General features: G+C 30.7%; 205 protein-coding genes, 4 tRNA genes, 1 other RNA gene and 9 pseudogenes (2 of these 219 only partly in view). 106 read left to right on the top strand and 113 right to left on the bottom strand.

Annotated features, from left to right (window positions below):
- The 3 genes in view from FBF21_RS07355 to FBF21_RS07345 are tightly spaced (at most 3 nt apart) and all read left to right on the top strand, a layout consistent with a single transcriptional unit that may run on beyond the window.
- Nucleotides 1-530: the 3' portion of a triose-phosphate isomerase gene (locus FBF21_RS07355; protein ID WP_002860389.1), read on the top strand. The gene continues 142 nt to the left of window position 1, outside the view; the window shows 530 of its 672 coding nt (coding positions 143-672); the start codon falls outside the window, past its left edge; the stop codon is at nucleotides 528-530.
- Between the two features lie 3 nt (nucleotides 531-533).
- Nucleotides 534-1,358 carry an enoyl-ACP reductase FabI gene (gene fabI, locus FBF21_RS07350; RefSeq protein ID WP_002869576.1) on the top strand — a complete coding sequence of 275 codons (825 nt, stop codon included), beginning with the start codon at nucleotides 534-536 and terminating at the stop codon, nucleotides 1,356-1,358.
- A 3-nt stretch (nucleotides 1,359-1,361) separates the two neighbouring features.
- Complete coding sequence (locus FBF21_RS07345; protein ID WP_002875989.1) at nucleotides 1,362-2,855, top strand: hydrogenase small subunit; 1,494 nt, start codon at nucleotides 1,362-1,364, stop codon at nucleotides 2,853-2,855.
- On the opposite strand, the gene feoB is transcribed toward FBF21_RS07345, so the two are convergent.
- The 8 genes and pseudogenes from feoB to FBF21_RS07310 all read right to left on the bottom strand — a co-directional run bounded on the left by feoB (nucleotide 2,852) and on the right by FBF21_RS07310 (nucleotide 10,700).
- On the bottom strand, nucleotides 2,852-4,693 hold the full coding sequence (feoB, locus tag FBF21_RS07340; RefSeq protein WP_002860392.1) for a ferrous iron transport protein B: 1,842 nt from the start codon (nucleotides 4,691-4,693) through the stop codon (nucleotides 2,852-2,854). The two genes, FBF21_RS07345 and feoB, sit on opposite strands and share 4 nt — an antisense overlap.
- On the bottom strand, nucleotides 4,690-4,914 hold the full coding sequence (locus FBF21_RS07335; protein ID WP_002859677.1) for a ferrous iron transport protein A: 225 nt from the start codon (nucleotides 4,912-4,914) through the stop codon (nucleotides 4,690-4,692). The genes feoB and FBF21_RS07335 overlap by 4 nt, the downstream gene beginning before the upstream one ends.
- A gap of 81 nt (nucleotides 4,915-4,995) precedes the next feature.
- Nucleotides 4,996-6,331 (bottom strand): annotated as a pseudogene (locus FBF21_RS07330) (MmgE/PrpD family protein).
- 8 nt (nucleotides 6,332-6,339) lie between these two features.
- Nucleotides 6,340-7,707, bottom strand: coding sequence for an adenylosuccinate lyase (purB, locus tag FBF21_RS07325; protein ID WP_002875988.1), 1,368 nt, complete (start codon nucleotides 7,705-7,707; stop codon nucleotides 6,340-6,342).
- Between the two features lie 9 nt (nucleotides 7,708-7,716).
- Nucleotides 7,717-8,880: a PLP-dependent aspartate aminotransferase family protein gene (locus FBF21_RS07320; protein ID WP_070307006.1), complete on the bottom strand. Its 1,164-nt coding sequence runs from the start codon at nucleotides 8,878-8,880 to the stop codon at nucleotides 7,717-7,719.
- Between the two features lie 12 nt (nucleotides 8,881-8,892).
- A pseudogene (gene dcuC, locus FBF21_RS07315) lies at nucleotides 8,893-10,066 on the bottom strand (C4-dicarboxylate transporter DcuC).
- Nucleotides 10,032-10,334: a hypothetical protein gene (locus FBF21_RS09300; protein ID WP_230108786.1), complete on the bottom strand. Its 303-nt coding sequence runs from the start codon at nucleotides 10,332-10,334 to the stop codon at nucleotides 10,032-10,034. Before FBF21_RS09300 ends, dcuC begins: the two are co-directional and overlap by 35 nt.
- 3 nt (nucleotides 10,335-10,337) lie before the next feature.
- Nucleotides 10,338-10,700 carry a RidA family protein gene (locus FBF21_RS07310; RefSeq protein ID WP_002869572.1) on the bottom strand — a complete coding sequence of 121 codons (363 nt, stop codon included), beginning with the start codon at nucleotides 10,698-10,700 and terminating at the stop codon, nucleotides 10,338-10,340.
- 167 nt (nucleotides 10,701-10,867) lie between these two features.
- Here FBF21_RS07310 and FBF21_RS07305 point away from each other — a divergent pair, with 167 nt between their 5' ends.
- Entirely contained in the window at nucleotides 10,868-11,524 is a 657-nt protein-coding gene (locus FBF21_RS07305) for a transcriptional regulator (protein ID WP_002858310.1), read from the top strand.
- Here the strand turns inward: FBF21_RS07305 and FBF21_RS07300 are convergent, their stop codons facing one another.
- Together FBF21_RS07300 and FBF21_RS07295 are read right to left on the bottom strand one after the other, a co-directional pair.
- Nucleotides 11,525-11,995 (bottom strand): Cj1386 family hemin-binding protein, encoded by a 471-nt coding sequence (locus FBF21_RS07300; protein ID WP_002858381.1) that lies wholly within the window; start codon nucleotides 11,993-11,995, stop codon nucleotides 11,525-11,527.
- Nucleotides 11,996-12,051: 56 nt separating this feature from the next.
- A complete protein-coding gene (locus FBF21_RS07295) occupies nucleotides 12,052-13,476 on the bottom strand; it encodes a catalase (RefSeq protein WP_002869571.1) in 1,425 nt (474 codons plus the stop codon).
- A 171-nt stretch (nucleotides 13,477-13,647) separates the two neighbouring features.
- Between FBF21_RS07295 and FBF21_RS07290 the strand changes: the two genes are divergently transcribed.
- The 3 genes from FBF21_RS07290 to fldA are packed head-to-tail and all read left to right on the top strand — an operon-like array spanning nucleotide 13,648 to nucleotide 15,151.
- The gene (locus tag FBF21_RS07290; RefSeq protein WP_002855637.1) at nucleotides 13,648-13,962 is read left to right on the top strand and encodes a DUF2325 domain-containing protein; all 315 of its coding nucleotides are present in this window, start codon (nucleotides 13,648-13,650) and stop codon (nucleotides 13,960-13,962) included.
- A 2-nt stretch (nucleotides 13,963-13,964) separates the two neighbouring features.
- Entirely contained in the window at nucleotides 13,965-14,660 is a 696-nt protein-coding gene (locus FBF21_RS07285; RefSeq protein ID WP_002869570.1) for a hypothetical protein, read from the top strand.
- Nucleotides 14,660-15,151, top strand: coding sequence for a flavodoxin FldA (gene fldA, locus FBF21_RS07280; protein ID WP_002875987.1), 492 nt, complete (start codon nucleotides 14,660-14,662; stop codon nucleotides 15,149-15,151). The genes FBF21_RS07285 and fldA overlap by 1 nt, the downstream gene beginning before the upstream one ends.
- Before the next feature lie 45 nt (nucleotides 15,152-15,196).
- Here fldA and FBF21_RS07275 read toward each other — a convergent pair whose 3' ends face one another.
- From FBF21_RS07275 to selA, 4 genes are read right to left on the bottom strand one after another with little or no spacing between them, the layout of a single operon-like run.
- Nucleotides 15,197-15,727, bottom strand: a complete 531-nt coding sequence (locus FBF21_RS07275) for a hypothetical protein (protein ID WP_002875986.1) — start codon at nucleotides 15,725-15,727, stop codon at nucleotides 15,197-15,199.
- Nucleotides 15,728-15,732: 5 nt separating this feature from the next.
- A complete protein-coding gene (locus FBF21_RS07270) occupies nucleotides 15,733-16,443 on the bottom strand; it encodes a DsbA family protein (protein ID WP_002875985.1) in 711 nt (236 codons plus the stop codon).
- Between the two features lie 48 nt (nucleotides 16,444-16,491).
- A complete protein-coding gene (gene selB / locus FBF21_RS07265) occupies nucleotides 16,492-18,297 on the bottom strand; it encodes a selenocysteine-specific translation elongation factor (RefSeq protein ID WP_002857930.1) in 1,806 nt (601 codons plus the stop codon).
- Entirely contained in the window at nucleotides 18,294-19,616 is a 1,323-nt protein-coding gene (gene selA, locus FBF21_RS07260) for an L-seryl-tRNA(Sec) selenium transferase (protein ID WP_002869568.1), read from the bottom strand. Before selA ends, selB begins: the two co-directional genes overlap by 4 nt.
- Before the next feature lie 77 nt (nucleotides 19,617-19,693).
- Between selA and FBF21_RS07255 the strand changes: the two genes are divergently transcribed.
- Nucleotides 19,694-21,367: a 4Fe-4S dicluster domain-containing protein gene (locus tag FBF21_RS07255; RefSeq protein WP_002859661.1), complete on the top strand. Its 1,674-nt coding sequence runs from the start codon at nucleotides 19,694-19,696 to the stop codon at nucleotides 21,365-21,367.
- On the opposite strand, the gene FBF21_RS07250 is transcribed toward FBF21_RS07255, so the two are convergent.
- The gene (locus tag FBF21_RS07250) at nucleotides 21,364-22,665 is read right to left on the bottom strand and encodes an MFS transporter (RefSeq protein WP_002869567.1); all 1,302 of its coding nucleotides are present in this window, start codon (nucleotides 22,663-22,665) and stop codon (nucleotides 21,364-21,366) included. The two genes, FBF21_RS07255 and FBF21_RS07250, sit on opposite strands and share 4 nt — an antisense overlap.
- 165 nt (nucleotides 22,666-22,830) lie before the next feature.
- Between FBF21_RS07250 and rdgB the strand changes: the two genes are divergently transcribed.
- The gene (gene rdgB / locus FBF21_RS07245) at nucleotides 22,831-23,433 is read left to right on the top strand and encodes an RdgB/HAM1 family non-canonical purine NTP pyrophosphatase (RefSeq protein WP_002859659.1); all 603 of its coding nucleotides are present in this window, start codon (nucleotides 22,831-22,833) and stop codon (nucleotides 23,431-23,433) included.
- Between the two features lie 30 nt (nucleotides 23,434-23,463).
- On the opposite strand, the gene FBF21_RS07240 is transcribed toward rdgB, so the two are convergent.
- From FBF21_RS07240 to mqnE, 6 genes are read right to left on the bottom strand one after another with little or no spacing between them, the layout of a single operon-like run.
- Entirely contained in the window at nucleotides 23,464-25,935 is a 2,472-nt protein-coding gene (locus tag FBF21_RS07240; RefSeq protein ID WP_002869566.1) for an RND family transporter, read from the bottom strand.
- The gene (locus FBF21_RS07235) at nucleotides 25,935-26,504 is read right to left on the bottom strand and encodes a phospholipid-binding protein MlaC (protein ID WP_002856450.1); all 570 of its coding nucleotides are present in this window, start codon (nucleotides 26,502-26,504) and stop codon (nucleotides 25,935-25,937) included. Before FBF21_RS07235 ends, FBF21_RS07240 begins: the two co-directional genes overlap by 1 nt.
- Before the next feature lie 9 nt (nucleotides 26,505-26,513).
- A complete protein-coding gene (locus FBF21_RS07230) occupies nucleotides 26,514-27,212 on the bottom strand; it encodes a VacJ family lipoprotein (protein WP_002859657.1) in 699 nt (232 codons plus the stop codon).
- Between the two features lie 44 nt (nucleotides 27,213-27,256).
- Nucleotides 27,257-27,700: a phosphoribosyltransferase family protein gene (locus tag FBF21_RS07225; RefSeq protein ID WP_002869565.1), complete on the bottom strand. Its 444-nt coding sequence runs from the start codon at nucleotides 27,698-27,700 to the stop codon at nucleotides 27,257-27,259.
- 13 nt (nucleotides 27,701-27,713) lie between these two features.
- Complete coding sequence (locus FBF21_RS07220; protein WP_002856518.1) at nucleotides 27,714-29,033, bottom strand: NCS2 family permease; 1,320 nt, start codon at nucleotides 29,031-29,033, stop codon at nucleotides 27,714-27,716.
- Nucleotides 29,034-29,042: 9 nt separating this feature from the next.
- The gene (gene mqnE / locus FBF21_RS07215; protein WP_002856525.1) at nucleotides 29,043-30,107 is read right to left on the bottom strand and encodes an aminofutalosine synthase MqnE; all 1,065 of its coding nucleotides are present in this window, start codon (nucleotides 30,105-30,107) and stop codon (nucleotides 29,043-29,045) included.
- Nucleotides 30,108-30,250: 143 nt separating this feature from the next.
- Between mqnE and FBF21_RS07210 the strand changes: the two genes are divergently transcribed.
- From FBF21_RS07210 to fumC, 4 genes are read left to right on the top strand one after another with little or no spacing between them, the layout of a single operon-like run.
- Nucleotides 30,251-32,599, top strand: coding sequence for a nucleotidyltransferase (locus FBF21_RS07210; RefSeq protein WP_002918073.1), 2,349 nt, complete (start codon nucleotides 30,251-30,253; stop codon nucleotides 32,597-32,599).
- A gap of 4 nt (nucleotides 32,600-32,603) precedes the next feature.
- The gene (gene glmS / locus FBF21_RS07205; protein ID WP_002869562.1) at nucleotides 32,604-34,400 is read left to right on the top strand and encodes a glutamine--fructose-6-phosphate transaminase (isomerizing); all 1,797 of its coding nucleotides are present in this window, start codon (nucleotides 32,604-32,606) and stop codon (nucleotides 34,398-34,400) included.
- A gap of 2 nt (nucleotides 34,401-34,402) precedes the next feature.
- Nucleotides 34,403-37,528: a S8 family serine peptidase gene (locus tag FBF21_RS07200; protein WP_002855745.1), complete on the top strand. Its 3,126-nt coding sequence runs from the start codon at nucleotides 34,403-34,405 to the stop codon at nucleotides 37,526-37,528.
- A gap of 55 nt (nucleotides 37,529-37,583) precedes the next feature.
- A complete protein-coding gene (fumC, locus tag FBF21_RS07195) occupies nucleotides 37,584-38,975 on the top strand; it encodes a class II fumarate hydratase (protein ID WP_002859652.1) in 1,392 nt (463 codons plus the stop codon).
- Nucleotides 38,976-39,004: 29 nt separating this feature from the next.
- Here the strand turns inward: fumC and FBF21_RS07190 are convergent, their stop codons facing one another.
- Both FBF21_RS07190 and ruvB read right to left on the bottom strand, forming a co-directional pair.
- Entirely contained in the window at nucleotides 39,005-40,048 is a 1,044-nt protein-coding gene (locus FBF21_RS07190) for an AI-2E family transporter (RefSeq protein WP_002869561.1), read from the bottom strand.
- 3 nt (nucleotides 40,049-40,051) lie between these two features.
- Nucleotides 40,052-41,059, bottom strand: coding sequence for a Holliday junction branch migration DNA helicase RuvB (ruvB, locus tag FBF21_RS07185; RefSeq protein WP_002859650.1), 1,008 nt, complete (start codon nucleotides 41,057-41,059; stop codon nucleotides 40,052-40,054).
- Between the two features lie 90 nt (nucleotides 41,060-41,149).
- Here ruvB and FBF21_RS07180 point away from each other — a divergent pair, with 90 nt between their 5' ends.
- The 3 genes and pseudogenes from FBF21_RS07180 to FBF21_RS07170 all read left to right on the top strand — a co-directional run bounded on the left by FBF21_RS07180 (nucleotide 41,150) and on the right by FBF21_RS07170 (nucleotide 44,344).
- Complete coding sequence (locus FBF21_RS07180; RefSeq protein ID WP_002783915.1) at nucleotides 41,150-41,560, top strand: hypothetical protein; 411 nt, start codon at nucleotides 41,150-41,152, stop codon at nucleotides 41,558-41,560.
- Nucleotides 41,561-41,919, top strand: a transfer-messenger RNA (tmRNA) gene (ssrA, locus tag FBF21_RS07175).
- 230 nt (nucleotides 41,920-42,149) lie between these two features.
- Nucleotides 42,150-44,344: pseudogene (locus FBF21_RS07170) on the top strand (autotransporter outer membrane beta-barrel domain-containing protein).
- A 142-nt stretch (nucleotides 44,345-44,486) separates the two neighbouring features.
- On the opposite strand, the gene FBF21_RS07165 reads toward FBF21_RS07170, so the two are convergent.
- Nucleotides 44,487-46,595: an RNA degradosome polyphosphate kinase gene (locus FBF21_RS07165; protein WP_223209795.1), complete on the bottom strand. Its 2,109-nt coding sequence runs from the start codon at nucleotides 46,593-46,595 to the stop codon at nucleotides 44,487-44,489.
- Between the two features lie 163 nt (nucleotides 46,596-46,758).
- Between FBF21_RS07165 and nrfH the strand changes: the two genes are divergently transcribed.
- The 4 genes from nrfH to FBF21_RS07145 all read left to right on the top strand — a co-directional run bounded on the left by nrfH (nucleotide 46,759) and on the right by FBF21_RS07145 (nucleotide 49,963).
- Nucleotides 46,759-47,274 (top strand): cytochrome c nitrite reductase small subunit, encoded by a 516-nt coding sequence (gene nrfH / locus FBF21_RS07160; RefSeq protein WP_010891930.1) that lies wholly within the window; start codon nucleotides 46,759-46,761, stop codon nucleotides 47,272-47,274.
- 14 nt (nucleotides 47,275-47,288) lie between these two features.
- Nucleotides 47,289-49,121 (top strand): ammonia-forming cytochrome c nitrite reductase subunit c552, encoded by a 1,833-nt coding sequence (locus FBF21_RS07155; protein ID WP_002867305.1) that lies wholly within the window; start codon nucleotides 47,289-47,291, stop codon nucleotides 49,119-49,121.
- Between the two features lie 134 nt (nucleotides 49,122-49,255).
- Nucleotides 49,256-49,810 carry a membrane protein gene (locus FBF21_RS07150; RefSeq protein ID WP_002867306.1) on the top strand — a complete coding sequence of 185 codons (555 nt, stop codon included), beginning with the start codon at nucleotides 49,256-49,258 and terminating at the stop codon, nucleotides 49,808-49,810.
- A 63-nt stretch (nucleotides 49,811-49,873) separates the two neighbouring features.
- A tRNA-Ser gene (locus tag FBF21_RS07145) sits at nucleotides 49,874-49,963 on the top strand.
- A gap of 72 nt (nucleotides 49,964-50,035) precedes the next feature.
- Here FBF21_RS07145 and ceuB read toward each other — a convergent pair.
- From ceuB to FBF21_RS07115, 6 genes are all read right to left on the bottom strand, one after another.
- Nucleotides 50,036-51,028, bottom strand: a complete 993-nt coding sequence (gene ceuB, locus FBF21_RS07140) for an enterochelin ABC transporter substrate-binding protein CeuB (protein ID WP_002867307.1) — start codon at nucleotides 51,026-51,028, stop codon at nucleotides 50,036-50,038.
- Between the two features lie 12 nt (nucleotides 51,029-51,040).
- Nucleotides 51,041-51,796: an ABC transporter ATP-binding protein gene (locus tag FBF21_RS07135; protein WP_002867308.1), complete on the bottom strand. Its 756-nt coding sequence runs from the start codon at nucleotides 51,794-51,796 to the stop codon at nucleotides 51,041-51,043.
- The gene (locus FBF21_RS07130; RefSeq protein ID WP_002867309.1) at nucleotides 51,793-52,731 is read right to left on the bottom strand and encodes an iron chelate uptake ABC transporter family permease subunit; all 939 of its coding nucleotides are present in this window, start codon (nucleotides 52,729-52,731) and stop codon (nucleotides 51,793-51,795) included. Before FBF21_RS07130 ends, FBF21_RS07135 begins: the two co-directional genes overlap by 4 nt.
- On the bottom strand, nucleotides 52,724-53,692 hold the full coding sequence (locus FBF21_RS07125) for an ABC transporter permease (protein ID WP_002874446.1): 969 nt from the start codon (nucleotides 53,690-53,692) through the stop codon (nucleotides 52,724-52,726). The genes FBF21_RS07130 and FBF21_RS07125 overlap by 8 nt, the downstream gene beginning before the upstream one ends.
- An 85-nt stretch (nucleotides 53,693-53,777) precedes the next feature.
- A complete protein-coding gene (locus FBF21_RS07120; RefSeq protein ID WP_002860788.1) occupies nucleotides 53,778-54,767 on the bottom strand; it encodes a phospholipase A in 990 nt (329 codons plus the stop codon).
- Complete coding sequence (locus tag FBF21_RS07115) at nucleotides 54,764-55,339, bottom strand: molybdenum cofactor guanylyltransferase (protein ID WP_002867312.1); 576 nt, start codon at nucleotides 55,337-55,339, stop codon at nucleotides 54,764-54,766. Before FBF21_RS07115 ends, FBF21_RS07120 begins: the two co-directional genes overlap by 4 nt.
- A gap of 61 nt (nucleotides 55,340-55,400) precedes the next feature.
- Here FBF21_RS07115 and FBF21_RS07110 point away from each other — a divergent pair, with 61 nt between their 5' ends.
- The 12 genes and pseudogenes from FBF21_RS07110 (at nucleotide 55,401) to FBF21_RS07055 (ending at nucleotide 70,356) form a co-directional block, all read left to right on the top strand.
- Nucleotides 55,401-56,708 (top strand): NFACT family protein, encoded by a 1,308-nt coding sequence (locus FBF21_RS07110; RefSeq protein ID WP_002875975.1) that lies wholly within the window; start codon nucleotides 55,401-55,403, stop codon nucleotides 56,706-56,708.
- Nucleotide 56,709: 1 nt separating this feature from the next.
- Nucleotides 56,710-57,048: a hypothetical protein gene (locus tag FBF21_RS07105; RefSeq protein ID WP_002852397.1), complete on the top strand. Its 339-nt coding sequence runs from the start codon at nucleotides 56,710-56,712 to the stop codon at nucleotides 57,046-57,048.
- 8 nt (nucleotides 57,049-57,056) lie between these two features.
- Nucleotides 57,057-57,782 carry a phosphatidate cytidylyltransferase gene (locus tag FBF21_RS07100; protein ID WP_002875974.1) on the top strand — a complete coding sequence of 242 codons (726 nt, stop codon included), beginning with the start codon at nucleotides 57,057-57,059 and terminating at the stop codon, nucleotides 57,780-57,782.
- Nucleotides 57,779-58,849 (top strand): 1-deoxy-D-xylulose-5-phosphate reductoisomerase, encoded by a 1,071-nt coding sequence (gene dxr, locus FBF21_RS07095; RefSeq protein WP_002860792.1) that lies wholly within the window; start codon nucleotides 57,779-57,781, stop codon nucleotides 58,847-58,849. The genes FBF21_RS07100 and dxr overlap by 4 nt, the downstream gene beginning before the upstream one ends.
- A gap of 1 nt (nucleotide 58,850) precedes the next feature.
- Complete coding sequence (locus tag FBF21_RS07090) at nucleotides 58,851-60,245, top strand: M99 family carboxypeptidase catalytic domain-containing protein (protein WP_002909663.1); 1,395 nt, start codon at nucleotides 58,851-58,853, stop codon at nucleotides 60,243-60,245.
- A complete protein-coding gene (gene tsaD, locus FBF21_RS07085; RefSeq protein WP_002886115.1) occupies nucleotides 60,242-61,249 on the top strand; it encodes a tRNA (adenosine(37)-N6)-threonylcarbamoyltransferase complex transferase subunit TsaD in 1,008 nt (335 codons plus the stop codon). The genes FBF21_RS07090 and tsaD overlap by 4 nt, the downstream gene beginning before the upstream one ends.
- Nucleotides 61,250-61,765 carry a prepilin-type N-terminal cleavage/methylation domain-containing protein gene (locus FBF21_RS07080; protein ID WP_043012922.1) on the top strand — a complete coding sequence of 172 codons (516 nt, stop codon included), beginning with the start codon at nucleotides 61,250-61,252 and terminating at the stop codon, nucleotides 61,763-61,765.
- Nucleotides 61,765-63,010, top strand: a pseudogene (locus tag FBF21_RS07075) (DUF2920 family protein). The gene FBF21_RS07080 and the pseudogene FBF21_RS07075 overlap by 1 nt, the downstream one beginning before the upstream one ends.
- A gap of 9 nt (nucleotides 63,011-63,019) precedes the next feature.
- Nucleotides 63,020-64,843, top strand: coding sequence for a motility associated factor glycosyltransferase family protein (locus tag FBF21_RS07070; protein WP_168985465.1), 1,824 nt, complete (start codon nucleotides 63,020-63,022; stop codon nucleotides 64,841-64,843).
- Complete coding sequence (locus FBF21_RS07065; RefSeq protein WP_168985464.1) at nucleotides 64,840-66,660, top strand: motility associated factor glycosyltransferase family protein; 1,821 nt, start codon at nucleotides 64,840-64,842, stop codon at nucleotides 66,658-66,660. The genes FBF21_RS07070 and FBF21_RS07065 overlap by 4 nt, the downstream gene beginning before the upstream one ends.
- Nucleotides 66,661-66,756: 96 nt before the next feature.
- Nucleotides 66,757-68,484, top strand: coding sequence for a flagellin (locus FBF21_RS07060; protein ID WP_168985463.1), 1,728 nt, complete (start codon nucleotides 66,757-66,759; stop codon nucleotides 68,482-68,484).
- 144 nt (nucleotides 68,485-68,628) lie between these two features.
- Complete coding sequence (locus FBF21_RS07055) at nucleotides 68,629-70,356, top strand: flagellin A (protein ID WP_168985462.1); 1,728 nt, start codon at nucleotides 68,629-68,631, stop codon at nucleotides 70,354-70,356.
- A gap of 30 nt (nucleotides 70,357-70,386) precedes the next feature.
- Here FBF21_RS07055 and FBF21_RS07050 read toward each other — a convergent pair whose 3' ends face one another.
- The 19 genes and pseudogenes from FBF21_RS07050 to pseI form a co-directional block, all read right to left on the bottom strand.
- Entirely contained in the window at nucleotides 70,387-72,273 is a 1,887-nt protein-coding gene (locus tag FBF21_RS07050; protein ID WP_079460883.1) for a motility associated factor glycosyltransferase family protein, read from the bottom strand.
- Entirely contained in the window at nucleotides 72,270-74,216 is a 1,947-nt protein-coding gene (locus FBF21_RS07045) for a motility associated factor glycosyltransferase family protein (protein ID WP_168985461.1), read from the bottom strand. Before FBF21_RS07045 ends, FBF21_RS07050 begins: the two co-directional genes overlap by 4 nt.
- A gap of 12 nt (nucleotides 74,217-74,228) precedes the next feature.
- Complete coding sequence (locus tag FBF21_RS07040) at nucleotides 74,229-76,088, bottom strand: motility associated factor glycosyltransferase family protein (RefSeq protein WP_168985460.1); 1,860 nt, start codon at nucleotides 76,086-76,088, stop codon at nucleotides 74,229-74,231.
- The gene (locus tag FBF21_RS07035; RefSeq protein ID WP_165433193.1) at nucleotides 76,085-78,046 is read right to left on the bottom strand and encodes a motility associated factor glycosyltransferase family protein; all 1,962 of its coding nucleotides are present in this window, start codon (nucleotides 78,044-78,046) and stop codon (nucleotides 76,085-76,087) included. Before FBF21_RS07035 ends, FBF21_RS07040 begins: the two co-directional genes overlap by 4 nt.
- Nucleotides 78,034-78,804, bottom strand: a complete 771-nt coding sequence (gene ptmA, locus FBF21_RS07030; protein WP_002875137.1) for a flagellin modification protein PtmA — start codon at nucleotides 78,802-78,804, stop codon at nucleotides 78,034-78,036. Before ptmA ends, FBF21_RS07035 begins: the two co-directional genes overlap by 13 nt.
- A complete protein-coding gene (gene legF, locus FBF21_RS07025; RefSeq protein ID WP_002864263.1) occupies nucleotides 78,804-79,511 on the bottom strand; it encodes a CMP-N,N'-diacetyllegionaminic acid synthase in 708 nt (235 codons plus the stop codon). Before legF ends, ptmA begins: the two co-directional genes overlap by 1 nt.
- On the bottom strand, nucleotides 79,504-80,409 hold the full coding sequence (ptmF, locus tag FBF21_RS07020) for an L-glutamine-D-fructose-6-phosphate isomerase subunit (RefSeq protein ID WP_002875136.1): 906 nt from the start codon (nucleotides 80,407-80,409) through the stop codon (nucleotides 79,504-79,506). Before ptmF ends, legF begins: the two co-directional genes overlap by 8 nt.
- The gene (locus FBF21_RS07015; protein ID WP_002864264.1) at nucleotides 80,406-81,431 is read right to left on the bottom strand and encodes a nucleotidyltransferase family protein; all 1,026 of its coding nucleotides are present in this window, start codon (nucleotides 81,429-81,431) and stop codon (nucleotides 80,406-80,408) included. The genes ptmF and FBF21_RS07015 overlap by 4 nt, the downstream gene beginning before the upstream one ends.
- An 8-nt stretch (nucleotides 81,432-81,439) precedes the next feature.
- Nucleotides 81,440-82,594 carry a GDP-N,N'-diacetylbacillosamine 2-epimerase (hydrolyzing) gene (gene legG / locus FBF21_RS07010; protein WP_002858369.1) on the bottom strand — a complete coding sequence of 385 codons (1,155 nt, stop codon included), beginning with the start codon at nucleotides 82,592-82,594 and terminating at the stop codon, nucleotides 81,440-81,442.
- Nucleotides 82,587-83,591: a N,N'-diacetyllegionaminate synthase gene (legI, locus tag FBF21_RS07005; RefSeq protein ID WP_002906504.1), complete on the bottom strand. Its 1,005-nt coding sequence runs from the start codon at nucleotides 83,589-83,591 to the stop codon at nucleotides 82,587-82,589. Before legI ends, legG begins: the two co-directional genes overlap by 8 nt.
- Before the next feature lie 39 nt (nucleotides 83,592-83,630).
- Nucleotides 83,631-84,306: pseudogene (locus FBF21_RS07000) on the bottom strand (methyltransferase domain-containing protein).
- A gap of 17 nt (nucleotides 84,307-84,323) precedes the next feature.
- The gene (locus FBF21_RS06995; protein WP_002782235.1) at nucleotides 84,324-85,445 is read right to left on the bottom strand and encodes an N-acetyl sugar amidotransferase; all 1,122 of its coding nucleotides are present in this window, start codon (nucleotides 85,443-85,445) and stop codon (nucleotides 84,324-84,326) included.
- 117 nt (nucleotides 85,446-85,562) lie between these two features.
- Complete coding sequence (locus FBF21_RS06990) at nucleotides 85,563-86,273, bottom strand: 3-hydroxyacyl-CoA dehydrogenase NAD-binding domain-containing protein (RefSeq protein ID WP_002876299.1); 711 nt, start codon at nucleotides 86,271-86,273, stop codon at nucleotides 85,563-85,565.
- Between the two features lie 19 nt (nucleotides 86,274-86,292).
- Nucleotides 86,293-86,889, bottom strand: a pseudogene (locus FBF21_RS09295) (acetyltransferase).
- Nucleotides 86,849-86,995: a hypothetical protein gene (locus FBF21_RS06975; RefSeq protein ID WP_153308384.1), complete on the bottom strand. Its 147-nt coding sequence runs from the start codon at nucleotides 86,993-86,995 to the stop codon at nucleotides 86,849-86,851. Before FBF21_RS06975 ends, FBF21_RS09295 begins: the two are co-directional and overlap by 41 nt.
- Before the next feature lie 4 nt (nucleotides 86,996-86,999).
- Nucleotides 87,000-88,154 (bottom strand): aminotransferase LegC, encoded by a 1,155-nt coding sequence (gene legC, locus FBF21_RS06970; protein WP_002919387.1) that lies wholly within the window; start codon nucleotides 88,152-88,154, stop codon nucleotides 87,000-87,002.
- Nucleotides 88,147-89,118, bottom strand: coding sequence for a 4,6-dehydratase LegB (gene legB, locus FBF21_RS06965; RefSeq protein WP_020247084.1), 972 nt, complete (start codon nucleotides 89,116-89,118; stop codon nucleotides 88,147-88,149). The genes legC and legB overlap by 8 nt, the downstream gene beginning before the upstream one ends.
- Nucleotides 89,115-91,058 carry a motility associated factor glycosyltransferase family protein gene (locus FBF21_RS06960; RefSeq protein ID WP_168985459.1) on the bottom strand — a complete coding sequence of 648 codons (1,944 nt, stop codon included), beginning with the start codon at nucleotides 91,056-91,058 and terminating at the stop codon, nucleotides 89,115-89,117. Before FBF21_RS06960 ends, legB begins: the two co-directional genes overlap by 4 nt.
- Nucleotides 91,055-92,086, bottom strand: coding sequence for a pseudaminic acid synthase (gene pseI, locus FBF21_RS06955; RefSeq protein ID WP_002918716.1), 1,032 nt, complete (start codon nucleotides 92,084-92,086; stop codon nucleotides 91,055-91,057). The genes FBF21_RS06960 and pseI overlap by 4 nt, the downstream gene beginning before the upstream one ends.
- A gap of 255 nt (nucleotides 92,087-92,341) precedes the next feature.
- Here pseI and pseA point away from each other — a divergent pair, with 255 nt between their 5' ends.
- Genes pseA through wbuZ form a run of 3 tightly spaced genes read left to right on the top strand, consistent with a single transcriptional unit; the run spans nucleotide 92,342 to nucleotide 94,827 of the window.
- The gene (gene pseA, locus FBF21_RS06950; protein WP_002784894.1) at nucleotides 92,342-93,478 is read left to right on the top strand and encodes a pseudaminic acid biosynthesis protein PseA; all 1,137 of its coding nucleotides are present in this window, start codon (nucleotides 92,342-92,344) and stop codon (nucleotides 93,476-93,478) included.
- Nucleotides 93,475-94,080: an imidazole glycerol phosphate synthase subunit HisH gene (gene hisH, locus FBF21_RS06945; protein ID WP_002864311.1), complete on the top strand. Its 606-nt coding sequence runs from the start codon at nucleotides 93,475-93,477 to the stop codon at nucleotides 94,078-94,080. The genes pseA and hisH overlap by 4 nt, the downstream gene beginning before the upstream one ends.
- Nucleotides 94,081-94,827, top strand: a complete 747-nt coding sequence (gene wbuZ, locus FBF21_RS06940; protein WP_002872861.1) for a glycosyl amidation-associated protein WbuZ — start codon at nucleotides 94,081-94,083, stop codon at nucleotides 94,825-94,827.
- Here the strand turns inward: wbuZ and pseH are convergent.
- From pseH to pseF, 3 genes are read right to left on the bottom strand one after another with little or no spacing between them, the layout of a single operon-like run.
- Entirely contained in the window at nucleotides 94,792-95,265 is a 474-nt protein-coding gene (pseH, locus tag FBF21_RS06935) for a UDP-4-amino-4,6-dideoxy-N-acetyl-beta-L-altrosamine N-acetyltransferase (RefSeq protein WP_002781802.1), read from the bottom strand. The genes wbuZ and pseH overlap by 36 nt on opposite strands.
- The gene (pseG, locus tag FBF21_RS06930) at nucleotides 95,262-96,086 is read right to left on the bottom strand and encodes a UDP-2,4-diacetamido-2,4,6-trideoxy-beta-L-altropyranose hydrolase (protein ID WP_002830499.1); all 825 of its coding nucleotides are present in this window, start codon (nucleotides 96,084-96,086) and stop codon (nucleotides 95,262-95,264) included. The genes pseH and pseG overlap by 4 nt, the downstream gene beginning before the upstream one ends.
- On the bottom strand, nucleotides 96,070-96,768 hold the full coding sequence (gene pseF, locus FBF21_RS06925; protein ID WP_002872860.1) for a pseudaminic acid cytidylyltransferase: 699 nt from the start codon (nucleotides 96,766-96,768) through the stop codon (nucleotides 96,070-96,072). Before pseF ends, pseG begins: the two co-directional genes overlap by 17 nt.
- 78 nt (nucleotides 96,769-96,846) lie before the next feature.
- Here pseF and FBF21_RS06920 point away from each other — a divergent pair, with 78 nt between their 5' ends.
- Nucleotides 96,847-98,061 (top strand): DUF2920 family protein, encoded by a 1,215-nt coding sequence (locus FBF21_RS06920; protein WP_020836860.1) that lies wholly within the window; start codon nucleotides 96,847-96,849, stop codon nucleotides 98,059-98,061.
- Between the two features lie 21 nt (nucleotides 98,062-98,082).
- A complete protein-coding gene (locus FBF21_RS06915; RefSeq protein ID WP_002826465.1) occupies nucleotides 98,083-99,153 on the top strand; it encodes a hypothetical protein in 1,071 nt (356 codons plus the stop codon).
- Here FBF21_RS06915 and FBF21_RS06910 read toward each other — a convergent pair.
- Complete coding sequence (locus FBF21_RS06910; protein ID WP_168985458.1) at nucleotides 99,150-99,377, bottom strand: acyl carrier protein; 228 nt, start codon at nucleotides 99,375-99,377, stop codon at nucleotides 99,150-99,152. The two genes, FBF21_RS06915 and FBF21_RS06910, sit on opposite strands and share 4 nt — an antisense overlap.
- Nucleotides 99,378-99,416: 39 nt before the next feature.
- Complete coding sequence (locus FBF21_RS06905) at nucleotides 99,417-100,925, bottom strand: AMP-binding protein (RefSeq protein WP_052796728.1); 1,509 nt, start codon at nucleotides 100,923-100,925, stop codon at nucleotides 99,417-99,419.
- Between the two features lie 60 nt (nucleotides 100,926-100,985).
- On the opposite strand from FBF21_RS06905, the pseudogene FBF21_RS09290 reads away from it, so the two are divergent.
- Both FBF21_RS09290 and FBF21_RS06890 read left to right on the top strand, forming a co-directional pair.
- Nucleotides 100,986-102,201: pseudogene (locus FBF21_RS09290) on the top strand (DUF2920 family protein).
- Nucleotides 102,202-102,213: 12 nt separating this feature from the next.
- On the top strand, nucleotides 102,214-103,443 hold the full coding sequence (locus FBF21_RS06890; protein ID WP_168985457.1) for a DUF2920 family protein: 1,230 nt from the start codon (nucleotides 102,214-102,216) through the stop codon (nucleotides 103,441-103,443).
- A 13-nt stretch (nucleotides 103,444-103,456) separates the two neighbouring features.
- Here the strand turns inward: FBF21_RS06890 and FBF21_RS06885 are convergent, their stop codons facing one another.
- The 12 genes and pseudogenes from FBF21_RS06885 to dcd all read right to left on the bottom strand — a co-directional run bounded on the left by FBF21_RS06885 (nucleotide 103,457) and on the right by dcd (nucleotide 113,497).
- On the bottom strand, nucleotides 103,457-103,678 hold the full coding sequence (locus FBF21_RS06885) for an acyl carrier protein (protein ID WP_002786077.1): 222 nt from the start codon (nucleotides 103,676-103,678) through the stop codon (nucleotides 103,457-103,459).
- Nucleotides 103,678-104,739 carry a beta-ketoacyl-ACP synthase III gene (locus tag FBF21_RS06880; protein ID WP_002873090.1) on the bottom strand — a complete coding sequence of 354 codons (1,062 nt, stop codon included), beginning with the start codon at nucleotides 104,737-104,739 and terminating at the stop codon, nucleotides 103,678-103,680. The genes FBF21_RS06885 and FBF21_RS06880 overlap by 1 nt, the downstream gene beginning before the upstream one ends.
- A complete protein-coding gene (locus FBF21_RS06875) occupies nucleotides 104,729-106,291 on the bottom strand; it encodes an HAD family hydrolase (RefSeq protein ID WP_002873091.1) in 1,563 nt (520 codons plus the stop codon). The genes FBF21_RS06880 and FBF21_RS06875 overlap by 11 nt, the downstream gene beginning before the upstream one ends.
- On the bottom strand, nucleotides 106,288-106,704 hold the full coding sequence (locus tag FBF21_RS06870) for a VOC family protein (protein ID WP_002791673.1): 417 nt from the start codon (nucleotides 106,702-106,704) through the stop codon (nucleotides 106,288-106,290). Before FBF21_RS06870 ends, FBF21_RS06875 begins: the two co-directional genes overlap by 4 nt.
- Complete coding sequence (locus tag FBF21_RS06865) at nucleotides 106,697-107,590, bottom strand: class I SAM-dependent methyltransferase (protein ID WP_002826596.1); 894 nt, start codon at nucleotides 107,588-107,590, stop codon at nucleotides 106,697-106,699. The genes FBF21_RS06870 and FBF21_RS06865 overlap by 8 nt, the downstream gene beginning before the upstream one ends.
- Nucleotides 107,587-107,817 (bottom strand): acyl carrier protein, encoded by a 231-nt coding sequence (locus FBF21_RS06860; protein ID WP_002803470.1) that lies wholly within the window; start codon nucleotides 107,815-107,817, stop codon nucleotides 107,587-107,589. The genes FBF21_RS06865 and FBF21_RS06860 overlap by 4 nt, the downstream gene beginning before the upstream one ends.
- Nucleotides 107,818-107,847: 30 nt before the next feature.
- On the bottom strand, nucleotides 107,848-108,639 hold the full coding sequence (gene legH / locus FBF21_RS06855; RefSeq protein WP_002856586.1) for an N-acetyltransferase LegH: 792 nt from the start codon (nucleotides 108,637-108,639) through the stop codon (nucleotides 107,848-107,850).
- A 20-nt stretch (nucleotides 108,640-108,659) separates the two neighbouring features.
- Entirely contained in the window at nucleotides 108,660-109,451 is a 792-nt protein-coding gene (locus FBF21_RS06850) for an AAC(3) family N-acetyltransferase (RefSeq protein WP_002855993.1), read from the bottom strand.
- Nucleotides 109,448-110,759 (bottom strand): annotated as a pseudogene (locus FBF21_RS06845) (DUF4910 domain-containing protein). The gene FBF21_RS06850 and the pseudogene FBF21_RS06845 overlap by 4 nt, the downstream one beginning before the upstream one ends.
- The gene (pseC, locus tag FBF21_RS06840; RefSeq protein WP_002872450.1) at nucleotides 110,752-111,882 is read right to left on the bottom strand and encodes a UDP-4-amino-4,6-dideoxy-N-acetyl-beta-L-altrosamine transaminase; all 1,131 of its coding nucleotides are present in this window, start codon (nucleotides 111,880-111,882) and stop codon (nucleotides 110,752-110,754) included. Before pseC ends, FBF21_RS06845 begins: the two are co-directional and overlap by 8 nt.
- A gap of 1 nt (nucleotide 111,883) precedes the next feature.
- Nucleotides 111,884-112,888, bottom strand: a complete 1,005-nt coding sequence (gene pseB, locus FBF21_RS06835) for a UDP-N-acetylglucosamine 4,6-dehydratase (inverting) (RefSeq protein ID WP_002872451.1) — start codon at nucleotides 112,886-112,888, stop codon at nucleotides 111,884-111,886.
- Between the two features lie 48 nt (nucleotides 112,889-112,936).
- A complete protein-coding gene (gene dcd / locus FBF21_RS06830; protein ID WP_002859334.1) occupies nucleotides 112,937-113,497 on the bottom strand; it encodes a dCTP deaminase in 561 nt (186 codons plus the stop codon).
- Nucleotides 113,498-113,644: 147 nt separating this feature from the next.
- On the opposite strand from dcd, the gene accB reads away from it, so the two are divergent.
- Together accB and FBF21_RS06820 are read left to right on the top strand one after the other, a co-directional pair.
- The gene (gene accB / locus FBF21_RS06825; RefSeq protein WP_002853623.1) at nucleotides 113,645-114,100 is read left to right on the top strand and encodes an acetyl-CoA carboxylase biotin carboxyl carrier protein; all 456 of its coding nucleotides are present in this window, start codon (nucleotides 113,645-113,647) and stop codon (nucleotides 114,098-114,100) included.
- Nucleotide 114,101: 1 nt separating this feature from the next.
- Nucleotides 114,102-115,433, top strand: a complete 1,332-nt coding sequence (locus tag FBF21_RS06820; RefSeq protein WP_002860484.1) for an acetyl-CoA carboxylase biotin carboxylase subunit — start codon at nucleotides 114,102-114,104, stop codon at nucleotides 115,431-115,433.
- 36 nt (nucleotides 115,434-115,469) lie between these two features.
- On the opposite strand, the gene salC is transcribed toward FBF21_RS06820, so the two are convergent.
- Complete coding sequence (gene salC / locus FBF21_RS06815; protein ID WP_002859332.1) at nucleotides 115,470-116,285, bottom strand: peptidylprolyl isomerase SalC; 816 nt, start codon at nucleotides 116,283-116,285, stop codon at nucleotides 115,470-115,472.
- A 64-nt stretch (nucleotides 116,286-116,349) separates the two neighbouring features.
- Here salC and gltX point away from each other — a divergent pair, with 64 nt between their 5' ends.
- The 4 genes from gltX to FBF21_RS06795 are packed head-to-tail and all read left to right on the top strand — an operon-like array spanning nucleotide 116,350 to nucleotide 120,278.
- On the top strand, nucleotides 116,350-117,741 hold the full coding sequence (gltX, locus tag FBF21_RS06810) for a glutamate--tRNA ligase (RefSeq protein ID WP_002859331.1): 1,392 nt from the start codon (nucleotides 116,350-116,352) through the stop codon (nucleotides 117,739-117,741).
- A 1-nt stretch (nucleotide 117,742) separates the two neighbouring features.
- A complete protein-coding gene (locus tag FBF21_RS06805; RefSeq protein WP_002859330.1) occupies nucleotides 117,743-118,978 on the top strand; it encodes a malic enzyme-like NAD(P)-binding protein in 1,236 nt (411 codons plus the stop codon).
- Nucleotides 118,975-119,601, top strand: coding sequence for a uracil phosphoribosyltransferase (gene upp, locus FBF21_RS06800; protein ID WP_002872453.1), 627 nt, complete (start codon nucleotides 118,975-118,977; stop codon nucleotides 119,599-119,601). Before FBF21_RS06805 ends, upp begins: the two co-directional genes overlap by 4 nt.
- 5 nt (nucleotides 119,602-119,606) lie before the next feature.
- Complete coding sequence (locus FBF21_RS06795; protein WP_002869975.1) at nucleotides 119,607-120,278, top strand: menaquinone biosynthetic enzyme MqnA/MqnD family protein; 672 nt, start codon at nucleotides 119,607-119,609, stop codon at nucleotides 120,276-120,278.
- Here FBF21_RS06795 and FBF21_RS06790 read toward each other — a convergent pair.
- Both FBF21_RS06790 and FBF21_RS06785 read right to left on the bottom strand, forming a co-directional pair.
- Nucleotides 120,275-120,925, bottom strand: a complete 651-nt coding sequence (locus tag FBF21_RS06790) for a TrkA family potassium uptake protein (RefSeq protein WP_002853664.1) — start codon at nucleotides 120,923-120,925, stop codon at nucleotides 120,275-120,277. The genes FBF21_RS06795 and FBF21_RS06790 overlap by 4 nt on opposite strands.
- Nucleotides 120,926-120,935: 10 nt before the next feature.
- Nucleotides 120,936-122,279, bottom strand: a complete 1,344-nt coding sequence (locus FBF21_RS06785; protein ID WP_002869974.1) for a TrkH family potassium uptake protein — start codon at nucleotides 122,277-122,279, stop codon at nucleotides 120,936-120,938.
- 139 nt (nucleotides 122,280-122,418) lie between these two features.
- Here FBF21_RS06785 and FBF21_RS06780 point away from each other — a divergent pair.
- Nucleotides 122,419-122,494: transfer RNA gene (locus tag FBF21_RS06780), tRNA-Phe, on the top strand.
- Nucleotides 122,495-122,601: 107 nt separating this feature from the next.
- Here the strand turns inward: FBF21_RS06780 and FBF21_RS06775 are convergent.
- Both FBF21_RS06775 and FBF21_RS06770 read right to left on the bottom strand, forming a co-directional pair.
- Nucleotides 122,602-122,678, bottom strand: a tRNA-Ile gene (locus tag FBF21_RS06775).
- Between the two features lie 53 nt (nucleotides 122,679-122,731).
- Nucleotides 122,732-123,832, bottom strand: coding sequence for an FtsW/RodA/SpoVE family cell cycle protein (locus FBF21_RS06770; protein WP_144690432.1), 1,101 nt, complete (start codon nucleotides 123,830-123,832; stop codon nucleotides 122,732-122,734).
- 77 nt (nucleotides 123,833-123,909) lie between these two features.
- On the opposite strand from FBF21_RS06770, the gene FBF21_RS06765 reads away from it, so the two are divergent.
- The 17 genes and pseudogenes from FBF21_RS06765 to FBF21_RS06685 all read left to right on the top strand — a co-directional run bounded on the left by FBF21_RS06765 (nucleotide 123,910) and on the right by FBF21_RS06685 (nucleotide 143,475).
- A complete protein-coding gene (locus FBF21_RS06765; protein ID WP_002918268.1) occupies nucleotides 123,910-124,878 on the top strand; it encodes an RluA family pseudouridine synthase in 969 nt (322 codons plus the stop codon).
- A complete protein-coding gene (locus tag FBF21_RS06760) occupies nucleotides 124,823-126,058 on the top strand; it encodes a fibronectin type III domain-containing protein (RefSeq protein WP_079264554.1) in 1,236 nt (411 codons plus the stop codon). The genes FBF21_RS06765 and FBF21_RS06760 overlap by 56 nt, the downstream gene beginning before the upstream one ends.
- Nucleotides 126,058-127,236 carry a tRNA (guanosine(46)-N7)-methyltransferase TrmB gene (gene trmB, locus FBF21_RS06755; protein WP_002918273.1) on the top strand — a complete coding sequence of 393 codons (1,179 nt, stop codon included), beginning with the start codon at nucleotides 126,058-126,060 and terminating at the stop codon, nucleotides 127,234-127,236. The genes FBF21_RS06760 and trmB overlap by 1 nt, the downstream gene beginning before the upstream one ends.
- A gap of 69 nt (nucleotides 127,237-127,305) precedes the next feature.
- Nucleotides 127,306-127,971 (top strand): ABC transporter ATP-binding protein, encoded by a 666-nt coding sequence (locus FBF21_RS06750; RefSeq protein ID WP_002856386.1) that lies wholly within the window; start codon nucleotides 127,306-127,308, stop codon nucleotides 127,969-127,971.
- Nucleotides 127,958-128,764, top strand: coding sequence for an FtsX-like permease family protein (locus FBF21_RS06745; protein WP_002860478.1), 807 nt, complete (start codon nucleotides 127,958-127,960; stop codon nucleotides 128,762-128,764). The genes FBF21_RS06750 and FBF21_RS06745 overlap by 14 nt, the downstream gene beginning before the upstream one ends.
- Nucleotides 128,761-129,954 (top strand): M23 family metallopeptidase, encoded by a 1,194-nt coding sequence (locus FBF21_RS06740; RefSeq protein WP_002918282.1) that lies wholly within the window; start codon nucleotides 128,761-128,763, stop codon nucleotides 129,952-129,954. The genes FBF21_RS06745 and FBF21_RS06740 overlap by 4 nt, the downstream gene beginning before the upstream one ends.
- Nucleotides 129,955-130,005: 51 nt before the next feature.
- Nucleotides 130,006-130,725 carry a UMP kinase gene (pyrH, locus tag FBF21_RS06735; protein WP_002858454.1) on the top strand — a complete coding sequence of 240 codons (720 nt, stop codon included), beginning with the start codon at nucleotides 130,006-130,008 and terminating at the stop codon, nucleotides 130,723-130,725.
- A 10-nt stretch (nucleotides 130,726-130,735) separates the two neighbouring features.
- A complete protein-coding gene (locus FBF21_RS06730; RefSeq protein ID WP_002853464.1) occupies nucleotides 130,736-130,960 on the top strand; it encodes a DNA-directed RNA polymerase subunit omega in 225 nt (74 codons plus the stop codon).
- Entirely contained in the window at nucleotides 130,944-133,139 is a 2,196-nt protein-coding gene (locus FBF21_RS06725) for a bifunctional (p)ppGpp synthetase/guanosine-3',5'-bis(diphosphate) 3'-pyrophosphohydrolase (RefSeq protein WP_002856156.1), read from the top strand. The genes FBF21_RS06730 and FBF21_RS06725 overlap by 17 nt, the downstream gene beginning before the upstream one ends.
- Before the next feature lie 11 nt (nucleotides 133,140-133,150).
- Complete coding sequence (gene tyrS / locus FBF21_RS06720) at nucleotides 133,151-134,356, top strand: tyrosine--tRNA ligase (protein ID WP_002853870.1); 1,206 nt, start codon at nucleotides 133,151-133,153, stop codon at nucleotides 134,354-134,356.
- Entirely contained in the window at nucleotides 134,353-135,444 is a 1,092-nt protein-coding gene (locus FBF21_RS06715) for a nitronate monooxygenase family protein (RefSeq protein WP_002857924.1), read from the top strand. Before tyrS ends, FBF21_RS06715 begins: the two co-directional genes overlap by 4 nt.
- A complete protein-coding gene (locus FBF21_RS06710) occupies nucleotides 135,444-137,423 on the top strand; it encodes an N-acetylmuramoyl-L-alanine amidase (RefSeq protein WP_002860473.1) in 1,980 nt (659 codons plus the stop codon). The genes FBF21_RS06715 and FBF21_RS06710 overlap by 1 nt, the downstream gene beginning before the upstream one ends.
- A pseudogene (mnmC, locus tag FBF21_RS06705) lies at nucleotides 137,420-139,262 on the top strand (bifunctional tRNA (5-methylaminomethyl-2-thiouridine)(34)-methyltransferase MnmD/FAD-dependent 5-carboxymethylaminomethyl-2-thiouridine(34) oxidoreductase MnmC). The gene FBF21_RS06710 and the pseudogene mnmC overlap by 4 nt, the downstream one beginning before the upstream one ends.
- Before the next feature lie 119 nt (nucleotides 139,263-139,381).
- Entirely contained in the window at nucleotides 139,382-140,521 is a 1,140-nt protein-coding gene (locus tag FBF21_RS06700) for a hydrogenase small subunit (RefSeq protein ID WP_002854042.1), read from the top strand.
- Between the two features lie 2 nt (nucleotides 140,522-140,523).
- Nucleotides 140,524-142,239: a nickel-dependent hydrogenase large subunit gene (locus FBF21_RS06695; protein ID WP_002875863.1), complete on the top strand. Its 1,716-nt coding sequence runs from the start codon at nucleotides 140,524-140,526 to the stop codon at nucleotides 142,237-142,239.
- 10 nt (nucleotides 142,240-142,249) lie between these two features.
- On the top strand, nucleotides 142,250-142,942 hold the full coding sequence (gene cybH / locus FBF21_RS06690; protein ID WP_002853700.1) for a Ni/Fe-hydrogenase, b-type cytochrome subunit: 693 nt from the start codon (nucleotides 142,250-142,252) through the stop codon (nucleotides 142,940-142,942).
- Entirely contained in the window at nucleotides 142,939-143,475 is a 537-nt protein-coding gene (locus tag FBF21_RS06685) for a HyaD/HybD family hydrogenase maturation endopeptidase (RefSeq protein WP_002859319.1), read from the top strand. The genes cybH and FBF21_RS06685 overlap by 4 nt, the downstream gene beginning before the upstream one ends.
- Here FBF21_RS06685 and recR read toward each other — a convergent pair.
- Genes recR through FBF21_RS06670 form a run of 3 tightly spaced genes read right to left on the bottom strand, consistent with a single transcriptional unit; the run spans nucleotide 143,472 to nucleotide 145,947 of the window.
- Nucleotides 143,472-144,044, bottom strand: coding sequence for a recombination mediator RecR (recR, locus tag FBF21_RS06680; protein WP_002853446.1), 573 nt, complete (start codon nucleotides 144,042-144,044; stop codon nucleotides 143,472-143,474). The genes FBF21_RS06685 and recR overlap by 4 nt on opposite strands.
- Entirely contained in the window at nucleotides 144,044-145,279 is a 1,236-nt protein-coding gene (locus FBF21_RS06675) for an ArsS family sensor histidine kinase (protein ID WP_002857920.1), read from the bottom strand. The genes recR and FBF21_RS06675 overlap by 1 nt, the downstream gene beginning before the upstream one ends.
- The gene (locus FBF21_RS06670) at nucleotides 145,276-145,947 is read right to left on the bottom strand and encodes a response regulator transcription factor (protein ID WP_002874431.1); all 672 of its coding nucleotides are present in this window, start codon (nucleotides 145,945-145,947) and stop codon (nucleotides 145,276-145,278) included. The genes FBF21_RS06675 and FBF21_RS06670 overlap by 4 nt, the downstream gene beginning before the upstream one ends.
- A 156-nt stretch (nucleotides 145,948-146,103) precedes the next feature.
- On the opposite strand from FBF21_RS06670, the gene dnaJ reads away from it, so the two are divergent.
- Nucleotides 146,104-147,225: a molecular chaperone DnaJ gene (gene dnaJ, locus FBF21_RS06665; protein WP_058001549.1), complete on the top strand. Its 1,122-nt coding sequence runs from the start codon at nucleotides 146,104-146,106 to the stop codon at nucleotides 147,223-147,225.
- A gap of 115 nt (nucleotides 147,226-147,340) precedes the next feature.
- On the opposite strand, the gene porA is transcribed toward dnaJ, so the two are convergent.
- Nucleotides 147,341-148,636 carry a group 2 major outer membrane porin protein PorA gene (gene porA / locus FBF21_RS06660; protein WP_052796726.1) on the bottom strand — a complete coding sequence of 432 codons (1,296 nt, stop codon included), beginning with the start codon at nucleotides 148,634-148,636 and terminating at the stop codon, nucleotides 147,341-147,343.
- 250 nt (nucleotides 148,637-148,886) lie between these two features.
- Entirely contained in the window at nucleotides 148,887-149,342 is a 456-nt protein-coding gene (locus tag FBF21_RS06655) for a low molecular weight protein-tyrosine-phosphatase (protein WP_002853170.1), read from the bottom strand.
- Between the two features lie 53 nt (nucleotides 149,343-149,395).
- On the opposite strand from FBF21_RS06655, the gene FBF21_RS06650 reads away from it, so the two are divergent.
- Entirely contained in the window at nucleotides 149,396-150,580 is a 1,185-nt protein-coding gene (locus FBF21_RS06650) for an MFS transporter (protein ID WP_002884368.1), read from the top strand.
- A gap of 17 nt (nucleotides 150,581-150,597) precedes the next feature.
- Nucleotides 150,598-151,260: a DUF4230 domain-containing protein gene (locus tag FBF21_RS06645; protein ID WP_002859315.1), complete on the top strand. Its 663-nt coding sequence runs from the start codon at nucleotides 150,598-150,600 to the stop codon at nucleotides 151,258-151,260.
- 43 nt (nucleotides 151,261-151,303) lie between these two features.
- Here FBF21_RS06645 and FBF21_RS06640 read toward each other — a convergent pair whose 3' ends face one another.
- From FBF21_RS06640 to guaA, 7 genes are all read right to left on the bottom strand, one after another.
- A complete protein-coding gene (locus tag FBF21_RS06640) occupies nucleotides 151,304-151,786 on the bottom strand; it encodes a DNA-deoxyinosine glycosylase (protein WP_057981350.1) in 483 nt (160 codons plus the stop codon).
- Nucleotides 151,783-153,942, bottom strand: coding sequence for a polyribonucleotide nucleotidyltransferase (locus tag FBF21_RS06635; protein ID WP_002869659.1), 2,160 nt, complete (start codon nucleotides 153,940-153,942; stop codon nucleotides 151,783-151,785). The genes FBF21_RS06640 and FBF21_RS06635 overlap by 4 nt, the downstream gene beginning before the upstream one ends.
- 69 nt (nucleotides 153,943-154,011) lie before the next feature.
- Nucleotides 154,012-156,060 carry an LPS-assembly protein LptD gene (locus tag FBF21_RS06630; RefSeq protein ID WP_100608516.1) on the bottom strand — a complete coding sequence of 683 codons (2,049 nt, stop codon included), beginning with the start codon at nucleotides 156,058-156,060 and terminating at the stop codon, nucleotides 154,012-154,014.
- Entirely contained in the window at nucleotides 156,050-156,502 is a 453-nt protein-coding gene (locus FBF21_RS06625) for an RDD family protein (protein WP_002853161.1), read from the bottom strand. Before FBF21_RS06625 ends, FBF21_RS06630 begins: the two co-directional genes overlap by 11 nt.
- A complete protein-coding gene (gene purD, locus FBF21_RS06620; RefSeq protein ID WP_002853212.1) occupies nucleotides 156,499-157,749 on the bottom strand; it encodes a phosphoribosylamine--glycine ligase in 1,251 nt (416 codons plus the stop codon). Before purD ends, FBF21_RS06625 begins: the two co-directional genes overlap by 4 nt.
- Before the next feature lie 239 nt (nucleotides 157,750-157,988).
- Nucleotides 157,989-159,449 (bottom strand): hypothetical protein, encoded by a 1,461-nt coding sequence (locus tag FBF21_RS06615; protein WP_002875858.1) that lies wholly within the window; start codon nucleotides 159,447-159,449, stop codon nucleotides 157,989-157,991.
- 86 nt (nucleotides 159,450-159,535) lie between these two features.
- Nucleotides 159,536-161,071, bottom strand: coding sequence for a glutamine-hydrolyzing GMP synthase (guaA, locus tag FBF21_RS06610; protein WP_002873151.1), 1,536 nt, complete (start codon nucleotides 161,069-161,071; stop codon nucleotides 159,536-159,538).
- 138 nt (nucleotides 161,072-161,209) lie between these two features.
- On the opposite strand from guaA, the gene FBF21_RS06605 reads away from it, so the two are divergent.
- The 3 genes from FBF21_RS06605 to FBF21_RS06595 are packed head-to-tail and all read left to right on the top strand — an operon-like array spanning nucleotide 161,210 to nucleotide 164,697.
- Nucleotides 161,210-161,704 (top strand): hypothetical protein, encoded by a 495-nt coding sequence (locus tag FBF21_RS06605; protein WP_002867358.1) that lies wholly within the window; start codon nucleotides 161,210-161,212, stop codon nucleotides 161,702-161,704.
- Nucleotides 161,697-163,499 carry an excinuclease ABC subunit UvrC gene (gene uvrC / locus FBF21_RS06600; protein ID WP_002875857.1) on the top strand — a complete coding sequence of 601 codons (1,803 nt, stop codon included), beginning with the start codon at nucleotides 161,697-161,699 and terminating at the stop codon, nucleotides 163,497-163,499. The genes FBF21_RS06605 and uvrC overlap by 8 nt, the downstream gene beginning before the upstream one ends.
- 1 nt (nucleotide 163,500) lies before the next feature.
- Nucleotides 163,501-164,697: a hypothetical protein gene (locus FBF21_RS06595; protein WP_002854153.1), complete on the top strand. Its 1,197-nt coding sequence runs from the start codon at nucleotides 163,501-163,503 to the stop codon at nucleotides 164,695-164,697.
- Here FBF21_RS06595 and FBF21_RS06590 read toward each other — a convergent pair.
- The 4 genes from FBF21_RS06590 to FBF21_RS06575 all read right to left on the bottom strand — a co-directional run bounded on the left by FBF21_RS06590 (nucleotide 164,694) and on the right by FBF21_RS06575 (nucleotide 168,374).
- A complete protein-coding gene (locus tag FBF21_RS06590; protein ID WP_002853556.1) occupies nucleotides 164,694-165,596 on the bottom strand; it encodes a radical SAM protein in 903 nt (300 codons plus the stop codon). The genes FBF21_RS06595 and FBF21_RS06590 overlap by 4 nt on opposite strands.
- Complete coding sequence (gene hemE, locus FBF21_RS06585) at nucleotides 165,593-166,615, bottom strand: uroporphyrinogen decarboxylase (RefSeq protein ID WP_002859305.1); 1,023 nt, start codon at nucleotides 166,613-166,615, stop codon at nucleotides 165,593-165,595. The genes FBF21_RS06590 and hemE overlap by 4 nt, the downstream gene beginning before the upstream one ends.
- A gap of 183 nt (nucleotides 166,616-166,798) precedes the next feature.
- Nucleotides 166,799-167,119 carry an invasion antigen CiaC gene (gene ciaC / locus FBF21_RS06580; protein WP_002853224.1) on the bottom strand — a complete coding sequence of 107 codons (321 nt, stop codon included), beginning with the start codon at nucleotides 167,117-167,119 and terminating at the stop codon, nucleotides 166,799-166,801.
- A gap of 55 nt (nucleotides 167,120-167,174) precedes the next feature.
- Nucleotides 167,175-168,374 (bottom strand): MFS transporter, encoded by a 1,200-nt coding sequence (locus FBF21_RS06575; protein ID WP_002853994.1) that lies wholly within the window; start codon nucleotides 168,372-168,374, stop codon nucleotides 167,175-167,177.
- A gap of 118 nt (nucleotides 168,375-168,492) precedes the next feature.
- Between FBF21_RS06575 and FBF21_RS06570 the strand changes: the two genes are divergently transcribed.
- A complete protein-coding gene (locus FBF21_RS06570) occupies nucleotides 168,493-169,095 on the top strand; it encodes a hypothetical protein (protein WP_002853942.1) in 603 nt (200 codons plus the stop codon).
- Here FBF21_RS06570 and pdxA read toward each other — a convergent pair.
- Both pdxA and FBF21_RS06560 read right to left on the bottom strand, forming a co-directional pair.
- Nucleotides 169,085-170,179: a 4-hydroxythreonine-4-phosphate dehydrogenase gene (gene pdxA / locus FBF21_RS06565; protein ID WP_002875856.1), complete on the bottom strand. Its 1,095-nt coding sequence runs from the start codon at nucleotides 170,177-170,179 to the stop codon at nucleotides 169,085-169,087. The two genes, FBF21_RS06570 and pdxA, sit on opposite strands and share 11 nt — an antisense overlap.
- A complete protein-coding gene (locus tag FBF21_RS06560; protein ID WP_002869648.1) occupies nucleotides 170,176-170,949 on the bottom strand; it encodes a pyridoxine 5'-phosphate synthase in 774 nt (257 codons plus the stop codon). Before FBF21_RS06560 ends, pdxA begins: the two co-directional genes overlap by 4 nt.
- Before the next feature lie 55 nt (nucleotides 170,950-171,004).
- On the opposite strand from FBF21_RS06560, the gene FBF21_RS06555 reads away from it, so the two are divergent.
- The gene (locus FBF21_RS06555; RefSeq protein ID WP_002860453.1) at nucleotides 171,005-171,979 is read left to right on the top strand and encodes an exopolyphosphatase; all 975 of its coding nucleotides are present in this window, start codon (nucleotides 171,005-171,007) and stop codon (nucleotides 171,977-171,979) included.
- Here the strand turns inward: FBF21_RS06555 and FBF21_RS06550 are convergent.
- Genes FBF21_RS06550 through FBF21_RS06515 form a run of 8 tightly spaced genes read right to left on the bottom strand, consistent with a single transcriptional unit; the run spans nucleotide 171,976 to nucleotide 179,665 of the window.
- Nucleotides 171,976-172,926, bottom strand: coding sequence for an SAM-dependent methyltransferase (locus FBF21_RS06550; RefSeq protein ID WP_002869647.1), 951 nt, complete (start codon nucleotides 172,924-172,926; stop codon nucleotides 171,976-171,978). The genes FBF21_RS06555 and FBF21_RS06550 overlap by 4 nt on opposite strands.
- The gene (locus tag FBF21_RS06545) at nucleotides 172,923-173,744 is read right to left on the bottom strand and encodes a M23 family metallopeptidase (RefSeq protein WP_002869646.1); all 822 of its coding nucleotides are present in this window, start codon (nucleotides 173,742-173,744) and stop codon (nucleotides 172,923-172,925) included. The genes FBF21_RS06550 and FBF21_RS06545 overlap by 4 nt, the downstream gene beginning before the upstream one ends.
- Complete coding sequence (glyS, locus tag FBF21_RS06540) at nucleotides 173,741-175,735, bottom strand: glycine--tRNA ligase subunit beta (RefSeq protein ID WP_002869645.1); 1,995 nt, start codon at nucleotides 175,733-175,735, stop codon at nucleotides 173,741-173,743. The genes FBF21_RS06545 and glyS overlap by 4 nt, the downstream gene beginning before the upstream one ends.
- A gap of 55 nt (nucleotides 175,736-175,790) precedes the next feature.
- Nucleotides 175,791-176,411 (bottom strand): HAD family hydrolase, encoded by a 621-nt coding sequence (locus FBF21_RS06535; protein WP_002859299.1) that lies wholly within the window; start codon nucleotides 176,409-176,411, stop codon nucleotides 175,791-175,793.
- Complete coding sequence (locus FBF21_RS06530; protein ID WP_002859298.1) at nucleotides 176,408-176,740, bottom strand: hypothetical protein; 333 nt, start codon at nucleotides 176,738-176,740, stop codon at nucleotides 176,408-176,410. The genes FBF21_RS06535 and FBF21_RS06530 overlap by 4 nt, the downstream gene beginning before the upstream one ends.
- 9 nt (nucleotides 176,741-176,749) lie before the next feature.
- Complete coding sequence (locus FBF21_RS06525) at nucleotides 176,750-178,375, bottom strand: cation:proton antiporter (RefSeq protein ID WP_002859297.1); 1,626 nt, start codon at nucleotides 178,373-178,375, stop codon at nucleotides 176,750-176,752.
- A 6-nt stretch (nucleotides 178,376-178,381) separates the two neighbouring features.
- Nucleotides 178,382-178,756 (bottom strand): heat shock transcriptional regulator HspR, encoded by a 375-nt coding sequence (hspR, locus tag FBF21_RS06520; protein ID WP_002869644.1) that lies wholly within the window; start codon nucleotides 178,754-178,756, stop codon nucleotides 178,382-178,384.
- A 15-nt stretch (nucleotides 178,757-178,771) separates the two neighbouring features.
- On the bottom strand, nucleotides 178,772-179,665 hold the full coding sequence (locus FBF21_RS06515; protein ID WP_002860449.1) for a DnaJ family protein: 894 nt from the start codon (nucleotides 179,663-179,665) through the stop codon (nucleotides 178,772-178,774).
- 200 nt (nucleotides 179,666-179,865) lie between these two features.
- On the opposite strand from FBF21_RS06515, the gene htrA reads away from it, so the two are divergent.
- From htrA to FBF21_RS06495, 4 genes are all read left to right on the top strand, one after another.
- A complete protein-coding gene (gene htrA / locus FBF21_RS06510; RefSeq protein WP_002869642.1) occupies nucleotides 179,866-181,284 on the top strand; it encodes a serine protease HtrA in 1,419 nt (472 codons plus the stop codon).
- A gap of 75 nt (nucleotides 181,285-181,359) precedes the next feature.
- Nucleotides 181,360-182,034: a response regulator transcription factor gene (locus tag FBF21_RS06505; protein ID WP_002853196.1), complete on the top strand. Its 675-nt coding sequence runs from the start codon at nucleotides 181,360-181,362 to the stop codon at nucleotides 182,032-182,034.
- Nucleotides 182,031-183,278: an ArsS family sensor histidine kinase gene (locus FBF21_RS06500; RefSeq protein ID WP_002853241.1), complete on the top strand. Its 1,248-nt coding sequence runs from the start codon at nucleotides 182,031-182,033 to the stop codon at nucleotides 183,276-183,278. The genes FBF21_RS06505 and FBF21_RS06500 overlap by 4 nt, the downstream gene beginning before the upstream one ends.
- Nucleotides 183,279-183,370: 92 nt before the next feature.
- Nucleotides 183,371-183,445 (top strand) — tRNA-Asn (locus FBF21_RS06495).
- Nucleotides 183,446-183,536: 91 nt separating this feature from the next.
- On the opposite strand, the gene FBF21_RS06490 is transcribed toward FBF21_RS06495, so the two are convergent.
- Both FBF21_RS06490 and FBF21_RS06485 read right to left on the bottom strand, forming a co-directional pair.
- Nucleotides 183,537-183,785 carry a ribbon-helix-helix domain-containing protein gene (locus FBF21_RS06490; protein ID WP_002853192.1) on the bottom strand — a complete coding sequence of 83 codons (249 nt, stop codon included), beginning with the start codon at nucleotides 183,783-183,785 and terminating at the stop codon, nucleotides 183,537-183,539.
- A gap of 10 nt (nucleotides 183,786-183,795) precedes the next feature.
- Nucleotides 183,796-184,395, bottom strand: a complete 600-nt coding sequence (locus FBF21_RS06485) for a bacteriohemerythrin (protein ID WP_002859294.1) — start codon at nucleotides 184,393-184,395, stop codon at nucleotides 183,796-183,798.
- Nucleotides 184,396-184,542: 147 nt separating this feature from the next.
- On the opposite strand from FBF21_RS06485, the gene dccR reads away from it, so the two are divergent.
- Both dccR and dccS read left to right on the top strand, forming a co-directional pair.
- Nucleotides 184,543-185,208 (top strand): two-component system response regulator DccR, encoded by a 666-nt coding sequence (gene dccR, locus FBF21_RS06480; protein ID WP_002853205.1) that lies wholly within the window; start codon nucleotides 184,543-184,545, stop codon nucleotides 185,206-185,208.
- The gene (gene dccS / locus FBF21_RS06475) at nucleotides 185,201-186,391 is read left to right on the top strand and encodes a two-component system sensor histidine kinase DccS (RefSeq protein WP_002918043.1); all 1,191 of its coding nucleotides are present in this window, start codon (nucleotides 185,201-185,203) and stop codon (nucleotides 186,389-186,391) included. The genes dccR and dccS overlap by 8 nt, the downstream gene beginning before the upstream one ends.
- 42 nt (nucleotides 186,392-186,433) lie before the next feature.
- Here the strand turns inward: dccS and groL are convergent, their stop codons facing one another.
- Entirely contained in the window at nucleotides 186,434-188,071 is a 1,638-nt protein-coding gene (gene groL, locus FBF21_RS06470; RefSeq protein ID WP_002858047.1) for a chaperonin GroEL, read from the bottom strand.
- A 21-nt stretch (nucleotides 188,072-188,092) separates the two neighbouring features.
- Nucleotides 188,093-188,353, bottom strand: coding sequence for a co-chaperone GroES (gene groES, locus FBF21_RS06465; protein ID WP_002825273.1), 261 nt, complete (start codon nucleotides 188,351-188,353; stop codon nucleotides 188,093-188,095).
- Between the two features lie 161 nt (nucleotides 188,354-188,514).
- Here groES and FBF21_RS06460 point away from each other — a divergent pair, with 161 nt between their 5' ends.
- The 4 genes from FBF21_RS06460 to FBF21_RS06445 are packed head-to-tail and all read left to right on the top strand — an operon-like array spanning nucleotide 188,515 to nucleotide 192,524.
- Nucleotides 188,515-191,055 carry a hypothetical protein gene (locus FBF21_RS06460; RefSeq protein ID WP_002886010.1) on the top strand — a complete coding sequence of 847 codons (2,541 nt, stop codon included), beginning with the start codon at nucleotides 188,515-188,517 and terminating at the stop codon, nucleotides 191,053-191,055.
- 8 nt (nucleotides 191,056-191,063) lie between these two features.
- Nucleotides 191,064-191,675, top strand: coding sequence for a riboflavin synthase (locus tag FBF21_RS06455; RefSeq protein WP_002859289.1), 612 nt, complete (start codon nucleotides 191,064-191,066; stop codon nucleotides 191,673-191,675).
- A complete protein-coding gene (locus FBF21_RS06450) occupies nucleotides 191,639-192,319 on the top strand; it encodes a polyphenol oxidase family protein (RefSeq protein ID WP_002859288.1) in 681 nt (226 codons plus the stop codon). Before FBF21_RS06455 ends, FBF21_RS06450 begins: the two co-directional genes overlap by 37 nt.
- 1 nt (nucleotide 192,320) lies before the next feature.
- A complete protein-coding gene (locus FBF21_RS06445) occupies nucleotides 192,321-192,524 on the top strand; it encodes a hypothetical protein (RefSeq protein ID WP_002859287.1) in 204 nt (67 codons plus the stop codon).
- Here the strand turns inward: FBF21_RS06445 and FBF21_RS06440 are convergent.
- Nucleotides 192,521-193,681: a M23 family metallopeptidase gene (locus FBF21_RS06440; protein WP_002852845.1), complete on the bottom strand. Its 1,161-nt coding sequence runs from the start codon at nucleotides 193,679-193,681 to the stop codon at nucleotides 192,521-192,523. The two genes, FBF21_RS06445 and FBF21_RS06440, sit on opposite strands and share 4 nt — an antisense overlap.
- 121 nt (nucleotides 193,682-193,802) lie before the next feature.
- On the opposite strand from FBF21_RS06440, the gene FBF21_RS06435 reads away from it, so the two are divergent.
- The 3 genes from FBF21_RS06435 to FBF21_RS06425 are packed head-to-tail and all read left to right on the top strand — an operon-like array spanning nucleotide 193,803 to nucleotide 196,723.
- Nucleotides 193,803-194,528 carry a plasminogen-binding N-terminal domain-containing protein gene (locus tag FBF21_RS06435; protein ID WP_002860442.1) on the top strand — a complete coding sequence of 242 codons (726 nt, stop codon included), beginning with the start codon at nucleotides 193,803-193,805 and terminating at the stop codon, nucleotides 194,526-194,528.
- 2 nt (nucleotides 194,529-194,530) lie between these two features.
- The gene (locus FBF21_RS06430; protein ID WP_002855885.1) at nucleotides 194,531-195,913 is read left to right on the top strand and encodes an FAD-linked oxidase C-terminal domain-containing protein; all 1,383 of its coding nucleotides are present in this window, start codon (nucleotides 194,531-194,533) and stop codon (nucleotides 195,911-195,913) included.
- A gap of 3 nt (nucleotides 195,914-195,916) precedes the next feature.
- Nucleotides 195,917-196,723 (top strand): YihY/virulence factor BrkB family protein, encoded by an 807-nt coding sequence (locus FBF21_RS06425; protein WP_002852725.1) that lies wholly within the window; start codon nucleotides 195,917-195,919, stop codon nucleotides 196,721-196,723.
- Here the strand turns inward: FBF21_RS06425 and FBF21_RS06420 are convergent.
- From FBF21_RS06420 to FBF21_RS06405, 4 genes are read right to left on the bottom strand one after another with little or no spacing between them, the layout of a single operon-like run.
- The gene (locus FBF21_RS06420) at nucleotides 196,667-197,926 is read right to left on the bottom strand and encodes a ComEC/Rec2 family competence protein (protein ID WP_002867371.1); all 1,260 of its coding nucleotides are present in this window, start codon (nucleotides 197,924-197,926) and stop codon (nucleotides 196,667-196,669) included. The two genes, FBF21_RS06425 and FBF21_RS06420, sit on opposite strands and share 57 nt — an antisense overlap.
- A complete protein-coding gene (locus FBF21_RS06415) occupies nucleotides 197,926-198,483 on the bottom strand; it encodes a DedA family protein (protein WP_002852823.1) in 558 nt (185 codons plus the stop codon). Before FBF21_RS06415 ends, FBF21_RS06420 begins: the two co-directional genes overlap by 1 nt.
- A gap of 8 nt (nucleotides 198,484-198,491) precedes the next feature.
- The gene (gene rny, locus FBF21_RS06410; protein WP_002869639.1) at nucleotides 198,492-200,045 is read right to left on the bottom strand and encodes a ribonuclease Y; all 1,554 of its coding nucleotides are present in this window, start codon (nucleotides 200,043-200,045) and stop codon (nucleotides 198,492-198,494) included.
- Entirely contained in the window at nucleotides 199,966-200,592 is a 627-nt protein-coding gene (locus FBF21_RS06405) for a 5-formyltetrahydrofolate cyclo-ligase (RefSeq protein ID WP_002860439.1), read from the bottom strand. Before FBF21_RS06405 ends, rny begins: the two co-directional genes overlap by 80 nt.
- An 82-nt stretch (nucleotides 200,593-200,674) precedes the next feature.
- Here FBF21_RS06405 and FBF21_RS06400 point away from each other — a divergent pair, with 82 nt between their 5' ends.
- The 5 genes from FBF21_RS06400 (at nucleotide 200,675) to FBF21_RS06380 (ending at nucleotide 204,375) form a co-directional block, all read left to right on the top strand.
- Complete coding sequence (locus FBF21_RS06400; RefSeq protein WP_002869638.1) at nucleotides 200,675-201,232, top strand: TlpA disulfide reductase family protein; 558 nt, start codon at nucleotides 200,675-200,677, stop codon at nucleotides 201,230-201,232.
- Complete coding sequence (gene ftsY, locus FBF21_RS06395) at nucleotides 201,232-202,098, top strand: signal recognition particle-docking protein FtsY (protein ID WP_002852840.1); 867 nt, start codon at nucleotides 201,232-201,234, stop codon at nucleotides 202,096-202,098. The genes FBF21_RS06400 and ftsY overlap by 1 nt, the downstream gene beginning before the upstream one ends.
- Entirely contained in the window at nucleotides 202,098-203,438 is a 1,341-nt protein-coding gene (gene radA, locus FBF21_RS06390; RefSeq protein WP_002859284.1) for a DNA repair protein RadA, read from the top strand. The genes ftsY and radA overlap by 1 nt, the downstream gene beginning before the upstream one ends.
- Before the next feature lie 68 nt (nucleotides 203,439-203,506).
- Entirely contained in the window at nucleotides 203,507-204,187 is a 681-nt protein-coding gene (locus tag FBF21_RS06385; RefSeq protein WP_002852750.1) for a F0F1 ATP synthase subunit A, read from the top strand.
- On the top strand, nucleotides 204,184-204,375 hold the full coding sequence (locus tag FBF21_RS06380) for a membrane protein (protein ID WP_002852856.1): 192 nt from the start codon (nucleotides 204,184-204,186) through the stop codon (nucleotides 204,373-204,375). The genes FBF21_RS06385 and FBF21_RS06380 overlap by 4 nt, the downstream gene beginning before the upstream one ends.
- Nucleotides 204,376-204,396: 21 nt before the next feature.
- Here FBF21_RS06380 and metF read toward each other — a convergent pair whose 3' ends face one another.
- From metF to luxS, 5 genes are all read right to left on the bottom strand, one after another.
- Nucleotides 204,397-205,245 carry a methylenetetrahydrofolate reductase [NAD(P)H] gene (gene metF, locus FBF21_RS06375; protein WP_002860436.1) on the bottom strand — a complete coding sequence of 283 codons (849 nt, stop codon included), beginning with the start codon at nucleotides 205,243-205,245 and terminating at the stop codon, nucleotides 204,397-204,399.
- Between the two features lie 9 nt (nucleotides 205,246-205,254).
- A complete protein-coding gene (metE, locus tag FBF21_RS06370) occupies nucleotides 205,255-207,519 on the bottom strand; it encodes a 5-methyltetrahydropteroyltriglutamate--homocysteine S-methyltransferase (protein ID WP_002852733.1) in 2,265 nt (754 codons plus the stop codon).
- An 11-nt stretch (nucleotides 207,520-207,530) separates the two neighbouring features.
- Entirely contained in the window at nucleotides 207,531-208,301 is a 771-nt protein-coding gene (locus FBF21_RS06365; RefSeq protein ID WP_002898512.1) for a MetQ/NlpA family ABC transporter substrate-binding protein, read from the bottom strand.
- Between the two features lie 10 nt (nucleotides 208,302-208,311).
- Entirely contained in the window at nucleotides 208,312-209,304 is a 993-nt protein-coding gene (locus FBF21_RS06360; RefSeq protein ID WP_002869635.1) for an isopenicillin N synthase family oxygenase, read from the bottom strand.
- Between the two features lie 312 nt (nucleotides 209,305-209,616).
- Nucleotides 209,617-210,111: an S-ribosylhomocysteine lyase gene (gene luxS / locus FBF21_RS06355; protein ID WP_002859279.1), complete on the bottom strand. Its 495-nt coding sequence runs from the start codon at nucleotides 210,109-210,111 to the stop codon at nucleotides 209,617-209,619.
- A 114-nt stretch (nucleotides 210,112-210,225) separates the two neighbouring features.
- Between luxS and gatB the strand changes: the two genes are divergently transcribed.
- From gatB to FBF21_RS06340, 3 genes are read left to right on the top strand one after another with little or no spacing between them, the layout of a single operon-like run.
- On the top strand, nucleotides 210,226-211,644 hold the full coding sequence (gatB, locus tag FBF21_RS06350) for an Asp-tRNA(Asn)/Glu-tRNA(Gln) amidotransferase subunit GatB (protein WP_052778493.1): 1,419 nt from the start codon (nucleotides 210,226-210,228) through the stop codon (nucleotides 211,642-211,644).
- Complete coding sequence (locus FBF21_RS06345; RefSeq protein ID WP_002859277.1) at nucleotides 211,641-212,537, top strand: NAD(P)H-dependent glycerol-3-phosphate dehydrogenase; 897 nt, start codon at nucleotides 211,641-211,643, stop codon at nucleotides 212,535-212,537. Before gatB ends, FBF21_RS06345 begins: the two co-directional genes overlap by 4 nt.
- A 9-nt stretch (nucleotides 212,538-212,546) precedes the next feature.
- Nucleotides 212,547-213,725: a metal-dependent hydrolase gene (locus FBF21_RS06340; protein WP_002856548.1), complete on the top strand. Its 1,179-nt coding sequence runs from the start codon at nucleotides 212,547-212,549 to the stop codon at nucleotides 213,723-213,725.
- 7 nt (nucleotides 213,726-213,732) lie between these two features.
- Here the strand turns inward: FBF21_RS06340 and FBF21_RS06335 are convergent, their stop codons facing one another.
- On the bottom strand, nucleotides 213,733-215,259 hold the full coding sequence (locus FBF21_RS06335) for an inorganic phosphate transporter (RefSeq protein WP_002867379.1): 1,527 nt from the start codon (nucleotides 215,257-215,259) through the stop codon (nucleotides 213,733-213,735).
- 141 nt (nucleotides 215,260-215,400) lie between these two features.
- Here FBF21_RS06335 and FBF21_RS06330 point away from each other — a divergent pair, with 141 nt between their 5' ends.
- A complete protein-coding gene (locus FBF21_RS06330; RefSeq protein WP_002914257.1) occupies nucleotides 215,401-216,207 on the top strand; it encodes an inverse autotransporter beta-barrel domain-containing protein in 807 nt (268 codons plus the stop codon).
- On the opposite strand, the gene FBF21_RS06325 is transcribed toward FBF21_RS06330, so the two are convergent.
- Nucleotides 216,204-217,580 (bottom strand): cation:dicarboxylase symporter family transporter, encoded by a 1,377-nt coding sequence (locus tag FBF21_RS06325; protein WP_002852850.1) that lies wholly within the window; start codon nucleotides 217,578-217,580, stop codon nucleotides 216,204-216,206. The two genes, FBF21_RS06330 and FBF21_RS06325, sit on opposite strands and share 4 nt — an antisense overlap.
- 268 nt (nucleotides 217,581-217,848) lie before the next feature.
- On the opposite strand from FBF21_RS06325, the gene cetC reads away from it, so the two are divergent.
- From cetC to fliR, 13 genes are all read left to right on the top strand, one after another.
- Entirely contained in the window at nucleotides 217,849-218,343 is a 495-nt protein-coding gene (gene cetC / locus FBF21_RS06320) for an energy taxis response protein CetC (RefSeq protein ID WP_002852821.1), read from the top strand.
- A 119-nt stretch (nucleotides 218,344-218,462) separates the two neighbouring features.
- Nucleotides 218,463-219,842: a bipartate energy taxis response protein CetA gene (cetA, locus tag FBF21_RS06315; RefSeq protein WP_168985456.1), complete on the top strand. Its 1,380-nt coding sequence runs from the start codon at nucleotides 218,463-218,465 to the stop codon at nucleotides 219,840-219,842.
- A gap of 17 nt (nucleotides 219,843-219,859) precedes the next feature.
- Nucleotides 219,860-220,357, top strand: a complete 498-nt coding sequence (gene cetB / locus FBF21_RS06310) for a bipartate energy taxis response protein CetB (protein ID WP_002777340.1) — start codon at nucleotides 219,860-219,862, stop codon at nucleotides 220,355-220,357.
- Between the two features lie 87 nt (nucleotides 220,358-220,444).
- The gene (gene mnmG, locus FBF21_RS06305; protein ID WP_002799340.1) at nucleotides 220,445-222,304 is read left to right on the top strand and encodes a tRNA uridine-5-carboxymethylaminomethyl(34) synthesis enzyme MnmG; all 1,860 of its coding nucleotides are present in this window, start codon (nucleotides 220,445-220,447) and stop codon (nucleotides 222,302-222,304) included.
- Nucleotides 222,305-223,591 carry an arsenic transporter gene (locus FBF21_RS06300; protein ID WP_002876285.1) on the top strand — a complete coding sequence of 429 codons (1,287 nt, stop codon included), beginning with the start codon at nucleotides 222,305-222,307 and terminating at the stop codon, nucleotides 223,589-223,591.
- A gap of 90 nt (nucleotides 223,592-223,681) precedes the next feature.
- Complete coding sequence (gene petA / locus FBF21_RS06295; protein ID WP_002852880.1) at nucleotides 223,682-224,185, top strand: ubiquinol-cytochrome c reductase iron-sulfur subunit; 504 nt, start codon at nucleotides 223,682-223,684, stop codon at nucleotides 224,183-224,185.
- 1 nt (nucleotide 224,186) lies between these two features.
- A complete protein-coding gene (locus FBF21_RS06290) occupies nucleotides 224,187-225,437 on the top strand; it encodes a cytochrome bc complex cytochrome b subunit (RefSeq protein WP_002852758.1) in 1,251 nt (416 codons plus the stop codon).
- Nucleotides 225,434-226,558 carry a cytochrome c1 gene (locus FBF21_RS06285; protein WP_002876283.1) on the top strand — a complete coding sequence of 375 codons (1,125 nt, stop codon included), beginning with the start codon at nucleotides 225,434-225,436 and terminating at the stop codon, nucleotides 226,556-226,558. Before FBF21_RS06290 ends, FBF21_RS06285 begins: the two co-directional genes overlap by 4 nt.
- Nucleotides 226,559-226,685: 127 nt before the next feature.
- Nucleotides 226,686-227,849 (top strand): cyclopropane-fatty-acyl-phospholipid synthase family protein, encoded by a 1,164-nt coding sequence (locus FBF21_RS06280; protein WP_002852655.1) that lies wholly within the window; start codon nucleotides 226,686-226,688, stop codon nucleotides 227,847-227,849.
- Between the two features lie 115 nt (nucleotides 227,850-227,964).
- A complete protein-coding gene (gene rpsB, locus FBF21_RS06275; RefSeq protein WP_002853455.1) occupies nucleotides 227,965-228,756 on the top strand; it encodes a 30S ribosomal protein S2 in 792 nt (263 codons plus the stop codon).
- A complete protein-coding gene (gene tsf, locus FBF21_RS06270; RefSeq protein WP_002852901.1) occupies nucleotides 228,756-229,829 on the top strand; it encodes a translation elongation factor Ts in 1,074 nt (357 codons plus the stop codon). Before rpsB ends, tsf begins: the two co-directional genes overlap by 1 nt.
- Before the next feature lie 12 nt (nucleotides 229,830-229,841).
- The gene (locus FBF21_RS06265) at nucleotides 229,842-230,477 is read left to right on the top strand and encodes an ABC transporter ATP-binding protein (RefSeq protein WP_002852807.1); all 636 of its coding nucleotides are present in this window, start codon (nucleotides 229,842-229,844) and stop codon (nucleotides 230,475-230,477) included.
- A protein-coding gene (gene fliR / locus FBF21_RS06260; protein WP_002860425.1) for a flagellar biosynthetic protein FliR crosses the window boundary here: on the top strand, nucleotides 230,464-230,686 show its beginning. It continues 545 nt past the right edge of the window; 223 of the gene's 768 nt are visible here — the first part of the coding sequence; its start codon is at nucleotides 230,464-230,466; the stop codon falls past the right edge of the window. The genes FBF21_RS06265 and fliR overlap by 14 nt, the downstream gene beginning before the upstream one ends.

The raw sequence follows: 230,686 nt of genomic DNA, 5'->3' as shown, positions 1-230,686 counted from the left end.
ATAACTTCATACAAGGAGCCCAAAATTTTTATCCTTGTGTTAATGGTGCTTTTACAGGCGAGCTTGGAAAAGAGCATTTGGACGAATTTGGGATCAAATGTGTTTTAATCGGGCATTCTGAAAGAAGAGCTTTAGGAGATGAAGAGCTTATTGGAGCTAAATTTGATTTTGCTAAAGAGCATGGTTATAAAATTGTTTTTTGTATAGGTGAAAATTTAGATACAAAAAATTCAGGCAAGACTTTAGAGTTTTTAAAAAAACAACTTGAAATTATTGATTTAAATTATGAAAGACTCATTATCGCTTATGAGCCTATTTATTCTATAGGAACGGGAGTGAGTGCACAAAGTACAGATATCGCTAAAGTGCTTGAATTTTTAGTGAGTTTAACCAAGGCGCCTTTGCTTTATGGTGGAAGCGTGAATGAAAATAATATTAAAGAAATTCTAAGTGTAAAATATTGTGGTGGAGTTTTGATAGGCTCTGCAGCTTTAAAAGTAGAAAATTTTATAAAATTAATCAAAGGATAAAAGATGATTATGAAGGGTAAAAAAGGCCTTATTGTAGGGGTTGCGAATAATAAATCTATCGCTTATGGCATAGCAAAAGCATGTTTTGATCAAGGAGCCGAGCTTGCTTTTACTTTTTTAAATGATGCTTTAAAAAAACGCGTAGAACCTATAGCACAAGAGTTTAATTCTAATTTTGTTTATGAGCTTGATGTAAATAATAACGAGCATTTAGATTCTATCGCTGAAAAAATCAAAAAAGATTTAGGTGAGATTGATTTTGTAGTACATGCGGTTGCTTTTGCTCCAAAAGAAGCTTTAGAAAATTCTTTTTTAGAAACTTCAAAAGAAGCTTTTGATATAGCTATGCAAACTTCTGTGTATTCTTTACTTTCTTTAACACGTGCGGTTTTACCTATTTTAAAAGATAAGGGTTCGATTTTGACTTTAAGTTATCTTGGTGGGGTTAAATATGTGCCTCATTATAATGTTATGGGTTTAGCAAAAGCTGCACTTGAAAGTTCTGTGCGTTATTTGGCAAGAGATTTAGGGGTAAAAGGAATCCGTGTTAATGCTATTTCAGCAGGTCCTATTAAAACTTTAGCAGCAAGTGGAATAGGGGATTTTAGAATGATTTTAAAATACAATGAAATCAATTCTCCTTTAAAACGCAATGTTAGTATAGAAGATGTAGGAAATTCGGCTATGTATTTACTTAGCGATTTAGCAAATGGTGTTACAGGTGAAATACATTATGTTGATGCAGGATATAACATCATGGGTATGGGTGATGTTGAAAAAAATGAAGAAGGGCAAACTGTTCTTTGTTGGGATAATCAAAAAGGATAAAAAATGGGAAAGCTTAGCAATGAAGAATTAAAAAATATACTTGAAGATCGCATTAAAAAACTTGAGAATTCTACTTTAAAAGAGGACAAGGTTATCAATGAAGAAAGTGTAAAAATTCTTGCTAGACATTTATCTTTAGGCAATGAAATTCCAGCTCTTGCTCAAAGATTTTTTCAAATCGCACCTAAAACAAAATTAGTATGGCTTCATCTTTGTGAATGTACAGGGTGTAGCGAGAGTTTGTTGCGTTCTGAGTTGCCAAGTTTTGATGAGCTTATTTTTGATTTTTTTTCTTTAGAATATCATGAAACTTTAATGGCGGCAAATGGCACTAAGGCTGAAGAGCTTTTAGAGTATGTTTTAGAAGAAGATTTTATTTTAGCGGTTGAAGGTGGTGTTGCAGCCATTGATACCTTTTTTCTTACTATAGGAGCGCAAGGAGAGAGTGGCTATGAAATTTTAGAAAAACTAGCCGCTAAAGCCAAGGCTATCTTTGCAGTGGGTACTTGTTCAAGTTATGGTGGTATTCAGGCTGCTTATCCAAATCCTAGTAAAACTTGTGGTATTAGCGAAGTCTTAAGTCAAAAAGTAGTAAATATCCCAGGTTGTCCTCCAAGTGATATAAATATCATTGCGACTTTAAGTTTTTTTGCTTTATTTGGAGTTTTGCCTGAACTTGATGAGCAAAATCGTCCTGTGTGGGCTTATGGTAAATGTTTGCATGATATGTGTGAAAGAAAGGCGAAATTTGAAAGTGGGATTTTTGCTGAACATTTTGACGATGAAGCTGTAAAGAATGGAGCTTGTTTATTTAAGATAGGTTGTAAAGGACCTTATACTTACAACAACTGTCCTAAAGTGAAATTTAATGCTAAAACTTCTTGGCCAGTGGCTGCAGGACATGGTTGTATAGCCTGTAGTGAGAAAAATTTTTGGGATGAGTTTGGGAATTATGAAAAACCTATGGCAAATATTTTTTCTTACGCTAAACTTTGCAATGAAGAGTTAAAACAAGAATTTTTTCTAGAAGAGCAAATTAAAATTTTAGAACAAATAGATTTTGAATTTGAAAGCAATATAAAACTTATTTTACAAAATATAGCTAAAAATAAATTAGGTGCTTCGCTTGTAGAAAATTATAAAAAATCCTTTGAGAAAAACTATGCTTTTATAGAACAAAATTTTGATGAAAATCCTATGCCTTCAAAAGATTTTTGGAAATATCTTGAGATGAGTTTTATTTTGGTTAAAGGCGCATTTTTAAAAGATAAGAATGATTTTTTAATTGCGGCAAAAAATTATGCTTTTAAACATGCAAGTCCTTATGATTTTAAGTTAAATATGAATGCTGAAAAACCAAAGCTTGATGTGAGTAAATCTTTTCGTATGACTTTAATCTATCTTTGCGGTGGGCTTGATTTTGAAGGTATTGCTTATAGTATTTTAAAAGCTTTTGAAGATAATATTACTAAAATTTCATCATTAAAAGCAAGTTAATTTAATAAAATTTTAGCAATATGAAACCCTATAAAAGCTACTATATAAGCACTTGTGCAGGTAAAAAGAAAGAGAAAGAGAGTATATTTTAGCTTTCCACTTTCTTTTGAAAAAACTATAGTTGCTGCAAAGCAGGGATTATAAATCATTACAAATAAAATAAAAGCCACTGCACTTGGTATAGGTATATTTTTGGCAATAATTCCTTTTAAATCATTATTTGTTTCATCTACATCTTTTCCTAGTGAATAAAGTACTCCCATAGTTGAAATCATCACTTCTTTAGCGGCCAAACCACTGATTAAAGATACGCTTAATTTCCAATCTAACTCAAGGGGTTTAAAAATAGGTTCTATGCCTTTGCCAAATTGTCCTAGATAACTTTGTTCTATAGCTCTTTCTTGAGCGTTAAAATCATTTAAATTTTCTTCATTTTTTGGAAAATTGCTAGCAAACCATATGAGCAAAGAGGCTAAAAGTATGAAAGTTCCTGCTTTTTTAAGATACATTTTGGCTTTATTATAAACCATAAACCAAACTAAATGCCAATTTGGCATACGATATTTTGGCATTTCCATAACAAAAGGTTCATCAAGTCCACGAAATGCTGTCATTCTTAAAAATTTTGCAGCACAAAGTCCCAAAATCGCACCTAAAATATAAATTCCAAAAAGATAATTTCCTGCTTTTTCACTTGGAAAAAAAGCACCGATAAAAAGCACATATACAGGAAGTCTTGCCCCGCAACTCATAAAATTGATCACAAAAAGAGTTAAAAGTCTATCTCTTTTGTTCTTAAGAGTGCGTGTAGCCATAAAAGCAGGTACCGAACAACCAAAACCAGTGATTAGCGGAATAAAACTTTTACCATGCAAACCAAATTTATGTAAAATCCCATCAAGTAAAAAAGCTACTCTTGACATATAGCCTGTGGTTTCTAAAAGAGCTATGCCTAAAAATAAAATTATTATATTAGGTAAAAAAAGTATCACAGCACCAACACCTGCGATAATCCCATCAGCTAAAGCTGAAGCGATGAAGGTATTAGAAATATTGTTTTTAACAAGTTCACCTAAGGCATTAAAGCCTGATTCTATATAATCCATAGGAATTTGCCCTAAGCTAAAGGTGAGTTGAAATAAAAGCCACATTAAAAATAAAAATATAGGTAAGCCAAAGAATTTATGGATAAGTAAGGCATCGATTTTTTTGGTTAAATTTCTTTCTTCTTTTTTGTGTGTGATAATTTTTTTTGAAAGTTCATTAATAAAATATAATAAATCTTCTTTTTCCGGACTTTTTTCGCAAAGCGGAGTATAAAATTGAGATCTTGGAATAAATTTACTTTCAAATAAAATAATAATTTTTTGCAGCAAAAGTTCTAAATTTTCTTTTGTTTTTGCTGAAATTTCAACAACTTGACTTTGAAATTCTTGGCTTAAAATAGAAGTGTCAAGCTCTATACCTTCTTTTTTGGCTTCATCGCACATATTTAAAGCTAAAAGCATTTTTTTATTAAGGCTTAAAAGTTCTGCACTAAGGATAAGATTACGTTCTAAATTGGTAGCATCTAAAACATTAACAATAACATCATAGTCATTTTGATTTAAAAAATGGCGTGTGATTTTTTCTTCTTCACTATATCCATCTAAAGAATAAGTTCCTGGTAAATCAATGACTTCAAATTCATAGTTTTTGTAAAAAGTTTTTGCACTTGCTTTTTCTATAGTAACTCCGCTAAAATTTCCTACTTTCATATTAGCTTTGCAAAGCGCATTAATAAGAAGACTTTTGCCTACATTAGGCTGACCTACAAGGGCTATTTTGATTTTTTTCATATAAGATTCACTTCTATGGTTTTAGCTTCATCAGATCTTAGGATAACACAACTTGCATCAAGCTCTACCATTATGGTGGCATTTTTTAAAGAGGAGTGAATTTTTTTCAAGTTTTTATTTTTGATAAATCCAAAGCTTAAAAGTCTATTTTTGAGTTCTTTTTGAGCGCTTAAATTGACAATAATAGCCTTTTGTCCATCTTTTAAATTATCTAAAGTCATTGTAATTCCTAAATTAATAATAAATATTATAATAAAAAAGTGTAATGAAATTATCCTTCTTATAAAAAGAAGGATTAATATTTAAAAAGAAAAGTGGTTTAAATTTTCTAGATTGATGATTTGATCTAGAATTTTGTTAGCTTTAGCATTATCAAGGTAAATTTGTGCATTGGCTAAAAATTTAGCTTTTAATTCTTCAAAACTTAATGGATTATCAAAATTACCTTTATTTATAAAAACATCTTTTTGGATTGTGCGTCCATCTTGCAAACTGGCTTCTAAATGCCCTGGAAAATATTTTGGAAAGCCTTGAGATTTTCTTTTTTCGTAACTGATTTTTTTAGCAAATTCTAGTACTTCTTCACGCTTTAAATTTTCATAAGATTCAAGAGTGATTTTACCATCAAAGAATCCTAGAGTCATTAAAAAAGCATGGAAAATTTAGCTTCATAAGCACTATTTGGAGTGTATTTTGCTTCCAAAGGATCGCAGATAAAAGAAACAGGAACTTCATCTACAAAACAATGAATACTTTTAATTTCATCAGCTTTTAAACCATCATTTTTTAAAGCAATAGCACAATCAATAAGCCCATGAGCAAAATGACAACTTGGATAAGGCTTGATTCTTGCATAGTTTGCCAAATTTCTCCTAAGGCTTTGTTAAGTTCTGTTTTATCGCATTCTTCTTCTATGCCAAAACATTTAAAGATATTATCCCTACCTTCAAAAATACTCAAAGGTCCACTCATATGGTTTTTAGCAAAATGAGCTACTATAATACCGTTTTTAATAGCATTGGCAATATGCAAAACTTTTGAATTAGATCCATTGGATAAAAACTCATTAATCCCACTTGCAAAACTTCCTGCAAGTCCTAAAGCATTGATGATTTGTTCTTTGTTAAGATCTAGCAAGATTGCACTTGCACTTACGCTTCCAAAAATTCCTGCAATAGCAGTGGTATGAAAACCACGCTTATGAAAAGTACCTTTGCTTGCAATGCCTACTCTAGCTGCAATTTCCCAGCCTACTATAAAAGCTTTGATGATTTTTTTCGCATCTTTGTTAACATGAAAACCATAACTTAAACAAAGTGGAGTTAAAATTGCACTTGCATGCAAAATCGCTTCTGTATGTGTATCGTCAAAATCTAACGCATGAGAAGCAATGCCATCTAGCATGGCTGCGTATATAGGATCTAATTTTTGATCATTTACCCAAATAAGAGTATTTTTTTCTGTGCTTAAATTTTCAAAAGCTTTAAAAGCATTTAAAACACATTCTTCTTTGCTTGCTGCTATAGCTGTTCCAAGGCTATCAAGCATAAGTTCTTTAGCTCTTTGAACAACTGTATTAGGGATATTTTCATATTTAAGATTGAAAATAAAATCCGCTAAAATTTCACTATAGAACATGATTTTTCCTATTTTAAAATAGCACTATTTTTGATTTTTTCCAAAAATTCATCTACAAGTTTTGGTGCATATCCTACATAGGTTGTTGCATCAAGCAAAGCATCGATTTCTTTTTCTTTCAATACCTTAGATACTCTTTTATCTGCAAGTAAAACTTCTTTAAAGGTTTTTTGTTTTTCGATACCTAGCATAGCATTTTCATAAACAATCTCATGGGCGTGTTGTTTTCCATAATGATCGCTTAATGCAAACATAACACGCTCTGCTAAAACAAAACCATTAAGAGTATTTAAATTTTTAAGCATTTTGTCTTTTTTTACTTCTAAATCACTAAGAGCGAATTTCATATTTGCTAAAACCACAGAAAGCATTAAAAACATTTCAGGTAAAAGCTTCCATTCCATTTTCCAAACTTGACCATCTCTTTCATGTTCATGTCTTTCAATATCGCTTAAAATGGCTAAATTTGCCTTAAAGGCATTGCTTACTGTAACTGCATTTTCGCTTACTGCAGGATTTCTTTTGTGTGGCATAGTGCTTGATCCTACTTGTCCTTTGCCAAAAGGTTCAGCAACTTCATCAATTTCATTATGTGAAAGGATTAAAATTTCATGAGCGATTTTGTTAAAGGTTGCGTTGATATTGCCTAGTACAAAACCAAGTTCTATAAAGCGATCACGTGCAGGTTGCCAAGAAATATTAGGCACATCAAGTCCTAAATTTTCTAAAGTGAGTTTTTCTACTTCATTGCACTCATCACTTAAACTTGCTTTAGTTCCTACAGCGCCTACTATACTGCCTACATAAAGTCTTTTTTCAAGTTCAAGTATTCTTTCAAAATGACGCTCAAGTTCGCTTAACCAAATAGCCACTTTATGTCCAAAAGTAATAGGCAAAGCCTGAAGTGCTAAAGTTCTTCCCATCATAGCAGTGTTTTTATGGGTTTTAGCTAGTTTCGCTAAGGCTTTTGCGATAGCTTTTAATTCGCTTTTTACAAGAGTCATTGCTTCTTTAAATTGTAAAACCAGTCCCGTATCGATGATATCTTGAGTGGTTACTCCAAAATGTACATATTCACCTAAATTATTATCGCAAGCTTTTTCTAATCCTCTTACAGTAGGAACTAAAGGGTGTTTGGTTTTTTTAAATTCAGCAAAGATAAAGTCCATATCCATAAATTTATAATGAGCTTTTTTTGCAATCTCATCAGCTGCTTTTTTAGGGATAATTTTAAGTTTTGCTTGTGCTTTTGCTAAAGCTGCTTCAACATCGAGCCATTTTTGTATGCGGTTTTGTTCGCAAAAAATAGCACGCATTTCCTGCGTGCTCCATGAGTCTGCTAATAATTTATGATCAAATACACTAATTCCTGTCATCTTATCTCCTTATTTTTTAATACTATCAAAAGCTTGTGTTAAATCAGCAATTAAATCTTTAGTATCTTCAAGACCTATATGAAATCTTACAAATGGTCCTCTTGCACTTAGGTCTGTTGCAGTTCTAGGCGGAGTAGTTACGGTGGCTAAGCTTTCATATCCACCCCAGCTAGCACCAATTGAAAAGTATTCTAGTTTATCTACAAATTTAATAGCATCCTCTTTGTTATAACCTTCTGCAAATTCTATGGTAATCATACCATTTGCACCTTTATGATCACGCATGAAAATTTCATGATTTGAGTGGGATTTGAGTTTTGGATAGAAAATTGTTTTAATTTCTTTTCTGCTTTGTAAAAACTCTACAATTTCATCAGCACTTTTTTCATGAGCTTTCATTCTTACATCTAGTGTTCTCATACCACGAAGTACTAAGTAAGCATCATCAGGGCTTGTTGTAAAGCCTAAAGCTTCTGGAAGTTTGTCAAAATTTTTCCATTCTTTTTCGTTGATTACTACTATACCCATGGTTACATCAGAGTGTCCACTAAGATATTTTGTAGCGGCGATAACTGAAATATCCACTCCAAGTTCTAAAGGATTTAGAAAATATCCACTAGAATAAGTATTGTCAATAGCTACAGGGATATTATGCGCATGGGCAATTTTGCAAAGTTTTGGTAAATCTATGATTTCATAAAGTATAGAACCTGGACTTTCACATAGGATAAGCTTGGTATTAGGTTTGATTTTTTCTTCTACATCACTTGCATCAGCTTTTAAAAAATCAATTTCAATGCCCATTTTTTCTAAAAATAATTCGCAAATCGTTCTTACAGGCCCATAAATTGCATCAGTGATTAAAAAATGTGTATCTTTGCTTGCATAGTTTAAAAGCACCATAGCTAATGCTGCAAGTCCTGTTGGGAAAAGTTGTGCTCTATAACCACCCTCTAGAGTGCAAATAAGTTTTTCAAGTTCAAAATTGGTTGTTGTTCCTCTAGATCCATAACTTAAAACACGATCTGTTTTTCTTAATTCTCTGTATTTTTGCCAAGTTGCGTGATCTTTAAAAAGTATGGTTGATGCACGCATAAGTGTAGGATTGACTGATCTTACTTCAGCGCCTTGATCGCCTCTGCCACAATGAATAAGTTTAGTTTTTGAGTTCATTTTTTCTCCTTTTTAAAGATAGATATAAGTCATAATAACATTTACAATAGCCGCTACAAGCATAGGAATAGCTGTTCTTTTAACCACGGCAAAAGGACTTACTCTTGCAATAGCTGAGATAGCTAAGATCGCTAGTGCAATAGGACTAACACATCTTCCAAAGCCCGTCATGATTTGAATCGGTGCTATCATAGTGATAGTTTCAACTCCAAAGTGTTTTGCTATATTTGGGATAAGTGGGGCAAAGCTAAAAAATGCCGCATTTCCTGAACCCATTAAGAAAGCACAAACCGCAAGTAAGATTGAAACAGCGATAATAATAGCCAAAACTCCAAATCCTGCATTTTTGCAAAATTCTATTAAAGTATCTACAAAACCTACAGATAAAAGACCACTTGCAAATACTTGACCACAAACGATGAGTGAAACTGTGATAACAAATAAATGTCCCATTCCTTTAAAGAAAATCATCATAGAATTAAGAGTTTCTACTATACTTTTATAGCGTATCATTTCAAAAATAATAGCCACAAAAGTTGAAATCACCATTGCTACTGGAACATTCATTTTAATTGCAGTGCTAGCAGCTGCTTTAACTTCTTCAGCGCTACTTATTCCCATTAAAACCAAGATGCTATCAAGCACGGAACTAAATCCTAGGATTAAAACCAAAGGAATTATAGGTAAAATCGCATAAATTCTAGGAGGCTTTTTAAGTTCTTTTTCTTTACCTTCATTTTCATTTAGTTCTTTTTTCAATTTCTTGCGCATTGAAGACAAAATTATCTTTTTTGTCAAAAAATTTATTGCAAAGATATATTGCAATACTTACAGCTATAATGATAGGCAAGGTTGTAGGGAGTTGATAATGAACAAAATAAATTGCAGGATCAACTTCAGCTTTTTCTGAGGCCATGATCACATTTCCACTTCCAGGTCCATGATCGATATATTGACAAATAGCAATCACACTTAAGGCAGAAAGTTTTGAAATACCAGAGCGTACAAGTATAGGATACATAGTAACCATAAGTAAAAGTGCCAAGTCTGCGTGAGAAGGGATGAAAAGAACTAAAAATTGCACGATAAAATAAGCAACTATGAGTAAAACATAAGGAGATTTTACGGCTTTTAAAGGTTTTTCAAAAACTTTAAAAAGTGCATAAGAAGCCCCTACATGATCCATATAAGCAGAAAAACCTGCTATAGTCATAAGTGTAAGTCCAAGCTCTACTAATGTACTTGGACATGGTTTGATTAAAAACTTGAAAAATATCAAAAAAACCTAGATTTAAAGAATCTTTGGTAACAATGTGTGGAGAAAGTCCAAAAATAGCAGCTAAGGAAAGTAAAAGCAAGCCACTTAAAAGCAGTGCCATGTGAGCATTGATTTTTTTATAAAGCATAAAAACAAGTAAAAAAACACTAAATAAAGAAAAAACAATACCTAGCATATTTTATCCTTTTTGAGCGATGACCTCTATCTCTACTTTAGCTTTTTTTGGTAGATCTTTTACTGCAAAAGCACTTCTTGCTGGATAAGGAGCTTTAAAAAATTCAGCATAAATTTCATTAAATGCTACAAAATCATTAATATCAGCTAAAAAGCAAGTGGTTTTAACCACTTTATCATAACTGATACCATTTTCTTCTAAGATAGCACCGATATTTTTCAAAGATTGTTTGGTTTGTTCTTTGATATCATGGCTTTCTATTTCGCCTGAATCAGGGTTGATAGGAAGTTGTCCTGATATAAATAAAAGTCCATTTACTTCTCTGTAAGCTGAGTATGGACCAATGGCCTTTGGATAGTTTGACATGAATTCTCCTTTGTTAAATATAGATTAAGCAGAATGCATTTTATCACTACAATAATAATTTGTCAATAGTTTATTATCATAATAATAAAATTTTATTTTTAAGAAATGTTTTAAAGTATAAAGAGTAGAATTTAATATTATATTAATTTTTTATTGAAGGCAGTTTTATGGATGAGGGACAAAAACAACAATTTATAAAGTTGACATATTTTTTAGGAGAAGTTTTAGGTGAGCAATATGAGATAGTTTTTCATGTAATTACTGAAGATGGGGCCTATATTGCAGCAATTGCTAACAGTCACATTAGTGGAAGAAGTTTAGATTCTCCCTTGACTGCTTTTGCAAGTGAGCTTATGCAAAATAAAAAATATTTAGAAAAAGATTTTTTATGTGATTATAAGGCTCTTGTTGGAAAATCAAAATTAATTAGAGGATCTACTTTTTTTATTAAAAATCATGACAAATTAGTAGGTATTTTGTGTATCAATCATGATACTAGCATTATGAGAGATTTAATATGCAAGATGATTGATTTAGAAAAAATTGGAGATATGGGTGATATTTTAGGAAATATTAGTTTTTCTCAAAATGATTCAAGTATAGAAACATTAAGTCACTCGATAGAGGATATTTTAGTTCAAAGCGTAGATTCTAGTTATTTAAATTCTGATTATCAATTAAGCATTACTCAAAAAGAAGAAATTGCTGAAAAGCTATATGAAAAAGGTATTTTTAATATAAAAGGGGCGGTTCCTATCGTAGCAAAATTTTTAAAAATTTCAGAACCTAGTGTCTATAGGTATCTGAAGAAATTTAAAAAATAACTAAAATTTTTTGATAAATTTTAGTATTTTTAGGCTTATTTTCTTTAAAAAATTATTTTTAGATTTTTTGAGTAAAAATTCTGCCACATCTTTGCGTCCAAACATAATAGCAAAAGTATAAGGTGTCATTCCTAAACCATTGTTTTCATCAATATTTGCTCCATATTTAACTAAAAGTTCACACATAGGTAAGTATCCTTTAAAACAAACTCCCGCTAATGGGGTTTGTCCACGATCGTTTTTTTCATCTACTTTTGCACCTTTTTCTAAAAGCATTTTAGCGCTTTCATAAGAATTATTATAAGCTGCAAGCATAAGCAAGCTATCGCCTTTATGAGTTTTTAAATTTACATTTAAACCTGCTTCTATCATGATTTTAAGATTTTCACATTCATTATTTCTTGCAAAATTAAAAGCCATTTTGCAAAGCTCTTCAAATCTTTTTTCTTCTTCTAAACTAAGAGTTGTCATTGTTTTTCCTTAATTATTATAATCTTTAGTTTGCCACCAAAAGTGGCAAGTAAAAATTATTTTTCTAAAGCTTTTTTAATTCCTTTTGCATAATCAGGTGAAATTTTTTCAAAATGTTCTAAAGCTCTAGTGATAATTTTTTCATCAACTCCCTCCATAGAAGCGGCGATATTATGAAAAAGTTGAGTTTTTTGATCATCATTCATAAGATTAAATAAAGCTCTTGGTTGAGTATAAAAGTCATTATCTAGTGGAGCATATCTTTGTGCTACGCCTTCTAAGACTAAATCAGGTTCAAGATAGCTTTTGTCTTCTTTTGGGCTATTATCATAGCTGTTTGGTTCATAATAAGCTGCATCATTTTTATAACTATCAAAATTCATAGCACCAGCGACATTGTAAGTATTCACTTCGCTTTTTGCACGATTTACGGGCAAAAGATGATAATTAGTTCCTATTCTATATCTTTGTGCATCAGGATATGAAAAAATTCTAGCTTGCAACATTTTATCAGGGCTAAAGCCAATTCCAGGAACGATATTGCTTGGACTAAAGGCAGCTTGTTCAACTTCATTAAAATAATTTTGAGGATTTTTGTTTAGAATCATTTCGCCTATATCCATCAAAGGCACAAGACTATGAGGCCAAATTTTTGTTAAATCAAAAGGATTAAATCCAAGTTTTTCTATATCTTTTTCAGCAAGAATTTGAACTTGAACTTTCCATTTTGGAAAATCTTTATTTTCTATAGCATTATAGAGATCTCTTTGATGACTTTCTCTATCTTTTGCTATAAGCTCGGCAGCTTCTTGGTTGGTAAGATTTTTAATCCCTTGTTGGGTTTTAAAATGGAATTTCACCCAAAATCTTTCATTTTTATCATTAATAAAACTATAAGTATGGCTTCCAAATCCATGCATATGACGATAACTTGCAGGAATTCCTCTATCGCTCATAAGAATGGTTACTTGATGTAAACTTTCAGGACATAAACTCCAAAAATCCCAAGCAGCATTATTACTTCTTAGATGAGTTCTTGGATCTCTTTTTTGAGTATGAATGAAATCAGGAAATTTATACGCATCACGGATAAAAAAAGTTGGAGTATTATTTCCTACTAAATCCCAGTTTCCTTCTTTGGTGTAAAATTTAATGGCAAATCCACGTACATCACGCTCAGCATCTGCTGCACCTGCTTCACCTGCAACAGTAGAAAAGCGTAGGAAAAGAGGAGTTATTTCTCCTTTTTGAAATATTTTTGCCTTAGTATAAGCAGATAAATCAGCGGTGATTTTTATTTCTCCATAAGCCCCACTTCCCTTGGCATGAACGGTTCTTTCTGGAATTCTTTCTCTATTTTGATGAGCAAGTTTTTCAAGCAAAAGATAATCTTGCATAAGCAAAGGTCCTTTTGCACCCGCGCTTAATGAATTTTGGTTATCGGCTATAATGTTTCCAAAATCGTTAGTCAATTTTTTCATTGTTTTCTCCTAAAATAATAAATTTTATCAATTAGTAAATTATATCTATTAAAAATTAAAATTAACTGAATAATTGCATTTTATTGATAATAAATTTCAAAATAAATTTAGTTTTTTTATATTATAATAATAATTATCAAAATATATTTTAAAAATCACAAAGGAGAATTTATGTCAGTTTTGGTTATTGGTGCAGATGAAATCACTCCTATTAGAGCTGTTTTACATGATTTAGGTGCTAAAAAAATAGAACACTGGGATGCGCGTAATGAAAATAGAGTTAATCGCAAGCCGATTCCTTGTGATACAGAATGTATAGTAATGTTAACAAGCTTTTTAAATCATAATACTATGAAAAAAATCAAAAATGAAGCTAAAAAGCGTAAAATTCCATTAGTTTGTGCAAAAAGAAGTGTAAGTTGTGTGTATTGTGAATATTGTAAAATTTTTAATCTTAATAAAGAATTTTCTTGCTATAAAGGTTAAAGATGTTATTTGGATTTGATGATAAGCAAGAATTTATACCGCAAATTTATCGCTATTTAAACAATCAAGAGCTTATGTTGACTTTTTTAACTCAATATAATGCGAGCGTTGATAGCGCTCTAAAAATTCCTCTTTCATATGCAAAAAATACCAAGAGTTTAAAAATGATATTTGGAAATTTTTTACATGATATAATGCATGTTTCATTTGGTAAGATTCAAAATATAAATATCAAGCTTAATGCATACGCTTTTTACTTTCAAAAAAGAAAAAGCTTAATTTTTAATACTAAAATATCTAAGAATGTCGATCTTTTAAGACTTTTAAGAATTTATCTTTATGGCATTTGTTTTGATGCGCAAATTTTATTTAGCTCTTATGTTTATGATAAGGTTTCTTTTCAAAATAATGGAAAAAATATAGATCAAGATGGTGATCTTATTATAATAGATAAGAAATTTGCAATTTTACCACTTTGCAAAGAGATTAATACACATAATTTAAAAATTGAAAATGAAATTCATGGATTATTGAATTTGATAAAAGAAAACAATTTTGAAAAATTTTATATTGTTTGTCCGCGTAACAAAAATTTCACACATTTTATTGAAATAAAACATTTTTTGTGTGATTTAAACAAAACTATGTTAAAATTAGTTCCGTATAAAATATCAAATCAAATTATAAGGAGAAAATAATGTCAGTAGCAGTAATCTATGGTAGTGCTATGGGGAATACAGAAGGAGCGGCTAATACAATTGCTTTAAAACTTGGAATTAGCGATGTTTTTAATATCTCAGATATTGATGCAGCTAAAATAAATTCTTACGATAAATTAATTTGTGGAACTTCAACTTGGGGAAGTGGTGATTTACAAGATGATTGGGATGGTTTTGATTTTTCAGGGCTTAGTCTTGGTGGAAAAACCGTAGCTGTATTTGGTATGGGTGATAGTGAAAGTTATTCTGATACTTTTTGTGGTGGCATGGGTAAATTAGCTCAAAATTTAAAAGATGCAGGCGCAAATTTGGTAGGAGAAGTTTCAACTGATGGTTATACATTTGAAGCAAGTGATGCGGTTGTAGATGGTAAATTTGTTGGACTTGCTCTTGACAATGATAATCAAGAAGATCAAACTGAATCAAGAATTGATGCTTGGATAGAACAAATCAAACCTTATTTTGCTTAATAATTCTTAAAATCAAGAGTTTTTATACTCTTGATTGTCTTTTTCTTAAAAATAAAAAAAACTCACTATTTGATTTATAATTTTATTTTCTAAAGATAATTGACAGCGTTCTTTATTTCCAAGATAAGCTGTTCTTGCAAGAAGACTTGTTTTTTGAGAATTGTGATTTTTAGAGTTGATTTGTAAATTAACTTGCATAGTATAGTAGTTTTCTACCATCCATTCTCCATCGCTTTCCAAAGGATCAAAATCATAAAAAAATCTTGCTGAAGTTGTGATTTTTTGAGCATAAGAATGCTTTTTCATATCTACAAGATTGATTAAAATTTCATAATCTGCATTCTCTTTTACTTCTTTTAAGCCTAAATTTTTAAGTTTTAAAGTCAAATCTCTATCTAGAGTAGTTTGAAGTTGACTAGGATTTTGAAAGGAAATTTTAAAACTTTGTTGTTTTTGTGATCTGATAAAAATGCCTTCATTGCTTGTTTGAATAAAGCTTTGTGTGAAAGTTGCATTGGTGCAAGCACTCATAAAGAGTGTTATAAAAAAGCTTAAAATTAAAGTAATTTTAGACATTAGGTTTATTTAATAATAGTTGGAGTAGCGCTAAGACCTAATGAGCGATATTTTTCATATAAGGAAAAAACTTCTTTTAATTCTGCATCGCTTACTTTTGGATAATTTTTGATATTTGCATCATAGTATTTGTTTAAAATTGCGATTTTTTCTTTATCATTTTTTGCTTTTTTTGCTTCTTTGTAGATTAGAGCGGATTTTTCAAAAGCAGATTTTCCATGTACTGGAGTTAAAATATAATTAACTTGATAGTTTTTAAGTTCATTATCAATTTGAGCTAAATGTTCTCTACAATAAGGGCATTCAGGATCCGAAAAAACATAAATTGCAGGTTTATTTTTATCTCCCAAAGCTATTACCATGGTTTCTTTTTGTGCTACAGCTTTAGCATTTTTTGTAAAATTTTCTCTTGCTTCTTGAAATTTTTTCATTTCATATTCTTGAGCATAAGAAATTCCCGTTTTCAAGTCGATAAGATCAGGGGTAATAAGACTATCTTTTGTAAAAAGAATGTTTTCTTGTTTTTGTCCATTTAATTCAACGCTTACAATAACACTTTCAAAACCCGTATTACCAACCTTTTGACGATTTGATACACTAACGGTAGTATTTGGAAATTGTGCTTTAATGCTTTTTGAATAAAAATCACTAATTTCTGAATTACTTGCAGCAAACAAAGATGCTGAACAGGCAAGAATTAAACTTAATTTTTTCATAGTTTACAAATCCTTTAAATAAATTATGTTTAATTCTATAATGATTTTCTAAATGTTTGTTAAAAATCTTTTTTCAGCTTCTTTGCTTACTTGAGGAAATTTGTCTAAGTATTCTAAATAAGCAATAGCATATTTTCTTGAAAGATTGAAATATTCTTTCATACTTTGCACATCAAGACTTTGATTTTTTAATAAATTTAAACATTCTTGCATAAGTTTTTCAAGAGCTTGTTTTTCTATAAAAAGATTGTGTGAAAGTCTTACAACTAAGCCTTTTTGGGTAAGTTTTTTGAGTATATTATCTCCGCTTTTTCTATCAAGTTCTAAAAAATCATAAAGATTATAAGGAGCTTCGGGTTTAATACCTTGTTTTTTTAAAATTTCATACATTTGGTTATTGTTTTTTTCTTGAAGTTTTTCAAAATCTATGCCTTTTTTAAAATAAATTCCATTTTGAAAATCCAATAAATTTGACATCTCTTTAAGCCCGAGTTCGCAAAAATTTTCACTTGCCCAAGTAATCCTTAAAGCTAAAGAATGTGCTGAAAGCATGGCATAAGGATTTTTTTCAAGTATGAATTTGATGAAATTTTTAATTTCTTCTAGACTTTGTAAATGATATACATTAAGATTTTTTTCATCAACAAATACTTGATTTAATTCTTTTGCTAATTTCAATGCTTTTTGATGAGAAAGTTTAAATCTCTGATAACTTGAAAGCAAGCCAAAGCCGTATTTGTGTGCGTCTTTTAAGAAAGAAAAAGCCGCTTTAAAATCTTTATTTTTCAAAAACATTAAAAATTTATTTTTTTGTTCTTTTTTTAAAGGTTCGCTTAAAGGATTTAAAACCTTACCACCGCCTATAACACGATTGTTTTGTAATAAAATAAAAGCCTCATCAAAACTTAAAAATACATTTTTATCAAAACTAAAATGCACAAAAAATTCATCATTTTCTAGTTTTTTTAATATATTTATTTTGCATTCTATTTGTCTTGAACCCACGCAAAAAATCATTTTGCTATTTTGTAAATTTTTTGCTTTAACTAAAGCATCGCATTCTTTAAAGGCTTTAAAATAACCTTTTTTACTTAGTAAATAACCTTTTTTCAACTCTTTATAATCACAATTTAAACTTAAAGCCACACGGTTGCAAGCTTTGATTTGCTCTAGATTGGTATCGTGATTTTGTATATTTTTAACAATGAGTTCTTTTTGAGTGTCTAAACAGATGATTTTTTCATTTAAAGTGATACTTCCTTCATTCAAGCTGCCTGTAACGACAGTTCCTATACCTTTTAGAGAAAAAACTCTATCGATATAATAATGAAAAATCAGTTCTTCATCATTTTCTTTGTTTTCTATGGTATAAAGATAATTTTTTAATTCTTCTATGCCTTGATTATTTTTTATACTGGTATGAAATACTTTTAAAATGGGATAATCTAAATTTTTTAACTCTTCTAAAATTTCTACACTTTTTTGCTCTATGTTTTCACAAAGATCGCATTTGCTAAGTACTAAAATGATATTTTTAATATCAAGAATTTTTAAAATTTCTAAATGTTCTAAACTTTGTTCTTTTAAACCCTCGTTAATATCTACGACAAATAAACAAACACTAAAGCCAAAAGCTCCACTTACCATAGTTTTAACCAAATCTTTATGTCCTGGAACATCGATAAAAGAAATGTTTTTATCTTTTAATTTAAGATTTGAAAAACTTAAATTAATGGTGATTTGTCTTTCTTGTTCTTCTTTTAAACTATCGCCTTCAAAACCATTTAAAGCTTTAATGAGTGAAGTTTTTCCATGATCAATATGTCCTGCGGTTCCTATAATAACAGATTTCATAAGTTTTCCATTTGATTAATTGTAAGAATAAGTTTTTGAAGTTCATTTTCTCGTATAGTTCTAAAATCAAGAACAAATTCATCATTTTCAATGCGTCCTATGATATTTTCTTTTCTAAATCGAGTTTGTAGTTTTAAAGCATCTCCTTGAAAAGTTAGTATATAAGTATCTAAACTTTTATCAGGCATAGAACCTCCTCCTACTAAACTTTTGCTTTTTTTGAGTTGGGTTTGAAATTTTAATTCTTTTTGCACTCTTAAAGCTTTTTCTTCTATAAAGGATAAGTCATCATTTAAAAGTTTTAAGGTAATAATTTTTTCATAATCTTTTTGTAAATAAGCTTTTAAGCTTTCATTTAAAAAAGATAGGGTTAATTTATCCACTCTTAGCATTCTTAAAAGTTGATTTTGTTTAAGTTTTTCTATGAGTTCTTTTTTTCCAAGTATAATGCCTGCTTGCACACTACCAAAAAGTTTATCTCCACTAAAACTTAAAATATCACATTCTTGTACGAGTTTTTTGATTTTAGGTTCATTTTTAATCAGCTTTTCATTTAAATTTTCACACCAGCCAGAACCTAGATCATAATAACTCAAAAGCCCTTTTTCTTTTGCTAGTTCATGTAGATCTTTTATATTTACTTCACTATGAAAACCCATAAGAGCGAAATTAGACTTGTGGGTTTTTAAAATTAGAGCGGTATTTTCACTGATAGCTTGTTCATAGTCTTTTAAGTGTGTTTTGTTACTAGTTCCAACTTCGCAAAGCTTTACACCTGCAGCTTTTATCACTTCAGGCACACGAAAACTTCCGCCAATTTCTACAAGTTCTCCTCTTGAGCTTATGACTTCTTTATCATAACAAAGAGAATTAAGCACTAAAAAAACTGCCGCAGCATTGTTATTGACCACTAAAGCATCTTCGCATTCAAAAAGCATTTTAAGTTTTTCTAGCACCAAAGCATAGCGAGAGCCTCTTTTTCCATTTTCTAAATCAAACTCTACATTAGAATAATTACAAATGATATTTTTACACGCTTCATAAAGTTCTTCATGGATTACACTTCTGCCAAGGTTTGTGTGTATAACCACTCCGCTTGCATTAATCACACTTTGTAAATCTTTGCGATAAAAAGTTTTGATTTCTTTTTTGATTTCTAAAAGTAGTTTATCTTTAGAAATTTCATCTTGGGAAAAATTTTCTTTTAGTTTTGTGACAACTTTTTTACAAAAAAATGCTTTGATATAAAAAGGATAGGATTTTAAACTCTCATCTTCAATAAGAGTGTTAATTTGTGGAAAAGTTCTAAATTTGTTCATCTTAAGCCTTAAGAAAATATTTGGTTATTTTAACATAGAATTTATAAAATGATGTTTTAAAGAGATTAAGGAAGACAATGCAAGATTTTGTTTATATAAAAAATGATGTTTTAATCCCTTTGCCAGATGCTATTGAAATTTTAGATCAGGCAAATGATAAAGAAGCATTAATTTGTAATGATAAAAATCAAAAAGCGCAAATTTATGCCCCTGAGATTAATTTTTATCTTAAAAATTCTCAAGATGAAATTTTAGAGCAAAGTAAAAATGTTTTAACGCTTTATAAAGCAAGAGCTAGCGTTTATGATTTGGGGCTTGATTTAGAACAAAGCAAAGAAGTGCAAAATCGTTTGATTTTAGTAGATAGCGATACTCAAACCGTAGAGTTTTTAAAAGAACATGGATTTAAGGTTATTGCTTTAAGCAGTGCAGAAATTTTAGCTGTTTTTGGAAGTGTAGGGGAACTTTGTGCTGTGGTTAAAAATCAAGGCGAAGAAGTGGAAATAGATTTTGATTTTTTGCTTTTTAAGGCTAAGGATTTAAGCGTTGTGCGTAAAGATTTTACAAGACAAAGTGGATGTTATAATCTTTTAAATTTTGAAAATCTTGAAGTATTGTTAGAGTTTTTGCAAAGCAAAAGTCCAAAATATCATTATAAAACTTATATTAGCTATAATGCTAGCGTGTGTCAATACCACGAAAGACGCAGTGAGCATTGTGCAAAATGTGCTGAAATTTGTCCTACTGTGGCGATTTTAAAAGATGATGAAAAAAAGCATTTGGAATTTTCTCAAGTGGATTGTTTGGGTTGTGGAGGATGTATTAGCGTGTGTCCTAGCGGATCGCTTGATTATGCTCCTATGCCAAGAGAAAGTTTTTTTACCCTTTGTGAGTTTTATAAAGATAAAAAAATTTTAATTATTCCCAAAAAAATGTCTTTAGAAAATTTAAATCTTGCTTTACCAAAAGATGTTTTACCCTTTATGATAGAGGGTGAAAAATGGCTTTCTTCTATGCATTTTTTAACGCTTTTGCAAAATAGTGGAGCAAATTTGGTTTTTTATACGGATTTTGTATCTCGTGGTAGCAATGAGGCTATTGTACTTTTAAATACTTTTTTTGAGAGAAAATTTCAAAAAAAAGCTATTTTTGTTGCTAAAGATGAAAAAGAATTGCAAAATGTTTTAAAAGAGCAAGAATTCATACAAGATTTAAAATATGATTTTCATAATAACACCTTAACTACAAGAGAAAATTTTGCCAAAAGAATGCAGGAAATGATAAAAAATGAAGATTTTGGCAGTATAGAAAGTGGTGAATGGTTGCGTTATGGTAAGGTAGAAATTAATCCTAACACCTGTACGCTTTGTCTTTCTTGTGTGGGTGCCTGTAATGTAGGAGCTTTAATCGCTGATAAACAAGAAAATGCTTTGAAATTTAATGCCTCTCTTTGCACGACTTGTGGGTATTGTGAGTTAAGTTGTGCCGAAAAAGATACTTTAAAATTAGTTCGTAGTGGAATGGAGTTTAGAGCTTCTTATTTTGAATATCAAACCATGGCAAAAGATGAGCTTTTTGCCTGTATAGAATGTGGTAAAGAATTTGCCACCAAAAAAGCTGTAGAAAAAATAGCCAATTTAATGAAACCTAAATTTGGTAATGATGAAAATAAAATCAAAACACTTTATTGCTGTGCAGATTGCAAGGCAAAAGTGATGATAAAAGCAATGGGTTTTGCGGGGCAAAATTAGATCTTAATTTTGCCTTCTAATTCTTCTTTATTTGTAAGTTTGCTATCAAATTTAACAACAAGATTTTTAGAGTTTTTATAAATATCTACAACCCCTAAATTTTCACTAAAAGTACTGAAATTTAAAGGTGTTTCTAAAGGTAGATAAAGGTTTTTAAAATCAGCTGGATTTTTTAAGAAAAATAATGCTACAAGCCAAATTAGAGCTAAAATTACTAAAATAATAGCTAAAAGATTTAAGGCATCTAGATGTAAAAATATCCCTCCGATAATACCACCTATAAAACTTCCACCATATCCAAAAGCATTAAACAACCCTAATGCCGCACCTTTTTCATGAACTTTACAAAATTTTGATGCACAACTTTGCATAATAGGCTCATGTAAATTAAAACCTATAAAAAAAATCACAACTGCTATGATAAAAAAATCTATAGAATTACTAAAAGCAAAGAAAAGATAAGAAAGTATGAAAAAAACAATTCCTAAGAGTAAAATTTGTTTAGCTAAACCTCTTTTTTCGCCTAAACTTCCAGCAAAGCCCATAGCGATAAAACCTGCTACCATAGAAGCGCTATAAACAATCCAAAGTTTATCAGAAGCAAAGCCTAAATGTTTTACTAGAATAATAGGAATACTTAAAAATGCTATACTCATAAGCATTTTTTGCATGAAATTAGTAAGATTCATAAGGGCTAAATTTTTTTGTTTAATAAGATGAAAAAAAGGAGTTTTTTCATTTTCATGAGTGATTTTATTTTCTTTAGGTACAACAGTATAAAGTAAAATTATACATAAAAGAGACAAAGCTACACTAAGATCAAAAAGGCTAGATAAACCCCATTTTACACTCATTAAAGGAGAGATTACCATAGAAGCTGCAAAACTAAGTCCTATAAAAGAACCCATTACCGCCATGGCTTTACCACGATTTTCTTCTGTGATAAAATCACTTATCATTGCCGTAGCTACTGCTCCAATGGCCCCTGCACCTTGGAGCATTCTTCCTAAAAGCATGGTGTAGATATTTTCCGCAAAAGAGCAGATTAAAGAGCCTATTATAAAAATAATCAGTCCAATGAGCATGGTTTTTTTACGACCAATTTTATCACTTAAAATCCCAAAAGGCATTTGTAAAATCATTTGGGTTAAGGCATAAACACCAACTAAAAGTCCCACTAAAAATTCATTAGCACCTTCAAGTTTTAAAGCATAAAGACTTAAAACTGGCAAAACTATAAAAAGCCCAAAAAACCTTGTTCCAACTATGAAAGATAAGGGTAAGACATTATTTAGCATTATCAATTTCCTATTAAATTTGAAATTTAAATTAGGATAATTTTACTATGAAATGGATTAAGCATTGATTAACATCGCTTTATCATTTGATATTTAAAAGCTACGCACAAGGATAAATTTTATAAAATCATATTTTTGTTTTGATATTATTTTGGAGCTTTTGTTATGAAGATTATCCTAGCTACGAGTAATAAGCATAAGGTTTTAGAACTTAAAGAAATTTTAAAAGATTTTGAAATTTATGCTTTTGATGAAGTTTTAACGCCTTTTGAGATTGAAGAAAATGGAAAAACTTTTAAAGAAAATGCTTTGATTAAAGCAAGAGCGGTTTTTAATGCTTTGGATGAAAAGCAAAAAAAAGATTTTATCGTTTTAAGTGATGATAGTGGTATTTGTGTAGATGTTTTAGAAGGAAATCCAGGAATTTATTCTGCTCGATTTAGCAGTAAGGGCGATGATAAAAGTAATCGTGATAAGCTTGTAAATGAAATGATAAAAAAAGGTTTTAAACAAAGTAAGGCGCATTATGTTGCTGCTATTGCTATGGTAGGTTTGATAGGGGAATTTAGTACGCATGGAACCATGCATGGAAAAGTAATAGATACAGAAAAAGGTGAAAATGGTTTTGGCTATGATAGCCTTTTTATTCCAAAGGGTTTTGATAAAACCTTAGCCCAGCTTAGCGTGGATGAGAAGAATAACATCTCTCATCGTTTTAAAGCTTTAGAGCTTGCAAAAATCATTTTAAAGATTTTAACAAAAGGATAAAAATGAAAAATTTTTTAAAATATATAGCTATTATTGTTTTAATATATGCTCTTTATGTTGGTTTGGAAACTTGGCTTTCTTAGAATAAATAGTGATTAAAAAGCTTGGTAATAAGAACAAACTTCCACTTAAAAGCAAAATCATTACAAAAACGGTTAAAATTCCAAAATAAATCGTTGGAATGAAATTACTACTCATCATAACACTAAAACCTAAAACTATGCTAATGGTAGTATAATAAAGTGCCGAACCTATACTAAGGTGAGAAATCATAATGGCTTCTTCTAGGCTTTTGTTTTTAATTTCTTCTCTAAAACGATAAATATAATGTATAGCATCATCAACGCCTATACCTATAGCAATAGCAGCTATAGTAATACTCATCATATCCAAAGGAATGCCTAAAAGTCCCATAAGAGCAAAAACCACACTTAAAGGAATAACATTTACCAATATAGCCGCAACTGAAAATTTTAAATCCCTAAAAACAATGATAAAAAGTATGAAAATAGCTAAAATTACAAATATAAGAGTATCAAATTGCGATGAAAAAAGACTTTGGAGCATATTATTATAAAGCACCATTATGCCTGTGATTTGCACTTCTACTCCATCGTTTTTTACAAGCTCGTTGAGCTGTTTTTTAAGATCTATTAAAAACTTATTACGTCTTAAATTCGGATCAGAATCAACAATACGCATACTAAATCTTAACTCGTTATTCTCTATACTTACAAAAGGTGAAAGCAAGTCTTGTTTAAATTTAGCAGGTAAATTCTCATTTAAAAACGCAAGAGCAAAATCATCTAACTCTTTTCCATCGTTGATATTTTTCCCTAGGGTTAAAAGACTATTAAGACTTAAAACCGAGCCTACAAATTCTTTATTTTCTAAAAATTCATGAACTTTTTTTGCAATGCGTGTTTTTTTAGAGTCAAACCAATAAGTTTCTTGTGTGGCTAAATTTTCAAATTCGCTTTCAAAACTATCAAGAGTATTGCTTGTATTTTGATCGTTTTTATTATTTGGAAAACGAATGATGACTTCTAAAGGCAAGGTTCCACCTAGGTTTTTATCAATAACCAAAAGTCCTTTTTTGATTTCACTGCGATCTTTGAAATAATTGACAAAAGAATTTTCAACTCTGAGTTTTGAAATGCCTATTAAAGCTAAGATTATAGCAAGAACTGAAATTCCATAAATCATGTGACGCTTTTTAGAATCAAGAGCGGTTTTAGCACAAAAGGCTAAAAGATTAAATTTAAACTCTTTTTTATGATAGTTTTTTGGTTTTAAAAGAACTAAGATACTTGCTAAAAATAAATAACTAAAGATAAGAGCTAAACTTATACCTATACTCATCATAATACCAAGTTTTATGATAGGTTCGATATTTGAAAGCATTAAAGAAAAAAATCCTATCATCGTTGTAACAATGGCATAAAGGCTAGGATTTGCTTTGGCTAGTAAGGTTTCAAGTACTATGCGCTCAACTTTAGCTTTGGGATGATTTTGGGTACTTTCGATAAAATGCGTGATCAAATGAACAACTACACTTAAGGTGATAATTAAAACCAAAGCAATGTAATTTGATGAAATAACTGTGATTTGAAATTTTAAAAGTGCAAAAACTCCACTAGCTGCACTTAAGCTTATAAAACAAATAAAAAGAGGTAAAAAAACAAAGCGCCATGAACGGAAAAAATAATAAAGTGCAAGTCCTAGTAAAAATACAAGAGAAACACCATAGAGCACAAGATCAGATTTTATATAAGCTATCATATCATCAGCGATCATGCTTACGCCACCAAGGTAGAGCGTATCTTTATTTTTTTCATAATTTCGAACTATGCTTTTAATAGTATCTAGACTTTGTTTCGTGATAACTTTTTGCTTGTCTTGATGTTTTTTTATAGCAAGACGAATTTGATCTTTTTCTTTTTCATCGGTAGCAAGATCGCGTTTTTCTACAAGATCATTATAAACTGTATCAGGCTTTAAGTAAATAATAAGCCCTGTTACTTTTCCATCTTTTGAGATGATATTATTTTTATAAAAGGGGCTATTTAAAATTTCATTTCGGGCTTTTGTGCGGTTTATATCTTGGCTTTCTATGTTTGGGATATTTTTTAACAGTTCTTTTAAATCCGTATTTTGTGAACTTTGAAGCAAAGGGGCATTGATGATGCTAAAAACGCGCTCTACTAAAGGGGCCTTTTCTAATTCTTCATGAAGTTTTTTTAATTTGGCTAAATTTTCATTTGAAAAAGGTTTTTCATCATAGGGTTTGAAGGCTAAAAGTAAAAAATTATCACTTTTATAATGTTTTGAAATTTCTCTAAAAGTTTTTAAATCTGCATCATCTTCTAAAAGTAAACTTTCAGCACTTGCATCTACGCTAAGCTTAAAAGCAAAAAGGCTTAAAAACAGGCATATAAACAAGGTTCCAAAAAAAGTACTTTTTGGACGAGAAATAAAAAACTTTAAAAGCTTTGCAAACATTATTCTATGACAATACTCTCAAGTTTTTGAAGTAGGGCATCAAAGCCTTGGTTGGCTAAAATATCTCCAAATTGTGATCTATAAGTTTGTACTATACTCACACCTAAAACATCTACATCATAAACAAGCCAGTTGTTATTATCATTGTAAAATTTGAAAATGATATTTTTTTCTTCCCCATCTACTACCATAGAAGTGGTTAAAAAATAGCGTTTTTCATTTTTTAACTCACCATTTTTGACCTTTAAAACCTGATCTTTATAAAGACTGAGTTTATCGGTAAAACTTTTTTTAAGACTTGCTTCAAAGGCTGTGGTAAATTTTTCTTGTTCTTTTGGATTTAATTTAGAATAATTTTTCGAAAGACTGAGTTTTGCCATGAGTTTATAATCTATTATGCTATCAAAAAGTTTAAAAATTCCATCAGCAGCTTGTTTTTTGTCTTCTTTGCTATCTTGTAAAAGTTTTAAGCTTGCATCAATGTTTTTTTGCATAGTACTAGAAATTTCATCTAGCTGTAAGGCAAAAGCATTAAAAAATAAAGCCAAGATTAAAAATATTTTTTTCATTATTTTCCTTTATTTGCTAAGTTCATTGCGTCTTTGCTCGTAAGCATCACGCAAGAATGGATATAAATTAGGCGTGTTGTGATAAATTTCATCAATTTCATCAAGTCTAAAACTAAGTTCATTACCAAATCCATAAGCACTTATAGCTATACTTGCCCAAGTAGGATCAATGTAAGCAGTAAAACTTGCATACCAAGTTGCAGGTAAAGCAAGAGTATCTCTAAGATTACTAGGGCCGAGTATAGGTAAGACAATATGAAAACCGCTTCCTACACCCCAGTGAGCCAAAACGGTTCCTAAGTCCGCGGGATGTTTTTTAAGACCCATTTTTGATGCCACATCCATAAGTCCACCAAAGCCCATAATGGTATTGGCGGTAAATCTTTTAAATTCTTCTCCCGCTTCTTCAAATTTAAACTGCAAAATATTGCCTACAAAACGCAAAGGAGCAAGTAAATTATCAAAGAAATTTCTTACCCCTAATCTTATAAATTCAGGAGTAATAGTGTTATAGCCTTTAAGAACGGGACGCAAACCATAATCATACAAAGCCACATTAAAACTTGTCATAGCTTTGTTATATCCTGAAAGTGGATCGTTTACTTGATAGTTTTGGTATTCTTGTTCGAAATCATCTAAATTTTGTTCTTTAGCAAAAGCAAAAATAGCAAAAAAAATTAAAATAAAAGATATAAATTTTATTCTCAAGCAAAAACTCCTAAAAATTTTAAAAGTAAAATTATAGCAAATTTTTAATCAAGGTTTATATCCCAGTAAAAATCCACCCATTCAGTAGCTTCTTTTACTTTAAAATCAGGCTCTAAAAGAGCGGTTTTTTTGTAAAAAATGGTTGTAATTTTAAGTTCTATATGAGGAAATTTTTCAAGCAAAACTTTTTTTATTTCTGCTAAACTTTCTCCACTATCTACTATATCATCAATGAGTAGAATTTTTTTGTGCTTGCTTAAATCAGGAATGTTAAAAATTTCAATAGTATCAAGTTTTTTCGTATTATCGTAATGAATTGAGTTTAAAGCAAAAAGTTGACGCGTTTTTAAAGCCACTGCTAAAGAGTGTCCTAAACTCATCCCCCCTCTTGCTATAGCTAAAAGTGCATCAGGGTTAAAATCTTTTTTAATTTCTTTAGCAAGAATTTTTACATCTTCTTTAAATTCTTCATAGGAGTAAAATATCATTATATATCCTTATTTATTGTAGTGCCATAAGTAAAAAATTACCCAAAGATAATAAACTTAAAACTATAATGCCAAGATTGATTTTATCCCATTCGCGTTTAAAAATTCGTACAAGTAAATAAGAAAGAAAACCAAAAGCAAAACCTGTGGTGATGGAGTAAGTAAAAGGCATCATGATAATAGTAAAAAAGCTTGCTACAGCTATAGCACTATCTTTAAAATCTATATTTTTAACTTCCATAAACATTAAAATTCCAACCATTACAAGTACGGGGTATATTGCGTTTGCAGGAATGGCTTTAAAAAGTGGCAGTAAAAAAAGTGTAAAAGCAAAACAAATAGCTACAACTAAAGCTGTAAGCCCAGTTCTTCCTCCGCTTTCAACCCCTGTAGTGCTTTCAACAAAGGCTGTAACTGTAGAAGTGCCTGTCATAGCTCCTAAGGCTGATCCTGTTGCATCTGCCATTAAGGTTTTGCTTAGTTTTTTTTCTCCATTTTTGGGATCATCAAAAATCTTTCCTCTTTCACCCACACCTGTGATAGTTCCTATGCTATCAAAAAGTTGAGTGATAAAAAAAGTAAGAATTATAGGTATCATAGTAATATTTAAGGCACTTTTGATATCAAGTTGTAAAAAGATGGCTCCTAAACCATTTTCCATGCTAAAATTTGGCCAAGAAAAGATTTGCACAGGAAAACTTGCATTGTCTAAATGGAAAATCCAAGCAATAATGGAGCTTGCTAATACCCCCAAAATAAAAGCTCCGCGAAGTTTTATAGCCCAAAAAAAGATGATTAAAGCTAGAGTGAAAATTCCAAAAAGCACATGAGGGCTTTTGAAATTTCCTATGCTGACTAAGGTATCTTTATTATGCATTATCACACCCATTTGACTTAAGCCTAAAAATGCAATAAAACAACCTATGCCCGCACAAATTGCAAGGCGTAAATCTTTTGGGATATTGCGGATTACCCAAAGGCGAAAATGCGTAAAAGAAAGTATGAGAAAAATAATACTTGAAATAAAAACAGCTCCTAAGGCACTTTGCCAAGCTATGTTTTGACCTAAACAAACCGCAAAGGTAAAATAAGCATTTAAACCCATTCCTACACTCATAGCTACAGGAGTATTGGCAAAAAAAGCATTAAAAGCACTTGCAACTATGGTAATTAAAGCTGTTGCGGTGATTAAAGCTTCTATAGGCATTCCTGTATTTCCTACTATGCTAGAATTTACGGGGATAATGTAAACCATAGCTAAAAAAGTAGTAAGTCCTGCTATAACTTCGGTTTTAAAACTCGTATTGTTTTCTTTGAGTTTAAAAAAGCTCATTTTTTCTCCTTAGTAGGTTTTTAGCTCATTGTATAAACTATCGCGTTCTACAGGAATAAGATTTGAAGTTTTTATCATATCGATAAAAGTTTTTAAACTTGTGCCTTTGGCGGACTTTGCACCACCTGCACTTTGTATACTTTCTTTTTCTATAGTGCCGTCTAAATCATTAGCTCCAAATTCTTGTGCTACCATGGCTAAATTTAAAGTCATTGTTGCCCAGTAAGCTTTGATATTTTTGATATTATCAAGCACTAAACGAGAAATGGCAATGGTTTTTAAAATTTCTTCACTATCCATGATTTTATCAGTTTGTATAAAGCTATTATCCCTTTGCCAAACTAGAGGGATAAAAGCATTAAATCCACCGGTTTGATCTTGAAGATCACGCAGTCTTAACATATGATCGATCCTGTGATGTCTTTCTTCTATATGTCCAAAAAGCATGGTAGCATTACTTTGCTTGCTTTTTTCATGCCAAAGTTTATGAATTTTAAGCCAATTTTCACTGCTAACTTTTCCATGACAAATTTTCTTACGCACTTCTTCATCAAAAATTTCAGCTCCACCGCCTGGCATGGAATCAACGCCGTATTCAAGCATTTTTTCTATCACTTCTTCATAACTCATTTTAAAACGACGATGTAAAAAATCAATTTCAGCAGCAGTCATAGCTTTTACATGAAGATTAGGATATTTTTCTTTTATCATTTTAAAAATTTCTAAATACCATTGCCAAGTTGTATCTTTGTTGTGAGCTGAAACGATATGCACTTCTTTGGTTTCTCGTTTTACAGTTTCATCGACGATTTTCATGATTTCTTCATGAGTCATCAAATAAGGATTAGGATTTTTTCGGTGCGCTGAAAAGGCGCAAAATTTACAGGTGTCTGCACAGATATTAGTTGGGTTGATATGGCGATTGATATTAAAATAGACTTTTTTTCCATGAAGTTTAGTGCGTTTTTTGTGAGCGTATTTGCCTAAGGTAAAAAGATCTAGATCCCAAAGTGCATTGGCTTCTTCTTGGTTTAATCTTTCTTCATTTTCTAGTTTGGTGATTAAATTTTTCATTTTAATTTTACTCTTTTGCTGTTTTTAAATAAAGCATTATAATTTTTGCTTACTGAAAAAGAGTTTATAGAAAAAGCCAAAATAAAAGATATTTTTGTTAAGATTATTATTAAGATATTAAAATTTTAAAGAGAGTAGAAATTTTGTTAAATAAAGAATTAGAAATTTTTAAAAAAAATCTTAGTTCCTATACCCAAAGTTGTAGAAAATTTTTTCTTAAGCAAGGGGCGTTTAGCTTATATCATTCTAAAAATATGGATAATTTCATAAAAAAAGCTTATGATATAGTTCTTAAAGATTATTTTGATGATTTTTCACCTCCAAGTGATAATATCCCTTTTTGTGTTTTAGCAAGCAAAGCATATGCAAATAATAGTCTTTGTTTTAATGAAAGTATTTCTTTGATTTTTGTTTATAAAGATATTAAGGCTTTTCATTTAAAACCTATGATTAAGGCTTTTATCGAAATTTTAAATGATGCGCATTTGCAAATTGATTCGGTTATCTTAGAATTTAATGGACTTTATAATGCTAGCAATGAGCTTAAGACTTCCATAATACAAACTCGTTTCATATGTGGTTCTAGGATTTTATTTAAAGGGATTAAGATAAAATTTGAGAGTATTATAAAAGAAAATAAAAATGATTTTGCCAAGCTTTTGCTAGAAAATTTTAAAGAATTTGACATTCCATTTATAAAGCAAGAATTTAATATCTTAAAAGATTTTGGCGGATTAAATCATTTAAGATCCTTAGAGAGTTTGCTTGTTCTTTTTAAGACTTCTCCAAAAAATTATGCTTTAAATTTTATAGATGAAAAAAATTTAAGCGAGTTGCGTTTAGCTGGAGATTTTTTACTTTCTTTAAAATCAGCGATGAATTTATTAAGTGCTAAAGATGAGGATGAATTTTTACTTATTAATGTTCATGATTTGAGTGAATTAATGTATAAAAAAGCTAAAAAACATTTTGGAGCAAATGAGTTGTTGGTTCAAAAGGCTTTGCAAAGTATGCATACTATAGGTTTTTATACACACTTTTTAGCAAAGCAAATTCAAGATGGATTAAATCATACTCTTAAACAAGAATATAAATTTAAAACTCTTGTGGAAGTTTTAGAATACTTATTAAGACTTGAAGATAAACATGTTATTTTCGATCTTAACTTGGTTTTTGCCCTAAGAAGATTGAAATACGGTAAAAAAGATATAGAAAAAGCTTTAATACTTTTTGAGAAAATTTTTTATAAAAGGCATAGTTTTTGTGTTTTAAAACTTTTGCTTGATAGTGGAATTTTAAAAGATTTATGTAAGCCTTTTTGGACAGTTCGTTTTTTAAGCGATGAAGAAGGAAATTATAGTTTTGATGAGCAAGTTTTTCTTATGTTAAGTGAATTTGAAAAATACGAAGATGAGCTTGAGATACTCCAAAAACTTAAAACCGATGAAAAAATGATTTTAAAGCTTGTGATACTTTTAAGCGCTATAGAAAGTGAAAATGAAATTTCTTTAGCAGGCATATATAGAGCGTATTGCTCTAAATTTGATTTAAAGAATGAAATTTTAGAATGGGGTCTTAAGATATTTAAAAACAATAATGCCTTAAAAGATCTTGTAGAAAAAGAAGATATATACAATCCTATTGTTGTAAGTAGTTTGGTTTCTAAGCTAGAAAATTTAGAAAATTTAGAGCTTTTATATACTTTAACTTGGCTAAAGGCTAAGGCTTTAAATTATAATGCTTTTTATTTTAGAGTTCTTGATAAACTTTTAGAAAATGCAAAACAAGGTTTTGAAGATGAAAATCTACTTGAAGAAAGCGCAAGAAGAGTAAAAAAAGAATTAACACTTAAAAGAAGTAAGATTTTTTTAGAGCAAGATGAAATTTTGCAAGATAAAATCATACATATCAAATCAAATCTTTTTATTATAAAAAATACTTTTGAAGATATTGTTATGATTTCTAAATTAGCCAAAGAAAATGATTTTAAATTTTGGTTTAATAATGAAACAAATCTTAGTTTGCAAATTGTTGCACCACTTCATTTTAATATTGCCATTATTTTAAGTTCTTTAACAAATTTAAATCTTATTTTCATGAATTTTTTTGAACTTTTTGATAATAAAATTTATTTAAGATTTGAATATGATAATATTATCAGTGATGAGCAAAAACTAAAACTTTGCGAGCTTTTAAATTCAAATCTTTCTGGTTTTAATTTGAAAAAAATTAAAAAGCCAATCATTAAAAAAGATGAGTTAAAATTAGACTTAAACTATTCTAAAATGTATGCCAAATTAGGTCTTAATACGAAAGATCAGCAGGGTTTAATGGCGTATTTGATGAATGTTTTTAATGAACTTGAACTTGTTTTATGTGCAGCAAAAATTCAAACCATAAGACAAAGGACGCGTAATATTTTTATTTTTCAAAAGAATGAAAAATTAGAACATAGCGAGCAAAAGTTAGTTAATTTATTAATAAGTGAGTAAAAAAATGTGTGGAATCGTAGGTTATATAGGAAATAATGAAAAAAAACAAATTATACTAAATGGACTTAAAGAATTGGAATATCGTGGCTATGATAGTGCGGGTATGGCAGTGATGCAAGAAGGAGAGCTCAGTTTTTTTAAAGCTGTAGGAAAGCTTGAAAATTTGGCGAATAAATGCACGGATTTTGAAAGTCAAGGTTATGGTTTTGCTATAGGTCATACAAGATGGGCAACTCATGGTAAGCCTACTGAAATCAACGCACATCCTCATTTAGGACAGTATTCTTGTGTGATTCACAATGGTATTATAGAAAATTATAAAGAAATCAAAGATAAACTTGAAAAAGAAGGCGTGAGTTTTTTAAGTCAAACCGATACAGAAGTTATTGTCCAGCTTTTTGAATTATATGCAAGAAATTTGGGAGTTTTTGAAGCTTGGCAAAAAACCATCAAAGAACTTCGCGGTGCTTTTGCTACTTTGTTAGTAACAAAAAAAGATCCCAATCATGTGTATTTTGCAAAAAATGCTGCTCCTTTGATTATCGGTAAAAATGCAAATAAAGAATGGTATTTTTCTTCAGGTGATGCGCCTTTGATAGGAAGTTGTGATGAGGTAATGTATCTTGAAGATTTAAGCTTGGGATACGCGAGTAAAGATGAGCTTGTCGTTTATGAAAATGATATTTTAAAATCACTTTGTTTTTCTAAGCTTTCAGGCGATAAGGCTTATGCAAAAAAAGACGGCTTTCGTTTTTTTATGGAAAAAGAAATTTATGAACAAAGTCGCGTGATGAGTGAAGTTTTAATGGGGCGTATTCAAGGCGATGAAGTCGTTTTTGATGAGCTAAACAATGAAGATTTAAGTCAAGTAGATGAAATCACGCTTTGTGCTTGTGGAACAAGCTATCATGCTGCAATGGCAAGTGCTTATTTGTTTGAAAGAATTGCTAAAGTTAAAGCTAAAGTAGAAATTGCAAGTGAATTTCGATACCGTGAAGCAATTATAAAAAAAGATTCTTTATTTATCGTTATTTCTCAAAGTGGAGAAACAGCAGACACTTTAGAGGCTTTAAAGATTGCAAAAGAGCAGGGTGCTAAGACTTTTGCAATTTGCAATGTGGATAATTCTAATATAGTGCGTTTAGCACATCTAAGTCTTTTAACTCGTGCGGGCATAGAAAAAGGAGTTGCTTCAACTAAAGCTTTTGCTACTCAGGTTTTAACACTTTGGATGCTTGCTATTTTTATGGCACAAAAAAGAAATTTAAATGTTTCTGCTGAAATTAAAGCACTTTTGCATACTCCAAATTGCGTGAGTGTAAAACAGGCTTTACATGAAAAAATTCATCGTTTATCCAAGCGTTATTTAGATGGACATGGCTTTTTCTTTATAGGCAGAGATGTGTTTTATCCTTTGGCTTTAGAAGGAGCTTTGAAACTTAAAGAATTATCTTATCTTCACGCTGAGGGTTATCCTGCAGGAGAGATGAAACATGGCCCTATTGCTTTGGCTGATTCTAAGCTTTATACTATAGCTTTAATGCCAAAGCACATGCTTTATGAAAAAACAAAATCAAATGTTGAAGAGCTTATTGCTAGGGATTCTACAGTGCTTAGCATTTCACCTTTAGAATTTGATTTAAGTGATGATTTTATAAAAACCAATGAGCAAGATCATTATATGTGTGAATTTTTTGAAATGATGGTCATTACTCAACTTTTGGCGATGGAAATTTCCATAAGACTTGGCAATGATGTGGATATGCCAAGAAATTTGGCTAAAAGCGTAACGGTAGAATAGAAATGAAAAAATTTTTTTGTTTAACTTTAGTTTGTAAACTTTTTGCTTTAAGCGAATTTGAACTTCATCATATTGATAAAGTACATAAGCTAGGGTATAGTGGAGATACTATTATAATAGGTGTAGCCGATGATGCTTTTAATCAAGATCATATTAGTTTAAAGGATAAGATTTTAAAGTCTACTTATCCTACTGATACAGCTGGGAAACAGCTTATACCTGATTTGAAAAAATCAACACACGGAAGTCATGTAGCAGGTATAGCTGTTGGAGCAAAGATAGGCGATAGCAAACCTTATGGAGTGGCTTATGGGGCAAAATTTTATGGAGCTGGGGTGTTTCCAAATGGCTCTTACACTCAAATTCCTGATATTTATAATTTTTTCAAAGATGTGAGTATTATTAATAATAGCTGGGGTATTAATTTTTATCCTTATTTTAATCTTAAGGCTTCAAATTCTGGATTAGTAGATTGTACTCAAACTAATCAAGGGACAAGCTATAATATCTGTAATACTCCTTTGGAATATGTTATGAAAGCAGATAAGGTTGCTAATGATATGATGAGGCTTAGCAAGGACAAGGGAGTATTAAATGTATTTGCTGCTGGTAATGAAGGAATTCTTAGCCCTGCTTTGCATGCGATTTTACCAAGTTATGATGAATCTTTAAGAGCTTGGTTGGCTGTTGGAGCTTTGGATGCAAATGAGATTACTTTAGAATCAGATGGGACTTTAATAATTAAAAGTCAAGGTTTGGCTGATTTTAGTAATGGTTTTAAGGGAGCTACGAATTTTTCTTTAGTTGCTGCTGGAGTAAATATTAATAATGTTGATTCAAGCACTAATGATAAGTTTACAAAAAAAAGTGGAACTTCTATGGCAGCACCTATGGTAAGTGGAACAGCGGCACTGGTCAAGCAAAATTTCCCCTTTTTGGATGGTAAGCAAATTGCTGATATACTGTTAAGTACAGCAAATAAAAATTATAAGGCTCCAAAATTTACTGTTAAACAAGTAACCGATGGAACAAATCAACCTAAATTTCTTATTGTGTATATTTCGCAAGATCCGCCTAGGATAGAAGATGAAATAAAACGGGATTTAAAACAGCTTTACAATGGAATACAAGTTCAAGTTAATGGACAATGGATTGATTATAGTGATTATATTTGGGATAATAGAGATAGTGCGCAGTCACAAAAACTTAATACTTCTACTATTAGTTCTATTAATGGAGTAGTTAGAGTTGAGAAAGAAGAATTATTTGGACAAGGAATTTTAGATGCACAAAAGGCGTTAAAAGGACTGAGTATTTTAGATGCAAACAGACTCAGTGATCAGGATGTATTAAAATATGAGCAAGAACCTAATACAGCTTATTATACTATAAACACTGCAGGTTATGATGCTGAATTTTCTAATGATATTAGTCAAAGAAAATGGGATGAAAGTACTCATTTATCAAGTGCTATTAATAAACCTACACATTTAGCTAATCTTAACATAGGATTATCTAAAGAAGGTGAAGGTATTTTGATTATCAGTGGTCAAAATACTTATGAGGGTGCAACTTTAATCAAACAAGGAGAATTAAAGCTTAAAGGAAAAGTTAAAAATAATGCTTATGTAGAACAAAAAGCAATATTAAGCGGTAATGGTATTGTAGGGCAAAATTTAAACAATAAAGGCATAGTTAGACCTGGAAATGAAGATTTGAATGATTTAACCGTGCAAGGAACTTATACTCAAGAAGGAGTTGACTCTAAATTGCAACTTGATTTTGGTAATTATAAAAATTCTAAACTGATTGCAAAAACTTATGATATTAAGAGCGGGAATTTAGAATATATTCCTTTACCTAAATACTATATCTTAAATAAGCCAGTGAAAATTAATTTAGGAGATTTGGAAAAAAGTTTATCATCTTTTAATCATGTTTTGATACAAAATACCTATGCTTTAAATTTTGATTTTGTTTTAAGTGATGATTTAGTGAGTATTAATAAAACCTTAATAAAACCTAATTTAAAGCCAAATGCTTACGAAATTCCTAATACAAGCTTGGGAAATGCTTTAAGACAATTGCGATCTAGGGCAGACTTGAGTCAGACTTATCAGGAATTTTTTGCTTCTTTAGATAATGGAATAGATGTAAAGACTAAATTAAATAGAATAGAAGGTTCAGGGTATTTAAGCACTTTTAGTAATCATAATCAATCTAATTTAATGCAAAATAATATGTTATTTACCCTTCATCCTCTTAATATTAATAATTTTGCACAAAACAATAATATCTTACTTGCTAGTACTTATTTACCTAGAATTTTTAGCAATGAAGAATATTTTTGGCATCTTACTCCAAGTTATAAATACTATAAAGATAAAGATTTTTCAGGTCAAAAAACAGGTGCTAATATCTCTTTAGGAGAAAATTTCTCATCAGGCTTTTTAGCTTATGCTTTATCTCTTTCTAGCGCTAAATTTAATTTTAATAATGGTAGTGATTTGAAGAGTTATAACATGGATTTATTGCTTAATTATAACCATGATTTAGATTTTATAAAAATATTAAGTGGATTAGGTATAGGTGTAGGATTTAATACTCTTAATCGTTTTGTAGTAGAGCAGCCAATTGAAGGCAAATATAAAACATTGCAAACTTCAGCCCAGCTTGGTGTAACTAAAGATATTATTTTAGGTCAAGATTTTATTTTTAATCCTTTAATGTATTTTACACATAGTTTTTTTTATCAAGAAGATTTTAAAGAAAATAAAAGTCCTTTTGCTAAAAATTATGAAAGTTTAAAACATCATAGCATAAATGCAAATTTAGGTTTTAATCTTGCTAAAAATATAGAGCAAGATGATTATCAAGCTTCTTTTTCTACTTTTGTAATTTTTGAAAAAAGAATTTATGGAAGAACTTTAGAAAATAAGGCTAGTTTTGTTGATTTTCCTATTGCTTTTATTCAAAAATATAAATTAAAAGATAATATTTTAAGTCAAGGTTTTAATTCAGAATTTTTATATAAAAACAATGTATTTTGGCAGTTTATGTTAATGAATAGATTTTCTCATAATGCCTATGAATTGCATTTAATGAGTTCAGTAGGAAAACGTTTTTGAAAGTATTTATTTTTTTAGCTTATAATAAATAAAATTTTAATCAAAGGAAAAAATTATGGAATACAGAGTTGAACATGATACCATGGGTGAAGTTAAGGTCCCAAATGACAAATATTGGGGAGCTCAAACTGAAAGAAGTTTTGAAAATTTCAAAATCGGTTGCGAGAAAATGCCAAAGGTTTTAATCTATGCTTTTGCAAATCTTAAAAAATCTTTAGCTTTGGTCAATAACAAACTTGGCAAACTTGATGATGCTAAGAAAAATGCTATAGTTCAAGCTTGCGATGAGATTATCGCAGGTAAATTTGATGATAATTTTCCACTTGCGATTTGGCAAACAGGTTCAGGCACACAAAGCAATATGAATATGAATGAAGTTATTGCAAATCGTGCCACTGAAATCATGGGCGGGGATTTTCGCAAAGAAAAGCTTGTACATCCAAATGATCATGTTAATATGAGTCAAAGTTCAAATGATACTTTTCCAACAGCTATGAGTATTGTTGCGGTTGAGCAAGTAGAGAAAAAGCTTATCCCTGCGCTTGATGAGCTTATTGCAACTTTTGAAAAAAAAGTAAAAGAATTTGATAGTATTATCAAGATAGGACGCACGCATTTACAAGATGCTACTCCACTTACTCTAGCACAAGAATTTAGTGGATATCTTTCTATGCTTTTGCATTCAAAAGAGCAAATCATCGCTTCTTTACCAACTTTAAGAGAACTTGCCATAGGAGGAACCGCAGTAGGAACAGGGCTTAATGCGCATCCAGAATTAAGCCAAAAAGTAAGTGAAGAGCTAACTCAACTTATAGGTACGAAATTTGTTTCAAGTCCAAATAAATTTCATGCTTTAACAAGTCATGATGCGATCAATTTTACTCATGGAGCTATGAAGGGTTTGGCTGCAAATTTAATGAAAATTGCAAATGATATAAGATGGTTAGCTTCAGGCCCAAGATGCGGTCTTGGTGAGCTTATCATCCCTGAAAATGAGCCAGGAAGTTCGATTATGCCAGGTAAGGTAAATCCTACCCAGTGTGAAGCTGTTACTATGGTTGCTGTACAAGTGATGGGAAATGATGCAGCTATCGGATTTGCAGCAAGTCAAGGAAATTTTGAACTTAATGTGTTTAAGCCTGTGATTATTTATAATTTCTTGCAAAGTCTTGATTTGTTAGCTGATTCTATGCATTCATTCAATATCCATTGTGCTGTAGGCATAGAACCAAATCGTGCAAAAATCGATCATAATCTTCATAATTCTTTAATGCTAGTTACCGCTCTAAACCCATACATAGGTTATGAAAACGCTGCTAAAGTAGCCAAAAATGCCCATAAAAAAGGTATTTCTTTAAAAGAAAGCGCAATGGAGCTTGGTTTGGTTAGCGAAGAAGATTTCAATAAATTTGTTGATCCTACTAAAATGATAGGCCCAAAAGCCTAGAACATAAAACTTGCCTTTTTTAAGGCAAGTTAAATTAAATTCTTATCTTTTAAAATCACATACATTCTTAAAGTTGATACAAAAAAAGTTAAAATCGCAGGACCTAGTATAATACCCCAAAAACCAAAGGTTGAAATTCCTGCTATCATGGCCAAGAAAATTAAAAGTTCGTTGATTTTGGTTGGGGTTTTTACAAGTTTTTTGTTGATCCATTTGATGATTAAAGGTTTGATTAAAGTATCTGCTATAAAAGAAATTACAATTATAGAATAAATAAAAATAACAAGAGCTGAGTTAAGATTGTTTGAGGCAAATTCATAAAGACTTACAGGCACATAAATTAAAGCTCCTCCTATAGCAGGTATGAGAGAACTTACAGCAAAAATTACTCCCATTAAAATTCCATCATAACCATAAAATATTGTGATTAAACCAAAAAGTGCACCTTGAAATATTGCTACAATTACCATAGAGTAAAGCACAACAGCCATAACATTACCCACTTCGCTTAAAACATCATCGAGTTCTTTTTTATCAATAGGAATGATGGATTTAAGATAGATAACAAGTTCTGTTCCATATAGATTTGCAAAGAAATAAAACACACAAATTAAAACCATATCTATAAGAAATTTAGCCCCTGATTTTGTAAAACTTGAAGCATAACTTAGAATTTGTTTAGAAATACTATTTAAATCTATAGAAGCTAAAAATTCTTTAATTTTAGGTTCTAAAAAATTAAAGCTTTCAGGCAAGGTGAATTGATAGTTTTTGACATAATCAAGTGTTTGTGTAACTAAATTAATATCAAAATTCTTTAAAGCTTTGGCAAGTTCTATCATAGCATAAACAAAAGGTGCAAAGAAAAGCAAAACCATACAAGCTGTTGTAAGAATGGAAGCTAAAAATTTATGTCCTTTAGTAAGATTTAAAAATTTTGCATTGATGTTTGAGGTAGCTACCGCCATTAAACTAGCTATGATAATTACAAGTAAAAAACCTTTAAAAAGGTAAAGTAAAAGAAATAAAATAACTAAAATAAAGCTTATAAGAAAGAATTTTCCATTTTGCAAAATTTACTCCTCAAATAAAGTTTTTTCATAGTTTAGTTTTAAAGCACTATAACTTTTTGCACTTGCTATACGCCCTTTTGCAGTGCGTTCTATATAGCCATTAGCTAGTAAATAAGGCTCGATTACATCTTCTATGGTATTTTCATCTTCACTTAAAGCCGCAGCAATGCTTGCAAGTCCGATAGGTTTTTGTTTAGCAGCAGTTAAAAGTTCAAGATATCTTAAATCCATCGCATCAAAACCAAGCTCATTCACTCCTAAAGAATTTAAGGCCTCATTAGCCCTTTTTTCTGTGATAATCTCTTCATCATTAACATCAGCAAAATCTCTTACCCTTTTTAAAAGCCTTAGAGCTATTCTAGGGGTTGAACGACTTCTTTTAGCGATCTCAAGTGCGGCTTTTTCTTCGCAAGTTTTATTAAGTTTTAAAGCTGCTTTTTGCAAGATGAGAGCAAGTTCGCTATCTTTGTAAAATTCTAATCTAAATTGCATACCAAAACGATCTCGCAAAGGATTACTAAGCATACCTGCACGCGTTGTAGCTCCTATAAGAGTAAATTTTGGTAAATCGATTTTTATGGTTTGAGCAGCTGGACCACTACCTATGATAATATCAAGGCGGTAATCCTCCATTGCAGGGTAAAGCACTTCTTCGATAGCAGGGCTTAAGCGATGAATTTCATCAATAAAAAGTATATCCCCTTCGCTAAGATTGGTTAAAATAGCGGCTAAATCCCCGCTTTTTTCTATCATAGGAGCGGCGGTTGTTTTGATATTTGCACCCATTTCATAGGAGATGATATTAGCTAGTGTTGTTTTTCCAAGTCCTGCAGGACCACTAAAAAGTATATGATCTAAACATTCATTGCGTTTTTTGGCTGCAGCTATAAAGATATTTAAATTTTTTTTAATGCTTTCTTGACCTATATAACCATCAAAATTTGAAGGACGCAATGAAGTTTCATAAGTTTCATCAAAGGAGTATTTTTCTATTTCTACTATTCTATCCATATCTTTGCTTATATTTTGGAAAAATTAAAATAAGATTTTAGCTAAAATTTGCTAGAATTTACATTAAACTTTAATGATTATGGTTTAAAAATGGGAATTTTAACAAAATTAGAATTAGATTATGAAATTGACGATATAGAAAAATTTTTACAATTTTTTAGAACCATGTGCGATAGGTTTGAACCTTTAATCATCAAGCTTGGAAGCGATAGCGTGCGTTATAAAGAAGCCATAAAAGAGCTTGAAACTTTAGCACACAATACCGCTTGGGCAGCAAGACGCTTAAATCTTGAAGAAGTGACTGATTTTTGTGTATTTTGTGAAGAGATGATGGCGCAAGCAAATCGCTTTAACGGGCCTGCTAGTGATGAATTTACGGATTGGATGCTTTTGATGAGTGATCAGTTTGAAAAATATTGTCGTTCATATGAAAATGATGATTCTGTTTTAGCGGTTTTTAATCCTTTAATTGTTAATGTTCCAAATATTATTTCTAAATAAGGGAGCGACTTGGCTTCGACAGGAGTAAGTCTGCTTAGATGGCATGTCGCTTTGGGCAAAGCGTAAAAAGCCCAAATAAAATTAAACGCAAACAACGTTAAATTCGCTCCTGCTTACGCTAAAGCTGCGTAAGTTCAGTTGAGCCTGAAATTTAAGTCATACTATCTAGCTTAATTTTCGGTCATTTTTGATAGTGTAGCCTTGCGTTTGACAAGCGTTGAGGTGAAATAAGGTCTTAGCCTTGCTTTTGAGTTTTGGAAGATGAGCGAAGTAGGGTGAAGTAGTCATCTTTGCTAAGCATGTAGAGGTCTTTGTGGGATTATTTTTGGACAGGGGTTCGATTCCCCTCGCTTCCACCATCACGCTAATTTTAAGTAAATCATAAGTTTATTTCAAATTTTTAGAATTTTTTATATGAAGTTAAGAACGATTTATTACCCTTAAAACTTTGATATATTAGGTTTTATAATTTTTCATTAAAAATTTATAGTTTTATTTTTAAGCTTGTTTTTAGGGGGGGGGTATAATTATTCCTTCAGTTTAAATTTATTGAAGGAGAAACTTATGAAAAAAAAATGCTTCAAGCAAGATATTGCTAAGCTTAGGTGTAGCAACTTTGCTTTATTCGAGTGCTTTTGCGCAAGAAATCAATCTTACAGGGTCTTCAGATATAGGAAAATATTTTGAAGAAAATGGTAAGGATATCAATCTTAAAAATCCTGATGATTACAAAGGGCAAGATTTAAGTATCACAATAGGTGTTTGGGATTTACCAAACGATGATTATGATAGCGCTGATTGTCGATTTAACATTGATATCGGTAAAGACAATACTTTAAGCTTTACACATAACAATAAAAAAATCCTGCTTATGTAACAAATCTAAACGCTACTGCTAAAGAGGTTAAAACAACAGATATAGTTTTACAAGCTTTTGCACCTTCGGTGATTAATGGAAATTTAACTATGACTAGCTCAGGAGGTGAAGCCATTACTGAGGATGAAAAAAAGGTTCAGGTATAATTCTTTATAATGGAGTAGTTGAAGAAAAAAGTGCTAATGGTAGCTTAACTATAAATGGAAATTTTACTGCCGATAAAACCCTTTTTTGCTACTTATGGAAATTTTGTTAAGGTAAATGGAACTGCAAATCTTAAAAATTCAAATTTTGGACTTATGAAGCGCTCTTATACAGACTTAAAAGCAAATAATAACGCAGGTGCATTACTTTTAAAATTCGCAAGTGATTATATCTCAACCGATGTTCAAGGCAAAGATCCTTTGGAAGCAGGAACTATAATAGATATTAGTGATGAAGATAAATACGGCGATGGAGAAAAAGGCTTAGTAGATTATAAACTTAGCGTTCAAAACTGCGGTGGCAATAAATGCTTAGTGATCAATGGAGGTGCTACTGCAGCGGCTAAAGATAAGCTAGTTCAACTTCAAGTAGATATAGATACTATCGATAAATTGCTTAAAAATGAATTTGATTCCGATCAAGATGAAGAATGGGCAAAAGCCAAAGAAGCCCTTGAAAAACAAAAAACTGAACTTCAAACAATGTTAGAAGAAGCTGAGAAAAACGGCGGTAAAATCGATGATGAAAAATACATTGATTTAGTAAATAAAAATTCAAATTGAAATCTTAACTCTAATGATAAAGCTTCTATCCTAGCACTTCGTTCTATCACAGAACAATTAGGAAGTATAGGAGCAGATTTAGCAAGTAGAGAAGGTGTAAAACTAGCTTTAGATATCAAAAAAGATACAGACAATACAGGTAAATCTGTATCTAATCTAAATTCAGCTTCTAGTGCAGTAAATACCACTATGAATATTTCTAATGATGTTTCTATAGGTTCTCGTGTAGCAATGCTAAACAATCCTTTTGGAACTTATGCTTCTAAAATGAATGGTCTTAAATTTGCTGCTTTAGATAGCGATATGAGACCAAGCTATGTAAATGAATATACCAATAGTGTTTGGGCTAATGCTTTTGGTGGTGCTAACATTATCGATGGAGATAGTGGTGCAATGTATGGTGCTACCGTGGGAGTAGATAAACAAGCTAATGATAATGTTTTATGGGGTGCTTATTTTACTTATGCAAATGCTAAAATCAAAGACAATAATTTAGAACAAAAAAGCGATAACTTCCAATTAGGTATGTATTCTACTATCAATATAGCTCCACAATGGGAACTTAATCTTAAAGCTTATGCTCAAGTTTCTCCAACTAAACAAGACAATGTTCAAATAGATGGTGCATATAACTCAGATTATACAAGCAAATTCTTAGGACTTAGTGCTAATGCAGGTCGTGTGTTTGACTTTAGTGATAATACTTTATTTATTAAACCTTTTGCGGGAGTAAATTATTATTTTAGTTATACTCCATCTCATACAGAAAATGGTGCTATTGCTAAAGATATTGATTCTATGAAAAACAATTCTGTAAGTGTTGAAGTGGGTGCTGAATTTAGAAAATATATGAATGAAAACTCTTATATTTTTGTAACTCCAAAAATAGAACAATTTGTTATCAATAGTGGTGATGATTACACAGCTAACCTAGCTGTAAATAATGCTTTCTTTACTAGTATTGAAGCTAACAACAAGAAAAAAACATACGGACAAATTATCGTAGGGGGTAATGTAGATTTTACAAATCAACTCAGTATGAATCTTGGCTTTGGTGCTAAACAAATACTAGCAGGTAAAGTAGATAATAAAAATGAAACTTACTTAAGTGGTCAAGTAGGACTTAAGTATAAATTTTAATCTTAAAAATCATTTCTAAATCTTTTTATAGTTTAGAAATGATTGTTTATTTCTATGGGAAATCTCCTAGGGCTTTATCTTAAAGCCCTTTTTTATAACAAACAAGTAAATAAGTCTTTAGAGTAAAAAACCCTAAAAACTTTTAGTTTTCTTTGAAAAGTTTGGAAGCTAAGTGCGTTGCACGACTTTGATCTGTATCTTTTTTAAGTGTTTTATAAATTTTACTTACATATTCTTCTAAGGTTTGTTGAGAATCTATGATTTTTTCAGAAGAAGGAATTTTTTCATATTCTCCATTATTTTTAAGCTTATAAGCTAAAACATTATCACTAAGTTGCAAGCGTAAAAATTGAGCTAATTTAGCTTTGCTTCTTTCATCATATATAGGAGTCATAAGTTCTAAACGGCGTTCTAAATTTCTTGGCATCCAATCTGCACTCGATATAAAATAATTTGGCTCACTATGTTTAAAATAAAATACTCTAGCATGTTCTAAGTATTTTCCTATGATGCTTCTAACGCGTATGTTTTTGCTGTATTCTTCATCAGGTTTTAAGCAACAAATTCCGCGTATGATAAGATCGATTTGCACTCCTTCCATACTTGCTTCATAAAGCGCTTGTATGATATCACTATCCACAAGAGAATTCATTTTAGCTACAATCACACCTTCATTTTTCTTGCTTGTTTCAATGCGTATCATTTCTAAAACTTTTTCTTTGATTTGATTTGGGCTCATTGAAAGAGTTTGAAGGCGACGATTTTTACTAAAGCCCGATAAGATGTGGAAAAAGCTTGTCGTATCTCTTGCAAATTCTGCTTTGCTTGTAAAATAACTCACATCAGTATAGATTTTAGCACTGCTTGCATTATAATTTCCCGTACTTAAATGCATATAAAATTTAAGTTTATCTCCTTGTTTGCGTATGACTTGAGAAACCTTAGCGTGGACTTTAAAACCTGTAATGCCATAAATAACATGAGCTCCGGCATTTTCTAAAGCTTTCGCCCAATGAAGATTATTTTCTTCATCAAAGCGTGCTTTTAATTCTACCATCACAGTTACTTGTTTTCCATCACTTGCAGCATCAATTAAAGCTTGAACTATATTGGAATTTTTTTCAACTCTATAAAGTGTCATTCTTATGGAAATTACTTCAGGATCTTTGCTTGCTTCTTTGATAAATTTATAAACTGGATCAAAACTTTCAAAAGGTTGTATGATGAGTATATCTTCTTTTTCTACAGCGTCAAAAATAGATAAATTTTCATCAAAAGGTGGTAAAGTTTTAGGCGTGTAAAGTGGGCTTAAAAGATGCGTAAAGGTTTTATTTCCTGCGATTTGCCAAAGGCTAGGGAGATTGAGTAAAATAGAATATTCATAAACATCTTTATGAAAAATTTTCATGTGAGTATTAAGAAATTCTACGATTTGCTCATCTGCATCTTTTTGAATTTGCAATCTTACAAAAGCTCCTTTTCTGCGAAGTTTTAAGCCTTGTTCTAAAATCATCATAAAATCATCAGCTTCTTCCTCTTCTATTACCATATCTGCATTTCTAGTCACTCTAAATGCTGCTGAAGCTAAGAGTTTATAGCCTGGAAAAATTTCTTCTGCGTGTTGATGGACTATACTTTCTATAGGAACATAAATATTTGCACTTACTTCATAAAAACGAGGTAAAACTCTTGGAATTCTAATCATTCCAAATTTTACAAGTTCAGGATGTGCTTTATCGCAAATTTTAACCGCTAGTGAAAAAGATAAGTTGTTTAAATGCGGAAAAGGGTGAGTAGCATCAACAGCTATTGGAACAATAACAGGAAAAATATTGGAGAAAAAATACTCATCACATTTTTGTTTTAAATTTTCATCTAAATTCTCATAATGTTTTATGAAAAGATTTTCTTTTTCTAATTCACTTGTGATTTCATTAAAATAACGCTCCAAAAGCTCTTTTTCTTGGTGTAAGTATTTGCGTATGGCTTTTAATTGTTGCAACGGTGTCATTTCATCGCTACTGCTTGCATTAACTCCAGCTGAAAAAAGTTGTTTTAAGCCTGCGACGCGTATCATATAAAATTCATCTAAATTAGTGCAATATATAGCTATAAATTTTAATTTTTCTAACAAGGGTAAATTTTTAGAACATTGGTCTAAAACACGAGAATTAAAGCGAAGCCAAGAAAGTTCGCGATTGATAAACATATCAGGACTTGTTTGCATTAATTTTTCCTTTTTTAGTTGTATTTTATCATTTATTTTGAAATTATTGAATAAAAGTTTTAAATTTTTTAGGTTAATTAAGAGTAAATATATCTTTAAAATTATATTAAATTCATCTATGTTAAAATCACAAAATTTATTTCTGGGAAATTCTGTGACATTGTTGTTTCATTGAAGATTTTAAGAAATGATAATTTTAAGGAGGAAAATTTTGAAGAAAACTTCGAATCTTTTTACTATTTTTCTTGTTTTGCTTTTTGTTTTCTTTGCGGTTGGGTTTTATACTTTTTATAACGCTAAGGGCACATCTTATTTAAGCAATGCAAGTGAATCTTGTAATAACTGCCATATTATGAATGAAGTTTATAACGAATACATGGCAGGACCACACTCTCAAAAAGTCAAAGGCGAACCAAGAGCAACTTGTGTGGATTGTCATTTGCCACATAATTTTGTAGCTAAGTGGATAGCTAAAGCGCAAAGTGGTTTAGGACATGCTTATGCTTTTACTTTTAAACTTGATGAGTTGCCTACAAATTTGAGTGCGACTGAAAAAAGCAGAAAAATGGTGCAAGAAAACTGCATACGCTGTCATGCAGATTTTGCTCAAACAGCTATCAATGCTACAACAAATCCACATGCAGACAAGTCATTAAATTGTGCTTCTTGTCATAAAGATGTTGGACATAAACACGGAATTTAATAAGGAGAAGATGAATGAAAAAAAATATTTTACGCTTAGGTATTGTCGTTTTGGTTTTACTTATAGCGGGAGTTTTATGGCTAAATAATGATATCAATCAAAAAAAAGAAGATGAAGCAAATAAAAATGCCATTGCAGCAAATGCTGATTTTTCTTTGCTTAGCGATGATGATCCAAATTTTGAAAAATGGGGTAAGGTTTTTCCAGAGCAACTAAAAATGTATTTAACGGTTGAAAAAGAAGAGCCTAAGGCTACTGAATTTGGTGGTAATTTAGCTTATTCAAAATTAATTCGCTTTCCTCAATTAACCATACTTTGGGCAGGATATCCTTTTAGTCTTGATTTCAATGAAGAAAGAGGGCATTTTTGGGTTCAAGTAGATCAAATGAAAACAGCAAGAAACAACAAAGATTTTCTTAATGCCCATGGACTTGCTGCTTTTAAAGGCCAGCCCGCAGCTTGTATGAATTGTCATAGTGGATGGACTCCATGGCTTATAAAAAATGTTGCTAAAGGAGATTTTACTGCTTTTAACTCTACAAATTATTGGACTATGATTAAAAATATCCCAGCCGTTGATGGTATAGTGGAAAATTCACCTGAACATGCAGGTCCACATGGTGGTAAAAGAATGGGTGTAACTTGTGCAGATTGTCACAATCCAAATGATATGAGTTTAAGACTTACTCGTCCAGCAGCTATTAATGCTTTAGTTTCTAGAGGATATGAAAAAGATCCAGTGCAAGGCGTAAAAGCTACAAGAGAAGAAATGAGAACTTTAGTTTGCTCTCAATGCCATGTTGAATACTATTTTAAACCAACGGGGGAAAAAGTAAAAGTAATGGGTGAAACTATTGTAGATGATAGTTCTAAAAAATGGTGGAATGGAACTCAGAAAAATTATGATGAGTATGAATTTTGGAGAGATGGTAATAAAGCTAAAGAGATTGAAACCGATGGTATAGTTTTAACTTTTCCTTGGAGTGAGTGGAAAAAAGGGCAACCATTTAGAATTGAAATGTTAGATGATTATTATGATAAAGTTCGTGGAGTATTTGGAGCTGATTTTACTCATAAATTAACAGGGGCGCAAATTATTAAAATTCAACACCCAGAAAGCGAACTTTATAGTGGCGGTGTGCATGCTGCAAATGGGGTAAGTTGCGTGGATTGTCATATGCCTTATGTTAGAGAAGGAGCTAAAAAGGTTACTCAACACAATATCACCTCTCCTTTAAGAGATATTAACTCTGCTTGTAAGTCTTGTCATAAACAAAGCGAAGATTATTTAAAAGCTCAAGTGCTTGACATACAAAATAGCGTTGCACATGATCAAAGAACTGCAGAGTATGCAATTGTTAGTTTGATTATGGATACTAAAAAACTACGCGATGAACTAGGTAATATGGAAAAATTCCAAAGCGATGGAAAAGCTGATGCGAAAAAAATTAGCGAAGAACTAAAAGAAGTTTTAGAACTTCATCGTAAAGCTCAAATGAGAGCAGATTTTGTTAATGCTGAAAACTCAACTGGTTTCCATAATCCTCGCGAAGCTTCAAGAATGTTATTGCAAGCTGTTGATATGGCAAGAATGGGACAAACTAAACTTGTAGAAATCGCCGCAGCAAATGGAATTAAAGATTTTAAAACTTCAAATTTAGGTTTTGAAGATATTCAAAAATTTAATCCAGGAGAGCTTTATTATAAAGTAGATGTTAATAATCATAAAGCTGGAGAGCGTTACTATGCAGATGAAAAAGATGTTAATGGTAATCCTCCAAAAGAACTTTTAGAGCATGATAAAGAGCTCGCTCCTTATAATTATCAAGTGATTGATAAAAAATAATTCTTAAGCCCTATAAATTATGGGGCTTTTTCTTTTTTATTTTAAAAAATATAAACTTTTTATTTAAAATTCACTTTTGCTTCACTTTGTTTTGTCAAAATATCACAAATTTTGATAATCAAAAAGGAGTTAAAATGATCAATAAAAATAAATTGTTTAGACAGGTTCATATCTATCTTAGTTTGTTCTTCTTGCCTTGTGCTTTGCTTTTTGCTTTAACGGGTATAGCGTATATTTTTGGTATTAATCAAGATGTGGGCTTAAAAGTTGAGCAGTATCAATTGTCAAAAGTTATAGAAAGTGGTAAAGAAAGAGAAGCTTTAATAGAGTTTTTAAAAACAAATGGTTTAAAAGTGCCATCTAATACAAATATAATTAAAAGTAAAGATAAAGGTATAACAATAGGTGGAACTCATTATAGTGCTAATATAACTCAAAATTCTACTAATGAATACAGCATTACTCTAAAAACAAGATCTTTGCTTGGAGATATGATTATGCTTCATAAAGATAAGGGTGCTTGGTATTTTTCTGTGCTTAGTGTAGGTTTTGGTATTACTTTATTTATGCTTTATATTTCAGGGCTTATGATTACTTTGTTTGCAAATAAAAAAGATAGAAGTAAACAATTTGCAGTTCTTGGAGTAGGGGTTGTTGTAACTTTGCTTTTGGCTTATCTTAGCCTTTGATTTTTCCTAGCTTTTTAAGCTAGGTATTATTTATTTTTTTGTATAATTACACTTTACTTTATTGGACAGATGGGTGAGCGGCTGAAACCACACCCCTGCTAAGGGTGCAGATCTTAACGGGTCTCGAGGGTTCAAATCCCTCTCTGTCCGCCACTAAAACTTTCTTGAAAATCCCAAGTATTTTATTAAGTATCGAAGCAAGAGACTAGCCCTTGCGAAGTTATATTATTTTACAGCGTTTTTGATTTCTAAAATCATAGTTTTTAAAGACTCTAGTCCATTTCCACTTGCTAAATACCAGTATTCTGGATCAAGATAGATGATTTTTTTGTTTTGTGCTGCTTTGGTTTTAGCGACAAGCACATTATCGAGTATGCCTTGAGCGCGTTCTTTGTTGCCTACGATGACATTTCTATCAACAACAAAAATATAATCAGGATTTTTTTCTAATATAAATTCAGAGTTGATACTTTTTCCGTGTGTGCCTACTTTTATATTCTCATCTACTGCATTAATCCCTAAAACATCGTGAATAATCCCAAAGCGAGATTGAGGACCAAAGGCTGAAATTTTGTTAGAATTTGTAAGAATGATAAGAGCTTTTTTATCTTCATCAACTATACTTTTGGCTTTTTCAATTTCATTTTTAATATCTGAAATTTTTTCTAAAGCTTCTTTTTCTAAACCATAAAGTTTTGCAACGCTTAAGACATTGTTTTCAAAAGAGCTTAAAAAATTTGCATTATCAAGACCTACAAATAAAGTTGGAGCTATTTCTTTTAACTTATCATAAAATTTACTTTGGCGTCCAGAAATGATGATAAGATCAGGTTTTAAAGCATCAATGGCTTCAAAATCAACTTGTTGTACTCCACCTACACTAGGTTTGTTTTTAAATTGTTGTAGGTATTTTGGTAAATTTTTAGCAGGAACGCCAACGACTTTATCATTTAATTTTAAAGCATCAAAAGTATCTAAAATTCCAAGATCTAAGATCACTACCTTAGAAGGATTTTTAGGGATTTTATTTTCTCCTAGACTATCCTTCACTAAAAAACTATCACCCTCATCGCTCATACTAATAGGCAAAACTTTCACCGTAGCAGTGTTGGTTTTTGTTGTAGAACTTGCGTTGTTTTCATTTGAGTTTGAATTACAAGCTGTTAAGATTAGACTTAAAAAAAATGCAAAAAATGCAAAAACTAAAGATTTTTTCATATTTTCTCCTTTTTAAAAATAAATACAAATTTTCTTACCATTAATTTGACTTACGGGTATATCCATATCATAAATTTGTTTTAAATTTTCTTGATTGATGATTTCATCTTTTGAGCCTTGTTTTAAAAGCTTCCCATCTTTTAAGGCTATGATTTCATCAGAATAAATCGAAGCAAAATTAATATCATGTAATACAACAGCTATACTTTTGTTAAAGTCTTTGACTAAATTTTTCATTAGTTGCATGATTTGTACGCTATGCTTCATATCAAGATTGTTCAAAGGTTCATCAAACATTATAAATTCAGTATCCTGAGCGATGATCATGGCTATAAAAACTCTTTGCTTTTGTCCCCCGCTTAATGTATCTAAAAATTCATTTCTTAAGTTGTTAAGTTCCATGTATTCTAAAGCTTCATTGATTTTGATTTTATCGTTTGTATTAAGTCTTCCTTGAGAATGCGGAAAACGCCCAAAAGCGACTAATTCTTCAACTTTTAATCTTAAATTGATATTGTTTTGTTGTTTGAGAATGGAAATTTTTTGTGCTAAGATTTGCTCTTTATAATTTTTTAAATTCATTCCATCGATATAAATTTCTCCACTACTAGGTTTTATCAAACGACTTGCTAGAGCTAAAAGAGTGGATTTTCCAGCGCCATTGGCTCCTATTATAGAAGTGATTTTGCCTTTATGAAAATCAAGGCTAAGATCTGAAATAATGACTTTATTATCATAAAATTTGGTGATATTTTTTAGTTTAATCATAATTTATTACCCTTTAATACAAGATAGATAAAATATATCCCACCTAAGAAATTAATAACCACGCTTATAGTGGCATTATAATCAAAAACTCTAGAGACAAAAAACACCCCTCCAAGTAAAGCCAAAATACTAATAAGTATACAAGCGCTTAGCAAAATACTATGCTTTGCAGTTTTAAATAGTTCATAAGTGATATTTACCACCAAAAGCCCTAAAAAGGTTATAGGACCTACAAGTGCGGTGCTAATAGAAGTTAAAATAGCTATGATAATCATTAATTGTTTTGAAATTTTTTGATAATTTATCCCTAAATTTATCGCTAAATCTTTGCCTAAATTTAAAGGATCTAAAAATTTCATATAGCGAAAAATCCATATAAAACTTAAAAAGCTAATAATATAAGCAAGAATTAAAACATCAAAAGCAATATTATCAAAACTAGCAAACATTCTTCCTTGTATTACCATGAATTCATCAGGGTCGATTAGCACTTCAAAAAAAGAGCTTAAAGTGCTAAAAAGTGTTCCAAAAACTAAACCTAAAAGCATGATAAGATAAATACTTCTATCGCTACTAAATAAAATTTTATAAAGTCCTAGTGAAAAAACCACCATACAAACTAGAGTGATTAAAAAATTGATATCGTTTTTATAAACACTTAAATTAGCCGCACCAAAAGAAAAGATAAGAGCACTTTGAAGCAACATATATAAAGAATCTAATCCTATGATAGCAGGGGTTAGAATTTTGTTATTGCATAAAGTTTGAAAAATCACTGTTGAAACAGCGATACAAATAGCTACTATGATAATAGCTGCAATTTGTAAAAAACGACTTTTTAAAGCATACTCATCAAAGCCATTTAAACCCACAAGTATAAAAATCCCTATCATACCAAGTGTTAAAAAGCTTAAAATTAGCATTTTTTTACGCATAAACTTTCCTTTTTAGCAAAAGAAAGATAAAGATTAAAGATCCTAAAACACCTGTAGTGATGCTTAAAGGCATTTCAAAAGGAAAGATGACAAGTCTTGAAATGATATCGCAAACAAGCAAAAACAAAGCTCCACAAAGTGCTATATAGATAAGATTTTTTCTAAGATTATCACCTAGATAAAGAGCTACTAAATTTGGGATAATTAGCCCTAAAAAAGGGATAATCCCAACGCTTACAATCACTAAACTAGTGATAATGCTTACAATCATCAAGCCTAAAAATAATATCCCATTATAAGAAATTCCAAGATTTAAAGCTATATCTTCACCCATGCCAACTATGGTAATTTTATGAGCTAAAAAATAAGCAAGTATAAAAAGTGGTAAAGAAATGTAGAGCAATTCATAATTTCCCTGCATAACATTTGCCATACTGCCTTGTAGCCAACCTTGGATATTTTGTATATAATTTAAAGCATAGGCAAAAAAAGTGGTTATAGCACTAATAATACCTCCAAACATCAAGCCTATCAAAGGTACAAAAATCACATCTTTGAGTTTGATTTTTCTTAAAATTTGGATAAATATAAAAGAACCCAAAAGTGCAAATACAGAAGCAATGATAGTTTGAGTAAAAAAAGACGCTCCAGCAAAAAATATTAAAGAAATAAGTATGCCAAATTTAGCACAATCCATAGTCCCTGCTGTAGTTGGGGAAACGAATTTATTTTGCGTGAGTTGTTGCATGATAAGCCCGCATATACTAAGACTCATTCCTGTGAGTAAAATTGCTATAAGTCTAGGAATTCTTGTGAGAGTTATGATTTCTAGTTGAGTGGAGTTAAGATTAAGAATATCTTTTACATTGATACTGATAACTCCTATAAATAAACTTATCATTCCAAAGAATAAAAGTAAAGCTATAAGCACTTTTAAACTCAATATATGCTTAAAAAACAAATCTTTCCTTATAGTAATAATAATTATCAAAAATGAAATTGTAATGAAATTTGTTTTAAGAAATGATAAAACTACAAAGGATATTTTAGTAAGAAATCAAAAATCCAGTGGAAAGTCTTTGTAAGTGTTTGTTATAGTCTATAAGGCTTTCTCCATAGCCATTAAAGTATTGTAAATACCAATAAATTCCGTTATTAAAAATATCATATCCTAGATCAACTTGTATAGCGCCTTTGTTATTGTGGAATTTAAGATTATTTCTTAGCATAAGATTGATAAAATAATCATCACCTAAATACGCTAAATTCACATCAAAATTTCCCATATAATGCAAGATGGCAGGATTATCATCATCTTTTTTGTTTTCAGGAATTCTATACCAAAGGCGTGGAACAAATAAAAATTTATTATATAAAATAGCAGTAGATACATAAATTCTATTCCATGAGCGAGATTGTAAATTCTCATCTCCCTTGCCATTGCTTTCATGCAATATACCTACGCGTAGATTGTTAAAAAATTCATAATCTTTAAGATATAAAGGAAGATCTATAAAAAATTCTGGTTGATAGTTGGTTTCTCTAAAAGGAGAAGAATGCTCATAAATTTGCCACCAAGAAGTTTGAGTATAGGCTATATAATATTTTTCATCTAGTCCTAGTAAATTTTCAAAAAGTCTTTTTTTAACACTAAGTTGGAATTTCGCCTCACTCTTATTATTATTTACTCCTAAAGAATTAAAACTATAAGCAAAAGGTAAAAAATAATTCATCTTATAAGAGCTAATGCCAAGGGGATTAAAGCTTTCATTTTCACCAAGATAATTAGCCAAAGCTAAGCGAGAAAAGTCTTGTTTTTCTTCTTTTTTTATAGTGATAGAATTTTGCATTTGTGTTGCTTCGCTTGAGTTATTTTGTTCTTGAGAAATCAAAACAGATGAATTTTTTAAAGCGAGTTTTTTGTAAATTTCCATAGCTTTTTTATAATCGCCTTGTTTTTCATACTCTAAAGCTTGTTGTAAATCACTAGCCCATATAAAAACGCATAAGCTTAAAAATAAAGCAATTTTTCTCATTTTAACTTGCTTTTAAATTTTTCATATTCTTCATAAAAATTAAGATTTAAAAAAGCATCTTCATCTTCAAATTCTACAAATTTGGTTTTAATCTCAGAAAATAAAAGTCCTATTTTTTGTTCATTTTTTTCTAAGAAATTTTTACAAGTTTGAGCTAAAGAGCTGTGATAAAAGCCACATAAGGGATGTTTATGCAAAGGGGTTTTTGCTATGATTATTTTATAGTTTTGTTCTAAAAAAGGAAGCATTTTTAAAAGTTCATTTTCACCTACTTTAGGACTATCTACACTTAAAACAAAAACAAATTCATTTTTAAAATTTGAAAGTATAGAGTAAAGCGCAAGCATAGGAGAGTAAACTTCAAATTCTAAAGAATCTTTTATCAAGCTAAAATGGTTTTCAAATTTGTCTTCTTTCGCACTCACATAGACATTTTTAAAAATTTTAGAAAATTTATCTACTTGAAATTGAGTTAAATTTTGATTTTTAAGAATCAATTTGCTTTTATCTTGTCCCATACGGCTAGATTTACCACCACATAAAATCACGCAATTTAGCTCATTAAGCTGCACAAATTTCCTTTTTAATGTAATTCTACCACAAAATTCGCCAAAATATTTTATAATTTCTTTTATGAAATACACAGAACTTTTACAATTACAAACTTTTTTTTCTCGGTTTAAAAAAATCGATTTTATCAAGCGTATCAATGACAATATTTTGGAATTAAGCTTTGATAGAGAAAGATTTATTTTTGATCTTACTCGTGCAATGAGTGCGATTTATACAGCTAAATTTAATGCAAAAAATTATAATGCACCTTTTGATTTTATGCTTAAAAAGTATTTTAGCAATGCTTTTATAAAGGAAGTTAAAGTCCTTGAAGGCAATCGTATTTTATGTTTTAGTGTAAAAGCTAATAAGGCTTATAAAAGCTATGAGAGCAAAATTTATTTTGAATTTACGGGTAAAAATACCAATGTTATTCTTACAGATGAAAAAGATTTGATCATAGAGGCTTTAAGACACATTGATAAAAGTTATCGTGTTGTAAAACCTAATGTGATTTTAGAGTCTTTAAAGCCTTATAAAATGGATGAAAATTTTGAGGAAATTAAAGACTTTGCAGATTATTTTTCTCGCAAATTTACAAGCATTTATGAGAGTAAAATCAAACAAATAAAAAATTTAAAACTTGCACAAGTGGATAAAAAAATACAAAATTTACAAGAACTTTGTTCTAGTTTAGATGAAGAAAATTCTTTATTCTTAAAAGCTTTAGAATACAGAAAAAGGGCCGATGTATTGTTTGCAAATTTGAGTGTTTTAAAAGATTATGAAAGGGAAATTAAGCTTGATGATTTTGAAGGCAAAGAGCTTGAATTTAAGCTTGAATTTAATCCTAAGCAAAGCGCTAATTTATATTATAAAAATGCTAAAAAATTAGAACAAAAAGCTAAAAATTTAAACATACAAAGACAAAATTTAAAAGAAAAGTTAGATTTTACCTTGAGTTTGAAAGAATTATTGCTTCAAGCTAAGAGTGAGATAGAGCTTGAAATTTTACTACCTAAAAAAAATAGCAAAAAAAATCAAGATCATAAACAAGAAGATCTTGTGGCAAATTTTTATTTTAACGAGTTTAAAATTTGTGTGGGTAAAAATGAAAAAGGCAATGAATTTTTACTTAAAAATGCTAAAAAAGATGATTTGTGGCTTCATGTAAGGGATATTCCTAGCGCACATACTTTGATTGTATCAAACAAGCAAAAAATCAGCCTCGATGTGATAGAATTTGCTGCAAGGCTTTGTGTAAGCTTTTCTAAGTTAAAGAAAGGTTCGTATTGGGTCGATTATACCTTAAAAAATTTTGTTAAGGTTCAGCAAAAGGCGTTTGTAAATTATACAAATTTTAAAAGTATTAATATCACAAAGGATTAAAATGCCAGTTAGCCCTTTAGGAAATATCAATTATATAAATCAGAATATGGCTTATCCAGCTACACAAGCAAGCAATGAGCTTGCAAAAGAAGGTTTTGCAGCTACGCTAAATATGGCTGAATTTAATGAAAAAGAAAAAACTTTGAACAAGCTTGAAAAAGTCAATGAGACTCATGAAATCAAAGAAGAGATCAAAGAAAAAGCCGAACAAGAAGAAAAAAAGAAAAAACACAATCAAGAAGCTAAAACCAGCGATGATGAGAAAAATGAAGAAGATGAGTCTAAAGATCCAAATTTTAAAGACGCACAAAGCATTCATCGCTTAGATATTAGTATATAAGGAAAAATATGTTTAATACAACTAGAATTATTTCAGCTCTTGTGATGATAGGGGCTATTATTATTATCGCGTTGATTGATCAATTTTTTATCAATTTTATCGTTTTTGCGGTTTTATTGTATCTATCTTTTAGTGAAGCAAAAAAACTTTTTGCTTTAGAAAATATCTCTATTATCCCTTTGGCTATAGCTTTTATTTTGGGAAGTTTATCGCATAAAGCTTTGCTTTTTGGGATTTTAGCTTTGTTATTAGTCGTTGGATATTTGGTTTATAAAAAGGCTTCCTTAAAACCAGCTCTTATTTATATTTATCCTAGTTTGCCTATTTTAGCACTTTGGCAAGTGTATTTAGATCAGGGTATGTTTGCACTTTTTTGGCTTATCATTATCGTTGCAGCTTGTGATAGTGGGGCGTATTTTATCGGAAAACTTATGGGTAAAACTCCTTTTTCTCTAACAAGTCCAAACAAAACCTTAGAAGGTGTTATAGGTGGCTTGATTTGTGCGAGTGTTATTGGAACTATTTTGGGAGTTTTTGTTTATAGTTTTTGGCTTTCTTTGCTTTGTTCGTTTTTTGTAGCGATTTTTGCAGTGATTGGAGATTTGCTTGAGAGTTATTTTAAAAGAGAAGCAGGTGTAAAAGATAGTGGAGATCTTATCCCTGGTCATGGGGGCGTGCTCGATAGGATCGATGCGGTGATCATTGCTGCTTTTGTGATGGTTACTCTTTTATGATACTTTTTGGAAGCACGGGCAGCATAGGAGTAAACGCTCTTAAACTTGCTGCTTTAAAAAACATTCGTATTTCTGCTTTAGCTTGTGGGGATAACATCGCTCTTTTAAATGAGCAAATCGCAAGGTTTAAACCCAAATTTGTTGCCATAAAAGATTCAAAAAATAAGCATTTAGTTAAACACGATAGAGTTTTTATAGGGCAAGAAGGTTTAGAGCAAATTTTAACAGAATGTCAAGATAAGCTTTTACTCAATGCCATTGTAGGTTTTGCAGGACTTAAAAGCACTTTAAAGGCTAAAGAGCTTGGCAAAAACATAGCTTTAGCTAACAAAGAAAGTCTTGTAGTAGCTGGGAGTTTTTTGAAAGGGGCTAAATTTTTACCCGTTGATAGTGAGCATGCAGCTTTAAAATTTTTACTCGAAGGTAAAAAAAATATAGCAAAACTTTATATCACAGCAAGCGGCGGAGCTTTTTATAAGTATAAAATCAAAGATTTAAATCAAGTCAGTGTCAAAGATGCTTTAAAACATCCTAATTGGAACATGGGAGCAAAGATCACTATAGATAGTGCGACTATGGCAAATAAGCTTTTTGAGATTATAGAGGCTTATCATTTATATGATTTTAAAGAAATTGATGCTTTAATAGAACCAAGATCTTTAGTGCATGCAATGTGTGAATTTAAAAATGGAGCTAGCACGGCGTATTTTTCAAAAGCAGATATGAAACTAGCTATTTCAGATGCTATATTTGAAAAACAAGATACGCCTATTTTAGAGGCTGTTGATTTTAGTAAAATGCCTGCTTTAAAATTTCATCCAATCAGCACAAAAAAATATCCTATTTTTAAGCTTAAAAATACATTTTTAAAAGAGCCAAATTTAGGTGTTATCATCAATGCTGCTAATGAAGTTGGTGTTTATAATTTTTTAGAAAATAAAAGTGGATTTTTAGACATTGCTAAATGCATTTTTAAAGCTCTTGATCATTTTGGAGTACCTAAAATTTCAAGCATAGAAGAAGTTTTTGAGTATGATTTTAAAACAAGAGAGTATTTAAGGAGTTAAAATGAAATTTTTTTTAACAATTTTATTTTTTATAACAAGCATTTTTGCTTTAGAGCTAGACTTTAGCGTAGGAGAAAATGGAAAAAGTCTAGATGATAATAATACAGTTTTAATTTTTGGTGGAATTCAAGGCGATGAGCCTGGTGGATTTCATGCGGCAAGTTTGCTTTTGAGTGATTATAATATCACTAAGGGTAAGATTATAGTGGCTCCAAATTTAGCTTTTGATAGCATTATCAAGCGTTCTCGTGGGAATAATGGGGATTTAAACCGTAAATTTGCAAATATTAGCCCAAAAGATCCTGATTATAAAACCGTTCAACGCATTAAAGAGCTTATTTTACTTCCTGAAGTTAGTATGGTGATCAATCTTCACGATGGTTGGGGTTTTTATAAACCCACTTATATCGATGCGATGCAAAATCCTAAGCGTTGGGGAAATTCAAGCGTGATTGATACAAGCGAAATCAATGCAAGCAAATACCCTGATCTTGAAAATATCGCCACTCAAACCGTAAATAGTGTCAATTCTTCGCTTGCTGATCCAAAGCATGCTTATCATCTTAAAAACACCAAAACCCAAGAGCTTGGCGATACGGAAATGCTTAAAGCTTTAACTTATTTTGTGATTTCAAATCACAAAGCCGCTTTTGCAAATGAAGCAAGTAAAAATCTGCCTGTAAATTTAAGAGCTTATTATCATCTTTTGGCAATTGAAAATTATTTAAAAACTGCAGGAATTGAATTTAGCAGAGATTTCGAACTCACTCCGCAAGGAGTTGATAAAGCCATAAATAAAGAGCTTGAAGTAAAACTTTTTGATGATAGAATTTTACTTTCTTTAAAAAATCCAAGAAAGGTTATCAACTATGTGCCTTTTCCGGTAAATAAAGAGTTAAATTATAACACAAGCAATGAACTTACGGCTGTTATCGCAGAAGGAAATTCTTTTTATATCCAATATGGCAATCGTTTTCAAACAAGATTATATCCTGAGTATTTAGAATTTAGCGATGCTTTTAATGAAGTAACTTTTCAAGTTGATAGCAATGAAACCACAGTTCCTTTTGGAACCAAGGTAAAAGTAAAAGAGAATTTTCTTATTCCAAAGATAGCTAATGTGCGCGTAAATATCATAGGCTTTGATCATGGAAAAGATGAAAGTGGTATTTTAGTTCATAAAAAAAATATGCAAACACAATACTCTTTAGACATGGCAGGTAAAATTTATAGAGTGGAATTTTATGAGTTAAGAGGGGCGAATTTGCAACAACTTTTAGAGGCAAATACCAATAGCAAGTTGATCAAAAATGCTAAAAATTTGGATTTAAACACTCTTAAAATGGCAAGATCAAAAGATAAATTCTTAGGTTCTATTTTAGTGGAATTTGAATGAAAAATCTTATCCTAGCTATAGAAAGTTCTTGTGATGATAGTTCTATAGCTATCATTGATAAAAATACCTTAGAATGTAAATTTCATAAAAAAATTTCCCAAGAATTAGATCATAGTATCTATGGGGGAGTGGTACCTGAACTTGCTGCAAGACTTCATAGCGAGGCTTTACCAAAGATACTTAAGCAATGCAAAGAGCATTTTAAAAATCTTTGTGCCATAGCTGTGACAAATGAACCCGGGCTTAGCGTTTCTTTGCTCAGTGGAATTTCCATGGCAAAAACCTTAGCAAGTGCTCTAAATTTACCCTTAATCCCTATAAATCATCTTAAAGGTCATATTTATAGTCTTTTTTTGGAAGAAAAAATTTCTTTAGATATGGGAATTTTACTTGTTAGTGGTGGGCATACTATGGTGCTTTATCTTAAAGATGATGCAAACTTAGAGCTTTTAGCAAGTACAAATGATGATAGCTTTGGAGAAAGTTTTGATAAAGTGGCTAAAATGATGAATTTAGGTTATCCTGGTGGGGTCATCATAGAAAATTTAGCAAAAAATGCCAAACTTAAAAATATCTCTTTTAATATACCTTTAAAGCATTCTAAAGAACTCGCTTATAGTTTTTCAGGACTTAAAAATGCAGTGCGTTTAGAAATTTTAAAGCATGAAAATTTAAGCGATGATATAAAAGCAGAAATAGCTTATGCTTTTGAAAATACAGCTTGTGATCATATCATGGATAAATTAGAAAAAATTTTTAATCTTTATAAATTTAAAAATTTTGGCGTTGTAGGAGGAGCTAGTGCAAATCTTAACTTGCGTTCGCGTTTGCAAAATTTATGTCAAAAATATAATGCAAATTTAAAACTAGCTCCCTTAAAATTCTGCTCTGATAATGCTTTGATGATAGCAAGAGCCGCAGTTGATGCTTATGAAAAAAAGGAATTTGTAAGCGTAGAAGAAGATATTTTAAGCCCTAAAAATAAAAATTTTTCAAGGATATAGATGAGAAAAGCTTTTACTATATTAGAACTTGTTTTTGTGATTGTTATCTTAGGAATTTTAGCCGCTATTGCTTTACCAAAAATGAGTTCAAGTAAGCATGAAGCCGAGGTTAGTAAGTCTTTAAATAACCTTAAAACTTTGATCAACGATATAAGCATTTATACTTTGAAAAATGATCATTTAAGCTCTATAAAAACGATGAGTAATGTAAGCGGGGTTGAAAATGTTGATCTTAGTAATTTTAACGGTATAAAAGAAGTAAATTTTCGCGTAGGCGATGATAAAGAATGCTTAAAACTTGTTTTTATAAATAAAGCTGATTTTATACTCATGGGAATTTCAAGCAATGAAGCAAGTAAAAATGCTATCATCAACGCAGCTAATCAAAGCCATGAAGATTTAGAAAATATAGACTTTACAAGCTCTTCTAGTAATAAAGCTTGTGTGATTTTAAGTAAGAATGAAAATTTTAAAAACCTAGCGAGTAAAACTTATTTTTTAATAGGGGGAATGTAATGATAGTGAGTAAAACTTATGAGATCGACTCTTGTGATGATGTAGAACTTGGTATAAAAAGAGAATCAAAGCTTGAATTTAAGCTTTGTTTTGATGATGAAAAAGAAATAAAAGCTTTAGTGTTTATCATCCCTGGGCTTGGTGGAGATGCGGATGAAAATTACCGTGAACACTTGGCTGAATTTGTGGCTAGTGAGTATAATGCAGCTGTAGCTAGTGTGAATTATCATTGTATAGGAAATCGCCCGCAAACTGGATCAAGCTTTTTTATGGATGATATAGACAAACTTATTTTAAAAACAAGTTGTGAAGCTTTAAATATACAAGTTAATTTAGATAAGTTAAATTCTTTAGAAGAATTAAGCTCAACACTCAAAGAAGTTGATCACATCTTAGAAGAACAAAAAAACCAAAAATTAATTAATCCAAATTTTAAATTAAGCATTCATCTAAGTTTGCAACCAACAAAAAACGAATATCAAAATTTTGGGATCATGCAAGCTCAAGATCTTTTAAATGTCGCACTTTATCTTAAAAAACATGCTCCTTTTGATACTATGGGGGGGGGGTATACCAGTTATTATGATAGGTAGTTCTCATGGTGGGTATTTGGCACATTTAGCAGCTAAGATTGCGCCTTGGCTTATAGATGGAGTTATAGATAACTCAAGTTATGCTAAATTTCTTTGGCGTCTTGTAGGATTTGGAAAAGAAATTGATTTTATGAGATATTATTGTTTTGGAACAGCTAATTTTTTTAAACATATTTTTACTTATTGCTCTGATAAAACTTTTTGGACAAGTAATTCTAGTTTAAATAATTTTTTTTCAGTGCCAAGAAGAATGATAAGATATATCTTAGAACCAAAGCATCTTGAAATTCAGAGTAGCTATCCAAAACCATATTATACAAGCTATCATTCTTTTTATGATAAAGAAATAGCTCCACCTGATGAAAAATTAGAACTTTATAAATATTTAAAACAATTTGGATTTGACACAGAGCTTTATATGATAAAAAATCCAGATCAAATTGATGGCAAATTTATCAAAAGTTTAGAACACGGTATGGGAATGTCTATGAAAACTTTGATTTCTAAAGAATTTCCTTTAATGCTAGAAAAAATAAAACAAAATCCAAAAAAAGATTGTAAAGAAAAATGTATCTCTTATCCTTGTGAGGATTTGTTGTATCAATTTAGCGAAAAAGATGACAAAATATCACTAAAAATAGATAAATTTTAAGGAAACCTAATGAGCCTACTAGAAAAAAACATACAAGCTTTATTAAGTGGGGTAAATGAACCCTTAGGAAATAAACTTTTAAATTTCATACAAAATAAAACTTGCTCTCGTTTTAATATAGATGAAAATTTAAATATCTATGATAAAACTCATAATGTTTTTATGTATGAAAATTTAGAAGAAGAATTAAATTTTTTCTATCAAAGTATTTTAGAAAAAACTCCTAGATATCCTTTTGTATGTATTTATGGTATAGGCAATGCTTTACTGATTAAAAATTTAGCTAAACACTATAAACATCTTTTTGTATTTGAAAGTGAAATCGAACTTTTTATCCTGGCTTTAAGCACGCTGGATTTGAGTGAAGAGCTTTGTAGTGGAAAAATTTATCTTGTGGATATCGAAGAAGAAAGAGTAGATATTCAACTGCTTATACTTTTTGATATGAAAGATATGTTTGAGTACTTAAGTTTATATGAAATGTTTGTAAATAATGTTTATTACAAAAAGTTTTATGAAGATATTTGGCATAAAGCAGATGAACTTTGCGAGAAAAATATTAAAGTTGTGATAAGAAATTTAAATTCCAGTTTATGTATCGGTTTTGAGTGTTATTCTCATCTTTTACAAAACATCCCTTCTATGCTTGAAAGCATTCCTTTTCAAAGAATCTTAAATGAAAGAAAAAACAAATTCGAAAATGCTATAGTAGTTTCTGCAGGACCTAGTTTAGCTAAACAACTTCCTTTACTTAAAGCTTATCAAGATAAAGCAGTGATATTTTGTGCTGATGGGGCTTTGAGTATGCTTGAAAAAGAAGGCATAGTGCCTGATTATGTTACGAATTTAGATTTTACTGATTTAGCAATGAAATTTTTTCAAAATAAAGAAAATAAAACTTCTTTAAATGTGCTTTCATGTGCTACTCATCTTAGCTTGGTTCATTTTTTAGATAATAAAAGTGTAGTTTTAAGAGATGACCCTTTATATCAACGCTTCAATCTCAATGACTTTGGTTATATCGATACAGGCACTCATGTGAGTCATTTTTCTTATACTTTAGCTTTGGCTTTAGGATTTAAAAATATTATCATGATAGGACAGGACTTAGCCTTTGATGAAGAAGGAAATTCACACTCAAAAGGTTTTAGTTATGGTGAGCAATTTAATGGAGAAAAAACTGTGCCTACTTTAAAAGCTCAAGCCTATGCAGGCAAAGGTGAAGTTTTAACTCATATAACCTGGAATGATTATCGTATAAAACTTGAATATCTTTTTGCTTGCAATGAACAAAAAGCAAAGTTTTACAATGCTACTGAAGGTGGAGCAAGGATTAATTTCACTGAAGAACTTTCCTTTAAAGAATGTTGTGAAAAACTCCTTACAAAAGAAAAACCTCAATTTGAACTTCCAAAAAGTTTAACTAAAAATAGAAGTGATAAACTCCTAGTTAAATTCAAAGAAAAAATACAAAAAGATCAAGATAATGCTAAAAGATTTTTAGACGATGCTTTAGCTTTAAAACAAATTTTAGAAAATATACTCAGTAAAGATTTTATTTTACCTTTAGAATTTTTAGAAAAAGTCTATCAAAACATAGAAAATTTTAATCACTCTTTAGATGAAGATGAGTTTATACAGGATGGTATTTTAAAAGCAGTGATGTATGAGCGAGGACTTAAGATAAGTTTAGTTTATAAAGAAAATATTGTAGATAATGCTAGTTTCATCACAGCTTATATTAAAGCTTACCATGAATGGTTGCTTTATTTTATGGAAAAATTAGAGCAAAGAATAAATATTATCATCGATTCTTTTAAGGAACTTCCATGAATTTGCTAGAAAAAAACATACAAGCTTTATTAAGTGGGGTAAATGAACCCTTAGGAAATAAACTTTTAAATTTCATACAAAATAAAACTTGCTCTCGTTTTAATATAGATGAAAATTTAAATATCTATGATAAAACTCATAATGTTTTTATGTATGAAAATTTAGAAGAAGAATTAAATTTTTTCTATCAAAGTATTTTAGAAAAAACTCCTAGATATCCTTTTGTATGTATTTATGGTATAGGCAATGCTTTACTGATTAAAAATTTAGCTAAACACTATAAACATCTTTTTGTATTTGAAAGTGAAATCGAACTTTTTATCTTGGCTTTAAGCACGATAGATTTGAGTGAAGAGTTGAAAGTTTATAAGGTTGTATTATTTGACTGTGTTGCAAAGGATTTAGAAATTCAAATTGCTATGATTTTTGATCAGCAAAGTATTTTAGAGTATTTAAGTTTATATGAAATGTTTATTAGCTCGCATTATTATCTTAAATACTATGAAACTTCTATTTTATCTTTGAATGAACTTTGTATTAAAAGTGCAAGTGTAGCAATAAGGAATGCAGATATTACATGTTTTTTACCTTTGCTAACACATGGACAGTTTTTACAAAACATCCCTTCTATGCTTGAAAGCATTCCTTTTCAAAGAATCTTAAGCCAAAGAAAAAACAAATTTGATAATGCTATAGTAGTTTCTGCAGGACCTAGTTTAGCTAAACAACTTCCTTTACTTAAAGCTTGTCAAGATAAAGCAGTGATCTTTTGTGCTGATGGGGCTTTAAGTATGCTTGAAAAAGAAGGTATAGTGCCTGATTATGTTTTAAATATCGATTTTAAAGATTGTCATGCAATGAAATTTTTTCAAAATAAAGAAAATTTAAAACAAAGCATTATCGCTCTTGAGTGTGCTACGCATCCTAATGTCGCGCGTAGTTTAAATGCTGAAAATTGTATGATTGTTTTAAGAAATAAAGCCCTTTACCAACGCTTTAACCTTAATGACTTTGGCTATATAGATACGGGTACTCATGTAAGTCATTTTTCTTATGCTTTAGCTTTGGCTTTGGGATTTAAAAATATTATTATGATAGGGCAAGATTTAGCCTTTGATGAAGAAGGAAATTCACACTCAAAAGGTTTTGATTTTGGGGAGAAATTTGAAGAAGAGCATAAAAAATATAAACTTAAAATCCCCGCTTATGCAGGTAAAGGTGAAGTTTTAACCCATATAACTTGGAATGATTATCGTATAAAACTTGAATATCTTTTTGCTTGCAACAGTAAAGAAGCTAAATTTTACAATGCTACTGAAGGTGGAGCAAGGATTAATTTCACTGAAGAACTTTCCTTTAAAGAATGTTGTGAAAAACTCCTTACAAAAGAAAAACCTCAATTTGAACTTCCAAAAAGTTTAACTAAAAATAGAAGTGATAAACTCCTAGTTAAATTCAAAGAAAAAATACAAAAAGATCAAGATAATGCTAAAAGATTTTTAGACGATGCTTTAGCTTTAAAACAAATTTTAGAAAATATACTCAGTAAAGATTTTATTTTACCTTTAGAATTTTTAGAAAAAGTCTATCAAAACATAGAAAATTTTAATCACTCTTTAGATGAAGATGAGTTTATACAGGATGAAGTTTTAAGAGGAGCTTTTGCTTATCGTGGAAAAATGATTGCTGATGTATTGAAACTTCATATAAAAGATGAAACACATTTTATCACAGCCTATATCAAAGCTTATGATGAATGGTTGATTTATTTTATAGAAAAGTTAGGGCAAAAATACAAGTCTTTGTCAAAAGTATGAAATTTTATTACCAAAGTATAAAATATTTTTTTGATTGCACGATATAGCATTTAACAAGTTCATGGATGGGCTTGAAATTTTTTAAAAGGATTTAAAATGGGATTTCGTATTAACACCAATGTTGCAGCTTTAAATGCTAAAGCAAACGCTGATTTAAATAGTAAAAGTTTGGATGCTTCTTTAAGCAGACTTAGTTCAGGTCTTAGAATCAACTCCGCAGCAGATGATGCTTCAGGGATGGCGATAGCAGATAGTTTAAGATCTCAAGCTAATACTTTAGGTCAAGCTATATCTAATGGTAACGATGCTTTAGGTATTTTACAAACTGCTGATAAGGCTATGGATGAGCAACTTAAAATCTTAGATACAATCAAAACTAAGGCAACTCAAGCGGCTCAAGATGGACAAAGTTTAAAAACAAGAACCATGCTTCAAGCAGATATCAACCGTTTAATGGAAGAACTTGACAATATCGCAAATACTACTTCATTTAACGGTAAGCAACTTTTAAGTGGAAATTTTATCAATCAAGAATTTCAAATCGGTGCGAGTTCAAATCAAACTGTAAAAGCAAGTATAGGAGCAACCCAGTCTTCTAAGATAGGTTTAACTCGTTTTGAAACAGGATCAAGGATTTCAGTTGGTGGTGAAGTGCAATTTACCCTTAAAAATTACAATGGTATAGATGATTTTAAATTTCAAAAAGTTGTGATTTCAACTTCAGTTGGAACAGGACTTGGAGCTTTAGCTGATGAGATCAATAAAAATGCTGATAAAACAGGTGTTAGAGCTACTTTTACAGTAGAGACTCGAGGCATGGGAGCAGTTAGGGCTGGAGCTACTTCAGATGATTTTGCTATCAATGGGGTAAAAATCGGTAAAGTAGATTACAAAGATGGTGATGCTAATGGAGCCTTGGTTTCTGCAATCAATTCGGTTAAAGATACAACCGGAGTTGAAGCTTCTATCGATGAAAATGGTAAGCTTTTACTTACTTCAAGAGAGGGAAGAGGGATTAAAATTGAAGGTAATATAGGCAGAGGTGCTTTTATCAATCCAAATATGCTGGAAAATTATGGTCGTTTATCTTTAGTTAAAAATGATGGTAAAGATATTTTAATCAGTGGAACAAATCTTTCTGCTATAGGTTTTGGAACAGGCAATATGATTTCTCAAGCTTCCGTTTCTTTAAGAGAGTCTAAAGGGCAAATCGATGCAAATGTAGCTGATGCTATGGGCTTTAATTCCGCAAATAAAGGAAATATTTTAGGAGGTTATTCTTCTGTTAGTGCCTATATGAGTAGTACAGGAAGTGGATTTTCTTCAGGTTCAGGTTTTTCTGTAGGTAGCGGTAAAAATTATTCTACAGGTTTTGCAAACACTATAGCTATTTCAGCTGCTTCGCAACTTTCTGCGGTATATAATGTTTCTGCAGGTTCAGGTTTTTCATCGGGATCAAATCTTTCTCAGTTTGCAACCATGAAAACTTCAGCAGGGAATACTCTTGGTGTAAAAGATGAAACAGCAGGTGTAACTACACTTAAAGGCGCTATGGCTGTGATGGATATAGCTGAAACGGCTATAACAAATCTTGATCAAATCAGAGCCGACATTGGTTCAGTGCAAAATCAAGTTACATCAACTATAAACAACATCACTGTTACTCAAGTAAATGTTAAAGCAGCAGAATCACAAATCCGTGATGTAGACTTTGCAGCTGAGAGTGCAAACTACTCTAAAGCAAATATCTTAGCTCAAAGTGGCTCTTATGCCATGGCACAGGCTAATTCTGTTCAGCAAAATGTTTTAAGATTACTACAGTAGTTTACAAAAGCTGCAATATATACAAATCCAAGCCTAGTTTAAACTAGGCTTTTTTATTTTAAACTCTAAAATTTTTAATTAAACTAAAACTTGGAACACTTCTTGCTTTAATCTTTTCGATGCAATATTTTGAAAGGATTTAAAATGGGTTTTAGGATAAACACCAACATCGGTGCATTAAACGCACATGCAAATTCAGTTGTTAATGCTAGAGAGCTGGATAAGTCTTTAAGCAGACTTAGTTCAGGTCTTAGAATCAACTCCGCAGCAGATGATGCTTCAGGGATGGCTATAGCAGATTCTTTGCGTTCACAAGCAGCTACTTTAGGTCAAGCTATAAACAATGGTAATGATGCTATAGGTATTTTACAAACTGCTGATAAGGCTATGGATGAGCAACTTAAAATCTTAGATACAATCAAAACTAAGGCAACTCAAGCGGCTCAAGATGGACAAAGTTTAAAAACAAGAACCATGCTTCAAGCAGATATCAACCGTTTAATGGAAGAACTTGACAATATCGCAAATACTACTTCATTTAACGGTAAGCAACTTTTAAGTGGAAATTTTATCAATCAAGAATTTCAAATCGGTGCGAGTTCAAATCAAACTATAAAAGCTACTATAGGAGCAACCCAGTCTTCTAAGATAGGTTTAACTCGTTTTGAAACAGGATCAAGGATTTCAGTTGGTGGTGAAGTGCAATTTACCCTTAAAAATTACAATGGTATAGATGATTTTAAATTTCAAAAAGTTGTGATTTCAACTTCAGTTGGAACAGGACTTGGAGCCTTAGCAGAAGAGATCAATAAAAGTGCTGATCAAACCGGTGTTAGAGCTACTTTTACAGTAGAGACTCGAGGCATGGGAGCAGTTAGGGCTGGAGCTACTTCAGAAGATTTTGCTATCAATGGGGTAAAAATCGGTCAGATAGAATATAAAGATGGTGATGCTAATGGAGCCTTGGTTTCTGCAATCAATTCGGTTAAAGATACAACCGGAGTTGAAGCTTCTATCGATGAAAATGGTAAGCTTTTACTTACTTCAAGAGAGGGAAGAGGGATTAAAATTGAAGGTAATATAGGCAGAGGTGCTTTTATCAATCCAAATATGCTGGAAAATTATGGTCGTTTATCTTTAGTTAAAAATGATGGTAAAGATATTTTAATCAGTGGAACAAATCTTTCTGCTATAGGTTTTGGAACAGGCAATATGATTTCTCAAGCTTCCGTTTCTTTAAGAGAGTCTAAAGGGCAAATCGATGCAAATGTAGCTGATGCTATGGGCTTTAATTCCGCAAATAAAGGAAATATTTTAGGAGGTTATTCTTCTGTTAGTGCCTATATGAGTAGTACAGGAAGTGGATTTTCTTCAGGTTCAGGTTTTTCTGTAGGTAGCGGTAAAAATTATTCTACAGGTTTTGCAAACACTATAGCTATTTCAGCTGCTTCGCAACTTTCTGCGGTATATAATGTTTCTGCAGGTTCAGGTTTTTCATCGGGATCAAATCTTTCTCAGTTTGCAACCATGAAAACTTCAGCAGGGAATACTCTTGGTGTAAAAGATGAAACAGCAGGTGTAACTACACTTAAAGGCGCTATGGCTGTGATGGATATAGCTGAAACGGCTATAACAAATCTTGATCAAATCAGAGCCGACATTGGTTCAGTGCAAAATCAACTTCAAGTTACTATAAACAACATCACTGTTACTCAAGTAAACGTTAAAGCAGCTGAATCAACCATAAGAGATGTAGACTTTGCAGCTGAAAGTGCAAATTTTTCTAAATATAACATCCTTGCGCAATCAGGTTCTTATGCTATGAGTCAGGCTAATGCAGTGCAGCAAAATGTTTTAAAACTTCTTCAATAATTTCTTAGATGCTTTTATGCATCTAAGCTTTTAAAGTGCTTTTTTCTTTTCTAAAAAGTCTTGCAAAGGTAAAATAGCGATTTTAAGTCTTTTGTCTTGAGCTTCTAAAAGTTCTATGATATTTTCTATCAAAGATTCATGTGCATAAATCCAAGCAAAAAGTTTATTTTGTTTATCAGATTCATCTTTGATATCTTTAAGATATAAAGGCGTTAATATACTTTGTTCATGATGTAAAGTAGGGCCTAAAATTTCTTGTAAAAAGAGATATTTTTTATTTGAAAGTTTTTCTTTGATTTTGTCTATATTCTGGTTTATTTGTTCAAGAGAGAGCTTGTTTTTTCCATGGGTAAGATTGTGAATTTGTTTTTGAACTTTTTTACACTCTTTTTTAAAATTTAAGGATAAATTCATATTTTTTTTAATTTTTTGATAGATTTTTAATCCGAGTTTTACTTGTTCTTTAGTATTTAAAACTTGTAATTTTTTAAATTTTTTATCTTTTTTATTTTCGAGTAAATTTTCGCAAAGTTCTTTAAAAGGTTTTTCTATAGCGCTTTCTATCCTAGCACCTCCTTCAGTGCAATTATAAGTTTTACTTTTGCTAAAAGCAATGAAATTTTCAAAAATTTGTCTAAAAAGTGTCCAAATTTCAGAACTTTGAACTTTTCCATTTCCTCCATAAGCTGTAGTGCTAAATTTATCTAAGTCCCTTTCATAGTCTCCATTGTGTAAATTAGCATGGATGAAACCTTGAGAATGTGTTTGCCCATCTTTGGCATAAGCTAAATCCTGACCTATGAGAATGATGTTGTTATGTCCTAAATTTTCAGCCAGTTCATAAGCCATATGAGATACACTCATGCCTGCGTTAATATATCCATAATCGTCTAGCCCCAAGCATCTCGCAAAAGGCTGGCCTTTTATGATTAAAATGTATTTTCTTTTATTTTTTTTAAGATAAGAAATGGTTTTTTTATGCACCAAAGAAGCTACTAGAAAAATGATGTCTTTATCAAAATCTTTAAAATCATTATTAAAACATTCAGCTACTATTTCATCGCGTTCCAACATACAAACATAATCAGGTTTTATACCATGCTTAGCTAAAATAGGATAAGAAGAATCCGCACAAAAAATTGTAGCTTTATTAGCATATTTTTTTAACAAAGGAAGTTGTTTAGTAAGAGATGGTCCTGTAGAAACAATGATAGCTGTATCACTTATACCCTTTCTTTTAGAAAGTAATTCTTTATAACTAGGATGAGTAATCATTTGAGGAAGATTATAAACAAATTGTTCTATACCTTGCATGGCATCTTTAGGATCATTACCACGCATAAGATTGTGATTTTTGATGATTTGCATGTTGAGTTTATTAAGTTTTAAAATATCTTCTTTATAGTATTCATAAAAATCATTAGCAATGTGTAGATTGTAAGAACGATAAAACAAATCCCCTATCAAACGAAAAACTTTATCCATTTTAGGAAGATTAATATCATCATGATGTAAAATAATGAGTCGCCCTAAGCTTAAATCTTTGCTAAAATCTATGAAATTTAAGGCCAAAAAGATAAGCTCTAATTCTTTTTCAAAGATGATTATTCTTTTAAGTGCTTGATTTTGAAGTAGAATTTTATATAAAATTCCATTTCCAAAACCATAAAAAAAAAGCACAGGATAGCGTGTAAAATCTTTAAAATATTCTAAATTTTTTTCAAGCTCTTTGATGGGATCTTGATACATTTTTTTTAAATTTCTTTTTTTTATGATATTGATATCAAGATTATCTTTTCCTTGAGTGAAAGTAAATTCTCTAAGCTCTTTTAGATCCTCAAGTTTTTTGCGTAAGTTGTTATACTCAAAACCGCTTAAAGCTTTTAAATTTTTGTTAAAATTATTTTCTTCTCTCACCTTCTCACCCTTTCCATCCATTTATCTAATTTTCTTTCTTTAAGTTTTTCTTCTAAAGGAAGTATATTTTTAATCAAAGCATTTTCTTGTGCTTTAATATGTCCATAAACTAATTCCATAAATTCTAAATGTTCTTTTATCCAAAGAATACTTTTATTAAAAGCATCTTCTTTGGTTTTAGGATTTAAAACATAAATTCTAGCAAGATTAAGTTCAAATTGAGTACGCAGAGGTTGTAAAATTTCATATAAATCTTGCATTTGTTTTATATCTTCAAGTTTATTTTTAAATTCATCTATTTTTTCAATAGCTAAATTGATATCCTCTTCTTTTTCATTTAAACTCAAATATATACTTTGTATATTTTCAAAATCATTGCTGAGTATTTTACTAAAATCTCTACAATGTTTAATACTTTGATAAACTTTATAATAAGCCTTAAGTAAAAACTCATTTTGTTTATTTAAACTTAAAGGTTCTAATTTTTCAAAAGGTTTATTTAAATCTTTATCAAGTAAATTCTCACAAGCCCATAAAAAAGGTTTTTCTATGGTTCCTTCTATCCTTGCTCCACCTTCGGTACAGTTATAGGTGGTGATACCCATTTTTCTAGTATTTGGAATCATTTCATTTTCAAACCAATTTTTAAATAAAAGCCATATACTATGAGTTTTAACTTCTTCTTTCTCGCCATAAGCTTTGGTTAAAATATGCTCATACATTTGACTTTCATAGCTAGCTGAATTTTGATAATCATCAGGATGAGAATTGCCATTTTCAGCATAAGCTAAATCCTGTCCTATAAAAATGATGTTTTTATGACTTAGATAAGTTGCTAGATAAGATAATGTATGTGCAACGCTAAATCCTACGGCAGCATAAGAAAAATCTTTAAGATTTATATAATATGGAAAAGCAAGAACTTTTTGAGTTATGACTAAATTTCTACCCTTTAAATACTCAATCGCCTTTGGATGAACAACACCAGCACAAATAAACACAATATCCTTATCAAATTCTCCAAAATCATGATTAAAAAACTCTGCTGTTAATTCAGTTCTTTCCAACATACAAACATAATCAGGTTTTATACCATGTTTAGCTAAAATAGGATAAGAAGAATCCGCACAAAAAATTGTAGCTTTGCTAGCATATTTTTTTAATAAAGGAAGTTGTTTAGTAAGAGATGGTCCTGTAGAAACAATGATAGCTGTATCACTTATACCCTTTCTTTTAGAAAGTAATTCTTTATAACTAGGATGAGTGATCATTTGAGGTAAGTTATAAACAAATTGTTCTATGCCTTGAAGAGCATCAAGAGGATCATTACCATTTCTTAAAATGATATTTTTAAAAGTTTCTGCTAATTTCTTATTTAACTCCAAAACATCTTCATGAAATCTTTCATAATAATGACTCATCAGTTCTAAAAAATAAATTCTAGAAAATTGAAAGAAAGGTTTAGAAGAGCAAAGTTCAGTATAATCTTGAGTTTGTAATTTATCATTTTCTAAAATCATCAATCTTGCACTTTGTAATTCATGTGAAAAATCTAAGATATGAAACATTATCCAAATGATTTCTATATCTTTTTCAAAAACAACAATATGTTGATGATTTTTATTTTGCAATAAAGCTTTAAATAAAACTCCATTTCCAAAACCATAAAAATACAATACAGGATAAAGTAGGTATTTGTCATTATAAGTATTTAGCATAGTTTGCAATTCTTTAATGGGATCTTGATAAAGTAAATTTTCATTATACCCCCCCCCATTATTTTTTATACTTGTATCTTTTAGATTGATATCTAGATTATCTTTACCTAAGATAAGTTCAAATTTACTAGACTGGATTTGTTTTAAACTTTCTTTTAAAAGAATATTACTTAAAGCCTCAATGTTTTTATTAAAGAGCTCTTTTTGGGTAGGGGTGAAGGTCATTGGAAATCCTAATTATTTTTTAGCTATATCGTCAAAATTCCAATTTTCTAAACTTTTTTCTATGGTTTTGTTTTGAGTATCAAGATATCCTAAACCTTGGATAAACCAATTGTGTTGTATTTTCAAAAAGTCTATTAAATTTTCTTTTTGCTTATTTGTGTTTAAAACTTCAAATTTTAAAATTTCACATTCGTTATGAAAATAAATAGCTTGACAAAGTTCATTAAAAAGCTTGAGTTTTTTAAATTCTTTAAAAAGATTTAAAAGATCATTTTTGATTTTTTCAAGAGTTTGAAAATTCTTGTCATTTTTTTCTAAAGTGTATCTAAGCTTTTGAAGCTGAGTTTGGGTTTTTTTTATAAATTCTTTGGATTCTAAAATGCTTTTTTGGAGATATTTTTTTGTTTTTTCTAATTTTTCTTTGGCTAGTTTTTTATCTAGAAATTTTGGAAAATCAAAAGGTTTATTTAAATCTTTATCAAGTAAATTCTCACAAGCCCATAGAAAAGGTTTTTCTATGGTTCCTTCTATCCTTGCTCCACCTTCGGTGCAGTTGTAGGTGGTGATATTGAGTTTTTCTTTTGCCCAAAAAATATCTTTTTCAAAAGCTTGACGAAACAAATTCCAAGTAAGTTGTGTTCTTACTTTGCCTTTTCCTCCATAAGCTAGTGTATATTTTTCTCCTCTGATTTCTTCACCTTGACTTCCATGTATATGCTCTTTAGGATGTGAACTTCCATCCTCGCCATAAGCTAAATCCTGTCCTATAAAAATGATATTTTCAAATCTTAAAGCTCCTGCTAGTTCATAGATCATATTGGAAACACTGTGTCCTACTCCAAGATATCCATATTCATCAAGTTTTAAACTAGCTGCAAAATTTAAAGGGCGATGTACAAGCATATAAGCTCTTTGATCTTTTTCTAAAAAATCTAATACTTCTTTGTGAACCACAGAAGCAAGTATGAAAAGTATGCCTTTGTTAAAATCGCCAAAATCATTATCAAAACATTTAGAAACTATATCATCACGTTCTAGCATGCAAACATAATCAGGCTTTATACCATGTTTAGCTAAAATAGGATAAGAAGAATCCGCACAAAAAATTGTAGCTTTATTAGCATATTTTTTTAACAAAGGAAGTTGTTTTATAAGACTTGGTCCTGTAGAAACAATGATAGCATTTTCAACCTTAGCTCTTCTTTCTTTGAGAAATTCTTGAAAAATTCCATGATTTAACATTTTAGGGAGATTATCTAGGGTATGTTTGATTCCAACTAAAGAATCATGTGGATCATTACCTTTGTTTAAAACGATAAATCGTATCATTTCTATCAGTTGAGTATTTATATTTTGTATTTGAGTGCTATAAAATTGTTGATAAAAATCATTATGGATAAAAAGATTAAAAATTTTTACACTTTTTTGAATGATTTCATAAGTAAAAAGTGTGGTGAGTTGTGCTGTATTAATATTTGGAGTATAAAAAAGTATTAGTTGTTCTTTTTTTAATTCTTCGCTAAAATCAAATAAATGAAAAGCTAAAGTTAAAATTTCAAGATTGTCTTCAAAAATGATAATGTGTTTATGTTGTTTGTTTTTACATAAAGTTTTATAAAACATTCCATTTCCAAAGCCATAAAAAAACAAAACAGGATATTTGTTATATTTGGTTTTAAACAGAGTAAGGTTTTCTAAAAGCTCTTTATTGGGATTTTCATAAAGAAAAATATCATCTTTTTTAAAATTTATTCCATTTTCATCTTGGATAAGTGCAAAAGTTAAGTATTTAAGTGATCTCAGTGTACAAGCTAAAAACTCATCGACCTCAAACAAAGCTTGAGTATTTTTTAAAAAAAGCTCTTCTCTCACCTTCTCACCCTTTCCATCCATTTATCTAATTTTCTTTCTTTAAGTTTTTCTTCTAAAGGAAGTATATTTTTAATCAAAGCATTTTCTTGTGCTTTAATATGTCCATAAACTAATTCCATAAATTCTAAATGTTCTTTTATCCAAAGAATACTTTTATTAAAAGCATCTTCTTTGGTTTTAGGATTTAAAACATAAATTCTAGCAAGATTAAGTTCAAATTGAGTTAGTAGGGGACCTAAAATTTGCATCAAATCTTTTTGAGTATTATAAAGCTCATCGATTTGAGTTTTGATTTTATCTATATCTTTAATGATCTCTTTGATAAGGGTTTCATTTTCTTGAGAATTTTGTAAACTCATAAAAGAATTTTTTATTTTATTATAGCTTTTAATAAATTTATTACTAAAATCTCTACAATGTTTAATACTTTGATAAACTTTATAATAAGCCTTAAGTAAAAATTCATTTTGTTTATTTAAACTTAAAGGTTCTAATTTTTCAAAAGGTTTATTTAAATCTTTATCAAGTAAATTCTCACAAGCCCATAGAAAAGGTTTTTCTATGGTTCCTTCTATCCTTGCTCCACCTTCGGTGCAGTTGTAGGTGGTGATGTGATAATTCATTTTTATATTGACTATATCTTTTTCAAAGTTATGTCTAAAAAGTGTCCAAATTTCAGAACTTTGAACTTTTCCATTTCCTCCATAAGCTGTAGTGCTAAATTTATCTAAGTCCCTTTCATAGTCTCCATTGTGTAAATTAGCATGGATGAAACCTTGAGAATGTGTTTGCCCATCTTTGGCATAAGCTAAATCCTGACCTATGAGAATGATGTTTTTGTATTTTAGATGAATGGTTAATAAAAAATTCATATGTGCTACGCTAAATCCCATATTAAAATATCCAAAATAATCTAATTTTAAATATTGTATAAAGCTTGCATAGGTGGATACAAGTATAAAAGCTCTATTATTTTTTTGAAGATATTTGATAGTGTGAGGATGTGTAACAGATTTAACAATAAACACAATATCCTTATCAAATTCCCCAAAATCATTATTAAAACATTCAGCTACTATTTCATCGCGTTCCAACATACAAACATAATCAGGCTTTATACCATGCTTAGCTAAAATAGGATAAGAAGAATCTGCACAAAAAATCGTAGCTTTATTAGCATACTTCTTTAATAAAGGAAGTTGTTTAGTTAAACTTGGTCCTGTAGAAACAATAATAGCTGTATCACTTAAATTTTTTCTTTTAGAAAGTAATTCTTTATAACTAGGATGAGTAATCATTTGAGGAAGATTATAGACAAATTGTTCTATGCCTTGAAGAGCATCAAGAGGATCATTACCATGAGAAAGAATGGAATCTTTAAAATCTTGCACTAGCTTTTTATTTAACTCCAAAACATCCTCATGAAATCTTTCATAATAATGACTCATCAGTTCTAAAAAATAAATTCTAGAAAATTGAAAGAAAGGCTTGCTAGAGCAAAAATTAGAAAACAATTCTATATCCAAAGAACTTGTTTGCAAAATCATCAATCTTGAATTTTGTAATTCATTTGAAAAATCTAAGACATGAAACATTATCCAAATGATTTCTATATCTTTTTCAAAAACCACAATATGTTGATGATTTTTATTTTGCAATAAAGCTTTAAATAAAATTCCATTTCCAAAACCATAAAAATACAATACAGGATAAAGTAGGTATTTGTCATTATAGGTGTTTAACATAGTGTTTAATTCATCAATAACATTTTCATAAAGAAAAGTATTATCACTTGTATCTTTTAGATTGATATCTAGATTATCTTTACCTAAGATAAGTTCAAATTTACTAGACTGGATTTGTTTTAAACTTTCTTTTAAAAGAATATTACTTAAAGCCTCAATGTTTTTATTAAAAAGTTCTTTTTGAGTAGGGGTGAAGGTCATCATAAGCCCCATCCATCATCTACTACTAAGGTTTGCCCTGTGATAAATCTACTCTCATCACTAAGCAAAAATACCAAGGTTCCGCACACATCATCAGCATCTAACATACCCTTGCTTGCACAACATTTTCTATAAGCTTTTAAAAAAAGTTCATTTTGATTATCCAAAATTCCTCCACTTGCTAGGGTATTAACGCGTATGTTTTGATTAAAAAGCTCTTTAGCTAGCCAAGAGCTCATGTGATTAATCCCTGCTTTTATCACACTGTATTCTAAAGAGCTTTGCATGGAAGTGCCTTCATAGTTTTCAAATTTTGGCGCATAAACTCCCATGATGGAGCTAAGATTGATGATATTACCATAGCCTTGTTGTTTAAAAAATTTCACAAATTCTTGAGCGGCTAGCATAAAGCCTGCTAAATGTAAATTTAAACTTTCACAAATTTGTTCGTATTTGAGTTCATAATAAGGCGTTTTACCCCAATCTTTGCCAAAAGGATAGCTTGAGTTAACAAAAGCATCGATTTTGCCGTATCTTTCTTGACTTTTTTGAAGGGCGGTTTGTAAGCTTTCTTGTTTAGTGATATCAAGTTCTAAGCTTAAAAGTTTTGTTTTAAAATTTGTTTCTAAATTTTCTTGCAATTTATTTAAGCATTCTTTGTTGATATCTGCGAGTATAGGGATACCTTTGCTAAGAAGTATTTTTTGACAAAGCGCTTTACCTATACGCCCACAAGCTCCTGCTACAAAGATGATTTTATTTTCAAGCATTAAAAATCCTTTGGCGATAAATTTTTTAAAGAGATTAAAAACTCTACGATTTTAAAATCAAGCTCGCTATCAATATCAAAAGCTGTGCTTTCATCCATTACAAAAAGCCCTGTGTTTTTGCCAAAAACACTATCATTTTCTAAAAGATAATCCCTTTTAAAGATATAAATACTAGCGTTCATATCATAGCATTTTGGGGCACTTTGGCGAGTGGTAAAATTTCCTTCTTTGGATTTTACTACCTTGTTATTTTGTATTTCTACGAGGTTAAAATAAGGATTGCGTCTAGCAGGAACTGCGGTGATGAGATTGGAATTATCATTTTCAACAAAACTTTCATAAGCTTTTTTTATATCAAGGCTTGAGCGAAGCGGGGCTGAAGCATCTAAGTCTATGAGAGTTTCAAAACACGTTTTAAAATGCTCTTCACTTCTTAGCAAGGCATCACGCATGACAGGAAGTTTTGCAGTCCGATCATTGGCAAGATGAGCTTCTCTTTTGAAAAAAACTTCAGCGCCATATTTTTGGGCTACACTTGCGATTTCATCACTATCAGTACTTATGACTATGTGTTTAAAAAGCTTTGAATTTTGAGCTTGTATGATGCTATAAGCTATCATTTCAAGTTTGTTAATCTTTCTAATATTTTTGTTTTTAACGCCTTTGCTACCACCCCTAGCACAAATAGTACATAAAATTTCAGCCATTTTTTTTCCTTACTTCATCACAAAGTTCAAGCACTTTTAAAGCCTGCTTAAGATCGCAAAGTTCTTTGTCTTTTTCAAAGACTGCATGATGTAAATTTTGAAGGGTTTTTATCGTATCATTTTCAAAATTTAAGATTTTTTGACTTTGATTTTTGTGATAAATTTCGATTTTATTGTTTATCAAATCGGCTTTAAAGCTTTTTTCTAAAGTATGGATGATAATTTCTCTTTTGTTAAATTTAGCAAAATAGTCTAGTTCTATATGAATTTTAGCTTCTTGTGAATTTTTTAAAGCCAAAAAGGCAAAATCATCGCTTGTTATGTCAAGCTCTGAAATTTTAGCATTTTGGGAGTATATAAGCTCTAAGTCTTTAAAAAGAAAAAAGGCTAGATCGATTTCATGAGAGAGATCGAGTAAAACCCCACCACCTAGCTCTTTTTTAGCGCTGTAATTTTGCCTGTAGTCTAAAGCTCTCCAATGGGGCAAATAAGAATTACAAACCAAACTAGCAAAATAAATTTTTTCACCTTTTAAAAGCCTTTTTAAAGCGACAATCACAGGATTAAAACGTTGTAAATATGCTACATAAATGTGATTTTTTGAGCTTGTGAAATTTTGGCTTTTTTCAAATAAAGGTTTTTCTACGAGTATGGTTTTATCTTTTACAAGCTCATCTAAAGTTTTTAAGGTGTTAAAATGCTCCGTAGTGATATTTGCGATGATAAAAAGATCAAATTCGTTTAAATCACATTCTTTCAAAGAGCAATAAATTGGAGTGTTTTTAAATTCTTCTTTTTTAGCACTTAAAGAAAGCAAACTTACTTCATGATTTAAATTTTTTAAGGCTAAAAAATGCTTTTTTCCTATGCTTCCAAAGCCTATGATTAAGACTTTCATTTAAAATCCTCATTGGCTTTTAAAAACTCATCTGGCCTTCCAATGTCAATCCAATAATCGTTGATGATATAGGTATTTACCTTGCCTTTTTGCAATACAAGTTTGATGAGTTCGGGCATGTCTAAGTATTCATTTTTAGCAATTAAATTTAAAATTTCATTTTCAAGTACATAAATCCCCGCACTTACTAGGAATTTTTGGGTAGGTTTTTCTTCTATATTTTCTATAAAACCTTGTTTTTGAGTGATCACTCCATAAGGAATTTGTTGCTCAAACTCACGCACGCAAACGCTCATTAAAGCTTTTGATTTTTTATGCGCTTTTAAAAGAGCATTAAAATCCAGCTCGGTTAAAATGTCTGCATTCATAACGATAAAACTTTCTTTAAATTCTTGTTTTATAAGGCTTAAAGCCCCTGCTGTACCTAGTTTTTTACGCTCTTTAATATAAGAAATTTTAACCCCAAATTTTTGCCCTTTTTGAAAATAATCTTCTATGATTTGTTTTTTATAATTCACACAAAAGATAAAATTTTCAAAATTTTGATTTTTAAGTCTTTGGATTATGCTTTCTAAAATGGGTTTTTTGCCTACTTTTAACATAGGTTTTGGAGTATCTTTAGTCAGCTCTTTTAAGCGAGAGCCTAAGCCTCCAGCCATGATGATAATGGAGTTTGGATTGGCTTTTAAAAGTGATGAGATAGATTTTATAGAAAGAATTTGCCCTTTTTCATCTAAAACAGGAAAGTCGTAAATATCGGTTTTAGCAGAAATTTTTAAAAGCTGTTCTTTGCTTGTGTTTTCTTTTATGGTGATGGGATTTTTAGTGTAAATATCTTTGATACTATCTTTTAAAGTTTTGCCACTAATTAAAGCTTTTCTGATGTTTGAATCGCTAATGACTCCTAAAAATTTATCCTTTTTATCAACTATAATGCCTAATCTAACGCGTTCTTGCCCGACTATTTTTAAAGCTTCTTTTATGCTAGAATCAGGGGTGAGTTTGAGTTTGTTTATATCCACACTAAGCCTTATAAATCGATGAAATTTTTATGTAAAATTGTATCTAAATTTACATTTTTTAGGCAAGTTTTTATGATTTTATTAGGATTTTTACCATTATCATAAGGGTTTTTAAAATTTTTTAAATTTTGTTTAAATTCTTTGCTTTCTAATTTTTCAAAAGCTTGATCAAGATCGTTGATTTCGGAATCAATGATATTTTGAGTTCTTAAACGCCCTTTTTGTCTATCGCCTATATTAATGCAAGGAGTTTTAAAAAAAGGACTTTCACTAATACCACTTGAAGAATTGCCTATCATGGCCTTGGCTATTTTCATAAGACTTAGGTATTTTTGTGAGCCAAGATTATCAAAAAGTTTAGCCTTGTGTGAGTTTTTTTGGCAGTAATTTTGCAAAATTTCATTGATTAAAAGTCCATTTTCATCGGCATTTGCTTTGGTAAAAATCAAACTTGCATTTTTAAGGGTGTCAAGTTTTTTAAGTAAGGTTTTAATCTCTTTTTGAGTATTTTTTACATTTAAAGTTAAAGGATGATAAGTGATTAAGTAAAGTTCTTTATCTAGTTTCATTTCTAAGGCTTTTTCTAAATCTTTTTTGTTTAAAAAATTCATATTTTTTATGATAGTAGAAGCTAAAGAACCTATATTAAAAACCCTTTTTTCTTCTTCTCCAAGTTGCAAAAGCCTTTTTTTATAAATTTCATGACTTACAAAATGTAAATGTGACATTTTTGAAATGCTGTGTCTTATACTATCATCAATAGCCCCTAAAGTAAGCTCCCCGCCACATAAATGCACTAAAGGTATGTGCATCAATAGACATACACTTGCTACGCTAAGCATTTCATAACGATCGCCTAAAATCACCACCATATCAGGTTTTAAGTCTTCAAAAGCATCGCTAAAAGCACTAAAAGCTAAACTCATACTTTTACAAAGGCTTATTTTATCATCGTTTGCAAGCAGGATAGGGATTTTTTTAGTTATTTTAAATTCTTTTTCTATTTCTTTATAAGTGAGTCCAAACTCAGGGCTTAAATGTGCTCCTGTAGCGATGATTTGAAGGCTTAGATCTTTATCGTTTTGAATTTCATGACATAAATTTCTTAAAAGATACCATTCAGCCCTTGTTGCACTGACTATACAAATTTTTCTTTTACTCACGGATAAGCTCATCTTCTTTGTAGTTTTTAGTAGCAATCTTACCCAAAAACTCTTCATATCTCATAGCACTTATACCATTTGCGGGGCGTTTGGTAGTAAGATTTCCTTCGCTAAAAATTTCTCCTTTTTTGATGTCTTTTTTGGCCACTAAACTTTTTCTTACTATGTTGATATTTTTTTGTTCGCTTTTACTTGCTTTTTTTATGCCATCACCCATTGCCTTTTGTATTTGTCTTATTTGGGTACAAAGCATTTTTAGTTCTTGAGGTTCTAGGCTTGCTTTATGATCAGGCCCTGACATATTTTTGTCTAGAGTAAAATGCTTTTCTATCACACAAGCTCCCAAGGCAACCGCAGCTAGGGAAATGTGTATACCCCTTGTGTGATCAGAATAACCCACATCAAGCTTAAAAGCGTCTTTTAAGCTTTGCATGGCTTTAAGATTGACTTCATTAAAAGGGGCAGGGTATTCTGTAGTGCAGTGTAAAAGAGTGATATTTTGGCGTTTAGCGCCATTTTTGCAAAGCACATTTAAAGCTTCTTCTATCTCGCCTAAATTTGCCATGCCTGTTGAAAGTATGATTTTTTTATTAAGCTTTGCAATTTTTTTAAGATAGGGTAGATTGGTGATTTCTCCGCTTGGAATTTTAAAGATTTTTAAGCCTAACTCATTTAAAAGATCTACACTTTCAAGATCAAAAGGAGTAGAAAGAAAGGTAATATTGCATTTTTTTGCGTGTAAGATAAGCTCTTTATGAGCTTTAAGATCGAGTTCGAGTTTTTGTACCATTTGAAGCTGACTCTCATCACTAGCCGTGGTTTTAAGCTGATAGGGTGCTTTTTTAGCCTTTGTGCTGATACAGTTTTTGGCTTTAAAACTTTGAAATTTAACAAAATCAGCCCCTGAATCTGCTGCGATTTCTATTAACTTTTTAGCTAAATTTAAATCACCATTGTGATTAACTCCTGCTTCTGCGATGATAAGAGTTTTTTTCATAGTTTTGCCTTTATTTTGCCTTAAAATAAAGGCAAAATTTTATTTTTTAATACCTACATAAATGTAATGGTGTGCTGATCCTTCAAAATTATAAAAATTAATAGGATCATAATCTCCTAAAAATAAAGTTTCAAAAGGTTGAAAAAGATTTTCTAGATCTTGGGCTTTATCAATAAAATGTATAAAGCTTGTTTCATTTAATCTTCCATTAATTTCAACTTTACTCAAGCCATTTTTTTCTTCTTTTTGACTGTGGGAAAAATAATAATTTTTCTTGCTCATCATTGTAGCAAAAAGTATTCCACCTGTGTTCAAAAGTTCGTAAAATTCTAAAATATTTTGTTTAAGTTCTTTTAGAGGTATGTAGTAAAGACTTTGATTTGCAAAGATAATATCCATATTTTCATCAAAAAGTCCTTTGATGCTAGAATTTGGTTCTATAATTTTACAATACCCCCCCCCCGCTAATATTTTGCTCCCAAATTTCTTTTAAACTTGGAACTATATCTATTCCAAAAGTTTTAAACCCTTTGCTTTGAAAATACGCTGAATGTACACCATTGCCACAACCAAAATCAAGTAAATTTCCATTTATTTTATTTAGTTTGTATTTTAAAATTCTTTCATAAAAACGTACTACATGACCATCTGGAAAAAGTAATCCGTATCCATTTTCATTATATTTCATTGTATAAGCTTCTAATGAGTTTTGCATTTTTTTCCTTTATATTTTTATTGTAATTTGTTTTTTAATTTAAATTCTCCAAAATCATTTTTATAAAATAAATCCATATTGTAATGTTTTTCTACTATTTTCCAAAATGTAGTTTTACTAATACCTATGAAATTGCAAAAATCTTCAACGCATTTATTGTCAAGCTTATGATCTCTTTTTTGCACAAGTTCAATAGCTTCTTTTCTGCTTAAAAGTCCATAACGCACGAAACGAGCTGCGTAATCACTCGCACAAGCATGACCAAATTTAGGGTATTTCATCCAAGCGTGTAGGATATAGCCTATACTATCAACTTGATCAAAATTTTCTGCACACATTGTTCTATCCCATTCGCCTTCTAGATCAGTAAAACCACGACTTTTAGCAAAAATATAATTGCTATAAGAATTCCATTTTACAAAATAACTTAGATAGATAGGGTTAAGTTTATCGAGTTTATCTTTGTTTGGATTGAAAAAGAGTTGCAAATTTTCTTCTTTGATTTCATCATCTATAAATTCATTTATATTTAAATCACTAGCTACACCATTTAAAAATATTTCTTTAGCGCTAGGAGTTTCTTCGGTATCACTACCTCCATATTCATAACTAACATTTTCTCCATAAACCAATAAAGGTGTATTAAATTTTAAAGCCATAGCAAAAGGATAGCTGTAAATTAGTCTATCAATAAACCAAGTAGGTTTTCCATATTTTTCAAAGGTTTTTAGCATAACTTTTTTTTGAGTTTTGATATCAGGCTTTAAGCTAATGATATGACAACCAAAAGTTTCACTTAAATTTTTAAGATTTTTCTTGCCTGCTTCAGTCATGGTGAAATTATCTTCAACGCTAAAAAGAATAGGATTCATTCCAAGTTTTTCTTTCATGATATGCACTTGAAAATGCGAATCTTTACCTCCACTTACGGCAATAGCACAATCATATTCAAATTTTCCATTCATTCTGCGGTATTTATCACATAAGACTTCAAGCTCTTTAAACCTTGCTTTATAATCAATATTTTCTTTATTTTTATGATTGATGCAAGCTGAACAGATATTTTTACCTTCTTTATCTTTTGTAAAATTAATACCAGGTCTAGTATTTGGCATCACGCAGTGATCACAATAAATCATTCCCCACCCCTTCAATATTAATAAAAATATTAGATTGTATAAAATATTAAATTAATATTTGCTTATTTTATAAAATATCACTTATGTTTGTTTTATTTTTCTACCTAAAATTCCTTTTTATAAGGCCTTTTTAAAGATTTTTGGATGGTAAAAATTTTCATCATCTTCTTTTAAATTCTTACAAATTTTATTACAAAGTTCTATGCCTATAGTGTCGATAATATTTAACAAATTTCTGTTTTCATAAAGCAAATCATAAACTGTTTGACATTCTTTGAAATTATAATCGTATTTTTCTATAATTTTAAAAAATGATGAAATTTCATTGAACAAAAGTAAATTTGCTAAAGCTCCTCGATTGCCTTTACTGCAAATGATATGAAATCCTAATTTTTTAAGATCTTTCAATGGGGTAAATCGTTCTAAATTAGAATCACAAAGTTCTATTAATTTGATATAAATAGTATTGAAAAAATGTATAAAATCGCAGTTTAAATCATCCATACTCAAAGAACTTGAATTCGAAAAAACTATATTATTATTGTCTCTAAGAATTTGCATGATTTCTTTTTTTAAATTTAAATCTTCATTTAAGCTTTCTATAGTCAAGCTATTTTTAAGATCTTCTATATGTTGGTAAATGTTTATTTTTCCGGCGTTAAAATTAGAAAAATCTATTTTTCTTTGTAGAAGTTTTATTTGTTTTTCAAATTCGTATATATTGAGCTTGCTTTTATTATAAACACCTATTTCATGGCCTAACAAATAAAATAAAGCACTTATTTGCTTACCCATTAAACCAAAGTCTATGATATTAGTTTTTTTCATTGTTTTTTCCTTGTTTTAATTATATTTTTATGAAAAATAAGTTGATTGGATGTGTAGTTTTGCTAATAATACTACCTGCGCTTACTATGCAGTTATCTTCTAAGTTTACGCAAGGCAACAGGCTAACTCTAGTAGCTAAAAAACAATTTTTTCCTATGCTTGAATTTCCATTAAGTGTAGCATAAGGGCTTAAAATACTTCCTTCTCCTACCTTACAACCATGAGCTATGCTTGAATAAATATTACAAAGCACAAAATCTCCTATATTTGAATTAGCATTAATGGTTACAAAAGGACACACTATAACCCCTTGTCCTATTTTAGCTTCTTTTGAAACAAAAGATTGAGGATGTATAAAAGTGATAAAATTACATGATTTTTTTTGAAAGTTTTACAAGGTTTTTTTTCTTAAATTGATTTGTCCTACACCTAAAGCAAAAGATGCTTTTTGAATCAACTTTTTATCGAAGTTATCTTCATTGCCTAGATATTTTAAGTCAAAAAAAATATTTTCTTGTATATCAATATAGCCTATAATTTCGTAATTTGCATCTTTTAAATAAGAATAAAGCTCTCTAGCAAAGCCACCCGCTCCTATGATGATGACATTTTTCACGCACTTCTCCTAAAAGAAGAAGTAAAAAAATCAAATCCCCCCCCCCCGCTACTCTCATATTTTTTCTTATTAAAATTTTTTTAATGCTTTGAATTAAATTTTGCAACGCATCATTCCTTTTTATTTGCTATTCTAACGCTACTAGGTAAATTAACCAAACGTTTTTCTAAATTTTTAGTGTTTATAAGCTCATTGCTTTGACAGTTTTGAAAAGCTTTTAAACTCGGTAAGCTTTTCCATATAGGACGGACGAAAATATTATTTTTCAAGCATTCTTCTAAAAAGATATTTCTTAAATTTTCATCTTTAAAAAGCAAGGTATTGAGCCAAAAATTGCTTTTTTCATTGCTTTTTTCATCGATAAATTTACATTTATCGTGATTTTTAAAAAAATCCTTGTAAATTTTAGCAAGTTCTCTTTTGTTTTCTAAAAAAAGTTCTAAATTTTCAAGTCCTGCAAGCAAGATTGCTGCGTTTATATTGCAAAGACGGTAATTATAAGCTATCCTATCATGATCGTATTCGTAAGGATGGGGGATTTTAGCTGTGGTGCTAAGGTGTCTTGCAAGTTTAGCTAAATTTTCATCATCGCTTAATATCGCCCCACCGCATCCACCTGTGATGATTTTATTGCCATTAAAACTTAAAATTCCACACTTTCCAAAAGTGCCTAAGGCCTTGTTTTCATAGGTGCTTCCTAAGGCTTCTGCGGCATCTTCAATTAAAAGGATGTGGTATTTTTCACAAAGTTCTTTGATGGCTTTTATATGAGCGCTTAAACCAAAGGTGTGCATAATAACACAAGCTTTGATGAGTTTGTGTGTGGTTTTGTTATAGCTAAGATTATCTTTTTGATAAGTTTGATTTTCTAAAAAATGCTCTAAAGCCTTAGGACTTAAACTTAGAGTGTTTTCATCTATATCTAAAAAAACGGGTTTTGCACCTGTATAAGCGATAGCATTGGCCGTAGCGACAAAGCTTATGCTTTGAGTGATGACTTCGCAGTTTTCATCGATACCATTAGCTAGTAAAGCGATATGAAGGGCTGCTGTGCCTGTATTTGTAGCGATGACAAAGCGTGTTTTGGTTTTTTCTTTTAAAGCTTCTTCAAAACGCGTTACAAATTCTCCCACGCTTGAAACAAAACCGCTATCAATGCACTCTAAAAGATATTTTTTCTCATTGCCTATAAAACAAGGCTCATGTAGGGCAATACTTTCTTTGTTAAAAAGACTTTTTATAAAAGAAATTTCTTTTTTAAACATTATAAAGCTCACTTTTATAATTTTCTAAATTTTCTTTAAAATACTCTATGCTTTGTCTCAAGCCTTCTTCTAGACTTATTTTGCTTTGCCAATTTGTAGCTTTTTTAAGCTTGTTTGCATCGCAACAAAGTCTAAAAACTTCGCTATTTTTAGGACGCAATCTTTGTTCATCTTGGATGATTTTTACTTTAGAATCTAAAATTTTTTGTATGAGATCAAGTACTTCTTGCATGGAGTATTCCACTCCTGAGCCTATATTATAAACTTCTCCAAAATGTTTTAAATTTAAAAGAGAGATAAAACCCTCGCAAGTATCTAGCACAAAATTTAAATCCCTTTTAGGGCTTAAATCTCCTAGTTTGATTTCCTTTGCTCCACTTAAAATTTGTGTGATGATGGTAGGTATGATAGCCCTTGCGCTTTGTCTTGGTCCATAGGTGTTAAAAGGGCGTGCAATATTGACATTTAAATTAAAAGAATTATAATAACTCAGCGCCATCATATCTGCAGCGATTTTGCTTGCAGAATAAGGGCTTTGAGGTTGTAAAGGGTGTTTTTCATCGATAGGTATATAAAAGGCTGTGCCATAAACTTCGCTTGTTGAGGTGTGGATAAAATGTGAAATCTCGTTTTTTTTAGCTGCTTCGAGCATATTTAAAGTGCCATTGACATTGGTATCCACATAGCTTTGTGGGGCTGTGTAGGAGTAGGGGATAGCGATTAAAGCGCCAAGATGAAAGATCGCATCTATATTTTTGGTGATTTTTTCGCAAAAAAAACTGTCTCTTAAATCTCCACTTATAACCTCCATGTCTTTTAAAAAAGAACTTTTTTCTAAATGTCCCCAAAAATTAAAAGAATTATACTGACTTAAAGCTCTGACTTTAAAACCTTTTTTGACCAAACTTTCACAAAGATGAGAACCTATAAAACCATCAGCACCTGTAACTAAAATATTTCTCACCTTCTCACCCTTTCCATCCATTTATCTAATTTTCTTTCTTTAAGTTTTTCTTCTAAAGGAAGTATATTTTTAATCAAAGCATTTTCTTGTGCTTTAATATGTCCATAAACTAATTCCATAAATTCTAAATGTTCTTTTATCCAAAGAATACTTTTATTAAAAGCATCTTCTTTGGTTTTAGGATTTAAAACATAAATTCTAGCAAGATTAAGTTCAAATTGAGTACGCAGAGGTTGTAAAATTTCATATAAATCTTGCATTTGTTTTATATCTTCAAGTTTATTTTTAAATTCATCTATTTTTTCAATAGCTAAATTGATATCCTCTTCTTTTTCATTTAAACTCAAATATATACTTTGTATATTTTCAAAATCATTGCTGAGTATTTTACTAAAATCTCTACAATGTTTAATACTTTGATAAACTTTATAATAAGCCTTAAGTAAAAACTCATTTTGTTTATTTAAACTTAAAGGTTCTAATTTTTCAAAAGGTTTATTTAAATCTTTATCAAGTAAATTCTCACAAGCCCATAAAAAAGGTTTTTCTATGGTTCCTTCTATCCTTGCTCCACCTTCGGTGCAGTTGTAGGTGGTGATACTATACTTAATAATCATTGTTTCTAAGATTTGCTTAAAAAATATCCAAGCTTCATGAGTTTTAACTTCTTCTTTCCCGCCATAAGCTTTAGTTAAAATATGCTCATACATTTGACTTTCATAGTTAGCTGAGTTTTGATAATCATCAGGATGAGAATTACCATTTTTTGCATAAGCTAAATCTTGTCCTATGAGAATGATATTTTTATGATTGAGTAGAGCCGAAAGAAAATATGACATATGTGCAACGCTAGGTGTGTTATATAAAAAGTAAAAATATTTATTAAGCTTTATATAGATTGGAAAATATAAATATCTTGGCATGATAAGATATTTTCTATTTCCACCCTTTAAATATTCAATCGCTTTTGGATGAACAACACCAGCACAAATAAATACAATATCCTTATCAAATTCCCCAAAATCATGATTAAAAAACTCTGCTGTTAATTCAGTTCTTTCCAACATACAAACATAATCAGGTTTTATACCATGTTTAGCTAAAATAGGATAAGAAGAATCCGCACAAAAAATCGTAGCTTTATTAGCATATTTTTTTAATAAAGGAAGTTGTTTAGTAAGAGATGGTCCTGTAGAAACAATGATAGCTGTATCACTTATACCCTTTCTTTTAGAAAGTAATTCTTTATAACTAGGATGGGTAATCATTTGAGGAAGATTATAAACAAATTGCTCTATGCCTTGAAGAGCATCAAGGGGATCATTACCATGAGAAATAATAGAATCTTTAAAATACTGTACTAGCTTTTTATTTAACTCCAAAACATCTTCATGAAATCTTTCATAATAATGACTCATCAGTTCTAAAAAATAAATTCTAGAAAATTGAAAGAAAGGTTTAGAAGAGCAAAGTTCAGTATAATCTTGAGTTTGTAATTTATCATTTTCTAAAATCATCAATCTTGCACTTTGTAATTCATGTGAAAAATCTAAGATATGAAACATTATCCAAATGATTTCTATATCTTTTTCAAAAACAACAATATGTTGATGATTTTTATTTTGCAATAAAGCTTTAAATAAAACTCCATTTCCAAAACCATAAAAATACAATACAGGATAAAGTAGGTATTTGTCATTATAAGTATTTAGCATAGTTTGCAATTCTTTAATGGGATCTTGATAAAGTAAATTTTCATTATACCCCCCCCCATTATTTTTTATACTTGTATCTTTTAGATTGATATCTAGATTATCTTTACCTAAGATAAGTTCAAATTTACTAGACTGGATTTGTTTTAAACTTTCTTTTAAAAGAATATTACTTAAAGCCTCAATGTTTTTATTAAAGAGCTCTTTTTGGGTAGGGGTGAAGGTCATTGGAAATCTCCTTGTTTTAAAGCATCGCCAAATTTTATATCTTTAGTAGCTTTTTTTCCTAAAAGCTCTTGATAAAATTTAGGATGTAGTCCAAAAGAAGGACGCACGGATTTTACATTTTCTTCGCTGAACATTTCACCTTTTTTGATATCCTTACTTGCATATAAGCTTCTTGCAAAAACACGGTTTTTAAGCGCCTTTTCATCTAGATCTAACTTACCATCGCCTAAAGCACTTTCAGCTTGTCTTACTGCATCTACCATAGCTTTAAATTCATCAAAATCAAGACTAAATTTACTGTCTTCACTTTCTATGCTTTTATCTAACATAAAATGCTTTTCTATCACTCTAGCTCCAAGTGCTACTGCCATAACAGGGGCTAAAAAACCAAAGCTATGATCACTTAGCCCCACTTCAACATTAAATTTTTCTTTTAAACTTGCTATGCCTTTTAAATTCATATCTTCTATGGCAGTAGGATAAGCCGAAGTGCATTTTAAAAAGATTAAATCAGGATTTTTTTCTTCTTTAAAAATTTCACAGATTTTAAAAAGTTCTTCTTCTGTAGCAATGCCCGTTGAAACGATAGTAGGTTTTTTTTCTTTGGCGATTAAACGCACGAAATTTTCATCATTAGCTTCAAAAGAAGCGATTTTATAGGCTATAGGATCAAAGCGTTTTAGAAATTCTAAATCTTCTTTGGCAAAAGGACTTGAAAAACAAAGTATGCCTTCATTTTGTGCGGTTTCAAAGATTTGAGAATGCCATTCATAAGGGGTTTTTGCACTTTGATAAAGCTCATAAAGTTTTCTTTTATCCCAAAGCCCATCCTTAATAATAAAATCTTCTTTGTTGCTATTTAGAGTCATGCTATCTGGAGTGTAAGTTTGAATTTTTATCGCATCAGCACCTGCTTCTTTGGCAGCTTTTATACTTTGAAGTGCCATCTCAAGACTTCCTGCGTGATTTGCACTAAGTTCTGCTATGATAAAAACCTTTTTATCGGTGTTAAAATTTCCTATTTGCATACTTTTCTTTCTTTGGTAAATTTCCTGACTAAAATGATATATAATTATATTATATATTTCTTCAATTTATATATTTATATTATATAAATATTACAACTTTGTTATGATTTTGCTTGGTTTCATTCAAAAAATGCCATATGGATTTAAATTATAGAATTCATTCATTTTTTAATTTTTATATAATATAAATATATAAAATCATAAAATAAAATTTAATTATAACGATATATATTTAAGACTAATTAAAGGAAATTTATGAAATTTTGTAAAAAATGTGTGATGCCAGATACTAAGCCTGATTTACATTTTGATGAAGAAGGTGTTTGTGATGCTTGTCGTTCTCAAGAAGCTAAAAATCAAAATATTAATTGGCAAGAAAGAGAAAAAGAATTTTTTGAGCTTATAAAAAAATACAAAAAACATCCTGTTTATGATTGTGTTATCGGAGTAAGTGGCGGAAAAGATTCTACTTTTCAAGTGGTTAAAATGCTTGAACTTGGACTTAATCCTTTGTGTGTGTGTTTTGAGCCTAGCGTACCTACGAAAATAGGGCGCAAAAATTTAGACAATTTAAATCATCTTGGCGTGGATTTGATCCATATCAAGCGTGATCCAAAAGTTTATCAAAAACTTGCCCGTGAAGCTTTTATAAGAACAGGGGATAATGAGTGGCAAAACCATTTGGGAATTTTTACTTCTGTTCCACGCATAGCGGTAAATTTTGGAGTGCCTTTGATCATCTGGGGAGAAAGTCCGCAGATAGAGTATGGCGGTCCTGCGAGTAGTAAAAATAAAAATATTTTAGGCAGAGAGTGGCTTGAAGAATTTGGCGGGCTTTTAGGAAATCGTGCTTCTGATATGCTTGGGGTAAATGGTATCACTGAAAAAGATTTGTTTTTATATACTTATCCAAGTGATGAAGAACTTCAAAGAGTAGGGGTTACTGGGCTATTTTTAGGGTATTATTTTAAATGGGATTATAAAAAAATTCTTGAAATTTCTAAAAAATATGGTTTTTTAACTCTAGATCATCCTGTTGAGACTACTTATGAAAATTTTGAAAATTTAGATTGTTATTCTAATCATGTGCATGATTATTTAAAATACTGCAAATACGGCTTTGGTAGAGCAACGGATAATGCTTGTTTGGATATTCGTTTAGGTTATATCAGCCGTGAAGAAGGGGTGCGTTTGGTACAAAAATACGATGGCAAGCCCCCTAAAAAGGCTATTAAAAAATACCTTGAATTCAGTGGTTTTAGCGAGGAAGAATTTCAAAAAATAGTAGATTCTTTTACCAATAAAAAAATTTTTAAACGTGATGAAAATGGTAAATTTATAAGAGATTATGATGGTTCTTTGGTAAGAAAAGACGAGTGTGTTTTAAAATGATAGCGCTCATTGATTACAAGGCGGGAAATTTAAACTCTGTTGCTAAGGCTTTTGAAAAAATAGGAGCTATAAATTTCATAGCTAAAAATCCAAAAGATTTGCAAAAAGCAGATAAATTGCTTTTACCTGGAGTGGGATCTTTTAAAGAAGCGATGAAAAATTTAAAAGAATTTGGTTTTATAGAAGCTTTAAAAGAGCAAGTTTTAGTACAAAAAAAACCTATTTTAGGCATTTGTTTGGGAATGCAGCTTTTTTTAGAAAGGGGCTATGAAGGTGGAGTTTGCGAAGGACTTGGTTTTATAGAAGGTGAAGTAGTCAAATTTGAAGAGGATTTAAATTTAAAAATCCCACATATGGGTTGGAATGAGCTTGAAATTTTAAAACAAGTTCCTTTGTATCAAGGCATAGATAATAAGAGTGATTTTTATTTTGTGCATTCTTTTTATGTGAAATGCAAAGATGAGTTTGTAAGTGCTAAAGCACAATACGGACATAAATTTGTTGCATCTTTACAAAAAGATCATATTTTTGCTACACAATTTCACCCCGAAAAAAGTCAAAATTTAGGCTTAAAACTTTTAGAAAATTTTATAAGGCTTTAAATGTTAAAAACTAGAATTATCCCTTGTGTTTTGTTAAAAAACGGACAACTTGTTAAAAGTATAGAATTTAAAGATTTTCGCACTATAGGGCATTTAACTTCAACAATGAGAATTTATAATGCACGCAATGTTGATGAGCTTATTATCTTAGATATAGATGCTTCAAAAAGTGGAGAAATAGATTTTGAAAGTATAGAAGATCTTGCTAAAGAATGTTTTATGCCTTTAACTATAGGTGGCGGGATAAAAACCCTTGAAGATATACAAAAGATTTTAAATTTAGGTGCGGATAAAATTTCTATCAATTCTAAGGCCTTAGAAGATATGGATTTTATAAGTAAAGCGGCTAATCGTTTTGGTTCTCAATGTATAGTTTGTTCTATAGATGTTAAAAGAAAAGGAGGGCAATTTTGTGTTTATGACAGGGGAAATTTACTTGAAAAAAGTCCTTTAGAACTTGCTTTAGAATATGAAAAAAAAGGAGCTGGAGAGCTTCTTTTAACCTCTGTGGATTTTGAAGGAAAAGCAAAGGGTTATGATTTAGAACTTTTAAAGATCTTTCAAAATAAACTTAAAATTCCTCTTATTATCAATGGAGGACTTAGCAATCCAAGTGATGGAGTTGAGGCTTTAAATTTAGGTGCTGATGCTTTAGCGGGTGCTTATATTTTTCATTTTTCTAAGTATACCCCTAAAGATGTAAAAGAAGAATTAGCTAGGCAAGGCTTTGCAGTCAGATTGCTTTAGGCAAATATGGTAAAAATCTTTATCTTCATCATAAATAGTAAAATGATTTTGTTGATATAATTTTAAAGCTTTGCGATTGTCTTTGAAAACATAAGCTTTAAGAGTATTTACTTTTAAGTTTTCAAAAGCGTATTTTATAATTTCATTCATTAAAATTTGTCCTACGCCTTTTAAATTAGGTTTTGCGTAAAGTCCAAATTCGCAAGATTTAGTTGTGATATTGACAAAATCAATTACGCCGATAATCTGTTCATCTTGAAAAACTAAAAAATATTTTTTGCTAGAATCTTGATGTAATTTTTTTAAAAATCTTAAATGTTCTTCAAAATCAATATATTTTGTTTTCATAAATTGATTGATATCGGGGTGATTGCGCCATTTAAAAATCAGCTCTATTTCTTGAGAATTAAGTTCTGTGAAATTTTTAAGTTTTATCAATACTTATACTCCACTTCATACCCTTTTTTAGCAAGCCAAGTTGCTGTAGATTCTTGATTTTTAACATAACAAATAGCTTTGAAATTTGCCTTTAAAAGCAAGGCTTCATTGACTAAAGAACTTGCACTAATGATGAGTTTATTGCTTTCATTCATCAATTTTGCAATATTTTCATGATCGATAAATAATCTAATATTGTTATGTAATTTTGCAAATTTTTGCAATTTTTTAAGATTAGGATTAGAAGAGCTGGTTGCAATGCTGATGATTTTTGTTTTAGGTAATTCGCTAGCAATTTGTAAAGAAAGGTTTTTTATATCAGTTCCACCCATGCAAATGAAAAAATCATATTTTTTTTCTCTATTTTCTTTGGCCTCTTGATAAAATTCTTCCCTGATTAAAGCATAAGAAAAACCACATCTTACTTCGCATTTAAAAGGCACTAAACCTTCATAATCACTTGCTTTTGCATAGGCATTGACATTGAGTAAAATATCACAATGATGAGGCTTTATTTCATCATCAAAGCTTAGAATTTTCACCCCTGTTTCAAGCTTGATCAGTTTTTCATCATCTACGCTGATGCCATAGTGATCAATGATAAGAAGTTCAAATTTTTCTTCTTTGATGAGATTGATAAGCTCGTAGATACTTTCGCTACTAAGCTCATAAACAGGATAAGGAATTTCATCGATCAAGGAGCCTTCTAAAGGCAAGCAAGCAAAACTTACATCGCTATATTGTTTAGCTAAGACTAGATCGCGTTTAATGTGTCCAAAGCCTATTTGACTGGAGCTATCGCTTCTAAAAAGCACTTTCATGATTTACCTTATAAAGTATTTTTGCAAATTCCAAATCTTGTATGGTGTCTATATCGCAAACTAAATTTCTTGGCAATACAAACACGCTAGAATGAGGTTTAAATATAAAATCTTCCTCAAGCCAAGCTTTGCTTGTACCAAAATAAAAAGCTCCTGCATCATGATAAGCTTTTGTTAGATCTTGTGAACGACTTTTATAATGTTTTTCATCAAACATATAAACTTGATTGTTTTCATTTAGATAAAATGCCCTTTGTATAGGATACTCAAACCCAGTAGCAGCAAATAAAAACTTGCTTTGATTTTGTATAAATTTTTCATAGGCTTGTTTTAAAATGTCTTTATTTAACAAAGGAGCAGTAGCATAAAGGCAGCAGACATGATCATAAATTTGATTTTGGCTTTGTAAAATTTCTATGGCATTTTGCACTACAGCAGTGCTTGAAGCATAATCATCGCTTAAATTTTTATCACGCACAAAAGGAGCTTTTGCACCGTATTTTAAGGCTACTTCTATGATTTCTTCATCATCGCTTGAAAGCACCACTTCATCAAAAATACCTGAATTTAAAGCATTTTCTATGCTATAAGAGATTAAAGGTTTACCTAGAAAATCAATGATATTTTTTCTAGGAATTCTTTTTGATCCACCACGAGCAGGGATTATGCAAAGATTTTTCATAGTTAAGCCTTGTTTTTGTGTTTTATTTTACTAAAATTTAAGTATAATTGTCTTTAAAATACAATAAAAGGCTTAAAATTGCTTATAAATCAAACCTTTGAAATTGATTCTTGTGATGATGTAGAATTAAATATAAAAAGAACTAGCAAACTTGAATACCGCATTAGCTATGATGATGAAAAAGATCTCAAAGCCATAGTTTTTATAGCGGGTGGTTTTGGAGCTAATGCAAATATTTCTTTTTTAGATTTTGATAGGGAATATATTGCTAAAAATTTTGATGTTGTAGTGGTACATGTTTTTTATCATTGTTTTTGTGCAAGACAAAGTATTGATCAAAAGTATAATCCAAAGCTTATTCCCAATCAAGATGATTTAGAGCGTGTAAATGGCATTTTAAAAAATATTAATTTAGGACATTTATCGATTAATAAAGATAATTTTGAACAAATTATTCCTCTTATAGAGCAAAAAGTTAATGAAATGAAACAAGCAGGTTTGGTTGATGAAAGCCAAAAAATAGAACTTTCTTGTGATTTTATCCCACCTAATGGAGATTATCAAAACTATGGCATTATGGCAGCTATTGATCATATCAATGCTTTAAAAGATTTAGTTAAACGCTTTCCAAAATTTGCAGATTTACCAAAAATTTATGGGGGGGGGTCTTATGGAGGATACCTATCTTTACTCATAGCAAAAATAGCTCCTTGGTATGTGGATGGCGTGATTGATAATTCAGGTGTTTGCTTGCCATTTTTGGCGTGCATTTTAGGAAGAGAAATGAATCAAGGGGAATTTTATTTCGAAGGAAGTGGTTATAGACTTTATTGTTTTGTATATAAATACTGGAATAGAAATATGAATTCTTCTTATTATTTTGGTGATGAAAATTATTTAATCAGAGCAGTTTTAAATTCAAACCATCTTCAAATTCAATCAAATTTAAATAAAAATACCATTTTTGTAAGCTATCATAGTATACAAGATATGGGTGCGCCAGTGCAAAATAAAATAGAACTTTATAAGTGTTATCAGGAATTAGGATATGATGCAACTTTACATTTAATAAAGGATGAAAATGATATAGATGGTAGATTTGTAAAAAGTTTAGAGCATGGACTTAGAATGACTGATAGGGCTTTATTTAGAAAAGAACTTCCTTTAATGCTTGAAAAACTACAAGGAAGAAAATCTTTTATGCAAGAAAATTCTATCTCTTATCCTTGTGGGAATAAAGTATTTGTGTTTAAGGATTTAGAAGATAAATTTGAGTTAGAGATGATAAATTAAAATAAAGATAAAGGATATAAAATGACAGCATATTTACATATAGGAACTACTAATACAGGAAATCAAGAAAAACAAGGCTTCTTGATGCAAAACGAAGAAAAGCTTTTGCAAAAAGCTTATATTTACCCAAAAAGTCTTAGAGTGGCAAATAGGCATTGGGCTTTGGTGGATATGGTTTTAGAATTGGTTCAAAAAGAAGATATTTTAAAAAAAGAGAGTGTTTTAAGTCATATCACAAATGAAAGACTTCTTAGAGCTATAGAAAATTTTAAAAGTGAAAGTGCTTTACATAAAGATAAAAAATTTATTTTTTCAGCTGAGGGTATAGTTTGGGATTTTTCTACCAAAAAACATGTAGAAATTTTAGAAAAGATTATGAGAGAGTTAGGTTTTACTCAAATTTATATTATTGTGTATTTTAGAGATACTTTGGGTTATTTAAACTCACATTGTTCTCAAGATCATAAAAACAATATGGGGTATTATTCTGCTGATTTTGCTCCGCAAGATCATCCTAGAAAATATATTTTTGACTATGAATGGATTTGCAAAACTCATGCTGAGGTATTTGGAGAAGAAAATTTGATAGTAAGACTTCTAAGGGAGGATTATGTAGGAGGGACTTTACTTAAGGATTTTGTTTATCATTTAGGACTTGAATGGGATGAGAGTTTTGTTTTAAAACAAACCAAAAATGAAAGTTTTAATCTTTTAGGAATGGAGCTTATGTCAAGATTAAATCAAAAAGATTTAAAGCAGGATAATCTTAATTCTTTGCTTTTTATGGCAAGAAGAAAATTTGAAGGCAGCAAAGAAAAAAGATTAAAATTTGCAGTGCAAAAAGATATTGCTAAAGCTTATGTGGATTATTTTGCTTCTTCACTTGAATGGGTAAAAAACAAATATTTCCCGCATAAAAATTCTCTTTTTACTCCTGTAAATTGGGAAGAATACGAACAAAACTATACTTTAACTCATACACTAAGCAAAGACTGGGATGATGTGGCGGATTTTATAGCACAAATTATTGTTTCTAAAAATGAAATCATCAGTTCTTTAAAAGAACAGCTTGAACTTGCAAGGAAAGATTAGTCTTTCATTGCAGTTTCAAGCATTTTTTTGATATTTTCAAAGCTTTTAAAATTTTCAGGTGTGATAAATTCTGCTTTTAAGGGTTTTTTATAAAATTTTTCTATTTCGGCAACCAAAGCCATGATATCGATACTATCGATAAAATCTTCACTTACTAGATTTTCCATACTCTCATTGATATCTGTTCTTTCTATATTGATAAAAAATTGTTTGATTTCTTGCATTTTTTCTCCTTTAGTTTTTTGAAATTATAAAATATTTATTTAAACAAGTTCTTTTAAAACCTTTCTATCAATTTTACCATTTTGATTAAGCTTAAATTTGTCGAGTTTAATAAAATTTTTTGGGATCATATAAGAAGGTAATTTATCTTTCAAAAAAGCTTTAAAATTAATTTCTTCTTCACTTTCATAAAAACAAATAATATCTTCTTTAAAAATACAAGCACTGTTTTTAATATTCACATGAGAATTTATCACGCTTTCTATTTCTCCAAGTTCTATTCTATGTCCCATATATTTTATCTGATTATCTGCTCTTCCGTAGCATAAAAGCTCTCCAAATTCATTATAAGAAACGATATCTCCTGTTTTATAGAGTAAATCTAAATAATTATCATGTAAAGGATTTTGAGTAAAAACTTGTTTGGTTTTTTCTTTGTCATTATAATACCCTAAAGACAAAGAAGTTCCACGCACGAAAAGCTCCCCTTTAACACCTATTTGTTTAGGACTTATGAAATTCATATTTTCATCAAAAACTAAAAGTTCTGTGTTTTTGCACGCTTTTCCTATCGGTAAAAGTTCTTCATCTTTAAAAGTGCGATTGATGATATAAAAAGAACATACATCAGTGATTTCTGTTGGGCCATAAAGGTTGGCAAATAAGGCATTGGGTAAGTGTTTACGCCAAATATTGAGCTGTTTATTGGGCATGATTTCACCACAAAAAAGTATCTTTTTTAAGGCGTTTAAACTAAAATTATTCAAAGCTTCAGTATTTGCAAAATAAATCAGCACCGAAGGTACCCAAAATATAGTGCTTACTTTTTCTTTTTCAAGGCATTCTAAAATTTTATTTGGAAAGGCAAAAAGATGATTAGGTAAAAGGTGTAAAGTCGCTCCTGATTTTACACTTGAAAAAATATCTAAAATGCTATTGTCAAAATAAAATGGCGCTTGATTGGCTAAAATTTCATTCTCATCAAATTTAAAAGTCTCACACACCCAAAAAGTATAATCAATCACACTCTTATGAGCTATGCTTACTCCTTTAGGAATGCCTGTGCTCCCACTTGTAAAGAAAACATAGAGTAAATTAGTATCTATGTGTTTTTCTTTAGCATTTTTTAGCAAACTCTCATCTATATTAAAACTTTCAAAGTCTTGTGTATAAAGCGTAGGTAAATCTAAGTTAAAATTTAAGTCCTTTGAAGTGATAAAAAGTTTAGGCTTTAAAACTTCTATGACTTTTTCTACTCTTTCTTTAGGACTTTTTTCATCTAAAAGTGTATAAAAATTTCCACTGAGTGCCACTCCAAAAAATGAAATCAAACAATCAATCCCTTTAGGCAAGATGATTAAAACAGGAGCTTGAGTAGGATTATCATTTCCTAAAGTTTTTAAAATTTCACTGGCTAGTTTTTTAGAAAAGAGATCAAAGTCTTTGTAAGTGATTTCCTTTCTTTCTTTGACAAAGGGTTCTACAAAAGCAGTTTTTTCGCTAAATTTGATTAAACTTTTTTCTAAAAAATCATAGATATGAGTTGTCATGATTTACCTTTTTAATTTTTTGTAATATAATATCGATAAATTAATAAAAAAGGCCTTTATATGCTCATAAACCAAAGCTTTGAAATCGATTCTTGTGATGATGTAGAATTAAATATAAAAAGAACTAGCAAACTTGAATACCGTATAAGTTATGATGATGAAAAAGAGATTAAAGCTATAGTTTTTATAATAGGAGGTTATGGAGCCAATGCAAATATATATTTTTTAGACTCTTATAGAAATTATATTGCTAAAAATTTTGATGTTGTAGCAGTGCATGTTTTTTATCATTGTTTTTGTCAAAGGCGTTCAGATGTTGAGAAATATAGTGCATACAAATATTTTCAAGAGGAAGATATTGAAAATATTAAAAATTTATTAAATCAGTTTCATTTTTCTTATGGTGAAATAAATAATGATAATGCGCTTTTTTTAGCGAATTCTTTAGTGAAACATGTAGAAAATTTAAAAATGCAAAATAAACTCGATCATAACTTTAAACTAAATTTTACTTCAACTTTTATCCCGCCTAATAGAGATTATCAAAATTTTGGCATTATGGCAGCTATTGATCATATCAATGCTTTAAAAGATTTAGTTAAACGCTTTCCAAAATTTGCAGATTTACCAAAAATTTATGGGGGGGGGGTCTTATGGAGGATACTTAGCCTTGCTCATAGCAAAAATAGCTCCTTGGTATGTGGATGGTGTGATTGATAATTCGGGTTCGGCTTTGCCACCTTTAAATTATATTTTAGGAAGAGAAATGGAACATAGTTACGGTGATTATTATGAAGATTTTCCACATAATAGGATTATTTTTTTTCTAAAAACCCACTGGACGCTTAAAGAAAATTCACCTTATTTTTTTAATAATGAAAATTATTTTATTAGAACATTGTTAAATAAGGATCATTTGATTTTGCAAAGTCAAAAAAATAAAAATATTATTTATGTGAGTTATCATAGCGATAAAGATCCTCTAACGCCTGCCAATTTTAAACAACAAACCATGCAAATATTAAAAATTTTAGGTTACGATGTAAGCTTAAATTTGATAGATGAAAATAAAATTGATGGAAAATTTATTAAAAATTTAGATCATGGTTGTGGTATACCTGATAAAGCCTTATTTAGAAAAGAACTTCCTTTAATGCTTGAAAAATTACAAAAAAGAAAATCTTTAATGCAAGAAAATTCCATCTCTTATCCTTGTGGAAATAAAGTGTTTACTTTTAAAGATGTAGAAAATCAGTTAAAATTGATCATTAATTAAAAAGGAAAATATATGCTCATAAACCAAACCTTTGAAATTGATTCTTGTGATGATGTAGAACTAGGTATTAAAAGAACCAGTAAGCTTGAATATCGCATAAGTTATGATGATGAAAAAGATCTCAAAGCTATAGTTTTTGTTATAGGAGGTTATGGAGCTAATGCAAATATATATTTTTTAGATTCTTATAGAAATTATATTGCTAAAAATTTTGATGTAGTGACAATAAATGTTTTTTATCATTGTTTTTGCCAAAGGCGTTCGGATGTTGAAAAATATTCAACATTAGCAGATTTTACAAAAGATGATTTAAAATTAATAGAAAAAGTGCTTCGTAAATACAATATTCCATGTGATCAATTAGCCAATAATACTGTAGTTAGTCATTGTGAATATTTGAGCGAGATTATGACAGAATTAAAAATGTTAAATCGATTGCCTTATGATTTTGAAGAAAGACTAAGTGCAACTTTTATTCCTTCGCGTGGAGAATATCAAAATTTTGGCATTATGGCAGCTATTGATCATATCAATGCTTTAAAAGATTTAGTTAAACGCTTTCCAAAATTTGCAGATTTACCAAAAATTTATGGGGGGGGGTCTTATGGAGGATACTTAGCCTTGCTCATAGCAAAAATAGCTCCTTGGTATGTGGATGGCGTGATTGATAATTCGGGTTCGGCTGTTCCACCGCTTAATTATATTATTGGTAGAGAGTTGGAATTTAAAAGCAAAGATACTAATGGGGATATGTATATGCAGGGCGATCATTTTTTTGTGAGTTGTTTTTTAAAAACCCACTGGACGCTTAAAGAAAATTCACCTTATTTTTTTAATAATGAAAATTATTTTATTAGAACATTGTTAAATAAGGATCATTTGATTTTGCAAAGTCAAAAAAATAAAAATATTATTTATGTGAGTTATCATAGTAAAGAAGATCCTTTAACTCCAGCAAATTTTAAAGAACTAACCATGCAAATATTAAAAATTTTAGGTTACGATGTAAGCTTAAATTTGATAGATGAAAATAAAATTGATGGAAAATTTATTAAAAATTTAGATCATGGTTGTGGTATACCTGATAAAGCCTTATTTAGAAAAGAACTTCCTTTAATGCTTGAAAAATTACAAAAAAGAAAATCTTTAATGCAAGAAAATTCCATCTCTTATCCTTGTGGAAATAAAGTGTTTATATTTAAAGATGTGGGAGATAAATTTGAATTAGAGATAAAAGATTAAAACCTTAAAGGTTTTAATCAAGCTTTGCTAAATCGATTAAATCACTCACTTTTTGACAATTTTTCAAGTCCTCGGCTGTGATTTTTAAAGCAAAAAGATTTTTATAAAGCACCATCACAGATACAAAAGCCAAACTATCCCACTCGTCTATATCATCAAGTAGCATATCTTCATTTAAGTCTTCATCTCTATGCATAGCTTCTTTAAGCTCTTCTAAAAATTCAGTTTTTGTCATTATTTCTCCTTTGTGTAAATTAAAATATCTTTTGTGTATAAATCTTTGAAATTTAGCACCGCACTTCCCCAGCTAAGCCCTGCACCAAAAGCACTTAAACTCGCTTTAAATTCTTTTGGAGTATCTAGTTCGCAAAGTAGAGCAGGTAGTGAACAAGCGCTTAAATTAGCGTATTTTTTCATGATGAAATTAGGAACTTTATCATCATTAAGTTTTAATTCTTCTTTAATACAATCAACCAAATACGCATTAGATTGATGAAAAAGATGAAAAGCAATGTCTTTTTCATCTACTTTAGAAAATTCTAAAATTTCTTTAAAGCTTTTAGGTTCGCATTCCAAAGCCATATTGAAAATATTTGCTCCGTCCATATAAAGATTTTCTAATTGTCTAAACTCCTCAGTTTGCATGAGTGAATCATCGTTGAAAATATCTGCTTTAGGTATTCTCATCGCACCTTTTGGAATGATGAGTTTATCAAAATATTTTCCATCGCTTCCAAGCTCAAAAAAAGCTTCGTTAAAATCCGTTTTTTCAATTAAAGTTGCACTTACTCCATCACCAAAAATAGGGGCTAAATTCATATTTTTAGGGTGGATGAATTTGCTTAAAGTATCTCCACAAATGAGTAAAATTTTACCTAAGCCACTTTGTATTAAAGAATGAGCGACAAATAAGCCGTATAAATACCCTGCACAAGCTTGCCCTAAATCAAAAGCTACAGTTTTGGAGCTTAAATTTAAAAGTTGGTGTAAATAACAAGCCGTAGAAGGCATGAAAAAATCAGGACTTTGAGTTACTACGATGAGTGCATCAAGGCTATTTTTATCTATATTTAAACCTTGTAAAAGTGTATTGGCTGCGTGTTTTCCAAGATCGCTTACGCAAGTGTTTTCATCGCAAATATAACGCGTGTTTAAACCTATGACTTTTTTCATTCTTTTAAGGGTTTTGATATCGTTTGAAAAAACGCTTTCTAACTCATCATCAATGCAAATTTTATGTTCAGGTACGCTTACGCAAATGCCTGAAATTTTAGCTTTATCAAATCTAGTTTTCATGGATTATAAGTCCTTTGAAGTTTAAATTTTGAAATGGAATAAGGGCTGAGTTTTTTTCAAATTCTTTGGAAATTTGTTCTAAAAAGCTCAAAAATGGCATATTTCTTTCGCCTTTTTGATAGTAAAGCCTTGCATTATTGTTTTTAAGATCAAAGAAATGTAAAGCTAGTTCAAAGGCTTTAAAAAACATTCTAGTTTCAAGTTTTCTACCTAAAGCCCTACAAGAAATGCAAAGATCATCGATAAATAAATTTCCTTCTTTACAAGAAAAAACAAAAATAGCGATAATCCCACTATCGCTTAATTTATCACTCATACTCACACTTACAATGAGTTCTTTTTGCATGTGTTGTGCGACTTTTTCTTGATTTAAGCGTGTGTAATTAGCGATAAATTGATTGGTTTTGCCTAAAAGTTCGCTAATGCGAGGGATATTTTGCAGATCATTTTTGCTAAAATTTAAGCTGATTTCAAGATTTTGAAAATATTCTTCATCGCTTAAGCTTTTAAGCTCTTCTCTTAAAGCATTGGCTGCTATATCTTTGGCACGAATTTGATCTTCTTTGGTATTTGAAAGTTTTAAAAGATTAGGAAAAAGTTTGATTTTATAAAGTATATTTTCATCGCATAAAAGTGTTTTAACGCCTGTAAATTTGGTATTTTCAAGCTCGGCGATATTATCATCTATAAAAAGCATAGCGTTAGTATTTATATTAAATTTTTTAGCAATTTTTAAGATATTTTCACCCTTTGGCTCCCAATTAATCATTCTAGCATCAAAATCATCCCATTGTAAGATGAAATCTTTTCTTATTTCAAAAAGTTTTTTTGCGTCTTTTTCTTCATTTTTTGAAGCTAGGGCAAGTAAAAACCCTTGTTTTTTAAAAGTTTTAATTTTTTCTTGTAAGGTTTTGTGCAAAGGACTTAAATTAAGATTATCTATACCCTCTTCACCTAAAATTCCTTGATACAAGGTATTATCAAGATCAAGTACAAGAGCTTTAAGAGCGGGTTTTACGAGTGCAGGGATGAGGCTAAGTCCTAAAATTTGTGCTAAAAAAATCAAGGCTTTATTATTAAGCTTAGAGCCTGTAAGTTCTTCTTTAGCTAAGTCTAAAATATCTTCTTCATCAAAATACTCTTTTATGAGTTTTTCTATGTTAAAAATTTCACAATTTAAAATTTTTTTATCTGTTTTAAATTCTCCTAAACTAAGAACTAAAATAGGGTTTTGTGAAATTTTTCTTAGTTCTAAAAGTCTTTCTTCTATAAAATTTTGCACATTATTTTTATAGCGGGTTAAATCTAGCCATAAAAGTTCTAAACTAGCTTCTTTAAAGTTATCAAAACTCAAGCTATCATCATAAGAGCTGAAATTAAAATCAGCTCTTAAATTGGCAAAATGTAAAAAAGGAGCAATGATACTTTGCACTCCTTCAAAAGCATGATTTCTATGGACATTAATAAGAAGATCTTGACTTTTGCTAAAGTCTAATTCTTTGGCGAATTTTATAAGCTCATTGCGTTTTAAATGGGGTGAAAAAAGATTCATTTTAGCTCCACAAGTTCGATTAAAAGCCTATTTGGCATCATGATAAAACAAAGTTTAGCAAAATAGCTTGCTTGCATAATAGGAACAATACAAATGCCTCCTTGTTGTTCCAAAAGAATTAAATCTTGGGCGATATTTTTACTTTCATAGGCTAAATGATACATTTTGGTATTATTTTTCAAATAGCTATCTAGTGGTCCTTTATCGTTTAAATTTTGCAAAAGTTCAAATCTATACTGTGGAAATGCTTCATTACAAGGAATGATAAATTCGCCTCTTACCCCTTGTTTTTCATCTATAAATTCTGATTCTTTATAAAAACCTAGTTTAAAAAAACATTCCCTTTCTTTTTCTAAATTTTTACAAGCCACGCCTATATGATGAAGGGGTAAATTGAGTGTTGTATTAAGCATTTAAAACTACTGCCATAGTGATAGCATTTTTAAATTTCAATGCTTTTTCCAAACTATAATCATTTGCCATAAAACATTCATAAGCTTTAAATTTTAAGCCTGATTTTTCTATCAAATCTTTAACTTCATCAGGATGGGAAAATAAATAAATATGATCAATAGCAGGAGCATTGATAGGGATAGTTGCAAAAATTTCCCCTCCATCGCTAAGAAGCTCTTTAGATCTTTTAAGGAATTCAAGAGGTTTTTCTACGTGTTCTAGCACTTCTCCAATCACTATCAAATCAGCTTTTTTATCAAAATCATAAGTAAAAAAATCTTGACATAAAAAATCACATTTTGTAATCAATCCCCCTACTTGTTGTTTTACCATTTTTTGAGTAAGTTCGCAACTTGTTGGAGAGATATCAAGTCCATAAAAGGCGGAAAATTTACCACTTTTAACTGCTCTTGCAAAATATTCTCCATGGCCAGGGCCTATTTCAAAATAAGTTGTTTTTGGAGTAAAATTTTTTAAATATTGCGAAAAATACTTTCTCACTTTAATATGAGCTATCCAAACAAAAGAAGAAAGAGCTAGGCCTATCATGTATTGTTTCATATAACTTTCATTAAAATAAACTTTATCCTTAACTTCATCAAAGCTAGAATAACGATAAGCCCCATTTTCTATGAAAAATTTTGTTTCTTCTAAAGTATCGTTAAGGATCAATAAATAACAATCGCATTGTTCTTTTATACTGATACCATCTTGAATATAATAAGAAATTAATTTATCAAATTCTTCTTCGTCTTCTTGTGGAAATTCAATTTTTTTAAGATATTTAGAATGGATAGGATTTTTTTGAGCGATGGCTTGAAATAATTTTTCAATATTTTCTTTCATTTTTCTGCCTTTAGGGTTTGAATTTTTTCTAGTAAAGTGCTTTGAGATTTTAAGAGACTTAAATCTTCTTTGTTAAATTTGATTTCAAATTCTTCTTCTAAACTCATGATGATATCAATATGAGCTAAAGAAGTCCAGTTCTTGCAGTTTTCCATGCTTAAATTTGTATTTTCATCTACTTTGGTTTCAAGTATATTTTCTAAAATTTCATAAAATTGTTTTTCCATTGTATATCACTTTCTTGAGAATGTTGAAAATTAATATATTGTATCATAATTTTCTATTAGAATTGTTTGGTTTATATCTAATTTTTTCCATAAAATTTCTATATATTCTTTAGCGTTGTAAATATTTATATGATCTCCTGCAAAATTGTTTTTTTTAAAATTTTTAGTATTATTAACAATATTGATAATGTTAATTAAATTGGGCTCAGAAGATATGTCAAGTTTTCTAACATAATAACTAATGGTTTTATTGTATGATATATTGTTTTCATCAATTAAAATTCCAGAGAAAATTTTATGATATCTGTAAAATACATTAAATTGTTCTTCTGCATAATGTGTTAGTGTGTGTCCTTGACCTCCAAATGTCATATATTTTCCATTCTCTTTGGTTAAAACCTCATAAACACAATTTTCCCCAAAACAACTTGTTGTATCTTTTAAAAATAATTCTTCTTTTGCTCCTTTTATAGCAAAAGAAAATATAGGATCGTTTGTGCGTTTTACTCCTGTTTGTTTGCGAAAATATTCATTTAATGCTCCCATTTTTGTTTTGGAATTTATTTTGTCATAAACTTCATTTTTGCAAAAACTATAAGTAAAGGTTGGCATGATCAAAGTGCCTTCTTTGCCTATAACTTCAAAAAAACAATCTAATATAGTCTGTAAAAATTCATTTCTAGAAAGCAAGGGAAAACCGAAATTAAAAAGTTCAGTATGCACACACAAGGTATCGCCTTTTTGTAGTCCTAGTTTGTAAAAAGTTTCTATGAAGTCGTAAGTGGAGTATTTTTTATTTTCAAATTCAAGTAAATATTTCATAAACTACCTTTAAATATTTTTCATAAAAGAAGCTTTTCATATATGGCAAATTTATCCTGCTTAAGGGCGTTGCCTATGGCTTTGACATATTCTTTAGCATCATAGCTTTCTAGAAAATCTCCTGCAAATTTTATGCTTTTGTAATACCTTGTTTGCCGCACGATTTCATTTATCTTATCAAGGCTGCATACATAGGCTTTTTCCAAGTCTCTTACATAATAATTTATCCTTTTTTCTCTTTTTTGTCCTAGCTCGTCAATCACAAAGCCCTTAAATTCCTTAAAATACCTGCAAAAGCTGGTATTTCTCTCTTCAGCATAATGCGTTAGGGCGTGTCCATAATTCAAGCCTAAAAGCATAAATTTCCCACCTTCCCTAGTTAAAATTTCATATACACTATCCTTTCCAAAACAGCTTGAGTTTTCTTTTAAAAAAATATCCGCTTTAGCACCCTTCACAGCAAAGGAAAAAATAGGGTCGCTAGTTCGCCTAACCCCCCCCCCGCTAGTTCTAAAAAATTCATTCAGCACTCCCACTTTGCCTTTAGAATGCACTTTATCATAAACTTCATTTTTGCAAAAACTATAAGTAAAGGTTGGCATTAGAAGAGTGCCTTCCTTGCCTAGCACTTTAAAAAAGCATTCAAGTAAGGTTTTTAAAAAATCATTTTTAGTAAGCAAAGCTTTGCCAAATTTCATAAGTTCTGTATGTACGCATAAAATATCACCCCTTTTTATACCTAGTTGATAAAAAGCATCTATTAAATCCTTATCGGAGTATTTTTTGCCATTGTGTTCTAAAAAATATTTCATTTTACCAGTCCATAAAATTTTATTTTTTCCAAAAGTTCTTTAAATTCATAAGCTTGCATATTTAAGATATTAGCTATATCGATGATATCATTTTCCCCATCACAGTAAGCTAGAAAATTACAAGCTAAAGGAATGTCATTGGCAGTGCTAAGGGTGTGATATAGTCCTCTTTTACCAAGATTGGGTTCGCATACTATGGTGTTTTCATATACAGCGTTGATTTCTAGATTTAAAATCATTTCTTGCATACTTTGAAGTCCACCCATTAAACCTTTTTCAGAGATAAAATTGAGATCGTCTTTTGAGTTATGATATCCATCATAGTCACCGTATCTTGTGCGACATACCCCTACTATGCCAAGATTTACAAGTGGAGCATTGTATTGTCTTTCATCACTTCCACGATCTAGAAAACTAAAAGCTTTGAAATTTTCTTTATTTTTGAGCGTATGCAGGGCGACTTTATCGCTTAGAGTGTTTTCTTTGGGCGTGTGTATGAGTGAGTAAGTATGATCATCGCCTAAGCAAGAAAGCACAAAGCCTGCTTTAACATGTTTTTTTAAATGTTCTAAATGTTTGCTAAGGTAGACTATAGAGCCTATGGTTTCAGGGATGATGACAAAGCGGTAATTATATCTTCTTTCTTTTAAACTCAAAAGCCATTTTGCTAGGAAAATAGCCACCACAGGGCCACTAAGCTCGTTATTTGCCATGGAAGGATGACAAAGATAGGTTGAAATTAAAATTTCATCTTTTGAATTTTGCGTACTAGGTAGGATAAAATCAGCATAATCCAAAACCCCATTTTCATCATGTTTCGCATTGATATAGACTTTGTATTTGCCTTTTTTGAGTTTTTTTCTTTCATTATGCGTGAGACAAAATCCCCAACGTCTTTTGTAATAACTCGTTACATAAGGAATAGCATCGGGCATTTCTTCTATGGAGTAAAGATGATTTTGAAGTTCTTCAAGTTCGATTTCTTTATCGATAGCTTCGCTATAATTTAGAAGGTGTAAATTATGCTTTTTAAAATCACAAATTTTTTCTCCTTCTGGAGTGATGATATAGGCTTCTTTGGCGTTCCATTCATCAGGGACTATCCAGTCAAAAACCTTTGTGCCACTTTTTATAGAGTGAAATTTGAGTATCCCCCCCCCCGCCCAGAGTTTTATTTAAAATTTCTAAGCTAGCTCTAAAACCTTGCCCTGTGATACTTCGAGGGATGGGAAAAAGTTCACAAGCTAGTTCATACATAGCCTTTCCAGTTTGGCTAAAATCTTGACTTCTAAAGTCTAGCTTATCCACAATATTCCTTTTTAACTTTTTCAAGAATGCTAAATAAAGTATCTTTTACAAATTTTGCATCCTTTAGATTCATTTCTTGATGACAAGGTATGCTAAGCTCGGCTTTGTAAAAATTATCCGCATTTTGGAGTCTGATTTCTCCTAAGAGTTTTTTATAAAAACTAAATTCATAAGTTGGTTTATAATGTACCTGTACGCCAATTCCTGCATGAAGTAAGCTTTCAAAAAGTTCTTCTTTTTGACAATAAAATTCAGGAAAAAGCAAGATAGGGTATAAATGTCTTGAGCTTTTTTTATAATTTTTGATTTTTATCGTGGAAAAATAAGGATTTTTTTCAAATTCTTTATCGTAAAAACTTGCGATTTCTTCTCTTTTTTCAAGATTGTGATCGAGTTTTTTAAGCTGGTTTATCCCTAAAGCACAAGCAACATCGCTTAAGCGGTAATTATAGCCAAGTTCTACCATATCGCTATCCCAAAGCCTTTTTTTAATTATACCATGGCTTTTTAAAAGCTTGATTTTGGTGATAAGCTCTTCATTATCACTCACCACAGCCCCGCCTTCAAAAGTAGTGATGGGTTTAACAGGATGAAAAGAAAAGATAGAAAGATCGGCTTTTTTTCCTACTTTTTCACTTTTATATAAGGCACCTAAAGCATGGCTTGCATCATCGATTAAAGGGATATTGTATTTTTTAGCAAGGCTTGAAATTTCATCTATTTCAACGCTATTTCCCCCAAAATCCACCACGCTAATAGCTCCTATATTTTTACTATCTTTTAAAAGTCTTGCTTCTAGTTTTTTTTCATCAATATTGCCATCGTTTTTAATGTCGATAAACTCTACCTTAGCTCCAGCTATTAAAGCCGCATTAGCCGTAGCAGCGAAGGTTAAAGGAGTGGTTAAAACGATTTTTTCTTTGATGCCTAGTGCTGTATAGGCAAGATGAAGGGCTGAAGTGGCTGAGTTTAATACACAAGCGTGTTTTACGCCCACATATTCACAAAGGGCTTCTTCAAATTCATCTACCTTTTTACCCCCTGTTAAAATTTCATCTTTTAAAGCTTTTGTAAGCGCATCTATATCGCTTTGATCGATGTTTTGATGAGAATAAGTAAGCATTTTAAAAACCTTCGGTGTGATTGATGATTTCTAAAAGTTCTTTTTCGCTTGCCCATAAAGGATTATTATCCGAGCTATAAGAAAAACCATCTTTTACTTTTTGTCCTTTTTCGCCTAGGGCATTGATACTAAAGTCATTATCTTTATCTACAAATTTAATACTCGGGCTTATAGCATAGTAGTTTTCAAATTCATAGGTTAAATGACTATCATCGCTTGAAATCATGATTTCATGTAGTTTTTCTCCTGCTCTTATGCCTATGATTTTATGGCTTAAATTAGGAGCTAGAGCATGGGCTAGATCGGTGATTTTCATCGAAGGAATTTTAGGGATAAAGATTTCTCCTCCATGCATTCTTTCAAAATTACTCAGTACAAATTTTACTCCATCTTCAAGGCTGATCCAAAAACGAGTCATTCTCGTATCGGTGATAGGAAGTTCTTTAGCTCCTTCGCTGATGAGTTTTTTAAAGAAAGGCACCACTGAACCTCTTGAACCTACAACATTGCCATATCTTGTAACACCAAAGCGTGTTTGCTTGTTACCTGCTATGTTGTTTGCAGCGACAAAAAGCTTATCGCTTGCAAGTTTGGTTGCACCGTATAAATTTACAGGATTGCAAGCCTTATCCGTACTAAGAGCGATACATTTTTTAACCCCATTTTCAAAACAAGCATCTATGACATTTTGCGCGCCGTGGATGTTTGTTTTTATACATTCCATAGGGTTATATTCAGCAATAGGCACATGCTTCATCGCAGCAGCATGTATAACAAAATCCACATCACGCATAGCAGTGCTTAAACGCTCTTTGTCTCTTACATCTCCTATGAAATAACGCATGCAAGAAGCGTTAAAAACGCTTGCCATTTCAAATTGTTTAAGCTCATCACGAGAATAAATGATGATTTTATTAGGTTTATAATTTTCTAGCAAAACCTTAGTATAGGTTTTTCCAAAAGAGCCTGTTCCGCCTGTGATTAAGATATTTTTTTTGTTAAACATTTTGCCTTCCTTTGCTTAAGTTTTTTAAAATTAAAGCAACAAGTGTTCCTATTTTAAAATTCTTGGCAAGGTTATGCCCGTTTGAGCTTGATACTTGCCTTTTTTATCTTTATAAGTGGTGTCACATTTTTCATCACCTTGTAAAAACAACACTTGTGCTATGCCTTCATTAGCATAAATTTTTGCAGGTAAAGGCGTAGTATTTGAAATTTCTATAGTAATATGTCCTTCAAAACCTGGTTCAAAAGGGGTAACATTGACGATGATACCACATCTTGCATAAGTGCTTTTGCCAAGACAAATAGCTAAGACATCATCAGGCATTTTAAAATACTCTATAGTTCTAGCTAGGGTAAAAGAATTTGCAGGAACTATACATACATCACCTTCAAAATCTACTACATTTTCTTCTACGAAATTTTTTGGATCCACTACAGTTGAATTAACATTGGTAAAAATTTTAAACTCACGTCCTACGCGTATATCATAACCATAGCTTGAAAGTCCATAGCTTACCACACCTTTTCCTATATTTGCTTCGCAAAATGGTTCGATCATCTTGTGTTCTAATGCCATTTTTCTTATCCAATTATCCGCTTTTAAGCCCATTTTTAACCTTTTAATATTTGTAATTGTTTGTAAGGATTATAACCTAAAAAATCTATATTTTTTATGATTTTTTTCTTTTTTAAAGTTAAATTTCAAGTTTTTTTATATAATACAAGGTTAAGTTCTTAAATTTTGTAGGAGAATTTTATGACAAAAGAAGAAATTAAAGAGTTAGTAAACCTTTTTGCTGAAGCAAATATTAGTAAAATTAAGATCAAAGAACAAGATGGTTTTGAAATAGAACTTGAAAGAGATATGTGCTGCGATGTTCCAGCTCCTGTTTGTCCTCCAGTTCCAGCTCCACAACCTATCAATGTAAGCGTTGTAAACGAAGCTCAACCTAGTCAAAGTGTAAAATCAAACAAACCAAGTATAAATAGCCCTATGGTAGGAACTTTCTATCAAGCTCCAAGTCCAGGTGCAGCACCTTTTGTAAAAGTAGGTAGTACGGTTAAAAAAGGCGATACTATAGCTATTATCGAAGCGATGAAAATCATGAATGAAATTGAAGCGGAATTTGATTGTAGGATCGCTGAAATTTTAGTTGCTGATGGTCAGCCTGTAGAATTTGGAATGCCTTTATTTGCGGTGGAGAAATTATAAAATGGAAATTAAAAGCATATTAATTGCTAATCGTGGAGAAATAGCACTGCGTGCTTTAAGAACGATTAAAGAAATGGGTAAAAAAGCAATTTGTGTGTACTCTGAAGCAGATAAAGATGCTTTGTATTTAAAATACGCTGATGCAAGCATTTGTATAGGCAAAGCAAGAAGTTCTGAAAGCTATTTAAATATCCCAGCTATTATTACAGCAGCTGAAATTGCTGAAGCAGATGCGATTTTTCCAGGATATGGATTTTTAAGCGAAAATCAAAATTTTGTTGAAATTTGTGCTAAACATAACATTAAATTCATAGGTCCTTCTGTAGAAGCTATGAATTTAATGAGTGATAAATCAAAAGCTAAACAAGTAATGCAAAGAGCAGGCGTACCTGTAATCCCAGGAAGTGATGGAGCTTTAGCCGGAGCTGAAGCAGCTAAAAAACTTGCCAAAGAAATAGGCTATCCTGTGATTTTAAAAGCAGCCGCAGGTGGTGGTGGTCGTGGTATGCGTGTGGTTGAAAATGAAAAAGATCTTGAAAAAGCGTATTGGTCGGCTGAAAGTGAGGCTATGACAGCATTTGGTGATGGAACTATGTATATGGAAAAATACATACAAAATCCACGTCATATAGAAGTGCAGGTTATAGGAGATAGTTTTGGTAATGTGATCCATGTGGGCGAAAGAGATTGTTCTATGCAAAGACGCCATCAAAAACTTATAGAAGAGTCCCCTGCAATTTTACTTGATGAAAAAACACGTACTAGGCTTCATGAAACTGCTGTTAAAGCGGCTAAAGCTATAGGCTATGAAGGTGCGGGAACTTTTGAGTTTTTGGTAGATAAAAATTTGGATTTTTATTTTATAGAAATGAATACGCGTTTGCAAGTTGAACACTGTGTAAGTGAAATGGTAAGTGGGATTGATATCATAGAACAAATGATTAAAGTAGCAGAAGGTTATGCTTTACCATCTCAAGAAAGTATTAAATTAAATGGGCATTCTATAGAATGTAGAATCACAGCCGAAGATTCCAAAACTTTCTTGCCAAGTCCAGGTAAGATTACTAAATACATTCCACCAGCAGGACGCAATGTCAGAATGGAAAGTCATTGTTATCAAGACTATAGCGTGCCTCCTTATTATGATTCTATGATAGGCAAACTTGTAGTTTGGGCAGAAGATCGCAATAAAGCTATTGCAAAAATGAAAGTAGCTTTAGATGAGTTGCTTATAAGTGGGATAAAAACAACCAAAGATTTTCATCTTTCTATGATGGAAAATCCTGATTTTATTAATAATAATTACGATACAAATTATCTTGCAAGACATTAAAATTTCCCTATTAAAGGGAAATTTTAATTGTAATTTTTATCTTAAATATTCTATATTGATTTTAGAGCGGAGTTTATCAAAATAATCCTGTATAAAATTTTGTCTTTGTTCACTTACATAAGCGTTTAAAACTTCATTTTTAACTTGTTCATATTCAGGAGTTTGTGCCCCATCTCTGCTTTTAACTTCATAGAGTTCATAGCCATTTTTTCCATTTAAAACAGGGGAAAAGCCTCCAACAGGAATTTGTGATAAAAGCCCTAAAAGTCTTGGATCGGCATTACTTGTGTTTAAAGATGCATTTTGTGGTTTAAGGATTGTTTTTTTTGTATTTTTGATATTTTCTAAAGTTTGAGGATTGTTTGATAGATAAATATTTGCATTAATTTGTGTATAAAAAGTGAATTTATCTTTATTTTGTTCGAAAAATTTTTTTGCTCCATCATCACTAAAATCAGTTTTTGCCATACTTGCGATTTTTTCATAAAGCTTTCTTTTTTCTAAGTCTTTTTTAAAATTTGCACGAAATTGTTCATAGCTTTGATTTTTGGATTTTAAATTTGCTTTGAAAGCATTTAAAGTCGTTTTGTTTTGAGCAAGCATTTTATTTATAGCATCATCAAGCTCTAGATCATTGACTACAATACCTAGTTGTTTCATTTGTGAAATTTCCATTTTTTCATTGATGAGTACGCCTAAAGCTTTATTTCTATCAATTTTAAGTGCTTTCATAGTTTGATCTATATCATAAGTTGTGATAGGCTCTTTGTCTACAACTACAGCTATAGCATTAATGGTATTTGCACTAGCTAAACTTGCAAAAAATGCAAAACTTAATAAAATTTTTTTCATTTCAAACCTTTATTTAAGTATAAATATCGCATTATATCAATAAAAATTTAAGAAAAGGCAAAAAATGCACGAAAAACTTACAACGCGTTTTGCTCCAAGCCCAACAGGGTATTTGCACATAGGTGGACTTAGAACAGCTCTTTATAATTATTTATACGCTAGAAAAAATGGTGGAAATTTTTTACTTCGTATTGAAGATACGGATTTAAAAAGAAATTCCAAAGAAGCTACTAAAGCAATTATTGAAGCTTTTAAATGGTGCGGTTTAGAACATGATGGAGAAGTAACTTACCAATCAGAGCGTTTTGATCTTTATAAAGAATATGTTAAAAAGCTTTTAGATGAAAGTAAAGCGTATTATTGTTATATGAGTAAAGAAGAATTAGAAGAATTGCGCGCCAAGCAAGAAGCTGCCAAAGAGCGCCCAAGATATGATGGAAGATATAGAGAATTTACAGGCACGCCACCTCAGGGTATAGAGCCTGTTGTGCGTATTAAAGCACCTCAAAGCGGTGAGATTGTTTTTGAAGATGGGGTTAAAGGCGAGGTGAGATTTAAAGCAGAGGATATAATGGATGATTTTATCATTGCAAGAAGTGATGGAACTCCAACTTATAATTTTACTGTTGTTATTGATGATGCTTTAATGGGGGTAAGTGATGTGATTCGCGGAGATGATCATCTTTCAAATACTCCTAAACAAATTGTGCTTTATGAGGCATTGGGTTTTAAAATTCCTAAATTTTTTCATGTGGCTATGATACATGGAGAAGATGGTAAAAAGCTTTCAAAAAGACATGGGGCAACTGATGTTATGGAATACAAAGAAATGGGAATTTTACCTCAAGCTTTGCTTAATTTTCTTGTGCGTTTAGGTTGGAGTCATGGTGATGATGAGGTTTTTTCATTAGAAGATTTGAAAAAACTTTTTGACCCTTATCATATTAATAAAAGCGCATCTTGTTATAATGCTAAAAAGCTTGAATGGCTTAACGCTCATTATATTAAAACTTTGCCTTTTGAAGAGATTAACCGTCAGCTTAAGGATCTTGGCTTTGATTTATCTGTTTATGAAAAGGCAGGATTTTTACTTGATTTATTAAGAGAGCGTGCAAAAACCTTGCATGATATTATCAATGGTGCAAAAAGTATAGTTAATGCGCCGCAAAATTATGATGAAAATGCAGTACAAAAATTTATTAACAAAAATAATTTAGAATTGCTCCAAGCATTTGCTAATACACTTAAAGATCAAAAAACAGGTAAAGATTTTGAAGATTTTACAAATGATTTTTTAGAAAAAAAAGAAGCAAAGTTAAAAGATTTGGCTCAGCCTATACGCATAGCTTTAACAGGGAGTGCGGTAAGTCCTAGTATTTTTGAAGTATTAGAATTTTTAGAGGTTGATGAGTGCAAAAAAAGAATAGAAAATTTTTTAAAAGTTAGAGGAAAATAAAATGAATTTAAAAGAAGAAGCTTTAAAATACCATTTAGGTGGGAAAATTGATATTGTACCAAGTAAGCCAATGGCTACAAGCCATGATCTATCTTTGGCGTATAGCCCAGGAGTTGCAGAACCTTGTCTTGAAATCGCTAAAGATAATGAGCTTGCTTATACTTATACAAATAAGGCTAATTTAGTAGCTATAGTTAGTGATGGTTCTGCTGTTTTAGGACTTGGAAACATAGGAGCACAGGCTTCAAAACCTGTTATGGAAGGTAAGGCTTGTTTGTTTAAAAAATTTGCAAATGTCAATGCTTATGATATAGAAATTGATGTTCATAGTATAGAAGAGATTGTAAATTTTTGCAAGTCTTTGGCTCCAACTGTGGGCGGGATCAATTTAGAAGATATTGCTGCGCCAAAATGTTTTGAAATTGAAGCGGCTTTGCAAGATTTAGGAATTCCTGTAATGCATGATGATCAACATGGAACGGCTATTATTTCAACTGCAGGACTTATGAATGCTATGGAAATAAGTGGTAAAAAATTTAAAGACATCAAAGTAGTTGTAAGTGGTGCAGGTGCCGCAGGTATAGCAAGTGCTAAAATGTATAGAAATTTAGGGGTCGAAAATATTATTTTAGTAGATAGCAAAGGAGTGATTTCTAAAGATAGAAATGATTTAACTCCTCAAAAGCTTGAATTTGCTGTTGATTCTAAGGAAAAGACTTTAAAAGAAGTTTTAAAAGGAGCTGATGTTTTCCTAGGACTTAGTGCACCAAAAATTCTTGATGATGAAATGGTTTTAAGCATGGCAAAAGATCCTGTGATTTTTGCTTTGGCAAATCCTATTCCTGAAGTGATGCCTGAAGATGTAGCTAGACTTAGAAAAGATGCGATTGTAGGAACAGGAAGAAGTGATTATCCAAATCAAATCAATAATGTTTTAGGTTTTCCTTTTATTTTCCGTGGGGCTTTAGATGTGCGTGCAAGTAAAATCACTGAAAATATGAAAGTAGCGGCTGCTAAAGCATTAGCAGATCTTGCAAAACTTCCTGTAAGCGATGCGGTTAAAAAAGCTTATAATTTAAGCACTTTAGAATTTGGAAGAGATTATGTTATACCAAAACCTTTTGATGAAAGAGTAAAAGCTGCAGTAAGTACAGCTGTAGCAGCAGCTGCGGTAAAAGATGGTGTGGCTAAGGTGAAAAATTTTGATGAGAAAGCTTATTTTGAAAGCTTAAAATGAAAAATATTCATTGTATCAATCATCCATTGATCGAACATAAATTAGGAATTTTAAGGGCTAAAGAGACAAAGCCCTTTCAATTTCGTATGTTAATCGATGAAATTTCATCTTTTTTGCTTTTTGAAGCGAGTAAAGATTTTTCTTTAAAAGAAATTGAAATTTCAACACCTATACAAAAAACTACAGTAAAAAAACTTGATGAAAAGATTATGATTTGTCCTATTTTAAGAGCTGTATTAGGAACGCTTGAAAGTGTTTTTAAGATGATTCCTGATGCAAGTGTTGGGTTTTTGGGGTTTGTGAGAAATGAAGAAACTTTAAAGGCGGATTTTTATTTTCAAAAACTTCCCAAAGATGCAAAAAAACGCACTGCTATTGTTATAGATCCTATGTTTGCTACAGGTGGGACTGCTATAGAGGCTTGTAATTTTTTAAAAAGCCAAGGAGTTAAAAAAATAAAATTTATATCCATACTTGCTGCTCCACAAGGTTTGAAAAAATTTAGCCAAATGCATGATGATGTAGAAGTTTTTGTGGCTTGTATTGATGAAGGTTTAAATGAAAAAGGTTATATTATCCCAGGGCTTGGAGATGCAGGAGATAGAGTGTTTAACACTCTTTAAAAGAGATGATTTTTGGAAAAATTGATTATATTAATCTTTTACCTTTACATATATATCTTAAGAAATATCCCCTACCTAATGGTTATAAAGCAAGTATGGAGTATAAAAAAGGAGTTCCAAGTAAGCTAAATAAAGATTTATTTTATAGAAGAATTGATGCAGCTATCATTTCAAGCATAGAAAGTGCTAGAAAAAAATATAAAAATTTAGATTTGGGTATTTGTGCTAATAAAAGAGTTTTAAGTGTATTAGTAGAAAAAAATACATCAAATGCCAAAGATCCAAGTTCAGCAACTTCAAACGCTCTGGCTAAAGTATTAAAACAAGATGGAAAAGTAATTATAGGTGATAAGGCTTTAAAGCTTTATCTAAAAGATCCTTCTAAATATATCGATTTATGTGCAAAATGGCACGAAAAAACAGGATTGCCTTTTGTTTTTGCTAGATTTTCTTGTGTGCAAAAAAAAGCTTTATATAAACAAATTTTGAAAAAATTTCCAAAAACAAAGATTAAAATTCCCTATTATATACTTCAAAAATATGCCAAAACAAGGGATTTAGATATAAAAGATGTTAGATATTATTTAGATGAAGTTATATATCATAAAATTTCTACCAAAGAAAAAACAGCCTTAAAGCGTTTTGTAAAGGCTTGCAAGGCTTTAAATCTTGCTTAGTGTTCAAATTCTCTAAGTTCCTTAACTGTTCCAAGGAGAATTACAACATCTCCACTATAAACTGTCGTGGTTTCTAAATCAGGTAGTATTTCCCAGTCGCTATTTAATTTTTTATAAGAAATCACTTTCATATTTTGTGCTACATGTTTTAAAGAATTTCCTGCTAATTTTTCATCTATATTGATCTTAATAGCTCGTATAGTATTTGCTGAAAGATCAAAAACTTCATAATCAGCATCTTTAGTTAAAAATTCTTTTACTAGTCTTTTAGCACTTTCTTTTTCAGGATAAATAACCTTTGTTGCACCTAACTTAGAAAGAATTTGACCATGGATATTAGAGGTTGCTTTAGCAATGATATTTTTAACACCTATATCTTTAAGCGCCATAAGAGTAAGGATTGATTTTTCAACATTTTCTCCTATGCTAACAATAACAACTTCAACATCATGAAAGCCTGCTTCTTTTAGGGCTGAAATATTTGTAGAATCTAAAATATAAGCATAGCTTGGAGGATTTTGTATACTTTTTAAAGCTTCCTCATCTTTATCCGCAACGATAACAGTATGACCTCCAGCAATGAGTTCATCTGCTACAACTGATCCAAATTTTCCAAGTCCTATGATTCCATAATTAAGATTTTTCACGATTTTACCTTTATAAATTAACCTTTCCTTCAGGGAATTTTAAATGAATAGCTTTGTCTTGTTTGAATACCGAGAGTAAAAAAGCAAAAACACCTATCCTACCACTTAGCATCATAATGATGATAATCACCTTGCTAGGATCACTAAACAAAGCGCATAAAGATAAATTTCCACCATTTCCTACTGAAATTCCTACGGTTGCAAAAGCCGAAGAAGTTTCAAAAAGCAAGGCTATAAAATCAAATTTTGACTCTAGCAAGGAAAGCAAAATAACAGCTATTACTATATAAACAGCTGAACCTACAGCTATAATAAAAGCTTTAGATATAGTTTCTCTTGGAATTTCATGTCCAAAAATTCTAACTCTTCCATCGCGGATACTCCAATAAGCATAGAGTAATAAAACCATTACAGTTGTTACTTTCATACCCCCAGCTGTTCCACCTGGTGCACCACCAATAACCATAAACAATGATCCAAAAAATAAGCTTGCATCATGCAAATGTCCCATATCTAAGGTATTAAATCCTGCTGTGCGGTAATTAATAGCGATAAAATATGAGCTTAAAATTTTATCAAAAAATGAAAAATGTCCTATAGTTTGAGGATTTGAGTATTCAAAAGCAAAAATAATAAGCGTTGAAGAGAAAATAAGAAAAATACTTGCAACAACAACCATTTTTGTATGTAGGCTTAAATTTTGCAATTTTTTTCTTTGAAAAAAGTATAATTCAACCAAAACAAAATATCCAAGCCCTCCAATAATAATCAAAGAAGTGATAATAAGATTAATTGCTATATCATGTTTATAAGCTATAAGTCCATGTTCAAATATAGTAAATCCAGAATTATTAAAAGCGCTAATAGAATGAAAAATTCCAAACCATAAAGCTTTCTTAAAATTCATTTCAAGGGTAAAACGCATGGTGAGAAGTATAGCGCCTATCAATTCTATAGTAAAAATGAACAGCAAAACCTTTTTAAAAAATTTAAATAAACCATCCATTGATGGATAAAATAAAGACTCTTTTAGTAAATTTCTTGCACTAAAACCAACTTTTTTGCGTATGAGTATATAAACAAATAAACCTATACCCATATATCCCAAGCCTCCAATTTGCACCAAAGCTAAGATAATAATTTGTCCTGCTAAGGTAAAATCAACCGCAGTGTTCTTAACTACTAATCCTGTCATACTAACAGCAGATGTGCTTGTAAAAAAGGCATCCAAAAAATCAATAGGAGTTGTATGTGCCCAGCTTGAATGTAGCAATAAAGCCCCAAACAATGCAATAATAATATAACCAGCTAGTAAAATTTTAAAAGTTCGTCTATCTAGTCCAAATTGTTTCAAAAAATTTCCATTTGATAATGATCTAAAGCGGGTATTCTATCTTATTAAAACTTTAAGGGAAATAAAATTTTATTTTTGTATTTAAACTTAAATTAAAGAAAAAAAGATACAATTACATTTTTACTTTATCAAACATTGTGGTTGGATAGCTCAGTCGGTAGAGCAGCAGACTGAAAATCTGCGTGTCGGCAGTTCGATTCTGCCTCTAACCACCACTTTATCTTTCAAAAAATCACATCACATACTTTTTTATATAAGATTGAAATATTTAAAGAACTAAAAGTTATTTTTTAAAGAAAGAGTCTATAGCTTATATGTAGAATGGTGGATTTAGCAGGACTCGAACCTGCGACCAACCGGTTATGAGCCGGTTGCTCTAACCAACTGAGCTATAAATCCGCCTAAGTTGAATTAAAAGATAAAATTATATCTTATTAATGCTTAAAAATATTTTATTTAGCCTTTATATCCGTCCAAAAATATCTAAAAGTGATTAAATGCTGTAAAATTCCAAAAAAAATCATAAAAATAGTAAAAGAACTTCCACCATAACTAAAAAAAGGCAAAGGGATCCCAACTACTGGTGCAAAACCTATAGTCATTGAAATATTTACTGCCGCATAAATAAAAATAAATAATGCAACACAATTAATAGCAACTCTAGCAAAATAATCATCTTTAAGTTTATAATTTAAACTAAGTAGATGAAAAATAAGTAAAATATAAAATATAATTAATGTCAATCCCCCAATAAATCCAAATCTTTCTATCATGTAAGCGAAAATAAAATCACTAGTTGAAATAGGTAAAAATTTAAAATGAGTTTGCGTAGCTTCATCTTGAGATTTTCCGGTTAAACCACCATTTCCAATAGCTATCATTGATTGGGCTACTTGATAACTTGGTTTTTCTGAAATAAAATCATGAATTCTTTGCTTTTGGTAGGGTTTTAAAAGATGTGTATAAATAATAGGAGAGCTAACACTTATAGCTATAACAATACTTAACCAAATTTTATAATGAACTCCCATGATAAAAAGCACTCCAAAACCAACAAGTAGTAAAACTATAGCACTTCCTAAATCAGGTTCTTTTGCAATTAGCAAAAAAGGCAAGATGATGTAAAAGCTAAGTTTGATGAATTGTTTAAGTTTGTATCCATTTTTTGGAGGAGGATTTTGATAAATAAGATAGGCAAGCATTAAAATAAAACTAGGTTTAAAAATTTCAGAAGGTTGTATAGTAAAGTGAGTAAAAGGAATTTCAAGCCATCTTTTAGCACCTAATTTTTCAACCCCAAAAATATCTACGCTTAGCAATAAAAAAATATTAATCCAATAAGCAACAGGAATAATCCAAATAAATTTCCTTATGGGAAAGAAGAAAAAAACCATAAAAGCAAACAATCCCACACAGGCATAAACAAACTGTTTTTCTGCTAAAAAAGGATTAGCTTCAAAGATTAAGAAAAATGAAATAAGAATTATGGGTAAAAATAAAATGGGTTGCATATAGTCAAAATGAGTTAAAATTCTTCTATCTAATCTAAACAAAATTTGCCTTCAGTTGGTAATATAAAGCTATAATTATAAACTAAAATTTTAAATTTATCAAAACCTCTAAGGAAAAAATGCAAACTTTTTTAGTAGATGAAAATTCAAGGCTTGATGTATTTTTGGCTAAAAAATTAAACCAAAGTCGCAATCAAGTTGCTTTACTTATAGAAAAAGATTGTGTACAGGTTAATGATAAAATTCAAGATAAAAATTCATTTAAGCTTAAAAATGGTGATATTATTTCTATTGCAAGTTTAAAGCTTTGCAATGAGATAAAACCTCAGTTTGAAGTGGATTTTGATATTGATGTGTTATATGAAGATGAAGACTTGCTTGTTTTAAATAAACCTTCAAATTTAGTCGTTCATGGAGCAAGTAGCGTTAAAAATGCCACTTTGGTGGATTGGTTAATAGAAAAAAAATATACTTTATCAAATTTAGGAGGAGAGATAAGAGCTGGTCTTGTCCATAGATTAGATAAAGATACAAGCGGAGCTATACTAATAGCGAAAAATAATTTCACCCATCAACAATTAAGTGAACAGCTTGCAGATAAAAGCATGGGAAGAATTTACCTTGCGTTAATTGATTTGCCACTAAAAGAAGATAAAATTATAGTAGAAAAATTTTTAATGCGTTCGCCTTCTAATGCTATTAAAAAAATAGCCATAGATAAGGAAAATAAATTCAGTAAAAACGCAAAATCAGCTTTTATAAATGTAGTAAAAACTGAAAATTTAACTTTGATGGCTGCTAAGCTTTTTACAGGAAGAACTCATCAAATTAGAGCGCATTTGGCTAGTTTAAATCGCTATATTTTAGGTGATAGTTTGTATGGTTATAAGGGTAAGTATGATTGTAGGATAATGTTACATGCTTATTTTTTGTATTTTATCCATCCAAAAACCAAAGAACAAATTTTTGTTAAAGCACCTTTGATGGAAGATTTTAAAAATATTATGTTTGAACAAATTAATTTAGGAGAGAATGATGAAAAGATTTCGCTTGAGTTTTTACTTGAGTTTTTTAACTCTTTTGCTTAGCGCTTGTAGTGTTTCGCAAATGAATTCGCTAGCTTCAAGTAAAGAGCCTGCTGTAAATGAAAGCTTGCCAAAGGTTGAAAGTTTAAAAAGTCTTAGTGATATGAGTAATATTGCTTTTGAATGGGAGCCTTTATATAATGAAAATATTAAAGGATTTTATTTGTATCGTTCTAGTGATGAAAATCCTGATTTTAAACTTGTAGGCACTATTAAAGATAAGTTTCAAACTCATTATGTAGATACTAAATTAGAGCCTGGTACTAAGTATCGTTATATGATGAAAAGCTTTAATGAGCAAGGACAAATTTCAGAAGATGGCAAGGTTATAGAAGTGAGCACAGCTCCAAGACTTGAAGCTGTTCCTTTTGTTCAAGCTGTGACTAATTTGCCTAATCGTATTAAACTTATTTGGCGTCCGCATCCTGATTTTAGGGTTGATTCTTATATTATTGAAAGAACCAAAGGTGATGATAAAGAATTTAAAAAAATTGCAGAAGTAAAAAATCGTTTAAACGCTGAATACATCGATAGTGATTTAAAGCCTAATGAAAATTCAAGTTATAGAATTATTGCTGTGAGTTTTAATGGGATAAAGAGTGGGTCAAGTCAAGTTATAAGTTCTACAAGCAAGGCTTTACCTCCTCAAGTTGAGCATTTAAGTGCTAGCACAGATGGTTCTAGTAAAATCATTTTAACTTGGGATGCTCCTACGTATGAAGATTTTTCTTATTATAAAGTTTATTCTACGAGCTCAAGCTTCCTTCCTTTTAGTGTTTTGGCAAAGACTGATAAAAATTCTTATGAGGATATAGTAGAAGGAGCAGGTAAAAGCAAATATTATAAAGTAACAATGGTGGATAAAGATGGTCTTGAAAGTCCTATACCAAAAGATGGTGTAGAAGGTAAAACTTTAGGCAACCCTTTGGCTCCTAGTATTATTTTGGCTCAAAGTACAAGCGAAGGGATAAATTTAGAATGGAGTGATAATGATACTAGAGCTGTTGAGTATGAAGTAAGACGCTATGGCGGGGAGCAAAATGCAGTTTTTAAAGGCATTAAAGAAAAGCGATTAAAAGATGTAAAAGCTTTGCCAGGGGTGGAATATAGTTATGAAGTTATTGCTATTGATTCAGCTGGGCTTCGTTCAGAACCTTCAAGCAAAGTTAAGGCGGCTCAGTAGTGCCAAATTTTAAAAGCAAAAAGATCAAAGAAATAAATCTGCCTTATAGCAAGGATGATGTTGAATTTCTTTGGCTTGCTAAGAATGATAATGTTAGTCTTATTTATACAAAGGTTCAAGAAGAGAGTTTTTTTCTGCAGATTAAAAAAGCACAAAATGGTTTTGTGATTAAAGGCGATAAACATACAAAACCTTCTAAAATAGGTTATTTGCAAAAGGCTTTAAAAATCTTTAAAGAAGGTTTTTGTGAGGATATTATCAATGAAGCTTTTGGACTTAAAAACAATGCTTTAATTGAAAAAACACCATTTATTGTTGATAATTTTAATGAGCTTTTATCTAGACTTCAAGGTAAAATTTATATAGAAATAGGCTTTGGATCAGGAAGACATTTGCTTTATCAAGCAAAAGAAAATCCAAATGTTTTAATTTTAGGGGTGGAAATTTACAACCCAGCTTTAACTCAAGTGGCTAAACTTGCTAAAGCACAAAATGTAAATAATATTTTGCTAATCCAAAGTGATGCGAGATTGTTATTGAGTGTATTAAAATCAAAATCAGTTGAAAAGATTTTTTTACATTTTCCTGTTCCTTGGGACAAAAAGCCTCATAGGCGAGTTATTGGGAAAGATTTTTGCAAAGAATGTGCTAGGGTTTTAACCCAAAATGGTCGTTTTGAGCTTAGAACAGATAGTTTTGAGTATTTTAATTTTACTCTAGAACAATTTTTGACTTTTCCTGCTCCAAAATTTAGCCTTAGAAAAAATGAAAATTTAGAAATTTCAAGCAAATATGAAGATAGATGGAAAAAGCAAGAAAAAAATATATATGATCTTTGGGTGTGGAATTTTAACCAAGAGTGTAAAAACTATGAGTTAAATGAATTTAATCTCTCATCGGTTAAATTTTCTAAAGAGGATTTGAAAAAAATAGAGCAGAACTTTAAAAATATTACTATAAAAAAAGATGATTTTTTCTTGCATTTTGAAAGCATCTATAAACAAGATGAGAATTTGCTTTTAAAGGTTGCTTTTGGAGCTTTTAATAAGCCTGAACATTGTTATTTGCATCTTGATAAAACGATTGATTTTGCTTTTAAAGAGCCATTTAAAATTCAAGAAAATATTAAAGCGATAAATGAATTAAAAGAAATTTTAAAAGTTCAGTTTAAAATATAATTTTTCTTGAAAATTAAGTAAAAATAAAGCATAATTTAAAAATTTAAAAAGGGAAATTAAGGAAAAAGGATGCCTAATTTAATCCAAGCAAATAAACTTACTTTAGGTTATGATGAACTAGTTATTAAAGAAGCGAGTTTTGCTTTTAAGGATGATGATTTTGTTTTTATTACGGGTAAAAGTGGGAGTGGTAAGAGTACGCTTTTAAAGTCTTTTTATGGAGATTTAGAACCTATTTCTGGTAAACTTGAAGTATGTGGATCTTTGATGAATAAAATTGGAAATTTAGAACTTTTAAAATTACGTCAAAGAATAGGGATTATTTTTCAAGATTATAAACTTGTACAAGAATATAGTGTTGAAAAAAATGTTATGTTGCCTTTAATGATTAAAGGTTATAGCAAAAAAGTATGTCATGATCAAGCTGCTAAGCTTTTAAAGCATGTAAATTTAACTTTTAAAGCAGATAAATTGCCTAATCAACTTAGCGGTGGTGAGCAACAACGCGTCGCTATGGCTAGGGCTTTAGCTCATAATCCAAAGCTTTTGCTTTGCGATGAGCCAACGGGAAATTTGGACGAGTATTCTTCTGATATTATATGGACTCTTTTAAAGTCTGCTAGAGAGCTTTTAGGAACTTGTGTTATAGTGGTAACACATAGAATTCCTAGTAATTTAAGAGTGGATTATCGTCGTTTTAATATAGAAAATGGAAAAATGAATGAAATTTTTTAAAACACATTTATCTTTAATTTTACCTTTACTTTTTATGATGTTTGCTTTTGAATTTATTTTGGTTACAAATGCAACTTTAAAGCATTATGAAGAACTTGTTAATAAAGATTATAATATTATAGTTGTCAGCAAAACTGAACTTGATCAGAATGTAGTAAAAACAAAAGTACCATTTTTTGCTGGACTTGAATCTTTAGATCCTAAGGGTTTAATTGATCGTTTGAAAAATGATGTTTCTGAAAAGAATTTGAAAGTTTTAAAAGATTCTCTACCAAAATTTTATACTTTAAAATTAAATTCTTTGCCCGATCAAAATGAACTAAATTCGATTAAAAATCAACTTTTAAATATTGTAGGTGTTAGTAAGGTTGAAACTTTTTCCAAAACCCATGATAAGATATACTCTTTGCTTATTTTGATGAAATTTGTTTTTTGGTTATTTTTGTTTATCATTATTTTACTTGCCTTTGTTTTGTTTTTAAAGCAGATGAGAATTTGGCTTTATGAACATACCGATCGTATTGAAATTATGTGTTTATTTGGAGCTCCGTTTTGGTTTAGATCTTTTATGCTTTATAAGGTGGTTGTGGTTGATTGTTTTATTGCTTTTGTTATTTTACTTGCCTTTTTTACCCAAATTTTTGATCTTTCTATTATCCAAGAAAGCTTAAAGGCTGTAGATATTATTTTTCCACCTATTAATTTTATTTTGCATTTGACTTTAATTTTTTTAGCTACTTTGTTTATTTGCTTGTTGTGTGTAAATACGGTTATGTTCAAGGTTAAAAGATGAGAAAAAATATTCTTATCTTTTTTTGTTTTTTTTTGTTTGTTGATATAAGTTTAGCAAACACTATAAATGAAAAAACAAAAAGTTTAGAAGAAAATAAACGCATACAAGAACAGCTAAATAAAAAACTTGAAGATTTGGCTAGTGATATTTTAAATGGTGAAAAAAGTTTGAAAGATTTAAGTTTGCAAATTGAAAGCTTAAATTCACAAACTTCTAAGCTTGAAGCAAGTGCTAAGGCTCAAAATCAAGAGTTAAACACCCTTGCAAGCCAAAATGAAGATTTGCTTAAAAGTAAATCAAATATGGAAAGTAAGCTTATATCTTTGATGGCTAAAGATTTTGCCTATGATTTACCTATTCCTCAAGGCTATATCGAAAGTGAAGAAAGTTTTGTGGCTTTTGAAATTTTAGGGAGTTTAAACAAAGTTTTAAATGAAGAAATTTTTAAAATTTCTAAAGATTATGAGGGAATAAGCAGACTTATTGATGATAAACAAGCTCAGATTAAGAAAATCAATGATAGTCTTAAGGATTACAACGCTCAATTAGTCAAGCTTCAAAGTTTAAAACAAAAACAAATTAGCGAAATTAATAAACAAAAAACAGATCGAACCATATATGCAAAAAAACTCGATGACTTACAAGCTCAGCAAGAAGAGCTTAGAAAAACATTAAATCAATTAAAAATTATTAATAATAAAGAAGGTGCAAATTTAAACAAAAATGATACTAAAATAGTAAAAAATAATCAAAAAATAAGACAATTAGGTTCAAGCTATCAAGGAAGTTCAGTCAAGCGTTACACAGGAAAAAAAACCATAGCTCCATTGGATTCTTTTACTGTGAAGCAAAAATTTGGAAATTATGTTGATCCTGTTTACAATCTTAAAATTTTTAACGAGAATGTAGTTTTAAGAAGCAATAAAAGCGATGCAGTTGTTAAAAATGTGCTAGATGGAAAAATAGTTTTTGCTAAAGATACTAGTATGCTAGCTCGAGTTGTTATTGTTGAACATGATAATGGCATACATACAATATACGCACATTTAGATAAGATTGCTCCTAATATTAAAGTTGGTAAGAATATTAAAAAAGGTGCCGTAGTGGGTAGAATAAAAAATGATCTTACTTTTGAAGTAACTCAAAAAAATTTTCATATCAATCCTTTGGAACTCATTAGCTTAAATTAGCTAAATTTAATGGAATTTAAAATATAATTTCAAGTTAAATAAGGAGAAATAATGCAAGAGAGAAAAAGAGTTTTAGTAAAATTTTCAGGAGAGGCTTTAGCAGGTGAAAATGGCTTTGGTATAGAAAATTCTATTTTAAAATTCATAGCTTCAGAGATTAAAGAACTTATAAAAAATCAAATAGAAGTAGGCATAGTTATAGGCGGTGGTAATATTATTCGCGGAGTAAGTGCTGCTAAGGGCGGATTGATTAAAAGGACAAGTGGAGATCATATGGGGATGCTTGCTACGGTTATCAATGCTATTGCTATACAAGAAGCTTTGGAAAGCTCTGGACTTGAAGTTAGGGTTCAAAGCGCCATTCAGATGGAAGCATTTTGTGAAACTTATATTATGAGAAGAGCGCAAAGACACTTAGAAAAGGGTCGTGTTGTGGTTTTTGCTGCAGGTACTGGAAACCCTTATTTTACTACGGATACAACAGCTATTTTAAGAGCTGTGGAAATTGATGCAGATATGGTAATAAAAGCTACAAAAGTTAATGGAGTTTATGATAAAGATCCAAAACAATTTGATGATGCAGTATTTTTAAATACTTTGAGTTATGATGAGGCTATGCAAGATAATATTAAAGTGATGGATGATACAGCTATAGCTTTAGCTAAAGATAACAAACTTCCTATTGTGGTTTGTAATATGTTTGAAGAGGGTAATTTACTTAAAATCATACAAGGTGATACTAGCCTTTGTTCAACCGTTAAAAATAATTAAGGAGAAAATTATGGATAAAAGAATAGAAGAAGTAGCGGCAAAAGCTTTGGAAAAAATGGGTAATGATAGATATCGCCTTTCTTTAGTGGTAGCAAAAAGAGCGGAACAATTGGCGAATGGAGCAACCCCTTTGGTAGACTTTGATAAAAATAAAAATAAACTTGCAGATATAGCTTTATATGAAATTGCAGAAAATAAAATCACTTTAGAGGGTTTAGTTGAAACCAATCGATGAAGAATTATTGCTTGAACAATTAATCGATAATGTAAAAAATTGTAAAGATTTAGAAGCTGCTAAGGCTTTGCTTTTCGAAATTTGTGGCCATGATGCCATTCTTGAAAAAGCGGTAGATTACTGTATATTTTGCCATGAAGGGCAGTTTAGAAAAAGTGGAGAGCCTTATGCGGTACATCCTATTTTAGTAGCAACACTGGTTGGATTTTTAAGTGAAAATAAAAGCAATATTTTAGCTGCTTTATTGCATGATGTGATTGAAGATACAAACTGCACTGAAGAAGAACTTAGAGAGCAGTTTGGTTCTGAGGTTTTAAAACTTGTTTTAGGACTTACTAAAATTATAGAAATTAGAGAAGATAATCTCATTTCATCAAAATCTAAAAAAAGTTTAACTAAATCAGCCTTGACTTTCAGAAATATGCTTTTAGCAAGCATTGAAGATGTTGGGGTTTTGATTGTGAAGTTATGCGATAGGCTGCATAATATGCTTACTCTTGATATTCTAAGAGAGGATAAGCAAAAAAGAATCAGCGAAGAAACTTTAGTTGTATATGCCCCAATAGCTCATAGACTTGGTATTTCAAGCATAAAAAATTATTTAGAAGATCTTAGCTTTAAATATCTTATGCCAGATGAGTATAAGCTTATTGACAATTATATCAATTCCAATAATCAAGAAATGCAATTAGGTTTAAATGAATTTATTTCCAAAATCGAACTTTTATTTTTGAGCAATGGCTTTAGACAAGGTAGTTTTGAAATTCAAAAACGCATTAAACATAGCTATTCTATTTATCTTAAAATGCAAAGAAAAGGCATTGGTATTGAAGAAGTTCTTGATTTGCTTGGGGTAAGAATTTTGGTTGAAAAAGTAAGTGATTGTTATTTAGCTTTGGGAATTTTACATACACATTTTAATCCCTTGGTTTCGCGTTTTAAGGATTATATAGCCTTGCCTAAACAAAATGGTTATCAAACCATACATACCACACTTTTTGATGCTAAAAGTATTATAGAAGCACAAATTCGAACTTTTGATATGCATAAAATTGCGGAATTTGGTATAGCAGCGCATTGGAAATATAAAGAAGATGGCAGTGTGGTTGCGCCTCGTCTTGATTGGCTTACAGATATTTCAATGCAAAGTATAAACAATCTTGAAAATGCAGAAGATTATAATGCTATTGAACTTTATGAATATGCTAAAGATAGTCTTTATGTTGAAGATGTCGCAGTTTATTCTCCTAAGGGAGAAATTTTCACTTTGCCTCGTGGTGCAACGGTTCTTGATTTTGCCTATGAAGTGCATACCAAAGTAGGGCTTCATGCAAAAAGTGCTTATGTAAATCGTATTAAAGTACCTTTGTTAACCGAGCTTAAAAATGGCGATATTGTGCGAGTGGTTACTAGCAATGATAAATTTTATCGCTGTTCTTGGATAGATAGTGTTAAAACAGGAAAAGCAAAAGCAAGTATAAGGGAATTTTGTAAGCAAAAAATCAGAGAGATTAATCTAGCAAGTTCTATTAATATGTTAAGTTTTATTTTTGGAGTTGATAAAAACAGAATTGAAACTTGGATAGAAAAAGAAAATTTAGCCAGACGTATTAGACAAGTAGCAACAGATAGTGCTTATTTGAAAGATATAGTTAATGGTCTTAAAAAATACGCCAAGAAGTCATATTGGTTTGATAAATATGAGATTAAAGAACAAAAAATAGGAAATTTTACTCTATATTGCAACCATAAAATCGCTAATGTGGATTTTGATTTTTGCTGCCATCCAAAAAGAGGTGATGCTGTTTTAGCTTTTGTTAAAGGTGGTAACGCTATTGTCCATCATAAGCTTTGCGATAGAGCTGATAAAATGATAGATAATAATCAAGATATGGTATTTATAAAATGGGATTCTAACATCCCTAAATCTTATAAATTGATTTTTTCTTTGGAAAATAAAAAAGGTGTTTTAGCGGAATTTTTGGCATTTTTAGCTAAAATGCAGATAAATCTATTAACAATTAATTTATCAAGTGATTTAAATTCGGCGGTAGATTATTTTGAGATTACAATAGAATTTCCTGATAATATCAATCCAGATAGTGTCAAGGATAGGTTAAAATCTCGTTGCAAGATTTTAGATTTTACATCTTTAAATGATGCTTATAAAGAAGGTTAAAAAGGTTTATTATGGATATAAAAAAAATATTAGCAGAAGTTAAGCGTGGCTGTGCAGAGCTTATTGATGAAGAAAGAATAGAAAATTTAATTAAAAATTATTATGAAAAGGGTGAAAATTTCTTTATAAAGGCAGGATTTGATCCTACAGCACCTGATTTACATTTAGGCCATAGTGTGGTTTTAACAAAAATGGCTTTTTTGCAAAAACATGGAGCTATTGTGCAATTTTTGATTGGAGATTTTACAGGACAAATTGGCGATCCAAGTGGAAAAAGTGCAACGCGTAAAAAGCTGGATAAAGAGCAAGTTTTAATCAATGCTAAAACTTATGAAACGCAGGTTTTTAAGGTTTTGGATAAAGAAAAAACACAGATTAAGTTTAATTCTACTTGGCTTAATGAACTTGGAGCTGCGGGTATAGTAGAGCTTACTTCAACTTTTAGTGTAGCTAGAATGCTTGAGCGTGACGATTTTACCAAGAGATTTAAAGAGCAAAGCCCTATTTCGATTTGTGAGTTTTTATATCCTTTACTTCAAGGATATGATAGCGTGGCTTTAAAAAGCGATATTGAAATGGGCGGAACGGATCAAAAATTTAATCTTTTAATGGGAAGACAGCTTCAAAGAGTTTATAACATAGGAAAAGAACAAGCTGTGATTATGATGCCCTTACTCGAAGGTTTAGACGGTGTAAACAAAATGAGTAAGAGTTTAAATAATTACATTGGTGTTACAGAAAAAGCTAATGATATGTATGCTAAAATTTTAAGTATTAGTGATGAATTGATGTTTAGATATTATGAACTTTTAAGTCAAAAAAGCCTAGAAGAAATTGCGCAAATAAAAAAAGATATAGAACAAGGCAATTTACATCCTAAAAAAGCTAAAGAAAATTTAGCTTTAGAGATTACAGAGCGTTTTCACTCCAAAGAAGAGGCTAATAATGCTAAGTCTGAATTTGATAGAATTCATTCTCAAAATGCTTTGCCAAGTGATATGGCTGAGTTTGAAATACAAGGAAAAATTTGGCTTGCTAAGGCTTTGGTTGAATGTGGTTTGGAAAGTTCTACTTCTGCGGCAAGAAGAAGCATCAGTGCTAATGCAGTAAGTGTAAATTCTCAAAAAGTTAGCGACGAGCAAATGTATTTAGAACAAGGAGAATACATCTTACAAATAGGTAAAAGAAAATTTGCAAAATTAAAGGTAAAAGAATGAATTTACAACCCTTACAAATAGGAAAACATACTATAAAATATCCCATTTTTCAAGGAGGAATGGGACTAGGCATAAGCTGGGATAGATTAGCTTCTGCAGTTTCTTTAAATGGTGGACTTGGGATTATTTCTTCTGTGGGAACAGGATATTATGAAGAAAGAAAGTATGCAAGTAAAGAATTAAACGCTAAGCCTTATGGAAGTGAAAATTTTTACTCACGCAAGGGTTTGCAAGCTTTGATTAATAATGCAAGAAAAGTTTGTGGCGATGCACCTTTGGGGTGTAATATCTTATGTGCAAGTAATGATTATGCAAGAATAGCACGCGATGCTTGTGAGGTTGGTTTTAATGTGATTGTTTCAGGCGCTGGACTTCCTACAAATTTACCTGAATTTACTGCAGATTTTCCTGATGTGGCTTTAGTGCCTATCATTTCATCTGCAAAGGCTTTAAAAATTATTTGCAAAAGATGGCAAAGCCGTTACAATCGCTTACCTGATGCAGTGGTTTTAGAAGGGCCAAAAAGTGGAGGTCATCAAGGTTTTACTTATGAGCAGTGCTTAGATCCGAATTATCAGCTAGAAAAATTAATCGCTCCTGTGGTAGAAGAGGCTAAAAATTGGGGGTCTTTTCCCGTGATTGCTGCAGGTGGAATTTGGGATAAAAAAGATATAGAAAATGCTATTTCTTTAGGGGCTAGTGGTGTTCAAATGGGAACGCGTTTCATAGGAACTTTTGAATGTGATGCGAGTGAAGAGTTTAAAAGCGTTTTGCTAGCTTCTAAAGAAGAAGATATAGAGCTTATTAAATCTCCTGTGGGCTATCCTGCTCGTGGAGTTAGAACCAATCTTTTAAATTTAGTAGATAAAAGAATGGGTCCAAAGATTAATTGTATAAGCAATTGTGTAGCGCCTTGTGGACGTGGAAAAGAGGCGACTAAAGTAGGGTATTGTATAGCAGATAGGCTTTTTGATGCGTGGTCAGGCAAAAAAGAAACAGGACTTTTCTTTACAGGTGCAAATGGATATCGTTTAGATAAGCTTATCAGTGTTAAAGAACTTATGGAAAAATTGGTTAATGGTGAATAATGGCTAAAATTTTTGTATTTTTAGTATTTGCTTTCACAACTCTTTTTGGAGCTTATGAAAATGAACTTGCAAATTTTGATAAAAATTTTATCGGTTCTAAAAGTGAAGTGCAAGTAAAATTTCACCATCAGCTCAAAAGCCTTTATATACAAAGTGTTATTCATGAAGATGAAAAAACTAAAATTGAAATTTTAAAAAGATTGATCATCAGTTCAAATACTTTAAATTTAGATGACAAGTCATATGCTAATGAGTTAAAAGAAAGTGGTATAAGTGAAGCAAGTATTAATGCTTTAAGAAAGGCTGTTATTAAAGATATTAAGGTTCAAAATATTTCTCAAGACACTGAAAAAACAACTTTTGAACCTATAAAAACAGTTCAAAAAAATGAAAAAAAATCATCTAACGAACAAATAAAAAATACAGAAAAAACAAATTCTAAAACTTCGCAAGCACCAAAGAGCAGTATCGTTTCTAAAGCAAAAAGCGATGATAAAATTTATGTTTTAAAGTCAAGTAAAACAAACCAAGGTGTAGAGTTTGAACTAAATGCAGATTTGGATAAGGATCAATTAAAAAGTTTTGCTTTAGACGAAAAAGGAAACTATCGTTTTATTAGTGATTTTGATGGGGTTTTAGAAGGGGGTAAAAAAGAGTTTAAATTTGATGACTATCGTTTAGTGATTTCACAGTTTAATCCCAAAACCATACGCATAGTGGTTTATGCTAAAGAAAAAATTCCTATTGATATATCTTTTAAAGAAGAAAAAATAATTTTTTCAAAAGAAACTACTAGTCAAAAAAAGACTGAGCAAGTTAGTAAAATTTCAGAGAAAAAGCAAGATCAAAAAACAGAAATTAAAACCAAAGTTTTAGAAACAAAAAAACAAGATAAAAAAACCAATAATGAAAAAGAAAATCAAAAACCTTTATATGTTTTAGATGTGGATAAAATTTCTAATGCTGTGGTGTTAAATTTAAGCGATGATTTGGATGAAAAAGAAATAGCAGTATTTGATACCAAAGATCAAAAATTCCGATATGTTGTAAGTTTTAAGGGTGTGTTAGAAGGTAATAGAAAAAGCTTTACTTTTGGACAAAATGTGATTACAGTTACTCAATACAATCCAAAAACCGTTCGTGTGGTTTTGAGTGCTCCTAAAGAATTTAAACTTTTAAAGGAGTTGGATAATAATAATCTCACTTTAGGTTTTTATATACAAACTACAAATCAAAATGCAAACAAAAAAGCAACTCAAAGTTCTAGTAAAACTTTAAATACAAATTACAAATCAGGAAAGCTTGTGGTTATCGATGCGGGGCATGGTGGAAAAGATAGCGGTGCTTTAAGTGATAAAAAAGGAAGTTTAAAAGAAAAAGATATAGTTTTAAGTACGGCTTTAAAACTTGGAAATGAACTTAAAAAACGCGGTTATAAAGTGCTTTATACTAGAAGTTCGGATAAATTTATCAATCTTCGTGATAGAACCAAATATGCCAATGATAAAAGAGCGGATTTGTTTATTTCTATACATGCTAACGCAGCACCAAATGCCACAAAAGCCAAAAGTAGCGAAGGCGTGGAAACTTTCTTTTTAAGTCCTGCAAGAAGTGAAAGAAGTAAAAAGGCAGCAGAAAAAGAAAATCAAGGGGATTTTGAAGAGATTAATTATTTCTCAAAACAAAGTATTTTAAATTTCTTAAATCGTGAAAAAATCGTTGCTTCAAATAAACTAGCCATTGATGTACAAAAAAATATACTCACTCAAACACGCAAAAAGTATAAAATTGTAGATGGCGGTGTAAGAGAAGCACCTTTTTGGGTTTTAGTAGGTGCACAAATGCCTGCAATTTTGATTGAAATTGGCTATATTACACATCCAAATGAAGGCAAAAGAATCGCCAATAAAGCTTTTCAAGATTTATTGGTTAAGGGTATTGCCGATGGAGTTGAGAGTTATTTTTATAACAACCGATGAAAAAAGCTAAGCTAATTTTTAAGGATAATACTCCTTTTTCTTTGGATTTTGATGATTTTTATTTTAATTCCAAAGATGGCTTAAATGAAAGCAAATTTGTTTACACTCATTCTTTTGAATGGAAAAATCAAGAAAATTTTATTATCGCAGAGAGTGGTTTTGGTATAGGTTTAAATTTTTTTCTTACTTTGAAACGCCTTTTAGAAACTACCCCTTCTAAGCGTCCTAAAAAACTTTTTTATATTAGCGTAGAAGCTTTTTATATCGAAAAAGAACAATTAAGAGAAATTTATCAAAAACTAGAATTTTATGAAGAGTTTAAAGAGCTTTTAGAACAATTTTTAAAATTTTATCCTAAGGCTAAAGAAGGAATTTATCGTTTTTATTTTGAAGATTGTTTTTTAGATCTTGTTTTTGAAGATATAGCTGTTTTAAAAGAATTGGATTTTAAAGCTGATGTTTGGTATTTAGATGGATTTTCTCCAAATAAAAACTTGCAAATGTTTGATGAAAATTTAATCTTTGAAGTGGCAAGACTTTCTAAAAAAAAATACACAAATTTGCACCTTTTCTTCGGCAAGTTTTTTGCAAAAAAATTTAAAAAAATATGGTTTTAGAGTAGAAAAAACCAAAGGTTTTAGAAAAAGAGAAATGATTAAAGCTTATTTGGAAAATGAGCTTGAGTTTAAAGACAAAGAAGCGTATTTTTCAAGAACATTTTCATCTTTAAAAAATAAAAAAGTAGCTATTATTGGTGCGGGTATATCAAGCGCTGTTTTAGCTTATGAACTTAGTTTAAGGGGTTTTGAGATAGATGTTTTTGAAAAATATTTAGAATTAGGCAAGGGTGCAAGTGGAAATGAAAGTGGAATTTTAAGCTCTTTAATCTTAAAACCTAAGGTAAATTTAGGGGAGTTTTCAGAGCTTTCTTTTATAGAAGCAAGCCGTTTTTATAGACAAATTTTAGATTTAGAATTTAAGGGTGTGGTGGAGTTTGCACATAATGATTTGATGCAAGAAAGATTTGACACACAAAGAGAAAATGTTTTGTTTAAAATTTCAAAAAATCAAGCTTTTTTAGAAGAGGGTGGAGTGATTTTTCCAAAAAATTTGGTTAAAAATCTTTTTGAAAAAAGTAAAGCTTGTATATATTTTAATCATGAATTTCAAGCTTATAAATTTGAAAATGAGTGTTTTACTTTAAAATTTAAAAATGATATTGTTAAAAGTGATTATGCGGTTTTGATTTATGCTATGGGTGCAGATACAAAAGATTTTGTTTTTTATGATGAGATGAAATTAAGCAAAGTAAGAGGTCAAGTTACACATCTAAAACCTTTTTTAGATACCCCATTTCCTTTATCTTCTAAGGCTTATATTTGCCCTGTAAAAGATGATTTGCAAGTAATTGGTGCAAGTTATGATAGGCTTAATGCAAGTTTAGAATCAAAAGAAGAAGATGATAAACAAAATATAGAAAATATAGCCGATTTTATGGATAAAAATACAAAATTAGAAATCATAGGTTCTAAAGTAGGTTTTAGATCTTATTCGAGTGATCGCTTTATGATAGTTGGAAATGCTTATGATGAAGCGTTTTATAAAGAAGAATATAAAGCTTTATTATGGACAAAAAATAAGGAGCAAAAACCAGCTAAAATGTCTTGTAATTTGTATTTTAATTTTGCTCATGGGTCAAGGGGTTTTAGTACAAGTGTTTTAGCGGCAAGGTATTTGTGTGCATTGATAAATAATGAACCCTTGTGTTTAGAAAAAAAATACATCCACGCTATTCATCCTGCAAGATTTTTGATTCGCAAACTTAAAAAAGACTTATGATTAAGCTTTAATTAAGAGTGATGCTAATATTTGCTTATGATAGTAAGTTTTTAACTTTATTTTAACTTCCTTTATTTTATTATTATAGAGAATAAATTTCATGTTACAAAGGAAATATAATGATTGATTATCATCAAATAGAGTCGCGTTTATCGACTCTTGAAAAGCTTCCTTCTTTGAAAGACAATGATAGTATTACAAAAGCATTAGAAAAGTCAGGTTTTTCTAGAAGGGATTTTATGAAATGGGCAGGTGCTATGACGGCATTTTTGGCTTTGCCAGCGAGTTTTACTCCTATGGTGGCAAAAGCTGCTGAGCTTGCTGATAGGCTTCCTGTTGTGTGGCTTCATATGGCTGAGTGTACAGGCTGTAGTGAGAGTTTGTTAAGAAGTGATACTCCAACGATTGATAGTTTGATTTTTGATTATATTTCTTTAGAATATCACGAAACAGTGATGGCTGCAGCAGGTTGGCAAGCTGAAGAAAATTTAGAAAATGCCATTCAAAAGCATAAAAATAAATACATTTTAATGGTTGAAGGTGGTATCCCTATGGGTGATACGGAGCATTTTTTAACCATAGGTGCACATGGAAAAACAGGCTATGAGCTTTCAAAAATGGCAAGTGAAAATGCTTTGGCGATTTTTGCTATAGGAACCTGTTCTAGCTTTGGAGGAATTCAAGCCGCAAGACCAAATCCTAGCAACGCGCAGCCTTTAAGCAAAGTAACAAGTAAAACTGTGATCAATGTTCCAGGCTGTCCTCCAAGTGAAAAAAATATAGTGGGTAATGTACTTCATTATTTATTATTTGGTGAGTTACCAGCACTTGATGTGTATAATAGACCAAAATGGGCTTATGGTTTAAGAATTCATGATCTTTGTGAAAGACGCGGACATTTTGATGCGGGTGAATTTGTACATGCTTTTGGAGATGAAGGAGCAAAACAAGGTTTTTGTCTTTATAAAGTAGGTTGTAAAGGACCTTATACTTTTAATAACTGCTCAAGAGAGAGATTTAACCAGCACACTTCTTGGCCTATTCAAGCAGGGCATGGTTGTATAGGTTGTTCTGAGCCTAATTTTTGGGATACTATGGGACCTTTTGAAGAGCCTATGGCTAGTCGTAAATTTGATACTGTTTTTGGTTTGGGTGCGGATAGTGTTTCAGATAAAATCGGTATAGGTGTGCTTACACTCACAGGCGTTGCTATAGCAGCACACGCAGTTATATCTTCCATGCAAAAAGATAAGGAATAAAAATGAGTCAAAAAATAATCGTAGATCCTATTACAAGAATTGAAGGGCATTTAAGAGTTGAAGTTGTTGTTGATGATAACAATGTGGTAAAAGAAGCTTATGCGGGCTCTACTTTGTGGCGTGGTATTGAAACCATAGTAAAAGGGCGTGATCCAAGAGATGCGGGTTTTATGACGCAAAGAATTTGCGGAGTTTGTACTTTTTCACATTATAAAGCAGGTATAGTTGCTGTTGAAAATGCTTTGGGTATTACTCCGCCTTTAAATGCGCTTTTAACAAGAACTTTAATGAATGCGGCTTTATTTTTACACGATCATATTGTGCATTTTTATCAACTTCATGGGCTTGATTGGGCTGATGTGGTAAGTGCTTTAAATGCTGATGTTAAAAAAGCAAGCGATGAAGCTTTTAAATACACTCCAAATCCTTATGCAACAGGTTCGGATAAACTTCTTGAAGTGCAACAAAGACTTAAAACTTTTGTAGATAAAGGAAATTTAGGACCTTTTGCTAATGCGTACTATGGTCATCCAACTTATCGTTTAAGTCCTGAGCAAAATTTAATCGTTCTTTCTCACTATCTAGAATGTTTAAGAATTCAAAGAATCATTGCTCAATGTATGGCGATTTTTGGAGCTAAAAATCCACATCCACAAAGCTTAACCGTTGGTGGTGTAACTTGCGTTATGGATTTACTCGATCCTGCAAGAATGGGTGAATATATGGTTAAATTCCAAGAAGTGCAAGACTTTGTTAATCGTGCGTATTATCCTGATCTTGTGATGGCAGGAAAAGCTTATGCACATGAAGCAAGTGTTTTAAATGATATAGGGGTAAATAATCTTTATACCTTTAAAGAATTCCAAATCGGAAGAGATGAATGGCTTTTTGAAAGTGGTATTATCAAAAATGGAGATTTAAGCAAGGTTTATGAAGTAGAAGAAGATAAGATTACTGAAGAGGCAACTCATTCTTGGTATGCAGACAATGAACCTTTACATCCTTATGATGGCAAAACAAATCCAAATTATACAGGACTTGTAGATGGAGAAAGCGTAGATCATCATGGAAATAATGTCCATTCTAAAGTGTTTGATACTAAGGGTAAATATAGCTGGATTAAAGCTCCACGCTATGAAGGAAATCCTATGCAAGTAGGACCTTTAGCAAATATCGTTGTAAATTATGCTAAAGGTAATCAAAATGTTGTTCCTGTGGTAGATGAGTTCTTAAAAGAAACAGGACTTCCTTTAAATGCTGTATTTAGCACACTTGGAAGAACAGCTGCTCGTTGTATTGAAGCAAAAATCGTTGCAAATAATGCTTTAAAAGCGTTTAATAATTTAGTTGAAAATTTAAAAGTAGACCAGAGTACTTGTGCTCCTTATGTGATCGATAATTCTAAAGAATACAAAGGACGCTATATGGGGCATGTGCCACGCGGAACATTAAGCCATTGGTGTAGAATTAAAAATGGTGTTATTGAAAATTGGCAAGCTGTGGTGCCTTCTACTTGGAATGCAAGTCCAAAAGACGCAAATGGCGTAGGTGGAAGTTATGAGCAATGTTTGATAGGACTTAAAATCGCTGATGTAAAACAACCACTTGAAATCATTAGAAAAATTCACTCTTATGATCCTTGTATTGCTTGTGCGGTGCATGTAATGGATACTAAGGGCAATAATCTAAGTGAATATAAAGTGAATGTCAATTTATAAGGAGGCTTTCATGCAAAACAAAGAAGAAAAATTGCAAAGAAAAGCTGAATATGAATTTAGCATAGGTTTGCGTTTAACGCACTGGGTAAGAGCTATTGCTATAGTGATTCTTATTGGCACAGGGTATTATCTTTCCTATGTGTTCCAAAGCCCTATTAGTAACGGTGAGCCCGTAAATTTTATGCAAGCAAAATACCGCTTAGTACATCAAGCGGTGGGTTTTGTTTTAATCGCTTGTATTATTTTTAAAGTATATTTGTTTTTCTGCGATAAGGTAAGCGCAAAAGAACGCAGAAGTGTATGGGATATTTTTAATATCAAATTATGGATAGAACAAGTAAAATTTTACATTTTCTTAGGAAAACATCCGCATTTAAAAGGGGTTTATAATCCTTTGCAATTTGTAACTTATTTTTTCTTTTATCTTGTGATATTAGGTATCATTCTTACAGGGCTTATTCTTTATACTCATACTTACCATGAGGGCTTAGGTGGGCTTTTATATCATATTTTAAGACCGCTTGAAGCTGCAATGGGCGGTTTGGCCGATGTAAGAACTTATCATAGAATTTTGATGTGGGTAATTATGATTTTTGTGCCAGTACATATTTACATGGCGATTTTTAACGCAGTAAAAGGTAAAGATGGTGCTATGGATGCTATTATTAGCGGATATAAATTTGTAAAAGAAGAAAAGCATTGAAATTCTTAGTCCTTGGAATAGGTAATATCATGTTTGCGGATGAAGGCTTAGGCGTTCATCTTTGCAAACAACTTGAAAAAAACTACAAATTCACTCATTCTGAATTTACTTTAGATTTTGTTGATGGTGGAACTTTGGCTTTGCAGCTTAGCTATATCATCGCTCGATACGATAGACTTATCGTTTTAGACTGTATAGAAGCGCAAGGTGCGAGTATAGGAGATGTATTTTTCTTTCCTTATGATGCTATGCCTAATAAAATTAGCTGGAGTGGAAGTGCCCATGAAATAGAAATGCTTCAAACCTTACAATACATGGAACTTGCAGGAGATTTGCCTAAAACACACATCTTAGCTTGTGTGCCAAAGCGTATTGAAGCGATGAGTTTTAAGCTTTCAGATGAGCTTATACAAGGAGCTAAAATCATGGAAAAAACTTTACTTGATTTTTTAAGCAAGGAAGGTTTTGCTTATGAAAAGATTGCGGATTTTTCTTTGCAAGAATTAGCCGATATTTCTTATAAAAATTACTAAATTTTTGTTCTAAAATTCATAGCTTTATTTAAAGAGATTAAATCCACATTTTCTAAATTTACACCACTTGGAATTCCTTGAGCGATTTTACTAAAAGTTAGGTTTAAGCCTTTAAATTTATCCTCTATAAAAAAGATAGTTGCATCAGAATTAATGCTATGTGTCAATGCAAAAATGAGCTCAGAGATATTTAGCTTAAGTATGATTTGCTTTAGTTTTTCAAGTTTTTCTTCATTTAACTCATCTAAAACAAAATATAGCCCATTGTAACTTTGACTCTCTTCGAGTGTTAATATATCTTTTGGGCTTTCAACTATACATAAAATGTTTTTATTTCTTTCTTCATCGCTACAAATTTCGCAAAGCTCATTTTCGCTTAAAGCACCGCATTGCTCACAAGGTTTTATAAAGCGGATAGCATTTTCTATATTGTGTGCGAGTTTCATACCATCAATTTGATTATTTATGCAAAGGTGATAAGCAAGCCTTATGGCGGTTTTTTTTCCTATGGTAGGTAAATTTGCAAAACTTTCAACAAGTTCATTGAATTTTTCCAGGCCTTTTACCATTATTTTTCTTTATCTCCAAAGAAAATTTTAAAGCAATGCTTTCCATCATCATAAAAATAAATCAAATCAAAATTATGCAGTTTACATACCTCTGAAACTATATAAAGTCCTAGTCCCATACCTTTGACTTGATTGTGTTTTTCTCTTGTAAAAGCTTCAAGATAATGCTCTATAGGTTCTGCTAAAGGTTTGCCTGGATTTTTAATGGTAAAACATTCTTTACAACAAAAAAGCTCACAAGTGCCATTGTTTGAGTATTTTAAGGCATTATCGATAAGATTTTTTAAAATTACAGAGAAAATTTCCATATCAACATTGATTAAAGCGTCATATCTTATATCGACTTTTACAACTTTATTAAAATCATCTATCATAAGGTGTTCTTTAGCTTCTTCAAGTATAGTGCTAAAACGACTAGGTTTAAAGTGTAAGTTGTAGTTTTTTGAAAATAAATTTTCGATTTTGGCAAATTCATTGATCAAAGAATCCATGCGTAAAAATATAGCGATAAGTCTTTCTTTTTGTCTGTCTTCTTTGATCATTTCAGAAATGATTCTCCCTTTTCCTATAGGGGTTTTTAACTCATGCATGATTGTTCTTAGGAAAAGTTGTCTTGATTGGATTAATTCTTGGTTTTTCTTGAAAGCTTTTTGAAATTCAAAGGCGATCTTGCCTACTTCATCTTCTTGATAGTCTAGAAAATCAGGTTGTTCCCCATTTGCAACTTCGGCAACTTGTCTTCTTAATTTTTTTAAAGGTTCTAAGGATTTTAATACAGAAAAATACATAAAAACAACCAACAAAGAAAAAGAGAAAAATCCTATCAATAAAAGATTATAAACCCTATCACTAGTATTTTCTTCATACAAGCCATCAAAATCTTTACATTGAACATCAAAATAAAGATTGCTATGATATTTTAAAGAAGAAAGAGTACAAAGCTCTCCGCCTGCTTTAAAAAGTGATTGTCCATTATTTCTTATAGCTTTTACAAGATTGGGATTTTGTATAGCGTTAAAACCGCTGTTTCCAAGATAAGCTCCTATTTCAACACCTGAAGTGTTTTCATAGGAGATGAGTAAATTTTTTATAAGATTTTCTTGTTTTAAACTTTCTTCTTCATTATAGGTATTCCCTTCTATTTTTAAAAGAACGATAAAAAGCACACAAACCAAGAAAAAAGTAACAACAAATAAAATAATCAGTTTGGTATGAATAGAATAATTTTTTGTCATCCTATCAGTTTATATCCTATACCTCTAACAGAAAAAATATGTTTTGGAGATTTTGAACTATCTCCTATTTTTACCCTTAAGCGACCGATGATAACATCAAGGCTTTTAGAATCTTTATCTTTTAGATTTTTACAGCGACTTACAAGCTGTTCTCTTGAAACACTATATCCGTGTTGTTGGATAAGGTATTCTAAAATTTCAAATTCAGCAGGAGTAAGTGTTAAAACCTTATCTTCATAGGTGATCTCATGTCTTCTTTCATCAATTTTGAAAGCAGAGTTAATATTTTCATTATTAGTGTGTTCAACTCTTTTTGTGCGACGAATAAGACTCATAATCCTTGCATACATTTCTTTTGGATCGTAAGGCTTTGGTAGATAATCATCAGCACCGATTTGAAGCCCCACAACTTTATCGCTTAAGTCACCTCTAGCCGATGAGATGATAATAGGAATATTGCTTTTTTGTCGGATTTCTCTACAAACTTCAAGACCATCAATTCCAGGTAAAGTTAAATCTAAAATCAGACAATCATAGCCTTGAATACCCACATTTAAAGCATTTTTAGGATTTTCAAAATTTGTGATTTTAATATTAAATTGCGCTAAATATTCAGATAATAATTGTGCAAAGTCAGGATCATCTTCTATCATCAACACATTAATCATTCTAGTGTCCTTGTAAATTTTTATGTAGTCTTTAAAATCTTTACATAATTTTATTTAAAATTTGATAAATTATTGATTTTATTTTTGCTAAAATTATATTTTTGAATTTTTAAAATTAAAATTCTAGTAAAATTTTAAATTTTTTAAAGGAATAATGTGGAAATAAGTTATTATGAAATTCTTGAAATCACGCAAAATGCTGATAAAGAAACCATAAAAAAAGCCTATAGAAAAATGGCTTTAAAATATCATCCTGATAGAAACCAAGGTGATAAAGAAGCAGAAGATAAATTCAAGCTTGTTAATGAAGCCTATGAAGTTTTAAGCAATGATGAAAAGCGAGCTATTTATGATAGATACGGAAAAGATGCTTTAAAAGGCGGTGGATTTGGTTCTAGTAGCTCAGGTTTTGGTGGTTTTGAGGATTTAGGAGATATATTTTCTAGTTTTTTTGGAGAAGGCTTTGGCTCATCGCGTCGTAGAAAAAGTTCAAATGATGAGAAAATCCCTTCAGATTTTATCGTTAATTTAAAATTAAGTTTTAAAGAAGCGGTTTTTGGTTGTAAGAAAAATATAGACTTTACTTATAAATGCTCTTGTAAAACTTGTAATGGAACAGGGGCTAAAGATGGAAAGCTTCAAACTTGTCCAAAGTGTCAAGGTAGAGGACAGGTTGGGGTTTCTCAAGGTTTTATCACTTTTGCACAAACTTGCCCTGATTGTCAAGGAATTGGAGAAAAGGCTAGTGAAAAATGTAGTGATTGTAAAGGTTTGGGTTATAATGAAAGCAAAGATAGTGTCGAGCTTAATATCCCAGAAGGTGTGGATACAGGTATGAAACTTCGTGTCAATGCTAAAGGCAATATCTTAAAAAATGGCACTAGAGGGGATATGTATGTTAAGATCATCGCTGCTGAAGACGATACTTTTATAAGAGATGATGATGATATATATATAGAATTTCCAGTGTTTTTTACCCAGGCTATCTTAGGAGAGAGTATAAAAGTACCCACCATACGCGGTGAAGCGACTTTAAATTTACCAAAGGGTGCTAAAGATGGACAAAGATTTATACTTGAAAAAGAAGGGGTAAAAGATGTTCATAGTTCTCGCATAGGAAATCAAATCGTTCAAATTTCTATCAAATTTCCAACTTCTTTAAACGATGAACAAAAAGAACTTTTAGAAAAACTAAGTGAAAGTTTTGGTATCAAAGATGGTATGCATCAAGAGCAAAAAGGACTTTTTGAAAAAATCGCTAATTGGTTTAAGTCTTAATTTTCCTAAAGCTTTTTAGCTTGGGAAAATCTTTTTATATAAATTTAAGTTTTAAAAATCAGGCATAAAAAAAGGCGGAGCAAAACCCCGCCTTGAAGTTAGACTTAAAAGCTTCTTAGAATTTGTAAAGAGCTTGAAGTCTTACAGCATCATGATGAGTGCTTTCAGGATCTGTATCAACATTTACATAAGAGTAGAATGCTGAGAAGTTAAGTTTTGGAGAGTATTTGTAATCTACTCTTGCAACAGCTTCAAGTTTTTTACCACCTTGACCAATTATATTTGTTTTTGTTCCACCGTATACAAAATCAGCACCAACGCGAACTGCTTCGTTGAAAGTATATCCACCAGTTACATAACCGAAGATATTTCTACCTAAATCACCATTTAGGTTAGATCCTCTAGTATAGAAAATCTCCTCACCTGCTAGTAAAGAGCCAAGATTACCTTGATCTTCGATTGTAGTTACAGTAATTTTATCTTTTTTACCATAGTATAAACCACCAAGACTTGCATCCCAACCATTTACCTTAACAGTGCCTCTTAAAGCAAAGAAATTACCATTTGCTGCATCTAATCTATCTTTAAGTTTATTATCTACAGAATTTCCTAGGTAAGCACCTTCGATAGTCCAGTTAATTCCATCAAAGATAGTTGTGCTATAAGTTGCATCTAAAGCATATAAGAATGCATTATCACTCATATAAGCTAACCATAATTGTGGGTTGAATTGTCCGCCAGCGATATCATAAGAGCCGATAGCTGCAGCACCATAAATATTTTTGCTCCAATCTAAAGCACCACTTACATCACTATCACCTTTAGGATTTCCACGATTAAATTGAACTCCTGTAATTTTTTGAGAGCTATCTTGAGTAATTGTTACAGTAGTATCTGAAGCTTCATTGAAGCTATCCATTGCAAAAGCAGCTAAAGTTAAACCATCAATGCTGTTGTTTACTACTTTAATACCTGTTCCAACTAAACCATCAATAGCGTTATCTGTCCAGATGGTGTTTAATTGTTGTTTACCAGCGATTACGCTTGTAGCAACATCTTCATTTGTATAAGTTAAATATAATTGACGAACTGATAAAGTATCACTTGTGTTGCTGATGCTATCTGCGCCATAACCACCATCTTGTGAGTTGTAGTCAAATTGAACGAAAGCTTTAAAGTTGTCTGATATAGCACCGCTGAAGTTAACTTGTGCTCTGTATTTATGATCTTGTTTTCCAGAAATACCAGAACCAAAATTCGCATTGCTCCATGGATTACTACTTTCATATCTGTATCTTAATACTCCAGATACATCGATATCTTTGATCGCTTCTTCAAGTGGAGTAGCGTTAGCTGCTGAAAAAGCACTTGCAGCAAGAGCTGCAACTAAACTAAGTTTAACTAGTTTCATGAGAATTCTCCTTGTCAAAAATTAATAAAACATTGTAATTGTAGCACATAAATTTGGAGTTTTTTCTTAAGAAGCACTTAAAATAGTAAAAATTTTAAATCCGAAGGATAAAAACATCTAAAGAAAAGCCTAGCTAAAGGGATTTAAGCTAGGCGTGTAATTTTAAGGAGTTTTTCTTATGAATGTTTTTCGGTTCGTTTAGAAGTATAAGCCTAAAAAGTAAACGAGAAGTAATATATGTTGTTTTAAATTATTTTGATAAAAAAACAAGTAAATTTTTACAAGCTAGGGATAAAATTTTATAAGTTTCATCAAAATTCCCACTATACCAAGGATCAGGGACTTCATCGTAGTTTAGACTAGGACTAAAATCAGTGATTTTTAAAACTTTGTTTTGGGTGTTGGTGAAGTTTTTTAAAACATTTTTGAAGTTAGAATTGTCCATGGTGATTAAAAAATCGCTTTCATCGCAAAGCTTTTGAGTGAGTTTTTTGCTTGTGAAGTTTTTGTGTTCTATGTTAAGTTGAGCAAGTTTGTTTTTGGTGCCATAGTGCATACCTTCTCCATCGTGTTCTCCTGAAGTTCCAGCACTGCTTATAAAAAATTCTTTTTCTAAATTTGCTTTTTTGACAAGATCTTTCATGATAAATTCTGCCATAGGCGAACGGCATATATTGCCTAAGCATATAAAGAGTATTTTTTTCATTTTTATCCTTGAGTTTTAATTAAAAATTATAAAAAATATCATACAATAAATCCATGGAAAATTTCAATAGAACTTTGCTTGTGTGTTGGTTTGGTGTTTTTACCACAAGTATGGGGCTTAGTCAAATCGCTCCGATTTTGCCTTTTTATATCAAAGAACTAGGACATGTTGATACGAGTGAAATAGCGTTTTACTCAGGGCTTGCTTTTGGGATCACTCCACTTTTTATGGCTGTTTTTTCACCTTTGTGGGCTTTTTTGGGTGCAAAGTATGGTTATAAAAATATGCTTCTTCGTGCAAGTTTTGGGATGTCGGTTTTAACTTTATGGCTTAGCTTTGCTCATAGTGCTTTAGAAGTAGTTTTTGTGCGGGGTTTAACAGGGATAATTTCAGGTTTTACTTCTGCTGCTGTTGTGTTTATCACTGTGATAGCACCTAAAGAAAAAGTGGCTTATGCTTTAGGAACTCTTTCTACGGCTTCTATAAGTGGAAGTTTGCTTGGGCCTTTGTTTGGTGGCTTTGTGGCTGAATTTTTTAGTATTAGTACGGTTTTTGATATGGTGGCTTTTTTGATCGCTTGTTCTTTTGTGACGATTTATTTTTTCATCCATGAGAGAAAAATTCAAAAAGAGGCGAAGAAAAATACTCAAAAAGTGAAAGAAAACAAAACCCTTATTATCGTTCTTTTTATCACTACTTTTGTGATACAATTTGGTACTTTTGGAGTGATGCCGATTTTAAGTATCTATGTTGAGCAAATTCATCAAGGTGGAAATTTGGCTCTTTGGGCGGGTATAGTAGTGGCTGCAAGTGGGATTAGCAATCTTTTTTTCGCACCAAAACTTGGAAAAATCGCCGATAAGATAGGGCCTAGTAAGATTATTTTTGGAGCTTTGATATTTTGTGGAATTTGCTTTTATTTGCAGGCTGTAGTAAGTAATGTTTATACGCTTATTTTCGTGCGTTTACTTATAGGTGTAGGACTTGGAGGGCTTTTGCCTTGTGTGAATGCCTTGCTTAAAAAAAGTGTGAGTGCTAAAAATTTAAGTGTGATTTTTGGTTTTAATCAAACTTGTCAATTTTTGGGAAATTTTTGTGGAGCTTTTGGCGGAGGGATTATGGCTTCACATTTTAGCGTGGAATTTGTTTTTACTTTTGTGTGTTTGATTTTTATCATTAATGCTTTTATTTTCTTAGCGTTTGAGAAAAAATATATCTTTTCAAATCAAGGTTTATAAATTTAGAAAGGTTTAAAATGGAAATGATTTTATTTGTTTTAGTGATGATTTTACTTGTACTTTTGTTTGTAGTGCTTTTTAGGCAGTATAAAAGCCCTAAAATAGAAGAAAAAAGCACGCAAAGTTTTAGCGATATCATGCAGCTTAAATCCATAGGAGAATTAAGTGTTTTTCAAGTTTTTAGTAAAGAGATTGTCACTAAAAAAGATAGCGCTTTTAATGGAATTTGGAAAAATCTTTTAGGATGGTCTTTGAGTGAAAGACAGATTGCTTTGATTTTTGAATTTGAGATCACTTTCTTGTATGATTTAAGGGATAAAAACTTTGATATTTTGCCTTTAGGGGACGATGCTTATAAGATCATCATGCCAGAGTGTAGATACAAACACAGCATCATAGATATGAAATTTTATGATGAAAAAAATGCTAAATTTTTACCTTTTTTACTGCCTGATTCTATCAATAGTACGGGGATTAGTTTTAGCGAAAGTGATAAAAACAAACTCATAAAAGAAGCCAAAGATGAGGTTAAAGACTTGTCTTTAAATCTTATCCAAAATTTAGAAAGTAAAATTCATAAAAGTGCTAAGGATACTTTAGAAGCTATTGCTAAAGGTTTTGGAGCTAAGAGAGTGGAATTTGAATTCAAGGATAACACGCAAAAGCTAGATATTAACTAGCTTTTTTCTTGTTTTACTTGGGGGGGGGGTAATGCTTAGTTTGTTATTTTGTAAATTTTTTGATTATTTCATAGTTTTGTAAAAGCTGTTCAAAAGAAAAATTTAAATTTGCAGGAGAAGTTGAGGGTAGAGCTATGGCTTTTAAGCGAGGGTGGAATTTAACAAAAAATCTATAAGCACTTTGTCCAGTAGTAAAAATGGCTTGGATTTTGGTTTGAGAAAGGATCGGGCTTAAATCATTGGCTTTTGCATAACTTATAGTTTTATCATCTGAATTTTTTATCTTGCAACTTTGAAGTACATCCCAAAGAGCGATATGTTTTTTTCTTAAAAAGGCTTGTTGTTCTGTGATATTTTCTAATCTTACATCAAAAAGTGTTTCTAGTATAGGCCAAAAACGATTTCTTGGGTGTTGATAATAAAAGCCATCTTGTCTTGATTTTACCGAAGGAAAAGATCCTAAAATTAAGATTTTAGAATCTTTGTCAAAAAAAGGCTCAAAAGGATGAGTTAGAAATTCGCTCACTCACACAAATCCACAGAAATTTTTCCGTTTTTAATTTCGCTGATTTTAACTTTTAAGCTTTGGTTTTCGCTTAAATTAAGATGCTTGCTTTTTGAACTATGCAATAAACCATCAACACCATTTTTAAGTTCCACAAAGGCTCCAAAAGGAGCGATTTTTTTAACAATACCTTGAAATTCTTGCCCAAGTTCAAAGCCTGATATATCTTTGTCTTTAGAGCCTTTTTTAGTTCCTTTTTGAGAGCTTGTGATGTTTATGATGTAGTCTTTTGCGGCTTTGATTTGTTCGTTTTGACTACCTGCTATTTTTACTTCACCTTTTTCGCGATCTAAGTCTATAGAAACGCCAAATTTTTCTACGATTTCTTTGATGGTTTTTCCGGCTTGTCCTATGATATCAACGATTTTTGAAGGATCAACGCTAAAAAGCTCAAGTTTAGGTAAAACTTCTTCATTGACTATGATTTCTTTGGCGGCTTCTTCCATGATATTTAGAATGTGAATTCTTCCTTCTTTGGCTTGGTATAAAGCTTGTTTTAGTATTTCTTGATCGATTCCACCTAGTTTTATATCCATTTGAAGAGCAGTAACGCCGTCTTTGCTTCCTGCTACTTTAAAGTCCATATCCCCATCATGATCTTCAAGTCCCATGATATCTGTTAAAACAGCATACTTGTTATCTTCAAAGATAAGCCCCATGGCTACTCCTGCAACAAGTTTTAAGCTTGGCACTCCTGCTGCTTTTAAGGCTAAAGATCCGCCGCAAACCGTTGCCATAGAACTTGAGCCATTGCTTTCTAAAATTTCACTGACTAAGCGGATTACATAAGGATAGTTTTCATCCACACTTGGATAAAGTGCTCTTTTGGCTAAATTTCCATGTCCTAGTTCTCTTCTTCCTGGAGCTTTGATAGGACTTGCTTCGCCTACTGAAAAACCTGGAAAATTATAATTTACCATAAAGCGTTCGCTTATAGGATTTTTTTCTGTAAGCAAGTCTATCATTTGAGCATCGTTTTCTCCGCCTAAGGTTGCAACCACTAGGGCTTGAGTTTGTCCACGAGTGAAAAGACAAGAACCATGAGCGTTTGGTAAGATGTTGGTTTCTATATTAATAGGACGCACTTCGTTTAAACTTCTACCATCAGCTCTTTTGCCTTCATTTAAAATTTGCTCACGAATAAGTTTGCGTTTGACTTTAGCTAAGGTATTTAAGACACTTTCTTCGCTCCACTCTTTAGCGATTTCAAGATTTGAAATTTCTTTAGCGATTTTATTTAGTTCGCTTGCTCTTTCGCTTTTTGCCATTTGGTTGATGGCTTCTTTGATTTGTTTTTGGAAATTATTTTCTATAAAAGCTAAAATTTCAGGATATTCAATCTCATTTTTTAGTTCGATTTGAGAATTTTTTTCGTGTTTGCTAAAGGCTTCTTCATAAGCATTTGAACCATTTAATATAGCTTTTTGAGCTAAATTTAGAGCTTCTAAAATTTCATCTTCGCTAAGTTCATTCATATTTTGTGAAGTGGTTTGAGTTAAAACATCAGCATAAGGAGCTTCGATAAAGATTTCATTTTCTTTTTGATCAGGTAAGGCTCTCATTTCTATCATCAAAAGCTCATCTTTTACACCTGCTACATAGAGATCTAGGGTGCTATTTTGAAGCTCTTCATTGTTTGGATTGAGTATGAAATTTCCATCTATCTTTCCTATACGCACACCACATACTGGAGCTTTCATAGGTATATCACTAAGATAAAGTGCCACGCTTGCGGCATTTAAGCTCATTACTTGCAAATCTACTTTAGGATCAGCTGAGAGAACCATCACAACGATTTGAGTCGGATAAGCATAGCCTTTTGGAAAAAGAGGGCGTAAGCTTCTATCAATAATGCGTGCTGTTAAGGTTTCTGCATCGCTTGGCTTGGTTTCTCTTTTGACATAACCACCAGGGATTTTTCCTGCGGCATAAGCTTTTTCGATGTATTGGACGGTTAGAGGTAAAAAATCTTCTTCAACTTGTTTTTCTTCTCTTGCAACTGTAGCTAGAACAACGCTTTTGCCTTGTCTCATTAAAACAGCACCGGCAGCTTGTTTGGCGACTTTGTCTATATTAAATATTTCTGTATTTTTGTTAATTTCTATGCTGTATTGCATTATTTTTCCTTTTTTACCAGATAATAAATTCGTAAAATTTTTTAAAATATTTAGCAAATTTCATCCTTTTTAAATTTTGTTTTCACTTTCTGCTAAAGAGAAATCGTATTTTACTCCTCCTAAAGGATAGAAGTTGAAAATAAAATAAACTCCGCTTTGATTTTTAGCTGTGATACCACCACTTGTGAGTTGTGGATCGATTCTTTCTCTATACATTAAAGAATAGTTCCAACATTTTCTTTGGTAGGTATAGCCAAGTTCCCACATGTTTGCATGAGCTCTTTGAGTATCAAACCAAATTCCACCAAATAAATTGTAATTAGGTGTGGCAATATAATTTGCTCTTGTACCAATAAAGCTATATTTTCCATACTCATCGTTTTGATAAGCATGAGAAAACATCCAATTAAATTTTGAATTTGTATTGACTTCTATTTGGCTGATGACATTGGTAAAGCGACTTTGTTCATAAGAGTAAAGCACTTCGCTGTTGAGATTGATGTTTTCATTAAAATAATAAGTTAAAAGATTTTCAAGTTCATAGAATTCATTTTGTTTATTGAGATAGTCAAGCGAAATTCTGTGTTTGAGTTTTTTTTGTCCTTCGTTGTTATAGAAATATTGCACAGCATAAAGACTTGTATGCTCGTTTTCTTTGTCGTATTCTTCAAGATAATCTTGCGTGATTTTACCTGATTTTGCTCCTGGCAAAACGTAATTCACCCCTAAATTTAAAGTATGAAAGAAATTTTCATAAGCTTTTGAAAGATCGGTGTAGAGATTAAAATCATGAGTGTTTCTGAAATAATGCTCATGGTTTCTTTCGGGATCGTTGCTATAATTTACAAAAGAAGCATAAAATCTTTCTGTAAAAGTAAAGTGTAAAAAGTCTCCAAAAAAAGCGTTGTGATACGAGATAGGCAAGTCTAAATTTAGCTCATTTGCATAAGAACCAGCAGGTCGGTAAAAATTATGAAATGAAGCATCAAATGAATAACGCAAGCGTTCATCAAAAAGGTTATTTAAAAATCTATGATATTGAAAGCTTGGATATTCTTGTAAGGTTGTATTGTTGCTAAGTTTAGATGTGTCGATATAATATCTTGCATAAGCTCCGTAAAAATTGTTTTCATCAGCTAAAAAATAATTGATTTTGGAGGTTACAAGCGAGTTAAGATCTCGATAATCCCTACTTCCTAAATTTAAATAATCCACATCGTTGAGATAGGTTGCATCTATCCATAGACCTTCTTGAAAATTATCACTGAGTAAAGATTTGATTAAATCATCTCTTGAGTATTTTAGTTCTATTCCATAGTGGGTTTGATTTTTCAAATTTTCATCGTGAAAATAGGAGCTATTTTCCCTAAAAGCACCAAAATTTAATTCTCCTGTTGAATATGGAGAATCAAGAAATCTTAAAGTAGAATAAAGTCCAAAACCACGGTTTGTTCGAATTTGTGGATCAAGTTCTAAATCCCAATTTTCTTGAGTGGCTATATAAATAGGTTGTTCATAGTATAAGCCTTCGCTACTTTTTAAAACGATTTTTGGGATTAAAAGCCCGCTTTGTCTATGAGTATCAGCGCTAAATCCAAAATAAGGTAGATAAAAAACTGGGGTATTTTTAACATATAATCTTGCATTGTAAAGATGAACAAAATTGGTTTCCCGGTTAAGCCAGCCTTTTGAAAAACGAATTTCCCAATCAGGATCTTCAACATTGCAGCTTGAAACTGCTGAAACTTTGCTTTCAAAGACTTTATCATTTAGATGGCTTGTTTTGCTTTGAAACCATACTTCAAGATTGTTATTGGAAAAGAAAAAATTACTAAAATCGGCTTGATTGGAATTTAGGTTGATTTTAGCATAATCAGAATGTGATCTTTCGTTTTGTCCCCTTAGGATGTTAACATCGCCAAAAAGCTCAACATCTCCGGTTTTTTCATTGTAAATTGCTTTATTGGCAGTGATGAAATAAAAATCAGAAAAAATAATAACATCATTGTTCGCAGTAAGAATATCACCTTCTTTTTTTGCATCAAGAGCGTAAATATCAACTTGTGCTGCATTTAAAGCTATGCTAGTTCCTAGCAATAGGGAAAATTTACGCCACATCGACTACTATTGTCCTTGCTAGATAATCCTCCCAAGCTTTGCGTAAATCATTGCTTAAAGCCCAAGCAAATCCAAGCATAAACGCCATAGCACTAACTTGTCTTACGGCAGACCTGATGCAACTTTGAATGAGATTGGGTTTGTCAAGAAGATTTTCATCCAAGATGATAATTTTGCATAATATTTTTCCCAAACTTGCTCCATAAAGATAAGTAAAAATTGCTTGATAACTAAAATGAAGCAAGATGAAGCCAAGGTAAAAATTTCCTACAATTTGAGTTGTTTCAAATAAATCTTTTGCTTGGATTAGACGATCATAAAAAATGATAAACACAATCAAAGAAATAACCATATCATCGATTAAAAAAGCTAGAACTCTTTTTCCAAAACTTGCTATTTTTAGATTTTCACGCTCTAAGCGGTCTTGTAAATTTTCTTTCATTTCAGAACCTGATGAGCGATGTCTTTTCTGTATTGTTTTCCTTTGAAATTTACATTATCACAAAGTTTATAAGCATTTTTTTGCGCTTCTTCTATACTTTTTCCTGTGCCAACGCAAACTAAAACTCTTCCACCATCAGCCATTAATTTGCCATCTTCTAGGCTTACTCCAGCATAAGAAATATGAGAGTTTTCAGGAATGTTATTTACGGTAATTTCACTTTTTGGTGAACTTTTGTAAGGATAATTTTCACTTGCGCATACAACCCCTACTGCAAATTCTTTTTTGATTTTGATTTTTGAGTGTCTTAAGCGTCTTTGAGTAGCAGCTAAAATAAGCTCTAAAGGATCTTCGATTAAAGGCATTAAAACTTCACATTCAGGATCGCCAAAGCGAACGTTAAATTCTAATACGTAAGGTTTATTTCCAACGATCATAGCACCTATAAATAAAACACCACAAAATTCCGCTCCTTCTTTTTTCATACCTGCTAAAGTTGGTAAAATAATATCTTTTTGAACTTTTCTAAGCAAGCTTTCATTCGCCAAAGAGCTAGGAGCGTAAGCACCCATTCCACCAGTATTTGGCCCTTGATCATTATCGAGTAATTTTTTGTGATCTTGTGCTGCAGGAAGTAAAACAAAATCATTGCCATCACATACTGCAAAAATGCTTAATTCATAACCATCTAAAAATTCTTCAATTACAACGAGTTTTCCAGCATCTCCAAAGCTTTCTCCGCTCAGCATTTTAGCTGTTTCTTCTATGGCTTCTTCATGAGTTTTAGCTATGATAACACCTTTTCCTGCGCAAAGTCCATCGGCTTTTACTACTATAGGAGGGGTTAAACTATATATAAAATTTTTTGCTTTTTCAATGTCATTTGTGTTTAAAAATTTGGCTGTTTTGATACGGTATTTTTTAAGAAAGCTTTTCATAAAAGATTTTGAGGTTTCAAGCATTGCAGCAGCTTTACTTGGCCCAAAAATAGCAAGTCCTTGTTGTTTAAAAATATCTACAACCCCTTCAGCTAAAAAACTTTCACTTCCTACTATACAAAGATCAAAACCTTTTTCTTTTGCATAGGTTGCTAAAACTACTGGATCTTTTAGGTTTAAATTTGTTCCAAGACTTTCGGTAGCGCCATTTCCAGGAGCAAAATAAAACTCTAAATTTTTGTCTACTCTTCTTAAGGCTAAAGCAATAGAATATTCTCTTGCACCACTACCCAAAATCATTATTTTCATTTATATCTCCTTTTAAACCCAAACAGCCGTTTAACAAAGATTGACCCCAAAAAGTCAAAGAAAACCGCTAGGTAATTTTTAAAGGCTGCAACTTCTCGCTTTTTTCAAAGCTCAAACGATGCCACAGAACACGGTAAATCACACAATCGCAGTTAATAAAAATGTGTTGGATCACTTTAAATACTACAAACTGTTTAGGCAAGGAAATTATAACTTAATTTAGCTTAAATTTCTATGTCTTAAATCAGTTTAAATTTGGTTTTTCCTGATTTGTCAAAATGCTTTCCTTGTAAAATAATATCGGCAACATTTTCCCAAACATGTTTTTCATCAATATAGACTATATCAAAGGTGTTATCACGCATTAAAGATTGATAATTTACTTTTTTAGGTGCGTATTTTACTAAATAATACGGATTTTGTGAAAAGTTTTCAATTTTTAATTTGCATAATAAATCTAAATCCGATGTGACAACTAAAAATTTTTTTCTTTGTTCTTTTGTGATTTTTTGAATATACACTAAAAGTTTTTGATCAAAAGGATTTAGAGCGGATTTATTTAAGCGACTTAAGTAATGTTCTGCAAAAGAAAGAGAACAGAAAGAATTTTCTATATTACTCATAGTAAAATAAGAATTTTTAACCCCTGATGATTTTAAAGACAAGTGCCAAATTTTAACATCCATTATGGTTGCGCATAGATTTAAACCTGTGACAATTTTTTTAAAGAGCTTTTCTCGTGAAAGTTTAAAAGCATTTTCGAAAATATTGTAATTTTTCTTATAAAAATCTTCCCTTATAGCATCAAGTCTTTTTAGTGTTGTTCTGTAGTATTCTGCTTCTTTTTGTAGTTTAGCCAATCTTTCTTGTCGTGCTTTAAGTTTTTCAGGGTCTGCATCGGTCGCATTGCTTTTAAGATTTATTTCAGATTGTAAAGTTTTCATTTGTGCTTCAAGTGAGGCTAGACGATTGTTTCTTGTATCTATGGTGGCTACTAAAGCTTGGTAATGACACTGCAAAGATAAAAAAGTTTCGTTAAAAATTTTAGTGATATTTGGTTTTTGATCAGCCATCATTTGCTTGTATGAATTCTCTAAATGCATCATGATGCTTTTTAATGCGCTAAATTGGGTTTGGTCTATGCTATTATCCATAAAAATTAAAGTATCATAAGCTTTAAATAAAAATCTTTTAAGTATAAGATAATCAAGTATACAAGGAATTTCCTTTTCATCTTGTAGATTGGCTTGAAGCGTTTCTACGGATAAAATTTCATGGGCAAAATATTTTTGTATAGCTTGAGGTATAGTAAAAGAAAGAGGAATTTTTTCTATAGTGTCAAAGTCTGTTGTTCTATAGAGTTCTGTTATATAAGCACTTCTTCTTGAGTTTTGCAAGTCTTCTAATTCATCATCATTATCAGTTTTCCAAAAATCATGCTCAGTGATAAAATCCCCTTCTTTGAATTCTTGAAATTTTGAAGGTTTTATACCTGTTATGGTTTTGCTTGTTTGAACGAGTTTGCCGTCTTCTGCTTTTTTTTCGCTAGAAAGAGTTCTAAATTCCACAAGCATACCAACACTTGGCATACTTTTTTTATCATTCCAAATTTGGCGATTAAAGTCAAAAAAGGTATTTGCTGAGTTTGTAACGGTTCCACGTCCTGTAGAATCCATATAAATAGCTATTTTTCCATGCATATTTCTTCCTTGAAATTTCTTAAATAAATTCTAGCCTTATTTTTATAAAAATTTTATATTAAAAATAAGAGCTAGAAAAAAATGGATTATTCCCATTCTATAGTTGCAGGTGGTTTGCTTGAGATATCATAAACAACGCGATTTATACCTTCTACTTCATTGATGATACGGCGACTTATGTTTTCTAAAATTTCGTAAGGTAAATGCGAGAAGGTAGCTGTCATACCATCACTTGCATCTACAACGCGTATACAAACTGCATTATCATAAGTGCGGTTATCCCCCATAACTCCAACGCTTTTAACATTTAAAAGTACGCAAAATGCTTGCCAAGTTTTATCATACCAACCTGTACTTTTAAGTTCCTCAAGTAAAATTACATCAGCCTTGCGTAATAGTTCTAAGCTAGCGCGATTTACTTCTCCCATAATGCGTATAGCAAGACCTGGCCCAGGGAAAGGATGACGATAAACTACTTCTTTGCTAAGTCCAAGCTCAAGTCCTAAGGCACGCACTTCATCTTTAAAAATTTCTTTTAAAGGCTCTATGAGTTTAAGATTCATTTTTTCAGGTAAGCCCCCTACATTATGATGGCTTTTAATGGTTTTGCTTGCACCTACAACAGAACTTTCTATGATATCAGTATAAAGTGTGCCTTGGGCAAGATATTTTACATCTTTATGTTTTTTTGCTTCTTCTTCAAAAACTTCTATAAAGGTATTTCCTATGATTTTTCTTTTTTGTTCAGGATCTGTGACATTAGCTAAGCGACTTAAGAAAATTTCACTTGCATCAATGCTGATGAGATCGATGCCTAAAGTGTTTTTAAACATAAATTCAACTTGTTCTTTTTCTTCACTTCTTAAAAGTCCATTATCTACAAAAACTACTATAACTTGCTCTTTTATAGCGCTAGCTAAAAGTGCAGCAACTACGCTACTATCTACTCCGCCACTTACAGCACAAAGCACTTTATCATTGCCTACTTCTTCGCGGATTTTTTCTGCTTGAGTTTTTGCAAAAGAACCCATATTCCAAACACTTTCACAATTGCAAGCGTATTTAGCAAAATTTTTTAAGATATTTTTGCCAAATTCGCTGTGTTGTACTTCTGGGTGAAATTGTAGAGCAAAGAATTTTTTATCCTCATTTCCAAAAACACAAAAAGGGCTATTTTCACTTGTGGCTAAAACTTCAAAACCTTGAGGTAAATTTTCTACTTTATCAGAATGACTCATCCAAACGGTTTGTTTTTTTGGAAGATTTTTAAATAAAGCGCTATCTTTTTTAACTTCTATGTTTGCTTTGCCGTATTCTTTATGTCCTGCAGGTGCTACTGTAGCTTTGTAATGATGTGCCATGAGTTGCATACCATAGCAAATTCCAAGAATAGGTAGATTTAAGTCAAATATGCCTTTATCGCAAAAATACGCATCAGTTGCATATACGCTTGCTGGACCTCCGCTTAAAATAATACCTTTTGGTTCTTTCGCCTTAATATCAGCCAAGCTTACATTAAAAGGTAAAATTTCTGCATAAACTCCTTGTTCCCTTAAGCGTCTTGCTATAAGCTGAGTGTATTGAGAGCCAAAGTCTAAAACTAAAATATCTGCTTTTTTCATTATTTACCACCTATGTAATTGTTCGTATTTTTTAATGGTTTTTACCGAACCATTTTGTTCATAGCTTGTGTATTGAGGGTTGCCTTTATATCCGCAAGCACAGAAGAAAATTAAGAAAAGAAATGCTAAAATCATCTTATGGGAAAAAGAAATAATATTAAGATGACTAAAAACGCTAGTGCTGTTATTAATGAATTGATGGATAAACCTCATTATAAGCCTTTAAAAACCTTATTTTTTTGCAAAGATTTTTTAAGTTCTTTTCCGCTTGCTAAGCAACGTTTGATTGCTAAAATTTATGTAAAAAATCATATTTTAAATATAATAACCTTACATCCAGCAGCTTATCAAGAATTAAATCATGATGATAGCAAAATTTATATTAAATTTCTCATAAAAGCATATGGACAAAAATATCCTTTAAGCGGATTTGTTGATATAAAAGATATAAAAATCTTTTCTCAAAAATACACTTATACGGTAAATAAAAACAAAAATGATGAAAAACTCTCTAAAAATTCTTATTTGGAGCTTTCTAAGGGTGAATTTAAAAATTGCTTTGAAGATAAAAAATTATTTAAGAAATTTGAAGATTTAAGAGAGCTTATAAAAAAAGGTTCTAATCTTGATTAAAGAGAATTTAGAAAATGAGTTAAAAACTCTTCCCAATAGTGCTGGAGTGTATCAATATTTTAATCAAGAAGGAAAGCTTTTATATGTAGGCAAGGCTAAAAATCTTAAAAATCGTGTCAAATCTTATTTTGCCTTTACTCCAAATTTACATGCAAATCCAAGAAATTCTTTAAGAATTCAAAAAATGATTGAAGAAACAGTGCATTTGGAATTTATTGCTACTAATTCAGAGGCTGATGCTTTGATTTTAGAAAATTCTTTTATCAAACAACTGCATCCAAAATATAATATTTTGCTAAGAGATGATAAAACTTATCCTTATATTTATGTGGATTTTGAAGAAGAATTTCCACGCTTTGAGATCACTAGAAAATTAGTAAAAAAAAGCAAAATTAAATATTTTGGCCCTTTTTTTAAAGGCGCTAGAGAGCTTTTAGATGCGCTTTATTTATACTATCCTTTAAAGCAAAAAGCAAGTTGTAAATCCCCTTGTATTTTTTATCAAATTTCTCGTTGTCTTGCACCTTGTGATAAACTCATCAGCAGGGAAAAATACCTTGAAATTTTAGATGAGGCTATACACGCACTTTTAAATCCTAGTGTTTTGCTTAAAAACTTAGAAAAACAAATGCTTGTTTTAGCACAAAATGAAAATTACGAAGAAGCAGCTAAAGTAAGAGATCAGATTGCAATGATTAAAGATTTGGAAGTTAAGGTTGAAATAGATATTGCGAAATTAGAAGATTTTGAAGTATTTGCTTTAGCTTTTAAAAATTCCGTGCTTTCAACCTTGCGTTTTGTGGTGCAAAATGGAAAAATTATCAGTGCAAATTCTAAGATTACTCCTATAAGAAATGATATACAATGGGATCAAAATGAAATTTATAAGCAACTGATTTTAGAAAATTTTAGCATGGATATTCCTTTGCTTGCAAATGTTATTTATGTTTATGAAGAATTTGAAGATAGAGTGCTTTTAGAAGAAATTTTAAGCCAAAGGTTTGATAAAAAAATCAGTATTAAAATCCCTAAAATAGGAGAAAAAAGAAGAATTTGTGATTTGGCTTTTCAAAATGCCCTTTTAAATATAGAAAAAGAGCAAAAAAATCATGATTTTACTATACAAAAAGAATTAAAGTTTTATTTTGAGCTTGAAAATTTACCAAATGATATAGAAATTTTTGACAATTCTCATTTGCAAGGCGTGGCAAATGTTGGAGCTATGGTAACTTATAGAATAAATTCTTGGGATAAGTCAAAATATAGAAAATTTCATTTAAAACATAAAAATGACTATGATCAAATGCGTGAAGTTTTAACGCGTAGAGCTTTGGACTTTGATAAAATACCTCCTCCTGATTTATGGCTTATAGATGGGGGAAAGGCTTTGCTTGATTTGGCTAAAGAAATCATTGTAAGTAGTGGGGCAAATGTCGATATTTTAGCTATTTCAAAAGAAAAAATCGATGCAAAAGCACATAGAGCTAAAGGGGGTGCTAAGGATAAAATTCATTCCTTAAAAGGAGAATTTAGTCTAAGCATTAACGATAAAAAACTACAATTCTTACAGAAATTAAGAGATGAAGCACACCGTTTTGCTATCAGCTTTCATCAAAATACTAAGAAAAAACAGGACTTGAATAGTTCTAAGCTTGTAAATTTAGGACTTAGTTCAGGGGTTATACAAAAACTTTTAGCGTATTATGGAAATTTTGAATCTATATATAAGGCTGATTTTAAAGATCTTACAATGCTTGTAGGCAGGAAAGCGGCGCAAAAGATAAAGGAAAATTGATTTGATATTAGCAGGGATAATTTTTATTTTTAATCTAATTTTAGCGTATTTAAGTATTGATATCTCAAAGCTTGATAGTGTTACTGAACAACTGAAAATAGGTATGTTTTCTAGCATTTTTGTTTTATCTTTAACACTTTTTATTTTTGCTTTTAGGCAAAATAGAAATATAAACAAAATATATCAAAAAATTTTTTGCATGCAAAATGATTTTTTAAATTTTCAAAAAAAGATTGATGTTGATAGTGCGCTTGATTTGTTAAAGGAAAAATTTGAAACTACGAGCCAAAATTTAACTAAAATATCCCATGAAAAAGATAGATATTTGCATTTATTGGAGGAAAATTTATATCAGCTTGTAAATATATCTAATGCAATGCGTTGCTTAAATGAAGGGTATAATAAAGAAATTAATTCTTTGATTTTAAATGCCTTAAATTCTCAAAAAGATCAAATTAGATTAGAATTAAATGAGGCTTTAGAGCATCATAAAAGCATTATAGGAACATCTCATGGAAAGGTTTTGCAATTTGAAGCAAGTGTGGCCATAGTTAATAATGATGAGCTTGAGAATTTTTTACTTGCAAATTTACTTTCGTATTTTGGCATAGAAAGCACTTGTTTTAAAAATTTAAGTTTTGATGTTAATGACTTTCATTTGATTTTTATCAAGGATAAAATTTTCAATAAAAATGTAAAGAAAAATTATGATTTTATAGTGATGGGTCGGCATAAAAATACACATTATGAGTATTTTTTAACTTTACCTTTTGAAAAAAAAGATCTTGAAAATATTTTGCAAAACAAGCTTGATAAGGTTTGCACTTTAAAATTTAAAACCCCTTATCAAAATAATGTATTGCTTTTTAAACAAAATGATTTTGATGCAACCTTGTTTTTTAATATAATAGAAAAACAATGTGATAAAAATATATGTATAAATTCTTTTAGTCAATTAAAACAAGAATTAAGCAAGGAGACTTATCGTTTGATTTTACTTGATTATGAATTAATTAAATTTGATCTTGAGCAAATGAGAAATTTGCTAAGTGCTTATAAAAAACAGCATCCACAAAGCCATATCATCTTTTTTTCAAAGGAAAAAGTTAGGGATTTTGATTGTGTGAGCGAAGTTTTAAGTGATGTAAGTAGAAATGATCTTATAACTTTACTTAGAAAGTATTTGCCAAAGGCCTAAACTTTATAAAATTTAACTCCAGCTAAATCGAGAATTTTTACCTTTTTTTCTTTGATAAGTTGATTTAAGAGAGTTTTGGATTGTTCATCAAATTTCACTTCAATGTCTATTTCGCTTTGTGAGCGCAAATGAAGCATTTTTAATAATTCTTCTTCATTGAAGCTTAGTTTTTCACCTTCATAATGTCTTTTGGCTAAGAGTACGGGAGTAGAATCTATAAGTTTAGAAAGTTCTAAAAGTTTTTCTTCGCTTACTTTTTTAACAGCATAAGCAGGAGGTCTATCTATGGTGCTTAGATCAACTCTTAAAGGCATGATTTTTTTTAAAGCTTGATTAAGTGCTTCAAATTCTTCTTCGTTGTCATTAAGATCTTTAACAACTAGAATTTCCATAATCAAATCTCCATTAAACCTAGCTCTAAAATCTGCCATTTTTTCTATCATTTTTTCTAAGTCAATGTTTTTTAAAGCTCTATCAATACGATAAAAAGTTTTAGCAACTGCACTATCCAGGCTAAATTTGACCACATCTAGTTTTAGCAAAGCATTAAATTTGTCTTCATCTAATACAGCTGTACCATTGCTTAAAATAAGCAATTTTTTATCTTTAGCAATGCTGCGTAAAGATAAAATAAGCTCATTTAAATAAGGATAAAGACTAGGCTCTCCGTTGGCAGTAAGGGTAAGAAAATCAAATTCAACATTTTTTTCAAGCATAACTTTAACTTCGGAGATAATTTTATCTATGCTGATAATTTCATCCTGTTTTTCTTGGGCTTTTTTTGGATCAAGCTCGCAATAAACACAATCAAAATTGCATTGTTTTTTACTAGGGCTTAAATCTATACCCAAAGATCTTCCAAAACGCCTTGAGCTAACAGGACCAAAGAGTATTTTCATTTAGCTGAACTTTCTTGTACAAGCTTGATAAAATATTTTGCATTTTCAACAGGAATATCAGGCAAGATCCCATGTCCTAAGTTGAAAATATGAGCTTTATTTTGCATGGTTTTTAGTATTTTTCCGACTCCTTCTTTGATGGCATTTTTATCATAAAGTCTACAAGGTTCCATGTTGCCTTGAAGAGTGTATTTGTGCGATAGTTTATCACGTGCTAAATCAAGCGGAGTGCTCCAATCAACTCCAAAAACATCAAAATTACCATCGATTCTATCCAAATAACCGCTAATGCCTTTAGGGAATAAAATTACAGGTATATTTGGGTATTTGCTTTTAATAAAATTTGAAATTTCAAGCATATAATTAAAAGAGAATTCAAAAAACTTATCATATTCTAAAGCACTTGCCCAGCTATCAAAAATTTGTATAGCATTAGCACCTGCTTTAATTTGCTCTTCTAAATAAAGTTTTAAAACTTGAGTTAGTTTGTTTAGAATTTTATGTAAAAGTTCTGGGTTTTGATAAAGCATTTTTTTACACTTTGCATAATTTTTACTTCCACTTCCTTCTATCATATAGGTAGCTATAGTCCAAGGGCTTCCGCAAAATCCTATTAAAGCCTTGTTTTGAGATAATTTTTCTCTTGTAAGCTTTAAGGCATCATAGACATAATTTAATTTTTTATGTGCATTTTGATCGTCAAGTTTTTCTAAATCTTCTAGGGTTGAAATAGGATTATCAAAAACAGGCCCTTCTCCTTTTTCAAAACGTAAATTCATACCCATTTCAAGAGGAACAACTAAGATATCTGAAAAAATGATTGCTGCATCTACATCTAAAATATCAATAGGCTGTAAAGAAACTTCAGAAGCTTTTTTATAGTCTTTGCATAAAGAGAGAAAATCACCCGCTTGTTTTCTTACTTCCATATATTCTGGCAAATACCTTCCTGCTTGACGCATCATCCAAATAGGGGTGTAGGGTGTAGGTTTTTTAAAGCAAGCATCGATAAAAATCATTATTTTCCTTTGTTTTTAGCAAAATTATAACAGAATTTGATAAATTAAATTGGTCAATTTTTCTATATTTTCTTCATATAGAGGAAATAATAAATTTTTTCATTTTATCCAGAGTTATTAGAAATTTTACGAGAATTATTGGAATTCTCGTTTATGTAGTTTGAGTTTTGATTGATTTGTATATTAAGCCTTTGTATTGTTTGTGGCATTTCCTGCGTCAATTGTAGTAAAAAGCTTATTTAGCAAAGTTTCCTCATTTTTTTTGTATTGATCTTCTCTCATTTTTTGCCAAGCATAAGATCTAAAATCTTCTCTAACAGCACCAAGATCAATGTCTTCGTTAGTAAATTTGCTTGAGTTTGTTTTTTTATCTTCCTTTTCTTCTTTGTTTTTTACTTCATTTAATGTGGCTTGAAATTCATCTGCCGAAGTATTTTTTTCTTTAACTTTAGTTGTGGTGCTAAAGATAGCATTTGATGTTTTTTGAGTATTATCTACTACCATTTTCTCCTCCTTTATTTAACTTTACATTAAATAAGCAAGCAATTTCTATTCCAATTTATACCTTTGTAAAACTTTTTCTTTGAAATTTTTTATAATTTAATTTATCTTTGGCAAAAAGCAAGGCAAAAATCAAAGCAGGGCTTACAAAAAGTGCTGAAAATAAAGCATTAAATTCTATACCCAATCTTGCTAAAACAATCCCACCTAAAAAACTTGCTAAAGCTATGCCTACATTAAAAGCTGCTTCATTCACACTTACTGTACTGTCTATGACTTTATAAGTATGGCGTTTAGCTTTAGTAATGCTAAGCATTTTTAGTGCAGGTATGGTTGAAAAGGCAAAAAATCCTATCAAAGCTACGCTAAAAATGATTAAAATTTTAGAATGCATGGTGAGAAATACACTTAAAAATACTAGAACTTGTATGCTTAAAATAAGACGCAAAGAAAAAATAGCACCTTTTTTATCTACTATTTTTCCGCCCCATAAATTCCCACAAATTGCACAAATTCCATATAAAAGCAAGATATAAGCTGTATCTTGGACTTTAAAACCGCTTATTTCTACAAGTATTTTTTGCAAATAAGTATAAAGAACAAATTGAGCCCCACAACTACAAATGGTTATAGTATAAGTTTTTAACAAATTTTGATGAGAAAAAGCAGGGATTAGATTTTTAAGACTGGTTGGGCTAGGATGTAAATTTTTGGGCATCATATGCCATACTCCAAAAAATGCTAGGCTTGTAATGATAAAAATGAGTAAAAAGATAAATTTAAAGCCAAAATAATGCCCTATAAAAGTTCCAAGCGGCACTCCAGTAACTAAGGCTACAGTAAGCCCTGTGACCATTATAGCTAGAGCACTTGATTTTTTATCATCTGGAGTTATAGCACTTACAGCTAAGGTGGCAATGACAAAAAATACCCCATGTTGTGTTCCTGCTATAAAGCGTGCAAAAGCAGTAAGATAGAAATTTTGGCTAAAAAAGATGATGAAATTTGCTAAAGCAAAAATTCCAAGATTGATTAAAAGTTGTGTATGTCTATGAAAACGACTTAAAGGTATGGTGATAAGAGGAGCACCTATAACAACACCTATAGCATATAAGGTTGTAAGATAGCCCGCGGTTTTTGCATCTACGCTAAAATACGCTTCAACATCAACCAAAACTCCTGCCATAACAAATTCAGTTACGCCCATACAAAAAGCACTAAGAGCTAGTGCAAAAAGAGCTTTTTTGTAATTTTGCATTTTAAGTTCCTTATAAAAAATAAAAACGCATTATAATAAAATAAAGGCTTAATTTCCTTAAAAAATTCAAAATATTTTTTGTTAAAATAAAATAAAATAAAAATTTTAAAGGTAAATAATGAAAAAAATTATTTTATTGCTTGGTTTAAGTTTGGCGAGTTTAGGGGCTTTGAGTTTTGATGAGCTTATTTATAAAGATGAAGTAAAACCTAGTTTTGATTGCTCTAAAATCAAATATGATGGCAAAAGTGATGATGAACTTATGATATGCAATAAAATTGGTGTGCGTAATGAATTTGATAATAAAAAACTTGCTTTAGTAGATAACATCTATAGTAGTTTATATCAAAATATTTCAAAAAAAGCAGATAAAAAGATGAAAAAAGATTTTAAAGCCATTTCAAAAAAGATGCTTAAAGAAAGAAAAATTTGTATAAAAAATATGCAAAATACAAAAGCAGGGGAAAATCCTATTTTATCTTTACTCAATGCAAGTGATTGCATGCAAGAAGCTTATATTAAGGTTTTATTAGAACTTATGCAAAGAGCAAAAAAAGATACAAAGACTAAAGAAGTTTTAGAGCAAATTTTTAAAAATAAAGTTGATAAATATGAAAATTTACTCACTCAAAGTTTAAATACCAATAAAGATTTGCAAGATTTTATAGACAGCTTAGCTAAAGAAGATTTGATTGATTCTAGGGCTAAATTTAAGCTTTAGAATGTAAATTGATTGCAAATTTAGCCGCTTCAAAATAACTTTTAGTGTTGATTTTAGCATTTTTATAGGCCTTATCAAAGGCTGTGCCATGATCAACACTAACGCGTATGATAGGTAAATTTAAACTTACATTGATGCTTTTATCAAAATACAAGGCCTTTAAAGGAGCAAGGGCAAGATCGTGATACATAGCCACTAAGCGATTGCAGTTTTTTAAACCAGCCTTAGTAAAAGCTGTATCAGCTACTAAAGGATAGGGTAGATAAACGCCCTTGCCTTTAAAATTTAAAAGCAATTCTTTTTGTAAATTTTCATCTTTTAAGGCTTTTTTGAAAAATTTTTCATCTTTTTTAGAGTGTAAAAAGGCATTAACAAAGGCTATAGCTTTTTCCATGATCTTTTCTTCTTCTCCGCCTATAACTCCATAATCTCCAGCGTGAGGATTAAAACCTAAAAGCCCCATTTTTTTAAAATGCGTTTCTTTGTAAAAATCTTTTAAAAAGATACTTAAATTTTTAAAAGTGATTTTTTTACTCACCTTAGCTAAAGGTATATGTTCGCTAAAAAGCCCTACAAAAAGTTCTTTGCAACCTAACATCATAATGGCATTTTTTTTAAAAAAATCCCTTAAAGCATCGGTGTGTCCTTTGTATTTAAGTCCTGCATCTTCCCAAGCTTTTTTGTGTATAGGTAGAGTAAGCAAGGCATGGGCGTGTTTTTCATAGACAAAATAACTTGCCGCCTTAAAACTTAAAAAACCATAAAGTCCACTTTTTGTATCTATTTCTCCGGCTTTGATTTCAAAATTTTCATCCACTTTAAAGCCTAAAGGAAGGTAGAAAGAGTAAATTTCAAGAGAATTTTCTTTTTTTATAAAATTAAACTCATAGTCTTTTCCATCTTTAAAAGCTACGATTTTTGCATTAAAAAGTTTTAAATTTAAAAGTTTTGAAGCTTTATCAAGCAAGCTTTCGTGGATAAAATAAAAAGGTGTGCAGATTTTGCTTAGTTTTTCATGAGAACGCACTAAAATTTCAAGTCCTATGCCGTTTATATCGCCTATACTAATGGCTAGTTTTTTCATCTTTTAATAAGTTCTTTCATTTCCAAAATAGCGTTTTGAAGTCCTGTAAATACAGATCTTGCTACAATGCTTTGTCCTATATTTAGCTCGCAAATTTCTTTAATTTTTACTACGGGTTTTACATTTTTGTAATTTAAACCATGTCCCGCGGCTACTTTTAAGCCAAGTTCTAGGCCTTTTTTGGCACAGAGCTCTAAATTTTGTAATTCTTTTTCAAATTGAGCTTGCAAGGTTTTTTTATCTTGATCAAGTTCTTTTAAGGCAAAAGCAGTATGAGAGATATTACTAAAAAGTGCGTTGTGCAAATTCGCATAATGTCCTGTATGAAGCTCTATGAATTGGGCTTTTAAAATTTTTGATTTTTCTATATCTTCTAAACTAGGATTAATAAAAAGTGAAACTTCAATGTTTGCATTGTGAAGTTTTTCTATGCTTTGTTTTAATTTAGCATGATTTAAACAAAGCCCCCCTTCTGTAGTAAGCTCTTCTCTTTTTTCAGGCACTAAAGTAACGCGGTGGGGTTTGAGTTTAAGAGCTAAATTTAAAATTTCATCATTTAAAGCACATTCTAAATTGACAGGGCTTTTGCAAAATTTTATAATATTTTCCAAGTCAAAATCCTGAGCATGACGGCGATCTTCTCTTACATGCAAAGTGATTTGATCTCCGTGTCTAGCTACTATAAAAGCAGCTTCTAAAAGATCAGGATCATTTACCATTCTAGCTTGTCTTAACACTGCAATATGATCGATATTTACACCTAAAAGCATATTTTTCCTTTAGAACTTTTTTGCTATTATACTATAAAATCAAATAAGGAAAGTCATGTTAGGTATAGATCTTGGTTCAAATACTTTAAGAGCAGTACAAATGGACGAAAAATTAAATAAATTAAAAGAATATGAATTTGTTATTGGGGCAGCGAAAAATCTAAATCAAAGTGGAGAAATTTCTAAAGAAGCCATACAAAGATTAAAAAATACTTTGAGTATTTTAGCTAAAGAGCAAGATTTAAGCAAAGCGAGAGCTGTAGCGACTGCAGCTTTTAGAAAGGCAAGCAATACAAATGAAATTTTTGCCCATTTAAAAAAAGAATTTGGGATTGATTTTAAGCTTATAGATGCCAAAAGTGAAGCTAAGATCAGTGTTTTAGGTATGCAATCAGGTTTAAGAAGGCTTAAAATTTGGGGAGAGTTTGCATATTGTGATTTAGGAGGGGCTTCTTGTGAGCTTTCTTTTGGAAAAAGTTTTAAAAGTTTTGATTTTGGTATTATTAGTTTTTATGAAAAAAATTACCATTCTTATTATAAATCTTGTATTTCTTATAAAAAATTAATAAAAAAATATCCTAAATTTATCATAAATATTAAAGATAAAAAACTTAAAATTCATTTTTTAATTGCAAATCCCCATTTAAAGCATTTAGCTTTTAGGGCTTTTGATGAGGTGGCTATGATTAAAAAGGAGCTTCGTTCTTTAGGAGTTAAAACGGTGGTTTTAAATTCCGGAGTTCCTACTACACTTAGCGCATTAAAACAAAATATAAGCTATGAAAAGTATGAAGCAAGTAGAGTAAATGGCAAAAAACTTTACCATAAGGATTTTTTAAATTATGCTATTAAACTTTTTCATATGGAAGAAAAAAAGGCTATAAAAGAAGTAGGTGCGATGAGAAAAAATTATTTGAGTGCAGGTTGTTTGCTGTTTTATGCTTTGTTTGATAAACATAAACTTCTAGTCATTGATGAGGGTTTAAGGGAGGGGGTTTGTTTAGCGAGTATGAAAAATATAAAATTTTAGTTTTTTTGAAATTCGAAAAAATGAAATTTTTCATCAAAATTAAAAAATAAAATTTTAGCTTGAGATAAAAAACTTTCGTAAGTTTTAATGTTTTTATTTTTTGTGTATTCTAATAAATCTTCAAAACCAAAATCCATGAAAGCAAGACTTTGTTTTTTAAAAGCTAAAGGTTTAAAATCATATTCTTTGATGAGTTTTTGAAGATGAGTAAAATTGACATTATAAGTTAGATCGCTTTTGCCGAAAAAATCTTTTAAAGATACTTCAAAAGGGCTAAAAACTTCGTGCTTTTGATAGATTCTTAAGCTAAAACTTTGTGGATTTAAAGTTCCATAGTCAAATCCCGCAAATATAAATCTCTCACAAGTTTGGTTTAAATCTTTAAAAAAATTTTCAAGCTCTAAACTGAGTTCACCTTTTTTAAGATTTAAAGCTTTGCATTTTGTGATTAAATTTTCATCCATATTTTTAAAAATAAGTTTAAAATTTTCTACAAATGCCATTTTATCATGATCTATAAGTTCGCAAGCAAAACTATCAAAAAGTTCATTGCAAAAGAAAAAAGCGTTCTTAAAATGGCATTCTTTAAGACTATTTTTGTGAGTAAATTCCACTCCTTCTAAAGTCTTTTTTTGTAAAGTTCTTAATTTTTCATGCGGTTCTATGACGAAAAAAGAAATTTGAGAAAAAATTTCAGGTCTTAATTCAAGCAAAGCGGCTAAAAAATCACGACTTAAATATCCTTCATTAGCGCCTATTTCTACAAGTTCTAAAGGGAGTTGTAAAATTTTTTTATCTATTAAATTTAAAAAATGCTTGGCTAAAAGTGTGCCAAAAAGATTTCCTACGCTTACAGCAGTAAAAAAATCTCCGTTTTTTCCTATACTTACAGCATTTTTATAATAGCTTTCATGGAGCCAAGCATGGAAAAAGTCACTAAATTTCATTGAAAAATAGCATTAAATTTGGATACAAAATCCAAAGGATCAACTTGTTTGCCTCCAGCTAAAATTCCAAAATGCAAATGCGGCCCACTTACCCTACCTGTAGCCCCACTAAGTCCTATAAGTTCACCTTTTTTTATCTTTTGTCCTATTTTAACATCGATTTTAGAAAGATGATAATATTGTGAATAAATTCCAAAACCATGATCAATGACTACTGAATTTCCTGCGAAATAACGATCTTTTGCAATTTTTACTACACCTGAATTGGCTGCATAAATAGGTGTTCCTATGGCAGCTCTAAAGTCCGTTCCGCTATGATAACTTGCTACTTTTTCATTAAAAGTTCTTGCTTTGCCAAAATCACTTGTGATAAAAGAATTTAAAGGTATATTAAAAGCACCGTTAAATAAAGCTTTTGGAGTATAAGAACTATAAATCGCATTGGCTTCTTTTAATTCTTTAGTGATGCGTTCTTGTATGGTTTTTGGTGGAAAAATCTTTTTGTTTTCAACTTGCAATTTTTCACTTTTATAATTACCTTCTAAAGTTTTTATGAAAATTTCTTCTTTTTTATCTTTATAAAATGCGATAAGTTTTGTATTTTGCGGGGGATTTTTGTAAGGTAAGGAAAAAATAGCTAGAACTTTTTCTTGATTTTTAGGATGTGTAAAAGTGGGAATATTTTTACCATTATTTTTTAAAGATAAAAAATCTTTCTTATCTAGCTCCAAAAATAAAGCTTGACCTTTGATGAGTTCTAAATTTTGAGCTCCAAAAAGCCAAAGAGTAAGGCTTAAAAAAAGCCATAAGGCTTTCATAAGCTTAACTCTTTAAGATCGGCGATTTTTAAAAACTCCGCATAAATTTCATAAACCAAAGCTTGGCGATTATTTTTAAGTTTTTCATCTTCAGCATTAATCATCACTTGATTAAAAAACTCATCAATAAAAGGCTTAAGTGCAAAAAGATTTTCAAGTTTTTCTTGTAAAGAGTTGGCTTTAGTTTTTTCTTGAAAAGCTTTGTAAAGTTTACTTTCTGCTTCTTGAACAAAAAGACTTTCATCAACTTTATGAGGATTTTTAGTGGCGATATTGGCTAGTCTTTTAAAGGTTGCAAAATTTTCATTAAAATTATCTTTTTTGCTAAGTTTTATAAGAGCATTTACGCTTTGATTGATATGGATAAGATCTGTATTTTGTGAGCTTAAAACCGCTTTTACAAAAGAAGCATTGACTGTATAAAAAGTATAAAGTCTTTCAAAAATAAAATCTTTTAAAATTTGCATATCAAAGCTTTTATAATGATTTGAAAGTTTTTCTAATAAAATTTGGATATCAAATTTTTTATTTAAATTTAAAGCAATTTTAATGATCCCATTGGCAGCTCTTCTTAAGGCATAAGGATCCTTTGTTCCGCTTGGAATTTTTCCTATGCTAAAAAGTCCTATAAGGGTATCAAGCTTGTTTGCAAGGGCTACTATGCTTGAAAATTCTGTACTTGGAAGTGGAGCTTGTTCGGAATTAGGAAGATATTGTTCTTTGATGGCTAAGCAAATTTGATAATCTAAGCCCATTTTTTGCGCATAATAACTTCCCATAATGCCTTGCAAATCAGTAAATTCATAAACCATTTGTGTGGCTAAGTCTGCTTTGGCGTATTTTAGTGCTGTGCTGATATTTTCGATTTTATCATTATGGAGCATTTGACATAAAATTTCAGCAATTTTAATCTCTCTTAAACTTTTATCTTGCATTGTGCCTAAACCTTCAAGATAGGTCATTTTGGCAAGTTTTTCGGGTTTTAAGCCATTTTGTAAATCATTTTGATAAAAAAACATTGCATCGCTAAGTCTTGCACGCAAAACTCTTTCATTTCCATGTATGATTTTTGAATAATCCTTACATACTGCATTACTTACTACTATAAAATGATTACTTAAGCCTTTGTCGTTAAAAACTGCAAAATAACGTTGATTTTCTCTCATTGAAGTGATGATTACTTCGCTAGGAATTTCTAAAAATTCTTCTTCAAAACTTCCTAAAAGTGCATTAGGATATTCTGTGATAGCAACTACTTCAGCTAAAAGCTCTTCATCTTCTCCAATTTGTATATTTTTTTGACTTTCTATGAGTTTAAATTGCTCAAGTATTTTTTCCTTTCTTTTGATTGGATCAAGGATGATATAGTTTTTTTCTAGTAGTTCAAAATATTCTTTTGCATTGTTAAAATCTTGCAAATCATAACTTACGCTTCTGTGAATGAAAGTTTTTTTAGTACTTTTTACTCCATAGCTTTGAAAATTAACAAGTTCATCATTTAAAATGCAAGCTATAGAACGGATCGCACGGATGAATTCAAAAGAATTTGCACCCCAGCGCATACTTTTGCCAAAACTAAGACTTTTTAGAAATTTTTCTACCATTTCTCCTAAAATTTCTTGACTTTGCAAACCTTTAATAGCTTTTTGATGGTACAAAACTTCCTTGCCTTTGATTTCTTTAAAAGAGAGTTCATTTTCACTGATCCTTGCTTTTTGCAGGAAGCTTTGTCCCGCAGGAGTTAAAACTCCATCTTTATAAGCAACATTTTTAGGTGCTCCTATAAATTCAGCAAAGCTATCTTCTTGTTTGTCTGCAAAATTTTCATGAAAAAAAACTAAACGACGCGGAGTATAATAAAATTTAAAATCACTTACCAAGCGGTATTCTTCTAAAACATTGTTCCATTTTTTTTCTATATTAGCTAATTCTTTTAGCAAAGGAATAGCAGGTAATTCTTCTGTACCAATTTCTATTAATAATTCACTCATAATTTACTCTTTTTAAAATTTATTTCTAATTTTAACTAAAATTTCATTAAAAAACTTATAAATACTTTTGCAAAAAGCCTTTAAGTTCACTAGCGTTGCTAAATTCATTTTCTTTTAAATTTTTTTGATACCATTTGGCATGAAAATAAGGCAAATTAGCATTTTTAGCACATTCTTTATCTTTTTGACTATCTCCTATAAAAACGCTTGTTTTATATGGAGCCTCGCTTTTTAAAAGCTCTAGCATCATAGGATGAGGTTTGGGTTCTATGCCCAAGTTTACGCCTAAAATTTTATCAAAATAAGGAATGATATCGTGTTTTTTAAGTATGTTTGAAAGTGAGCTTTGTGGGGCGTTAGTAGCAATAGCTAAAAAACAATTTTTGCTTTTTAAAAATTCTAAAAGTTCTTTTACTCCTTCAAAAAGCACCACGCTTTGTTCATAGTGCTTGACAAAATATTTTTCATAGCCTTCTTTAAAATTAGAATGATGGAAATTTTCTATATTATAAAGTTCTTTTGCCCAGTCAATATTGGGAGTATTGATGGTTTGCATAATGATTTCTCTTGAAAGTGGGGCTAGATTTAAATCCTGTCTTATTTCATTGACTGCACAAGAAATGGCATTTGCACTATCGATTAAAGTTCCATCCATATCAAAAAATACATTAATCATTCATAATCCTTTAAATAATTTTTATGTTTTTCTTTTTTCCCACCTTGTTTTTTTTGCTTATCTAAAGCATTGGCAAGATTTAAAAGCTCGTTTTTTTCTTTGGAAAAATCTAAACAAGCATTGACAAAAAATTCAAGATTTTTTGCATAGGTTGAGTTAAGATTTACCGCGGGATTTTTTTCAAAAAATTTAGCATTTTTTAACATTCTTTCTTCAAATTTAGTTTTATCAAAATCTTCTTTTTTAAGTGCAGATATAGCGCCATTGAAAAATTTTTCAAGATTTCTTAGGTATTTTACGCGTAAGGCTTTTTCTTCATTTTTTGTCAAAATTCTTCCTTAGGTATTTTTGTGAATGCGGCATTCTAGCGCTTCTTGAACTAAATTTCTAGCGATTACTTTTTCAGAGCGAATGATGCGTATATTTTCATCTATGCTAGAAAAAAGCATCTTTTTTAAAGTTCCATTTACATGAATGATGGTGTCTATAGGTTTTGGATAATTAGCTAGCACTTGACATAAAATTTCAAGTTTGGCTTCATTTGTAACTGTGATAATAGCTACGGCACATTCTTCTATATTGGCAATTTTTAAGGTTTCTTCTTGAGCAGCATTGGCAAAAACGACATTTTCACCTCGACTAACTCCAAGTTCTACTAAATTTAAATCACTTTCTAAAACAAGATAAGGTACGCCTGTGTTTTTGATTTTTTGTACGACTTCTTGTCCTAAGCGTCCGTAGCCAAAAACAACAAGATGATTTTTAAGCTTGATATTGCTGTCAATATTTTGCACAGCGTTGGTATTAAGTGCTATATCTTCTACAACATTGGTAATTTTTCTTATATTGTTTAAAATAAAAGGCGTGATAATCATGGTTAAAATAGAAACAACAATTAAAATTTGTGAAGTTTTGATATCAAGCATATTTTTTGCTTGTAAAAGAGAAAAAATTGCTAGGGCGAATTCGCCAATTTGAGCTATGGCAAAAGCTGTTTTAAGCGCTACTCTTTTTTTGGTGTAAAGAAATAAAAAGCCAAAAACTATGCCAAATTTTAAAGCCATTACAAGAAGGGTTAAAACTATGATTAAAAACCAATTTTGTGCCACTACATCAAGTTGAATTTGCATGCCTACAGTTATGAAAAAAAGCCCTAAAAGCAAATCTCTAAATGGGATCAAGTCCGCTTCTATTTTGTGTTTATATTTTGTTTCTGCTATCAAAGCACCTGCTATAAAAGCACCCAAAGAATAAGAAAATCCAAAATAATTTGCTAAAAAACTTGCTCCAATAACCATAAATAAAACAGTACTAATAAAAATTTCCTGAGAAGAAGTGTGGATAATGAGTCTAAAAATTCTATCCACTAGATATTTACCTATGAAAAATAATAAAGTGATTAAAATAAGTGCTGAAATTAAAGTGGTAAAAAGGAGTTTTTCTATGTTTTGATTGTTGGATGAAAAAATATCTACAAGCAAAAGCAAAGGAATAACGGCTATATCTTGAAAAAGCAAAATTCCCAATGCTTTTCTACCATATTGCTCATTGATATCGCCATTATCATTTAAAATTTTAAGCACCACTGCGGTTGAAGAAAGCGCTAGTGCAAAGCCTACTATAGTAGCGCTTTTATCTCCAAGTCCTAAAATTCCTATAGCAAGTAACATAAAAACAAAGCCACAAGTAAGCATCTGCAAAGAGCCGTTTAAAAAAACTTCTTGTTTCATTGCCATTAAATGCTTAAAAGAAAATTCAAGCCCTATGGTAAACATTAAAAACACTATACCAAATTCGGCTATATGAGTGATTTCGCCTTTGCCACTTAAATGATAAATTTCAGAAATGATTTCTCCAGCAGCTATATATCCAATGATAGTTGGAATTTCAAATTTTTTAAATATGACATTTAAAACTATAGCTATAGCAACGGTGATTAAAAAAATTTCTAAAAAATTATCCATTATTTTTTATTTTTTCTCATAAAAAATCAAATCAAAGCTATTTTTATGCTTAACAACGGCTTTACTAGCCGCTTCTTTATTTTGTTGTTTGCTTAATTCTAAGCGTAGTTCATCAATTAAATTTTCAAATTCGTGAAGTTGGTTTTTCAATTTTAAGATAACATCTACTCCAGCAAGATTGATTCCCATGTCTCTTGTTAAACGCAATATAAGTTTAATACGGTCAATATCTCTTTGAGAATAAAGTCTTATTTTGCCATCGGTTCTACTTGGCTCTATCAATCCTTCTCTTTCGTATTGCCTTAAGGTTTGTGGATGTATGCTTAAAACTTTAGCCACAACACTGATTAAATATACAGGTTCATCATAATGCTGTTCCATATTTTATTCCTTTCTTTAAGGTAATTTTTCTTTTAAGAGTTCTATAAATTTTTCATCAAGGGTATCTAAATTTGGCAAAACAACATTTAAAATCAAATACATATCCCCATAAATATCACTTTTTCTATTTTGCACACCATAACCTTTTAAACGAATTTTTTGGTTATTTTTTGAATTAGGCGTTATGTTAATTGTCGCTTCTTCCTTGCCTTCTTTGAGTGTTTTTATATTTATTTTTCCACCAAAAAGTGCAGTTTTTAAAGAAATATCAACTTTTTGATATAAATCATCATCTTCTCTTGTGTAAATAGGACTTTCTTCTATTTTTACAATAATGATTAAATCACCTCTAGCTCCATTTCTGCTTTGTTTTCCTTTAGAGCGAATTCTTAGTTTCTCACCTTCTTTTATACCGTGTGGAATTTTAAATTTAATGGTTTCGCCTTGAAAATTAAAACTATGTTCCCCGCCTTTAACAGCTTTTTCGAAAGGAATGTGAAGCTCTAGATTGCTGTCTAAAATTTCTTCTTCAAAACCTCCAAATCCTCCAAAACCACTGCTAAAGCCTTTTGAAGAAAAGCCGTTAAAACCCCCTCTTGAGCGTCCACCAAAGCCTCCTCCAAAGAGATCTTTTAAAATATCGTCCAAATTTACCCCACCAGTATTTCTTGAAAAATCATGAAAACTTTGTCCACCAAACATAGAATCGCCGTATTGGTCATACTGAGCTCGTTTTTTTTCGTCACTTAAAATTTCATAAGCAGCATTAATTTCTTTAAATTTTTCTTCAGCACCTTTTTCTTTGTTGATATCAGGATGATATTTTCTAGCTAGGCGACGGTAAGCTTTTTTTATTTCATCTGCACTAGCGTTTTTGCTAACTCCAAGAGTTTCGTATAAACTATTCATGTTATATTTCCTTAAAAATTTTTACTTGATTATTATAGAGGATTAAATTATAACATAAACTTTAGCCTAAGTCAATCAAGTTTTATAAATTTTTATCACTCAAGGTTTTATTTACAATTTTGTAAATTTTCGGTTTTATACTATGAAGACAGTAAAATATTTTACGAGATAATTTATCTTTAAGAACAAAAGGAAATAAAATGAAAAAGATTTTTTTATCATTAAGTTTAGCAAGTGCTTTATTTGCTGCAAGTATTAATTTTAACGAATCGACTGCAACGGCTAATCGTGTGAATCCTGCTGCTGGAAATGCAGTGCTTTCTTATCATGATTCTATTAAAGATGCAAAAAAATCAGTGGTTAATATTTCCACCTCAAAAACTATTACAAGAGCAAATCGTCCAAGCCCTTTGGATGATTTTTTTAATGATCCTTATTTTAAACAATTTTTTGATTTTGATTTTCCTCAAAGAAAAGGAAAAAATGATAAAGAAGTGGTGAGTTCTTTGGGATCAGGGGTGATTATTTCAAAAAATGGTTATATAGTAACAAATAATCACGTTGTAGATGATGCTGATACGATTACAGTGAATTTACCAGGAAGCGACATAGAATATAAAGCAAAACTTATAGGTAAAGATCCAAAAACAGATTTGGCTGTTATAAAAATAGAGGCTAATAATCTTTCAGCTATTACTTTTACAAATTCTGATGATTTAATGGAAGGAGATGTTGTTTTTGCACTTGGAAATCCTTTTGGAGTTGGTTTTAGTGTTACAAGTGGGATAATATCTGCTTTAAATAAAGACAATATAGGTTTAAATCAATATGAAAATTTTATACAAACAGATGCTTCTATCAATCCAGGAAATTCAGGTGGAGCTTTGGTGGATAGTCGCGGATATTTAGTAGGTATTAATTCAGCTATTCTTTCTCGTGGTGGTGGAAATAACGGCATAGGTTTTGCCATACCTTCAAATATGGTTAAAGATATAGCTAAAAAACTTATTGAAAAAGGCAAGATTGATAGAGGATTTTTAGGTGTGACTATTTTAGCTTTGCAAGGTGATACTAAAAAAGCTTACAAAAATCAAGAAGGAGCTTTAATCACTGATGTTCAAAAAGGTTCAAGTGCTGATGAAGCAGGGCTTAAGCGTGGAGATTTAGTTACTAAAGTTAATGATAAGGTTATAAAAAGTCCTATTGATCTTAAAAATTATATAGGAACTTTAGAGATTGGTCAAAAAATTTCATTAAGTTACGAAAGAGATGGAGAAAATAAGCAAGCAAGTTTTATTCTTAAAGGTGAAAAAGAAAATCCTAAAGGCGTACAAAGCGATTTGATTGATGGTTTGAGTTTGAGAAATTTAGATCCAAGACTTAAGGATCGTTTGCAAATTCCAAAAGATGTTAATGGTGTTTTGGTTGATAGTGTTAAAGAAAAGAGCAAAGGAAAAAATTCTGGTTTCCAAGAGGGTGATATTATCATAGGTGTTGGACAAAGTGAAATTAAAAATTTAAAAGATTTAGAACAAGCTTTAAAACAAGTTAATAAAAAAGAATTTACCAAAGTTTGGGTATATCGCAATGGTTTTGCGACTTTGCTTGTGCTTAAATAAAAATAACGGAAGGATTTTCCTTTCGTTATAAATTTTAGTTTAAAATTAAAATTAAGTTTAAAATAAAGGAAAACTATGACAAATATTCTTATGATAGAAGATGATTTAGAATTAGCAGAAATTACAGCTGAATATTTGGAAAAATTTGATATGAAAGTTGATATAGCTCATGAACCTTATATAGGTCTTTCTAAGCTTGCATTAAAAGAATATCAGCTTATCATTTTAGACCTTTCTTTGCCAGGGCTTGATGGGCTTGAAGTGTGTGAAGAGATTCGTAAAAAGTATGATACGCCTATTATTGTTTCAAGCGCAAGACATGATATTACAGATAAGGTTAATGCTTTAGAGCTTGGAGCAGATGATTACCTACCAAAACCTTATAATCCAAAAGAATTACAAGCACGTATTAAAAGTCATTTAAGACGTATTTCAAATACAAAAAGCGCCATAGCAAAAAGCGTAAAAGATCTTGTTTATGATCAATATAAGCATATTATTACCATGAAAGGACAAGAGCTTACTTTAACTAATGCTGAATTTGATATTTTAAGCTATTTGATTAAAAAAGAGGGTGGAGTGGTAAGTCGTGAAGAGCTTGTTTATAATTGTTCTTCTATTAGTGAGGATTCTAGTAATAAAAGTATAGATGTTATTATCAGTAGAATTCGTCAAAAGATGGGAGATGATCCAAAAACTCCAAAATATATTCACTCTATACGTGGAATAGGTTATAAGCTTACTCAATGAATAAATCTTCGATTTTTTATACTATAACTTTTATTTTTATTTTTGCTGGGGTTAGTGTTATACTTGGCTTTTTGTGGCTTATAGAATACGATCAGCAAAATTATACTAGAGAATTAAACACAAAATATTCTTTGATAGCTAATGCAAGGCTCTTAAATTTTGCAGGAGTTATCAGTGAAAAAGAATTTGAAGAGCAGACAAAAAATTATAATAAAATGGATGAGATAACAGAAGCAAAGCAGATCCGTAAAATTCTTTTTAGAGGTGATGTTTTAGCTAGGGTTGAGGTTAACAATGGCTTAATCGAGATTATTTCTTATAATAGACAGGTGTATTTAAATATTATTTATGATGGAAAGGTTTATCTTTATAAGGATCAAGATTATCAAACCTATAGGTATTTTATTATCAAAGCTATAGCTGTAGCTGTGATTTGTATTCTTGTATTGCTTTATATTTATATATTTAAAAAATTAAAACCACTTAAAAGACTTAAAAAACAAATTGATAAATTTGCCCAAGGAAAGCTTGGTGATATAGAAGATGTAAGCACTGGGGTGGATGAAATTTCACAAGTAAGTGAAGCTTTTTATCAAGCTATTGTTCAAATTCGAAAGTTAAACCAATCTCGTCAGTTTTTTTTAAGAAATATTATGCATGAACTCAAAACTCCTATTACTAAAGGGCTCTTAACTTTAGAAATGATAGAAGATAATAAATATAAAGAGCGCTTAAATGGGGTTTTTACTAGACTTGAAATTTTAATTAATGAATTTGCTGCTATTGAGCAAATTACTTCAGGGGCTGCTTTTATAAATAGAAAAAAATACAATATTTTAGATGTTTTAGATGAAGCCAAAGAAATTGCAATGCGAGATGATAGCAATATACGTATTTTTATGGAAGAAAGTTTTTTTGTAAATGTGGATTTTAAACTTTTTACTACGGCGATTAAAAATATGATAGATAATGGTATTAAACATTCTGAAGATGGGTTTGTGCAAATTGATATTATAGATGATTATATTTGTTTTAAAAATCGTGGTCCTGAGCTTAACAATACTTTAGAATACTATACTCAAGCTTTTACTCAAGGATCAAAACAAAAATCAAGTTTTGGATTAGGGCTTTATATTGTAAATACTATTTTAGAAACACATGGAATGAAGCTTGATTATTTATATGAAGATGGGGTAAATTTGTTTTATTTTAGAAATTTAAAAAGTGTTATTGTTAAGGAGTAAATTAATTTTTTTACATAAAAAATGCATTTTTGTGAAAAAACCCTTGACAAAGTTTTTTAATTTCACTATAATCACATTTTACTTTTAAATATTCCGGATTAGCTCAGCGGTAGAGTAGTCGGCTGTTAACCGATTGGTCGTAGGTTCGAATCCTACATCCGGAGCCACTTTTTTAACTCCATTTTTAATATTCATAAATGTATTTTAATATAAAAAATTAATAAGTCTTTATCACAAAAAAAATTGTGATAAAGTTTTTTATTTTGTTTGTTTAAGATTTTTGACAATTTTATCTATTTTTTTACTTGCCTTTTGATAATCCCCATCTTTAAGTTCTTCTAGGGCATTAACAGCAAAAGAAAAATCTTCAACTTCATTAAGATAAGCCTCTATGGCTTCTTTTACTATGGTTGATTTTGGTTTAGAAAGATTTTTACTTAAATTATCCAAACGCTCCTTAAGCTCTAAAGGCATTCTAAAAGAATAAGTTTTTACATTGCGTTTCATTTTATCCTCCTTAAGAATATTTTTTGTAAAATTTTATAGCTTGTTTACAAGTTTTACAAGTAAATTTATGACCTTGTAATTCTATTTTTTGATGAATGCTATAAGGAACATCGTGAATTTTACCAGGACAATTACAGGTATAAAGATAAAATTGTGGATGCTCATTATCTTCATCTTCTGCTGCTTCAAAGCTAACATCGCCACCATCATCTGTAGACAAAGAAGAACTTCTCCATTTTTCAACTTTCATGTCTTCATATAGTATGTGTTCTAAAAGCCACTTTTTAGCCACTATATAAAGTTTTTCTTTAAGATCATTGGTTGATTTGATATCTTTGATTAAATTAATCATGGTTTGGATGATTTCTTTATGTATTTTTCGATGTTCTTCTAAATTTGGATAGCCTATTAGCTGCATGTATTTTTCTTCATCATTAAAGTGATCTTTCATATAATTAAAAAATTCAGCCAAAAGTTCTTTGACTTCATTTTTACTTACAGATCTATCTGATACAACTTCAACTTTTGCAGCAAGTTTAAAAAGCTTTTTATGCTGCTCATCAATTTTAGCATTGTGCACACTATAGCTGTTATCCCATTTTGGAAGCATTTTAACTCCTTAAGGAAAAATTTATTTGTATGAAAGGATTATAGATAAAAATAAATTAAATAAAAATGAAATTTTATTAAATAATTGATAAGAATTTTGATACAATGATATATATTTAAGAGATTTGAAGTTAGAAAGATTTAAATTATGGCTGCTAAAATTTTACTTTTAGAAGATGATTTGAGCTTGAGTGAGATCATTGAAGAGTTTTTAAACGATGAGGGATATGAAGTATTTTTATGCGATAATGCGCAAGAAGCTTTAGATATGGCTTATGAAAGATATTTTGATCTTTGGATTTTAGATGTAAAAGTTCCTTTAGGAGATGGATTTTCATTACTTAAAGAATTAAGAAAAAGCGGAAAGCAAACTCCAGCAATTTTCATGACTTCTTTAAACACAACAAACGATTTAAAACAAGGCTTTGACGCAGGTTGTGATGATTATATAAAAAAACCTTTTGAACTTGCCGAGTTATCTATCAGGGTTAAAGCTTTGCTTAAAAGAGCTTTTTCACATAAAAATGAAGATTTTGAAGATTTAGGAGATGGATTTAGATTTGAATTTACTACACAAATTCTTTACCATAATAATAAAGCCTTGACTTTACCGAGTAAAGAAATTAAGCTTTTGTCTTTATTACTTAAAAATAAAAACAACTTTTTAAGTACAGAGAGAATTTTTGAAGAACTCTGGGATTATGATGAGGAGCCTAGTGAGCTAAGTTTAAGGGCTTATGTGAAAAATTTACGTAAAATTTTAGGAAAAGAAAAAATTATAAATCAAAGAGGCAGGGGATATTGCTATGGCTAAAAAAGTCATTAGGCAAATTTTATTAATCTACCTAACAACTACAGGTATTTTTTTAACGATTTTTTTTGCATTATGGTATCAAAAATTATATGAAGAATTAGTTGTTTTAAAGGGTACCACTTTGAGAGAAAATCATAGAAACATTGTTATAAGCATCTTAAATTCTCGTTTTACCCCTATAGATATAAGTGCAAAAAATATTGCTCAAAGCACAGCACTAAAATTTGCTATATTTGATGCTAAAAAGATTGTTTTTAGTAATATAGATTTTGATTTAAGAAAGGCAAAGATAGAGCTTAAAGGTAGAGGTATTTGTGATAATAAGGTTTTTTTCCTTGCTCCTATGAGTGCAGATCATTATTTTTTAAGACATGCTAGCAATGAAGAAGTAAATACTAACGATGGTTTGCAAATTTTAATACAGGGTGAAGATGTTGGCAAAGATCTTTTTTGGATTAGAACGAAAGTTTTTAGTTTTGCTATTATGGCTTTTTGCATATTGGGTTTAATATCTTATATTTTAGTAAAAATTGCTCTAAAGCCTTTGGAGGATAAAATCAGCATACTAAATCGTTTTATTAAAGATTCAACTCATGAACTCAATACCCCATTAAGTGTTATTTTGATGAGTATAGAACAACTTGAGCATCAAAATTTAGGAGATAATACTAAATTTACAAGGATTAAGCTTGCTGCAAAAAGTTTGTCTCAAGTGTACTCTGATCTTGTTTTTTATAATTTCCCTAATACCTTAGAAACAGAAAAACAAAAATTTGATTTAAGAATACTACTTGAAGAAAGATTGGAATATTTTAAAGTATTTTTTGAGCAAAAAAAAATTACACTAAAGCTTGATTTAAATCAAGCAAATATTTTTGCTCCTAAAAGTCAAATTTCTAAATTGATTGATAATCTTATAAGCAATGCTATTAAATACAATAAAAAAGGTGGAGTAATTTCTATAATTTTAAAAGCCAATTTTTTAAGTATTGCGGATACAGGTTGTGGAATTTCAAAGTCAAATTTAAATCATATTTTTGATAGATATACAAGATTTAATACCGATCAAGGAGGATTTGGTATAGGGCTTTCTTTGGTAAAAAAAGTTTGTGATGATAATGATATTAAGATTATTTGCGAATCTGTAGAAAATCAAGGGAGTGTTTTTAAATTAAATTGGTAATCAGCAAGGAAAATCCTTGCTGATAAGAGGTTAGAGTAGATATTACATCATTCCGCCCATGCCACCCATTCCTCCCATACCGCTCATATCTGGCATAGTAGGTTTATCTTCTTTAATTTCACTAATTGTTGCTTCTGTGGTTAAAAGCATACTAGCTACAGAAACTGCATTGAGTAAAGCTACTCTTTCTACTTTAACAGGATCGATAATTCCACTTTCAAGCATATTAACATATTCACCTTTTGCAGCATCAAATCCTGTGTTTTCATCTTTAGCATTTTCTACGCTATTTACAACCACACCTGCATCAAATCCTGCATTTTCAGCAATTTGTCTTAAAGGTGCTCTTAAAGCTCTTTCAACGATAGCTGCGCCAATTGCTTCATCACCCTGTAAATCAAGTTTGATTTTAGCTTTTGCTTTGATAAGCGCTGCACCACCACCGATTACTATACCTTCTTCAACTGCTGCTTTAGTAGCGCTTAAAGCATCGTCAACGCGATCTTTTTTCTCTTTCATTTCAGTTTCAGTTGCTGCACCTACTTTAATAACTGCAACACCACCACTTAATTTTGCAAGTCTTTCTTGTAATTTTTCTCTGTCATAATCTGAAGTTGTTTCAGCAATTTGTGCTTTGATTTGATTGACTCTCGCATCAATATTTGCTTTTTCGCCTGCACCATTTACTATGGTTGTATTGTCTTTATCGATGATTACACTAGAAGCTTGTCCAAGATCTTGTATAGTCGCACTTTCAAGAGTTCTTCCAAGTTCTTCAGAAATCACTTCTCCACCTGTTAAAATCGCTATATCTTCAAGCATAGCTTTTCTTCTATCGCCAAAACCTGGAGCTTTCACTGCTGAAATATTAAGAACACCGCGAAGTTTATTTACAACCAAAGTTGCAAGCGCTTCACCTTCAATATCTTCAGCGATAATTAAAAGTGGTTTGCCTGTTTTTTGAATTTGTTCTAAAACCGGTAATAAATCTTTTAAATTTGTAATTTTTTTATCAAAAAGCAGGATATAAGGGCTTGAAAGCTCTACTGTCATTTTTTCTGCATTAGTGATAAAATAAGGGCTTAAATAACCTCTGTCAAATTGCATACCTTCAACTACATTTAATTCATCATTGATTGATTTTGCCTCTTCAACAGTGATAACACCATCTTTGCCCACTTTTTCCATAGCATCAGCGATTAAATTTCCGATTTTTTCATCAGAGTTGGCTGAAATTGTAGCAACTTGTGCAATTTCTTTTTTATCTTTTACTTCGCGAGAAAGTTTTTTAAGTTCTGCTACTATAGCTTCGCAAGCTTTATCCATACCGCGTTTTACTTCGATAGGATTTGCACCTGCTGTGATATTTCTTAAACCTTCTTTGAAAATTGCATGAGCTAAAACCGTTGCAGTAGTTGTTCCATCGCCTGCTTGATCAGCTGTTTTACTCGCTACTTCTCTTACGAGTGAAGCACCCATATTTTCAAGACTATCTTTAAGCTCTACTTCTTTAGCAACACTTACGCCATCTTTAGTAATGCTTGGAGCACCAAAGCTTTTTTGGATTAAAACATTGCGTCCTCTTGGCCCCATAGTTACTTTTACCGCGTCATTAAGTTTTTTAACGCCCTCATAAAGTTTATTTCTTGCTTCATCTGAAAAAATAATTTCTTTTGCCATTTTTTATCCTTATTTTATAAATTATTTTAAAATTCCTAAGATATCATCTAAATTTAAAACTAAATATTCATTATTATCAAGTTTAATTTCTGTTCCACCGTATTTAGCAAACACGATTTTATCACCATTTGCAATATCAGTGATTTCTTTACTTACTGCTACTACTTCACCCATTAAAGGCTTTTCTTTAGCATTATCTGGTATAATTATGCCTGAGGCTGTTGTTTTAGTTTCTTCTACGCGTTTGACTAGAACACGCTTTCCTAAAGGTTGAAAATTCATTTTTGTCCATCCTTAAAAATATTGATTTTAGCACTCTTTTATTTAGAGTGATAATATCATACTATAAAAAATGAATTTTGTCAATACTTTAAATTAAAATATTTATAAAAGTTTAGTTTTATAGACTAAAGTTATTTTATAAAATAAACTAAAGGATAAAAATGAAAAAGATTTTTTATGGAGTTATAGCTTTTGTTGTTGTGCTTTTGATTGCTATTTATACCATACTTTTCACAAGTTTTGGTAATAATATAGTGGCAAATATAGCGCAAAAAAAGATCAAAGAAAGTGCGGGATTAGATGTAAATATCACGCATTTTAATTTACGTTTTTCAAGCCTTGAATTGCAAGCAAATATCGCAAATATGGCAGATTTTAATCTTCAGGGAGCTTTGAGTCCTTTTAAGCTTGGATTTGATCTTGACTATCTTATTTCTTTAAAGCAAAATTATGCTAAAAATTTAGGTTTAAATTTAAATCAAAACCTTTCTTTTGGCGGTAAAATTCAAGGCAAGGCAAGTGATTTTACTTTAGATGGAAGGGGTTACTTACTAGGTTCAAATGTACTTTTAAATGTGAGAATGTATAATTACAGCCCTATCGCTTTAAATTTAGATGCAAAAAATCTTAAGATAGAAGAAATACTTCATCTTTTATCTTATCCTAGTTATGCTAAAGGTTTTTTAAATGCTCAGGCAAAAATTTCAGCACAGAATTTAAAACCTGATGGAAATATTATCATAAAACTTGATACAAGCTATATAAACTACGAGGCGATAAAAAAAGATTTTTCTTTAGACTTGCCTTTAAATTCTAATCCTAAAGCAGAAATTTTAGCCAATGTTAAAGAAGATAAGATTTATGCTGTAAGTAAAATTTACAATGATTATCTTAACTTACAAACCCAAAAAACTCTTTATGATATGAGTAAGAATATTTTAAGTACTGATTTTAATTTAAATATTCCTTCTCTTGCAAAGCTTGAAAAACTTACAAAAACTAGATTAAATGGTAGTTTGGGCGTGATAGGCGAAACAAGTGTTGTAAATAATGCCTTATCAAGTTTAAATGCTCAAGTTATCGGACTTGGTGGAGAGGTAAAGGCAAGTTTGAAACATAATAAAATTTTTGCAGATATTAATGAAGCAAGTTTGGAAAAATTATTAGCTCTTGCAGGATATGGAGCTTTAGTTTCTGGAAATTTAAATGCTAAACTTTTAAATGCGGATTTGGATTTTTCTAATTTCGATCTTGAGGCAAAAATAAACAATGCAAAGATTAACACCAATGAGCTTAAAAAAATTGCTAAAATAGAACTTCCAAATACAATTTTTAGTCTTGATGCTAAAGCAAATGCAAAAAATAGTAATATTTCTTACAATGCTTTACTTGCTTCAAATTTACTTAATATCAAAAAACTTCAAGGAACTTATAATTTAAAAAATAGTGAGTTAAATACAGATTTAAATGCTTTTATTGATGATTTGTCTCAGTTTAGTGCTATAGCGGGACAAAAATTACAAGGTAAGGCAGATCTTAATGCAAAAGCTCATATTATAGGTACTCAAATACAAAATTTAAATGCAAATGCAAATTTGGCAGATGGCGTAATCAAAGCTGATTCAAATGGTAAAAAACTTGATTTGAACATTGATAAACTTGATTTATCTAAACTTTTTGTTATAGCAGGTATGCCAAATTATGCCAGTGGGGTTGTTAATGCAAAAGTTAATTTAGATAATATCGATTTTAACAACCTTAATGGTAAAGCAAATTTAGAGGCTAAAGGCATTTTAAATGCTGCAACTTTAAGTAAAATTTTAAATAAAAATTTTCCAAACAATACAAGTTATGATTTAAATACCAAAATTAATTTTAAAAACAATATCGCTCAATTTGATTCTGTTTTAAATTCATCTTTAGCTGATCTTACAAAACTACAAGGAAGTTTTGATATAAGTAAGATGCTTTTAAATTCGGATTTTAATTTAAAGATAAATGATTTTTCAAAACTAGGCTTTTTGTTAGATAGAAAACTTAAAGGTAAGGCAGAATTTAATGGAAAGGTAGGTTTTGATAAGAGTTTAAATTTTGTTGTAAATAGTCCAAATTTATTTGAAGGAAAACTTCAAAGCACATTTAAAGATAACCTTTTACTTGCTGATTTAAACGGAGTGGATTTAAGTAGTCTAGCTCAGGGTTTGGATTTTATGGATATTTATCAAGGTAAGGCGGACATGAAGGCAAATTACAATCTTTTAAGCGAAGAAGGCGAGGTTAATTTGGATATGAAAGAGGGTAAATTAAAACCAAATCTTATTACCAATGCTTTAAAAATTTTAACATTAAAAGATATTACAGATGATGTTTATCGTACTGCTAATGCTAAAGCTTTGATTAAAAAAGAAAATATCAAGCTTGATCTTAATATGCAAGCAGATCGTTCTTATATTTTAGTACAATCAGGAGCTTTAAATTCTAAAAGTGGAGCTTTAAATTTGCCTTTTGATATTAAACTCGATAGAGCTAATTTTAAAGGAAGTATTACAGGAACTACAGAAAATCCTAAAGTAAATTTAAATGCAGGAAGTGTTTTAAATTCTATTAAAAATGTAGTAGGTGGCGGCGTGAGTGATGGTGCTAAAAATACAGGCAATAAAGTGGATAAAGCGGTAAATAAATTATTAAATAAGATTTTCTAAGGTAAAAAATGTTTAATGGACTCATAAGAGAAATTGCCAAAGTTCAATCTTATCAAAACAATACTTTAAGTTTAACAGCTAAGCATCGTCCAAATCTTGGCGATAGTATAGCTGTAAATGGAGCTTGTTTGAGTGTGACAAAACTTTATGAGGGAGGTTTTGAAGTGGAACTTTCTCGCGAAAGTCGCACTCATATAGCTATAGAGAATTTAAAAGATAAAGTTCATATAGAACCTGCTTTAAGATATGGCGATAGAATCGATGGACATCTTATGCAAGGGCATATTGATTTTATTGGTATACTTGAAAAGATTCAAAAGGATGAAAATGGAGTGGATTTTCATATAACTTTACCTAAAGAAGCTATGAAATTTATGGCAGAAAAAGGAAGTATAGCTGTTGATGGGGTAAGCCTTACTATCAATGAAATTTTAAAAAATGGTATTAGGCTTACTATTATTCCTATTACTTTTAAAGAAACGCTTTTTAAGGACTATCAAGTAGGTAGAAAAATAAATATAGAAAGCGATTTGCTTGCTCGTTATATTTATGCACAATTACAAGGTAAAAACAAAGGATTATCATGGGAAGAAGTGGAAAGAATTTCTTATCTTTATTAGAAAATGATAAAGTCGGTATTTTTTGTGCTTTTGATAAGGATTATAATGTTTTTAGGGCTAAAATTCATAATGAGAATTTATTTTCTCATTTAGGTTTTAAAGATATTGAAAAATGTGTTTTTATGGATCAAATTCACTCTCATAAAGTTATCATTTATGATGAAAATTTAAAAAATCTCAGTTGTGATGGACTTATAAGTAAAGAAAAAAATACTGCTCTTTGTGTCTTAAGTGCGGATTGTCTGCCTTTGATCTTATATCATGAAAGTGGCATTATAGCAGCTTTGCATTCAGGTAGAAAAGGAAGCTTTGAAAATATCCTAAAAGAATGCGTTGATCAAATTACTATGCAAAATTCACATTTAGATAAGAATAAATTTCATCTTTTTATTTTACCTGGAATTTGTGCTAAAAATTATGAAATAGATGGAGAAATTTTAGAATTTGCTAAAAAAGAATTTAAAGAATTTGTTCAAGATAATAAACTTGATTTAAAAGCCTTGGTAAAATTTCAAGCTCAAAATTTAGGCATTGAAAATATTAAAGATTGTGGAATTTGTAGTTTTGATGATGAGAGTTTTTTTTCTTATCGTCGCGATAAAACGCCTAAGCGTTTTGTGAGCGTGGTTTATTTAAAGGATTAAAATGTATGAAAGAAAAGATTTAAGAGTGTTAAAAATCATTCAAAAAGCTAGAGAATTTGGCGATGGGGATTTGTTAAATGAAGCTTTGGTGAAACAATTAATTGATGCAGATTTTTGTGAAATTAGTGAAAAAGAAAAAGAAGAGCTTGCAACTCTTCTAAATTCTTTAATCAATGCAAAAGATAAAGCGTTGTTGAGTAATTAAAATTCTATATAGTTTTCAAAATCTTCTTCTTTTGGGGGATTAGGTTGATTCGAGGCTAGGGCTTCTTTAACAACCTGCTCGTATCCAGCTATGATATGTTTAAAATTCTCTTTTGCTTTTCCACTAAGTTCTGATTTGGCGATTTTTACAACAGATGCAGGATTTATAGCTTTATTATTTAAATATACTCCAAAATGCAAATGAGGCCCTGTGCTCATACCTGTTGAACCAACATATGCAATTACTTGTCCTTGATTTACCTTTTGTCCGTTTTTAATTTTTGCAAAACGACTAAGATGAGCATATAAAGTCATATAACCTGAGTCATGCTTGATTTGAATTACATTTCCATAACCACCTTTTGTGCCTATAAAGGTTACTACTCCTTTGCCAGCACTTTTCACAGGAGTTCCAGTAGGTGCAGCATAGTCTATACCAAGATGGGCACGATAGCGTTTTAATATAGGATGATATCTTGCTGTTGTAAAAGGAGAAGAAATTCTAGTGTAATTCACAGGTTTTGTAAGTAAAAAAGATTCTAATTCTTTGCCATCACGATCATAGAATATATCATTATAAGAAAAGACTTCTCTAGCGCTTTTATTGATTTCTACCATTGCCATTTTTATATTTATATCACCCCAAAGTTTACCCATGCGTCTTTTTTGTTCATAATATAGGGTTACTTCATCACCTTTTTGGATATTGCGAAAATTTATACTTCCTCGAAAAGCACGAACCATAGCACGAGCTAAAGTACTGCTACCACTTTCTTCATAGACATCTTGATAAGCAGAGCTTTTAATGGTTAAATGTAAAATTCTATCTTCTTTTTGATAAGATACAGGAGTAAAAGCAAGAGTGTATTGTCCATCTTTATCTTTATAGATATGAATTTGTAAATCATCGCTAATTGGAATTAAAACTTGTTCTATGTTGTTGTTTTCATCTTTTAAAACTTGATATTTTATTTTATAGGCTATATCAGAAGCAAGTTCTTGATCTTCTCTATCAAGTCCATAATAAAGCGACATAGGTATGGAATTTCTTTGTAAGAATTTAAGCAAGGTATCTCCATTATCCCAAGTTAGCTCTTCAACACTTAAAGCTGCAAAACTTTGAACAACAAAAATAAATAAAAGCAATAATTTTTTCATGAGATAACCTTAATTTTTAAAAGAATTTTGAAATTTGAAAGCTATATTTTACTTTATTTTTCTTACAATTGCTTAACAAAAAAGGATTATAATTCTATAAATTTTTATTTAAGGAGCAAATTTGTTTAAAACTATAGTGTGTTTTTTAGCTTTAAACCTTAGCCTCTTTGCGGTTGGATTTGATTTAAAACCTATAAAAAGTGAACTTGTAAAAGTTGATGATATTTATGGTTATATTAAAGATAGTGATGATATAAAACTTTATTCAAGTGGCGTAGTAGTGCAACATTTTAGCAATTCGCAAAGTATCATCGCTAGAGCAAGTGTTATAGATAAAAAAAATGGTTTGGCAAAATTAGAATTTAGTGTTTTTTCAGCTCTTAAGCAAGATGCTTTGCCTTTACCAAATGTTTTACCTAAAGTAGGTGATGAGGTTGTTTTAAATTTTCTTTATGATAGAGGATTGGTAATTGCTCCTGATGAACAAACTTATAATGAACTTGTTAGAGAATTTCCGCAGATATATTTTACCCATATTGATATTTTTGGAGCACAATTAATTAGAACGGCTACTCTTTCTCCTAAGCGTTCAGATCTTAGGCAATTTTGTGATGATAATGCGGTTGGTATTTTGGTTGTAGCTTTGGAAAATCAAGCAGAAGTTGTGGATTGTCAAGATTTTAATAAGCTTTATGAAGTGCCTATAAGCAAACCAATTAGCGTTCAGGTTCCTTTTTATTCTCGTATAGGTGGATATAAAAGTAATTTTTTTGATTTTAACTCTCAAGAAATAGGAAATTATTATAGATATTATGATGCTTTGATTAATCTTCCTAAGGTGCAATAAACATGAAAAAAGAATTTGAACAATATTTTAAACGATTTTTAGGAGAAGAAAACGCTTATTTTGATGAAATTCACAAAAGAGCTTATAGCTATGATGCGACAAAAAAACATTATTTACCCGATGGGGTTCTTTTTCCAAGAAATGAAGAAGATATTGCTCAAATTTTAAAATTTTGCAATGAAAATAATATCATAGTCATACCTCGAGGCTCAGGATCTGGTTTTACAGGAGGAGCTTTAGCTGTTAATGGCGGGGTGGTGCTTGCTTTTGAAAAGCATATGAATAAAATTTTAGAAATTGATCTTGAAAATTTAGTGGCTGTTGTGCAACCTGGGGTTATTAATATACATTTACAAAAAGAAGTGGCTAAATATGGACTTTTTTACCCACCTGACCCTGCTAGCATGGAGTATTCAAGCTTAGGGGGTAATGTAAGCGAAAATGCTGGGGGAATGAGAGCTGCAAAATATGGCATTACAAAAGATTATGTGATGGCTTTAAGGGCTGTTTTGCCTAGCGGAGAAATCATTCGTGCAGGGAAACGCACTATTAAAGATGTAGCAGGTTATAATTTGGCAGGAATTTTAATCGCTAGTGAAGGTTCTTTGGCAGTTTTAAGTGAGCTTACTTTAAAATTAATACCTTTGCCTAAATTTAAAAAAACTGCTTTTGCTATTTTTCCAAGTGTAAAAAGTGCTATGAATGCGGTTTACAAAAGTCTTGCTAGCGGTGTAAGTCCTGTATCTATGGAATTTTTAGACAATCTTAGCATTAGAGCGGTTGAGAGCAAATTTAATAAAGGTTTGCCTATAGAAGCTGGAGCTATTTTGATTGCTGATGTGGATGGTAATGTTAAAGAGGCTATTGATGAGGATTTAAGAAATTTAGAATATTATTTTTTAGAAGCTGGCGCTAGCGAATTTAAAATAGCAAAAGATGAACAAGAAACCGCAGATATTTGGTTTGCTAGAAGAAATTGTTCTCAAAGCATTGCCATGTATGGAACTTTAAAACTTAATGAAGATATTACAGTTCCGCGTTCTAAACTACCTACTTTGCTTGAAGGTATAGATGAGATTTCTAAAAAATATGGTTTTAAAATTCCTTGTTTTGGACATACAGGGGATGGAAATGTGCATACTAATGTTATGGTTCCTGATAAAAATGATAAAGAGCAGGTGAAAAAAGGCTATGAAGCTGTGGAAGAGATTTTTAAATTAACAGTGAAACTTGGAGGAACTTTAAGCGGAGAGCATGGTATCGGACTCTCTAAGGCACCTTTTATGAATTTAGCTTTTTCTGAAGCCGAAATGAATTTAATGAGAAATATTAAAAAAGCTTTTGATCCAAATAATATACTAAATCCTTTTAAAATGGGACTTTAGAAGGTGAAAAATTTTTTTACTATTTTACTAAATTTGCGTGATAAGGAAATTTTAAATTATGCAGCAGCGCTTAGTTTTTATACTGTATTATCTTTAATACCTATTTTATTTGTATGTTTTTCTGTTTTTACGCAAATTTCCAGTTTTAAAGCTTATTATGAAAAAGCAAAGCAAGTAATTTTTGCTTTTTTAATACCAACGCAACAAGATGTTGTTGCTACCTACATCGATACTTTTTTAAAAAATAGTGTAAATTTGGGTATTGTAGGTCTTATTGCTATGGCATTTACTTCTTTAGCTTTTTTTTCAGGCTATGATTTTGTAATCAATCGCATTACTAAAAATGAACCTAAAGGACTTTGGCAAAGTATTAGTTCTTATTGGACTCTTTTAACTCTTGTTCCTTTGGGGCTTGGGCTTAGTTTTTATATTTCAGGTTTTATCCAACAAACTTTAGATGATTATAAAATAGGGTTTAATTTTTTTGAAATTTTACCCTTTGTAATTATTTGGGGTTTATTTTTTATATCTTATTCAAGTTCTGTTCATAAGGGAACTCTTAAAAGTTTAGCTTTAGTATCTTTTGGAGCGGGTACTATTTGGTATATAGGAAAAAATTTATTTGTATATTACGTGGTATATAATAAAACATACGCTAGCGTTTATGGATCTTTTTCTACTATTTTATTCTTTTTTATTTGGATTTATATTTCTTGGATTATTTATCTTTTTGGGCTTAAACTCTATTATTTTCTAAATCACAATCATAATGAAGGGAATAAAATTCGCAAAAATACAAAGAAAAGCTAGATATTTAAATCGCACAGAGATTAAAGAAGCAATAAGATAACTTATAAAAATCCAAAATGGGATATGGATATTAGTTCCATAAATTTTAAATTTAAAAAATTCATCTAAGATAAAATTGAGCAAATCTCCATAGTTTATAAGATGCAAAAATAATACTAAAGGATAAAATATTACAAAAATTCCACTCAAAATAATACCTAAAATTTGTTGGTAGCTTATAAGTGGAAAAAAATAAAGCACAGGTAAAACCATAGCAAAAAAAGTCCAAATATTAAGCAAAATAATATTTATAAGATTATTAAATTTATTTGCAAAATGATGCATATATAAAAAAATATAAAAAACACCTAAAATAGAAAATAAAAATCCAATACTAAATAAAAGTCTAGGGTAAAGAGAAATGCACAATAAAATACTACAAAAAAGCGTAACGAAATTAATGATTTTTATATTTTTACACAATAGATAAAAAATCCAAAAAGCCATAATCAAGGAGCGCACAAAAGAAGGGACAAATCCTATTAAACAAGCATAAGCTAAAAGTAGTGCAAAAATTAAAATACTTAAATCTAAACGTAAATTTCTATAAGGAAAATATCTTTTTTGGAAAAAACTATAAATTGGAGCTAAAATAAAGAAAATTAAACTAAAAAGTAAGCCTATGTGATAACCGCTAATTGCTATAAGGTGTGCTATACCGTAGTAATTTACATCGTTTCTAAGCTCTAAAGATATGGGCAGTGCAAAAAATAAAGCACCATAAAATTCTTTAATCTTTTCATTTGTATGTTGATTTAAGAAGTAAGATATAATGGGATTGTATTCTTTTTCTTTTAATTTTTCAAAATCATAAGAAGGTGCGTAAAAACTTTTACTCAGATAGTCTTTAAAGTTAATATTATGGGTGATAATTCTAAGGCTTAAAAATTGATTCTTGCTTAAATTTAAATCCTTAAAACTTGTAGTATAAAAAGTGAAGTTTTCAGTTTGTAACTTTAAAACCCAGTATTTTTTATTTTTTTTATTATATTTTATATATTGGTGCGTTAATAGAGCGTTGTCTATAAGGTAATGTTTTTGGTTTTTAAAGTTTAAAAAATTATTATATTCTAAAAGGATATTAAAAATAAAAATAACAACAACAGAGAAAAATAAATAATGAAATTCTTTAAAAGAGTAAGAAAAAGAATTCCATAGAGACATTATTTTTTAGAAAATTTACTTAAATAAAGCCAAATTATTCCGGCTAAAAATAATAAAAATAAAGGAGCAGCATAAGGATATAAACTCAGTTTATCAAAAATTGCTTCAATAACATACCCAAAAGTATAAGCAGCAAAACCTAGAACAATAGCCCATGCCAAACTAGCTAGAGTATTGATAATAAAAAATTTAATAAAATTATATTTTGCCATACCTGCAGCTATGGGAATGAAAGTTTTTAAACCATAAATAAATTTTTGAGTTACAAGTAAAATAATTCCATGTTGTTTTGTTTTTATCATAGCAAGGGCTATCTTGCGTCGGTGTTTTTTAAAATAAGGCATAATGTCTTTTTTGTAATATTTTCCAAGTATAAAAAGCAAAGTTGAACCTATGGTATTAGCAATAAAAGCAAGAGCAATGCAAAAACTAAGATCCATTTTTCCTTGAGAACTTAAAACTCCTGCGGCTAAAATTCCAACCATCCCGCCCCCTAAAGAGTAAAAGAATAAAACAATATAACCATATTTTATTAAAGTATCAATCATATCTTGCATAATAAACCTTATTTAGCGTATTCTACAGCTCTAAGTTCACGTATAACATTGACTTTAATTTCACCAGGATATTGCATTTTTTCTTGAATTTCAGCTGCTATTTCCTTAGCTAAAAGTACACTTTCATCATCATTAACAAGCTGAGCATTGGCTATGACGCGAATTTCTCTTCCGGCATTGATTGCATAGGCATTTTTAATTCCTTCTTTACTTTTAGCGATATCTTCTAGCTCACTGACTCTTTTTAAGAAAGCTTCTAACACTTCTCTTCTAGCTCCAGGTCGTGCAGCACTTAAAGTATCTGCTGCACAAACAGCTGCTGATTCTATGCTTGTAGCTTCTTCGTGTCCATGATGTGCGTAAATAGCATTGATTACTACAGGATGCTCTTTGTAGCGTTTGCAAAGTTCTGCACCTAAATCCACATGAGATCCTTCAAAATCATGGGTTAATGCTTTTCCTATATCATGTAAAATTCCCGCACGACGTGCTAAATTCTCATCTCCACCACACTCAGCAGCAATGATTCCTGCAAGGTGAGCCACTTCCAAAGAATGTGCTAAAGCGTTTTGTCCATAGCTTGCTCGGTATTTGAGTTTTCCTATGAGTTTTACAATTTCAGGGTGTATTTTATTTAAACCTAGATCCATAACTATAGTTTCGCCTTCTTCTAGAATGGCACTATCAAATTCTTTACACACTTTTTCGTGAATTTCTTCTATGCGCGCGGGTTGAATTCTGCCATCTTCAACTAAAAGTTCTATAACTTTTGTAGCAATAGCACGGCGATAAAGATTAAAACAACTTACTATAATAGCACCTGGTGTATCATCGATGATAATATCAACACCTAAAACCATTTCCAAGGTTTTAACATTGCGCCCTTCTTTACCAATGATACGTCCTTTAAGTTCATCGTTTTTAATGTTAATAACATTGATAAGTCTTTCAGCTGCAAATTCACCTGCAAAACGAGAAGTAGCTTGAGCAATGATGAAATTAGCTTTTCTTTTAGCTTCATTTTTTGCTTCTTCTTCATATTTTCTTACTATATGTGCAATTTGCTCGCGAGAATTTTCTTCTGCTTTTTTAAGAATGATTTCTTTGGCTTCATTTTGTGTAAGTCCTGTCGAATGTTCTAAAATTTTTAAAACATCGTCAAGTTTTTCTTGATATTTATTTTTTAATTTATCAACATCAGATTGTAAGTTTTGAATGTGTTTTTGTGACTTGCAAAGGTATTCTTTATCTTCTTTTAGTTTTTCTTCTTCTTGCTGAAGTTTTTGTTCTTTTTTAGAAAGATCATCAAATTTTTGATTAAAATCTTTTTGAATTTTGTGAGTTTTTTCTTCGTATTTTTTTTTAACTTCTAATTCTGCATTAAGAATTGAATTTTTTGCATCTTTTAAAATAAGCTCCGCTTCGTATTCTATAGCTTTGGCTTTAGCTTTGGCTTGTTCTACGAAAATTTCATATTTGGCATCATTGATTTTTTTTGCAACTAAATATCCTATACCGAGTCCGACTATAGCGGCTATAAGTGCGATAAGTGATTCTATCATTTTTTCTTTCTTTCTTGTAATATTTTTTATAAGGGTTTATGTATAATTTTCCTGAAATATCATGCTTTTGTGTTAGATTATTTTGACTTAAAGCATCTATACTTTGGACAAATATTATATGAGGTTTGTAATTTAAATTTTCAAAAAATCTATCATAAAAACCTTGCCCATGTCCTATTCTTTTTAAATTTTTATCGACGCCAATTACAGGCACAATAGCTAAATCAATTTTTGCTTTAAAAAAAGAATCTATAGGCTCTAAAACCCCAAACCTTTTTTTAATAAAAGGCAATCTTAATTTTACAATTTTTAAACTTTTATCTTGCATAAATGGAACAAAAAGTTTGTAATTTTTATTAAGAATATGGCGAAATTTTATTAAGTTTGGTTCATAATGCAAAGGAATAAAAATTAAAATATTTTTAGCTTTAAATAGTTTTATTATTTTAAGACATTCTTTAAATATTTTATAATCTTGTTTGAAATTTAGTTTTGAATGTTTGAAAAGGCGTATTTTTTGCAATGCTCTAAAATCTGTTTTTTCCATTAATATGTCTTTAAAAAAATATTATCTTATGTATGTTATAATTTTAGCATTTTTATAAAGAAGAATAAAGGATTGATAAATAATGAAGATTAAAAAAATACTTTTACTAGTGGCAATATCTTGTTTGTTTGTTGCTTGTAGCAATGATAAAGAAAAACAGCAAAATGATGTAAATTTAAGCACCGAGGCAAGTATAAATCAAAGTGATGATATGAATTTTAAACTTAATTTGATTGATGGAGGATCAATTTCAGTTAAAAAAGAAAATGTCGTTTTAAATTTCAACGATGAAGGTAAGGCAATTTTGTTTGTATTTTTTACCACTTGGTGTACCCCTTGCATTGCTGAAATCCCTCATCTTAATAAATTACAAGAAAAGTATAATAATGATTTTAATATAGTTGGGGTTTTATTAGAAGATAAATCTAACGATGAGATTCAAAAATTTATAGAACAGCATAAAATATCTTATAAAGTCGCTAATGGTGAAAATAACTATCTTTTAGCTAAAGCTTTAGGTGGGGTAAATGGAATTCCTACCATGTTTCTTTACAATAAGCATTCTAAATTGATTAATCAGTATTTAGGGCTTATTCCTGAAGAAATGCTAGAAATCGATATACAAAAGGCTATACTTTAATGTTTAATTTTTTTAAAAAAGGACTTGCAAAAACTCTTGAAAATATTGTTGGGATTAAAGGAGAGAATAAAAAGATAACCAAAGATTTGCTTGAAGAAATTTTGCTTGAAGCAGATGTAAGTTATGAAATAGTTGAAGAGATAATTTATTATTTACCACCTCAAAATGAAGTAAAAAAAGAAGATTTAAAGCGTGTTATGGGTTCTTATTTTCTTTATGAAAAAAAAGAAACCAATCAAGAAAAACCTTTTGTAGAGCTTATTTTAGGAGTAAATGGAGCAGGAAAAACAACAAGTATTGCCAAACTTGCTTATTTATATAAAAACCAAAATCAAAAAGTGATTTTAGGAGCGTGTGATACTTTTAGAGCAGGTGCGATTGAACAATTAAAACTTTGGGCGCAAAAAGTGGATGTAGATATAGTTTTAACTGCACAAGGGCATGATCCTTCAGCGGTTGCTTTTGATACCATTTCTAAAGCAAAAGCAAAGGATTTTGATAGAGTTATTATCGATACAGCAGGGCGTTTGCAAAATCAAAAAAATTTAGCCCATGAGCTTGAAAAAATTGTGAGAATTTCAAACAAAGCTTTAGAAGGTGCACCCCATAGAAAAATTTTAGTTTTAGATGGAACACAGGGAAATGCTGGAATTTTACAAGCTAAAGCTTTTAATGAGCTTGTAAAACTTGATGGTGTGATTATCACAAAGCTTGATGGGACAGCTAAAGGGGGTGCACTTTTTAGTATAGCAAGAGAGCTTGAGCTTCCTATTTTTTATGTAGGCGTGGGTGAGCAAATGACGGATTTGCAAGAATTTAATGCAAGTGCTTATTTAGATACTTTATTAGATCCTATTTTTGAATAATGGCAAAAAATAAAGCACTTTTTGAATGTCAAGCTTGTGGAAATCAACAAAGCAAATGGCTTGGAAAATGTCCTGATTGTGGAGCTTGGGATAGTTTTGTAGAATTAAAAGCTGAGCAAATTAAAGTTTTAAAAGAGCTTGCGCAAGTTAGTATGAAAACAAGTGAAGCTGTTTGTATTGAAGATGTGGAATTAGAACATTTTACAAGATACAGCACAGATGATAATGAGCTTGATTTGGTTTTAGGCGGAGGGCTTGTTGAAGGTTCTTTAGTGCTTATAGGCGGAAGTCCAGGTGTGGGAAAATCTACGCTTTTGTTAAAAATTGCTTCAAATTTAGCCAAACAGGGTAAAAAAGTGCTTTATGTCAGTGGCGAAGAAAGTAAAGCTCAGATTAAATTAAGAGCTGATCGCCTTGAGGCTAATACTCCGAATTTATTTTTACTTACTGAACTTTGCCTTGAAAATATTTTAGAAGAATTACATAAAAAGGATTATAGTATTCTTATCATTGATTCTATACAAACTCTATATTCAAATAAAGTCACTTCAGCAGCAGGAAGCATCACTCAGGTGCGTGAGATTACTTTTGAACTTATGCGTGTTAGCAAGGCTTATAATATCAGTACTTTTATCATAGGGCATATTACTAAAGAAGGTGCTATAGCAGGGCCTAGGGTTCTTGAGCATATGGTAGATGTGGTGCTTTATTTTGAAGGAGATGCCACTAAAGAAATCAGACTTTTAAGAGGCTTTAAAAATCGTTTTGGTGGAACGAATGAAGTAGGTATTTTTGAGATGACTGCTAAGGGTTTGATTAGCGCAAAAGATTTAGCAAATCGTTTTTTTACTCGTGGAAAGGCTATTTCAGGAAGTGCTTTAGGTGTTGTGATGGAAGGATCTCGTGCCTTGGTTTTAGAAGTTCAAGCTTTAGTGTGTGAAAGTTCTTATCCAAAACGCAGCGCTACAGGATATGAAAAAAATCGCTTAGATATGCTTTTGGCTTTGCTTGAAAGAAAACTTGAAATTCCTTTAGGGCATTATGATGTATTTGTAAATATTAGCGGCGGAGTAAAAGTAAGTGAAACTGCTGCGGATTTGGCTGTGGTTGCAGCTATTATTTCAAGTTTTAAAAATCGCCCTTTGAGCAAAGATAGTATTTTTATAGGGGAGCTTAGTTTAAATGGAGAAATTAGAGAGGTTTTTAGCCTTGATACGCGTTTAAAAGAAGCTAAAATGCAAAAATTTAAAAATGCCATTGTTCCTTCTAAGCCTTTGGAAGATATAGGGCTTAAGTGTTTTGTTGCTAAAGAACTTTCACAAGTTTTAGAATGGATGTAAATTTTCATTAAAATATAAGTAAGATTTTGCTAAAATTCCGAGTTTAGAATAAAATTTTTGAGGAAACCATGAAAGATTTATTTTTATTTAGCTCTTTGCTTGATGCAAGTCATACTTTTTCTTATTTTTTTCACATAGGTTTGGTAGCTTTAATTGCTGTTATAGTGGCTATGATGGCTACTCGTTCTATGCAACTTGTTCCACGCGGTATGCAAAATTTAGGCGAGGCTTTTTTAGAGGGAGTTTTATCTATGGGTAGAGATACCATGGGAAGTGAAAAAGGTGCAAGAAAATATCTTCCTTTGGTTGCAACTTTGGGGATTATAGTGTTTTTTAGTAATATTATAGGCATAATACCTGGTTTTCACTCTCCAACTGCAAGTTTAAATTTGACTTTGTCCTTGGCTATTATAGTTTTTGTATATTATCATTTTGAGGGTATTAGGGCGCAAGGTTTTGTAAAGTATTTTGCTCATTTCATGGGACCTATTAAACTTTTAGCTCCTTTGATGTTTCCTATAGAGATAGTCTCTCATCTTTCTCGTGTGGTTTCTTTGTCCTTCCGTTTGTTTGGAAATATTAAAGGTGACGATTTATTTTTGATGGTAATTTTAGCTTTAGTTCCTTATATAGCTCCACTTCCTGCTTATGTGCTTTTAACTTTTATGGCATTTTTACAAGCTTTTATTTTTATGATTTTAACTTATGTATATTTAGCGGGTGCAACTGTTGTTGAGGAAGGTCATTGATCTATATTTTAGAATTTTTCAAAGGTGCATCTTTAGCTTTAATGCTTTTTGGTGCACTTTTCTTCTTTTTTAAATATAATTCTTTTTTCTATCTTTGCTTGGGTATTATACCAGGTTTGCTTTTATCTTTAATTTTTGTTTTACTTATAGAAAACCATAAGCTAAAAAATGAAAATAAGTTAAGATAAAAGCAAAAAATAGTTTATTTTCTAAGCATGAAGCTCTTCTTTAAGCAAATGCTTTACAGCTTCATAAATTTTAATAGCCGCTTTGGATTTATTCATAGTATAAAGATGAATTCCATCTACACCACTTGTGATTAAATCGACAATTTGATCGCAAGCATACGCGATACCTGCATCTTCTAAAGCCAAAGTATTATTTTCATATTTTTCTAAAATTTTAACAAATTTAGGAGGGATTTTAGCTCCGCAAAGTTGAGAAATTTTTAAAACCTGTCTTTTGTTAGTAATAGGCATAATACCTGCGTAAATAGGTATGTCAATACCTGCTAAAGCACAATTTTGTTTAAAAGTATAAAAATCTTCATTATCGTAAAAAAGTTGAGTAATGAGCTTATCTGTTCCTGCATTTACCTTAGTTTTAAGATGGTGTATATCCTCGATGAAATTTTTAGATTCATTATGTTTTTCGGGATAGCATGCGGCATAAATTTCAAAGTATTCTTGTTTTTTTATAAAAGAAATTAAATCACTAGCATAAGAAAAATCTTTGCTTTTTTCTAAATTCTCACATATATCGCCTCTTAGGGCAAGAATTTGATTAAGATTTTTTTCTTTGCATTTTTGAAGTATCTGAATGATTTTTTCTTTACTAGAATGGATGCAAGGTAAATGTACTATGCTAGGAATTTGATATTCTTCCTGGATTAAGCTTGCAATTTCTAAAGTGTTTTGTGAGTTAATAGAGCCTCCAGCTCCAAAGGTTACGCTGATAAAATTAGGGCTTAATTGCCCTAAATCATCTAAGATAGCATGAAGATTTTTGATATTTTCATCCTTTCTTGGTGGAAAAACTTCAAAAGAAAAACTACACATGAAAACTCCTTATAATTGTTCTCGTATTTTTTGCGTAGCCGTAACTAAATTTTTAAGAGAGGCTATAACTTCTTCATAGGCTCTTGTTTTAAGTCCGCAGTCTGGATTGATCCAAATTTGCTCCTTGGGTAATTTGTTTAAAATTTTTTCTATAGTTAAACTTAATTCTTCTACGCTTGGAACTCTAGGGCTATGTATATCATAAACTCCTGGTCCCACCTCAGTTTTAAAACGAATAGCTTTTAGGGTATCTAAAAGACTTAAGTTTGATCTTGAAGCTTCAAAAGAAATCACATCAGCATCCATAGCGTCAATTTCTTTTAAGATATCGCTAAATTCACTATAACACATATGAGTGTGAATTTGAGTTTTAGCTTTTACCCCACTATGCACAAGATTAAAAGCAGGAATAGCCCAATCTAAATACTCACTATGCCAATCACTTTTCCTTAAAGGCAGTTTTTCACGCAAAGCCGCTTCATCAATTTGTATGATTTTTATACCTGCATTTTCAAGATCTAATACTTCATCTCTTATAGCTAAGGCAATTTGCTCAGTGCTTTCTTTTAGACTAATGTCTTCTCTTGGAAAGGACCAATTAAGTATGGTTACAGGTCCAGTTAGCATACCTTTTACGATTTTTTGACTTAAACTTTGTGCAAATTTAGACCAAGCTAAGGTGATAGGCTTTATGCGCGATACATCACCCCAAATCACAGGAGGTTTAACGCACCTTGTGCCATAGCTTTGCACCCAACCATTTTGAGTAAATAAAAAGCCCTTTAGATTCTCTCCAAAATACTCCACCATATCATTTCTTTCAAATTCTCCATGCACTAAAACATCAAGTCCTATTTCTTCTTGAATTTGTATGCATTCTTTGATTTTTTGTTGGTTAAATTCAGTGTAGTTTTGAGCTGAAATTTTTTCTTGCTTAAAGGCAAGGCGATTAGATCTTACATCAGCACTTTGAGGAAACGAACCTATGGTTGTGGTTGGTAAAAGAGGGAGTTTTAAAAATTCTTTTTGGATTAAGGCGCGTTCTTTAAAACTAGGCGTTCTGGTAAAATCTTCTTTTTTTAAAGCCTTAAGCCTTGCTTTGACTTTTTCATCTAAACGCTCTGGGATATTTTTAAAAAGCTCTTGATTGGCTCTAAAGAGCGGATTTTCTTCGCTAGAATTTAGAATTTCTTTTAAATCTTTAAGTTCTTGAAGTTTTTCTTTGGCAAAGGAAAAAAGTTTAAGATAGTTTGAATCTAATTTGCTTTCAAATTCAGTGCTATAAGGCACATGTAAAAGTGAGCAAGAAGTGTTTAAGATGATATTTTGTGTATATTTTTGAAGCTCTTTAATAAGCTTTAGGCTTTTAGCATAATCATTAGTATAGATATTTTTGCCATTAATAAGACCTGCAAAAAGGATTTTATCTTTAGCAAAGCCGTATTTTTGAACTAAGGCTAAGCTTTGTTTACCTTCGATAAAATCAAGACCCAAAGCATCAAATTTGCTTTCTAAAAGTTTAGGATAAATATCTCTTAAGTCTCCAAAATAGCTTTGAAGTAAAATTTTAAGATCTTTTTTGTGATTTAAAAGTTCTTGGTAAAATTCTTCAAACAAAGCGATATCTTCCTTGCTTAAATCATAAACCAAATAAGGCTCATCAAGTTCAAGCCATGTCACTTTAAGTTCATTTAGTTTATCAAAAAGCTCTATGTAAGCGTTTAAAAGCTTTTCTTTGGCGAGTTTTTGAGTTTTTTCATCTTTAAAGGCAATGAGCTTAAAAAGTGTGAAAATGCCTATTAAAACAGGCTTGCTTTCTATGCCAAGCTCTTTAGCTTCGAGATATTCTTTAAAAATTTTATCCCCTGTTAAAGCTATAATATCAGCATTATCGCACTCAGGCACCAAATAATGATAATTTGTATTGAACCATTTTTTCATTGCTAAGGCTGTAACATCTCCATTTTCTCCTTGATAACCTCGACTTTGAGCAAAGTATTCATCTAAAGCATCTAAATTTAAATTTTTATACTTTGTATGAACAATGTTAAAAAGCACAGCTGCATCTAAGACATTATCATAAAGTGAAAAATCATTACTAGGGATAAAATCAATGCCAGCTTTTTGAATTTCTTGCCAGTGTCTAATCCTTAAATCCTTAGCACTCTTTAAAAGCTCCTCTTTAGAACTTTGGTTTTTAAAGTATTTTTCAATAGCAAATTTTAATTCTCTATTTGCACCTATTCTTGGGTAAGAAATGATTGAATTTTTCATATTTGTTCTCCTTAAAATGTAGGGATTAAAGCACCCTGATATTTTTCTTCTATAAATTTTTTAACTTCATCGCTTTGCAAGGCCTTTACTAGGGCTTTGATTTTAGGAAGGTTTTCATTACCTTCTTTAATGGCGATGATATTGCCATATTCACTATATTTACTTTCTGTATAAAGCCCATCTTTTACAGGGTTTAAACCTGCTAAAATAGCAAAATTGCTATTAATAAGAGAATAATCTACATCATTTAAACTCCTTGTAAGTTGAGCGTCTTTTAACTCTACAAATTTAAGCTTCTTAGGATTTTTAGTGATATCTAAAGGAGTGATGAGCTCATTATCCTTAACTTCTATAAGTCCTTTGCTTGCTACAATGCGTAAAGCACGGCTTTCATTTGTAGGATTATTGGGTATAGAAATGCTTTGTCCTTCCTCTGGGTTAAATTCTTTATATTTTTTTGAATACACTGCCATAGGTTCTATATGGATACTGGCAACTTTTACAAGATGGGTGCCTTGCCTTTGATTGAATTCTTTTAAATAAGGTTCATGCTGAAAATAATTAGCATCTAACTCACCATTTTCAACCATTACATTAGGGATTACCCCATCATTAAATTCATAAATTTTTAAATCATAACCTTGTTTTTGAAGTGCTGATTTTATAAATCTTAAAATATCTGCATGAGGTGTTATAGAAGAGCCAACTTTAAGTTCTTCATCTGCCCATGCAAAACCGGTAAAAAGAGTAGCGACGCAAAAAGCTTTAGTAAATAAAGTCATTTTTTCTCCTTTATGCAAAACTAAATTTTTCTATCAAGTCACTATGATAAATACTTGCTACATCAGGATGAGAGCGTATCATTCTTTTAAAATAATTACTTGCAACATTTCTTAAAAGTGGATTTTTAGGATCAGTATCCACACCTTTGCTTTCTTTGGCAAGCTCTGGATTTAACTTAAAAATAGGTATATCCTTATCAAGTTGCACTCCAAGAAAATAAGCTATGCTAAAGCGTTCTTTTGGGCTTAAATTCACGCGGTGAATAGTAGCTTTTAAATAGCCATTGGTAGCTAGTTCTAAAAATTCTCCTATATTAACTACAACGCTATTTTCAAGTGGGGGTATACTAAGCCATTTACCATCTATAAAAGCTTCAAGTCCGCTTTGTTTTTCTTGAAAAACAAAAGTGATAAGCCCGCCATCTTTATGTGAACCCACGCCTTGAGTAGTGTTTTTTGAACTTTTAGGATAATGTATGATTTTACAATGTTCATAAGAATTTTTTCCATAAAGTTTATCAAAAGCATTGCTAGGTAGATCAAGAGCTTGAGCGAAGGCTTTTAAAAGCTTTAAACAAGCTTTTTTGGTTTGTTTGTGCCAAGTTAAGAAAGTTTTTTTAAGTTCTGGAATTTCACTAGGCCAAAGATTAGGACCTTCTAGTCTTTGCCATAAGGGTGAGTTTAAATTCCAGTTTAAAGCATCTCTTTCTGTGCCTATATCCAGTTGTTCTATATAATCCTTAGATCCTGCTGTGTATTCAAAACCTTCGCTAGTATAACCTCTAAATTGAGGAGAATGTACCATAGAAATAAGCTCTTTCGAACTTCTAGAAAGATTAAAAAATTCTTTGCCAAGTTTGAATAATTTCTCGTTTAAATTTTTATCTATACTGGTATTGATAAGATAAAAAAAACCTATTTTAGAAGCAATTTCTCTTAAATTTTTAAGAAAAGTGCTTTTATCTTTTTCATAAGCTTGTAAATCAAGTATAGGTAAGTTCATTTTTGCTCCTTAAATTAAAATTAAGGATAAGAAGATATTTTGAATTAAAATTTTATTAGAGAAATTTTTGTAAGTTAAGATTTTAAATGAGTATTTTGAAAAAATAAACTTTTTTGACTTTCTTACACATTATATCTCCTTATCCACTTTTTGGACCTTTGGAAACATAATGTTAAGCCAAAGGACGCACTAGATACTACACATCTCGCACATCAGTTTCATTTTTTCTCCTTATTAAAATAATAAAATTTCAAAATCATATATAAAAATATATTAATTAAAGCTTAATTGTTTAAAAAATAAAGATTCTTTTTAAGCATTCTCGAGTTTTAATTCTTTGTTATTCATTATGCTAATACCTAGATTTAAAACCTTTTGGGCAATTTGTTTGGCTTCATCTAAAGAATGCATTGCGCAAGTTCCGCATTGATAGATATTAAGTTCAGGAATTTTGCTTTGATCGCTTACGCTTAAAACATCTTTCATAGCTGCTTTCCAAGCTTTAGCAACACTTTTTTCATCTGGTGTTCCAATTAAACTCATATAAAAACCCGTGCGACAACCCATAGGTGAAATATCAATAATTTCAACTGAATTTGAATTTAAATGATCTCTCATAAATCCTGCAAATAAATGTTCTAAGGTATGAGTACCTTTTTCGCTCATAATGTCTTTATTTGGTATGCAAAAACGCAAATCAAACACGCTAATATCATCGCCCTTAGGTGTTTTCATAACTTTAGCTAAACGCACAGCAGGAGCTGGCATTTTAGTATGGTCAACTTTAAAGCTGTCTAATAATGGCATTTTAACTCCTTAAATATAAATTGTCTAAGAATTATAGCATTTAAAGTTAATATTTAAAGCCTTTCTAAAAGAAAAAAAGATAAAATAAAACATTTAAAAATTCAAGGAAATTTTATGTTTGAAGTAGTTATAGGTCTTGAAGTTCATACTCAGTTAAATACAAAAACAAAAATCTTTTGCTCATGTGCAACTTCTTTTGGAGAAGCTCCAAATACCAATGTTTGTCCCACTTGTTTGGCCTTACCAGGAGCTTTGCCTGTTTTAAATGAAGAGGCTGTAAAAAAAGCTATAGCTTTTGGAAAAGCTGTCAATGCAACAATTAATAAAAAAAGTATTTTTAATCGTAAGAATTATTTTTATCCAGATTTACCTAAAGCCTATCAAATTTCACAATTTGATATCCCTATAGTAGAAAAGGGTGAGCTTTTTATCAATGTAAAGGGTGAAAATAAACGCATAGGTATTACAAGAGCACACTTAGAAGAAGATGCAGGTAAAAATATCCACGAAAATAATTTTTCTAAAGTGGACTTAAATCGTGCAGGAACTCCTTTGCTTGAGATTGTCAGCGAACCTGAGCTTAGAAGTAGCGATGAGGCAGTAGCTTATCTTAAAAAACTTCATTCTATTATACGCTTTTTAGACATTTCAGATGCAAATATGCAAGAAGGAAGTTTTAGATGCGATGCAAATGTTAGTATAAGACCTAAGGGCGATACAAAACTTTATACTAGAGTAGAGATTAAAAATCTTAATTCTTTTCGTTTTATCCAAAAAGCTATAGAATATGAGGTAAAAAGACAAAGTGAGGCTTGGGAAGATGGAACTTACGAACAAGAAGTAGTTCAAGAAACTAGACTTTTTGATACGACAAATTTAGTTACAAGAAGTATGCGTGGCAAAGAAGAAGCGGCAGAATATCGCTATTTTCCTGATCCTGATTTATTGCCTGTTTTATTAAAAGATGAGTTTTTGGATATTAAAATCCCTGAACTTCCTGATGAGAAGAAAGCACGCTTTATAGACGAGCTTGGTATAAAAGAAAGTGATGCTGAGGTTTTAATCAGTTCTTTAGAAATGAGTCGTTTTTTTAAAAGTCTTATTTCTCAAAATTTAAATCCTAAACTTTGTGTAAATTGGTTAAATACTGAACTTATGGGACTTTTAAAAGGAGAATTGACTATAGAAAATTCTCCCGTAGATGCTCAAAAGCTTGGAGTTTTAATTAAACGCATAGAAGATGGCACTATCAGTGCAAAAGCGGCTAAAGATGTTTTGGCTTTTGTATTTGAAAATACTAGCGTGGAAATTGATGAAGCTATAGAAAAGCTAGGACTTAAACAAGTAAGTGATGACTCAGCCATAGAAGCGGTGATTGAACAAATTTTAAATGCAAATGCCGATAAGGTTGCAGAGTATAAAAGTGGTAAAGAGAAGCTTTTTGGATTCTTTGTAGGTCAAACCATGAAAGAAGGCAAAGGAGCTTTTAATCCTGCAAAAGTAAATGAAATTTTAAAAACAAAGCTTGGTTGATGCGTATAGCGGTTATTGGTGCGGGAAAATGGGGCAGTGCTTTACATCTAGCCTTAAAAGAAAATCACAATTGTTTTATCAGTTCTTTGCATCAGCGTGATTTAGAAGATTTTGTTAGCATAAAAGAAGCTTTAGAATGTGAATATCTTGTTTTTGCTTTAAGTTCTCAAGGGATGCGTGCTTGGCTTAAAGAAAATTTCATCAACAAGGGACAAAAAATTTTAATTGCTTCAAAAGGCATAGAAGATCAAAGTTGTCAATTTTTAGATGAAATTTTTTTAGATTTTGTACCAAAAGAAAATTTTTGTGTTTTAAGCGGTCCTTCTTTTGCTGCTGAAGTGATGCAAAAACTTCCTACTGCTTTGATGATTAGCGGGATAAATCAAGAGCTTTGTAAAAAATTTGCAAGTTTTTTCCCTGATTTTATTAAAACTTATATTGATAATGATGTTCGTGGTGCTGAAATTTGTGGTGCTTATAAGAATGTTTTAGCAATTGCAAGTGGGATTAGTGATGGGTTAAAACTTGGTAATAATGCAAGAGCAGCACTGATTTCAAGAGGACTTATAGAAATGCATCGTTTTGGTAAATTTTTTGGCACTAAAGAAGAAACTTTTTTAGGATTGAGTGGGGCAGGGGATTTGTTTTTAACTGCAACGAGTGTTTTATCAAGAAATTATAGAGTGGGTTTAAAACTGGCGCAAAATCAAAAATTAGATAGTATTTTAGCCGAACTTAATGAAGTAGCAGAAGGTGTAAAAACTGCTTATGCTATAGAAAAACTAGCAAAAATGAAAGGAATTTATACACCTATTGTAAATGAAGTAGTGGCAATTTTTAAGGGTAAAAGCGTGCAAGAAGCAACGCAGAATTTATTAAAGCAAAATGATTAAGGAAAAATCATGATAATTAAAAATGCAAAAATTTATGGAGATTCTTTACAAGATATAGAGATTAAAGAAGGAAAAATTACCAATATTGGTTCTAATTTACAAGGCGAAGAAATTTTAGATGCTAAAGGTATGACTTTACTTCCATCTTTTGTGGATTTGTGTGTGAGTTTAAAAAACGATAAATTTTCTTTAGCTAATTTAGAGCTTTTAGAAAATGAGTGTCTAAAAGGAGGAATTTCTAGTATAGTTTTGCGTGATTGCATGGATTTTGATGAAGAAAGTTTTGCTTTATTTTTACAAAATTTAGCTCAAAGAAAGATGCAAATTTTTTCAAGTGTGCGGGTTAAGGATACAAACGGCAAGCTTAAAAATTTAGCCACTCTTTTAAATAAAGGTGCTTGTGCTCTAGAACTTGACAGCTCTTTAGATGCAAATACTTTAAAAGTAAGTTCACAATATGCTTTTATGAAAGACTCTCCAATTTTTGTGCGTTGTTATGATAAGGATTTTGATGATAATGGAGTGATGAATGATTGTGAAATGAGTTTTGAGCTAGGGCTTATAGGCATGAGTAAAATCGCTGAAACTAGCCAGATAGCTAAAATGAAAGAATTGGCTAAATTTTATAAAAATAAAGTTATTTTTGATCTTTTAAGTTTGAAAGATTCTTTAGTATTATTAGATGAAAAGGATTTAAAACTTGTAAGCATTCATCATCTTATCAAAGATGATAGTGCTTGTGAAGATTTTAATACGGCTGCGAAACTTATGCCACCTTTAAGAAGCAAAGAAGATGTTTTGGCTTTAAGAGAGGCTTTAAAAGAAGGAAAGATTAGCTTTTTAACTTCCCTGCATAGTGCAAAATCAATTTCTTTAAAAGATTTAGCTTTTGATGAAGCGGCTTTTGGAATTCATAGCGTATGCGAATTTATAAGTCTTTGTTATACTTTTTTAATCAAAGAAGGATTTTTAAATTGGCAAGAGCTTTGTCGATTTACAAGTAAAAATCCTAGTGAATTTTTAGGTTTAAATAGTGGAGTTATAGAAGTTGGCAAAGAAGCTAATCTAGTTCTTTTTGATGAGAATGAAGAAATTTTTGCTCCAAAAAGTTCTCTTTATTCTGAGGATAAACTTTTTGGAAAGATTAAGATGCATATAATTAAAGGAAAAAATATTTTAGAAAAATAAGCTTTACTTAAATTCCTAAAGATAGTTTAAATCCTAAAAATACAAGTGCTGCCATAATACCAGCGGCTGGTAAAGTGATAATCCAAGCCAATCCTATAGGCTTCATCATAATCCAATTTGCGTTTTTATTATACACTCCTATACCCAAGATAGCACCTATGAGTATATGGGTGGAGCTAACAGGAATTCCAAATTGTGTAGCTAAGAGTATAACTATGCTTGCACCAAGTTCTGCAGAAAATCCAGTAGTAGGCCGTATGGTTGCAAGTTTTGAACCCACTGTAGTAATCACTTCTTTACCTAAAAACCAAAGTCCTACAACTAGAGCAACTCCAAACATAGCTAAAGCAGCAAAAGGTACAGGAGAAGTCGCGTTAATTGTGCCGTTTTTTAAGACATCTAAAATCGCTGCAAAAGGACCTATAGCATTGGCTATATCATTGGCTCCGTGTGAAAATGCAAAACTAGAGGCTGTAAATATTTGAAACCATGAGAAAATTCTATCAGTAGTTTTATTAAGTTCTGTTTTTTTAACGATTTTGACTATAGCAAATGTTACAACATAACTTATAGTTCCTATAATTCCGATAATCCAAAAGTTTTGTAAAATATCCAAAGTGCTAACATTATTTAAACCTTTAAATAAAAACATTGCCGAAATGATAGCAGCAGCAATACAAGCAATGATTGGCATATGAGTTTTTAAAATAGAGTAAATATCTATATCTTTTTCTTGTTCTTTAAATTCCTTCATTTTATTTCTATAGAAATTATTTTCTTGTTCTTCTTCATCCAAAGCTATAGCGGAAAGTTCTTTGATTTGTTCTTCTTGGGATTTTGTTTTTAAATTTAAAAAATATTCTTCTTTGAATTTTTTTCTTTCTTTTTTGATATTTTTCAAATCATCATTTAGTTTTTCTGATGGTTTTAAAATTTTCTTATCAATATATGAATAAATAATATAAGCTACAATACCCCCTAAAAGAGGCGAAGCTACCCAAGAAATAGCTATTCTTAAAATTTCACTCCATTTAACCATAGAGAGTGTTTGGATTCCATCAAATTTTAAAAGCCCCATCATAATACTAGCACCTACAATCCCACCAACTATACTGTGTGTGGTTGATACAGGTAAGCCTTTCTTGGTTGCAATAAAAATCCAAACCCCAGAGCTTAAAAGTGCAGCAAGCATAATGATAACAAAAAGCATAGGATCTAAAGAATTTGGAAAAATAACAATACCGCTGCGTATGGTCTTAGTAACTTCTGCGCCTGCGAAGATTGCCCCGCTTAGCTCAAAAACAGCTGCTATAATTAAAGCTTGTTTAATGGTTACTGTTTTTGCGCCAACGCTTGTTCCAAAAGAATTGGCTACATCATTTCCACCTATATTAAATGCCATAAAAATGCCAAATATAGAAGCAAGAATAAAAAGAATCAATTGATGTTGCGAAATATAACCAAATCCCCAAATAACAAATGCGATAGTACTGATAATAAAAATAACAAAAGCTATGAGGTTGTCTTTTTGCATTAATAACCCTTTTTTATTTTAATTATACACTTATTTACTTTAAATTTGCTAATTTTATTTTTTAGTCTTTGTGGAATTTTTATTTATATTATTTTTTTATAATAAATACTTAAACAAGAAATAATAAGGAATATAAGAATAATGAGGGGTATTTTTTATATAATAGCATTGTTTTCTTTACTCAATGGCGATGAACTTACAGAGGCTTTAGCAAAAAATAATAATCAAAATTCTTGGGAGCACTTTGATTATAAAAATACCAAAGAAGCTCCAAAAATTCAAGAAGAGAATGTGGATTTTAAAAGCACTTTTGATAGCTTACTTTCAAAAACTTTAGAAAATAATAATGGTATAGATAAAACAGATGGGAATTTAGATTTTCAAAATGAAAACGCGCAGGTTAAAAATTTAAGTTCTCTTTATGAGGGGGAGAATAATTCTTTGCTTTTTCAAAAAGAACTTTTTGTGGCTCAAGATAATTATAATTACTCAGGGGGTTTAATCAATCGTTATGAAAAAGATGATTTTTTATTTGGAGTTAATGGTTTTATTGATAAACAAAAAGAACAAAAAGATACTAAAAGCTTTGGTACAGAGTTTGGTTATAGTAAATTTATAAAGGCTTATAGTAATTATTATATACCCAATGAAGCAGAAAAAAAATTACAGCTTGGAATGAGTTTTGTAATTCCAACTTATACCGCTTTTGCTTTTGATATAAGTAAGGATAATGATAAAACTAATTATCAAGTATCTTACTCTCCTTATAGTGTATTTAGTTTAAATTTATTGCGTCGTGATTATAGTACAAGAGAGACTGTTGATGATACTGTTGTTCAAGTTGGATTTAGTTTTAATTTCAATGAAAGTTTTTTAAAGCAATTTAGAAAAAAAGATAATACTTTAGAGGAGGTTAATCGATATGATTTCCTCCAAAGAACTCATTAGTTCATTCCAGCATTATGAAATTTTTCTGGATTGTCCATAGCGTAGCGGAATTTTTCCCAATCAATTTGTTTATCCCAGATAGCAACGATTAAAGCTGCTACTGAATTTCCGCAAAGATTTCCAACCGCTCTCATTTCAGACATAAATTTATCAACACCTAAAAGAACACCTATAGCAGCTACTGGTAGAACTTGTGCTAAGGTTGCATTTGCTTCTGAAATTTCCATATTTCCTAGAGCCGCAAGCGTACTTCCAAGCACTATAAAACCTGATCCAGTTACACCTACTGCACCTTTTGAGGCTATCATTAATACTATTAAAATACTGATTTCGTGTGCTAAACTTAAATTTACATTGAAAGCTTGTGCTAGAAAGATTAAGCTCATAGCTAGATAAATATTTGTACAATCAAGATTAAAACTATATCCCGTTGGTAAAACAAGTCCGACTGTTGCTTTAGAAAGTCCTGCTTTTTCTAGTTTTCTCATTAAAGGAGCAAGTGCAGACTCGCTTGAACTGGTTGCAAAAACGATCAATACTTCTCTTGAGATAAATCTCATAAATTTGAAGATATTTACTTTTGCAAAATAACAAATCAGACCTAAGATTCCAAATATAAAAACAAGACATGAAATCAGCATTACTAAAAGTAAATATGCTAAGTTGATCAAAGAGCCAATTCCGTATTGAGCTATGAGTACAGCCATTGCTGAAAAGGCGGCAATAGGACTAAAATACATAATGATTTGTAGAATTTTAAAAACAAAATTTTGTACCACTTCAAAAACTCTTTGAATTGCCTGTTTGTCTTCTATTCTCATTAAAGAAATAATCAAAGCAGTAATTATGGCAATAACTAAAACTTGTATGGTTTTTCCTTCTGTAAAAGGTGTGATAATATCAGTAGGCATAGCATCTTTTAAAATATGCATAATCTCAGAGCTCGCACTTACTTCTGTGGTTTGAGAAATGTATTTTTGAACGCTTTTTGTATCAAGTTGACTTGGATCAAGATTCATTCCATGGCCTGGTTGCATAACATTTGCCATAAAAATACCTATAGCAAGTGCTAAAGTACTTACAACTTCAAAGTAAATAACCGCTTTAGCACCAATGCTACCTACTTTTTTTAAACTTTCAAGACTAATGATGCCCAAAACCAAAGTAACAAAAATAATAGGGCCTATAAGAACCTTTAAAGCACCTATAAAATAATCAACTCCTGGTTTGCTAGCAATGGCTAATTCTTTATCTGTATAGCCAAGTACAATACCTGTAATAATGCCTATAATCACCCAAAATCCAAGACTTTTTATAATACGTTTATATAAAGGCGGTTTTCTTTCAGCTAAAGTTTGACTTAAAGTTTCCAAGTTTATTCACTCCTTTTGATCTTTGTAAAATATAATTTTAACAATGTGTATCGTAAATTTTAACAAAAAAACAAATCTAGAAATACTTTCTTTTATATGATATGATAATTTTTTATATAAACGTTACAAAATTTCTCATTATTTGCATTATAAAATTTAAAATATTTTTGAAAATTTTATAATTTTGTAATTCAGTTTGCTTTTTGTTATTTATTATTGGTAATAATTCTATTTTTGATTTATTTGTTTTATTGGGATGTTTTAAATTATGAAAGAAATAGTTTTGTCTGAAAATGCTTTAATTACTTCTAAAACAGATCTTAAGGGGAATATCATTTATGCCAATAATGACTTTTTAAAATACGCAGGTTATAAAGTCGATGAGCTTTTATATAAATCTCATAATATAGTAAGACATGAAGATATGCCACGCACTGTATTTAAATGTCTTTGGGATTATATTCAAAAAGGAGATGAAATTTTTGCATTTGTGAAAAATAAATCCAAAGATGGTAATTTTTACTGGGTTTTTGCAAATGTAAGTGCTTCATTTGATGCTAATGGAGATATCATCAATTATTATTCTGTTCGTCGTGCACCCAATAGAAAATCTCTTTCTATAATTGAAGAAGTTTATAAAATTTTACTTGAAAAAGAGCAAAAATCAGGCATTAATGCTGGAGTTTCAGCTTTAATGGATATTGTAAGTTCTTATAAAATGACTTATAATGAACTTATTTTTAACTTACAAGAAAATAACTAAATAAGATATATTTAATCTTTTTTATTGTATAATTTTCGCCTAAAAATTAAAGTAATATATTATTAAAGTATTGTTTTGATTTATGATTTCAAAAAATTTTCAATAAAAGGGGTAAATTTATGGTGAAAAATGGATTATTATCAACTATTTTTCTAAGTGTTATCGGTGTTTTAGGTGTCATTTTTATTCATATTTTTGTTGGAGCGATAATTTTTGTTTTAATCGCTGTTTTAATGATTTATTTGCTTAGACAACACAAAGATGAGCAAATAATGATAGATAAACTTTTGGTTCTTTGTAGAGAGTTAAAAGAAGGAAATTTTGACAATAGAATTATCTATGTAAAAACAAAAAGCAAAAAATTAGCCGAAATAGCAGATAATCTTAACAATACTATTGATGGGCTAGAAGCTTACTTAAGGGAAATTAATACTTCTATTTCTTGTTCTCAAAAAGGTGAATTTTATCGCAAGGCTTTGCCTGAAGGTTTAAAAGGAATTTTTGCTCATAATATCGAATTTATAAATAAAGCTTTAGCAAACATAGAAGTGACAGCAAGATCTACTTTTAAAAATGCTTTATCAAGAACTTTAATGGATTTAAGCCTTGGAAATCAAAGTAAAGACATGTCTCAAATTTCTAGCTCATTAAATCAAGATATTAGCATGATGAAGAATGTATATGATACAGTGGATGCCATTTCTCATACAGCTACAGAAAATGGTTCAGAGGTGGATTCTCTTCAAAGTGCTATGGGTTCTTTAATGGATGTTGTAAATTCGAGCAAGGAGACAGTACAAACTTTTGTGGCTAATTCACAAAATATCACTTCAGTGGTTGAAGTAATACGCGATATAGCCGATCAAACCAATCTTCTAGCTTTAAATGCTGCTATTGAAGCTGCGCGTGCAGGAGAGCATGGTAGGGGCTTTGCGGTTGTGGCTGATGAAGTTAGAAAGTTAGCAGAAAGAACTCAAAGATCTACAAGCGAAATTTCTATTGCAATTCAGACTATGCAACAAGATTTTGTAAATATCCAAAGTGGCAGTGAGCAAGTTTTTAACATTGTTAGTGAATCTGAAGAAAGAATTAATAAATTTTCTCAAGCTTTTAAACGTCTAGAAGAAAATAGTAGTGCTCTTGGTGTTAATTTTGGATCCTTTGCAAAGAGATTGATTTTGTCTGTGGTTAAAATCGATCATATTCTTTATAAATCAAATATATATTTAAATTTAAATGGGGTTCAAAATTTCAATCTTGAAAGTGTAGATCCAATTTCTAATCTTTGTCAAGATGAGAGAGCTCAAGGTGTTATTAATGAGCTTAGTTCTGAAACTGAGTTAAATTTAGCTAAAGAATTTATAAAAGATAACGCTAAAAAAGCAATAGAAGAATCAAGTCAAGATTATATCGATCAAAAAGCTTATGATGCGATTGTAAATGATATTAAATCACTAGAGCAAAGAAGTGCTGAAATCTTAGCAAAATTAAAAATATAAATTAAGAGGGTGGGAAAATGTCAAGAGAAATTTTTTTACAAGAAGATAGTTTAATTACTTCTAAAACAGATTTAAAAGGTAAAATAGTTTATGCAAATGATGATTTTTTAAAGTATGCAGGTTATACCATGGGTGAAGTTTTAAATAAACCTCATAACATAGTAAGACATGAAGAGATGCCAAAAACTGTTTTTAAATATTTATGGGATTATATGAAAGAAGGCAAAGAAATTTTTGCTTACGTAAAAAATAAAACCAAAGATAACAATTACTATTGGGTTTTTGCAAATGTAACCCCATCAATAGATGTTAATAATAATATCATAGGTTATTATTCCGTTCGTCGTATGCCAAATAAAAGCGCTATTTCTACAATAGAAAGTCTTTATAGCGATCTTTTAAGAGCAGAACAGCAACAAGGCTTAAATAAGGGTGTTGAGATGCTTAAAAATTTCTGCAAAGATGCAGATAAAACTTATAATGAGCTAATCTTTTCTCTTCAAGAAGCTAAATAAATTTTTGTTAGACTTAAAACGAGTTTGTTTTAAGTCTAAATATTATATAATCTTTCTTTTAAAAATTCACATTTTTCAAGGCAAAATATGTTTGATGTCATTGTTATAGGTGGTGGACATGCAGGTGTTGAAGCAAGTGCTGCTGCTGCTAGAATGGGTAAAAAAACCTTACTTTTAACTACATTGATTGAGCAAATAGGAGCGGCAAGTTGTAATCCAGCCATAGGTGGACTTGCTAAAGGGCATTTGGTAAAAGAACTTGATGCCATGGGTGGTCTTATGGGTGAAATCACCGATGAAGCAGGGATACAATTTCGCATTTTAAATGAAAGTAAGGGTGTAGCCGTTCAAGGAAGTAGGGCACAAATTGATATGGATAAATACCGTATCATTGCACGTAATAAACTTTTAAAACTTCCAAATTTAGAAATTTCTCAAGAACAAGCGAGTGTTTTAATCGTAGAAAATGATGAAGTTAAAGGCGTAAAAACAAATTTAGAAAATATATATTTTGCCAAAAAAGTCATCCTAACAACAGGAACTTTTTTAAATGGACTTATTCACGTAGGTGAAAATAAACTTCAAGCAGGAAGGGTAGGGGAGCTTGCTTCGGTAAATTTAGGAAATTATCTGCAAACTTTGGGTTTAAAAATGGGACGTTTAAAAACAGGAACTTGCCCAAGAGTAGATGCAAAAAGCATTGATTTTAGTGTGCTTGAAATTCAAGATGGTGATGTAAATCCTAAAGCTTTTAGTTTTCGTTCAAGAAATTTTAATCCTACTCAACTTCCTTGTTATATTGCACGCACTAATACAACTACACATGAGATTATTAAGAATAATTTTTATCGTGCTCCACTTTTTACGGGACAGATTGAAGGTGTGGGGCCAAGGTATTGTCCTTCTATAGAAGATAAGATCAATCGTTTTAGCGACAAAGAAAGTCATCATCTTTTTATAGAGCCTCAAACTATCGATGCGACGGAGTATTATATTAACGGTTTTTCTACTTCTTTACCTTATGAAGTACAAACTCAAATGTTGCGTTCTGTAAAAGGTTTTGAAAATGCTAAAATAACCCGTTTTGGTTATGCTATAGAATATGATTATATAGAGCCAACTGAACTTAAGCATACTTTAGAACTTAAAAAGATTAAAAATCTTTATTGTGCAGGACAGATTAATGGAACTACAGGTTATGAAGAGGCTGCAGCACAAGGCTTTATGGCAGGAATCAATGCAAGTTTAAGCATAGATATGAAAGAGCCTTTGATTTTAAGGCGTGATGAAGCTTATATAGGAGTTTTAATCGATGATTTAGTAATAAAAGGTACAAAAGAACCTTATAGAATGTTTACTTCAAGAGCGGAATTTAGACTGCTTTTAAGGGAAGAAAATGCTATACTTAGACTTGGAAAATATGGCTATGATTTAGGGCTTTTAAGCGAGCAAGATTTTACTTATATACAAAATATCGCAAACAATCTTCAAAAAGGACTTGAATTTTTACTTTCTAAAGAATTTACGCCTAACAACCAAAATAATGCTTTTTTAGAGAGTTTAGGAGAAGATAAAATTTCTTCTATAGTCAATCTTCAAAAAATTGTTGCAAGAGCAAGTTTTGATATAGAAAAATTAAAAAAACTTGACCCTATATTTGAAACCATGGATCATTACTCCTTAAGAGAGATTTTAAATGAGGCAAAGTATTATCATTACATTAGTATGCAAAAAGCTCAAGTAGAAAAAATGAAAAATCTTAGTGAGCTTAAAATTCCTGAAAATTTTGATTTTAAAAGTGTAAGTGGTTTGAGTAATGAGGTTGTAGAAAAGCTTAATCATCATAAACCTCCAACCATTTTTGCTGCAAGTCAAATCAGTGGAATCACTCCTGCAGCGTTGGATATTTTGCAAATTTATATCAAAATGCAAAAGAAAAAAGCTTAAATGCTTGCTTTTTTTATTTTTTTATCTACTTTAGTTTTACTTTTTTGGCGTCCATGGAATTTACCTATTTGGGTATTTTCTAGCTTGGGGGCTTTTTTTGTTTTTATTTTTCAATTGGTAGATTTTAAAGATGCTTTTTTTGTTTTTTCTTTGGTTTGGGATAGTTCTTTAACTTTGGTTGGGTTGATTATCCTTTCTTTTAGCTTGGAAGCTTTGGGATTTTTTGATTTTATTGCGAGTAAAATTTTGTATTTTTCTAGAGAGAAAAATCAAGAAAAAATTTATATCAGTACAAAAAAAATGATGTTATTTTTGTTGATTTTTGTATTTTTTCTTTCTGCATTTTTTGCTAACGATGGAGCGATTTTAATCATTACACCTATTATTATAGCTTTATTTTCAACTCTTAAAGATTGTAAAAATCATGCTTTTATTTTAAGTTCTTTTTTACTTAGCCTTTCTTTTTTATGTGATGCAAGTTCAAACGCTTTGGTTATTTCAAATTTAACCAATATCATCACAGCAAATTATTTTAAGATAGAATTTTTAGAATTTGCTAAAAATATGTTTTTGCCAAATTTTTTTGTTTTGCTTTCTACTATAGTTACGGTTTTTGTGCTTTATGTGAGAGTTTTACCTAAAAGGCTTGAATTTAAATTAATCAAAAAAGAGCAAATTTCATTGAAATTGTTTTTTCTTTGCATAGTATTTTTATTTCTTTTTGTTATCAGTTTTTTTATAGGTGAAATTTTTAATATTAAAATAAGTTTTTTTGCTTTGCTTTGGGCGGGAATTTTTTGGCTTATTATTTTAAAAATTCAAGGTAAAAAAAGTATTAAAATTCTTTTTGAAGCACCTTATGGAGTTTTGCTTTTTAGTTTTGGGCTTTATATGGTGGTTTTTGCTTTACATAAAATAGGTGTGAGTGAAATTTTGGTTAAAAGCTATGCTTTTTTGATGCAAGATAAGAGTGGAATTTTTGGTGTGGCTTTGATTTCAGCTTTTGGATCTTCTGTGTTTAATAATTTGCCTATGGTTTTAATCGGAGATTTGGCATTAAAAGAATATTTTGAGAATTTTTCTTTTGATTCTTTGATGATTTATGCACATCTTTTAGGTGTAAATATAGGTCCAAAACTTACGCCAATAGGTTCTTTAGCAACTTTGCTTTGGCTTGGAGTTTTGGCTAGAAAAGGCATTAATATTTCTTTTTGGCAATATTGTAAATTTGGCTTTTTGATAACTTTACCTGTGCTTGTTTTTTCTCTTTTTGCTCTTATTGTCTAAATATCAAAACTTGTTAAACAAAGAAAAAATTTATTTTAATTTCGATAAACTTTTAACTTGGTTAAAAAATAAAATCGAAAGGAGCAAGTTATGGCTACATCTGAGAGTAGACGAAGCTTTATGGGCTTTGCATTTGGAAGCGTAGCTGCTGTAGGCGGTGTTTTCTCACTTGTTGCGATGAAAAAAACTTGGGATCCGCTTCCAAGTGTTAAAGCTGCAGGTTTTACTACAGTAGATTTATCAGGAATGCAAGATGGAGAGCTTAGAACTATAGAATGGCGTAAAAAGCCTATTTTTATATTAAAAAAAGATGCGAGTATGCCAAAAGATGAAAAACGTGATGTTGTGGTAGATAACGCAGCTTATACTGTGGTTATAGGACTTTGTACGCATTTGGGTTGTATACCTGCTTACCAACCAAGTGAGCAATTGTTTAAATGCGCCTGTCATGGTGGAGAATTTGACACAAGTGGAAAAAATGTCTTTGGACCTCCTCCAAAGCCTCTTGAAATTCCTCCTTTTAAAATTGATGGAACCAAGCTTGTTTTAGGTGAAGAGGGTCCTGAATATAAAAAAATGATAGCGGAGGCTTAAGATGGCACAAATTAGAAAAGCTAATGGTCTTGTAGATTGGCTTGATCAAAGACTTGCGGTACATAAACTGCTTGATGTTTTAATGGTAAAATATTGGATACCAAAGCAAATTAACTTTCTTTGGGCAATGGGGGTTATTTTAACCACTCTTTTTGCAGTGCTTTTTGTTACAGGACTTTTACTTGTGATGTATTATAAACCAGATACTGCACTTGCTTTTGATAGTGTGAATAAGACTATTATGCAAGAGGTGGACTATGGATGGCTTTGGCGTCACATGCATGGTGTTGCCGCTTCTGTTGTATTTTTGATTATATACATACATATGCTAACAGGAATTTATTACGGTTCTTATAAAAAAGGTCGTGAGATGATTTGGGTTAGCGGTATGCTTTTGTTTGTTGTATTTTCTGCTGAAGCTTTTAGTGGGTATATGCTTCCTTGGGGACAAATGAGTTATTGGGCAGCTCAAGTAATCACTAATCTTTTTGGAGGGATACCATTTATTGGCCCTGAGCTTGTGATTTGGATTCGTGGAGATTATGCGGTTTCTGATCCAACTTTAACAAGATTTTTTATGCTTCATGTGTGCTTGCTTCCTATAGTTATCATTGCTATTATAGCATTTCACTTCTATTCTTTAAGAATTCCTCATGTTAATAATGAAATTTCTGAAGAACTTGACTTTGATTTAGAGGCTGAAAAATACATGGCAGGTGACACAAAGGGTTCTAAAGTGATTCCTTTTTGGCCAGGATTTTTATCAAAAGATTTTATGTATATAAGCTTTTTTATGATTTTCTTCTTTTATTTGGTCTGTTTTAAATTTGAATTTGCAATGGATCCAATTAATTTTGATCCAGCTAATGCGCTTAAAACACCAGCTCATATTTATCCTGAGTGGTATTTCTTATGGAGTTATGAAGTTTTAAGAGGATTTTTCTTTGATATTGCAGGTATTAAAGCTTTTGATATAGGTTTGGCTGCATTTGGTATTGCTCAAGTGATTTTCTTCTTGCTTCCTTGGCTTGATAGAAGTGATGTGGTAAAACCAGCTCATGAAAGACCTTTATTTTTCATTTGGTTTTGGATATTGCTTATCGATTTAATTGTTTTAACAGTTTATGGAAAATTACCTCCAACAGGTGTAAATGCTTGGGTAGGATTTTACGCTTCTATAGTATTTTTACTTTTACTTATTGTAGTTTTACCGGTTATTACTATTATGGAGAGAAAAGGAGCTAAACAATGAGAGAAATAAAAATATTTTTAGTTGTAGTAGTTTTTACTGCACTTGTATATTGGGGGGTGGAGCCTTATGCTCATTCAGTGATGAAGCCTCATGTTGCTCCTGCAAATTTTGATTTTGCTGTTGAAGATACTACTTTTGCAAAAGGTATAGTTGAAGCTAAAGAATTAGCTCTAAAAGATGCACAAGCTTCAGGAGATGCTAAAAGAATAGAGAGTGCAAACAAAGAACTTGAAAAAGCAAAAGAAGAATTAAGCAAGGTTGAAACACTTTGGGCAGATGTTGCAAAAATCGATTTTGCTAAGGGTGATGCAAAAAAAGGTAAAGAATTTTTTGAAAATATCTGTTTTGCATGTCATGGTGTAAAAGAAGATGGAATAGCAGCTAATATTACTGATTCTTCTATGGGAGTAATACCGCCTGATCTTAGTGCAGCTGGTGCTATTTTTGATGAAAAATTTTTAGCAGCTTTGATTATGCATCCTGCGCTTGCTTTAAAAGTAGATCATAAATTTGGCGATGCTTTTATTATGACAGCTTACAATAAAGATACTTCAGGAGAAAGTGAAGAAGCTACAAATGCAAATATAGCCAATGTAATTGCTTATCTTAAAGATGTGAGTGTTAAATTTGAAGCCAATGAAGATGCTACTATTAAGAAAGATGTTGAGGCAAAATATGCTAAAATGGAAAATAGTGCTCAAAAAGCAGCTTTAATGGAAAAAGATATAAAATTTGCTAAAGATAAAGCAACTTTTATTGAGGCTTGCGGACGTTGTCATGATATGAAATACGATAGCTTTTTTACTCCATCAAATCAAAATGATTTAAAAACTTATTTAGGTTCTGTTCCACCTGATCTTTCTATGATGATAAGATCTCGTGGTGAGCAATATTTACATGATTTTATTAATAATACTCAAAAACTTCTTCCAGGAACCGCTATGCCAAGAGTAGGTTTAACAGAAGCTGCACAGGCTAAGGTTGTATCTTATATTGATCAAGTGGGTGATAGCAAAAAAGAAGAAAGAAAAACTACAGGAATTTATGTAATGATATTCTTTGTAATTTTAAGTATTTTTGCTATAGGTTGGAAGCGTTCTGTTTGGTCTAAATTACATTAGTATTATAAAATTTTTGCCACTATTTTATATCTGTGGCAAAAATTCTATCTTTTCTTCAATTTTATCAAATTTTAAACATAATTAAGAGATACTATCAAATAATAATTTTTATTAGTTGGAGTATGTCATGCTTGAAAAACAAATGATTAAATTTATTCTTTCAAAATGGAATTATGGAAATTTTAGAATTGTATTTTGGGATCAAGAAGAATTTCATGTGGGTAATCAGCCTGCTAAATTTTCTTTAATTTTCAAAGAAAAAATACCTTTTTTAAAATTATTTAGTGATACGAGTTTAGTTTTTGCAAAACATTATATGGAGTCTAAACTAGAAATAGAAGGTGATTATGATGAAATAGCTAAAGTTTTGTATTATTTTTCAAATAAGCGTTTTTTAAAAAATACAGAGGATATCTTGAGTAAAATAGCCCAAAAACAGGAAAGTAAAAATATCAAAAGTCATTATGATATAGGTAATGATTTTTATAAGCTTTGGCTTGATGATACTATGAGCTATTCTTGCGCTTATTTTAAAGAGCCTAATAATACTCTTTATGAAGCTCAAATTAACAAAATAGAACATACTCTTAAAAAACTTGATTTAAAAGAAGGAGAAAAGCTTTTAGATATAGGTTGTGGCTGGGGTTGGCTTTCTATTATGGCGGCTCAAAAGTATGGAGTTAAGGTTGTTGGAATTACTATTTCAGAGGAGCAGTGTAAAAAAGCTAAGGAAAGAGTAAAAGAACTTGGTCTTGAAGATAAAATAGAAATAAGACTTCAAAATTATCAAGATTTAGAATTTGAAAATTATTTTGATAAAGTTGTTTCTGTGGGTATGTTTGAACATGTAGGCAAAGAGAATTTAGGACTTTATTTCATGAAAGTAAAACAAGTGTTAAAACCTGGAGGTTCTATGCTTTTACATTCTATTTTAGCCATGTTTGAAGGAAAAACAAATGCTTGGATAGATAAATATATTTTTCCAGGAGGATATTTACCTTCTTTAAGAGAGGTTGTAAGTGCTATGAGTGAGTGGGATTTTCATCTTCTTTTAGCAGAAAGTTTAAGAATGCACTATGCAAAAACTTTAGATTTATGGGATGAAAATTTTAACAAAGTATTGGACAAGGTAAGGGAAAAATATGATGAAGAATTTATAAGAATGTGGGATTTATACCTTCGTTCTTGTGCCTCTGCTTTTCGTGTTGGAAGCGTGGATTTGTTTCAATTTTTAATCACAAAAGAAATCAATAATAATCTAAGCCTTACCAAGGACTACATATATAAGTAAAAACTAAACTTAAATTTGATAAAATCTTAGCTTCATTTCACACGCATCAATCCTTTTTAGCTTGTGTAAATTAAGGGATGTGGAGGAATAAAGCTAAATTTATAAGGAGAAACTCATGGTTAGTATGAGAGATTTATTAGAATGCGGTGTGCATTTTGGACACCAAACAAGACGCTGGAATCCAAAGATGAAAAAATTCATTTTTGGCGAGAGAAAAGGTATTTATGTAATTGATTTACAAAAAACTTTAAGATATTTTAGATATACCTATAATATCGTTCGTGACGCTGCTGCCGAAGGAAAAACTATACTTTTTGTCGGGACAAAAAAACAAGCAGGTGGAGCGATTAAAGAATACGCTGAAAAATGCGGTATGCCTTATGTAAATCATAGATGGCTTGGCGGTATGATGACAAATTTTGGTACCATTCGCCAATCAATTAGAAAATTAGAAGTAATTGAAAAAATGGAAGAAGATGGAAGTATTAAACTTTTAACTAAAAAAGAAGCTTTAATGCTTACAAGAAAAAAAGAAAAATTATTAGCTTATTTAGGTGGAATTCGTTATATGAAAACTCAACCTGATATGATTTTTGTTATTGACACAGTAAAAGAAAAAATTGCTGTTCAAGAAGCAAATAGATTAAGAATTCCTGTTGTAGCTCCACTAGATACAAACTGCGATCCTGACTTGGTAACTTATCCTATTCCAGGAAATGATGATGCAATTCGTTCAGTGCAACTTTTCTGCCAAGAAATGGCTGAAGCGATTAATGAAGGAAAAGCTTTAAGAGAACAAGATGGCGAAGCTTTAGCAAATGAAGAAAAAGAAATCACCGATGAAGAGAAAAAAGAAGTTTTAGATGAAGCGATGAGCGAAGAAGACTTCGGTGAGGAGCAAGAATAATGGCTGAAATTACTGCTGCAATGGTAAAAGAACTCCGCGAAAGTACAGGCGCGGGGATGATGGATTGTAAAAATGCTTTGAGTGAAACTAATGGAGATTTTGATAAAGCAGTACAACTTTTAAGAGAAAAAGGTTTAGGTAAGGCTGCTAAAAAAGCAGATAGACTTGCTGCAGAAGGTTTAGTAAGTGTAAAAGTAAGTGATGATTTTACAAGCGCAACTGTAAGTGAGATTAATTCCGAAACAGATTTTGTGGCAAAAAATGATCAGTTTATCGCTTTAACAAAAGATACTACAGCTCATATTCAAAGCAATAGCTTGCAAAGTGTGGAAGAGCTTCACTCAAGTACGATTAATGGTGTAAAATTTGAAGAATATTTAAAAAGTCAAATTGCAACTATAGGAGAAAACTTAGTTGTAAGAAGATTTGCAACTTTAAAAGCAGGTGCTAACGGCGTTGTAAATGGTTATATTCATACAAATGGCCGTGTTGGTGTTGTGATCGCTGCAGCTTGTGATAGTGCTGAAGTAGCTTCAAAATCAAGAGATTTATTAAGACAAATTTGTATGCATATTGCAGCAATGAGACCAAGTTATTTAAGTTATGAAGATTTGGATATGACTTTTGTTGAAAATGAATACAAAGCTTTGGTTGCTGAACTTGAAAAAGAAAATGAAGAAAGACGCAGACTTAAAGATCCAAATAAACCTGAACATAAAATTCCTCAATTTGCAAGTCGCAAACAATTAAGCGATGCAATTTTAAAAGAAGCTGAAGAAAAAATCAAAGAAGAACTTAAAGCTCAAGGTAAACCTGAAAAAATTTGGGATAATATTATCCCGGGCAAAATGAATAGTTTTATAGCTGATAATTCTCAACTCGATAGCAAACTTACTTTAATGGGTCAGTTTTATGTAATGGATGATAAAAAAACTGTAGAACAAGTAATTGCTGAAAAAGAAAAAGAATTTGGCGGAAAAATTAAAATTGTTGAATTTATTTGCTTTGAAGTTGGCGAAGGTTTAGAAAAGAAAACTGAAGATTTTGCGGCTGAAGTTGCTGCACAACTTTAAAAACGGTTAAAAATGGAACTCTTAAGAGCGGAAAATTTAAGCCATAGTTTTGATTATCCGCTTTTTGAGGGTTTAAATCTTACTTTAAATACCAAAGATTGCATTGCTATTCAAGGGAGTAGCGGTTGTGGTAAATCTACTCTTTTGCATATACTTTCTTCTTTATTGATTCCAAAAAAAGGTGAAGTTTTTTTTAAAGGTTCTAGTCTTTATCAGATAGATGAAAACGAAAGATTAAAAATTCGCCGTTATGATTTTGGTATTATTTTTCAGACACATTATCTTTTTAAAGGTTTTTCGGCTTTAGAAAATATCGAACTTGCTAGTGTTTTATCGGGTCAAGATTTAGATGAGAAAATTTTAAAAAGGTTAGGTATTGATACGCTTTTACATCAAAAAATAGGAAAGCTTAGCGGCGGACAACAACAGCGTGTGAGTATCGCACGTGTGCTTTGTAAAAAACCAAAGATTATTTTTGCTGATGAAGCAACTGGAAATTTGGATTTTGATAATGCTAAAAATGTTATCGAGCTTTTAATTTCCTATGTTAAAGAAAATGATGCAGCTTTATTTTTTGTAACTCACGATAGCAAGCTTGCAAGTTTTTGTGATAAAACTTATACTATAAACGCCAATGGAATTTGTTAATTATTTAGGTGATAAAAATGTTGTAACTTTTATGTTGCTTCTTGCTAGAATGAGTGGTCTTATAGTTTTTTTTCCTTTTTTTTCACATAATTCTATTCCTATGGTGATAAAAAGTACTATAGTTTTATTTTTGACTATGTATTTATATCCTTTGGCTAGATTAGAATCTTTGCATTTAGATAGTTTTTTTGTTTTACAGCTTATTAGTG

Source organism: Campylobacter sp. CFSAN093238 (assembly GCF_012898015.1).
In the GTDB taxonomy this organism is placed as follows: domain Bacteria; phylum Campylobacterota; class Campylobacteria; order Campylobacterales; family Campylobacteraceae; genus Campylobacter_D; species Campylobacter_D jejuni.
This window is presented reverse-complemented; position numbering and strand designations above follow the sequence as displayed.

Coding starts and splice junctions, on each gene's coding strand:
- FBF21_RS07100 (WP_002875974.1), top strand. CDS start 57,057: ATGTTTAATACAACTAGAATTATTTCAGCTCTTGTGATGATAGGGGCT.
- ciaC (WP_002853224.1), bottom strand. CDS start 167,119: ATGGTAGTAGATAATACTCAAAAAACATCAAATGCTATCTTTAGCACC.
- FBF21_RS06890 (WP_168985457.1), top strand. CDS start 102,214: ATGCTCATAAACCAAACCTTTGAAATTGATTCTTGTGATGATGTAGAA.
- FBF21_RS06700 (WP_002854042.1), top strand. CDS start 139,382: ATGATTGATTATCATCAAATAGAGTCGCGTTTATCGACTCTTGAAAAG.
- FBF21_RS06630 (WP_100608516.1), bottom strand. CDS start 156,060: ATGTGGCGTAAATTTTCCCTATTGCTAGGAACTAGCATAGCTTTAAAT.
- groL (WP_002858047.1), bottom strand. CDS start 188,071: ATGGCAAAAGAAATTATTTTTTCAGATGAAGCAAGAAATAAACTTTAT.
- FBF21_RS06335 (WP_002867379.1), bottom strand. CDS start 215,259: ATGCAAAAAGACAACCTCATAGCTTTTGTTATTTTTATTATCAGTACT.
- dxr (WP_002860792.1), top strand. CDS start 57,779: ATGATACTTTTTGGAAGCACGGGCAGCATAGGAGTAAACGCTCTTAAA.
- luxS (WP_002859279.1), bottom strand. CDS start 210,111: ATGCCATTATTAGACAGCTTTAAAGTTGACCATACTAAAATGCCAGCT.
- wbuZ (WP_002872861.1), top strand. CDS start 94,081: ATGTTAAAAACTAGAATTATCCCTTGTGTTTTGTTAAAAAACGGACAA.
- FBF21_RS07105 (WP_002852397.1), top strand. CDS start 56,710: ATGCCAGTTAGCCCTTTAGGAAATATCAATTATATAAATCAGAATATG.
- fumC (WP_002859652.1), top strand. CDS start 37,584: ATGGAATACAGAGTTGAACATGATACCATGGGTGAAGTTAAGGTCCCA.
- glyS (WP_002869645.1), bottom strand. CDS start 175,735: ATGAGTGAATTATTAATAGAAATTGGTACAGAAGAATTACCTGCTATT.
- FBF21_RS06995 (WP_002782235.1), bottom strand. CDS start 85,445: ATGATTTATTGTGATCACTGCGTGATGCCAAATACTAGACCTGGTATT.
- recR (WP_002853446.1), bottom strand. CDS start 144,044: ATGGTAAAAGGCCTGGAAAAATTCAATGAACTTGTTGAAAGTTTTGCA.
- FBF21_RS07275 (WP_002875986.1), bottom strand. CDS start 15,727: ATGTCTAAAATTACTTTAATTTTAAGCTTTTTTATAACACTCTTTATG.
- FBF21_RS06545 (WP_002869646.1), bottom strand. CDS start 173,744: ATGAAAGCCTTATGGCTTTTTTTAAGCCTTACTCTTTGGCTTTTTGGA.
- accB (WP_002853623.1), top strand. CDS start 113,645: ATGACAAAAGAAGAAATTAAAGAGTTAGTAAACCTTTTTGCTGAAGCA.
- FBF21_RS06760 (WP_079264554.1), top strand. CDS start 124,823: ATGATGAAAAGATTTCGCTTGAGTTTTTACTTGAGTTTTTTAACTCTT.
- pseB (WP_002872451.1), bottom strand. CDS start 112,888: ATGTTTAACAAAAAAAATATCTTAATCACAGGCGGAACAGGCTCTTTT.
- FBF21_RS06490 (WP_002853192.1), bottom strand. CDS start 183,785: ATGAAACGCAATGTAAAAACTTATTCTTTTAGAATGCCTTTAGAGCTT.
- FBF21_RS07045 (WP_168985461.1), bottom strand. CDS start 74,216: ATGACCTTCACCCCTACCCAAAAAGAGCTCTTTAATAAAAACATTGAG.
- FBF21_RS07090 (WP_002909663.1), top strand. CDS start 58,851: ATGAAATTTTTTTTAACAATTTTATTTTTTATAACAAGCATTTTTGCT.
- FBF21_RS06990 (WP_002876299.1), bottom strand. CDS start 86,273: ATGAAAAAAACTAATATCATAGACTTTGGTTTAATGGGTAAGCAAATA.
- FBF21_RS06405 (WP_002860439.1), bottom strand. CDS start 200,592: ATGGAAAAAACAGATTTTAGAGCATTGCAAAAAATACGCCTTTTCAAA.
- legI (WP_002906504.1), bottom strand. CDS start 83,591: ATGAAAAAAACTCTTATCATCGCAGAAGCAGGAGTTAATCACAATGGT.
- cybH (WP_002853700.1), top strand. CDS start 142,250: ATGCAAAACAAAGAAGAAAAATTGCAAAGAAAAGCTGAATATGAATTT.
- FBF21_RS07300 (WP_002858381.1), bottom strand. CDS start 11,995: ATGACAACTCTTAGTTTAGAAGAAGAAAAAAGATTTGAAGAGCTTTGC.
- FBF21_RS06590 (WP_002853556.1), bottom strand. CDS start 165,596: ATGAAAATACTCTTTGGTCCTGTTAGCTCAAGGCGTTTTGGAAGATCT.
- fabI (WP_002869576.1), top strand. CDS start 534: ATGATTATGAAGGGTAAAAAAGGCCTTATTGTAGGGGTTGCGAATAAT.
- salC (WP_002859332.1), bottom strand. CDS start 116,285: ATGAAAAAAATTTTATTAAGTTTTGCATTTTTTGCAAGTTTAGCTAGT.
- feoB (WP_002860392.1), bottom strand. CDS start 4,693: ATGAAAAAAATCAAAATAGCCCTTGTAGGTCAGCCTAATGTAGGCAAA.
- FBF21_RS07240 (WP_002869566.1), bottom strand. CDS start 25,935: ATGTTTGCAAAGCTTTTAAAGTTTTTTATTTCTCGTCCAAAAAGTACT.
- dccS (WP_002918043.1), top strand. CDS start 185,201: ATGGCTAAAAAAGTCATTAGGCAAATTTTATTAATCTACCTAACAACT.
- FBF21_RS06300 (WP_002876285.1), top strand. CDS start 222,305: ATGCTTGCTTTTTTTATTTTTTTATCTACTTTAGTTTTACTTTTTTGG.
- FBF21_RS07135 (WP_002867308.1), bottom strand. CDS start 51,796: ATGATTAAACTAAAAAATATCACCAAATTTTATGATAATAAAGTCATT.
- FBF21_RS07290 (WP_002855637.1), top strand. CDS start 13,648: ATGTCAGTTTTGGTTATTGGTGCAGATGAAATCACTCCTATTAGAGCT.
- FBF21_RS06805 (WP_002859330.1), top strand. CDS start 117,743: ATGAATTTAAAAGAAGAAGCTTTAAAATACCATTTAGGTGGGAAAATT.
- FBF21_RS06695 (WP_002875863.1), top strand. CDS start 140,524: ATGAGTCAAAAAATAATCGTAGATCCTATTACAAGAATTGAAGGGCAT.
- FBF21_RS07055 (WP_168985462.1), top strand. CDS start 68,629: ATGGGTTTTAGGATAAACACCAACATCGGTGCATTAAACGCACATGCA.
- FBF21_RS06820 (WP_002860484.1), top strand. CDS start 114,102: ATGGAAATTAAAAGCATATTAATTGCTAATCGTGGAGAAATAGCACTG.
- FBF21_RS07270 (WP_002875985.1), bottom strand. CDS start 16,443: ATGAAAAAATTAAGTTTAATTCTTGCCTGTTCAGCATCTTTGTTTGCT.
- legF (WP_002864263.1), bottom strand. CDS start 79,511: ATGGCTGAAATTTTATGTACTATTTGTGCTAGGGGTGGTAGCAAAGGC.
- FBF21_RS06535 (WP_002859299.1), bottom strand. CDS start 176,411: ATGATTAATGTATTTTTTGATATGGATGGAACTTTAATCGATAGTGCA.
- rny (WP_002869639.1), bottom strand. CDS start 200,045: ATGATAGAATCACTTATCGCACTTATAGCCGCTATAGTCGGACTCGGT.
- glmS (WP_002869562.1), top strand. CDS start 32,604: ATGTGTGGAATCGTAGGTTATATAGGAAATAATGAAAAAAAACAAATT.
- rpsB (WP_002853455.1), top strand. CDS start 227,965: ATGGTTAGTATGAGAGATTTATTAGAATGCGGTGTGCATTTTGGACAC.
- FBF21_RS07065 (WP_168985464.1), top strand. CDS start 64,840: ATGAATTTGCTAGAAAAAAACATACAAGCTTTATTAAGTGGGGTAAAT.
- FBF21_RS07235 (WP_002856450.1), bottom strand. CDS start 26,504: ATGAAAAAAATATTTTTAATCTTGGCTTTATTTTTTAATGCTTTTGCC.
- FBF21_RS06555 (WP_002860453.1), top strand. CDS start 171,005: ATGTTAGGTATAGATCTTGGTTCAAATACTTTAAGAGCAGTACAAATG.
- FBF21_RS06865 (WP_002826596.1), bottom strand. CDS start 107,590: ATGAAAGAAAATATTGAAAAATTATTTCAAGCCATCGCTCAAAAAAAT.
- tyrS (WP_002853870.1), top strand. CDS start 133,151: ATGGATATAAAAAAAATATTAGCAGAAGTTAAGCGTGGCTGTGCAGAG.
- cetA (WP_168985456.1), top strand. CDS start 218,463: ATGGTGAAAAATGGATTATTATCAACTATTTTTCTAAGTGTTATCGGT.
- tsaD (WP_002886115.1), top strand. CDS start 60,242: ATGAAAAATCTTATCCTAGCTATAGAAAGTTCTTGTGATGATAGTTCT.
- pdxA (WP_002875856.1), bottom strand. CDS start 170,179: ATGAAAAAACTAGCCATTAGTATAGGCGATATAAACGGCATAGGACTT.
- nrfH (WP_010891930.1), top strand. CDS start 46,759: ATGATAATTTTAAGGAGGAAAATTTTGAAGAAAACTTCGAATCTTTTT.
- selB (WP_002857930.1), bottom strand. CDS start 18,297: ATGAAATCTGTTATTATAGGAACCGCAGGACATATTGATCATGGAAAA.
- pyrH (WP_002858454.1), top strand. CDS start 130,006: ATGCAAGAGAGAAAAAGAGTTTTAGTAAAATTTTCAGGAGAGGCTTTA.
- pseA (WP_002784894.1), top strand. CDS start 92,342: ATGAAATTTTGTAAAAAATGTGTGATGCCAGATACTAAGCCTGATTTA.
- FBF21_RS06400 (WP_002869638.1), top strand. CDS start 200,675: ATGAAGATTAAAAAAATACTTTTACTAGTGGCAATATCTTGTTTGTTT.
- FBF21_RS06715 (WP_002857924.1), top strand. CDS start 134,353: ATGAATTTACAACCCTTACAAATAGGAAAACATACTATAAAATATCCC.
- FBF21_RS07255 (WP_002859661.1), top strand. CDS start 19,694: ATGCAAGATTTTGTTTATATAAAAAATGATGTTTTAATCCCTTTGCCA.
- FBF21_RS07200 (WP_002855745.1), top strand. CDS start 34,403: ATGAAAAAATTTTTTTGTTTAACTTTAGTTTGTAAACTTTTTGCTTTA.
- FBF21_RS07035 (WP_165433193.1), bottom strand. CDS start 78,046: ATGGGGCTTATGATGACCTTCACCCCTACTCAAAAAGAACTTTTTAAT.
- FBF21_RS06870 (WP_002791673.1), bottom strand. CDS start 106,704: ATGCTTAATACAACACTCAATTTACCCCTTCATCATATAGGCGTGGCT.
- FBF21_RS07305 (WP_002858310.1), top strand. CDS start 10,868: ATGGATGAGGGACAAAAACAACAATTTATAAAGTTGACATATTTTTTA.
- FBF21_RS06445 (WP_002859287.1), top strand. CDS start 192,321: ATGTATGAAAGAAAAGATTTAAGAGTGTTAAAAATCATTCAAAAAGCT.
- FBF21_RS06750 (WP_002856386.1), top strand. CDS start 127,306: ATGCCTAATTTAATCCAAGCAAATAAACTTACTTTAGGTTATGATGAA.
- mnmG (WP_002799340.1), top strand. CDS start 220,445: ATGTTTGATGTCATTGTTATAGGTGGTGGACATGCAGGTGTTGAAGCA.
- hemE (WP_002859305.1), bottom strand. CDS start 166,615: ATGATTTTTATCGATGCTTGCTTTAAAAAACCTACACCCTACACCCCT.
- FBF21_RS06330 (WP_002914257.1), top strand. CDS start 215,401: ATGAGGGGTATTTTTTATATAATAGCATTGTTTTCTTTACTCAATGGC.
- FBF21_RS07345 (WP_002875989.1), top strand. CDS start 1,362: ATGGGAAAGCTTAGCAATGAAGAATTAAAAAATATACTTGAAGATCGC.
- tsf (WP_002852901.1), top strand. CDS start 228,756: ATGGCTGAAATTACTGCTGCAATGGTAAAAGAACTCCGCGAAAGTACA.
- purB (WP_002875988.1), bottom strand. CDS start 7,707: ATGACAGGAATTAGTGTATTTGATCATAAATTATTAGCAGACTCATGG.
- legC (WP_002919387.1), bottom strand. CDS start 88,154: ATGTTTAAAAAAGAAATTTCTTTTATAAAAAGTCTTTTTAACAAAGAA.
- metF (WP_002860436.1), bottom strand. CDS start 205,245: ATGTGTAGTTTTTCTTTTGAAGTTTTTCCACCAAGAAAGGATGAAAAT.
- FBF21_RS06485 (WP_002859294.1), bottom strand. CDS start 184,395: ATGCTTCCAAAATGGGATAACAGCTATAGTGTGCACAATGCTAAAATT.
- FBF21_RS06440 (WP_002852845.1), bottom strand. CDS start 193,681: ATGAAAAAATTATTGCTTTTATTTATTTTTGTTGTTCAAAGTTTTGCA.
- fldA (WP_002875987.1), top strand. CDS start 14,660: ATGTCAGTAGCAGTAATCTATGGTAGTGCTATGGGGAATACAGAAGGA.
- FBF21_RS07070 (WP_168985465.1), top strand. CDS start 63,020: ATGAGCCTACTAGAAAAAAACATACAAGCTTTATTAAGTGGGGTAAAT.
- ruvB (WP_002859650.1), bottom strand. CDS start 41,059: ATGGATAGAATAGTAGAAATAGAAAAATACTCCTTTGATGAAACTTAT.
- FBF21_RS06675 (WP_002857920.1), bottom strand. CDS start 145,279: ATGACAAAAAATTATTCTATTCATACCAAACTGATTATTTTATTTGTT.
- FBF21_RS06880 (WP_002873090.1), bottom strand. CDS start 104,739: ATGAAAACTAGATTTGATAAAGCTAAAATTTCAGGCATTTGCGTAAGC.
- FBF21_RS06450 (WP_002859288.1), top strand. CDS start 191,639: ATGGGAAGAAGTGGAAAGAATTTCTTATCTTTATTAGAAAATGATAAA.
- gatB (WP_052778493.1), top strand. CDS start 210,226: ATGTTTGAAGTAGTTATAGGTCTTGAAGTTCATACTCAGTTAAATACA.
- FBF21_RS06625 (WP_002853161.1), bottom strand. CDS start 156,502: ATGAAAGAAAATTTACAAGACCGCTTAGAGCGTGAAAATCTAAAAATA.
- FBF21_RS06570 (WP_002853942.1), top strand. CDS start 168,493: ATGAAAAAAATTATTTTATTGCTTGGTTTAAGTTTGGCGAGTTTAGGG.
- pseG (WP_002830499.1), bottom strand. CDS start 96,086: ATGAAAGTGCTTTTTAGAAGCGATAGCTCCAGTCAAATAGGCTTTGGA.
- FBF21_RS07225 (WP_002869565.1), bottom strand. CDS start 27,700: ATGATATTTTACTCCTATGAAGAATTTAAAGAAGATGTAAAAATTCTT.
- metE (WP_002852733.1), bottom strand. CDS start 207,519: ATGAAAAATTCAATCATTTCTTACCCAAGAATAGGTGCAAATAGAGAA.
- FBF21_RS06340 (WP_002856548.1), top strand. CDS start 212,547: ATGATAATTAAAAATGCAAAAATTTATGGAGATTCTTTACAAGATATA.
- FBF21_RS06670 (WP_002874431.1), bottom strand. CDS start 145,947: ATGATTAATGTGTTGATGATAGAAGATGATCCTGACTTTGCACAATTA.
- ptmA (WP_002875137.1), bottom strand. CDS start 78,804: ATGCTTGAAAATAAAATCATCTTTGTAGCAGGAGCTTGTGGGCGTATA.
- groES (WP_002825273.1), bottom strand. CDS start 188,353: ATGAATTTTCAACCTTTAGGAAAGCGTGTTCTAGTCAAACGCGTAGAA.
- pseI (WP_002918716.1), bottom strand. CDS start 92,086: ATGCAAATAGGAAATTTTAACACCGATAAAAAGGTTTTTATCATAGCA.
- FBF21_RS06430 (WP_002855885.1), top strand. CDS start 194,531: ATGAAAAAAGAATTTGAACAATATTTTAAACGATTTTTAGGAGAAGAA.
- FBF21_RS06280 (WP_002852655.1), top strand. CDS start 226,686: ATGCTTGAAAAACAAATGATTAAATTTATTCTTTCAAAATGGAATTAT.
- FBF21_RS06875 (WP_002873091.1), bottom strand. CDS start 106,291: ATGAATCTTTTTTCACCCCATTTAAAACGCAATGAGCTTATAAAATTC.
- rdgB (WP_002859659.1), top strand. CDS start 22,831: ATGAAGATTATCCTAGCTACGAGTAATAAGCATAAGGTTTTAGAACTT.
- FBF21_RS06415 (WP_002852823.1), bottom strand. CDS start 198,483: ATGCAAGATATGATTGATACTTTAATAAAATATGGTTATATTGTTTTA.
- FBF21_RS06745 (WP_002860478.1), top strand. CDS start 127,958: ATGAAATTTTTTAAAACACATTTATCTTTAATTTTACCTTTACTTTTT.
- cetB (WP_002777340.1), top strand. CDS start 219,860: ATGTCAAGAGAAATTTTTTTACAAGAAGATAGTTTAATTACTTCTAAA.
- FBF21_RS06860 (WP_002803470.1), bottom strand. CDS start 107,817: ATGGAAAAACAATTTTATGAAATTTTAGAAAATATACTTGAAACCAAA.
- cetC (WP_002852821.1), top strand. CDS start 217,849: ATGAAAGAAATAGTTTTGTCTGAAAATGCTTTAATTACTTCTAAAACA.
- ptmF (WP_002875136.1), bottom strand. CDS start 80,409: ATGAAAGTCTTAATCATAGGCTTTGGAAGCATAGGAAAAAAGCATTTT.
- FBF21_RS07155 (WP_002867305.1), top strand. CDS start 47,289: ATGAAAAAAAATATTTTACGCTTAGGTATTGTCGTTTTGGTTTTACTT.
- dcd (WP_002859334.1), bottom strand. CDS start 113,497: ATGGGCTTAAAAGCGGATAATTGGATAAGAAAAATGGCATTAGAACAC.
- FBF21_RS06575 (WP_002853994.1), bottom strand. CDS start 168,374: ATGCAAAATTACAAAAAAGCTCTTTTTGCACTAGCTCTTAGTGCTTTT.
- FBF21_RS06290 (WP_002852758.1), top strand. CDS start 224,187: ATGGCACAAATTAGAAAAGCTAATGGTCTTGTAGATTGGCTTGATCAA.
- FBF21_RS07180 (WP_002783915.1), top strand. CDS start 41,150: ATGGGAATTTTAACAAAATTAGAATTAGATTATGAAATTGACGATATA.
- FBF21_RS06515 (WP_002860449.1), bottom strand. CDS start 179,665: ATGAATAGTTTATACGAAACTCTTGGAGTTAGCAAAAACGCTAGTGCA.
- FBF21_RS06455 (WP_002859289.1), top strand. CDS start 191,064: ATGTTTAATGGACTCATAAGAGAAATTGCCAAAGTTCAATCTTATCAA.
- FBF21_RS06730 (WP_002853464.1), top strand. CDS start 130,736: ATGGATAAAAGAATAGAAGAAGTAGCGGCAAAAGCTTTGGAAAAAATG.
- FBF21_RS06285 (WP_002876283.1), top strand. CDS start 225,434: ATGAGAGAAATAAAAATATTTTTAGTTGTAGTAGTTTTTACTGCACTT.
- porA (WP_052796726.1), bottom strand. CDS start 148,636: ATGAAACTAGTTAAACTTAGTTTAGTTGCAGCTCTTGCTGCAAGTGCT.
- FBF21_RS06360 (WP_002869635.1), bottom strand. CDS start 209,304: ATGAACTTACCTATACTTGATTTACAAGCTTATGAAAAAGATAAAAGC.
- hspR (WP_002869644.1), bottom strand. CDS start 178,756: ATGGAACAGCATTATGATGAACCTGTATATTTAATCAGTGTTGTGGCT.
- FBF21_RS06500 (WP_002853241.1), top strand. CDS start 182,031: ATGAATAAATCTTCGATTTTTTATACTATAACTTTTATTTTTATTTTT.
- FBF21_RS07110 (WP_002875975.1), top strand. CDS start 55,401: ATGAAATACACAGAACTTTTACAATTACAAACTTTTTTTTCTCGGTTT.
- FBF21_RS06645 (WP_002859315.1), top strand. CDS start 150,598: ATGGAAATGATTTTATTTGTTTTAGTGATGATTTTACTTGTACTTTTG.
- FBF21_RS06560 (WP_002869648.1), bottom strand. CDS start 170,949: ATGCTTTTAGGTGTAAATATCGATCATATTGCAGTGTTAAGACAAGCT.
- FBF21_RS06650 (WP_002884368.1), top strand. CDS start 149,396: ATGGAAAATTTCAATAGAACTTTGCTTGTGTGTTGGTTTGGTGTTTTT.
- FBF21_RS06795 (WP_002869975.1), top strand. CDS start 119,607: ATGATTTTTGGAAAAATTGATTATATTAATCTTTTACCTTTACATATA.
- FBF21_RS07120 (WP_002860788.1), bottom strand. CDS start 54,767: ATGAGAAAAATTGCTTTATTTTTAAGCTTATGCGTTTTTATATGGGCT.
- FBF21_RS07310 (WP_002869572.1), bottom strand. CDS start 10,700: ATGTCAAACTATCCAAAGGCCATTGGTCCATACTCAGCTTACAGAGAA.
- FBF21_RS07250 (WP_002869567.1), bottom strand. CDS start 22,665: ATGCTAAATAATGTCTTACCCTTATCTTTCATAGTTGGAACAAGGTTT.
- hisH (WP_002864311.1), top strand. CDS start 93,475: ATGATAGCGCTCATTGATTACAAGGCGGGAAATTTAAACTCTGTTGCT.
- FBF21_RS09300 (WP_230108786.1), bottom strand. CDS start 10,334: ATGCTAGGTATTGTTTTTTCTTTATTTAGTGTTTTTTTACTTGTTTTT.
- purD (WP_002853212.1), bottom strand. CDS start 157,749: ATGAAAATAATGATTTTGGGTAGTGGTGCAAGAGAATATTCTATTGCT.
- FBF21_RS06635 (WP_002869659.1), bottom strand. CDS start 153,942: ATGCAATACAGCATAGAAATTAACAAAAATACAGAAATATTTAATATA.
- upp (WP_002872453.1), top strand. CDS start 118,975: ATGAAAAATATTCATTGTATCAATCATCCATTGATCGAACATAAATTA.
- FBF21_RS07060 (WP_168985463.1), top strand. CDS start 66,757: ATGGGATTTCGTATTAACACCAATGTTGCAGCTTTAAATGCTAAAGCA.
- pseC (WP_002872450.1), bottom strand. CDS start 111,882: ATGCTTACTTATTCTCATCAAAACATCGATCAAAGCGATATAGATGCG.
- FBF21_RS06960 (WP_168985459.1), bottom strand. CDS start 91,058: ATGACCTTCACCCCTACCCAAAAAGAGCTCTTTAATAAAAACATTGAG.
- FBF21_RS07220 (WP_002856518.1), bottom strand. CDS start 29,033: ATGAGCTTTTTTAAACTCAAAGAAAACAATACGAGTTTTAAAACCGAA.
- FBF21_RS06365 (WP_002898512.1), bottom strand. CDS start 208,301: ATGACTTTATTTACTAAAGCTTTTTGCGTCGCTACTCTTTTTACCGGT.
- dccR (WP_002853205.1), top strand. CDS start 184,543: ATGGCTGCTAAAATTTTACTTTTAGAAGATGATTTGAGCTTGAGTGAG.
- legH (WP_002856586.1), bottom strand. CDS start 108,639: ATGAAATATTTACTTGAATTTGAAAATAAAAAATACTCCACTTACGAC.
- FBF21_RS06525 (WP_002859297.1), bottom strand. CDS start 178,375: ATGGATAATTTTTTAGAAATTTTTTTAATCACCGTTGCTATAGCTATA.
- gltX (WP_002859331.1), top strand. CDS start 116,350: ATGCACGAAAAACTTACAACGCGTTTTGCTCCAAGCCCAACAGGGTAT.
- pseF (WP_002872860.1), bottom strand. CDS start 96,768: ATGAAAAATCTTTGCATAATCCCTGCTCGTGGTGGATCAAAAAGAATT.
- FBF21_RS06655 (WP_002853170.1), bottom strand. CDS start 149,342: ATGAAAAAAATACTCTTTATATGCTTAGGCAATATATGCCGTTCGCCT.
- FBF21_RS06765 (WP_002918268.1), top strand. CDS start 123,910: ATGCAAACTTTTTTAGTAGATGAAAATTCAAGGCTTGATGTATTTTTG.
- FBF21_RS06505 (WP_002853196.1), top strand. CDS start 181,360: ATGACAAATATTCTTATGATAGAAGATGATTTAGAATTAGCAGAAATT.
- FBF21_RS07150 (WP_002867306.1), top strand. CDS start 49,256: ATGATCAATAAAAATAAATTGTTTAGACAGGTTCATATCTATCTTAGT.
- FBF21_RS07130 (WP_002867309.1), bottom strand. CDS start 52,731: ATGCGTAAAAAAATGCTAATTTTAAGCTTTTTAACACTTGGTATGATA.
- FBF21_RS07285 (WP_002869570.1), top strand. CDS start 13,965: ATGTTATTTGGATTTGATGATAAGCAAGAATTTATACCGCAAATTTAT.
- FBF21_RS07335 (WP_002859677.1), bottom strand. CDS start 4,914: ATGACTTTAGATAATTTAAAAGATGGACAAAAGGCTATTATTGTCAAT.
- ceuB (WP_002867307.1), bottom strand. CDS start 51,028: ATGAAAAAATCTTTAGTTTTTGCATTTTTTGCATTTTTTTTAAGTCTA.
- FBF21_RS06615 (WP_002875858.1), bottom strand. CDS start 159,449: ATGCATGGAAAAATAGCTATTTATATGGATTCTACAGGACGTGGAACC.
- FBF21_RS06385 (WP_002852750.1), top strand. CDS start 203,507: ATGAAAGATTTATTTTTATTTAGCTCTTTGCTTGATGCAAGTCATACT.
- mqnE (WP_002856525.1), bottom strand. CDS start 30,107: ATGAAAAATTTAATCACCAAACTAGAAAATGAAGAAAGATTAAACCAA.
- radA (WP_002859284.1), top strand. CDS start 202,098: ATGGCAAAAAATAAAGCACTTTTTGAATGTCAAGCTTGTGGAAATCAA.
- FBF21_RS06885 (WP_002786077.1), bottom strand. CDS start 103,678: ATGACAAAAACTGAATTTTTAGAAGAGCTTAAAGAAGCTATGCATAGA.
- FBF21_RS06910 (WP_168985458.1), bottom strand. CDS start 99,377: ATGCAAGAAATCAAACAATTTTTTATCAATATAGAAAGAACAGATATC.
- FBF21_RS06605 (WP_002867358.1), top strand. CDS start 161,210: ATGGGAAAAAGAAATAATATTAAGATGACTAAAAACGCTAGTGCTGTT.
- FBF21_RS07080 (WP_043012922.1), top strand. CDS start 61,250: ATGAGAAAAGCTTTTACTATATTAGAACTTGTTTTTGTGATTGTTATC.
- FBF21_RS06915 (WP_002826465.1), top strand. CDS start 98,083: ATGACAGCATATTTACATATAGGAACTACTAATACAGGAAATCAAGAA.
- FBF21_RS06740 (WP_002918282.1), top strand. CDS start 128,761: ATGAGAAAAAATATTCTTATCTTTTTTTGTTTTTTTTTGTTTGTTGAT.
- FBF21_RS06710 (WP_002860473.1), top strand. CDS start 135,444: ATGGCTAAAATTTTTGTATTTTTAGTATTTGCTTTCACAACTCTTTTT.
- FBF21_RS06550 (WP_002869647.1), bottom strand. CDS start 172,926: ATGAAATTTAGTGACTTTTTCCATGCTTGGCTCCATGAAAGCTATTAT.
- htrA (WP_002869642.1), top strand. CDS start 179,866: ATGAAAAAGATTTTTTTATCATTAAGTTTAGCAAGTGCTTTATTTGCT.
- FBF21_RS06905 (WP_052796728.1), bottom strand. CDS start 100,925: ATGACAACTCATATCTATGATTTTTTAGAAAAAAGTTTAATCAAATTT.
- FBF21_RS07295 (WP_002869571.1), bottom strand. CDS start 13,476: ATGAAAAAATTGACTAACGATTTTGGAAACATTATAGCCGATAACCAA.
- guaA (WP_002873151.1), bottom strand. CDS start 161,071: ATGAAAAAAGCAGATATTTTAGTTTTAGACTTTGGCTCTCAATACACT.
- FBF21_RS06850 (WP_002855993.1), bottom strand. CDS start 109,451: ATGAAATATTTTTTAGAACACAATGGCAAAAAATACTCCGATAAGGAT.
- FBF21_RS06460 (WP_002886010.1), top strand. CDS start 188,515: ATGAAAAAGATTTTTTATGGAGTTATAGCTTTTGTTGTTGTGCTTTTG.
- FBF21_RS07320 (WP_070307006.1), bottom strand. CDS start 8,880: ATGAACTCAAAAACTAAACTTATTCATTGTGGCAGAGGCGATCAAGGC.
- ftsY (WP_002852840.1), top strand. CDS start 201,232: ATGTTTAATTTTTTTAAAAAAGGACTTGCAAAAACTCTTGAAAATATT.
- FBF21_RS06420 (WP_002867371.1), bottom strand. CDS start 197,926: ATGTCTCTATGGAATTCTTTTTCTTACTCTTTTAAAGAATTTCATTAT.
- petA (WP_002852880.1), top strand. CDS start 223,682: ATGGCTACATCTGAGAGTAGACGAAGCTTTATGGGCTTTGCATTTGGA.
- FBF21_RS06265 (WP_002852807.1), top strand. CDS start 229,842: ATGGAACTCTTAAGAGCGGAAAATTTAAGCCATAGTTTTGATTATCCG.
- selA (WP_002869568.1), bottom strand. CDS start 19,616: ATGAACAAATTTAGAACTTTTCCACAAATTAACACTCTTATTGAAGAT.